Origin of the sequence: Cellulomonas timonensis (assembly GCF_900046455.1) — a bacterium.
Taxonomy (GTDB): domain Bacteria; phylum Actinomycetota; class Actinomycetes; order Actinomycetales; family Cellulomonadaceae; genus Cellulomonas_A; species Cellulomonas_A timonensis.
The window spans coordinates 172,114-341,052 of record NZ_FCOT01000008.1 but is presented as its reverse complement, the minus strand read 5'-3'; the positions used below and the strand labels follow the sequence as shown (position 1 = coordinate 341,052).

Genomic DNA, 168,939 nt, shown 5'->3' with positions numbered 1-168,939 from the left:
CAGAAAGAGCCACCCCATAGGGGTGGCTCTTTCTGAATGATGTTCCGGCGGCGACCTACTCTCCCACACCCTGGCGAGTGCAGTACCATCGGCGCAGAGGGGCTTAGCTTCCGGGTTCGGAATGGGACCGGGCGTTTCCCCCTCGCTATGACCGCCGTAACTCTATGGAGATATGAATCTCGGGATGATTCCCGTTCGTATCTCGGGAACCGCACAGTGGACGCGTAGCAATGTAGTGTGGTGAAGTCATCGGCTTATTAGTACCGGTCAGCTCCAGCAGTCTTTCGTCCTGCCTTCCACATCCGGCCTATCTACCCAGTGGTCTAGCTGGGAGCCTCTCGGGGCACTAGTCCCCATGGAAACCTCATCTTGAAGCAGGCTTCCCGCTTAGATGCTTTCAGCGGTTATCCCTTCCGAACGTAGCCAACCAGCCGTGCTCCTGGCGGAACAACTGGCACACCAGAGGTTCGTCCGTCCCGGTCCTCTCGTACTAGGGACAGCCCTTCTCAAGTTTCCTGCGCGCGCAGCGGATAGGGACCGAACTGTCTCACGACGTTCTAAACCCAGCTCGCGTACCGCTTTAATGGGCGAACAGCCCAACCCTTGGGACCTACTCCAGCCCCAGGATGCGACGAGCCGACATCGAGGTGCCAAACCATGCCGTCGATATGGACTCTTGGGCAAGATCAGCCTGTTATCCCCGGGGTACCTTTTATCCGTTGAGCGACGGCGCTTCCACAAGCCACCGCCGGATCACTAGTTCCGACTTTCGTCCCTGCTCGACCTGTCAGTCTCACAGTCAAGCTCCCTTGTGCACTTGCACTCGACACCTGATTGCCAACCAGGCTGAGGGAACCTTTGAGCGCCTCCGTTACATTTTAGGAGGCAACCGCCCCAGTTAAACTACCCACCAGGCACTGTCCCTGGTCCGGATGACGGACCGAGGTTAGATATCCAGAGCGACCAGAGTGGTATTTCAACGTTGACTCCACCGACACTGGCGTGCCGGCTTCACAGTCTCCCACCTATCCTACACAAGCCGCACCGAACACCAATACCAAGCTATAGTAAAGGTCCCGGGGTCTTTCCGTCCTGCTGCGCGTAACGAGCATCTTTACTCGTAGTGCAATTTCGCCGAGTTCGCGGTTGAGACAGCGGGAAAGTCGTTACGCCATTCGTGCAGGTCGGAACTTACCCGACAAGGAATTTCGCTACCTTAGGATGGTTATAGTTACCACCGCCGTTTACTGGGGCTTAAATTCTGAGCTTCGCCTTGCGGCTGACCCGTCCTCTTAACCTTCCAGCACCGGGCAGGCGTCAGTCCGTATACATCGTCTTGCGACTTCGCACGGACCTGTGTTTTTAGTAAACAGTCGCTTTCCCCTGGTCTCTGCGGCCGTCCACGCTCCCCCAGCAAGTGGGATCACGCTTCGGGCCCCCCTTCTCCCGAAGTTACGGGGGCATTTTGCCGAGTTCCTTAACCACGATTCTCTCGATCGCCTTAGTATTCTCTACCTGACCACCTGAGTCGGTTTAGGGTACGGGCGGCTAGAACCTCGCGCCGAGGCTTTTCTTGGCAGCATAGGATCACCCAATCATCCCGCATTCGCGGTCACCATCAGTTCTCAGGCTATGTGAGAGGCGGATTTGCCTACCTCTCGCCCTACAACCTTGGACGTGGACTACCATCGCCACGCTGGGCTACCTTCCTGCGTCACCCCTGTTAATGCGCTTACCTACTGCCGGCTCGGGTCGCGCGCTCCCCCGCCCGGTGTCCCCGAAGGGACGATGGACGGCTTCGGGCGCTTAGCATCACCGGGGTCGGTATGGGCGGTTCTTCGCCGGTACGGGAATATCAACCCGTTGTCCATCGACTACGCCTGTCGGCCTCGCCTTAGGTCCCGACTTACCCAGGGCGGATTAGCCTGGCCCTGGAACCCTTGGTCATTCGGCGGACGGGTTTCTCACCCGTCTTTCGCTACTCATGCCTGCATTCTCACTCGTGTGGCGTCCACCGCTGGGTCACCCCGCGACTTCACTCGCCACACGACGCTCCCCTACCCATCCACACGCCTGAACCCCACAAGGGGGCTGAGCTATTGTGTGAATGCCACAGCTTCGGCGGTATGCTTGAGCCCCGCTACATTGTCGGCGCGGAATCACTTGACCAGTGAGCTATTACGCACTCTTTCAAGGGTGGCTGCTTCTAAGCCAACCTCCTGGTTGTCTGTGCAACTCCACATCCTTTCCCACTTAGCATACGCTTAGGGGCCTTAGCTGGTGGTCTGGGCTGTTTCCCTCTCGACTACGGAGCTTATCCCCCGCAGTCTCACTGCCACGCTCTCACTTACCGGCATTCGGAGTTTGGCTAACGTCAGTAACCTTGTGGGGCCCATCGGCTATCCAGTAGCTCTACCTCCGGTAAGAAACACGTGACGCTGCACCTAAATGCATTTCGGGGAGAACCAGCTATCACGAAGTTTGATTGGCCTTTCACCCCTAACCACAGGTCATCCCCTCGGTTTTCAACCCAAGTGGGTTCGGTCCTCCACGCGGTCTTACCCGCGCTTCAACCTGCCCATGGCTAGATCACTTCGCTTCGGGTCTAGAGCACGCGACTGAATCGCCCTATTCGGACTCGCTTTCGCTACGGCTTCCCCACACGGGTTAACCTCGCCACGTACCACTAACTCGCAGGCTCATTCTTCAAAAGGCACGCTGTCACCCCTGCTAGGGAGGCTCCAACGGATTGTAGGCACACGGTTTCAGGTACTATTTCACTCCCCTCCCGGGGTACTTTTCACCTTTCCCTCACGGTACTTGTCCGCTATCGGTCACTAGGTAGTATTTAGGCTTAGCAAGTGGTCTTGCCGGATTCACACGGGATTTCTCGGGCCCCGTGCTACTTGGGATCCCCTTCGGGAGGCCGCGTCATTTCGTCTACGGGGGTCACACCCTCTGTGCCGGGCCTTTCAATGCCCTTCGACTATAACGCGGCTTTCTGACTCCCTGCTGATTCGGCAGAACCAGCTGAAAGGTCCCACAACCCCGCACACGCAACGCCTGCCGGCTATCACACGCATACGGTTTGGCCTGATCCGCTTTCGCTCGCCACTACTCACGGAATATCTCTTCCTGTCGGTACTGAGATGTTTCACTTCCCGACGTTCCCTCCACACACCCTATATATTCAGGTGCGGGTCACTGGACATGACTCCAGCGGGGTTTCCCCATTCGGAGATCCTCGGATCACGGTTCGTTTGCCAACTCCCCGAGGCTTATCGCAGGCTACTACGTCCTTCATCGGCTCCTAGTGCCAAGGCATCCACCCTGTGCCCTTAAAAACTTGACCACAATAATTTCTACAAAGATGCTCGCGTCCACTGTGCAGTTCTCAAGCTACGAACGATCCCCGTGCTGACACCGGCGCCTGCCCAAGAACACCTGGGCGGTTCGACCGATCACACGGACCCGTATCCAGCCACCCCACCGCAACCCATCCGAAGACGAGCCAGCGGGGCAACCCGAGACAACAACCTTCCGGCTGTTCCCTCAGGACCCAACAGTGCGCCAAGCCCACCCCTCACACGACCCCCCGCGTTCCAGAACCGGGCAAGCCCGGGACGTACTAGAAGGAGGCCGCATCGCGGCCGGCCATAGTCGATGTTCCACCCTTGAGCTCCACCCCCGGCTCGTTCGGCCAGGGACATGGGCCTGGACCCGGCCCCCGAAGAGACCTGGCCAGATGCTCCTTAGAAAGGAGGTGATCCAGCCGCACCTTCCGGTACGGCTACCTTGTTACGACTTAGTCCCAATCGCCAGTCCCACCTTCGACGGCTCCCCCTCTTGCGAGTTGGGCCACCGGCTTCGGGTGTTACCGACTTTCGTGACTTGACGGGCGGTGTGTACAAGGCCCGGGAACGTATTCACCGCAGCGTTGCTGATCTGCGATTACTAGCGACTCCGACTTCATGGGGTCGAGTTGCAGACCCCAATCCGAACTGAGACCGGCTTTTTGGGATTCGCTCCACCTCGCGGTATCGCAGCCCTTTGTACCGGCCATTGTAGCATGCGTGAAGCCCAAGACATAAGGGGCATGATGATTTGACGTCATCCCCACCTTCCTCCGAGTTGACCCCGGCAGTCTCCTATGAGTCCCCGGCATGACCCGCTGGCAACATAGGACGAGGGTTGCGCTCGTTGCGGGACTTAACCCAACATCTCACGACACGAGCTGACGACAACCATGCACCACCTGTACACCGACCTTGCGGGGAGCACATCTCTGCACTTTTCCGGTGTATGTCAAGCCTTGGTAAGGTTCTTCGCGTTGCATCGAATTAATCCGCATGCTCCGCCGCTTGTGCGGGCCCCCGTCAATTTCTTTGAGTTTTAGCCTTGCGGCCGTACTCCCCAGGCGGGGCACTTAATGCGTTTGCTGCGGCACGGAACTCGTGGAATGAGCCCCACACCTAGTGCCCAACGTTTACGGCATGGACTACCAGGGTATCTAATCCTGTTCGCTCCCCATGCTTTCGCTCCTCAGCGTCAGTTGCGGCCCAGTGACCTGCCTTCGCCATCGGTGTTCCTCCTGATATCTGCGCATTCCACCGCTACACCAGGAATTCCAGTCACCCCTACCGCACTCTAGTCTGCCCGTACCCACTGCAAGCCCGAGGGTGCGCCTCAGGTTTTCACAGCAGACGCGACAACCCCCCTACGAGCTCTTTACGTCCAATAATTCCGGACAACGCTTGCGCCCTACGTACTACCGCGGCTGCTGGCACGTAGTTAGCCGGCGCTTCTTCCGCAGGTACCGCCCCTTTCGCCTCTTCCCTGCTGAAAGAGGTTTACAACCCGAAGGCCGTCATCCCTCACGCGGCGTCGCTGCATCAGGCTTGCGCCCATTGCGCAATATTCCCCACTGCTGCCTCCCGTAGGAGTCTGGGCCGTATCTCAGTCCCAGTGTGGCCGGTCGCCCTCTCAGGCCGGCTACCCGTCGTCGCCTTGGTAGGCCTTCACCCCACCAACAAGCTGATAGGCCGCGAGCCCATCCTTGACCGATAAATCTTTCCAGACGCTACAGATGCCTGTGCGTCTCGTATCCGGTATTAGCCGCCGTTTCCCGCGGTTATTCCAGAGTCAAGGGCAGGTTACTCACGTGTTACTCACCCGTTCGCCACTGATCAGACAAGGCAAGCCCTGTCATCACCGTTCGACTTGCATGTGTTAAGCACGCCGCCAGCGTTCGTCCTGAGCCAGAATCAAACTCTCCGTAGATGTCTCATGGCACCCTGCCACCGAAGCGGCAAGGAAACCGACACACGAAACAGCCCCACTCGAAAGCAGGACCAGTTAATTCGGCTGATTCGAGCATGCCACCCACGGGGTGGACGACACACTCAGTCAACCAAGACTCACCAACCAGCAACCCCCCACCGAAAAGCGGGGAACCACCAGACGATGAACCATCTTGGCATCGACTACTTGGCACACTGTTGAGTTCTCAAGGAACAGACGCTCATCCCGTCAGGCCCTTTCAGGCCCTCGTGAGGCAGCTATTCAATGCTACCCGAGTTCTTCCCGCTCCCTGACCACCTCTCGGCGGCCGTGGGGGCGTCTTCCCTCAGGCGATGTCTTCACTCTACCGGAGATTCTCACCGGCTCCGACCGCTCGAAGCGGCTGGCCGATGCTCTCCGTCCCCGCATGCTGACCCAGCGCCCGAAGACGCTGTCTGTCTGCTGCTGGGGGTGGCCGCTCCCCCGGGGACCGGCCTCCGAGGTTCAATCCTCGGTGTCCGTTCCTCCCTGGCAGGGCGACGTCCAGAACATTACGCGCGGCCCTCGGAGGCGTCAACTTGGCTGGCACGTGATGCCGACCACAGCGCCGTGCACCGCACTGACCAGGTGCGATGCGGTGCACGGCGACTGTCAGGCCTGGACGTCGACGACCGCGAGCGTGCGCTTGCCCCGACGCAGCAGCGCCCAGCGGCCGTGCAGGAGCTGGTCGGCCGCCAGGACTGCGGACTCGTCGGTCACCTTCACGTTGTTCACCGACGCGCCGCCCTCGGCGAAGGCCCGGCGCGCAGCGCCCTTGCTGGCAGCGATGCCCGTCGCGGCGAACAAGTCCACCAACGGCTGACCCACCTTGCCCTGGGCCGTCGGGAGCTCGGCCACCGCGGCGCCGAGCACGGCGACGTCGAGCGCCTCGAGGTCGCCACGGCCGAACAGCGCCTGGCTGGCGGCCACCACCTGGTCGGTCGCCGCGGCGCCGTGCACCAACGACGTCACGTGGTGGGCCAGTGCGCGCTGCGCCTCACGGGCCGCGGGTCGTTCGTCGACCGCCCGCTCGAGCTCCTCGATCTCCTCGCGGCTGAGGAACGTGAAGACCTTGAGGTAGCCCGCCACGTCGGCGTCGTCAGTGTTGAGCCAGAACTGGTAGAAGGCGTACGGCGAGGTGAGCTCGGGGTCGAGCCAGACGGTCCCGCTCTCCGTCTTGCCGAATTTGGTCCCGTCGGCCTTGGTGATCAGCGGGGTGGTGAGGGCGTGCACCGCGACGCCCTCGGCCTTGCGGATGAGCTCCACACCTGAGAGCAGGTTGCCCCACTGGTCGCTGCCGCCCGTCTCGAGGCTCACCCCGTGGCGGCGGTACAGCTCGAGGTAGTCCATCCCCTGCAGCACCTGGTAGCTGAACTCGGTGAAGCTGATGCCCTGGTCGCTGTTGAGGCGGCGGGCCACGGTGTCCTTGGCCAGCATCGTGCCCAGGCGGTAGTGCTTGCCGACATCCCGCAGGAAGTCGATGGCCGACATCGGCGCGGTCCAGTCGAGGTTGTTGACCATCGTCGCCGCAGCCGGGCCCTCGAAGTCGAGCAGCGGCTCGATCTGGCGGCGGATCCGGTCGACCCAGCCGGCGACGACCTCGGGCGCGTTGAGGGTGCGCTCCCCCGTCATCTTGGGGTCGCCGATGAGGCCGGTGGCGCCGCCCACGAGGGCGAAGGGGATGTGGCCGGCCATCTGCAGCCGGCGGACGGTGAGGATCTGCACGAGGTTGCCGATGTGCAGGCTCGGCGCGGTGGGGTCGAACCCGCAGTAGAGACGGACCGGCTGCTCGTCGAGCGCCGCGCGGAGCGCGTCGAGGTCGGTGCTCTGGGCGACGAGCCCGCGCCAGGCGAGCTCGTCAAGGATGTGCGTCACAGCTGTTCTCCTCTGTCGGGGGCAGGTCCCCCGAGGTTCATGTTCCTACTGGTGGCTGTCTCAGGCCGACGTCGTCCCGCGGTGCGGGCTGCTCCCCGACGCCGGCGGGCGATAGCCGGGGCGGTAGGCGGAGACGGTGCGCTCGTCGGCCAGCCACAGGCGCCAGGGGAACCGGCTCACGTCCGCGCCGGGGCCTCCGACGCCGACCCGTGCGCCGGTGGCGATGTGCGGCGCGGCGACGGCGGCCTCGTGCCGGTGCAGCACGATGGCGCCCTCGGGCTCGGTGATGTCGGCGCCGTTGGCCGCGAGGTCCAGCCCGAGGGCGACGGCGAGGCGCGCAGGCCCCCGGGCGAGCTGCCGGTCGGAGTCGACGACTCCGGCGCGCAGGCGGCGCTCACGGGCGAGCTCGGCGCCCGCGACGACCTCGCCAGCGCGCAGCAGCACGGCCGCGGGCTCCCCGCTCGGCCGGGTCACCACGTTCACGCAGTGATGCAGGCCCAGGTGGCGGTACACGTACAGCCGTCCGGGCTCGGCGAACATCGTGGCGTTCCGCGCCGTCCGGCCTCGGAACGCGTGCGAGGCCGGGTCCTCGGCTCCCTCGTAGGCCTCCACCTCGGTGATGCGGAGCGTGACATCGCCCTCGGCGGACCGGGTCGTGAGGTAGGCGCCGAGCAGGTCGCGCGCGACGGCGAGGGCCTCCCGGGCGTACCAGACGCGTGCGGGAGCGGGGCCTCGGGGGCCGCCGACGGAGGGGCCGAGCGGCAGGCGGGACGGGCTGACGGGCGCCGCTGCGCCGTCCGCGTCCCCGACCGTCGGGCCACTGCTCATGTCGACATCTTGCCGTACGCGTCGAGGCGGACGTCAGCCCGCTCGCGGGTCCGCTCCTGCGCGAAGTGCTCGGCCTCCTCGGCCATCCACTCCACCCAGTGCTCACGCATCCCCACCCCGTCGCGCTCCAGGCCGCGGGACAGGCGTAGGCCCGCCGGCGCCTCGACCCATACCCGCAGCACCGCGTCGGGGTCCGCCGCGCGCCGCGCCGACCCGCATCCCTCTAGCACCAGCACGGCCGGGACGGGGACGTCGACCCACTCCGCGAAGCCCTCGGCCGCCCAGTCGTAGCGCTGGAAGCGCCCCGGGCGCCCGCGCCGCAACGGCTCGAGGACCTGCGCGCCGAGACGGGGCCACAGGCTCCCCGACAGCCCCGACCACCCCTCATAGAGGTCGTCCAGGCCGATCACCGCCGCCGGGGTTCCCTGGGATCGCAGCGCCTCCGCGAGCGCCCGGGCGAACGTCGACTTGCCCGAGCCCGCCGGGCCGTCGACGCACACCAGGCGCACGGGCCCCAGCCGGGGACGCGCGGAGAGGACGCGGGCGGCCACCAGTGCCGCCGCGTCCCCTCCTCCAGCGCCCCCCGCGGGCTGGGCGTCGACCATGCCTACGACGTCCAGGCGCGCAGTTCCGTGGCGCGCGCGCGGGCGCGCTCGAGCTGCTCGGCCACCCGGACGGGCGCCGTGCCACCGTGAGCCGACCGGGACGCGAGCGAGCCCTCGACTGTCAGCACCGAGCGGACCGCGGGGGTCAGATGCGGCGAGATGGCGGCCAGGTCGTCATCGGACAGGTCCCACAGCTCGATGCCGCGCTCCTCGCACACCCGCACGCAGGCCCCCGCGACCTCATGGGCCACCCGGAACGGCACGCCCTCGCGCACGAGCCACTCGGCGATGTCCGTGGCCAGCGAGAAGCCCTGCGGCGCGAGCGCCGCCATCCGCTCGGTGTCGAACGTGAGCGTCGCCGTCATGCCCGCGAACGCCGGCAGCAGGACGGCGAGGGTGTCGACCTGGTCGAACACAGGCTCCTTGTCCTCCTGCAGGTCGCGGTTGTACGCGAGCGGAAGCCCCTTGAGCGTGGTGAGCAGCCCCGTGAGGTCCCCCACCAGGCGTCCGGCCTTGCCGCGCGCCAGCTCGGCCACGTCGGGGTTCTTCTTCTGGGGCATGATGCTCGACCCGGTGGAGTAGGCGTCGTCCAAGCGGATGAAGCCGAACTCCTTGGTCGCCCAGATCACGACCTCCTCGGCGAACCGGGACAGGTCGATGCCCGTCATGGCCGCCACGAAGGCGAACTCGGCGACCACGTCGCGCGCGGCGGTGCCGTCGATCGAGTTCTCCACCGGCGCGCCGAAGCCCAGGTCGGCTGCCACCGCCGCCGGGTCCAGGCCCAGCGACGAGCCCGCCAGGGCGCCCGAGCCGTAGGGCGAGACCGCGGCGCGCGCGTCCCAGTCCGTCCAGCGCTCGACGTCGCGCAACAGCGGCCACGCATGCGCCAGCAGGTGGTGGGCCAGCAGCACCGGCTGGGCGTGCTGCGGGTGCGTGCGACCGGGCATGGCCGCGTCCCCCGCCGCGTCGGCCTGCGCGATGAGCGCGTCGACGACGTCGAGCACCAGGCCGCCCAGCGCGCGGGCCTGCTCGCGCAGGTACATCCGCACGAGCGTGGCGATCTGGTCGTTGCGCGAGCGCCCGGCGCGCAGCTTGCCGCCGAGCTCCGCCCCCGCGCGCTCGATCAGGCCGCGCTCGAGGGCAGTGTGCACGTCCTCGTCGTCCTCGGCCGGCCCGAAGGCCCCCGAGGCGACGTCCGCGCGCAGCCGGCCCAGGGCGTCGACCATGCCCGCGAGCTCGGCGTCGTCGAGCAGGCCCGCGGCGTGCAGCACCCGGGCATGGGCGACCGACCCGGCGATGTCATGGCCGGCAAGGCGCCAGTCGAAGTGCGTCGACTTCGACAGCGCCGCGAGCGCGTCCGCGGGGCCGCCGGCGAACCGGCCGCCCCACAGGCTCACCCGCGTGCCGTCGGCCGGGCTCTCAGGCACCGGTGATCCCGCCCGCGGCGCCCAGGTCCTCGGCGTTGCCGAACCGCACGTCGCGCGCGGCCGACAGCTTGGACGTCAGGCCGTAGATCTCGATGAAGCCCTTCGCCGCCGACTGGTCGAACGTGTCGCCCGTGTCGTAGGTCGCCAGGTTGAAGTCGTACAGGCTCGCGTCGCTGCGCCGGCCCGTGACCGTCGCGCGGCCGCCGTGCAGCACCATGCGGATGTCGCCCGAGACGTACCGCTGGGTGTCCTCGACGAACACGTCAAGGGAGCGCTTGAGCGGCGAGAACCACTGGCCGTCGTAGACCAGCTCGGACCAGCGCTGCTCGACGCCCTTCTTGAACCGGGCCTGCTCGCGCTCGACGGTGACGTTCTCGAGCTCCTGGTGCGCGGCGATCAGCGCGATGGCGCCCGGCGCCTCGTAGACCTCGCGGGACTTGATGCCCACCAGGCGGTCCTCGACGATGTCGATGCGGCCCACGCCCTGCGCGCCGGCCCGGCGGTTCATCTCCTGGATGGCCTGCAGCGGGGTGACCGGCACGCCGTCGAGCGCGACGGGCACGCCCTGCTCGAACGTGATGACGACCTCGTCGGCGACCGGCGGGAACGTCGGGTCGTCGGTGTAGGTGTAGACGTCCTTGGTCGGCGCGTTCCAGATGTCCTCGAGGAACCCGGTCTCCACCGCGCGGCCCCACACGTTCTGGTCGATCGAGAAGGGGTTGTGCTTGGTGGTCTCGATCGGCAGCGAGTGCTTCGTCGCGAAGTCGATGGCCTTGTCGCGGGTCAGCGCGAGGTCCCGCACCGGCGCGAGGCATGTCAGGTCGGGCGCCAGCGAGGTGATGCCCACCTCGAAGCGGACCTGGTCGTTGCCCTTGCCGGTGCAGCCGTGCGCGACGGTCGTCGCGCCGAACTGGCGGGCGGCGCGCACCAGGTGCTTGACGATCACCGGGCGGGAGATCGCGGACACCAGGGGGTAGCGGTCGAGGTACATGCCGTTGGCCTTGAGGGCCGGCATGCAGTACTCGGTGGCGAACTCGTCGCGGGCGTCGGCCACGTAGGCCTCGACGGCGCCGCAGTCCAGCGCACGCTGACGGATGACCTCGAGGTCCTCACCGCCCTGGCCGACGTCGACCGCCACGGCGATCACCTCGGCGCCGGTGGCCTCGGCGATCCAACCGATGCCCACGGAGGTGTCCAGGCCGCCGGAGTAGGCGAGGACGACGCGCTCAGTCATGGAATGTCTCTTCTCATCGCAGGGAACTGTTCAGGTGTGCAGCCGGCGCGGGGCGCCGGGAAGTCGAGGCGACGGGGTCAGCCGTCCGAGGCCAGGCTCAGGAAGCGCGCGGCGAGGGCGGCCCCGTCGGCGCCGTTCTCGGTCTCGCGGGCGATCACGAGCACCGTGTCGTCGCCCGCGATCGTGCCCAGGATGGCGGGCAGGATCGAGTGGTCGATCGCCGAGGCGAGGAACTGCGCCGCGCCGGGCGGTGTGCGCAGCACCACGACGTTCCCGGACGCCTCCGCGGTGACGAGCAGCTCGGCGCACAGCCGTGCCAGCCGCGCCGCGAGGGCCTCGGAGTCGGCGAGCAAGGGCGTGCGGTCCCCGCCCTCGGCCGGCACCGCGTACGCCAGGGCCCCCGTGGCCGTGCGGATCTTCACCGCGCGCAGCTCGACGAGGTCGCGCGAGAGGGTCGCCTGGGTGACCGAGACGCCCTCTTCCGCCAACGCGTCGGCGAGCTCGGCCTGCGAGTGCACCGAACGGCGGGCCAGCAGCGCCGTGATGAGCGCATGCCTGGCCGCCTTCGTCTGGGGCACCGTCGAGCGAGTCTCGGCCGCGGGTCCGGTGGTGTCCGTGCTCATGATCGCTCCAACAGCCAGGTCAGCAGCGCCTTCTGCGCGTGCAACCGATTCTCGGCCTCGTCCCAGACGGCCGACTGCGGGCCGTCGATGACCTCGACGGTGATCTCCTTGCCGCGGTACGCCGGCAGGCAGTGCAGCACCAGGGCGTCGGGGGCTGCCAGCGCGAGCGCGTCGGCGTTCACCTGGAAGGGCGCGAACGGCTCCGAGCGGGCCTCCGCCGACGCCTCGTGTCCCATCGACACCCAGGTGTCGGTGGCCAGCACGTCCGCCTGGGCCACTGCCTCGTCCCGGTCGGCGGTGACGAGCGCCGATCCGCCCGTCGTCTCCCCGATCTCCCGGGCCTTGGCGAGCACGGCAGGGTCCGGCTGGTAGCCGGCGGGCGTGCCGATGCGCACGTGCAGCCCCGCCGTGACACCGCCCAGCAGGTACGAGTTGGCCATGTTGTTGGCGCCGTCGCCCAGGTAGGCCAGCGTCATGCCGGGCAGCGCGTCCCCGCCGCCGCGGAGCTGCGCGACAGTGGTGAGGTCGGCGAGCACCTGGCACGGGTGGAACTCGTCCGTCAGCGCGTTGACGACCGGGACCGCCGACGCCGACGCCATCTGCTCGAGCCGCTCCTGGGCGAACGTGCGCCACACGATTGCGGCGCACTGGCGGTCCAGCACGCGGGCGGTGTCCTCCACGCGCTCACCGCGGCCGAGCTGGGAGCTGGCGCCGTCGATGAGCATCGGGTAGCCACCGAGCTCGGCGACGCCCACGGCGAACGACACCCGGGTGCGGGTGGACGGCTTGTCGAAGAGAAGGGCGACGGCGCGCGGCCCCGTCAGCGGGGTGCGGAAGAACCGGTCGTCGCGGAACGCGAGCCCGAGCTCGAGCACCTCATGCTGCTCGCGCGGGTCGAGGTCGTCGTCGCGCAGGAAGTGGCGCGCCATGTCAGGCCTCCGGGGCGAGGTCGTGGGGCAGCCCGGCGAGGAAGGCCGTGAACTGGCCCGCCTGCTCGGCTGTGAGGATCAACGGCGGCGCGAGGCGCAGCGTCGTGGGGGTGCACGGGTTGACGATGAGGCCGGCCTCGAGCGCCCGGGCGGCGACCTGCGCGGCCACGGGGGCGGTCAGCTCGACGGCGATCAGCAGGCCCTCGCCGCGCACCCCGGCCACCAGCGGGTGGCCGAGCGCGGAGATGTCCGCGCGCCACGTCTCGCCCAGCTCGCGGGTGTGCGCGAGCAGCCCGTCACGCTCGATCACTCCGATCGTGGTGAGCCCGGCCGCGGCGGCGACGGGGTTGCCGCCGAACGTGGTGCCGTGCTGGCCCCGCCCGAGCAGCGTCGCGGCGTGCTCGCCGTAGGCGATGATCGCGCCCATCGGGAACCCGCCGCCGAGCCCTTTCGCGAGGGTCACGACGTCCGGCCGGATCCCTCCGCCCAGGTGCGGGTGCTGGTGTGCGAGCCACGCGCCAGTGCGGCCCATGCCGGTCTGCACCTCGTCGAGGGCCAGCAGCGCGCCGGCCTCGGCGGTGAGCTTGCGGGCCAACGCCAGGTAGCCGGGCGGCAGCGGGCGCACGCCCGCCTCCCCCTGGATCGGCTCGAGCACCAGCGCCGCGATGTCCGCGCCGCCGTCGTCGAACGCCGCCTCCAACGCGTCGGTGTCGCCGAACGGGAGGAACTCGACCCCGGACGGCAGCGGCTCGAAGGGCTCGCGGTAGGCGGCCTTGTGGGTCAGCGCGAGGGCGCCCATGGTCCGGCCGTGGAACGACCCCTCGAGGGCGAGCACGCGCGGGCGGCCGGTGCGGCGCGCCATCTTCATCAGCGCCTCGTTCGCCTCCGTGCCGGAGTTCGCGAAGAACACCCGCGACCCCTCGGGCGCGTCGGCGAGGGCGAGCAGCCGCTCGGCGAGCGCCACCTGCGTGGGCGTCGCGAAGAAGTTCGACACGTGGCCGAGCGTCCCGAGCTGCGCGGAGATCGCCGCGGTGAGCGTGGGATGCGCGTGGCCGAGGGCGTTGACCGCGATGCCCGCGAGCAGGTCGAGGTACCGGTTGCCGTCGGCGTCCCAGACGTACACGCCCTCGCCGCGCACGAGCACCCGCTGCGGGGCGCCGAACGTGTCCATCAGCGCGGCTGAGTAGCGCTGCGCCCAGTGGGCGCCCGAGTCGGGCGTCACCAGCGCCGCGGCGCCGGCGTCCTGCGGGTGGAGCTCGGCGCTCATGGCGTTCCTCCGATGTGTGACACGTCGACGCCGACCACAGGCAGTTGACCGGTGAACGGGGACGGGACGGGCTCGTCGTCGGGCAGCACCATCGTGCCGATGCCCTCGGTGGTGAAGACCTCGACCAGGATCGAGTGCGGCTCACGGCCGTCGATCACGTGCGCCCGGCCGACCCCGCCCTCGACGGCGCGCCAGCAGGCCTCCATCTTGGGACGCATCCCGGCGTCGAGGCTGGGCAGCAGGTCCGCGAGCTCGCTGGCCCGGATTCGGCGCACCAGCGACGTGCGGTCCGGCCAGCTCGTGTACAGGCCCTCCACGTCCGTCAGCACGATCAGCTTGCGCGCGCCGAGGGCGACCGCGAGCGCCGCGGCAGCCGTGTCGGCGTTGACGTTGAGCACATGCGTGGGGTCGTCGATGTCGGGCGCGACGGTGGAGACGACGGGGATCCGCCCGGCGTCCAGCAGGTCCAGCACGGCCGACGGGTTGACCTGGACGACATCGCCGACCAGGCCCACATCGACGAGCTGGCCGTCCACCACGGCGTGCCGGCGGCGGGCCTGGAGCAGGCCGCCATCCTCCCCGGAGAGGCCGACGGCGTGCGGGCCGTGCGCGTTGAGCAGGCCCACGAGCTCACGCGACACCTGGCCCGTGAGCACCATGCGCACGACGTCCATCGCCTCGGGCGTCGTGACGCGCAAGCCGCCGCGGAACTCGCTCTCGATGCCGAGGCGGTCGAGCATCGTGTTGATCTGCGGGCCGCCGCCGTGCACCACCACCGGGCGCAGGCCCACCTGGTGCAGGAAGACCATGTCCTCGGCGAAGGCCCGCTTGAGCTTCTCGTCGATCATGGCGTTGCCGCCGTACTTGACGACGACGAGCGCGCCGTTGAAGCGCTGCAGCCAGGGCAGCGCCTCGATCAGGACCTCCGCCTTCTGGTCGGCGCGCAGGTCGGTGCGGGTGTTGAACACGAAATCCTCGTCACTCTGGTCGCTCATGTGGAGTACGCGCTGTTCTCGTGCACGTAGTCGTGGGTCAGGTCGTTGGTCCACACCGTGGCGCTGGCGTCGCCGGCGTGCAGGTCGACCAGCACCTGCACCTCACGGGCCGACGCCAGGTCGACGAGGCTTCGATCCTCCCCCACGCCGCCGGCGCGGCAGACCTGGACGCCGTTGATGCTGACGTCCAGCAGGTCCGCGTCGAAGGGCGCGACGGCGGCGGGCACGGTGCCGGCGGCGGCGAGCACCCGCCCCCAGTTGGGGTCGTTGCCGAAGACGGCCGCCTTGAACAGGTTGGACCGGGTGACCGCGCGGGCCACCGCGACGGCGGCGTCCTCGGTGGTCGCGTTGACGACTGACACGGCGATGTCGTGGCTAGCGCCCTCGGCGTCGGCGACCAGCGCGCGGGCCAGCTCGGCGCAGGCCTGGGCGAGCGCGTCGAGGAACGCGGCGGGCTCAGGCGCCACGCCCGAGGCGCCCGAGGCGAGCAGCAACACCGTGTCGTTCGTGGACATGCAGCCGTCGGAGTCGACGCGGTCGAACGTGGTCCGGGTGGCCGCGCGCAGGGCAGCGTCCGACTCCGCGGCCGTGAGCACGGCGTCCGTGGTGAGGACGACGAGCATCGTCGCCAGCCCGGGCGCCAGCATGCCCGCGCCCTTGGCGATGCCGCCCACGGACCAGCCGTCCCCCGCGACGTGCACGGTCTTGGCGACCGTGTCCGTGGTCATGATGGCGGTGGCCGCGGCGTCGCCGCCGTCCGGGCTGAGCGCCTCGACGGCCGCGTCGACCCCGGGCAGCAGCAGGCCCATCGGCAGCCGCTCGCCGATCAGGCCGGTGGAGCACACCAGGACGTCGCCGGGCGACGTGTCCAGCGCCTGCGCGACGTGCTCGGCGGTGCGGTGCGTGTCGGCGAAGCCCTCGGGGCCGGTGCAGGCGTTGGCGCCGCCGGAGTTGAGCACGACGGCGTGCGCGACGCCGTCGGCCACCGCCTGCCGCGACCACACCACCGGCGCGGCCACCACGCGGTTCGTGGTGAAGACGCCTGCGGCGACGTGCAGCGGGCCGTCGTTGACGACGAGCGCGAGATCGGGCCGCCCGGAGGCCTTCAGCCCCGCGGTGACGCCCGCGGCCCGGAAGCCCTGGGGGGAGGTGACGGTCACGGCGCGACTCCGTTCAGCGCGAGGCCTGTGGTCTCGGGCAGCCCGAGCGCGATGTTGAGGGACTGCACGGCGCCGCCGGCGGTCCCCTTGACCAGGTTGTCGATGGCCGTGACGGTCACGACGCGGCCAGCCCGCTCGTCGACAGCGACCTGGACCAGCGCCGTGTTGGCGCCCAGGGTGGCTGCCGTGCTGGGCCACTCGCCCTCGGGCAGCAGGTGCACGAAGGGCTCGTCGGCGTAGGCGGCCTCCCATGCCTGGCGCACGGCGGCCGGGTCGGTCCCCGGCACGAGGCGCGCTGTGGCGGTGGCGAGGATGCCCCGCGACATCGGGACGAGGGTCGGGGTGAAGGAGATCGTCACGTCAGGGGCGCCCGCGACGGTGAGGTTCTGCCGGATCTCGGGGATGTGCCGGTGGCTGCCGCCCACGGCGTACGGCTGCGCGCTGCCGAGGGCCTCGCTGGCGAGCAGGTGCGCCTTGAGGCTCTTGCCGGCGCCGGAGTACCCGTTGGCGAGCACGGCCACCACGTCGGTGGGCTCGATCAGCCCCGCGGCGACACCGGGCTGCAGGCCCAGGGTCACGGCCGTGACGTTGCAGCCGGGCACGGCGATGCGCCGTGCGGAGGCCAGCTCGGCGCGCTGCTGGGCGGCGGTCTGCTCGCCCGCGTGCAGCAGCTCGGGCAGGCCGTAGGGCCAGGTGCCGGCGTGCGCGCTGCCGTAGTAGTCCTGCCACGCCACCGCGTCCGTCAGCCGGTGGTCGGCGCCGAGGTCGAGCACGATCGCCTGGTCGCCGCGCTCCGCGAGCGCGGCCGCGACCTCGCCGCTGGCGCCGTGCGGCAGCGCGAGGACGACGACGTCGTGACCCGTGAGCTCGTCCACGGAGGTGGGCGCGAGCACGCGGTCGGCCAGGCTGCGCAGGTGCGGCTGGTGCGCGCCCAGCAGCGTGCCCGCGTTGCTGTGGGCGGTCAGCGCGCCGATCTTCGCCTCGGGGTGGCCGAGCAGCACGCGCAGGATCTCGCCACCGGCATAGCCGCTGGCACCGGCGACGGCAACGGTGAAAGTCATGTGCATGAACATACACCCGAGTGCAGTTTGATGCGTTGATCATTCCGCCATCTGGAGCGTCGCCCAGCACCGCGATCCCACTATCCCACCGCTCCCTGACCTGGGCCTGCGCCCAACGGCCCGTGTCCCGCACCGGAATGATCCCGGGCCAGCGAACGTTGGCGGGTGCATGCGTGCCATCGAAGCACTCGCCCCCGGAGGCCCTGACGTGCTCCGCCTGGTCGAGCTCCCCGACCCCGAGCCGGGCCCCTCCGACGTGCTGGTCCGGGTGGCCGCCGCCGGCGTGAACTTCATCGACACCTACCGGCGGTCCGGGCTCTACCCCATGCGCGTCCCCCACGTGGTCGGGTCGGAGGGCGCCGGGGTCGTGGTCGCTGTCGGCTCAGACGTCGCCGAGGTGGCGGTGGGCGACCGCGTGGCGTGGTCGTCGGCGCACGGCTCGTACGCCGAGCTCGTCGTGGTCGCCGCCCAGGACACCCTGCCCGTCCCGGACGACGTCGACGACGCGACCGCCGCCGCCCTCCCCCTGCAGGGGATGACCGCCCACTACCTCGTGGCGTCGACGTTCCCCGTCACCCCGGGCCAGGACGTGCTCGTGCACGCCGGAGCCGGTGGCGTCGGGCTGCTGCTCACCCAGCTCGCCGTCGCCCGCGGCGCCCGGGTCCTCACCACAGTGGGCACGCCAGAGAAGGAGGAGCTCTCCCGCGCCGCGGGCGCCAGCGACGTCATCCGGTACACCGAGCTGGCCGACGTCACCGTCGACCTGCCCGCACGGGTGCGCGAGCTCACCGGCGGCGCCGGGGTGCACACGGTCTTCGACGGCGTCGGCCGCAGCACCTTCGAGGCCTCGCTCGCCTCGCTGCGGCCCCGTGGCGGCCTCGCGCTCTTCGGCGGCGCCTCGGGGCCCGTGCCGCCCATCGACCCCCAGCGCCTGAACTCCGGCGGCTCGCTCTACCTGACCCGCCCGACGCTCGCGCACTACACCGCCACACGCGAGGAGCTCCTGTGGCGGGCGGGCGAGCTGTTCTCCGCCGTCGCGGCAGGCGGGCTCGACGTGCGCATCGGCGCTGCCTACCCTCTGGCGGAGGCCGCCGACGCGCATCGCGCGCTCGAGGGCCGCGCCACCACCGGAAAGGTCCTCCTGCTGCCATGACCGTCCCGCCCGCGCCACAGCCCGCGAGTGCCACGCACACCCTGCGGCCCGCGCTGCCCGGCGACGTCCCGGCGCTCGCCGCGCTCAACGACGCCGCCGCGCCCGCCGTGAACGCCCTCGGCGTCGAGGGGCTCGCGGCGCACCTGCCGCGATGCGACCTCGCGCTCGTGGTGGACGACGCAGCCGGCAGGCCCCAGGCGCTCATCCTCGCGCTCACCCCGGGGGCCGACTACGACAGCGAGAACTACCGCTGGTTCGCCGAGCACCGGCCAGGCTCGATGTACGTCGACCGGATCGTGGTGGCGCCCTCGGCGCACGGCCACGGCATCGGCCGCGCGCTGCACGACGCGGTGGTAGAACGCGCCCGCGCCCTCGGGCTCGACGAGGTGACCTGCGAGGTCAACCTCGACCCCCCGAACCCGCAGTCGCTCGCCTTCCACCGCCGGCTCGGGTTCGCCCAGATCGGCGAGCAGAGCACCCACGGCGGCGCCGTGCGCGTCGCGATGCTCATGCGCGCCGTGGCCGCGCCGGGCGCGCGGTGATCCCGCTCGAGGGCGACGTGCCGCAGCCGCGCTGGCTGCGCGTCACGATGACCGTGCTGGTGGTGCTCCTCACCGCCTCCCTGGCAGTCGGCTACGCCTCAGCTGGGCTCCGGCGGCCGGCCTGCGCCGACGTCGACGGACAGCAGGTCACCGCGCGCTGGTCGTGGTCGGACGCGCAGTGGGTGTGCCCGCTGCCCGAGGGCTCAGGCGTCCCCGCCTGACCTCGCGCCACCGGCGCCGGGTCAACGGGTGATGCGCAGCCGCACCCGGTCGGTCCGCTGGAGGCTGACGCCGACGGCGAGCGGCACGTCACCGGCGCCGTAGGTCACCTGGTCTCCCCGGATCAACGGGTCGCCCTGCCGCACGGCCAACCGCTCCGCGTCAACGCCACGGGCGGCGACAGCGGACAGGTCGGTCACGGTGTGCTGGACGAGGTCCGGCAGGTGGTGCCGGAGCATCCGGAACAGGTCCCACTCCACCGACAGCATGGGGAGGGGATCGATCTTCACGCCCATCAGGTCGAGCGGCACATGCTCGTCCATCGAGGCCGACGGCATGCCGTCCACGGCGAACAGCCGGGAGACGAGCCACCCGGCAGTCCCCTCGGGGACGGCCAGCTCCTCGGCGACGCCGCCGCTGAGCGCAACCGGCTCGCACGTCGCGTCGAGCAGCGTCACGGTGCGCCCCTGCGCTTCGACCCGGTCCCGGTAGGACTGGATCTCGCTCATGCTGAGCATCGCCGCGACGGGCGTGGGGCTCACGAACGTGCCAGCGCCCCACCGCCGGGTGACGACCTGCTCGTTGGCGAGGACGCCGAGGGCCTCACGCACGCTCGCGCGGCTCACGTTGAGGTCGTCAGCGAGGTCCTTCTCATTCGGCAGCTTCTGCCCCACCTCGTAGCCCGCGATGAGCTCCCGCAAGGCGGCGAGGGTCGTCTGCACCACTGAGTCACGCCTCGCCACTGACACCCTCTCCTGTGCGCATCGCGCTCCGACGTGCGGACTGCGTCGAGGCCACGCCTACCAGACCTCGCCGAGCACCCGCATGACGTTGCCGCCGAGGACCTTGCTGATGTCCGCGTCACTGTAGCCGTGCTTGACCAGCCACGCGGCGATGTTCCCGAAGTTCTCCGCGGGGTTCTCCAGGCCCGCCACATACTCCACCTCGGGGTGCGCGGGGCCGCCCTCCTGGCGCTGCGCGTAGTTCGACGCGTAGGCGTGGTGCACGGCGACGTGGTCGCCGAACATGGTGTCCGGCCCGAACGCGACATGGTCGATCCCGACCAAGTCCACGCAGTGCTCGAAGTGGTCCATCACGGACGCGATCGAGTGCTCGGGGTGCGCCGGGGAGATCGTCGTGTGCGGCGCGGCCTCCAGCCCGATGAGCCCGCCCCGATCAGCGCACGCCGTGATGACCTCGTCGGGCTTCATCCGCGCCGTGGGCCACACGGCCCGCGCTCCGGCGTGCGTGATCATCACCGGGACGGCGGAGTGCTCGATGACCTCGAGGCACGTCCGGTCCCCCGAATGCGAGATGTCGATGAGCATGCCCAGCTTGTTCATCCGCTCGACGGCCCGGCGGCCGAAGTTGGTCAGCCCGCCGTCGTTCCGCTCGGAGAGGCCGCCGCCGAGCATGTTCGACTGGGAGTAGGCGATGCCGAGCTGGCGGACCCCGAACCCGTAGAGCATGTCGATCCGGTCCAGCTCGTTCTCGATCATCGTCGCGCACTCGAAGCCGGCGACCAGCGCGATCCGCCCCTCGCCCTTGGCCCGCAGGATGTCGTCGACGGTCAGGGCGTGCACGACCATGTCCTGCTTCGCCAGATCGGCCAGGCGGAAGCCGAGCGCGTAGATCATGTCGTCCCACTTCCAGCCGTTCTGGCTGGTGACGCATGAGGCGCCGGCCATGAAGTTGTCGATCACGGCCGTCAGCCCGGAGTGGGCGAGGCCCTCGTAGCCGGTGCGCTGGCGGCCGGTGCGGTTGTAGCGCCGGATCTCGGTGGCGTCCTCGGGCAGCACGACGGCGTGCTCATGCAGGGAGAAGACGATCTCCTCGGCCATCAGGCGGGCCACCCGGGCCTGCTGATCGGCGTCAAGGGCCAGGTCGTAGGCCGGGACGCGCCCGAGCTGCGGGGCGAGGTCGAAGTGCTGGTAGTCCGTGCCTGCCTCGAGGTAGTCGTACGCGGTGTAGCCGTCATAACGCGGGGAAACGGGGTGCATCAGAAGTCCTTCGTGCTCGTCACGAGCTCAGGGGCGGTCAGGGGGTGGTGGCAGGCCACGTGGTGCGGGGCCCGCGTCGAGGGATGGACGCCGCCCAGCAGCGGCTCGACGGCGGCGCAGGCCTCCGTCGCGAGCCAGCAGCGGGTGCGGAAACGGCAGCCCGAGGGCGGGTCGACAGGGCTCGGCGGGTCGCCCGCGAGCAGGCGCCGGCCGGCCATGCCGCGCCGGGCCGGGTCGGGGACGGGGACGGCGGAGAGCAGCGCCTCCGTGTAGGGGTGCGCCGGGCTGGCGTAGACGTCGTGCCCGCTGCCGATCTCCGCGACGCGGCCCAGGTACATGACGGCGATCCGGTCGGAGATGTGCCGCACCACCGACAGGTCGTGCGCGATGAACACATACGCGAGGCCCAGCTCCGCCTGGAGCCGCTGCAGCAGGTTCACCACCTGCGCCTGGATGGACACGTCGAGCGCCGACACCGGCTCGTCGCACACGATGACCTCGGGCTCCACGGACAGGGCCCGCGCGATCCCGATCCGCTGCCGCTGGCCGCCCGAGAACTGGAACGGGTACCGGTCCAGGTGGTCCGGGTTGAGCCCGACCAGCTCGACGAGCTCCTGGACCCGGGCCATCCGCTTGGCGCGCGGCAGCAGGTCCCGGTGGATCTCGAAGGGCTGCATCAGCGCGTCACGCAGGGTGCGGCGCGGGTTGAGCGACGCGTACGGGTCCTGCAGCACGATCTGCACCTGGCGGCGCAGGGCCGGCATCTGGCGCGCGCTAGTCCGGTGCACATCCGTCCCCCGGAAGAGCACCCGGCCGGAGGTGGGCCGCTCCAGCCCGACGATGGTGCGGGCCAGCGTGGACTTGCCGCAGCCGGACTCCCCGACGACGCCGAGCGTCTCCCCCTTGCGCAGGTCGAAGCTCACACCGTCCAGCGCCCGCACCACCGGCTTCTCGCGGGACAGCCCGGCGCCGCGCACCGGGAAGTGCCGGGCCAGGTCCTGCACGCTCAACACGACCTCATGCGCGTCCATGGACGACCTCCTCGCTGCGGTGACAGGCCGCGAGCCGGGATCCGGCGTCGGCCACAGGACGGGCGAGGGCAGGGCGCTCGACGGCGCACACGCCCACTGCGGTGTCGCACCGCTCGCGGAACGCGCAGCCCTCGCCCAGGTCCAGCAGGTTGGGCGGCGAGCCGGGGATCGCCCACAACGTCGAGTCCGCCCGGTCCACGCGGGGCACCGAGCGCAGCAGCCCGCGCGTGTACGGGTGGGCCGGGTCGGCGAAGAGCTCGTGGACGCCGCCCTTCTCCACGACGCGCCCCGCGTACATCACCGCGATGTCGTCGGCGACCTCCGCCACGACTCCCAGGTCATGGGTGATGAGCATCAGGCCCATCCCGTTCTCGCGCTGCAGGTCCAGCAGCAGCTCCATGATCTGCGCCTGCACCGTCACGTCGAGCGCCGTGGTCGGCTCGTCGGCGATGAGCACGCTCGGCTCCAGGGCGATGGCCAGGGCGATCATGATCCGCTGGCGCATCCCGCCGGAGAACTGGTGCGGGTAGTCCTTCGCGCGGCGGGCCGGGGCGGGGATCCGCACATGGTCGATGAGCTCGACGGCGCGGTCCCATGCGGCCCGGCGCGACATGCCGCGCCGCACCCGCAGCAGCTCCGCGATCTGCCCGCCCACCGTGTAGACGGGGTTGAGCGCCGAGAGCGAGTCCTGGAACACCATCGAGATGCCGCCGCCATTGGCCTCACGGCGCTCGGCGGCGCTGGCCTGCAGCAGGTCGACCCCGCGGAACCTCACCGACCCCGCGGTGATCCGGGCCGGCGGGGAGTCCAGCAGGCCCATGATCGCCTGCGCGGTCACCGACTTCCCGGAGCCGGACTCGCCGAGCAGCGCGAGGGTCCGCGACGGGTGCAGGTCGAGGTCGAGGTCCTGCACGGCCTTGACCACGCCGTCGCGGGTGTGGAAGTCGACGCTCAGGCCGCGGACGGTGACGATCGGCTCACTCATCGTGTGCCTCCGCCAGACCGCCCGGGCGGATGCCGGCCCGGGCGAGGAAGTCGCGCACCACCGACTGGAACCGCTCGGGCTCCTCGAGCTGCGGCGAGTGGCCCGAGTGCTCGAAGACGACGAGCTCGGCGCCGTCGATCGCCCCCACGATCTCCTCGGAGGCCGCCACGGGGGTGCGCCAGTCATGACGGCCGACGGTGACCAGCGTCGGGCAGGTGATCTCGCCCAGGCGCGGGACCAGGTCCCAGCCGACCATGTTCACGCCGAATGCCTGGTTGTGCGTGGCGTAGTGGTAGGAGGTCGCCTGCGCCTTGCGCTCGACGGCCGCGGGGTCCCAGGCGTGGTCGTACAGGGGAAGGATGCCGCGCCAGTACCGCTCGAACTCCACGTTGTCGGCGAACCTCCCCGTGCCGATCCGCTCGATCACCCACTCGTCGATCGACACCCGGTCCGTGCTGCGGGCGCGGTCGACGGCGAGGTGGTCGTAGCGCGTGTTCGCCGCGGTGTCCCGCAGCACCAGCGCGCGCACGTTCTCGGGGTGGGCGAGGGTGTACTCCATCGCCAGGAACCCGCCGTAGGAGCCGCCGGCCATGACGATGGGGCCGAGGTCGAGGAGCTGGCGGATCGCCTCGATGTCGGCGACCCACTGCTCGTGTGTGAACGGGCCACGGTCCTCGGACTCGCCGGAGCCGCGCGCGTCGAAGGCGACCACGCGGTACTCGTCGGCGAAGGGCCCGAACGACCGCACAGGCTCGCCGCGCCCGCCCAGCCCGGGGGCGCCGTGGTGCACGATCATGGCCGGCGCGTCCTCGGGCCCCTGGACCTCGAGCTTGAGGCGCGCCCCGTTGACCTCCGCGAAGAACTGCTGGCTGCTCATACCTCGATCACGCTCTCTTCGATGGTGCGGGGGTAGGTGGTCAGGCGTTCGGGTCCCTGCTCGGTGACCAGGACGGTGTCGGAGATGCGGTACCCGGCGTGGCCCGGGACGTAGACGCCCGGCTCGCTGGAGAGCACCATCCCGGGCTGGAGCACGGTCTCGTCGCCGTCCTCGACCCACGGCGGCTCGTGCTGGGCGAGGCCGATGCCGTGGCCCTGGCGGTGCCGGATGTGCTGGCCCATCCCGGCGGCGCGGATCACGTCGAGGCACTCGGCGTTCACCTCGGCGCAGGTGCGGCCGGCGCGCAGGCCCTGCGTGCCGACCTCCTGGGCGCGCGCCGCGACGTCGAAGACCTCGCGCTGCCGCTCGGAGGGCTCGCCGATCACGAAGGTGCGCTCGCTCTCCACGAACCGGCTGGCCACTGCGGCGCCGAGCGACAGGATGAGGGTGTCCCCCACCTGCAGCCGTCGGCGGCTGGGCAGGCCGTGCGGGTGCGCGGAGTTGGGGCCGGCGTAGACCAGGCCGCCCGCCAGCTTCGTGGTGTAGACGACGTGCTGGTACCGCGCGTACATGGCGTCCGTGCCGTAGCCGATGACGTGGCGGGCCAGGCCGCCCTCCGTGGGCAGCGGCGACCTCGAGGCCAGCGCCTCCTCGACGAGGGCGCGCCCCGCGCCGAGCATCTCGTCGCAGATGGCGGCGGCCTGGCGGTGCAGCTCGACCTCCTCCGGGTGCTTGCGCAACCGCATCTGCGCGATCGTGCCGTCGACGGCGAGGTCGGCGTCCGGCAGCGCGGTGCGCAGCCGGCCGAGCTGCCCGACAGTCAGGCTCGCCGAGTGGCCCACGCGTCCCCGCGCCGCCTGGCTGGGCAGCAGGTCCGCGAGGTGCTCCTCCGGAGAACGAGTGCCTGGGTACTCGAAGTACGTCGCCACGTCCGCGTGGACGCCCTGCGACCGGGCGTAGTGCTCGTCGAGCTCGGGCATCAGGCACACCGGGTCGCCCTCGGCGGGCAGCCAGAGGTAGACCGGGCGCTCGGTCACCGCGTAGAAGAACCCGACCAGGTAGGCCACGTCGGTGGGGGCGGTGACGAGCAGGCCCGCCAGGCCGCGAGCCGCCAGGCCTGCCTGCGCCTCGGCGCGCACCCGTGCGTAGAAGGCGTCGGGAAGGCGCATGCCTCACACCCCCCGGGTGCGCGGGTCGCGCGAGTCGTTGTACCGGATCCCGGCGATGGTCGCCGAGAGCACGAGCAGCAGGATCGCCAGCGAGGGGAACAAGGTCTGCCACCAGGCGGTGGCGATGACGCCCGAGCGCTGCGCGTTGAGCAGGATCCGCCCCCAGGACCACGACGACGGGTCGCCCATCCCCAAGAAGCTGAGCCCCGCCTCGGAGATCACCGCGCGCGCGGCGGTGAGCAGCACGCTGACGACGATGAGCGGGCTGACCGCGGGCAGCAGCTCCGTGCCGATGATGCGCAACGGCCCGGCCCCGAGCACCTTCGCCCCATCGATATACGGCATCGACGCCACGACCATGCCATTGGAGCGGATCAGGCGCGCGACCTCCGCCCAGGACAGCAGTCCGATCACCACGATGAGGCTGGTCGCCGATGCCCCGACGAGTGCCGTGACCAGGATCATCAGCGGCAGCAGCGGCAACGAGAGCATGACGTCCACGAGCGTGGAGATGAACGGGTCGAGCCGCTTCACGTAGGCGCCCAACAGGCCCAGCGCGGTGCCGATGACGATCGCGATGAGCGAGGCCGCGACTCCCACGGCCATGCTGATCCGCGTGCCCCAGATCACCTGGGCGAAGACGTCCTGCCCCAGGTCGTCGGTGCCGAACCAGTGCTGGGCGGAGGGCGACTGCAGGATGTCGGCGCCCAGGCCCCGCGGCTTGTCGACGAGCATCGGGCCGAAGACTGCCGTGAGGGCGAAGAGGAGGAGCAGGGCGACGGACAAGTAGCCGGACGGCGAGCCGAAGGCGCGCCTGCGCCGCGCGCGCGTCACGACGAGGGGCGCGGTCATGAGCGGATCCTTGGGTTCAGGGCCAGCGCCACCATGTCGGTGATGAGGTTGGCGGCGACGACGGTGATCGCGAGGAGGACGAACGCCCCCTGGAGCAGCGGGTAGTCGAGCTGCTGGACGGCCTCGTAGATCAGCCGTCCGACGCCCGGGTAGGCGAAGATCGTCTCGGTGAGCACGGCCCCGCCGATCAGCGTGCCGAGCTGCAGGCCCATGAGCGTCAGCGCCGGGAGGATCGCGTTGCGCAACGCATGTCGCCACACCGTGCGGCGTGGGGTGAACCCCCGCGAGCGCGCGCTCTTGATGTAGTCCTCGCCGAGCACCTCGAGCATGTTGGTGCGCAGCGTCAAGGCGTACGGCCCGACCTGGACCAGCGCGAGCGACAGCAGCGGCAGCGCCAGGTGGTGCAGCAGGCTGGCGTACGCCTCGGCCCCCCGCGTCCGAGGGTCGATGGCGCCGCCGATCGGGAACCACCCGAGCTGGGCGCCGAAGACGACCAGCAGCAGGATCGCCACGCTCGGCACGAACAACGCGTTGGATGTCACGCCCAGGAACTGCACCACCTTGTCGACGAGCTTGCCGCGCCCCACCGCGGCGTACACGCCCAGCGGGATGCCGATCAGCACCGTGAGCGCGAACGCCGACCCGGCCAGGAGCAGGGTCCAGGGCAGCCTGCTGAGCAGGATGTCGAGGACCGGCACGAGCTGCCGGAACGAGACGCCGAGGTTCCCCCGCAGCAGCTCGCCCAGGTACAGGCCGTATTGGACGAGCAGCGGCTTGTCGAGGCCGTACTGCTCGCGGAGCGCCGCCTGCATCTCCGGGGTCATGTCCCCCTCGACCACGAGGAGGGTGGGGTCTGCCGGCAGGATGCGCAGCAGGAAGAAGGTGATCGTCACTGCCATCCAGATGGTGATGACCGCGCGCGCGACCTTCTTGGCTACGTAGCTGAGCACGACTTGCCTACCCTCCTCGTGGTGGATGCGGTCAATTGACCGGGGTGACCTGCGACAGCGAGTACCCGGTGACCATGCCGAGCAGGTCGCTGGGCGAGGGCGCGAAGCCCGTGAAGCGGTCGCTGCGGTACGCGAAGGTGAAGTCCTCGACGTACAGCGGGGTCAGCAGCGCCTGCTCGTGCACGTAGGCGTCGATGGCCTTGATCTTCTTGACGAAGGCGTCGCGGTCGACAGTCGCGGCGGCATCGTTGACCAGCGCGTCGAGCTCGGGGTCCTGGACCTGGTTGTAGTTGATCCCGCCCGGGTTCGAGGACAGGTAGGTGCTGCGGAGCTGGTCCATCGGGTTGTCGAAGACGCCCCACTGCGACAGGTCCAGGTCGTAGTCGTAAGCCTTGGTGGCCGCGAGGAACGTGTTGCGCTCCGTGCACGCCAGGTCGATGCGGATGCCGGCCTCGCCAGCGGACTCGCGCATGACCTCGGCGACGCGCGTGAGGTTCGCGTTGGACTGGTCGCAGACCATCTGGAAGGCGAGCCCGTCCAGGAACCCGTCCTTGTCGGCGTCGGCGTAGCCGTTGTCCTCGAGCAGCGCGCGGGCGCCGGCCGGGTCGTACGGGTAGGCGTCCAGGCCGGTGTTGTCGAACTCGCCGAAGATCGGCGAGATGGGGCCGACCATCTCCTGGGCGTCGCCCTGCATGATCGTGGTGATGATGGAGTCCGTGTCCACGACCATCGACAGCGCCTGGCGCACCTCGGGCTTGTCCAGGTGCTCACGCGTCACGTTGTAGGTGACGTGCGCGAACCCGAGAGAGGCCACCTTCTCCAGGCCGATCTTGTCCTCGCTCTTGAGCGAGCCGACGGCCGAGGCGGGCACCGGGTTGGCCATCAGGTCGATGTCCCCGTTGCGGAGCGCCAGGATCATCGTGTTGATGTCCGGGTAGACCACGTACTCGACGACGTCGACCGCCGCCCCGCCCTCGGGGGCGTACGGGTAGTGCTCGTTCGCCCGGAGCACGTACCGCTGGCCCGGGGTCGCGGACTCGAGGATGTAGGCGCCGGAGCCCACCCAGTCGCTGTCGTTCGCGAACTCTGACAGGTCGCCCGCCTCGGCGAAGATGTGCGCGGGGACGATCCGCATCCAGAATCCGAGCCCTTCGGCGAACGGCGCGTAGGCCTGGCTCAGGTGGAACTTCACAGTGGTCTCGTCGGGCGCCTCGATGGACTCCAGCCAGGTGAGCTTCGCGGCCACGTTGCCCAGCTGGTACTGCATGATCGCCTCGGCGGAGAACTTCACGTCGGCGGCGGTGACGGGCGTCCCGTCGGACCACATGAAGTCGTCGCGGAGCTCGAAGACCGCCGTGCGGCCCTCGTCCTCGTAGTAGTAGTCGGAGGCGAGCTCGGGGACCTTCTCCGCGTTCTCGTCGAGGCGCAGGAGCTGCGGGTACGTGGCGTTCAGCAGCCAGTTGTCAGTCTTGGAGAGCGACTGCAGCGGGTTGTAGTTGGAGACGTCGGTGGTGGTCCCGATCCGCAGCGTCACCTCCTGGGCGCTGTCGGTGGAGCTTCCCGTCGCCGAGGGCTCCCCCTCGTTGAGGGCGCAGCCCGTGAGCGCCAGCATCGCGGCCGCGACCGCTGCGGCGCCGAACTTCATGTGTCGATTCATGCTCGTGTCACCAGACTTCCGTGAGGACCCGCAGGATGTTGGAACCGATCGCCTTGCTGATGTCGCCGTCGGACCAGCCGTGCTTGACGAGCCAGCCGACGATGTTGGTGAAGTTCTCCGCCGGGTTCTCGACGCCGGCGACGTAGGGCACCCGCTCGTGCTCGACGTGCCCATGGGCCTGCGCCGTGGCCAGGTGCCCGGCGAACGAGTCGTGCAGGCCGACGTGGTCGCCGAAGTTCGTGTCCGGCCCGAACGCGACGTGGTCGATGCCGACCAGGTCGACGCAGTACACGAAGTGGTCCATGACCGACTCGAGGCTGTGGGCCGGGTGCGCGGCCGAGAGCGTGGTGTGGGGCGCGGCCTCGATGCCGATCACTCCCCCGCGCTCGGCGCAGGCGACGATGACCTCGTCGGACTTCATCCGGTTGGTCGGCCACACCGAGCGGGCGCCCGCGTGGGTGATGAACACGGGGACCTCGGATGCCTCGATCACGTCGAGGCTGGTGCGGTCCGAGGAGTGCGAGACGTCGATCGCGATGCCGAGCTTGTTCATCCGCTCGACGGCACGCCGCCCGAACGCGGTCAGGCCGCCGTCTCGGGCCTCGGCCAGTCCGGAGCCGAGCTGGTTGGCCATCGAGTACGCGATGCCCATCTGGCGCACGCCCAGCCCGTACAGCACGTCCAGGCGATCGAGCTCGTTCTCGATCATCGTCGCTGCCTCGAGCCCGGCGATGAGGGCGATGCGTCCGGACTCCTTGGCCGCCACGATCTCCGTGACGGTGCGGGCCAGCACGATGTGGTCCTGCTGGGCGACGTCGGCGAACCGGAGCCCGAGGTCGTAGACGACGTCGTTCCACTTCCACCCGTGCTCCGACGTGACGCAGTTGGTGCCGTTCATGAAGTTGTCGAAGTACGCCGACATGCCCGATCGGGCCAGGCCCTCGAAGCCCATCGCGTTGCGGCCCGTGTGGTTGTACTCGCGCAGCTCGTACGGGTCGGCGGTGAGGATCTTCGGGTGCTCGTGCAGGGAGATCACGTGCTCGGACTGCAGGATCCGCGCCACCCGGGCGTGCTGCTCGACGGTCAGCCCCTGCTCGTGCCGCGGCAGCCGGCCGAGCTCCGGGGCGAGCTCGAACACGCGGTAGTCCGTGTGCGGCTCCAGGTAGTCGAACGAGTGGTATCCGGCGTAGCGAGGGCTGGGCGGTTGCATGAGTCTCCAGTGGTCGGACCTCTTACCTATCCAGAGACTAGGACGTCCGTCCCACTTCTCACACCATCGGAGGCTGTATGGCGCGACTCTTTACACACCTGTAACGCGGCGGGCCCGCATTGCCCGGTTCACGCGCTTCCTCCCCGCTCGCGCGGCGCACGGGCGGAGACGCCCTCTCCGGACGGCACGACAAAGCGCCCGTGCCCACGAAGGGCACGGGCGCTCTGGACTCCGCATGGGCGGCCCCCCGGACCGGGGCGGCCTGAGGTCAGGCGCGCAACACGGCGCCGACCTGGCGCCCAGCCTCGGCGACGACTGCCTCGCGGACGGCGGCGGCCTCGTCGGCGGTCAGCGTCCGGTCGGCGGCGCGCAGCCGCAGCGAGAATGCCAACGACTTCTTCCCCTCGCCCACCTGCGCGCCGGTGTAGACGTCGAACAGGCGGAGCTCCTCGAGCACGTCGCCGGCCTCGCTCGCCGCCGCGCCCGCCCGCACCGCCGCCGCGACCTCGGCCACCGGCACGGTGGCGTCGACCACCAGCGCGATGTCCTCCTTCGCGACGGGGAACGTCGAGACCTCGCGCGCCTGCACCGGCTCGGTTCCCGCGGCGTCGAGCAGCACGTCGAGGTCGACCTCGAACGCCGCGGCCCGCTCCGGCAGCCCGAGGGCCGCGACGACCTTGGGGTGCAGCTCGCCCGCATGCCCGACAAGGCGGCCGTCCGCCGTCTCCAGGCGAGCCGTGCGACCCGGGTGCCACGGCGCATGGGAGCCGTCCGCGCGCACGGTCACCTGGGCGCCTGCCGACTCCGCCACCAGCAGGGCTCCTGCGATGGCGTCCGTGTGGTCGGCACGCCGACCGGGACCCCACCAGCCCGAACGGGTCCGCTGGCCTGTCAGCACGCCCGCGACGCGTCGCGGCTGCGCGGGCACGCCCGCGTCGAGGGCCGCGAGCTCGTCGTCGGACGGCCGGACGCCGCCCGGCAGGCTCGGCGGCACGGGCGCGCCGGACACCGGACGGGTGACCAGCCCGATCTCGAACACCGCCAGGTCGCTCGTCCCCCGGCTCACGTTGCGGCGGGCGGTCTCGAGCAACGTCTCGAGCACATGGGTGCGGAGCTCAGGCCGGGCGTCGGAGATCGGGTTGAGCAGTCGCAGCGCGTGGCGGCGCTCGTCATCCGCCGGCAGCGCGAGGGCGTCGTGCTGCTCGGCGCCCACGAACGGGTAGCTGAGCGTCTCGACGTAGCCCGCGGCGGCGAGCGAGCGCGCCACCGCGCGGCGGGCGCGCTGCCCCGAGGTCAGGCCACGGCCGGCAGGCGCCGCCGGGAGCACCGACGGGATCGCGTCGTAGCCGCGCAGCCGCGCGACCTCCTCGACCAGGTCGACCGGCTGCGCGAGGTCCGGGCGCCAGGACGGCGGCAAGACCTCGACGACCTGCGCGCCCGTGGCGCCGACCACCGTGCACCCGATCTCCTCGAGCGTCTCGCGCACCTGCTCGGGGGTGTAGTCGACACCGACGATCCGCCCCGGGAGGTCGAGCGGCAGGCCGATCACCGCCGGAGCGGTGGTGTCGTCCACGTCGGTGATCGCGGCGTCGGGCGTGCCCCCGCCGTACTGCGACAGCAGCTCGACGACGCGCGCGACAGCCACCCGCGGCAGCCTCGGGTCGACGCCGCGCTCGAAGCGCTTGGCGGCCTCGCTCGGCAGCTTGTGCCGCCGCGCCGAGCGGGCGACGGTGACGGGGTCGAAGTGCGCGGCCTCGATGAGCAGGTCGCTCGTGCCCGACGAGACCTCGCTGTCGGCGCCGCCCATGACACCCGCGATGCCGTGGATGCGCGACGCGCGCCGCCCGTCCGGGCTGTCGGTGATGAGCAGGTCCTCGGCGTCCAGCACCCGCTCGACACCGTCAAGGGTGCGCATGCGCTCCCCCGCCCGGGCGCGGCGCACCACGATCGGCTCGGCGACTTGCGCCAGGTCGTAGGCGTGCAGTGGCTGTCCCAAGTCGAGCATCACGTAGTTGGTGACGTCCACGGCCAGCGAGATCGGGCGCATCCCCGCCTGGGTCAGCCGGCGCTGCATCCACGCCGGAGACGGCGCGGACGCGTCCACGCCGCGCACGACCTGCGCGACGAACCGGTCCGCACCGGGCACTCCGTGGATCGGCGCGTCGTCGTCGATCTCGACGCCGAAGCCCGTCCCGGCCTCGCCGCCCGACACCTCGACATCCAGCGCCGTGGGCAGCCCGGGGTCGGTGAAGGCCGCCCCCGTCGAGTGCGAGTACTCACGTGCGACCCCGCGCATCGAGAAGCAGTAGCCGCGGTCCGGCGTCACGTTGATCTCGAGGACCTCCTCGCCGAGGCCGAGCAGCTCGCGCGCGTCGGCCCCCGGCTCGGCGTCGATCCCGATCCGGGACAGCACGATGATGCCGTCGTGGTCCTCGCCGAGGCCCAGCTCGCGCGCCGAGCAGATCATGCCGTCCGACACGTGGCCGTACGTCTTGCGCGACGCGATCGGGAACGGCCCGGGCAGCACGGCGCCCGGCAGCGCCACCACCACGCGGTCGCCGACCTCGAAGTTCTGGGCGCCGCACACGATGCCGCGCGGCGAGCCGTCGGGCTCGTTGTGCGCGCCGACATCGACACGGCACCAGTTGATGACCTTGCCGTTCTTCTGCGGCTCGGGCGTCCGCTCCACCACCTCGCCGACCACCAGGGGTCCGGTCACGGCGGCGGGGAGGATGGCCTCCTCCTCCAACCCGACCCGTACCAGGTCGGCGGCGAGCTGCTCGGCGGTGGTCCCTGCGGGGACGTCGACGTGCTCCGCGAGCCACGTCAAAGGGATGCGGGGCATCAGATCTCCATCCCGAACTGCTCGGAGAAGCGCACGTCGCCCTCCACCATGTCGTGCATGTCAGCGATGCCGTGACGCAGCATCAGCGTGCGCTCGATCCCCATGCCGAACGCGAAGCCCGTGTAGACGTCCGGGTCGATCCCCGCCGCGCGCAGCACGTTCGGGTTGACCATCCCGCAGCCGCCCCACTCGATCCAGCCAGCGCCGCCCTTCTTCTGCGGGAACCACAGGTCCATCTCCGCACTGGGCTCGGTGAACGGGAAGAACGAGGGTCGCAGCCGCGTCGTGGCGTCCGGCCCGAAGATCGACCGCGCGAAGTGGTCGAGCGTGCCCTTGAGGTGGGCCATCGTCAGGCCCTTGTCGACGGCCAGGCCCTCCACCTGGTGGAAGACCGGCGTGTGCGTCGCGTCGAGCTCGTCGGTGCGGAAGACCTTGCCCGGGCACGCGATGTACACCGGCAGCTCCCGGGACAGCAGCGTGCGCGCCTGCACGGGCGACGTGTGCGTGCGCAGCACCAGGTGCGAGTCCACTCCCGGCTCGCCGGAGTCCACGAAGAACGTGTCCTGCATCTGGCGTGCGGGGTGGTCCACGCCGAAGTTCAGCGCGTCGAAGTTGAACCACTCGGCCTCGACCTCGGGGCCGTCGGCGATCTCCCAGCCCATCGAGACGAAGATGTCGGCGATCCGCTCCTGGAGCGTCTCCAACGGGTGACGGGCTCCGCGCGGCTGCCGGTCGACGGGGAGCGTCACGTCGACGGACTCCTCGACCAGCACGCGCTCGTCGCGCTCGGCCTCGAGCTGCTCCTGGCGGGCGGCGAGGGCCTTCGCGAGACGACCGCGCGCCGCGCCGACGAGCTTGCCGGCAACGGCCTTGTCGGCTGGCGGGAGCTGGCCGATCTCCCGGTTGGCGAGCGCGAGCGGGCTGCGCTCGCCGACATGCTCGAGGCGGGCGGCCTTGAGCTCGTCGAGGTCGGACGCGCGCTCGAGAGCGCTCAGGGCGTCAGCGAGAGCTGCCTCGACGCCGGGGGCGTCGAGCGGGGACAGGGGCGAGGCAGAGATGGACATCCGGGCCTTCCAGGCGGGAACGGACCGGTCGGCGCACCAGCGCACGACCAGCAGAGAAGTCTAGTGGTGCCCGCCCTGCGGACCTGCTCGCGACACCGGGCCTCACCCGGCGGCGATCATGTGCGCAGCGTCAGCCGCGCGGCCCGAGGACGGGCCACAGAAATCGACGACCACGCCCGGTCGTCGCCATGGGAGCGCACATGGCCCCATGTTGCCACACGCCGATGCCCCCGCAGGGGCTCGTCCGAGCCCGGGGCGCCGCCCGCCGCGTCACCCCGCACCAGGCGCCGCGCCGAGCGGGAGGTGCTCCAGCGGTGTGTACAGCGGTCCCCCGCTCCGGCCCGCTCCCGGCTCCGACCGCATCAGCACGACCTCGTCCACCTGCCACGTGGGCCCGTCGTACAACGACAGCGCGTGCACCAATGCCGTCTCCTGGGAGGCCTCGGGCACGGGATGCCGCCTGCTCCATCCCCTCCCTGCCGTCGCCGGCCCGATCCGGCCGACGGTGAGGTGCGGGCGCGAGCGCACCCGGTCGTCGGGCCGCGCGCCCACCGACTCCCCGGCCGCGCCCGCCGCGGCGATCACCGCATGCATGCCGTCCACATCGCCGGACACGCCGATCCACAGCGTCCGGTGCGCGAACACCCCCGCGCCGCGCAATCGCAGCTCGAACCTCCGCACACCCGCGGCGCCGACGCGCAGCGCGCCCACGAGCTCGTCGACGAGGCCGTCCGACACCTCGCCGTAGAACGCCGCCGTGAGATGCCGGTTCTCCGGCGCCGCCCACCGCACACCAGCCTCAGGACCGTGCGGCTGGCCCTCCTGCACCGATCGCAGGGCGAGGTCCAGGTGGCCGAGCACGTGCTCGGGGGGACGGACTGCGGCGAACAGGCGCATGTCCCCACCCTGGCGCACTACGGCAGGCCGCGCCACGCCCAGGCCGCCGCCCGAGTGGAGGCGACGAGGTCAGCGCTGCGCGCGTGAGCTCGCGTACAGGCACACCGTCGCGGCGGTCGCGAGGTTGAGCGACTCGGCCCGCCCCCGGATCGGCACCCGCACCGCCGCGTCGGCCAATGCCCGGTCGGCCGGCAGGAGGCCCCAGGCCTCGTTGCCGAACAGCCAGGCCGTCGGCGTGCGCAGATCGGGCGTGCCCGCGGCCCCCGGACCGTCGACCGCCGCCGCGTCCTGCAGGTCGTCCAGGTCCTGCTCCCCGCCACCGTCGGCCGCCAGCACCGCCAGACCCGCTGCGCGCAGCGCGGCGACAGCCGGCGCGAGCTCGACACCCGCCACGACAGGCAGGTGGAACAACGAGCCGACAGTGGACCGCACCACCTTGGGGTTGAGCGGGTCGACGCTCTCCCCGGCGAGCACCACGGCGTCGGCGCCCGCCGCGTCCGCCGCGCGGATGACCGTCCCCGCATTCCCGGGGTCGCGCACATTCGCCAGCACGGCCACCAGCCGGGGCGCTGACGCCAGCACGTCGCCGAGTGTCGCGAGCCGGCTCTCGAGCACGGCCACGACTCCCTGCGCGTCAGCCGACATCGCCTCCAGCACCTCAGGCGTGCCGAGCCGCACGGACAGGCCGGCGCCCTGTGCGTCCGCGACGATCTCGCCGTACCGCTCAGCCGCGGCGGGCGTGAGGTACACGTCCCGGACCTGGTCCGCCGCGAACCTCACCGCCTCGCGCACCGACTGCGGCCCCTCGACGAGGAACCTGCCGGTGCGCTGACGCACGGAACGCCCGGCCAACGCCCGAACCGCCTTGACCCGCTCAGCGCGGGGGTTGGCAAGCTCAGGCATCAGCCGGGCGTCCGAAAGTGCAGCCGTCAGCGTGTCACGCAGCGGAGGGCGCGTTCACGTCGGCCGGCAGGGCGGCCTTGGCCGCCGCGACCAGCGTGTTGAACGCCTGGGCGTCGTTGACCGCGAGGTCGGCGAGCACGCGGCGGTCGACCTCGATGCCCGCGAGCTTCAGGCCCTGGATCAGGCGGTTGTACGTCAGGCCCTGCTCGCGCGAGGCCGCGTTGATCCGCTGGATCCACAGCTTGCGGAAGTCGCCCTTGCGCGCCTTGCGGTCGCGGTAGGCGTAGACGAGGGAGTGGGTGACCTGCTCCTTCGCCTTGCGGTACAGACGGGAGCGCTGGCCGCGGTAACCGCTGGCGCGCTCGAGGGTAGTGCGGCGCTTCTTCTGGGCGTTAACCGCCCGCTTCACGCGTGCCACGTGATGCTCCTTGCGTGTCGGGGCTCGCAGGTGACTCCAGGGCGCTCACGCGCCCAGGGGATCACTTGCCGAGCAGCTTCTTGATCTTGGGGGCGTCAGCAGCTGAGACGACGACGTCGCCGGCGATACGCCGGGTGCGACGGCTCGACTTGTGCTCGAGCAGGTGACGACCGTTGGCCTGCTCACGCATGAGCTTGCCGCTGCCGGTGACCCGGAAACGCTTCTTGGCACCGGAGTGCGTCTTGTTCTTCGGCATGGCTGCCGCTCTCTCCTTGTCGTCGCATCGCGCAGGGTGGCGCGACTCGTTCGTGCGGGGTCCGAATGAGGCCCCCCGTCCGTAGTTCAGGTCAGGCTGTGGTGCCCGACTGTCCCGGGCGAGCAGACGGCGAGGGCTTCGCCGCCGGCTTGGCCGGGCCAGGCCGAGGGGCCGGACGAGGCGCAGCAGGCTTCGCTGCGCTCGGCGCGGGTCGAGCGGCCGGCCGGGGAGCCGGGGCAGGCGCCTTGGCCGGAGCCTCGGCGTCGGCGGGAGCCTTGGCCTCCGCCGGCTTGGCCTCCGCCGCGGCGGGAGCCTTCGCAGCAGCCGCCTTGGGCTCTGCCGGGGCAGACGCCTTGGCGGGAGCCTTCGTCTCCGACGCGGCAGCCGCCTTGGCCGGAGCCTCGGCAACCGGAGCGGGAGCCTCAACAACCGGGGCCGGAGCCTCAACAACCGGGGCCGGAGCCTCAGCAACCGGGGCCGGAGCCTCGGCAACCGGGGCCTCGACAGGCGCCTCAGCCGCCGGACGCGCAACGGCCGGAGCCTGCGTCTCGGCAGGACCCTGGTCAGGCTGCTCGTCGTGCGCCTTCGTCTGCGCGGCCCGACGCTGCTCGCTCTTCTGCTCGGCCTTCTTCTTCGTGGGGCCGAGCACCATGATCATGTTGCGGCCGTCCTGCTTCGGCGAGCTCTCGATGAAGCCGAGCTCGGCGACGTCGGCGGCGAGCCGCTGGAGCAGCCGGATGCCCATCTCAGGGCGCGACTGCTCGCGACCGCGGAACATGATCATGACCTTGACCTTGTCCCCGGCCTTGAGGAACCGCTCGACGTGGCCCTTCTTGGTGCCGTAGTCGTGCGGGTCGATCTTCAGACGGAAACGGATCTCCTTGAGGATCGTGTTCGTCTGGTTGCGCCGGGCCTCACGGGCCTTCATGTCTGCTTCGTACTTGAACTTGCCGTAGTCCATGATCTTGCAGACCGGGGGGCGGGCGTCCGGGGCCACCTCGACGAGGTCGAGATCGGCATCCTGGGCCAGGCGCAGTGCGTCTTCCACGCGGACGATCCCGACCTGCTCGCCGTTGGGGCCGACCAGGCGGACCTCGGCAACGCGGATCCGATCGTTGATGCGGGGCTCGCTGATGTGGTGCTCCTCAGAGTTCGTCGTGGAGATCACCAGGCACGGGAAAGGCCCCCGAACCTGGGCACAGGTGGGGGCCTCGAAGTCCGGAACCGATGGCACGTGGCGCGACGAGCGCCCCGCACAGCGGCGAGCGAGCACAGCCGCCAGGCCATGCTCTCCGGACCGGGACCTGGCCTCTGTCGTCGATCGTGAGATCGAGCTGTCGAAACTCAGGTGGGAGGTGACTCCACTTGTGCACCTGGGGCACATCACGCTCGCAGGAGCGGTCAGCGACCCAGGTCAGTCAAGGAACGACTCTAACAGACACCTGGGTGCGCGCGACAACGCCCCCGCGCCACCGACCGCACCTCGCCGCCGCTCGGCAGCGCACCGCACCCCGTAATAAATACGAAGTTGGAACTCTTCCAGTTAAGGCGCTAGTGTGTGCGCATGACAACGGCCAGCCCTGAGCAGCAGCTCCGCGAGAACGGCCTGCGGGTCACCGCGACCCGCCTCGCCGCGCTCGAGGCGCTCGCGCAGCATCCCCACGCTGACGCGGACTCCGTGCTGACGTTCGTCCGGGATGCGCTCGGCACCGTCTCCGTGCAGGCGGTCTACGACGTGCTGCACGCCCTGACGGCTGCGGGACTCGTCCGCCAGATCGAGCCCGCGGGCCACCCCGCGCGGTACGAGCGGCGCATCGGCGACAACCACCACCATGTGGTGTGCCGGTCCTGCGGCGCGATCGACGACGTCGACTGCGCCGTCGGCCATGCCCCCTGCCTCATCCCGAGCTCGACCTCCGGCTTCACCATCGAGAGCGCCGAGGTCACCTTCTGGGGCCTGTGCCCCGACTGCCGGGGCGCCTGACCGGCCCCGGCGGCACCACATCTGACGCCTGCCATCGGCAGGACGGAACCATCAGCCCGGCAGAGCCGGGACAGCGAGAGGACGCACATGTCGAACGTCTCCCCCACCACCACCAACTCGGGCGCCCCCGTCGCGTCCGACGCGCACTCGCAGACGGTCGGCGCCGACGGCCCGATCGTCCTGCACGACCACTACCTGGTGGAGAAGCTCGCGCAGTTCAACCGCGAGCGCGTGCCGGAGCGCGTCGTGCACGCCAAGGGCGGCGGCGCGTTCGGCACGTTCACCACGACGAACGACGTCAGCGCGTTCACCCGCGCCGCGGTGTTCCAGCAGGGCACGACGACCGAGACGCTGGCCCGTTTCTCGACCGTCGCCGGCGAGGCGGGATCGCCCGACACCTGGCGCGACCCGCGCGGCTTCGCGCTGAAGTTCTACACGACCGAGGGCAACTACGACCTGGTCGGCAACAACACGCCCGTCTTCTTCATCCGCGACGGCATCAAGTTCCCCGACTTCATCCACTCGCAGAAGCGCCTGCCGGGCACGCACCTGCGCGACAACGACATGCAGTGGGACTTCTGGACTCTGTCCCCCGAGTCGGCGCACCAGGTGACCTGGCTCATGGGCGACCGCGGCATCCCGGCGTCGTGGCGGAACATGGACGGCTTCGGCTCGCACACGTACCAGTGGATCAACGCCGCGGGCGAGCGCTTCTGGGTCAAGTACCACTTCAAGACCAACCAGGGCATCAAGTGCTTCTCGAACGAGCAGGCCTCGCAACTCGCGGGGTCCGACGCGGACTTCCACATCCGTGACCTCTCCGAGTCCATCGACCGCGGCGACTTCCCGTCCTGGACGCTCTCGGTCCAGGTCATGCCGTACGAGGACGCCAAGGACTACCGCTTCAACCCGTTCGACCTCACGAAGGTGTGGCCGCACGCGGACTACCCGCTGATCGAGGTCGGCACGCTCGAGCTCAACCGCAACCCCGAGAACTACTTCGCGCAGATCGAGCAGGCGACGTTCGCGCCGAGCAACTTCGTGCCCGGCATCGCGGCGAGCCCCGACAAGATGCTCCTCGCGCGGATCTTCTCCTACGCCGACGCGCACCGGTACCGCGTGGGCACCAACCACGCGCAACTGCCCGTCAACGCCCCGCACGCCGCGCCGGTGCACTCGTACTCGCAGGACGGCGCCATGCGCTCGACCTTCAACTCGCCCAGCGCCCCGGTGTACGCGCCGAACTCGGTCGGCGGCCCGGCGGCCCACGCCGACGTCGCCGCGGAGTCCCGTGGCTGGGAGTCCGACGGTGACCTCGTGCGCACCGCCGCGACGCTGCACGCCGAGGACGACGACTTCGGCCAGGCCGGCACGCTCTACCGCGACGTCTTCGACGACGCTGCCCGCGCCCGCTTCCTCGAGACGATCACCGGCCACGTCGGCGGTGTGAAGAACGAGGCGATTCGCGAGCGCGCGATCCAGTACTGGACGAACGTGGACGCCAATCTGGGATCCGCGCTGCGGTCCAACCTGGCTGGGTTCGCGCCCGTCGAGACCGGCACCCCGGCCACGTCGGCGCTTCCGATCGCCTGACGACCGCTCGAGCCGAGGGCCCCGCACCACTCAGGTGCGGGGCCCTCGGCGTGCGCAGGCGCGCGGGGATGAGAGGATCTGGCCCATGCCCGAGCAGCCCGACCACATGACCGCCCCGGCGCCGCAGGCCGACCAGCAGGCCGATCAGCGCGGCGGCCGCCACGCCCACGACGACGCGGGCGCCGCGACGCGCGACATCGCCGACGTCGCCGCGGTCGAGGTCATCACCACCGCCGCCGTCCACCTCATGAGCGCGGCTGCCGTCAAGTGCGGGCTGGCCGAGGACCTCCCCGGATCGCCCGCCGCCGAGCACCTCGACCTCGACGAGGCCCGCAAGCTCATCACCGCGCTCGCCGCGCTCGTCACCGCGTCGGCGCCGGATCTGGGCAACCAGCACGCGCGCTCGCTCCGCGACGGGCTGCGCTCCCTGCAGCTCGCCTTCCGTGAGGCGTCGCCCTTCCCCGACGCGCCCGGCGAGGGTCCCGGGGAGAAGTTCACCGGTCCCGTCAGTTGACCTGCGGAGACGCGCCCGCGCGCCGCTGACGCGCCCTGAGCCGCGCCATCGGCGGCGCCACCCGGCGTGTCGCCTGGCCAGCCCCCTATCCTGTGCTGCGTGACGAACGACCTGGGGACGGCCGACGACGACGCCATCGGCGGCGCCGGGCCCCTGGACACGCACGTCGACGGCACGCCCGACGTCCCGCGGGCCGAGCAGCCCGGCGACCAGGCGCCCCCCGTCGACGACTCCTCCCAGGAACGGCTGGACAGGCTCGCCGCCCCGCTGGACCCGCGCACCGACACGAGGTCGCTCGCCGAGGCCGATCCGATCGCGCCCGTGGCCGATCCACTCCCGGCGGCCGACCCCGCAGCGCCGACCGACCCCGCAGCGGTGACCGACGCCGTGCCCGCGGTGGCCGACCCCGTCCTGGCCACTGATCCCGCGCCCACACCGCGCGCCGTCGCGGCCGCGAGCGTCACCGCGCCGATCCTGCCCCCTCCTCCCCCGCCCTCACTGTTCATGCCCCCGGAGGCCGCCGACGGAGGCACGCCCGCAGGCGCCGCACCGCCTCCCTCGTTGGCCCTGGCCGACGCGACGCGGCATCAGCGCCGGCCCTGGACGATGGTCGTCGTCACGTTGGCGCTCGCCGTCCTGATCGCGCTGAGCACCTACCTACTGGTGGCCGCCCGGGCGCTGGAGCAGCGCAACGCCGAGTGGGAGCAGGTCGCACGGCTCACCGGCCACGAGCTCGCCCAGGCGCGCGATGACCTCGCCGGAGCGCTCGCCGAGCTCGACGGCACACGCGCCCAGCTCGGCGCGGCGCAGAACCGCATCACCGAGCTCGCCGACGAGAAGGCCCAGCTCGGGGATGACCGCGAGGTGCAGCAGCGCGTCGTGGACTACCAGGAGAAGGTGTCCGAGGCGGCGCGCAAGGTCACGACGGCGCTCACGTCCTGCGTCGACGGGCAGAACAAGCTGATCGAGTACATGCAGGACCCCACGCTCTACGACGCGACCGACCTGACCCGGTTCCGCACCGACGTCACCCGGGTGTGCGAGGCCGCCACGGACGCCAACACGGCGCTGCAGGAGGTGCTCGGCCGATGAGATCGCACCGCGCGACGGTCGGGCTGTCGGCTGGCGTCGTGCTGTCCGCGGTGCTGATCGCGGGGTGCGGTGTGCTGCCGGCCATCCCGGGGCCCGTGCCAACCGACCTCGTGCCGTCGCACGCCCCGGTCACCGAGCCGACCCAGACGGGCAACCTGTCCGTCGACGGGTTCGACGCGGCGCAGCGGATGGCGGTGCGCATCCGCAACGTCGGCTGCTCGTCACTGTCCACGGGTTCGGGCTTCGCGCTCGACGAGTCGACGCTGATCACCAACCGGCACGTCGTGGCCGACTCGGCCGACCTGCAGGTCAGCACCTACGACGGGCGGGACATCGCGGTCACGGCCTCCAGCATCGCGGGACTCGCGGACCTCGCAGTGGTGCGGACCGCCGAGCCCCTGCCCGCGGCTCCGGTGCTGGCAGAGGATGACCCGACGACGGGTGACGAGGTGACGGTGGTCGGCTACCCGCTGGGCGGCCAGCTCACGGTCACCAGCGGCCATGTCATCGGCACCACCACCGACCCGCTCAACGAGAACCTCGGCGAGGTGCTCATCACCGACGCCGCCGTGGAGCCGGGGAGCTCCGGCTCGGCGGCGCTCGACTCCGAGGGCCGCGTCATCGGCGTCGTCTACGCGAAGAACTCGACGGGCATGAGCTTCGTGGTGCCAGTCAGCACGTTGCGCGCGATGCTTGCTGACGACACCTCGTTCGTGGACTCCGAGTCCTGCACCTCGTCCTGACCACCCAGAGCCACCAGCCTCGCGAAGAAGCAGGAGACACCATGCCGCAGGACCACGAGTTCGACCCGTCGGGTGTGACGCAGGCGGTGAGCGACACGCTCAACGTCGACCGGGTGTTCGGCGAGCCCTACGAGCACGCCGGCACGACGGTGATCCCGGTGGCCCGGCTGCTCGGCGGCACAGGCTCCGGCTTCGGCACCGGCCAGCTCGACACCAAGAACGCGGAGCGCGGCGAGGCCGGCGGCCAGGGCGGTGGCGGCGGGTATGCCGCGCGCGTCAAGCCGCTCGGCGTGTACGTGATCGACAGCGCCGGTGTGCACTGGCGCCCTGCGCTCGACCTCAACCGCGTCATCCTCGGCGGTCAGGCGGTCGCAGTGGTGGGCATCACGGTGCTGAGCGTCGCCTGGGTGCTGGGCCGGCGCCGCCGGCGCTGACTCGCAGGCGCTGACTCACAGGCACTGACTCAGCCCGCGGCGCGCAGTCGGAGCTCAACCGAGTCCACCCGCGCCGCGATGGTCTCGTCCGCGGCGAGCGCGTCGTTGACCTGCGCCAGGACCGCGTCCAGGCGAGTGCGGTCGAGCCCGGGAACGACGCCGAGCACCACCGCGACCTCGGCGCGACGGCCCGGCTCCGCGTCGGCAGCGCGCACCTCGCCGATCTGCGAGAGCGCCCTCCGCACCGCGTCGCGCACCTCGCCGTCCACCTCGAGCCCTTCCGGCGTCGCGCCCACCGCGGGGCGCCACTGCTCCTGCCGCGCCAGAGCCCAGACGGCAGGCCGCGGGATGAGGACGGTGACGGGCCCGCCCGGGTCCAGCACGAGCAGCTCCCAGCCCTCGCTCACGGCCGACAGCGCGGCGCGCGCGACCTCCGAGGGGACGGGCCGGGCGTCGGCTCGCCAGGCCGCCATGCTGGCCACCGAGGTGAACACCGGCAACGCCGTGCGCCCGTCGGGGGCCCGCAGCGCGACGATCCCGGTGGAGGCCTCCTTGTCGACTGTGTGCTGGCGCCCGTCGTGCTCGACGACGCCCGCGGCGTCGAGCACGGCGAGCACCGGCACCAGCACCCGCGTCCCCGCGAGGGCCTCCACGACCTCCGCCACGCGGTTGTGGCCTCGGGCATGGTCGTCCAGCACGGCTGCGAGCGCCGCGTCGCACGTCCCGTCGTCGCTCGCGAACGGCGACGACGGGGGCAGCTCACGACCGGCCACGGTCACGGCCGTCCGGCGATGTCCAGGGCCTCGGGGAGGGTGAAGGCGCCGGCGTACAGGGCCTTGCCCACGATCGCGCCCTCGACGCCGAGCGGCACCAGCGTCCGCAGCGCCTCGATGTCCGCGAGGCTCGAGACACCGCCCGACGCCACGACCGGGGCGGACGTCCGCTCGCAGACCTCACGCAGCAGCTCCAGGTTCGGGCCGCGCAGCGTGCCGTCCTTGGTGACGTCCGTGAGCACATAGCGGGCGCAGCCGGCGGCGTCGAGGCGTGCGAGCACCTCCCACAGGTCCCCGCCCTCCTGCGTCCAGCCACGCGCGGCCAGCGTCGTGCCGCGCACGTCGAGGCCCACCGCGATGGCCGCGCCGTGGCTTGCGATGACCTTCGCGGTCCACTCCGGGTCCTCGAGGGCGGCGGTGCCCAGGTTCACGCGGGTGGCGCCCATCGCCAGGGCACGCTCGAGCGACTCGTCATCCCGGATGCCGCCCGACAGCTCGACCTTGACGCCCTTGCCCGCGAGGTCCGCGGTGACGTCGGCGAGCAGCGGCGCGTTCGAGCCGCGCCCGAACGCCGCGTCCAGGTCCACCAAGTGGATCCACTCCGCGCCGCCGGCGTGCCAGTCGAGCGCGGCGGCAAGCGGGTCCCCGTAGCCCGTCTCAGAGCCGGCGGCTCCCTGGACCAGGCGCACGGCCTGCCCAGCGGCGACGTCGACGGCGGGCAGCAGCTCCAGGCGATCGGTCATGGTGTCCTCTCTCGGCGGCGCGTGGTGCGCCAGTGCGTGGCGTCGGCCCGTGGGCCGGTCATGGTCTAGATGGTGGCGCGCCGTCAGCGCAGCGAGGCGACCCAGTTGCGCAGCAGCTCGGCGCCGGCGTCCCCGGACTTCTCCGGGTGGAACTGCGTCGCCGCCAGCGGGCCGTTCTCCACGGCGGCGACGAACCGCCCGCCGTGCTCGGACCAGGTCACCAACGGGGCGGCGAACCGCTCCGCGTCCACCGACTCCGCCAGCGGGAAGGAGCGCGCGGCGTAGGAGTGCACGAAGTAGAAGCGCTCGTGCTCGATCCCAGCGAATAGCGTCGACCCAGTGGGCACGTCGACAGTCGACCAGCCCATGTGCGGGACGACCTCGGCCTCGAGGCGGTCCACCACACCGGGCCACTCGCCGAGCCCGTCGGCCCGCACGCCGTGCTCGTCCCCCGAGGCGAACATGACCTGCATGCCGACGCAGATGCCGAGCACCGGGCGCCCGCCCGCGAGCCGGCGGTCGACGATCTGGTCGCCGTGGACGCCACGCAGGCCGGTCATGCAGGCGGCGAAGGCGCCCACGCCGGGCACGATGAGACCGTCGGCCTCAGTGGCCGCATGGGCGTCGGCGGTGAGCTCGACCTGGGCGCCGACACGCTCCAGCGCACGCACGGCGGACCGCACGTTGCCGAAGCCGTAGTCGAGGACGACGACACGAGACTGGCTGGGCACGGGCCCAGGCTACCCGTCGCGCCGGGACGGATGGGCAGGCGTCCAGGCCTGGGCGGGCGTTCCCCCGCAACCCCACGCCCAGGCCTCGACGCGGCCCCGCGTCAGCGGCGGCGGTTGTCCTTCGCCGCGGCGGCAAGCAGGCGCATCGCCTTCCAGCGCGAGATCCCCACGCTGGTCACAGCGTTCTCCGCGTCCGCGATCGTCAGCGTGCCGAGCAGCAGCTGCTCCAGCTCCGGTGGCGCGTCCGACAGCACCAGCCCGGGTGGCAGGTCGTCACCCTGCACGCCGTTGGCCCAGTGGGTCGCGCTGATCCGCCCGGCCCGCCGCACCAGCAGCACCACCGGCGCGGCCTTGAGCATCGCCGAGAGGGCGCCGGCCCCGGCCGGGCCCGCCGCCGGGTCGCGCAGCACCGCGACGGCTCCGACGGGCGTGAAGATGGCGTCGGCGTCGACCTTGGCCAGCGCGCATGCGGCCGCCAGAGCCTCAGCCCCGGCCACCTGGGTGACGACGAGCGCGACCTGCGGCTTCTCGTCCTGCGGCACGACAGCCGGCGGCTCCGCCGGAGACGGCTCGGTCGGCTGCGGCTCGTTCGCGCCAGGCTCAGGAGAGTGGGCGTCGAGGCCTGCCAGTGAGGACAGGTCGTCCGGCACCGAGAAGCCCTCGGGCAGCTCGTCGTCGCCGTCGGGGCGCGGGGCGTCCACGCTCACAGCGCGCCCTTGGTGCTGGGAATGCCCTCGACCCGCGGGTCGGGCTGCACGGCGAAGCGCAGCGCCCGGGCCAGCGCCTTGAACTGCGCCTCCACGATGTGGTGCGGGTCCCGCCCGGCGAGCACCCGCATGTGGATGCAGATCCCGGCGTGGTGCGCGATCGACTCCAGCACGTGGCGGGTGAGCGAGCCGGTGAAGTGGCCGCCGATCAGGTGGTACTCCTGGCCCGCGGGCTCGCCGGAGTGCACCAGGTACGGCCGCCCGGAGACGTCGACCACAGCCTGCGCGAGCGCCTCGTCCAGGGGCACCATCGCGTCGCCGAAGCGGGAGATGCCCTTCTTGTCGCCGAGCGCCACCCGGAGCGCCTCGCCCAGCGCGATGGCGACGTCCTCGACGGTGTGGTGGGCGTCGATGTGCGTGTCGCCCGTCGCCTTGACCGTCAGGTCGATCAGCGAGTGCTTGCCGAGCGCGGTGAGCATGTGGTCGTAGAACCCGACAGTGGTCGAGATGTCCGTCGTGCCCGTGCCGTCGAGGTCGAGCTCGACGAGCACGCTCGACTCGCTCGTGGTCCGCTCGATGCGCGCCGTGCGCGCCGAACGGTCAGCCGTCGTGGTCACAGTCCTGCCACCTCCACCAGGGCGTCCTTGAACGCCGTCATGTCCTCCGGCGTGCCGATCGACACGCGCAGCCACCCCTCAGGTCCCGTCTCGCGGATCAGCACGCCGCGGTCGAGCAGACCCTGCCAGATCGCGTGCCGGTCGTCGAACACCCCGAACAGCACGAAGTTCGCGTCGGACTCGGCAACCCGCAGCCCGTGGCCGCGCAGCCACTCGACCAGCGCGTCGCGCTCGGCGCGCAGCGACCCGACCTGCGCCATCAGCGCGGGAGCGTGCCGCAGCGCGGCCCGGGCCACGGCCTGCGTCACCGCGGACAGGTGATACGGCAGCCGGACCACGCGCAGCGCGTCGATCAGGTGCGGCGAGGCCGCCAGGTAGCCGACTCGGGCACCGGCCAGGCCGAACGCCTTGGACATGGTGCGGCTGACCACCAGGTGCGGCCGCTCGGGGAGCAGGTGCAGCGCCGAGCGGGTCCCCTCCCGGCGGAACTCGCCATAGGCCTCGTCGACCACCACGACACAGCCGCCGGGCACCCCCGCGGCGGCGTCGAGGATCACCTCGAGCGTCTCGGCGGGCAGCGCAGTGCCGGTCGGGTTGTTCGGGCTGGCCAGCAGCACCACGGACGGGGCCTCGGCGGCGATCAGCGCAGCAGCGGCCTGCGGGTCGACGGCGAAGTCCTCAGCCCGGCGCCCGACCACCCACCGGGTGCTCGTGTCCCGCGCGTACTCCGGGTACATCGAATAGGTCGGCGCGAACGACAACGCCGTGCGCCCAGGTCCGCCAAAGGCCTGCAGCAGGTGCAGCATGATCTCGTTCGACCCGTTCGCGGCCCAGATCTGCTCCGGTGCGAGCACGGCGCCTGACTCCACGCGGAGGTATCCGGCCAGGTCGGCGCGCAACGCGGCGAAGTCCCGGTCCGGGTAGCGGTTCAGGCCCGCGGCGGCCAGCGCGACGTCATGGGCGATGTCGGCGACCACAGCCTCGGAGGGCGCGTACGGGTTCTCGTTCACGTTGAGCAGGTGCGGCACGTCGAGCTGCGGCGCGCCGTACGGCTCGAGCCCGACGAGCTCGGCACGCAGCGGCAGCGACGGGCGGTCAAGGTCAGCAGTCACGATGCGAGTCTAGATACTCGCCGCTTCAGGGCCCCCACCCGTCCCCCACATGGGACGGCGGACCTCCGAGCCACTCCACTCCGCATGGCACGCCCGCTGGCCAGAACATGACGAAGGTCCCACCCACCGCACGCCGCCTTGTGCCTAGCCTCGTGGTGCGGCAGCGAAATCCCCCCTTTCGCACATGGCCGCCTGACGAGGACGTCAGCTGATGCCCGTCCGCTCTCCCCCCGTGCGGACGGGCATCCGCATGTCAGTGGGGTTCCAGGGCCGCGCCGTCCACAGGCAGAGACCGCGGGGTGACCGTGATGTGGTGTTGTCGCTAGGTTCACCCGCATGATCCCGTCGCCGCGCTCGCTCCCCGACGTTCGCGAGACGCATCGGCGCCGGCCACCGGCCGTGTGGGCGGCGGCTGCGGCATTGGCCATCTCGCTCGGCCTGACCGCGTGCACCGACGAAGACAGGGCCCCACTGCCCAGCCCCACTGGCACCGACGTCGTGGCCACGCCCACACCGACGCCGACGCCGAGCCCTACCCGCTCCCCCAAGCCCGAACGCCCCACCGCGATGGACGAGGTCAGCGTCGAGGGCGCGATTGCCGCCGCCACGTACTTCGTCGAGCTCTACCCCTACGTGTACAACACCGGCGACCTCGCCGAGTGGAATGCCCTCAGTCACCCCGAATGCCTGACGTGCACGGGAATTGCGACCAAAGTTGAGGAGATGCACGGCTTGGGCCAGAGAATCGAAGGGGCTGCGATCTCAGTCGCAGATGTCAGCGGCGTCGAACTGATCCCAGGATCTTCCTTCAGCGTTGAGATGCAGATGACCCAAGGGCCCACAACAGTGAAGGACTCCGCCGGGAACACGCAGTCGGAGCAGCTGAAGTCGGTGACTTCGAAGCCGCTCCTCATTGTCGTTCATGAGTCGGACCGCTGGCTCATCCGGGCACTCGAAAACCAGGCCCCCGATGCGTGAGGCAGGCAAGAGCCTGACCGTTGGACTCCTGCTCGTCGGCCTGGCTCAAGGCGCATCCACGTCGCCTGACTTTGGCGGATCAATGAAGGACAACTCCGCAATCATCAAAGGCGCGCTCGCGAATACCGCCGCGGAGGACTGGGCAGAGGCGAGTGCGGCGGGTGATCCGGTGGCGGTGTTGACGGAGTACAAGCGGATGGAGCAGTGCGAGGGGGCGGGGCACGTCTACCCCGCGGAGAACGGCCCATGCGCCGGCGCGGACGGCGCCGTACCGCTGCCCGACTGCGGCGGATACCCACCGCTGCTGCACCTGTGGCGGCACACCCGCCCCACCGCCGACGCCCCATGGGGCCCCTGGGCCAAGCGTTCCACTCTTTCATGTGCGAGCCACGGCACCCGTCCAATGTCCCCCCGCGTAAGATCGTCGGCAGCGTCAGATGTGTAAAAGAGACGGCCCCATCCCCCCCCCCCCCCCGCCTGCCACCGCCGGTGAGCGCCCCCAGCACTCCCCTGTCCCCCGCGAGGCACTGCGCGAGCAGGCAGAGTCGGCGCTCCGCGCCCTCGTCGGGAGCCCTGACGCGCGGCTGCGTGACGACCAGTGGCGCGCGGTCGAGGCCCTGGTGGCCGACCGTCGCCGGGCGCTCGTCGTGCAGCGCACCGGGTGGGGGAAGTCAGCGGTGTACTTCGTGGCGACAGCGCTGTTGCGCGCGGGCGCGACCGGGGCTGAGCCGTCCGGGCCGACGGTGATCATCTCCCCGTTGCTCGCCCTGATGCGCAACCAGGTGGCCGCGGCCGAGCGTGCGGGGATCCGCGCCGAGACGATCAACTCCTCGAACGTCACGGAGTGGGCCGATGTGCAGGCCCGCGTGCAGGCCGGCGAGGTGGACGTGCTGCTCGTCTCTCCCGAGCGGCTCAACAACCCGGGCTTCCGCGACGAGGTGCTGCCCCGGCTGGCCGCTGACGCCGGGCTCGTGGTGATCGACGAGGCCCACTGCATCTCCGACTGGGGACACGACTTCCGGCCCGACTATCGGCGCATCCGCACGCTCCTCGCCGATCTGCCTGCCGGGATCCCGGTGCTGGCCACCACCGCCACCGCGAACTCCCGCGTCACCGACGATGTCGCCGAGCAGCTCGCTGTCACCGGCGCGACGGAGGAGAGCGCGGACGCCCTGGCCGACGTGCTGGTGCTCCGCGGGCCCCTCGACCGCGAGAGCCTGCACCTGTCGGTGGCGCGGCTCCCCGACACCTCGGCGCAGCTCGCCTGGCTCGCGCACAACCTCCCCCGCATCGACGGCTCGGGGATCGTCTACTGCCTGACGGTGGCGGCGGCGCAGCAGGTCACCGAGTATCTGCGGGGCGTCGGGCTGGACGTGCGGGCGTACACCGGCCAGACGGACACCGCGGAGCGTGAGGTCGCCGAGGCAGACCTCCTCGCCAACCGGGTCAAGGCGCTGGTCGCCACGTCGGCGCTCGGCATGGGCTTCGACAAGGGCGACCTCGCGTTCGTGGTGCACCTCGGGGCTCCCGCCTCGCCGATCGCGTACTACCAGCAGGTCGGGCGCGCCGGCCGCGCCACACAGCACGCCGAGGTGGTCCTGCTGCCGGGCCGCGAGGACAAGGCGATCTGGGACTACTTCGCCTCGATGGCCTTCCCGCCCGAGACGGAGGTCCGCGCGGCGCTGGCCGCGCTGGAGAGCCGGGGGATGCTCTCGACGGCCGCTCTGGAGACGCAGGTGACCCTGCGCCGGGCGCGGCTCGAGCTCATGCTCAAGGTCCTCGACGTGGACGGCGCGGTGCACCGGGTGCGCGGCGGCTGGGAGGCCACGGGCCAGCCGTGGTCCTACGACGCCGAGCGGTACGAGCGCGTGAGCGCGGCCCGGCGTGCGGAGCAGCAGGCGATGGTCGACTACGTGCGCGGCGACGGCTGCCGCATGGCGTTCCTTCGCCGTGCGCTCGATGACCCGGAGCTGGTGGACGGCTGGCGCTGCGGGCGCTGCGACAGGTGCGGCGGGGCGAGCGCCGGGTCGGCTCCCGACGAGGCGGAGATCGCCAGCGCCCGGGAGCGGCTCGCGGTGCCGGGCGTGGAGGTGGAGCCCCGGAAGATGTGGCCGTCGGGCATGGCGTCGCTGGGTGTGGAGCTGAGCGGCCGGATCGCGGCCGACGAGCGGGCCGAGACGGGCCGTGCGGTGGCGCGGCTGGACGGGATCGGCTGGGGCGGGTTGCTCCGCGACCTGTTCACACCAACGACGCCCGACGGCCACGGGGCTCCCGAGGGGCATGGGGCGCCTGACGCGCTCCCGGCGTCGCTGCGGCAGCCGGTGCTCGACGTCCTCGCGGGCTGGTCGCCTGACCCGGCGCCGGCGGGGATCGTCGTGGTGGAGTCCCTCACCCGTCCGGGACTGCTACGGCACCTGGCCGACGGCGTCTCCCGTCACCTCGGCATCCCCGTGGTGGGCACGCTGCGGCCGATCGGGGGCGCCCCCGCGGCCCGGCACGACGTGAACTCCGCTCAGCGCTTGGCCGGTGTGGTGCGCCGCCTCGAACTCGACCTGTCGCCTGCGGCGTCTGCTGGCCTCCCGGGGCGTTCAGTGCTGCTGCTCGACGACCGGACCGACTCCGGCTGGACTCTCACCGTCGGCGCCCGCCTGCTGAGGCAGGCGGGCGCGTCGGCGGTGTTCCCGTTCGTGCTGGGCATCGGCTGAGGCCTGCGCGCGACGGCTCAGAAGCGCGCCCGGATCGCCTCGCCGTGGGCGGGCAGGCGCTCCGCGTCGGCGAGGGCGACGATCCTGTCCGCCACCGCCGCCAGCGCATCCGCGTCGTACTCGATGACCTGGATGGCGCGCACGAAGCTGTGCACCCCGAGACCGCTCGCGAAGCGCGCGCAGCCGCCGGTGGGCAGCACGTGGTTGGAGCCCGCCATGTAGTCGCCGAGGGAGACCGGGGCGTAGGGGCCGACGAAGATCGCCCCCGCGCTCGTCACCCGCTCGGCGACGGCGGCGGCGTCGACGGTCTGGATCTCCAGGTGCTCGGCGCCGTAGGCGTTGACGACCTCCAGGCCGTGCTCCAGGTTGTCCACCAGCACGATCGCCGACTGCGGGCCGGCCAGCGCCTGCATGGCCCGCGCGGCGTTGGCCGTGACCTCGACCCGGTCGGTGAGCTTGGACTCGACGGCTCCCGCGAGCTCCACGGACGTCGTGACCAGCACGGCTGCGGCCAGCGGGTCGTGCTCCGCCTGGGAGAGCAGGTCGGCGGCGACGTGCGACGGGTCTGCCGTGCCGTCGGCGAGGATGGCGATCTCGGTGGGGCCCGCCTCGGCGTCGATGCCCACCACCCCGCGCACGAGCCGCTTGGCGGCGGCCACGTACACGTTGCCCGGGCCGGTGATGACGTCGACCGGCTCGCACAGCGTCTCGCCGTCGCCCGGCTCCGAGCCCGCGGCGCCGTAGGCGAACATCGCGATGGCCTGCGCGCCTCCGACTGCGTAGACCTCGTCAATGCCGAGCAGCCCACAGGTGGCGAGGACATCCGGCGACGGCAGCCCTCCGTTGTCCCGCTGCGGCGGGGACGCCACCGCGAGGGATCCGACTCCCGCCTCCTGCGCGGCCACCACGTTCATCACCACCGACGACGGGTACACGGCAAGCCCGCCGGGCACGTACAGCCCGACTCGGCGCACGGGGACCCAGCGCTGGCGCACCTGCGCGCCCGGCGCGACGTCCACGGCGAAGTCGGCGGGCCGCTGCGCGGCGTGCACGGAGCGGACGCGGGTGATGGCCTCCTCGAGTGCGGCGCGGACCAGCGGGTCCAGGCCGAGCACCGCCTCCTGGATGGCGTCGGCGGGCACGCGGAGATGAGTGGGGCGCACTCCGTCGAATCGCTCGCCCAGGTCCCGCAGTGCCGTGGCGCCCTGAGTGCGCACGGCGGCGACGATCGGCGCCACCTGCTCGGTGGCGGTCTCGACGTCGAGCTCGGCACGGGGCAGGGTCTCGAGGAGCTCCCGCCGGGACATCGAACGACCGCGCAGGTCGATTCTGGAGATCATGGGCCTGAGTTTAGTGTCGTGCGACACCCGGGGGCCGGGCGGGCCGCCGTGCGGGACGCCGATCGAGGATGATGGGCGCATGAGCACCTCGCACACCCCCGGACACCGCGACATCGTCCCGATCACCGACGAGTCGATTCGCCTGGGCCAGTTCCTCAAGCTCGCCGGGCTGGCCGACTCCGGGGCACAGGCCCGCGAGATGCTCGAAGACGGCTTGGTGTTCGTCAACGGCGAGCCCGAGGAGCGCCGCGGACGCCAGCTGCGCCGGGCGGACCTCGTCACCGTGGACCTGCCAGCCGGCGAGGTGCGTGCCGTCGTCGGCTGAGCGACAGGTCAGCGCACGCTGCCCATGACGCGGTCGACATCGAGGTGGATGACCACCCGGGCGGGGTCGAACTCGAGCTGCCGGTAGCGCTCGGCGTAGGCGGCGACTGCCTCGGCGACGTCCGCCGGGTCGTGGGAGACGGTGGCGGCGCCCTCCAACGTCAGCCAGCGCCAGCCCTCGAGCTGGCACAGCGCCGCTCTGGCCGTGGCCCCTTGGGCGGCAGCCCGCTCGATGTTGCGCGCCTTGACCGACGTCGCCTTGGTCGTGATGCGGGCCCGGCCGCGCGCCGGGTCCCACGTGAACGCCACGGGGACGACATGCGGGGTGCCGTCGGCGCGGGCGGTCGTCAGCGTCGCCAGGTGGCGTTCGACGACGAACGCGAGCTGGTCGTCCGAGAGCGCCGTCATGACAGGCAGCCGGGGCCAAGCAGCGCCTTGAGGTCGCCGAACAGCGACGGGGAGCGCTCGACTCGCAGCTGCGCGTCGAGCCGCATGACGGTCGTCATGCCCGGCCGGGTCAGGCGCAGGTGCACCTCGTTGATGCCCGGGTGAGTGGACAGGACCTCGCGGAGGCGTTCCACCACGGGCGGCGTGCAGCGCGACTCGGGCAGCGTCACCACGACGGGGGCGTCGGCGACGGCCGACAGGTCCGGCAAGGTGACCTCCATCGCCTGGAGCTGCATCGTCTCGTCGCGGCGCCGCACGCGCCCGCGCACCACGATCACGGCGTCCTCCGCGAGCACCGTCGAGTAGGCGAGATATGTCTCGCCGAAGAACATGATCTCGACCGAGCCCTCCATGTCCTCCAGGGTGACCGCGGCCCACGGGTTGCCCTGCTTGGACATCTTGCGCTGCAGGCTGGTGATGAGCCCCGCGACCACGACCGTCGATCCGTCGGGCCGCGCCTCGTCGGCGTTGAGCGTCGCGATCGACACGTCCGCGGCGGCGGCCAGCACATGCTCCAGGCCGGAGAGCGGGTGGTCGGAGACGTAGAGGCCGAGCATCTCGCGCTCGAAGGCGAGGCGCTGCTTCTTGTCCCAGTCGGGCAGCTCGGGGATGACCACCGAGAAGCCCATGCTCTCGTCCTCGCCGCCCAGGTCGGCGAAGAGGTCGAACTGCCCCTCGGCCTCCTTGCGCTTGACGCCGATGACGGAGTCGACGGCCTGCTCGTGCACGAGCAGCAGCGCGCGGCGCGGGTGGCCGAGGGAGTCGAAGGCCCCGGCCTTGATCAGCGACTCGATGGTCCGCTTGTTGCAGACCACGGCGGGCACCTTGTCGAGGAAGTCGATGAAGGACGTGAAGGCGCCCTTCTCCTCGCGGGTGCGCACGATCGCGTCGACCACGTTGGCGCCGACGTTGCGGATGGCGGCCAACCCGAAGCGGATGTCCTTGCCGACAGCCGTGAAGTTCGCCGAGGAGGAGTTCACGTCCGGCGGGAGGACCGTGATGCCCATGTGGCGGCACTCGCCGAGGTACAGCGCCGACTTGTCCTTGTCGTCGCGCACGCTCGTCAGCAGGCCGGCCATGTACTCGGTCGGGTAGTTCGCCTTGAGGTAGGCGGTCCAGTACGAGACCACGCCGTACGCGGCGGAGTGGGCCTTGTTGAAGGCGTATCCGGCGAAGGGCACCAGCACGTCCCACACGGCCTGGATGGCCTCGTCGGAGTACCCCCGCTCGCGGCATCCGGCCTGGAACGGGATGAACTCCTTCTCCAGGACCTCCTTCTTCTTCTTGCCCATCGCGCGGCGCAGCAGGTCGGCCTGGCCCAGGCTGTACCCGGCGAGCTTCTGCGCGGCGCGCTGCACCTGCTCCTGGTAGACGATCAGGCCGTGGGTGATGCCCACGACCTCCTCGAGCGGCTCCTCGAGCTCGGGGTGGATCGGCTCGACCTTCTGCAGGCCGTTCTTGCGCAGCGCGTAGTTGATGTGGGAGTTCATCCCCATCGGGCCCGGGCGGTACAGCGCGATGACGGCCGAGATGTCTTCGAAGTTGTCGGGGCGCATCTGGCGCAGCAGCGAGCGCATCGGGCCGCCGTCGAGCTGGAACACGCCGAGCGTGTCGCCGCGGCCCAGCAGCTCATACGTCGCGGGGTCGTCGAGCGGGACCTCCTCGATCTGGATGGGGTCCTTGCCGTTCATCACGATGTTCTCGAGCGCGTCGTCGAGGATCGTGAGGTTCCGCAGGCCCAGGAAGTCCATCTTGATCAGCCCGAGCGCCTCGGACGCGGGCTGGTCGAGCTGGGTGATGATCGCGCCGTCCTGCAGGCGGCGCATGATCGGGACGACGTTGAGCAGCGGCTCGCTCGACATGATGACGCCGGCCGCGTGCACGCCCCACTGGCGCTTGAGGCCTTCGAGGCCGCGTGCCGTCTCGAGCACGCGCTGCGCCTCGGGGTCCATCTCGACGACCTTGCGGAACTCGTCCGCCTCCGCGTAGCGCGGGTCGTCCGGGTTGTAGATGCCGGACAGTGAGATGTCCTTGCCCATCACGGCCGGGGGCATCGCCTTGGTGAGCTTCTCCCCCATCGCGAACGGGAAGCCGAGCACGCGGGAGGCGTCCTTGAGGGCCTGCTTGGCCTTGATGGTGCCGTAGGTGACGATCTGGGCGACGCGGTCCTCGCCGTACTTGTCGGTGACGTACCGGATGACCTCACCGCGCCGGCGCTCGTCGAAGTCGACGTCGACGTCGGGCCAGGACACGCGCTCGGGGTTGAGGAACCGCTCGAAGATCAGCCCGTGCTCGAGCGGGTCGAGCTCGGTGATGCCCATCGCGTACGACGCCATGGACCCGGCGGCCGAGCCACGGCCCGGTCCCACCCGGATGCCCTGGGCCTTCGCCCAGTTGATGAAGTCGGCGACGACGAGGAAGTAGCCGGAGAACCCGAGCTGGGTGATGACGCCGGTCTCGTAGTTCGCCTGCGCGCGGACGGCGTCGGGGACGGCGCCCCTGTACCGCCGCTGCAGCCCGCGCTCGACCTCCTTGATGAACCAGGAGTCCTCGTTCTCACCGGCTGGGGTGTCGGGGAACCGCGGCATGAAGTTCGCGTCCGTGTTGAACGCGACCTCGCACTGCTCGGCGATGAGCAGCGTGTTGTCGCACGCCTCGGGGATCTCCGCCCAGGTGCGCCGCATCTCCTCAGCGGACTTCAGGTAGAACTGGTCGCTGTCGAACTTGAACCGGTCCGGGTCGGCCAGCGTCGAGCCCGACTGCACGGCGAGCAGCACCTCGTGCGCGTGGGCGTCCTCGTGGCGCGTGTAGTGCAGGTCGTTCGTGGCGACCATGGGCGCGCCGATGATCTCGGAGAGCCGGCGCAGGTCCTTGATGACCCGGGTCTCGATGTCGAGGCCGTGGTCCATCATCTCGACGTAGAAGTTCTCCTTGCCGAAGATGTCCTGGAGCTCCCCGGCGGCGCGGACGGCCTCGTCGAACTGGCCGAGCCGCAGCCGGGTCTGCACCTCCCCCGAGGCACAGCCGGTCATCGCGATCATGCCCTCGCTGTAGCGGCTGAGCAGCTCGCGGTCGATGCGCGGCCACTTGCCCATCTGCCCCTCGAGCGAGCCGAGCGAGGACATCCGGAACAGGTTGTGCATGCCCTCGGTGGTGCGCGCGAGCATCGTCATGTGGGTGTACGCGCCGCGCGCCGAGACGTCATCGCTCGCCTGGTGCGCCTCGCCCCAGCGGACGCGGTTCTGGTCGAAGCGGCTCGTGCCGGGCGTGATGTACGCCTCGACCCCGATGATCGGCTTGATGCCGTGCTTGCGCGCCTTGTTCCAGAAGTCGAAGGCCCCGAACAGGTACCCGTGGTCGGTGGTGGCCATGGCCGTCTGGCCGAGGCGCTTCGCCTCGGTGAAGAGGTCGTCCAAACGTGCCGCGCCGTCGAGCATCGAGTACTCGGTGTGCACGTGGAGATGGACGAAATCGGACCCGTCACTTCGCCCAGCCGCTGCCATGCCGGTCAGTCTAGGTGCCACCTGCGACACCCCAGCGACGCCTAGCGGTAGGCGTCGCGAAGTGTGGCGAGGGCCTCAGCGAGATCCTGCGGGTAGTCGCTGGCGAGCTCGAGCCAGTCACCGCTGGTGGGGTGCGTGAACCCGAGCCGGACAGCGTGCAGCCACTGCCGGGACATCGCCACCCGGGCCGCGAGGGCCGGGTCGGCGCCATACGTGAGATCGCCCACGCAGGGGTGCCGCAGGGCCGAGAAGTGCACCCGGATCTGGTGGGTGCGCCCGGTCTCGAGGTGCACCTCGACGAGCGAGGCCGCCGGCAGCATCTCGAGCCCCTCGTAGTGCGTGATCGCCGGCTTGCCGTCGGCGACGCCCGCGAACCGCCAGTCCGAGCTCGGATGCCGCCCGATGGGCGCGTCGATGGTGCCCGTCGTCGGCTCGGGGTGCCCCTGGACGAGTGCGTGGTAGACCTTCTCGACGGTGCGCTCCTTGAACGCCCGCTTGAGCACCGTGTACGCGTGCTCGCTCTTGGCCACGACCATCAGGCCCGAGGTGCCGACATCGAGCCGGTGCACGATGCCCTGCCGCTCAGCGGGCCCGGAGGTCGAGAGCCGGTAGCCGGAGGCCAGCAGGGCGCCCACCACCGTCGGCCCCGTCCAGCCGGGCGAGGGGTGCGCCGCCACGCCGATGGGCTTGTCCACGACGACCAGGTCGTCGTCGTCGTGCACCACGCGCATGCCCGGGACGGGCTCGTGCACGACGTCGGCGAACACCTCGGCGCGCTCCGGCTCGGGCAGCTCCACCTCGAGCCAGGCGCCGGCGGGCAGGCGATCGGACTTGCCGGCCTCGCGGCCGTCGAGCCGCACGGAGCCCGCGGCAGCCAGCTCGGCGGCGCGCGTGCGGGACAGTCCGAGCAGCCGGGCGATCGCGGCGTCGACCCGCTCCCCCGCCAGGCCGTCGGGGACGGGCAGCGCGCGGGTCTCAGCCATCGTCGCGGCCCTCCTGCGGGGTGCGCACGGTGGACCCCTGGGCGTCCGCGTCGGGGGCGGTCACATCGTGATCGCCGTCCGGCCCGTCGGCCTCAGCCTTCGGGTCGTGGTCACGCGTGCCGTCGATCTGGATGCCGCGGAACGCCAGCAGCATGATCAGCCCGGCCGCGACGACGATCGCGATGTCGGCGATGTTGCCGACGAAGAGGTCTCCGTAGGCGATGAAGTCCACGACATGCCCCCGCGCGAAGCCGGGCGCGCGGAAGATGCGGTCGCCCAGGTTGCCCAGCGCGCCACCGAGCAGCAGCCCGAGAGCGATCGCCCACCCGGTGGAGCCGATCCGCCGCGACGCGCGCACCACGTACACCACCACAGCCGTGGCGATGATGGTCAAGACCCAGGTCATCCCCGTGGCGATGGACAGTGCCGCCCCCGGGTTGAACAGCAGGCGCAGGCTCAGCAGGTCCCCGAGCACCGGCACCGGCTCGCCCTCGACGAGGGTGACCAGCACCCAGGCCTTGGTCGCCTGGTCGAGCACGAGCACGGCAAGGGTCAGGACGACGAGGAGCATGAGAAGACGACGCCGGCGTCCCGCACCCGGAGGTGGGGAGGCCGGCGTCGTCTCGAAGGTCGTGGGCACCCGCAGGAGTCTACGGTGGGCTCACCGACGTTCCTCGCGCTGCTTGCACTCCACGCACAGCGTGGCGCGGGGGAAGGCCTCCACCCGCGCCTTGCCGATCGCCTTCCCACACGACTCGCACGTCCCGAACGTGCCCGCGTTGATGCGCGCCAAGGCGTGGGCCGTCTGGGCCAGGAGGTCACGCGTGTTGTTCACCAGGGTGAGCTCATGCTCGCGCTCGAGTGCGCTCGAGCCGGAGTCTGCCTGGTCGTCGCCAGCTCCGTCGCCGGAGTTCCGCAACAGATTCGAGAGCTCGGCGTCCGCAGCCGAGAGCTCGGAGGTAAGTCGCGCGACGTCGCTCATGAGCTCGTCGGCGACAGCACGCACATCTCGGACCGACCACGGCTTCTCACCGTCACGCACGGGGAATAGTCGGACCGCCTTCGCGAGATCCAACCCCCCCTGCGATGTCGTCCCCCTGCTGAGTGAGTGGTTGATGGCCACTTGCGCCCTCTCTGTGGAAGTCACGCGAGACTATGCGCGTTGCCCACAACGCACAACACACCGCGTGAGGCATGGCCTCGACACGGTGTGTTGTGGAACGAAAGTGCAGGTCAGACGCCTCGCGAGGCCGCCCCAGGCTGGGCATTCTGTCCACTGCGCGGAGGCAGCGCGCTACCCCTGTTGTCGAGGTCTCCGAGGAGGTTCTCGAGGTAGCTCTTGAGCCGCGTGCGGTAGTCCCGCTCGAACACGCGGAGCTCGTCGATCTTGCGCTCCAGCAGCGAGCGCTCCTGCTCGAGCTGCCCGAGCGTGCGCGACGACGTCTCCTCCGCCTCACGGACGATGCGCGTGCCCTGGGCCTTGGCCTCGGAGATGAGCCGGTCGCTCTCCTCCTGGCCGCTGCGCACGTAGTCGTCGTGCAGCTTCTGCGCCAGGGCGAGCATTCCCGTGGCCGACTCGGGCTCGTTGGGCCGCTGCGGGCTCACCGGGGGGGCGGGCGCGGGCTGCGGCTCGGGGGTCGGCTCCGAAGCCGGAGCCGGGGCGGCCTGCTGAGCGCCTGCCCGGCTGAGCTCGGCGATGCGTCGCTCGGCTGCCGCGAGCTTCGTCTTGAGGTCCTCGTTCTCGGTCTGCAGGTCGCGCAGGGTGTTGACGACCTCGTCGAGGAAGTCATCGACCTCGTCCTGGTCGTAGCCCTCACGAAACTTCGTCGCCTGGAACTTCTTGTTCAGGACGTCGTCTGCTGTCAGCAGTGCCATCGTCGTCACCTCTTCGGTCGAACTTGGTCTAGCCGGTGGGCAGTCACCGACCACCTCGGCTCACGGTAGCGGACATTGAGGCGGTCGCATGCGACCCGCCACGCACTGCTCACCCCTCGGGCGGCCTGCATGCCCAAGGGGTGATAGAGCCCGCACGGGTTGACGACGCTCACCCGGATCACACTGCGGCCAGCACGGACAGGAGCACGGAGCACGCCAGCATCAAGATCAGGAACGCCAGGTCGAGGCGCACTGTCCCGAGCGAGAGCGGGGGAACCACCCGGCGGATCGCACGCAGCGGCGGGTCCGTCACGGTGTAGGTCGCCTCGGCGACGACGAGCATCACACCGCGTGGACGCCACTCACGTGCGAAGAACTGCACCCAGTCGAGGACGAGCCGCGCGAGCAGGAGCAGGAAGAAGACGAGGACGACCAGATAGAGGACGTCAGCGACCAATCTCACGCGTCAGCTCTGGTTGAAGAAGCCCGCGGGGGCGGGCTCGGCGGGCTGCTCGTCACCGGTCACCTCGACGTGGGCGGGCGAGAGCAGGAACACCTTGTTGGTGACTCGCTCGATGGCGCCGTGCAAGCCGAAGATCAGGCCCGCCGAGAAGTCGACCAGGCGCTTCGCGTCCGCGTCGTCCATGTCGGAGAGGTTCATGATCACCGGCGTGCCCTCGCGGAACGCCTCGCCGATCTTGCGCGCGTCGTTGTAGGCGCGCGGGTGGATCGTCGTGATCCGCCGGAGCTCGCCGGTGGCGGGCGCGGGCTGCGCGACCTTCACCGTCGGCCGGTGGAGCGGCGTGACCTGAGCCTCGTACTCCTGCGGCACCGTAGCCTCCAGTTCGTCGTACTCGTCGACGTACTCCTCGTGCTCGCCTCGTTCGTCGGCGAGGCCGAGGTACAGCATCGTCTTGCGCAGCGCTCCGGCCATCGCGGTCTCCTCTTCCCCCGGGACTGTCAGTTCCCTTCTTCGACGCTAGCAAGGCGCCCGCCCCGACTTGCCGCGACACGCGCGGGCCGTCCGGATTGCCCCCGCCTCATTCGACGAGGCGGATCACCCCGGCGAATCTGCCGGTGACACCGCCCGCGGCCGATGCGCGACGGTGAGAGTAAAGCCGCTCCTCGGAGAACGTGCACGTCGAAACGCGCGCCACGTCGACGACGCCCGCCCGGGCGAGCTCGGCGGAGACGCCGGCGCCGAGGTCGACGCCGGGGGTCCCCCACCGCGTCACCGCCCAGGCCTCGGGGATGACGGCGGCCACGTCGGCGCGCATCGCCTCGGGGACCTCGTACGCGTCACCCCCGATGCAGGGGCCGATGACCGCCCGCATCCGCTCGGGGACCGCGCCGCGGGAGCTCATCGTCTGGACGGCGGCACGCACGACGCCGGCGACGAGGCCGGCGCGCCCCGCGTGCACCGCGGCGACCATCCCCGCGTCGGGGTCGGCCAGGAGCAGCGGCACGCAGTCGGCCACGTACACGCCCACGGCGATCCGGGGCGAGGTCGCGACCAGCGCGTCTCCGGGGCCCGCCGACCGGTCCTCCACCGCGGGGGCCCGGTCGAGCACCCGCACACTCGCGCCGTGCACCTGCTCGCCGAAGACGACGGGCACACCGGCCCATTCCTCGACCAGGGCGCGGTTGGCGCGAACGTCCGACACGCGGTCGCCCACGGCCAGGCCGAGGTTCAGCGTCGCCCACGGCCCGGCGGAACGCCCGCCCGCACGCGTCGTGAAGCCCGCCCGCACCCGAGGGCCCAGGTCGGCCTCGAGGACGGGGAGGCCCATGGGCTACTTGAGGAAGTCGGGGACGTCCAGCTCCTCGTTCGCACGACGCGAGTGGTCCTCCTCGAAGATTTGCGGAACGGCGAGCTGCCCCGTGCTGGGCGCCGGGGCGACGGGCTCGGAGGCCAGGAACGTCGGCACGGGAGCCGCAGCGACAGGGCGCATGGGCGAGCCCACGCGAACGACGTCCTCGTCGGGGTCGACCGGCCGGGGCTGTGCGGCGGCGTGCGTCGGCGCTGCGGCGGGGGCGCTCCGGGCGGCGGTGGAGCCGCTGACCTGGCCGAGGCCGCGGCTGTCACGCCGGACCACGGGGGATCCGCCGTCGAAGCCGGCGGCGATGACGGTGACCCGCACCTCGTCGCCGAGCGCGTCGTCGATCACCGCGCCGAAGATGATGTTGGCCTCGGGGTGCGCGGCCTCCTGCACCAGGCGCGCGGCCTCGTTGATCTCGAACAAGCCGAGGTCGGAGCCGCCCTGGATCGACAGCAGCACGCCATGGGCGCCGTCGATGCTGGCCTCGAGCAGCGGCGAGGAGATCGCCAGCTCGGCAGCCTGCACCGCGCGGTCGTCGCCGCGCGCCGAGCCGATCCCCATGAGGGCGGACCCGGCGCCCTGCATGACGGACTTGACGTCGGCGAAGTCGAGGTTGATGAGCCCGGGGGTGGTGATGAGGTCGGTGATGCCCTGCACACCCGACAGCAGCACCTGGTCGGCCGAGTGGAACGCGTCGAGCACTGACACCGAGCGGTCGGAGATCGACAGCAGCCGGTCATTGGGAATGACGATGAGCGTGTCGACCTCGGCCCGCAGCGCGTCGATGCCGGAGTCGGCCTGCACCGAGCGGCGGCGGCCCTCGAAGGTGAACGGGCGCGTGACGACGCCGATGGTCAGCGCGCCGAGCGAGCGGGCGATGCGGGCCACGACGGGCGCGCCGCCGGTGCCGGTGCCGCCGCCCTCGCCGGCGGTGACGAAGACCATGTCCGCGCCGCGGAGCACGTCCTCGATCTCCTCGGCGTGGTCCTCGGCGGCCTTCTTGCCGACCTCGGGGTCGGCGCCCGCGCCGAGCCCGCGGGTGAGCTCGCGGCCGACGTCGAGCTTGACGTCGGCGTCGGACATCAGCAGAGCCTGGGCATCGGTGTTGATCGCGATGAACTCGACACCCTTGAGGCCGACCTCGATCATGCGGTTGACGGCGTTGACGCCCCCACCACCGATGCCGACGACCTTGATGACCGCCAGGTAGTTCTGCGGAGCTGCCACAGTGGGTGCCTCTCGTTGTGCGCCGGGACCTGCACGGCTGCGGCGGGTTGACCGTCGAAGCCGAAACCTTCACCCTCAAGTAGAGGGTTATAGTTATGTCATATTCTCTAGCTCGTGACGCTATGTGCGCCGGGGGCCGCGATCAACGACCACGCCGCGCGTGTCGGCCACGATCGCAGGTCGCGAGGCTCCTCGCCCGCCCAAGACGCCCTCACTTCGTGATCGGCAGCGTCGGCGCCGACACGTCGTACACGCTGGCCCCGGCGCTCTCCGGAGCCGAGCGGAGGGCGCCGAGCACCGCGATCTTCAGCGAGGTGTCCTGCCCGCTCCCCCAGTCCACGCGCGCCCCGTCACGCAACGCCATCGTGACCGTGTCCTGAGACTCGGCCGAGACCTCGGCCACCTCCGCCAGCAGCTCCGCCGGCAGCGCCTCCAACACCGTCAGCACGGCCTCGAGCGTGCGCGGCTGGCCCACCGGGACCTGGACGACGGGCAGCCCCTCGGGCGGCACCTCCACCCTGCCGACCTGCACGCCGTCCATGTCCACCAGCGCGAACCCCGGCTCGCCGCCGTCTGGCGCGGCCCCAGCCTCCTCGGGCACCGCCGCCACCGGCTCGCGTGACACCAGCTCGATGTGCAGCCCACGCGGCCACGCCCGGCTGATCTCAGCCTCACGCACGCCGGGCACGTCCAGCACGTCCTCGCGCAGCCCGACAGTGTCCAGGCGCGTCAACGGCGTCGTGCCGCGCTCCGCGACGACCGCGCGCACCTGGTCGACCGCCACCACAGTGCCCGCGCCGGAAACCGTGACCAGCGACTGGTCGAGCCGGAGCACCGGCGACCAGAGCAGCAGCCAGGCCAGCGCCCCCACGCCGACCACGGCGCCCACGGCCACCAGCACGTCGCGGCGCGCCAACCGGCGGCGGGCCCGTGCGCGCTCGGCGAACCGCGCCGCCGAGCTCGTCGAGACGACCGGCGGGCGCACGGGCAGCGCGTTCCCGCGCCGCCCAGCGGTATAGGTGGTGACGCTCGGCTCGCCCGGAGGTGTGGGCGCGCCCCGCGTGGAGGCGGGCCGGGCGGCCGATGGGGGCCTCCCCGCGGCAGGGGTCTGCCCCGTGGCCGGCGTCTGGCCCGTGGGCGCGCCGGGCTCCGTCGGAGTCGTCGGCTTCGGCGTCGACGGCTTCGACGGCAGGGCGGGTCGCGGCCGCTCGGGCGCACGCGGCGCCGCCGGGCGCGCGGTGCGCCCGGGAACCGGCGGCCGCGGGCGCTGCGGGGTCATGCGCCCTGCGCTCCCCCCGCGCCAGGCGCGGCGGGCAAGTCCGGCTCGCGCTCGGCGAGCGCGGCGAGCACCACGGGCGCCAGCTCGGTCACGTCACCGGCGCCCACGGTCAGCAGAAGGTCGCCCGCGCGGGCCTGCTCGGCGAGCACGCGCGCGGCCTCGTGGCGATCGGGGACGAACTGCGCGCGCCCGGAGGTCGGCACCGCGTCGACCACGAGGCGGCCGGTGACCGTCGGGTCCGGGTCCTCACGGGCCGCGTACACGTCGGTCACCACGACGACGTCCGCGAGGTCGAGCGCCTGCCCGAACTCGGCCGCGAACGTGCGTGTGCGCGAGTAAAGGTGCGGCTGGAAGACCACGAGCACCCGGCCGTCGCCCGCGACGGCGCGCGCGGCGCGCAGCAGTGCGGCGACCTCCGTCGGGTGGTGGGCGTAGTCGTCGACGACGCGAACCCCGGCCGACACCCCCCGCTCCTCGAACCTGCGCCCGGTCCCCCGGAAGCCGGCCAGCCCCTCGACGGCCTGCGTCGTCGTGGCGCCCGCGCGGCGGGCCGCCGCGAACGCGGCGGCGGCATTCAGGGCGTTGTGCTCACCCGGCGTCGTGAGCCTCAGCACCGCGTCGCCGATCGTCGGGTCAGCCGAGCGCAGCGCGACCTGCCATGTGCCGTCGCGCATGCCGAGCGGCTCGACGAGCACGTCGGCGCCCGGGTCGCGGCCGTAGGTCACGATGTCGACCCCACGCGCGGCGAGATCGGCCCGCACCCTGTCGACCAGCACGGCCGCGCCCGCGTCGTCGGCGCAGGCCACGAGCAGGCCGCCGTCCTGGATCCGGCCCGCGAACGCGACGAACGCCTCCTCGAAGGCCTCGCGGGTGCCGTAGTGGTCCAGGTGGTCCGGCTCGACATTCGTGACGACGGCGATGCGGGGCGCGTACGCCAGGAACGAGCCGTCGGACTCGTCGGCCTCGGCCACGAACGCCTGGCCGGCGCCCGTGCGGCTGCCACCGAGCCGGCCCGCGTCGGACAGCACGTCGCCGCCAATGGCGAACGACGGGTCCAGGCCGGCGTGCACCAGGGCGGTGGCGATCATCGCCGACGTCGTCGTCTTGCCATGCGCGCCAGCAACGGCGATGGCCTCCCGGCCCCGCATGAGGGCAGCCAGGGCCTCGGAGCGGTGCAGCACCTTCAGTCCCCGCTCGCGCGCCCGGGCCAGCTCGGGGTTCGACTCACGCACCGCCGTCGAGACGACCACAGTGTCGACATCCTCCACGTGCGTCCCGTCATGCCCGACCCACACCTGTGCCCCGGCGGCGCGCAGGCCGTCGAGGACCGGGCCGTCCTTGGCATCTGAGCCGCTCACGATGACGCCCGCCGCGACGAGCAACCCGGCGATAGCGGACATGCCCGCCCCGCCGATGCCGATGAGGTGGACCCGTCCGAGGTCGGCCAGCCCGCCACCCGAGACCGGCGGGAGGTGCGCCTCGACCAAATCGGCCACGCGCGCCGCCCCGTCACGCACACCCACGGAGGCCGCGGCCTGACCCATCCGCTCGCGCAGGCCCGCCGCGCCGTCCCCGACCAGCATCGGGAACAGGTGCTCGGCGAGCCACGCGGGGGTCAGGTCGGCGTCGGCGACGAGCAGCCCGCCGCCAGCCGTGACGACAGGCGCGGCGTTGAGCCGCTGCTCGCCGTTGCCCACCGGCAGCGGCACGTAGACGGCCGGCAGGCCGAGGGCGGCGAGCTCACTGACAGTGCCTGCGCCCGACCGCCCGACCACGACGTCCGCGACGGCCAGCGCATGCTGCATCTCCGAGAGGTACTCGTGCACGTGGTAGCGCTCGCCCCCCGGCAGCGGGGCGACGACCTCGCGCACCTCGTCGGCCTTGCCCGCGCCCGCCAGGTGCAGCACCTGCACCCCGGCGGCGAGGAGATCGGCCGCGACGCGCACCATCGCCCGATTGAGGCTCAGCGCGCCCAACGAGCCACCGGTCACCACGAGCGTGACACGCTCCGGGTCCAGTCCCAGCCGCTCGGCCGCGGCGACCCGGGTCGCCGCGGCGTCACGGGCGCGGTCGGCGACGAGGGCGGCGATCTCTGGCCGCAGCGGAAGGCCCGTGACCTGGGCGCCCGGCAGCGCGGTGCCGGGGAACGTCACCGCGACGTCCGCCGCCCAGCGGGACCCGAGACGGTTCGCCAGGCCCGCGCGGGCGTTCTGCTCATGCACCACGACGGGCACATGCCGGGTGCGCGCGGCCAGGTACGCGGGAGTGGAGACGTAGCCGCCGAAGCCGATGACGACCTGCGCGCCCGTCTCGTCGATCACCTCGCCGGCGGTGCGCACCGCGTCGCGCAGCCGGGCGGGCAGCATGGCCCACTCGGCTGTGGGACGGCGCGGCAGCGGCACGCGCGGCACGAAGGCGAGCGGGAGGCCGCGCTCGGGAACCAGCCGGGACTCGAGCCCCGACTCCGTGCCGAGCACGGTCAACCGGATCTGCGGATCCCGTCTGCGCAACTCCTCCGCGACGGCGAGCAACGGGTTGACGTGTCCTGCCGTGCCACCGCCAGCCAGCAGCACCGACCGCACACCGTCGCGATTGCCCACGCGTCCCTCAGCTCCCTCATCCGTCATGTCGTCTGGTCGATCCCCCATGGTCTCCCCCACGGTCTCACCCACGGGTCCGGCCGATCACCGCGAGCGAGCGCCGCACCACGCTCGGCCGGGCGGCGAGCGCCTCGGCGGCGCCCGGCTCGTCCCGCGCGAACGAGATCACCACGCCGATCGCGGCCATCGTCGTGATCAACGCCGAGCCGCCTGCCGACACCAGTGGGAGCGGCACGCCGATGACCGGCGCGAGGCCGATCACCACCGCGATGTTCACCAGCGCCTGCCCGATCACCCAGCACACGATGGCGCCCGTCGTGACCTGCACGAACGGGTCCTTGTGGCGGCGGATCACGCGGAACATGGCCAGCGCGATGAGCGCGAACAGCGCGAGCACCAGGAGCGTGCCGATCAGGCCCAACTCCTCGCCGATGATCGCGAAGATGAAGTCGTTGTGCGCCTCGGGCAGGTACGACCACTTCTCCCGGCTGGCGCCCAGCCCGATCCCCGTCCAGCCGCCGGTGGCCAGTCCCCAGCCGCCGTGCAGCGTCTGATAGCAGTCGCTCGTCACGTCGCAGTCGTCACTCAGCCACGCGAAGATGCGCCCCACCCGGTTCGGGCTGAAGATCGCCAGGACCGCGGCGACGCCCCCCGCCAAGGACACCGTCACTCCGAGCATCCGCAACGGGACGCCCCCGATGAACATCGCGCCGCCGACCAGCAGCATCATGACCAGCGCCGTGCCCAGGTCGTTCCCGATCAGCACGAGCCCGATCATCAACGCCCCGATCGGCACCGCCGGGATGAACGCGTGCTTCCACTCCTGCAACAGGGGCCGCTTGCGCGCGAGCACCAGGCCCAGCCAGATGCACAGCGCGAACTTCACCGCCTCCGACGGCTGCACCCTGAGCGAGCCGAGCTCGAGCCAGTTCCGGTTGCCACCCACGGCATCGGCGCCGAGCGGGGAGAACACCGCGAGCTGCAGCACTGCCGCGATCCCCAGCAGCGGCCAGGCCGCCACCTTGTACGCGCGCACCGGGAGCCGCGACGCGATCCACAGCACCGGCAGGCCCATCAACGCGAACTGCGCCTGCTTGAGGAACTCCGCGTACGGCGATCGGCCCTTCGCCAGCGACTCGACACTCGAGCTGGACAGGACCATCACCAGCCCGAGCACGACGAGCAGCGCAGTCGCGCCGGTGAGCACGTAGTAGCTGGTGACAGGGCTGTTCCAGGCGCCGAGGCGACCCGTGGGGGCGACGGTCTCGCGCTCCTGTCCTGCGCCGGGCCTCGACGCGAGCGAGCTGGGGGGCGTCACCATGTCCGCCTCAGCCGACGTCAGGGCTCAGGGCCCGCACCGCCGCGGCGAACGACTCTCCCCGCTCGGCGTACGAGCGGAACTGGTCCATCGAGGCGCTGGCGGGCGCGAGCACCACGTTCGCGGGACCCGGTCGCACCGAGGCGGCGAGCTGGCGCGCCTGCTCGACCGCACGCTGCATCACCGTCCCAGTGTCACTGGGATCGACGCGGACCACGGGAACCTCCGGCGCGTGTCGGGCGAGCGCCCCGGCCAGGGGCTCGGGATCGGCCCCGATCAGCACGACGCCGGCGAGCCGGTCGCGCCGAGCCTCGACGAGGGCGTCGAACGTCGCGCCCTTCGCGAGCCCGCCCGCGATCCAGACGACGCTGCCGGGCGCGAACCCGGCCAGCGCCGCCGCGGCCGCATGCGCGTTCGTGGCCTTGGAGTCGTCGATCCAGCGCACGCCGTCCACCTCGGCCACCGCCTGCGACCGGTGTTCGCCTGGAGCGAACGCGCGCAGCCCGTCACGCACAGCGGCGGGCTGGCATCCGTGCGCCAGCGCCAGCGCGGCCGCGGCGAGCGCGTCCTGGACGACATGCGGAGGCGCGCCGTCCGCCCCGCCCAGATGGGCCAGGTCTGCGAGGGTGCCCAGTTCAGCGGCGTGGGTATGACGCTGCGGGGCGAATCCCCGGTCCACCAGCACATCCTCGACCACGCCGAGCTGGCCGACGCTGGGGGTGCCGAGCGTGATGCCGATGGCGCGGGCGCCTTCCAGCACGTCGGCCTCGCGGACCAGGTCCTCGGTGAGCGGATCGGCCAGGTTGTACACGCAGGCGATCTGGGCGCGCTCGTACACGCGGCCCTTGTCGGCGGCGTAGGCCTCGAGTGAGCCATGCCAGTCGAGGTGGTCGGGCGCCACGTTGAGCACGGCGGCGGCCTGCGCCGACATCGAGTGCGTGAAGTGGAGCTGGAAACTCGAGAGCTCGACCGCGATCACGTCGACGGATGGGTCGGCGACGACTCGCACCAGCGGCGTGCCGACGTTCCCGGCGGCGACAGCGTGCTCGCCGCCCGCGCGGAGCATCGACTCCAGCATCCCGACGGTGGTGGTCTTGCCGTTGGTGCCCGTGACCGCGAGCCACGGCGCCGGGCCGCTGCCGTCCGCCCGATCCGCCCGCGTCTGCCAGGCCAGCTCGACCTCGCTCCACACCGGCACCCCGCGCTCGACGGCCCCCGCCAGCAGCGGGTTCGCCGGCGGCCATCCGGGCGAGGCGACCACGAGGTCCACTCCGTCCAGCCCGCCGTCGGCCACGAAGCGCGCGACGTCGCGGACGTCGGCCTCCTCGGCGTGCTCGTCGACGGTGGTCACCACGGCGCCCCGCGAGGCGAGCACCTCGAGCGCCGCACGACCGGAGACGCCGAGACCGGCGACGAGCACCCGCGCGCCGCTGAGCCCATGAACGGTCAGCCCAGCACCGGTCAGACCTTCGCCGGTCAGGCCCGCGTCGTCGCCGGGGGCCACTAGCCCGTCACCCACTCCGCGTAGAAGATGCCGATGCCGAGGGCCACGAACAGCCCGGCGATGATCCAGAAGCGGATGACGATCGTGACCTCGCCCCACCCGGACAACTCGAAGTGGTGATGCAACGGCGCCATCTTGAAGACCCGTTTCCCGGTCATCTTGAAGAAGCCGATCTGGATCACGTCGGAGAGCACGATCAGCACGAACAGCCCGCCGATGATCGCCGCGAGGATCTCGGTGCGGGACAGGATCGACAGCCCGGCGAGCGCGCCGCCGAGGGCCAGCGAGCCGGTGTCGCCCATGAAGATCTGCGCGGGGCTCGCGTTCCACCACAGGAACCCGAAGCAGGCGCCGGTGATCGACGCCGCCACCACCGCCAGGCTCATCGGGTCGCGGACCTCGTAGCAGCGCGGCCCGGCCGAGGCGAGGAACTGGCAGCTCTGGTTGAACTGCCACACGCCGACCAGCACGTAGGAGCCGAAGACGATCAGCGAGACGCCCGTCGCGAGCCCGTCCAGGCCGTCGGTGAGGTTGACGGCGTTCGACCAGGCGGTGATGAGGAAGTTCGCCCAGATGACGAACAGCACCATGCCGAGGGTGATCCCCGCGAACGCCAGGTCGAGGTTCGTGTCCCGGATGAAGGAGATCTTCGTCGACGCGGGGGTGCGGAACGCCTCGTTCGGGAACTGCAGGGCCGCGATGGCGAACGTCACGCCGACCAGGCCCTGGCCCAGGAACTTCCACCGCGCCTTGAGCCCCAGGCTGCGCTGGCGCGAGATCTTGATGAAGTCGTCGAGGAAGCCCACGACGCCCAGGCCGGTCATCAGGTACAGCACGAGCATCGCCGAGACCGTGGGCAGCTGCCCTGTCGCGAGCAGGCCGCCACCCCAGCCGAGCAAGGTGGCGCCGATGATCACGACCCCGCCCATGGTGGGCGTGCCGCGCTTGGTGAAGTGCGCGGTGGGCCCGTCCTGCCGGATGAACTGGCCGTACTGCTTCTTGACCAGGAACCGGATGAACAGGGGGGTGCCGAGCAGCGCGATGAGCATCGACAGGCCGCCGGAGATGAGGACTGCCCTCATGACGCGGCCTCCTGCCCGCCGGCGATGAGCCGGTCGCCCAGGCGCCAGAGGCCGGCGCCGTAGGAGGACTTCACCAGCACGACGTCACCGGCGCGCAGCTCCTCGTCGAGGAACCTCGCGGCGGCGTCGATGTCGTCGGCCACGGCGACCTCGTCGCCCCACGAGCCCTCGCGGTTGGCGCCGTCGCGGATGGGGCGGGCGCCCTCGCCCACAGCGATCGTGAGGGCGATGTTGAGCCGCACGGCGAGCCGCCCGATGGCGTCATGCGCCTCGCGGGCGTCCTCGCCGAGCTCGAGCATCTCCCCGAGCACGGCGATGGAACGCCTGTCGCGCCCGGCCACGACGGCCAGCGCCTTGAGCGCTGCCTGCATCGAGTCGGGGTTCGCGTTGTAGGAGTCGTCGATGACGGTGACGCCGTCGGACCGGTCCACCACGTGCATGCGGTGGGGGCTGAGGGCCTCCGCGCCGCTGAGCGACGCCGCGACCTCGGCGAGCCCGAGCCCGACCTGGAGCGCTGCGGCCGCAGCGGCGACGGCGTTGTTCGCGTGGTGCTCGCCGACGAGGCGCAGGGTGACGGGCGCCTGGCTGACGACTCCGTCGGGGCCTGGCGCCTCGAGCGTGAAGGACGCCCGGCCGGCCCGGTCGATCCGCACGCCGCGGGCCCGCACATCGGCCGCGGCGGAGGAGCCGAACGTGACGACCTGCCCCGGCGCGACGTCCGCCATGGCCCGGACGCGTGAGTCGTCCGCGTTGAGCACCGCGACGCCGTCGGGCACGAGGCCCTGGACGATCTCGGCCTTGGCCGTGGCCACCGCCTCGATGCCGCCGAACTCCCCGAGGTGCGCCGTGCCCACGACGAGCACCACGGCCACGTCGGGCGGCGCGATGCCGGTGAGGTACGTCAGGTGCCCGATCCCGCTGGCGCCCATCTCCAGCACCAGGAAGCGGGTGGACTCGTCGGCGCGCAGCACCGTGAGCGGCAGGCCGATCTCGTTGTTGAACGAGCGCTCGGGGGCGATCGTCGGGCCGGCCGCGCCGAGGATCTGCGCGAGCAGGTCCTTCGTGGTCGTCTTGCCCACCGACCCGGTCACGCCGATCACCTGCAGCCCGGCGCCGCCGGGCTCGAGGGACGCCTCGCGCAGGCGCGCCAGCACCGCGCGGGCCACATCGCCCAACGCGCGCTCCACGTCCGGCACGACGACGCACGGCAGCGCCTCGCCCTCAGGCGTGCTCAGCGGGCGGGCGGCCAGGACCAGCCCGGCCCCCGCGCGCACCGCGGCGCCGGCGAAGTCGTGGCCGTCCACGTGCTCGCCCGGCAGGGCGACGAACAACGAGCCCTCCTGGACGTCACGTGAGTCGACGACCACGGGCCCGCTGACGACGGTGGCGGGGTCGAGCGTCGCGGGGCGCAACTCTCCCCCGGTGGCGGCCGCGATCTCGGCCGCTGTCAGAGCGATCACGCGTCCTGCCCCTCGAACTCGCGCCGCGCGCGCGCCGCGGCCAGCAGCACGTCGCGGTCGTTGTACCGGTGGAACACGCCGGCGATCTCCTGGGTCGGCTCGTGACCCTTGCCCGTGATGATGATGGTGTCCTGCTCCGTCGCGATCTCGAAGGCGTCGTGGATGGCCTGGCTGCGGCTGGTCGCCTCGCGCACGTCGGCGAGGTCGGGGCGCACGCTCCGCACCCCGTCGAGGATCGCGGCGCGGATCGCCGCGGGGTCCTCGGATCGGGGGTTCTCGTCAGTGACGACGAGCACGTCCGCCAGGCGGGCGCCGATCTCTCCCATCAGCGGGCGCTTGCCCTGGTCCCGGTCGCCGTCGGAGCCGAAGACGAGGATGAGCCGGCCCGGGGTGATGGGGCGCACCGCGTCGAGCGCGAGCACCAGCGCGTCAGGGGTGTGCGCGTAGTCGACCAGCCCGAGCGGCATGCCGAAGCCCCGCTCGACGACGCGCTCCATGCGGCCGGGGATCTCCGACGCGTGCCCGACGGCGTGGATGGCGGTGGCCAAGTCGACGCCGGCGCGATGCGCGAGGACGACGGCGAGTGCCGCGTTCGACACGTTGACACGGCCTGGCAGCGGGCTCGCCGCGGCGTGCTCGACGCCGTCCGGCCCCCGCAGGGTGAACGTCGAGCCGATGCCGTCGAGGCCGATGTCCGCGGACGTCACCGCCCAGTCAGCGGTCGCCGCCACCGGCGCGCCCACGAGGGTCGACACCGACTCGACGGGGATCTGCGCCTCGGCCGCGAGCCGCTGGCCCCACGCGTCGTCGACCACGACCACGCCACGACGGGCCTGGCCGGGCGCGAACAGCCGGGACTTGTCCCGGAAGTAGCCCTCCATGTCGCCGTGGAAGTCCAGGTGGTCGCGCTGCAGGTTCGTGAAGCCGACGACGTCGAATTCCAGCCCGCCGACCCGGCCCAGCGCCAGGGCGTGCGACGAGACCTCCATCGTGCAGGCCGTCGCGCCGCGCTCGTGCATGAGCGCCAGGATCGACTGCACGACGGGCGCCTCGACGGTGGTGCGGGGGCTCTCGATGGCCTCGGGGCCGATCCGCAGCTCGACGGTGCCCATCACGCCGGTGCTCGGGTGCTGGGCGCGCAACGCGGCGTCGACGAAGTAGCTGGTGGTCGTCTTGCCGTTGGTGCCGGTGACGCCAACGGTGACGATGCCGTGTGCGGGATGGTCGTGCGCCCACGCGGCGATCGGGCCCGCGAGCGACCGGGGGTCCGGCGCCACGAGGACGGGGATCGGGGGCTGGTCGGCGGCGAGGAGCTCCGCGCCGGCCTGGTCGGTGAGGATCGCGACGGCGCCGGCCTCGACCGCCTGGGCCGCGAACGTCGCGCCGTGGACCTTGAGGCCGCCGAGGGCCACGAACAGGTCGCCAGGAAGCACGTCGCCGCTTGCGACGCTGACACCGCTGAGGGTGTCGTCCTGGCCGGGGGCGACGCCGCGGACGGACAGGTCGAACGCGGCAACGAGGTCGACGACCCGATGTGTGGCTGGGTGCTGCGGGCGCATCCGACCCTGGGGGGACGTCATAGGGAGAATCTACCCCGGTCGGGCGCCACCCCGACGCGCTGAGCGATGGCCCAGCGCGCGGTCGGGCTCGCGGAGCGGGTCACCACGTCGTCGCGTAGAGCGTCGCCGGCGCGCCGCTCGGGGCCACGCCGAGCTCGAGGAGCGCGTCGCGCGTGATGTCCCTGAACACCGGCGCCGCGACGGTCCCGCCCCACTCGGAGGTGCGCGGGTTGTGCAGCACCACGCTGACGGCGATGCGCGGCTGGTCGGCAGGCGCCACACCGATGAACGAGGCCGTGATCCCGGAGGGGTTGAACGACTGGGCGGTGCCCGTCTTGCCGGCCACCCGATAGCCCGGGATCGCGGCGGCGGAGCCGGTCCCGTCGTCCACCGCGCTCTCGAGCATGGTGAGCACCGTGTCAGCCGTCTCCTTCGAGACGACCTGGGTGGGCGCGGCTTGGGTGGACGGCGTGTACTGGCCGTCCGCCGCCGTCCATCCCTTGATGAGGTGGGGCTGCACCCGCACCCCGCCGTTGGCGATCGTGGCGAAGACCTGTGTGGCCTGCAGCGCCGTCACGGAGACACCCTGGCCGAAGAGCACCGCGTACTTGGTGCGCCCATCCCACTCGTCCACGGGGTGCAGGATGCCGCGGGACTCCCCGGGGAGCTCGACACCCGTCTTCTGGCCGAAGCCGAACTTCGCCAGGTAGTCGTATCGCACCTGCTGCGGGATCTTCTCGCCGATCATCACCGTGCCGGTGTTGGACGACTGGGCGAGCACCCCGGTGGTCGTCAGGCGCATCCCCGCATGCTCATGCGAGTCCTTGAACGTCTGGTTGTTGTCGGTCGTGTACTGGTACGGCACCTCGAAGGGGGTGAGCGGGTTCACCACACCGGTCTCGAGCGCCGCCGCCATCGTGATGACCTTGGCGGTGGACCCCGGGTCGAACACCCCGGAGATGGAGCGTGAGCCGGTGAGGTCGCCGCTGGGGCTGTTCGGGTCGAGCGCCCCCGAGTCCGCCAGCGCGAGGATCTCCCCCGTGGTGACGTCCGTGACGATCACCGAGCCGCTGTCCGCGCCCGTCGCCGCCACCTGCGCGTTGATCGCCTCCTCGGCCTTCCACTGCAGGTCGCTGAGGATCGTGAGCTGGACGGTGTCCCCCTCGACCGCGTCGGTCGAGTCCTCGTACCCGCCTGGGATCGCCTGGCCGCCGGCGCCGCGCTCCCAGACGTACGTGCCCGACGAGCCTGCGAGCTTGTCGTCGAGCACGGCCTCGAGCCCTTGGGCGCCGTCGCCCTCCGCGTTGACCCAGCCCAGCAGGTTCCCCGCCACCGACCCGTTCGGGTACACGCGGTCCAGGACCCGCTCGAACTGCACCCCGCCGATGGACAGCTTCTTGATGTCGCGCATCTGCTCGGGCAGCAGGCCCTTCTTGATGACCTTCCAGGTGCTCTCCCCGGTGAGCAGCGCGCCCAGCTCGGCCGCGTTCATGTCCAGCAGCGGCGCCAGCTTCGCGGCGGCGCCCGACGGCCCGCCGACCTTGGGGTCTGATCGGGGCTCCGACCACTCGGCCAGCTCGACCTGGTTCACCGCCAACGTGTACCGCTCGACGGAGCGCGCCAGGATGTCGCCCTTGGCGTCGGTGATCTGCCCCCGCACCGCGAGGCTCGAGTCGCGCCCGAGCCGCTGCTGCAGCGCCTCCTGGGCCACCGCCTCGCCTTGGATCCCCTGGACGTAGACGAGCCGCCCCGCGAACACCGTGAGGACTGCCAGCACCATCACGGTGAGGAATGCCTGCCTGCGGCGCGGGTCACCGGTCCGCGGCCCCTGCGGACCTCGCGGACCCCGCGGCATGCGAGGCCCGGGCGGGCCCGGAGGGCGGCCGGATCGGGCGCCTCTCACCGGCGTGCGCCCACGTGCGGGCTGCCGTGCTCCGGCAGGCGTGGCCCCACCCACAGGGCGCGGTGACGTCGACCGGGCGCCGCCTGCCGCGGCGCCACGCTGGTGCGCCTCGCGCTGCGTGGGGACGCCGGCCCGCGGCGCTCGTCCGGGCGTCGCGCGCGGTCGTGGCGTCGCCGCCGGGCTCGGAGCAGGCCGACGTGCCCCTCGGCCGGGGGCCGGGGAGCCGGACGGTGTCCTCGCCCGATCGGTCATCCGCCGGCTCCCGCACCCCCGGGGGCGCCCTGCACCGTTCCGTCGGCCAGGAAGAGCCAGGCCGTGCTCTCCGCCTTGACCATGCCGCGTGCCTGCGCGGCGTTCGCGAGCTGCTCGGGCGAGCGCAGGCGGTCGACCTGGGCGGCCAGGTCCTGCTCGCTCTGCGCGAGCCGGTAGAGCTCCATGTCGAGCGCCTGCTTCTCGAAGGCGCCGCGCGCCATCGTGGTGTTGAGCAGGAGGGCCGTGACCAGCGCCGCCACGAGGATCAGCATGCAGGCGATCACGAACGGCGCCCTCGTGCGCGCCTGGGCCGGAGCCCGGACGAGCAGCAGCCGGGGGGCGGGCTGGCTCGCCGGAGCCGGAGCCGCGGGCCGTGCCGGGCGCGGGACGGCGCGTGCCGCTGCCTGTGCGCTCATGACGATCTCCTCGATGCGCCTCGGTCTCGCAGGTGGTCAGGTGTGCCTCGGAGCCGTTCGGCGGCCCGCAGCCGCACCGACTGGGAGCGCGGGTTGCGCTCGCGCTCGGCGTCGTCCGCCTCCTCGGCGCCGCGGGTGACGAGCCGCAGGAACGGGCGGTGCGTCTCGGGCTCCACCGGCAGTCCGGGAGGCGCACTCGACGTCGCGCCGACCGCCAGCGCCCGCTTGACCAACCGGTCCTCGAGCGAGTGGTAGGCCTCGACGACGATGCGCCCGCCGACCGCCAACGCCTCGATCGACGCCGGCAACGCGCGCTCCAGCACCTCGAGCTCGCCGTTCACCTCGATGCGCAGCGCCTGGAACGTCCGCTTGGCGGGGTTGCCGCCGGTCTTGCGGGTCGCCGCGGGAATGCTCGCCCGCAGGATGTCGACCAGCTCGCCGGTGCGCGTCAGCGGCGCCGTCTCCCGCTGGGCCACGATGCGCCGGGCGATCCGCTGCGCGAACCGCTCCTCGCCGTACTCCCGCAGCACGCGGGTGAGCTCGCGCACGTCATAGGTGTTCAGGACGTCGGCGGCGGTCTGGCCCTGGGTCGCGTCCATCCGCATGTCCAGCGGCGCGTCCTGGGAGTACGAGAAGCCGCGCTCAGTCTCGTCGAGCTGCAGCGAGGACACGCCGAGGTCCATGAGGACGCCCTGCACGGCGGGGATGCCGAGCGAGGCCAGCACCTCGTTGATCTCGTCATAGATCGCGTGCACGGGGGTGAAGCGGTCGCCGAACCCGGCGAGCCGACGGCTGGCGAGCGCGAGCGCCTGCGGGTCGCGGTCCAGGCCGATGACGCGCACGTCCGGGAACCGAGCCAGCACCGCCTCGGTGTGGCCGCCCATGCCGAGCGTCGAGTCGACCATCACGGCACCCGGCGCCTCGAGTGCCGGGGCGAGCAGCTCGAGGCAGCGCTCCAGCATCACCGGCGTGTGCCGTGTCGATGCGTCATCGAGCGGCTGTCCGTCGTCGTGCTGCTGCATGGCCGTCTCCTCTCGCGTCGTCTGGCTATGCCGGCTCCCACGTGTACCTGGAGCCCCTGTGAGTGGTGGTCGGGCGGCCCCTCCGCCGTCCAACCAGATCCCCCACCGGCCCTCTGTCGCGGGGAAGTGCGACAGAGAAGACGGGAGGAGATCTCATCGGACGGGCACGAGGCCCGGTGGAAAAGGTCGGGGCGGTCAGGTCGGCATGGTCAGAAGGGGCCGTTCGGGAAGACCTCCTCAGCCGTCTCGGCGTAGCCGGCCTCCTGCTCGGCGAGGTACGTCTCCCACGCCTCGAGGTCCCACACCTCGACACGCGAGCCGGCGCCGATCACCGCGACCTCGCGGTCCAGGCCCGCATACGTGCGCAGCATCGGCGGGATCGAGATGCGCCCCTGCTTGTCGGGAAGCTCGTCGCTGGCCCCGGACAGGAACACGCGCAGGTAGTCCCGGGCCTGCTTGCTCGTCACCGGCGCCTGCCGGATCTGGTCGTGCATGCGCCGGAACTCGTCCATGGGCAGCAGGAAGAGGCACCGCTCCTGCCCACGCGTCATGACCAGGCCCGGCGCCAGTTGCGCGCGGAACTTGGCCGGCAGGATCAGCCGCCCCTTGTCGTCGAGCCGGGGCGTGTACGTGCCGAGGAAGGGCGCTGAGGAGCCGAAGCCGCTGAAGGTCGACTCGATGCTCACCGCCGCCCCCTCTGCTCCCCGCCGGCTCGCGTTCCACGTCTCTCATCCAGTCCTCACCAAGTGCCTCCACGGTACTCCACTTCCCTCCACCTGCAACCGCTAGCGGACACGTTTCACCCGTGTTGCTTGACAAAACCGCAGGTCAGAGCGGTGGGGCGAGGTGGAGGGCTACAACGCACCCCGGGCGCGTGGGAAGCGCATCGTCGAACACGCCCACCGTCAGGCGCGACCGTTTATGGTGGTTCCTCCACCCGCAACCGGAGAAACCGGACGCCCTCCGAGTGGTCGCACGACGCGACGAAGAGGAACGTGGGGGGAAGTGGGGGCCCGCGGCGCCGCGTTCGTCAGATTCACCTGGACGGAGCACGTCTTGCGCGCGCCCGCACGTAGGCTCGTGCCCCCATCCGCAGAAGGAGTCCCCATGCTTCAGGCTGTGCCCTCGACCTCGGAGCTCGCTGAGCTGGTCGAGACGACCAACCAGATCCGCGGGGGGATCGAGACGGTCGTCACCGGACGGTCCGAGATCGTCGGGATCACGGTGGCCGTCCTGCTCGCCGAGGGCCACCTGCTGTTGGAGGACGTGCCCGGCGTCGGCAAGACGACGCTGGCCAAGGCACTGGCCCGCACCATCGACTGCAGCGTGGGGCGCATCCAGTTCACGCCAGACCTGCTGCCCAGCGACCTCACCGGCGTCAACATCTACCGGAGCCAGACCCACGAGTTCGAGTTCCGGCCCGGGCCGCTCTTCGCGCACATCGTCATCGGCGACGAGATCAACCGCGCCTCCCCCAAGACCCAGTCCGCGCTCCTGGAGTGCATGCAGGAGACCCAGGCGACCGTCGACGGGTCGACCTACCCGCTGCCGCGCCCGTTCCTGGTCATCGCCACCCAGAACCCCGTCGAGATGGAGGGGACCTATCCCCTGCCCGAGGCGCAGCGCGACCGCTTCATGGCGCGGCTCACCGTCGGCTACCCGAGCCTCGACGCCGAGCTCGACATGCTCGACCTGCAGGAGACGTCCGACCCGCTCGCGGCCCTGCGCCCCGTGACCGACGCCGCGCAGGTCGCCCGCCACGTCAACACCGCGCGCCGGCTGTACGCCGCGCCCGGGATCAAGCGGTACGTGATCGACCTGGTGACCGCCACCCGCGAGGACCAGGGCCTCCGGCTGGGCGCCTCGCCCCGCGCCTCGATCCAGCTGCTGCGCGCCGCCAAGGCGCTCGCCGCGATGTCCGGCCGTGACCATGTGCTCCCGGACGACGTCCAGCAGCTCGCCGAGCCCGTGCTGGCCCACCGGCTGATCGCCAGCACCGAGGCCCGGCTATCCGGGCGCTCGACGAGCGACGTCGTCCAGGACATCGTGGCGCGCATCCCGCTGCCGTCGTCGAGCGCGGTCCCGCGCGAACGGCGGGCGTCCGGCTGATGCGTCCGCGTCTGACCCACCGCGGCATCGGCCTCGGCGTGGCCGGCGCCAGGGGGGTCGGGCTCGGCATCGGGCTCGGCGCCATCGGCCTGGTGCAGATCGGCGCGCTGACCCTCCTGCTGGTGATCGGCGCGTTCGCCGCGACGGCCCTGCGGGACCCCGGACGGGGCCGGCACCGCCTGCGCGTGCACCGCCACGTGCAGCCGAGCCCTGTCCACGCCGGCGCCACCGCGCATGTCAGCGTCGAGGTCGTCGCGGACAACCTGGCCGGCAGGGTGCGCCTGAACGGCCTGCGCCTCGGCGAGCAGGCCTCCGCCGAGCTGTCCGGCGGACGGCCGCTGCGCGCCCGGGTGGTGCGCACCGAGCGGTCGGTGGGGCTGGCGTACCCGGTGCTCGCCGCCCGGCGCGGCCGCTGGGCTCTCGGACCGCTCATCGTGACCCGCCACGATCCGTTCGGCGTGGTCCGAGCCAGCTCCGCGCTGGGCGAGCGCGCCGACATCGCCGTCTGGCCGGCCGTGACGCAGCTGCCGGTGCCGCGCGGGATCCTCGTCGCGGAGCCGGACCGCATCGCCCTCGGCGCCCGCAGCCCGTCGACGGACGACTCCGCGCTGCGGGAGTACCAGCTCGGCGACGACCTGCGGCGCGTGCACTGGCGCAGCAGCGCCCGCCGCGGCGAGCTCGTCGTCCGCTCCGACGAGCGCGCCGGCATGCGGCCCGTGACCGTGCTCCTCGACCTGCCCCAAGAAGCAGAGTCGCTCGAGTGGACCATCTCGCTCGGCACATCGATGGCCCTGGCCATGCTCGACGCCGGCCACCCCGTCCGGCTGCTCGGGCCGCCCTCTGCGGCTGGCCCCCTGTCAACGGACGGCGCCCACGCCCGCCCGGGCCACTCAGCGCGCACCGAGCTCCTCGACCGGATGATCGACGTGCAGGCCCCCGAGTCGTCGGAGGCCGAGGACCAGCTCCTCACCGCGGTGCGCCTGCACCTCGGCAGCCACAGCGGGAGCGAGATCGTCGTGGCGCTCGTGGGCCCGCTGAGCCCGCCCACCCGCACCGCCCTCGCCCAGCTGGCCCGCTGAGCCCGCCCACCCGCACCGCCCTCGCCCAGCTGGCCACCGGCGCCCAGGGCTGGGCCATGGTCCGGTCCGACCCGGCCTGGTCCGTCAACGAGCGGCATGAGGCCGAGCGGACGGTCAGCCATCTGCGCAGGCTGGGCTGGCGGGCCTGCTCCGTCCAGCCCGGCGACGACCTCACGGAGAGCTGGACGCGGATGCTGGGAGCACGCCCATGAGGGGCCCCCGCGAGGAGCCCGTCGCCCTGCGCGGCGCACGCGGACTGCTCGCCTCCGCCCTGGTCGGCACGGCCACCTGCGGTGGGCTGCTCGCCGTGCGACAGCTCATCGCGCCGGGATCGTGGCTCGGGGCCGCGCTCCTGGTCGTCATCCTGCTCACCGCGCTGACCGCCGGAGTGCGCGCCGTGTCCCGGCGTTGGTGGGCGCCCACCGTGGTCGGCGCCCTCGCGACCATGGTCGGCGTCCTCATCGCCTTCGGCGCGCCTCCTGGCGCCCTGCGGCTCCTCCCCGACATGGATTCCGTCGACCGGCTCATCGCGATGACCCGCGTCGCCCTCGACCTGGTCAACTCCTCCTTCGTTCCGTTGCAGTCGTCCCGGCCCATCGTGCTGCTGGTGGTCGTCGGCGCGGCACTCCTCCTGCTCGGCGTCGACCTCGTCGCGCTCGGCCTCGGCGCGCCGGCTTGGTCGGGCCTGGTGCTGCTCATCGTGTGGATCCCCGGGATCGTCCTCGGCACGCCCGCCTCGGGGTTGGCGCTGGCGGTCCCAGCCGTGCCCTCCCTGCGGCTACTGGCCCTGTCGGTCGCGCCCGCCACCGCCGGTCCCGGAACCGCGCGGCGCGCCGGCTGGACGGTTGCCGCGGCCGGTGGCATCGCGGCCGTCGCGATCGTCGTCGGCCCGCTGGTCGCGCCCGTGCCGGGGTGGGCGGCGCTCGAGCTCCCCCGATGGGGCTCAGGCTCCGTGGGGCCGGTGCGCCTCAACGACTCGCTGGACATGCGCGACAGCCTCGGCCCCCGTTCCGAGCAGATCGTCCTGCGCTACACCGTCGAGGAGGCGTCAGACAGCGCGCCCGCGGCCGACACGTCAGGCCTGGCCCGGCCGACGCTCCTCGCCGACGCCAAGACGATCGGCCCGCTACGCGCCTTCACCATGCGCGACTTCGACGGGCGGACGTGGGCGCGCGGCGACTCCACGGACCTCGAGACCTGGGACCCGGAGACCCTCCTCAGCCCGGACCCCAGCACGCACGGCGACGCGCCCGACCCCTCCGAAGGGCTCCTCGCCTCCGTGCACGTCGTGGTTGGCGGGCTGCGGGAGGATCGGCTGCCAGTGAGCACCTTCGCCCGCACGCTGGACATCGCCGGGGAGTGGTTCTACGACGCCGAGAATGACCAGGTGGTCGGCGACCGGAGCACGCGCAACGGCCTGGGCTACTCGATGACGGTGCAGGTGCCCGAGCTCACAGCGGACACCCTGCGCGCCTCGTCGCCAGCCAGCGCCCCCGCCCTCGACCCGTATCTGACGGTGCCGGACACCGAGCACGCGCAGGACGTCGCCGACCTCGCCGCCGAGGTCGCCGCCGGAGCCACCGGGGCGTTCGAGCAGGCGATGGCGCTCCAGACCTGGTTCCGGAACCCGCAGAACTTCGTCTACGACACGCGCGTCGAGCCGGCGACGTCCTCGGACTCGGTGTGGGACTTCCTGGAGAGCAAGCGCGGATACTGCGTGCAGTACGCGACCTCCATGGCGATCATGGCGCGCACCCTCGGCATCCCCGCCCGGGTGGGCGTGGGCTTCCTCCCCGGAACCCTCGCTGCCGACGACGAGTACGTGATCACCGGACGGCAGTCGCACGCGTGGCCCGAGCTCTACTTCCCGAGCGCGGGATGGGTGCGGTTCGAGCCGACGCCGGCCGTGCAGACGGGGACTCCTCCGCGCTGGAGCGACCCCCTCGTCGTGACGCCGGCGACTGCGGCGCCGACCGCCGAGCCCGTGGCCCCGTCCGCGCCAGCCCCCACCGCGAGCAGCACCACGGCGCCGCGCGCAGCGGTGCCCGCCCCCGACGTCGACGAGGCCGAGATCCCCCGTGCGCTGGTGGCCCCGGTCGCCGGCATCCTGCTCGCGCTCCTGCTGGGCGCCGTGGTGATGCTGCGTCGCCGCGCGGCGCGCGTCTCCCATCTCACGGCCGAGGACGCCTGGGGGTGGCTGCGCGGACGGCTGCGTCGCGCGCACATCACCTGGTCGGACGCGCGGACCCCGCGTCAGGCCGCGGCGCTGATCCGGGCTCGGGCGGAGCAACTGCGCGGCGAGCCGCTCGACGACGCCGCCGACGACGCGCTGACCCGGCTCACCGAGGCGGTGGAGCGGGGCCGTTACGCTCCCCACCCGACGCAGGAGCCGACCGACGATGTGCGCCAGTGGGCGCATGCGGTACTTGAGGGTGTGCGCTCTGGGCTCGACCGTGGGAGCCCGGCGGAACGGCTCGAGGCCGACGCTGGCGGAACGGGCCGCGCTGGCTGAGACAGCCAGAGGCCGACGGCGAGACCGCTGAGGTCAGACCCCGAGACTGATGGGGCCAGACGGCGAGACCGCTGAGTTCAGCGGCCGCCCTGGTCGCGCCGATGCTGCCACCGCTCCTCGAGGCGGGACATGAAGCCCGCCTGCCGGCGCGGGGTGCTGGCCGACTTCGCCTTCGTGGCGGTGGCGGCGCCCGCGGACTCCTTGGAGGATCCTTGGGAGAAGCCGAAAGCCACAGCGCCGAACATGATCACGAAGCCGAGGACGCCGATCCAGGCGAGCCGCGTGGCCGCACCCGCGACCAGCATGAGAAGACCGGCGATGGCCACCGCGCTCGCGAGGACGTAGCGGCCCACAGGCCGCCGGCCTCGTGACGCCAGAGTGTTCGCGAGCCTGGGGTCGTCAGATGTGAGCTGCCGCTCCATCTGTTCCAGTACGCGCTGCTCGTACTCGGACAGAGGCATTACTACCCCCGTACTCCCCCGTAGAGACATCTTTCGACAAGGATAGGTCCCCAGACACGAAGTCGGTAGTCGAGTCCCGCCGTCGTGGAGGGGGAATCGACCCCACGGCGATGGCAGACCGCCCGAAACGGCCTCGAACTAGGTCCATCGCCCGCTCCGCGTCACGGCGCGCTGTGCTGTTCTCGGCGACGGCCTCGTCGAGTGTCGGCTGCCGGACCGTCGAGACGGCGGGGCTCAACCCCTCGGCGCGCACCCCGACGAGCCGCACGGGCAGGCCGCCCAGGTCGACGCCCGCCAGGAGTGCACGGGTCGCGAGGTAGATCTCCCGCGCGATGTCAGTGGGCGTGGCGAGCGTGCGCGAGCGGGTGAGCGTGCGGAAGTCCGAGGTGCGGACCTTGAGGCTCACGGTGCGGGCGACCAGTTGGTGCGCCCGCAGGCGACCGGCGCATCGGTCGGCGAGCTCGAGCACCTTGGCCTCCACCACCGCCAGGTCGTGGACGTCCACGTCGAACGTCTCCTCCGCCCCGATGCTCTTCTCCTCCCGTCCCGGCTGGACGGGCCGGGGGTCCCTCCCCCAGGCGAGGTCGTGCAGGTGCGCGCCCGCCACCTTGCCCACCGCACGCTGAATGGTCTGGACGTCGCTGTCCGCGAGCTCGGCGACGGTGCGCACGCCCCAGCGGGCCAGCGCGGCCTCGGTCGCCTCGCCCACACCCCACAGCGCACCGACCGGCAGGGTGCGCAGGTAGTCGACGGCGGCGGCCTTGGGCACCAGCAGGACGCCGTCTGGCTTCGCGTGCCCTGACGCCAGCTTCGCGACGAACTTCGTGGCCGCGATGCCCACCGAGCACGTGATGCCGAACTCGGCGCGGACGTCGCGACGGATCTGCGCGGCGATGTGGGTCGGCGGTCCCAGCCGACGACGCGCGCCGGAGACGTCGAGGAACGCCTCATCGACGCTCACCTGCTCCACCAGCGTCGTCACGTCGCGCAGGATGCGCATGACCCCCTCGGAGACGGCGGTGTACGCCTTGTGCTCGGGCGGGATGATGACGGCCTGCGGGCACATCCGCCGTGCCACGGACATCGGCATGGCCGAGTGGACGCCGAACGCGCGCGCCTCGTAGGTGGCCGCGAGCACCACCCCGCGCTGCTCGCCACCGACCACGACGGGCAGCCCCCGCAGATGCGGACGGCGGGCCAACTCCACCGAGGCGAAGAAGGCATCCATGTCGACGTGCAGGATGGACGCGCCCTCCTCGTCGTCGCCCCAGTCTCGGCGCCCGCTGGGGCGCGGCCCGCGGCTCATGACGCGCGCGCGGCCAGCACGGAGGCCCCCAGTGCGTCGGCAGAGCCAGCCTCGGCCTCGACGAGCGCGCGCACCGCGTCGAGGAAGTCCTCGGCGGCGCAGACCGCCTGCTCGGCCCGCGCCGGGCTCACGATGTCGAAGCGGCCCGCCTCGACCGCCGACCGCAGCGAGGCGCCCGCGGCGAAGTACCCGCTCCAACGCTGCACCTCGGGGGCCATGACGTCCAGCATCTCCCACACCGTCCGGGGCGCCCGGCGGCCGCCCGGGCGACCCCGTGCCGCGAGCAGCCCAGCGCCGGCACGCACCGCCGCGAGGTGGGCGTGCGAGAACCGCTCCCATGGCTCGGAGGAGAACTGGGCGGCCAGCAGCTCGGCGTCCGCGCGCTGGAGCAGCCCATCGGCCGGCCCTGCGAGACCGCCCGAGAGACGGGATCGGATGGCGTTCATCGCGGCCGCACCTCCTTCTCTGCTCACCCTCAGTATCGAACACCTGTTCGACGCCCGTCAACCCGTACCGTGGTCCTGTGGCTTCCCGCGACCGCTCGGGGCGACGACCCCCACCATCCCACCGCCCACCGACACACACCCGCTGGCCCGACGGCCCTGTCCGCATCCCGCCCGGCACGGTCGAGCTCGTGCGGACGGCCGACGACCCCTCCGGCGTGACCGTGCTGGTCAACGGGGTGCCGAGCTCGCATCTGGACCTCGAGGACCCGTCAAGGCTGTCCTTCGAGTACATGCAGCAGATGGCAGTGCTGCTCGGCCATGCCGCCCCGCCCGGCGAGCCACTGGCCGTTGTCCACCTCGGCGCGGCGGGCTGCGCCCCCGCCCGGCACGTCCCCGCCAGTCGGCCCGGGTCCCGGCAGATCGCCGTCGAGCTCGACACCGCCCTCCCGGAGCTGGTCCGCACCTGGTTCGACCTGCCGCGCGCGCCGGCCCTGCGGATCCGCGCGGGAGACGCCCGGGCACAGCTCGAGGCGATGGCCGACGCGTCAGCCGACGTCGTCGTGCGGGACGTGTTCTCCGGCGACCGCACACCCGAGCACGTGACCACCGTGGAGTTCGCCCGGGAGGTCGCGCGCGTGCTGCGGCCCGGAGGCCTCTACCTGGCCAACTGCGCCGACCGGCCGCCGCTCGCCCTGGCGCGCTCCGAGGCCGCGACCCTGCGTGCGGTGTTCGGCCACCTGGGGGTGGTGGCGGAGCCGGGCCTGCTTCGCGGACGCGGGTACGGGAACGTCGTGCTCGCGGCGACCGGCGACGCGTCACTGCTGGCCTCGGCCCAGGTGGAGCGCGAGGTGCGGTCGCTGCCAGCGCCCGCCCGCATGCTGCATGGCTCCGAGCTGCACGCGTTCGTGGGCTCGGCGCGCGCGCTCGGCGATCCCCCCGGCGCCACGGCTGCGACGCCGGGCGCTGAGCGCGCATGACCGGCAACGCGACAAGGCCGCACCCCGAAGGGCACGGCCTTGTCAATGCGCGCGGGACCCTGGCCTCGACAGCCGGGGACTCAGCGAGCGCAGGTGATCAGAGCGGGCGGACCTGCTCCGCCTGGGGGCCCTTCGGGCCCTGCGTGATCTCGAACTCGACGCGCTGACCCTCCTCGAGGGAGCGGTAGCCCTGCGAGTCGATCGCGGAGTAGTGGACGAAGACGTCTGCGCCGCCGCCGTCCTGGGCGATGAACCCGTAGCCCTTCTCAGCGTTGAACCACTTGACAGCACCCTGTGCCATGTTTCCTGTCCTTCTGTTCCAACCGGTGACGACGCCTGGCCCAGCGCCCTGCGTCGTGCCGCAATGCCTTGTCCCGCGTCCTGCACCGGGCAGACCAGCCGGTCGGCTGGGGGGTGCCACTCGCTGATGGAGCGGCGCCGGTCGAGCGTCAGTACGTCACTGCAACGATCGCGATCCTCTCACGACGGCCCTGCGGGCGCCACGGTTTGTGACCCGATGTGCCCCCAGTTCGACAACGATCCGATCACGGTCCACGACGCCCTCGGCAGCACCCCTGCCAGCCCATCCGCGACCCCAGCCGCCCGCACTGCGCGGCGCTCAGGACGAGGGGCCGTCCTCGGTGTGCTCCGCGAGGAACCGCTCGAACTCCGCGCCGAGCTCGTCGGCGGTGGGGAGCTGGGAGGTCTCGGCCAGCAGCCCGGGACGCCCGGCGCTCCGCGTGAAGGCGTCGTACTGCTCCTCCAGCGCGTGCACCACCGCGGCGACCTCCGCCGAGTCGCCGACCTGGCGCTCGATCTCGGCGGCCGTCTCGTCGGCGGCCTCGGCCAGCGCGCCGAGCCGCAGGTCCAGGCCGGTGGCCCGCTCCACATGCTCCAGTGCGATCTTGCTCGCCTGGGGGAACGCCGACTGCGCCAGATAGTGCGGCACGTGGACCGCGAAGCCCATCGCGTCATGGCCCCACTCCCCCAGCCGCATCTCCAGCACGGCTGAGGCGCTGGCCGGCACCTGCACGGTGCCGAACCACGACGGGTGGTCCGCGACCAGCTCCGGGCGGGTGGCGTGCGCGGTGGCGGTCAGGGGCCGGGTGTGCGGCACCCCCATCGGGATGCCGTGCAGCCCGACGGTCAGCGGCACGGCGAACCGCTCGACGATCTGGCGGACCGCGGCGATGAACCGCTCCCACTGCACATCCGGCTCGGAGCCGTGCAGCAGCAGGAACGGCGCGCCCTCGGCGTCGCGGACCAGGTCCACCGCCAACGACGGCGCGTCGTACTCGGTCCAGGCGCTCGAGTCGAACGTCATGGTCGGTCGACGCGACCGGTAGTCGATGAGCTGGTCGACGTCGAACGTCGCGAGCCGAGTGGTGGTGAGGGACTCGGTCAGGTGCTCAGCAGCCTTGCGGCCGGCGGCGCCGGCGTCCACGAAGCCCTGCAGGGCGTGCACCAGCACAGGTCCGGAGCCGAGCGCGGCGCGCGCGGTCACCTCGGCGGCGACCACAGGGTCCACGTCGTAGATCTCGCTCGGGTCGAGCATGGGTCCTCACTCTCGTGCCGACATCGGGCAGCGCATGCGCTGCTGCCCACCTGGTCAACACCCGAGGGCGCGCGTGTCTTCCCGTGCGCCCAGATCGTCTCGGCGCGTGGTCACACGGCCCTGGCGCAGGTCACAGACGGATCAGCGGCCGGGAAGCCGGACGACAGTGACGAAGAACTCGTCGATCTGGCGCACGACCTCGATGAAGCGGTCGAAGTCCACGGGCTTGGTCACGTACGCGTTCGCGTGGAGCGAGTAGCTGCGGACGACGTCCTCCTCCGCCTCCGAGGTGGTCAGCACGACCACCGGGATCGAGCGGAGGCGCTCGTCCTGCTTCAGCGCCTGCAGGACCTCGCGGCCGTCCATCCGCGGCAGGTTGAGGTCGAGCAGGATCAGGTCCGGCGTGGTGGCGTTGGCGTACTCACCCTCCTTGCGGAGGTACTCGAGCGCGCTCACCCCGTCGGAGACGACGGACAGGCGGTTCGTCACCTTGTTGTCCGCGAACGCCTCGCGCGTCATCAGGACATCGCCCGGGTCGTCCTCCACGAGCAGGACGTCGATGTCTTTGTGCGAGTTCGGCACTCGTTCTCCTCAGCCCTTGTGCGACCAGGGTTGGTCAGTTGTCGCTGGCCGGCGTGGCCGGCAGCGTCCAGCGGATGCTGGCGCCGACGTCCTGCGCCGGGTCGATCCAAATGCGACCGCCATGGAATTCGACGATCTTCTTGCAGAGCGCCAGGCCGATCCCGGTGCCCTCGTAAACGTCCTTCGGGTGCAACCGCTGGAAGATCAGGAACACACGCTCCGCGTACTGCGGATCGATGCCGATCCCGTTGTCGGTGCACCGAAGCTCCCAGGAGTCTCCCACCTCGTGGGCGGTGATCTGAATCTGCGGCACACGGTCCGGGTGGCGGAACTTCACGGCGTTGCCGATGAGGTTCTGCAGGAGCTGCACCAGGAGCGCGCGCTCGCCCATCACGACCGGCAGCGCGCCGACGGTGATCTGCGCCTGCGCGTCCGCGACGGCCTCGTCGAGGTTGTCGACAGCCTGCGCGAGCGCGTCGGCCAGGTCGACGGGCTCCTGCACTCCGCCACCGCGCCCCGCGCGGGAGAACCCGAGCAAGTCCTGGATGAGCTGCTGCATGCGCTTGGCGCCGTCGACGGCGAAGCCGATGTACTCGTCCGCCCGGTCGTCGAGCTGGCCGCCGTAGCGCTTCTGCAGGAGCTGCGTGAAGCTCGCCACCTTGCGCAGCGGCTCCTGCAGGTCATGCGAGGCGACGTAGGCGAACTGCTCGAGGTCGCGGTTGGAGCGCCGCAACTCCTCGGCCTGCTCGGTGAGGCGCTCATGCGCCTGCGCGACCTCGCGGGAGGACTCCTCGAGAGCGCTGAGCTGGTCGACGAGGGTGCGGCGCATCCGCTCCATGTCGAGGGCGAGGCCGGCGATCTCCCCCGGGCCGGTGACGACCACAGGGTGGGACAGGTCGCCCGAGCTGACCGCGCGGGCGTCGGCGGCCAGCGCTGCGACCGGCGCGGTGATCCACCGGCGCAGCAGCACCCACAAGGTGACGCCGACCGCGAGCGCGGCGAGCACCAGCACGACGACTGCCGCCGAGAGGATGGTCGTCCAGTTGGCGAGCTCGTCGCCTGTCGCGTCGCGGAGCTCCCGCAACTCGACCAGGTACGACTCGACACCCGATCGCGCCTCGTCGAACAGCGTCCGCCCGGCCTCGATCTGCTCGGGCGTCACGGACTCGACGCCCTCGGCGGCGACCTGATCGATGAGCGGCTCGGCGAACTCCTCCTGCCAACGGACGGCGGCGTCTGCCGCGATGCGCGCGGCGCGGGATGCCTCGTCGGGGAATCCGCGCGCCTCGGAGTCCTCCGCCAGCGACGCGAACGTCGTCGCGGAGTCGGCGGCCCGCTCGAAGGGCTCGAGCGTGACCTCGTCTCCGGTGAGCGCGTAGCCGCGCACGGCCGTCTCCGCGTCGACCATGCGGACGTAGGCGCCGTCCGCGCGGGTGATCGCGTCGAAGTGGACGACCGTCACCTTGTCCTGCAGCTCGACCACGCGGGTGAGCGCGAGGCCGGCGCCCCCGACGACCAGCCCGAGCAGCACCCCGGCGGCCACCAACATCTGGCCGAGCCGAGACCGCAGGGTCGTGGAGCCGGCCGCGAGCGCGAGCGCGGGGCTCATGCGCCCCACCCGACCACGACGAGCGCCGCGTCGTCGACGAGCTCGCCGCCGTGCAGGGCGCGCACGTCGTGCAGCACGTCGGTGACCAGGTCGCCGGGGCCACGGGCCAGGGCTGCGTCGACGAGCCTGAGCAGGCCCTCCTTGCCGATCCGGTCCGAGCTCTCGCGGATGGTCGCCTCCAGCACTCCGTCGGTGTACATCATCAGCCGCCATCGGGGGCCGAGCTCGAGCCGGAGCGGGAGCCAACCACCCGAGACGGGAATGCCCAGCGCCCTCCCCCGGGCCGTCGACGGGAGGAGCCGGCTGCGGTCGCCGATGAGCAGCGGGACGGGATGGCCCGCCAGGTACAGGTCCGCGCTGGCCCGGTCGGGCGCCACCTCGAGCATCGAGACGGTGGTGAAGACCTCCGGCCGGGACCGCTCGGCCTCGAGCACGCGCTCGAGCAGGGGCAGGATCTCCGCGGCGGCGGCGTCGGCGAGCACGAGGGTGCGCCACGCCGTGCGCAGGGTCGCCCCCAGCGCCGCCTCGTCGGGCCCGTGCCCGCACACGTCGCCCACGAGGGCGAGCACGCTGCCGTCGGGACGCTCGACGACGTCGTAGAAGTCCCCTCCGAGCAGCCCGTCACGGCCTGCGCGGTACCCGACGCTGACCTCGAGCCGCTCATCCCGCACGGCCGGCGTGGGCAGCAGGGCCCGCTCGAGCCGGTTCGTCTCCTCCGCGCGCACCAGGCTCCGGTACAGCGCGCGGTCGGACGCCTCCAGACGCCGGCGCTGCACGGCGTAGCGCACAGAGCGGCCGACCGTCTCGCTGTCCGCCTCGCCCTTGACGAGGTAGTCCTGCGCGCCGGCGGCGACCGCGGCGAGGCCGACGTCGCTGCCGGCAAGGCCCGTCAGCACCACGACAGCGGGGGCGCCGGCGGCGAGCAGGCGCTGCAGAGCGCCCAGCCCCATCGCGTCGGGCAGGCCGAGGTCGAGGAGCACGCAGTCGGCGTCGAGCCGCTCCATCGCCTCGTCGAGGGTCCGGGCGCGGACGATCGACGCGTCCAGCCCCGCGTCGCGCAGGCCCTCTTCGACGAGCAGCGCGTCCCCGTCGTCGTCCTCGACGAGCAGCACACGGAAGGCCCCGTCGTTCGCCGCCCGGACGGACGGCGCCCACGCGACGGGCGACGCCGGTGCTATGTCTGTCACGGGGGTCCTCTCGTCGATGCGTCCGCCCCGCAGCGTAGAGCCCCGCCATGGGAACCGCCTGAGCGAGTCGGACATCCAGCGCGATGCGGACATCGGCTGCTGTGCCGGATAATGGACGGCTGCCTGCGTCACCATCTGTGCGGGCGACGGGGTGTCGGAACGGACAGGGCGGTGGATGTGGCGGGCATCGAGTCGGAGCTGCGTGACGAGCAGGAGACGGTCGACAGGCTCTATGGCCGGTTGGACGCCCTCCGGGACCAGACCCGCGAACGACTGGTGGACGTCCGGCGGCACGGCCCCTCGGGCTCACCGCAGAACCGCAGCGAGCGCGACGCCTTCGCGACGCTCTACGAGGACCGGCTCGCCCAGCTCGAGTCGGTGGAGGAGCGCCTGGCCTTCGGCCGGCTCGACCTCACCGACGGCGCGCGCCGCTACATCGGGCGCATCGGGCTGACGGACGAGGAGCACGCCTCGATGCTCACGGACTGGCGCGCGCCCGCGGCGCAGGCCTTCTACCGCGCGACGGCGGCGCGGCCGGACGACGTGGTGCGGCGACGGCACCTGGTGACGCGGGGCCGCTCGGTCACCGGTGTCGAGGACGAGGTGCTGGACCTGGACCACCTCGCCGAGGACGCCGACGGCACGGTGTCCGTGGCGAGCCTGTCCGGCGAGGGCGCGCTGCTGGCGTCGCTGGCCGCCGGGCGCACGGGGCACATGGCGGACATCGTCGCCACGATCCAGGCGGAGCAGGACGCGATCATCCGCTCGGAGCTGCAGGGCTCCCTCGTGGTGCAGGGCGGGCCTGGCACCGGCAAGACGGCTGTGGCCCTGCACCGCGCCGCCTACCTGCTGTACGCCCACCGGCGCCTGCTCGAGCGCTCCGGGGTGCTGCTCGTCGGCCCCAGCCGGACGTTCCTGCGCTACATCGACCAGGTGCTCCCCTCGCTCGGGGAGACCGGCGTGGTCACGTCCACCATCGCGGAGCTGTTCCCAGGCGTCGTCGCGCCCGGCGTCGAGGACGACCGGGTGAGCGAGATCAAGGGCCGCGCCGTGTGGGCCCGCATCATCGAGCGCGCGGTGCGCCAGCGTGAGCGGACGCCCCGCGAGGCCACCGAGATCTCGGTGGACGGCCGGATCGTCGTCGTCGAGCCGTCGCACGTCGCGTCGGCCATCGCCCGCGCGCGGCGCGGCAACCGCCCCCACAACCTGGCCCGCACGTCGTTCGTGCGGGACATGCTCTCGCGCCTCGCCGACCAGTACATCGCGCAGCTCGGGTCGCCGCTGGCGCCCGAGGACCGCGCGGAGATCGTCGAGGAGCTGCGCACGACACGCGAGGTGCGGATCGCCCTCAACCTGGCGTGGATGCCGCTCACCCCGCAGGGCCTGGTGCGCGACTTGTTCAGCAAGCCGCACCGGCTCGACGCGGCGGCGCCCGAGTTGTCCAGGCACGAGCGCCGCCTCCTGCAGCGCTCCCCCGACGCCGACTGGACCGCCGCGGACGTCCCGCTGCTCGACGAGGCCGCGGAGCTGCTCGGTGAGGACGACCAGGCGGCCCGCGCCCAGGCCCGGGCGGACGCCGTGCGCCGCGACGCGGAGCTCGACTACGCGCGCCGGGTGCTGCAGTCCAGCGGGAGCGACGGCCTGGTCTCCGCCGAGATGCTCGCAGACCGGTTCGCCGCCACGGGCCCCCGCCTGACCACCGCCGAGCGCGCCGCCGCCGACCGGACGTGGACGTACGGCCATGTGGTGGTCGACGAGGCTCAGGAGCTGTCCTCCATGGCGTGGCGGATGCTGCTGCGCCGGGTGCCGACCCGGTCGATGACCATCGTCGGCGACGTCGCGCAGACGAGCTCGACGGCAGGGGCGCGCAGCTGGCAGACGATGCTCGACCCGCTGCTGCGCTCGTCGTGGCGGCTGTCCGAGTTGACGGTCAACTACCGCACGCCCGCCGAGGTGGCCGATGCCGCGCAGCGCGTCGCCGTGGCGGCCGGCCTGCCGGTGAGCCCGCTGACGTCGGCGCGCCGCGTGCCTGGGGCCCTGGCTGTCGAGCGCGTGCCACGCGCCGACCTCGCCGACGCGGCGGCCCGGCATGTGCGCCACTGGGTCGACGAGCTCGCGGCGGGCGCGTCGGGTGGGCGCGTGGCGGTGGTCGGCGAGCCCGGGCTGCTGGCGGAGGCGGGCGAGGCCCTGCGCGCGCGCGGCCTCGCCGAGGCGCTGGGCCCGCGCGTGACCGGCGCCGGGGGCGCCACCCTCGACGCCCCCGTGTCCTTGCTCACCCCACGCGAGAGCAAGGGCCTGGAGTTCGACGTCGTGGTGCTGCTGGAGCCGTCGCAGGTCCTGGCGGCCAGCGCGGGTGATTTGTACGTGGCGATGACGCGCCCCACACGCGCGCTGCGCGTGCTCCACAGCGCGCCGCTCCCCGCTGGCCTGGTCTCCGATCCGGCCTGAGCGCCGTCCGCCCGCCGCGCGGCCGAGAGCCGGCCGTCCGTGTCCGAGGGACGGGACCGGCTTGGGGTCTCGCGGCGCGGAGGCGCACCATAGGGGCGTGCTGCGCGCCCTTCTCCTTGAGAACCTCCATCCCCAGGCCAAGTCGATCCTCGAAGACGCCGGGTTCGAGGTGACCACCCGCACCGGCGCCCTGGACGAGTCCGAGCTCGTCGAGGCGCTCCAGGGTGTCCACATCCTCGGCATCCGGTCCAAGACGCACGTCTCCGCGGCGGTGCTCGAGCAGGCCCCCGACCTCGTGGCGATCGGGGCCTACTGCATCGGCACCAACCAGATCGACCTGGCGGCCGCCGCGTCGCGCGGCGTGGCGACGTTCAACGCGCCCTTCTCGAACACGCGCTCGGTGGTCGAGGTGGCGATCGCGGAGATCATCGCCCTCACCCGCCGCCTCACCGAGTTCGACCGCTCCATGCACGACGGGGTGTGGAACAAGTCGGCGACGGGCGCGCACGAGGTCCGCGGCCGGACGCTCGGCATCGTCGGCTACGGCAACATCGGCACCCAGCTGTCGGTCCTCGCCGAGAACCTGGGCATGTCGGTGGTCTTCTACGACACCTCCGAGAAGCTGGCGCTGGGCAACGCGCGCCGGGCCGCGTCCCTGGACGAGGTGCTCGAAGTCGCCGACATCGTCACCCTGCACGTCGACGGGCGCGGCGGGAACGCCGGCCTCTTCGGCGAGAAGCAGTTCGCGGCGATGCGCCCGGGCGCGGTGTTCCTCAACCTCTCGCGCGGCTTCGTGGTCGACTACGCCGCGTTGCGCGACGCCGTCGTCTCCGGCCATGTCAGCGGCGCGGCCGTGGACGTCTTCCCCGAGGAGCCCAAGCGCAAGGGCGACCCGTTCGAGTCCGAGCTGCGTGGGCTGCCGAACGTCATCCTCACCCCCCACACCGGCGGGTCCACCGAGGAGGCGCAGGAGGCCATCGGCCAGTTCGTCTCGAACAAGCTGCGCGACTACCTCGCCACCGGCTCGACCACGCTGAGCGTCAACCTGCCCAACGTGGCCCTGGACCGGCGCCCGGACGCCCACCGTCTCGCCTACCTGCACCGCAACGTGCCGGGCGTGCTGGCGGCGGTCAACGCGACGCTCGCCGAGCACGGCGTCAACATCGAGGGCCAGCTGCTGTCGACGCGTGGCGAGATCGGCTACGTCGTCACCGACGCCGGCGCCGCTGTCGACCCCGCAGTGGTCGAGGCCCTCGCCTCGCGCCCCGAGTCGGTGCGGCTGCGCCTGCTGACCTGAGCCGCTGACGGTCGCTGACAGCGGCCCCCGCAGACAGACGGCGATGGCCGGGACACTGTGTCCCGGCCATCGCCGTTGTGTCTCGCGCGAGCCGTCGGCGTGGATCAGCCTGCGGCCCGAGAGGCGTGAGCGGTCACGCCGAGCCGGACTTGCGCCGGAACTGACGCTGCACCGGGCCCGCGGTCTCGGAGCTGTGCACGGCGCCTGTGTTCGTCGAGCCGTCCGCCGAGCGGTGCTGTGCCGCCTTCTTCCGGTCGAGCGCCTCGCGGAACTTCGCCTTGGCGTCCTCGGACGCCGCTGGTGTGGTCGCCCTGTCGTCGTTCTGCGCCATCGCGGTGCCTCCTCGTGGGTACTGCCTGTGGTCCGGCGGCGATCGGGGTTCCGTGGCGCCGCCCGTCCAGCCTTGCCGACATCCGCGCCGAATGCCAACGCATTGCCCCGCGTCGGCCTCCCGGCATCCGCCGACGCCCGCGCAGGGCGGGTCGTCACGGGTCGTCGCAGCCGGTGCGGCGCGGATCCGGCTACCGTCGGACGTATGCACGACGCGCCGCCGCTCGCCCCTGGCCCGGTCCCCCTGCGCAGGTGCGGCGACAGCGGCCTGTGGCTGCCGGTCGTGACGCTCGGCCTGTGGCAGAACTTCGGGGCGTCGACGCCGTTCGACGCCCAGCGGGCCCTGGTGCTCCGGGCGGTCGAGCTCGGCGTCACGCACCTGGACCTCGCGAACAACTACGGCCCGCCACCGGGCGCCGCGGAGCTCACCATGGGCAGGCTGCTCGCCCGCGACCTCGCCTCCCGCCGCGACGAGCTCGTCCTCACGACTAAGGCCGGATACCGGCAGTGGCCTGGGCCGTATGGGGAGCACGGCTCGCGCAAGTACCTGCTCGCCTCGCTCGACCAGTCGCTGCGGCGCCTCGGGCTGGACCACATCGACGTGTTCTACAGCCACCGGTTCGACCCGCGCACACCCTTGGAGGAGACGATCGGGGCGCTCGGCTCCGCGCTCGCGTCGGGACGCGCGCGAGCCGTGGGCATCTCCTCGTACTCCGCGGCGCGCACCGCGCAGGCACTCGACGTGGCCCGGGACCTCGGGGTCAGGCTCACGGTGTGCCAGCCCTCCTACTCGATGCTCAACCGGTGGATCGAGCGCCCTGACCCGGCGGCGGACGGCAGGTCGCTGCTCGACGTCGCGGCGCAGGGCGGGCTCGGCGTCGCCGCGTTCTCGCCACTGGCGCAGGGGATGCTCACCGACCGCTACCTCACGGGGGTGCCCGCGGACTCCAGGGCCGCCCGCGGCGGGCCATTGCGCGCCTCCTACCTGAGCGAGGAGAACTTGGCCCATGTCCTCGCGCTCGACGTCGTCGCGCGTGCGCGCGGACAGTCCCTGGCGCAGCTCGCGATCTTGTGGGCGCTGCGCGATCCGCGCGTGACGACTGTCGTGCTCGGGGCCCGCACCCCTGCCCAGCTCGAGGAGAATGTGGCCGCGCTCGGCGGCCCGCCGCTGGCCGAGGCCGAGCTCGAGGCGATCGACGCCGACGCCGTCGACGCCGGCGTGAACCTGTGGGGCCCACGTTCGAGCGACCTGTGACTCCGCGCCTTGACAGTGTGGGGCATATGTGAAGCCGCTACCTACTCTCTAGTAACTTACGGAAGCGTAGGTTACGATGGGCTGGTGGAATCAACCCTCGGACACCCCTGGCTCGCGTCCTACCCGACCGGCGTGCCCCCGAAGATCGACATTCCCGACGAGCCGCTGACTGCCAGCCTCGAACGCGCCGCCCAGCGCTTCCCGGACCGTGTGGCGGTCGACTTCGAAGGCCAGACGACGACCTACCGCGAGCTCCTCGACGAAGTGGAACACGCCGCGGGAGCGCTGCTCGCCCTCGGCGTCCAGCGCGGCGACCGCGTCGCCATCGCCCTGCCGAACTGCCACGCCCACGTGGTCGCCTTCTGGGCCGTGCTGCGCCTGGGCGCTGTGGTCGTCGAGCACAACCCCACCTACTCCGCCTCCGAGCTCGAGCACCAGCTCGCCGACTCCGGAGCCATCGCCGCCATCTGCTGGGAGCCGACGGCCGCCCGGGTCGCCGAGGTGCAGCAGAACACGCAGCTCCGGCACCTGATCGCCGTCGACCTCACCCGCGATCTGCCCCGCGTCAAGCGGTTCGCCCTCACGCTCCCCGTCCCCGCCGCCCGCAAGCAGCGCGCCGCCCTGCGCGGGCCAGTGCCGGCCGGCGCGCTCGAATGGCACCGTCTCATCGCCGAGGCCCAGCCGTTGCCCGCGTCGCACGCGCCCGCCTCGGTCGACGACATCGCCACCATCCAGTACACCGGCGGCACCACCGGCACCCCCAAGGGCGCGATCCTCACGCATCGCTCGCTGGGGTCGAACGCCCTCCAGGGCGCTGCCTGGACCCAGTTCGAGGACGGGACCGAGACGATCTACGGCGTCCTGCCGTTCTTCCACGCCTTCGGGCTCACCCTGTGCCTCACGTTCGCCGCCCGCATCGGCGCCACGTTGGTCGCCTTCGGCAAGTTCGACCCCGCGTCGGTCCTCGCCGCGCAGCGACGCCGCCCCGCCACCTTCCTGCCCGGCGTCGCGCCCATGTTCGACCGGCTGGCCGCGCTCGCCGAGAAGACCGGGGCCGACCTCAGCAGCATCCGCATCTCGCTGGCAGGCGCCATGCCGATCTCCGGCGCCACAGCCGATCGATGGGAGCGGCTCACCGGCGGACTGCTCATCGAGGGCTACGGCCTCACCGAGACCAGCCCGGTGGCCCTGGGCAACCCGTGCAACGCGGAGCGCCGGCCCGGCGCGCTCGGCCTGCCGTTCCCCAGCACGGACATCCGCGTGGTCGACCAGGAGGACCCAGCCGTCGACGTCGCGCCCGGAGAGCGCGGCGAGTTGCTCATCCGCGGGCCGCAGGTGTTCAGCGGCTACTGGAACCGCCCGGACGAGACCGCCGACCAGCTCCTGCCGGGCGGGTGGCTCCGCACCGGCGACGTCGTCGTGGTCGACGAGCACGGGTTCGCGACGCTGGTGGACCGCATCAAGGAGATGATCGTCACCGGCGGGTTCAAGGTGTACCCGTCGCAGGTCGAGAGCCACCTGCGCTCGATGCCCGGCGTCGCGGACGTCGCAGTGGTGGGTGTCCCCGGCGGGGACATGGGCGAGAAGGTCGTCGCGGCAGTCGTGCTCGACGACACCAACTCGCCCGTCATCGACCTCGCCGCGGTGCGGGAGTGGTGCGAGCAGCGTCTCGCCCGCTATGCAGTGCCCCGCGAGATCGTGATCGTGGCCGACCTGCCCCGCTCGCAGATCGGGAAGGTGCTGCGCCGCGTGGTGCGGGACCAGGTCCTCGCCCGCGCCTGACCCCGGGTGCTTCGCACTGGCCCGATCGCGTCATGCCACACGCTGACGCGGTCGGGCCTTGTGCTGTGCTGAGCCGCTCGGGCCACGCCCACAGCCTGACCCGAGCAGGCCAGGCCTGCTCAGGTCACTCCAGCGGGGTCAGCCCTGCTCCGACCGGGCCTCGTCATCCGAGGGCCGCGCCTCATCGAGCGCGACGTCGCGCTCGGCGCGCAGCACCGTGATGGCGGCCTCGAAATCCTCGAGCGAGTTGAAGGCCTGGTAGACGCTGGCGAACCGCAGGTAGGCGACCTCGTCGAGCTCGCGCAGCGGGCCCAGGATGGTGAGGCCGATCTCATAGGCGTCGAGCTCGGCGGTGCCGCTCGCGCGGATCGTCTCCTCGACGCGCTGGGCGAGCAGGGCGAGGTCGTCATCGCTGACCGGCCGGCCCTGGCAGGCCTTGCGGACGCCGTTGACGACCTTCTCGCGACTGAACGGCTCGGTGACGCCCGAGCGCTTGACCACGGACAGGCTCGCGGTCTCCACCGTGGAGAACCTGCGGTTGCACTCGGGGCACTGGCGGCGACGACGGATGGATGCGCCGTCATCCGAGGTGCGCGAGTCGACCACGCGCGAGTCCGCGTGGCGACAGAACGGGCAGTGCACAGGAGGCTCCTCACCAGCTCGCCCACCGCCTGGTGGCGGCAGAGGACCGGTTCGACGATGTGCCGCGCTGGAGCACGGCATCACGGCGCCATTGACAGACGCCAGCAAAGAACCTATGACGTCGAGTCCTCGACCTGCAAGGCAGGTGGCTGTGAGGCGCGTCAGCGCTCCACCGGGAGGAGGATCCGCTGGCCCGCCGTGAGGCCGGCCCCACCCCCGCCATTGAGCTCGACCAGCTCCATGATCACGTCTCGCACGTCCTCCCCCGGCGCGGCGATCTGCGCCGCCAGCTCCCAGAGCGTGTCACCCGCGGCCACCGTGTACGTCTCGACCTCGAGGGCGCGCGCCGGCCCTCCCGCCACGGCCTTCGTGCCGATGAGGGCGAAGGCGCTGACGAGCACCAGTGACAGCAGCGCGACCACACGACGGCCGCGGGCCGTCAGCCGCAACGGGGCGGCCGACTCAGGGCGTCGCTGGCGAGCGGCGGCGTCAGCGGGCTGCTGCCGCGCCCGGGCAGCATGCGGGCGCTGCGGGGCGGCGGCCTGCGGGCGGCGTGCCGACGCATGGGCCGACACCTGCGGGCGGCGGGCCGGGAAGGGGATGACCACGGCTCCGCCATGGTTCGCGGCTGGGCCGATCGCCATCGTGCTCATCGTCGGCTCCTCTCTGATCGAACACCTGTTCGTCGAACGCTTGTGCGATGTCTACCACCTCGCCGCCCAAGATGTCGAGACTCGCTCGAACAAATGTTTGATCGAACGGCCCTGCTCCCCTAGGCTGGCGCAGCAGGCGATAGACCATCACGAGGCGCTGACACGGGAACCCGTTCGGCCCAACGGCGGCTTCGCGGGAGAGTGACGAGACCTCAGGAGGCCAACGGTGGGCAGCGACGGCAACACGGTCGAAGAAGACCTCGCACGAGGCGGCGCCGCGGCACGCTCCGCACGGCAGGACGGCGATGTCGCGCTCGCCGTGGTCGGAGAGCCGGACATCGAGGCGCCCTCCGACGAGCTCACGCCCCGGCAACGGCTCGTGCTGGAGACGGTCCGCGCCGCCGTGGAGTCACGCGGCTACCCGCCGAGCATGCGCGAGATCGGCGAGGCCGTCGGGCTGACCAGCCCGTCGAGCGTCAAGCACCAGCTCACCTCGCTCGAGCGCAAGGGCTACCTGCGCCGCGACCCCAACCGCCCCCGGGCCATCGAGGTCGTCCAGCGGGACGACTCACGCGGCGTCCAGCGCTGGGCCGCCCCGTCGGCGGGTCCCGTCATGGGCGCCACAGGCTCCGAGGAGGCCGCCCCGGTTCCCACGTACGTGCCGCTCGTCGGCCGGATCGCCGCAGGCGGGCCGATCCTCGCCGAGCAGGTCGTCGAGGACGTGTTCCCGCTTCCCCGCCAGCTCGTGGGCGACGGGGAGCTCTTCCTGCTCAAGGTCGCGGGCGACTCCATGATCGACGCGGCGATCTGCGACGGCGACTGGGTCGTGGTCCGCCGGCAGCCCGTCGCCGAGAACGGCCAGATCGTGGCGGCGATGATCGACGGCGAGGCCACCGTGAAGACCTTCAAGCGGGCGGATGGCCACGTGTGGCTGCTGCCCCACAACTCGGCGTACGCCCCGATCCTCGGCGACCAGGCCCAGGTGCTGGGCCGCGTCGTGAGCGTGCTGCGCAGCCTCTGACCCCCGAGGTGCGCCGCAGTGGCGCGTGCGCGACGCTGGCCGCTCAGCACTGGACCACGTCGAGAGGGTGGAGACGAGATGCCTGGCCGTTTTCGGGACCCCGGTCCCCGCGTCAAGGACAAGGAGCTCTACGAGCGGCTCCGCGACGAGGGGAACAGCAAGGAGAAGTCGGCGCGCATCGCGAACGCGGCAGCCGACAGCTCGCGCGGCGAGGTCGGCCGCAAGGGCGGGGAGTCCGGATCGTTTGAGGACTGGACCGTCGGCGATCTCCGCCGACGCGCGGCCGAGCTGGGCATCGCGGGCCGGTCCACCATGCGCAAGGACGAGCTGGTCGACGCGCTCCGCTCGCACTGAGCGGAGCGCGTGCCGGTGAGACGCGCGCTGCGGGCTAGAGGCCGAAGCGGCGCGCCACGACCTTGAGCGCCTCGGCCGAGCGCCGCAGGCCCGCGAGCTCGTCCGCCGACATCGGCACCTCGAGCCGCTCGCCGACCCCCTGGCCGCCCACCAGCGTGGGAACCGACAGGCAGACGTCGGAGATGCCGTGGTAGTCCTGCAGCAGCGAGGACACCGGCAGGATCCGCTGCTCGTCCTTCAGGACGGCCTCGATGATGCGCGAGCCGGCGAGCGCGACGGCGTAGTTCGTGGCGCCCTTGCCCGCGATGATGCGGTAGGCCGACTCGACGACCTCGCGCGCGATGCGCTCGCGCACCTCCTCCGTCAGCGGGCCCCGGCCGCCGATCCCGGTCCAGTCGACGAGGGGCACGGCGCCGATCGTCGCCGAGCTCCACAGCGGGAGCTCGGTGTCCCCGTGCTCCCCGGCGATGTACGCGTGCACGTTCTGCACGGCGACGCCGGTGTGCTGGGCGATGAGGTAGCGCAGCCGGGAGGAGTCGAGCACGGTGCCGGAGCCGAAGAGCTGGTTCGACGGCAGGCCCGAGACCTTCAGCGCAGCGTACGTGACGATGTCGACCGGGTTGGTGACCATCACGTAGATCGCGTTGGGCGCCACATCCACGAGCCCCGGCAGGATCTTGCGGACGAGTGAGATGGTCGCGCCAGCGAGGTCGATGCGGGACTGCCCGGGCTCCTGCTTGGCGCCGGCGGTCACCATGACGATGTCGGCGTCCGCGCAGACCGCGATGTCGTCCGAGCCGATCACCTCGGCCATCGGCATGAACTGGATGCCGTGGCCCAGGTCGAGCGCCTCCGCCTCGACCTTCGCCTTGTTGATGTCGTACAGCACGACGTTCCGCGCCGCGCCCCGCATCAGCGCCGCGTACGCCATCGTCGCCCCGACAGAGCCCGCCCCGACCACGGCGAGCTTGCTGGTGCGGCGCTGCGGTCCGGCGGAGGTGTCGGGAAATCCGAGGTCGTCGCTCTCGTGTTCCGCGCTCACGCGTCCTCCTCCACAGTGGGGCCGTGTCACCCCGTGCGGCGCATCCGCGCCTCTCACAGGCTAGTTCGTGCTGGAGGAATTGGTGACGGGAGCGGCTGCGTCGAGACGACGCAGGGCCGCGAGCGCGACCTCGCGGTCGGTGGTGCGCCAGAACCCCGGCAGCGAGCGGGCCAGGAACTCGCCGTAGCGCGCCGTGGCGAGCCGTGGGTCCAGCATCGCCACGACGCCGCGATCCGACGTCGAGCGGATGAGGCGCCCGGCGCCCTGGGCCAGCAGCAGCGCCGCATGGGTCGCCGAGACAGACATGAAGCCGTTGCCGCCGGCAGCCGCGACGGCGTCGGACCGCGCCGAGCGCACCGGGTCGTCCGGCCGCGGGAACGGGATCCGGTCGATGAGCACGAGCTGGCAGGCGGGCCCGGGCACGTCGACGCCCTGCCACAGCGACAAGGTGCCGAACAGGCACGCCCGATCGTCCGCGGCGAACTCCCGCACCAGGGTGGGGAGCTGGTCGTCGCCCTGGGCCAGCACCGGCACGTCGAGACGTTCGCGCATCGCCTCGGCGACGGCGTCGGCCGCGCGCCGGGAGGAGAACAGGCCCAGGGTGCGGCCGCCGGCGGCGGTGATGAGCTCGGCAATCTCGTCGAGCTGGGCGTCGGTGGCGGGCTCGCGGCCCGGGGGCGGCAGGGGTCGGGCGATGTAGAGGATGCCCTGGCGGGCGTAGTCGAACGGGCTGCCGACGTCCAGCCCGTGCCAGGCGGGGGTGGCGGGATCCTTGGGCTTCGCCGTCCCGGTGCGCGGGGTCGCGGCGGTGCTGGTGAGGCGCTCGGGGCCGGTCGGCTCGGCGCCGGTCTGAGTCTCGAGGCCCACGGACCGCGCCACCGAGGAGAACGAGCCGCCCAGCGCGAGGGTCGCCGACGTCAGCACGGCCGAGCGTCCGGAGAACAGGTTCGTGCGGATGAGCCCGTTCACGGCCAGCGGGGCCGCGTGCAACCGGGTCATCGTGCCGCCCCGCGCAGTCCCGTCGCCGCGCGAGCACCAGAGCACCGTGTGGCGGTTCTCCTCGGCGTCGCCGGCCATCCGCTCGGCCGTCTCGAAGAGCGTGAGCATCGCGGACACCGCCATCTTCATGCCGCCGTCGGGCGACCCGCCGGATGAGCGGCCCACCGCCTGCGCGGGGGTCCCCTCGGGCTTCAGGTGCGACAGCAGCGTGCGGGCCGCGTCCCGCACGGCGCCCACGGCGTCGAGCGCGGCCGGGGGCAGCCCGTCGGGGAACCGTCCCTCGGGGAGCTCCATGAGCACGGCGCCCAGTGCCAGGCTCGCCGCGTCGAGGTCCGCGGTGGACAGGCCGCCGTGCCGGCGCGCGAGGCGTCCGGCGTGCTCGATGGTCCCCACCGACAGCTCACCGGTGGCCTGCGCGGTGACCCGGTCGGTGAGCTCGTGGGCCTCATCGACGATCAGCACCTCGTGCTCGGGGAGCACATTCGGGGAGCCGGAGGCCGCGATCCCGAGCATCGCGTGGTTGGTCACGACCACATCCGCCTCGCGGGCCAGGCCGCGGGCACGCTCGGGGAAACACTCGGAGAGCATGGGGCACTTGCCGCCCAGGCACTCCAGCGACGTCACGGACACCTGCCGCCAGGCCCGCTCGCTGACGCCGGGGACCAGGTCGTCGCGGTCGCCGGTGTCCGTCTCCTCGGCCCACTCGCGCAGCCGCACCACCTGCGCGCCCAGGTCCTCGCCGGCGGGGCGGCCGCCTCGGGTGCGGGCCTCCCCCGGCTCGGGCGCCGGGTGGTCCACGGCGCCCGCGTGATCGCCCAGGTCGAACAGCGTGCCCGGCTCGTCGGCCGGATAGCCGCCGGCGATCTTGTGCACGCAGAGGTAGTTGTGCCAGCCCTTGAGCAGGGCGATGCGGGGCGGCCTCGGGAGCCGTGGCGCCAACGCGTCGGCCACCAGGGGCAGGTCGCGTGTGATCACCTGGCGTTGCAGCGCCAGGGTGGCGGTGGACACGATGACCCGCTCGTCCTCCAGCACCGCGTGGCGGACCGCGGGCACCAGGTACCCGAGGGACTTCCCGGTGCCGGTGCCGGCCTGCACCAGCAGGTGCTCGCCCGCCTCGATGGTCGTCGCGACGACGCGCGCCATCTTCTGCTGGCCCTCGCGCGGGGATCCCCCGAGGGCCCCGACCGCGAGGTCCAGGAGCTCGTCCACAGACACAGCGGCAGGCAAAGGCACCGCCACAGCCTAGTCGCCGGGTCTGACGCCTCAGCCCGCGCGCACCGCCGCGGCGGTGAGCTCGGCGGCCAGCGACTCGTCCACCCGGCCGCGTAGGGCCGTTCCCGCCGGGGTGTGCTCCTCCGAGTCGATCTCACCGTGCAGGTGCACCCGGTTGACCAGGTCGCCTCGGTCGTAGGGGATCACCACGTCGACGGTCACCCCAGGCCGGGGCAGCTGGTCGGCGATGAGCTCCTGCAGCGCGTCGATACCCTCGCCCGTGTGCGCCGAGACGACGATGGCGCCCGGCTCCCGCGAGCGCAGCCGCGCCACGACCTCCGGCTCGGCCAGGTCGGCCTTGTTCAGCACGATGATCTCCGGCACGTCCATGGCGCCGGGGATGTCCGCGAAGACGTGGCGGACCGCCGCGATCTGCCCCTCGGGGTCGGGGTGCGAGGCGTCGACCACGTGCAGTACGAGGTCGGCGTCCGCGACCTCCTCGAGGCTGGAGCGGAACGCCTCGACGAGCTGGTGCGGCAGGGAGCGCACGAAGCCGACCGTGTCGGTGAGGGTGAACACGCGCCCGTCGGCGGCCTCGGCGCGCCGGACCGTCGGGTCGAGCGTGGCGAACAGCGCGTTCTCCACGAGCACCCCGGCGCCGGTGAGCCGGTTGAGCAGCGAGGACTTGCCGGCGTTGGTGTACCCGGCGATCGCCACCGAGGGGATCGCGTGGCGCTTGCGGTTCGCGCGCTTGGTGGCGCGCGCGGGCTCCATGGCCGCGATCTCGCGGCGCAGCTTGGCCATGCGGTCGCGGATGCGACGGCGGTCGAGCTCGATCTTCGTCTCACCGGGGCCACGCGAGCCCATCCCGGCTCCCGCGCCGCCGACCTGCCCACCGGCCTGGCGGGACATCGACTCGCCCCAGCCACGCAGCCGTGGCAGCAGGTACTCGAGCTGCGCGAGCTCGACCTGCGCCTTGCCCTCACGGGACTTGGCGTGCTGGGCGAAGATGTCGAGGATCAGCGCGGTCCTGTCGATCACCTTGACGCGGACCACGTCCTCCAGGGCCCTGCGCTGCGACGGGGCGAGCTCGGCGTCGACGATGACAGTGTCAGCCCCGTTGGCGGCGACGACGGTGGCGAGCTCGGCGGCCTTGCCCGAGCCGAGGAATGTGCCGGGGTCCGGGTTGCGACGACGCTGCAGGAGCCCGTCGAGCACCTCGGACCCGGCGGTCTCCGCGAGCGCCGCGAGCTCGCGCAGCGAGATCTCAGCCTCCTCGGCGGTGGTGGCGCCCTCCTCGGAGGACGGGGCGCCCCAGATGCCGACGAGCACCACGCGCTCCAGGCGCAACTGCCGGTACTCGACCTCGGTGACGTCCTCGAGCTCGGTGGACAGCCCGGCGACTCGCCGCAGCGATGTGCGCTCCTCGAGCTCGAGCTGGTCGCCGTCGTAGGTCGAGTGGATGGTGCCGCCGTCGTGGCGGGCGGTGCCGGCGCGCGCGAGCACACGGGCCACCACGTCGTCCGCCACCTCTTGAGCGCTGCGTGGCAAGACGACCTCATTGTTCTCGTCTTGGCGCGTCATGGGGTGCTGCGGGTCGTTCACACGTGGCCTCTCGTCCGTGCCCGCGTCGGCGCGGGGAAGCCCGCGGACGACGCTCCGCCGGATCCTCCGGCGACGTGTCCAGGGTGACACGCCTCGGGGAGCGATTGCGACGCTATTCGCTGCGGGCTAAGGCCGCGGGTGGACGATCCCCGCGCATCCAGACCCAGCACGCCCGGATAGGGTCGGGTGGTGACAGGGAACGACCACTACTTCACCGCCCACCCGGCCTCGCCCGAGGAGCGCCGCACCCTCGCCGTCCATCTGGCCGGCCGCGATGTCGAGGTGGAGACCGCCGGTGGCGTCTTCTCCCCCGACCACGTCGACCTCGGCACCGAGGTGCTGCTGCGCACCGTCCCCGCGGCCCCCGCCGCGGGCGACCTGCTCGACCTGGGGTGCGGGTGGGGCCCGGTGGCGCTGTCAATGGCCCTGGAGTCGCCCGGGACGCGTGTGTGGGCGGTGGACGTGAACGAGCGCGCGCTGGACCTGGTGCGGCGCAACGCCGAGCGGCTCGGGCTGGAGAACGTGCGCGCCGTCCTGCCCGACGACGTCCCCGACGACGTGGCGTTCGCGGCGATCTGGTCGAACCCGCCGATCCGGGTCGGCAAGGAGGCGCTGCACTCGCTGCTGCTGCGCTGGATGCCCCGGCTGGCCCCCGGCGCGCAAGCGCATCTCGTGGTCGGCAAGAACCTCGGGGCGGACTCGTTGCAACGCTGGCTCGCGGAACAGCTCGGGGACGGCGCCGCGATCGAGCGTGTCGCGAGCGCCAAGGGCTTCCGGGTGCTGCGCGTCACCTCACGCTGAGCTCGGGCGCTCCAGGCCGCCGATCACGCGGGCCAGTGCTGCCCGCGCTTGCGCGAGCGTCGGGGCGCCGGTCGCCCGCACCCGCTCCACACCGTCGGCGTCCAGGACGAGGACCGTCGGGGTGGAGCGGACGTCGAGCCGCTCGCCCAGGTCGAGGTGCTCGCCGACGTCCAGCTCGATGTGGGCGACGCCCTCCTGCTCGCCCGCGACGAGCTCGAGCACGCGGCGGGCCGCCCGGCACGGCAGGCAGAACGCGCTCGAGAGCTGCACGAACGTGGCCCGTCGTCCGAGCGGCTGCCCGAGGTCCCCGCTCGTCAGCGTCGTCATCCGCCCCGCCGTCATCCGCCCAGCGCGGCCAGGTCGACCTCGGCGTGGGCGATCAGCACCGCGGGCCCCGCGAGCTCCACGCGTCCGCCGTCCAACAGCCGCACCCGCACCGTGCCGCCCGGCACGTCGACCAGCCACACGTCCGGGGCCCCTGCGCCGGCCCACGTGCGCACCGCCAGCGCGGCCGCGCAGGCGCCAGTGCCGCAGGATCGGGTCTCCCCCACCCCGCGCTCATGGACGCGCATCCGCACGCGCCCGACGATCGTGCCGTCCGGCGCCGTGCTCTCGCCGAGCGGGACGACGAGCTCCACGTTGGTGCCGTGCGGCGGCTGCGGGGCCACCGCGGGCGCACGGGTCAGGTCCACCGCCTCCAGCTCGCCCTCCCCCGCGAGCGCCAGCACGGTGTGCGGGTTGCCGACGTCGACGCTCAACGCGGGACGAGCCACCTCGAGGCCGGAGACGACGACCTCGGCATCGAAGCCCGCCGCCTGGGCGGCAGCGCCGCCCGGAAGCGTCCACGTGCCCATGTCGACGGCGTACCAGACGCCGCCGGGCGCGCCGGGGGCGGCCTCGCGGCGCACATGGCGCACCCCGGCGCGGGTCCCGATCACCAAGTCGCCCTCGGCCGGGTCCCACAACTGCAGGCTCACCAGGTAGGCGGCGAAGACGCGCACCCCGTTGCCGCACATCTCCGCGATCGACCCGTCGCCGTTGCGGTAGTCCATGAACCACTGCGCGCGCGGGTCCTGCGCGAGGCTGGGGGCGCCGTCGGGCAGCGCCGCGCTCGCGACGAGGCGGATCACGCCGTCGCCACCGACACCGGCCCGACGGTCCGCGAGCGCACGCACGAGCGAGTCGGTGAGCTCCAGGGCGCCGTCGCGGTCGTCGAGGAGCACGAAGTCGTTCTGCGTGCCGTGCCCCTTGGTGACCGCGAGCGTCGCAGGGGCGGCGCCGGTCGAGGCGAGGTCGGTGGCCGGGCTGGTCATGAGCCCAGACTACGACGCGGCGCCGGGTCCGCCGTGGGCGGCTGCAGCCGGCCCGCGTCTGCGGCCGCGACCAGCCCCAGGGCGCGCTCCACGAGGTCCGGGTCCTGCGCGTCGAGCCAATGCACGCGGGGGTCGCGGCCGAACCACCCCATCTGCTTGCGGGCCAGGCGCCGGGTGCCCGCCGCGATGGCCCCGCGCGCCCCCGCCTCGTCGAGCTCGCCGGCCAGCAGCGCGAGCGTCTCGGCATAGCCGACGGCGCGGGCGGCTGTCCGGCCGAAGCCGTGCGCCGCGAGGGCCTCGACCTCGTCCACGAGGCCCGCCTCCCACATGCGGTCCACGCGCGCCTCGACCCGGGCGTCCAGCACCGCGCGGTCGCAGTCCAGCCCGATCTGCACGGCCGGCACCTCGTACACATGCTGCGGGAGGCTCGCCGAGTAGGGCCGGCCCGTGAGCTCGATCACCTCGAGCGCGCGGACCACGCGACGGGCGTTGCGGGGCCCGATGCCCTCGGCCGCGCGCGGGTCCAGCTGTGCGAGCTCGGCATGCAGCGCGCGCGACCCCTCCGCCTCGACCCGCTCCTCGAGCCGCGCCCGCACCAGCGGGTCGGTGCCCGGGAAGTCCATATGGTCGAACAGCGCGCGCACGTACAGCCCCGACCCGCCCACGGCGACAGCCCTGCGGCCCCGCGCGGTGATGGCGCGCAGGTCCCCGCGGGCCTCGCGCTGGTAGTCCGCCACCGAGGCGTCGTCGAGCGGGTCGAGGACGTCGATCTGATGGTGGGGGATGCCCCGGCGCTCGGCCGGCGTGAGCTTGGCCGTCCCGATGTCCATCCCCCGGTAGAGCTGCATCGAGTCCGTGTTGACGATCTCGCCGTCGAGCCGCTCCGCGAGCGCCAGCCCGAGGTCCGACTTGCCTGTCGCGGTGGGCCCGACGATCGCGACGACGATCCCGGCGCCGGTCATCGGGCGGCCTGCGCGGTGAGCCATGTGGCGACGACGTACTGGGCGCCGAGTGGCGCGTCGGCGATGAGCACCTCGGCGGTGACACCCGCGTCGGGCGCGCCGGGCGGCACGGGCGCGGCGTCGGCGGCGCCGAGGAGCACCTGCATCGGCCCCCAGAGGCTGATCGCCAGCCGCTGGGCCATCTCCGCGGACGAGCCGGCGAGCAGGGCGCGGGCCTGTGGTCCGGCGTCGGCGATCGCCTCCAGCAGTTCCGCGTCGACAGTCACCGCCTGCGGGTCCTCGGCGAGTGGCGCGTCGTGTCCGTGCCTTGCGCTGAGCGACCCCGCGACGACAAGGGCGATCTTGGCGCTGGGCTCCGTGGACCGGGCCAGTGCGGCCCCCTGGGCGCGCAGGCGCACGGGATCAGCCGTTCCGCCGCCCACCTCGACCGTCGCCGTCGGGCCGCGCCAGCCCGCCGCCGCGAGGAGCAGCAGCGCGACACTGGCGCCGGGGCCGGCCGCCACCGACTCCGGGCCGCTCTGGGCAGGACGCCAGCCGAGCGCGTCGTCGGGGATCCCCGCGGCGGCCAGGCTCGGCCGCGCGTCCTCGCCGAGCACCCGGTCGACGGGCCCCGGGGCGACTACCACCACCATGTCGGGGGCCTGGTCGAGCACCCGGGCGAGGGCCGTCAGCGCAGCCTCCCGCACCTTCCCCAGGACGTCGGCACGGCCGGCGGCGCCGGGGACGAGCAGTGCGGTCTCCGGGACCAGCGCGGCGGCAGCGAACATGCTCCGACGTTAGCCGCTCCGGGCGCCCGCCCAGGACGCCCGCCCCGGTCGATCCGGGCGCCTACGCGGTCGGGGCCGCGGCCTGCCCGGCGAGCTGTGCGCGGGCGTCGGCCACTGCCTGCGGGTAGAGCGAGTCGAGGTGCGCGAAGAACTGCAGCGCGGTGCTGATGCCGCAGGCCATGTGCAGCTCCAGCTGGCTGTCGCTGACCCCGTGCTCGTAGTCGACGGTGTGCTCGGAGTAGACCCCGATACGGTCGCCCTCGGCGCGCACGTAGACCTTGGGCCACAGCTTGTCGAGGTTCCAGGCGTTGACCTCGGCCGTGAGCGCGTCGATCTCGCTCGGCGCGACCTCACGGGCCCAGCGGCCCCGCACCTGCAGGTACTCGGAGTCGCGGCCAAGCAGGAAGAAGTAGAACGCGTGGTCGTCCCACCGGCCGCCGATGTCCCCGTCGTCGTCGACGCCGTAGGTGAAGCCCTTCGCCTCGAGCCGCTCGATGATGCGCTGGTGGCTCAACGGTTCGAGCCCGGATGCCGCGGCATCCACGTCCGGCCTGCTGAAGAAACCCATGACAAACGACCTCGTGTCTCGTAAATCGCGCGGGGGCGCGCTGCCGACCGAGGGTAGCCCGAACCGGCGGCGGCGGTCATGCCGTACGTCCCGCGCGCGTCGGTGGGCGCGGGCTGGCGGAACCCCTTCCCAGCACGGGTAGGGTTTCGGCATGGGTTTCTTCCGGGACCGTCGGCTCAGCCGGTGGCTCGGGCTACCGCCGGAGAGCGGCCGGCGCGAGCCCGATGGTGGCGCCGACGAGATAGCCGAGCACGCCGCACTGCACGACCAGGTGACCGACCTCCTCGCACGCGAGCTCGGCGCGCAAGTGATCGACACCCCCACACCTGTGACGACCGAGCGCATCGCCCAGTGGTTCGTCCGCAACGACTTCAGCTACTTCGTCGACAGCGACGGCGACCTTGGCGGCCTGTGGCGCGGACGGCTCTTCTACTTCTTCCTGTTCGGCGAGGAGTCGGAGATCTTGCAGGTGCGCGGCCAGTGGAACCGCGAGGTGGCGATCGAGCGCCTCGAGGAGGTGCTGGACGCCTGCAACGAGTGGAACGCCGACCGCATCTGGCCCAAGGCCTACGTGCGGGTGCGGGACAACGGCATGGTCCACGTCATCACCGAGGTCGCCACCGACCTCGAGCACGGGGTCACCGACGACCAGCTCAACCAGCTGCTGTTCTGCGGCCTGAGCACCGGCAGCATGTTCTTCGACGCGATCGACGAGCTGTACCCGGACCCCGCGGGGGTGGCGCCGTGAGCGCACGCCCGCTGAGCGCGTGGATCTCGCGGGTGCTGGGGACGCGCTCCCCCGCCAAGCGCCACACCTCCCGCTCCGACGTGGAGGTCCCCACCCCGCTGACCCGGGCGCGCGTGGGCGACTACCTGCGCGGGCGCGGCTACCAGTTCCTGGTGGACGACGACGGCGACCTGACCGGCACCTGGGACGGCAACCGGTTCTGGTTCCTGCTGCTCGGCGAGCACGAGGAGATCCTCCAGGTGCGGGGCCGCTGGCAGCGCCAGCTCCCCCTCGAACGCCGCAAGGCCGTCGCGCTGGCGATCAACGACTGGAACCGCGAGCGGATCTGGCCGAAGGTCTACGTCCGCGAGGAGGACGGCCTGCTCGCGCTGTACAGCGAGGTCTCCGCCGACCTGGAGCAGGGCGCCACCGACCTGCAGGTCGCCCAGCTCGTGGCGTGCGGGCTCGGCACCGGGGTGCAGATGTTCTCGGCGCTGGACGCGCTGATCCCGCTCGACGACGCGCCGCCGCCGGGGGCGCCGAACGACTGACCTGCGGGCTCGACGAGCTGCGCCTCCTCAGGGAGGCGTACGGAGTCGGCGCGCTGTCAGGCCCTCGTCGGGGCGCCCAGTGTCGGCAGGCCCAGTGTCGGCAGGCCCAGCGTCACCGGACCCGTGGGCCCAGTGCCCCCTGTGCCGCATCCGCCGGCGCCCGAGCCGCCATGCTCCGGCTCCTGGCCGGATGCGCGCGCGGCCCAGGCGTCCCCGGCGCGCGTGCGCCGGACGGCGAAGCGGGGCTCGGCGTCCAGCGCGGAGTCGGCAACGAGGTGGTACGGCGCGGCCCGGGTCACGGTCACCGTCACGAGGTCGCCCGGACGGGGCGCGTCGTCGGCGGACAGGCCCGGCGGCAACGCGAGGTGCACGAGGCGGTTGTCGGCCGCCCGCCCGGTCACGCGGTGCGTCGCCCCGTCCTTGCGGCCCTCCGCCTCGGCGACCAGCACCTCGACGGTGCGGCCCACCTGCGCCTGGCTCTCCTCCAGCGCGATGCGGTCCTGCAGGTCGACCAGGCGCTCGTACCGCTCCTGCACGACCTCCTTGGAGAGCTGGTCGGGCAGGTCGGCGGCCGGGGTCCCGGGGCGCTGGGAGTACTGGAACGTGAAGGCCGACGCGAAGCGCGCCGCCTCGACGACGCGCAGCGTCTCGGCGAAGTCCTCCTCGGTCTCGCCGGGGAAGCCCACGATGATGTCGGTGGTGATCGCCGCGTCGGGCATCGCGGCCCGCACCCGGTCCAGGATGCCCAGGAACTTCTCCGAGCGGTACGAGCGGCGCATGGCGCGCAGCACCCGGTCGGAGCCGGACTGCAGCGGCATGTGCAGCTGCGGCATCACCGTGGGGGTCTCGGTCATCGCCGCGATCACGTCGTCGGTGAACGCGGCCGGGTGCGGGGACGTGAAGCGCAGCCGTTCCAGGCCCTCGATCGCGCCGGCGGCCCGCAGCAGCTTCGCGAACGCGCCCCGGTCGCCGAACTCGACGCCGTAGGAGTTCACGTTCTGGCCGAGCAGCGTGACCTCGACGGCGCCCTGCGCCACGAGCGCCTCGACCTCGGCGAGGATCTCCCCCGGCCGACGGTCGCGCTCCTTGCCGCGCAGGTGCGGCACGATGCAGAACGTGCACGTGTTGTTGCAGCCGACGCTGATCGACACCCAGCCCGCGTACACCGACTCGCGCCGGGTGGGCAGTGTCGAGGGGAAGACTTGCAGCGACTCGGCGATCTCCACCTCGGCGCGCTGGTTGTGCCGGGCGCGCTCCAACAGCACCGGCAGGGCGTCGAGGTTGTGCGTGCCGAAGACCACGTCCACCCAGGGCGCGCGCTCGACGATTCCCGCGCGGTCCTTCTGGGCCAGGCAGCCGCCCACGGCGATCTGCATGCCCGGCCGCGACCGCTTGGCGCCGGCGAGCCGGCCCAGATTGCCGTAGAGCTTGTCGGACGCGTTCTCGCGCACCGCGCAGGTGTTGATGACGATGATGTCGGCGGCCTCGGCGGCGGCGTCCTGCGGGGACGCCGCGACGTAGCCGGCCTGCTCGAGCATGCCGGCCATGTGCTCGGAGTCGTGGACGTTCATCTGGCAGCCGAGCGTCTTGACGAGATACGTGCGGCGCACGTCGGCGTCGGGGGCGCCGGTGCGAGAAGGCGTGGTCGTGGACATCCCCTCCAGGGTAAGGCCGCGCACACGGGGCAACCGCGCCACCTGCGGCGTCGCAATGAGGGTCAGATGTCCAGAACGTTGCCGGGACGTGACCTACAGCGGTAGCACTCGCAACATATGACCCCTAAGTTCGACGAATGGCAGAGCAAACCCCAGTCGATGCCTTACCGGACAGCTCGGACGTCCCCGCTGACGCGTCGCGCCCCATCGGCGACCCGCTGGTGGTGCTCACCGGCGTCGACAAGCACTTCGGCGACTTGCACGTGTTGCAGGGCATCGACCTGACCGTCAGCCGCGGCGAGGTGGTGGTCGTCATCGGGCCGTCGGGCAGCGGGAAGTCCACGCTGTGCCGCACCATCAATCGGCTCGAGACGATCGACTCCGGCACGATCACCATCGACGGGGCGCCGTTGCCCGCCGAGGGACGCGAGCTCGCGAGGCTGCGCGCCGACGTGGGGATGGTGTTCCAGTCCTTCAACCTGTTCGCGCACAAGACGGTGCTGGAGAACGTCACCCTGGGCCCGATCAAGGCCAAGGGCACGAAGCCCGCGCAGGCCCGCGAGCAGGCGATGGCGCTGCTCGAGCGGGTCGGCGTGGCGGACCAGGCCGACAAGCTGCCCGCGCAGCTCTCCGGCGGACAGCAGCAGCGCGTCGCGATCGCCCGAGCGCTGGCGATGAACCCGAAGGTCATGCTCTTCGACGAGCCGACGTCGGCCCTCGACCCGGAGATGATCAACGAGGTCCTCGACGTCATGGTCGCGCTCGCCCGCGAGGGCATGACGATGATCGTCGTCACCCACGAGATGGGCTTCGCCCGCAAGGCGGCGCACCGCGTGGTGTTCATGGACGGCGGACAGATCGTCGAGGAGGCGACGCCCGAGACGTTCTTCACCGCGCCCCGGTCCGACCGGGCCCGCGACTTCCTATCGAAGATCCTCACGCACTAGATCCCGGGCCCTGCCCGCACCTGACCTCACGACCCCGTGGTGCCACGCAACGAGAGGAACGAATGATGCGCAGACGACCCCTGGGGGTGGCGGCGATCGCCGCGACCGCCCTCCTGCTCACCGCCTGTGGCGGAAGCGACGACGACTCAGGCGACTCGGCCACCGCGACCGACGGCGGAGGCGGGACAGTCCGGATCGGCATCAAGTACGACCAGCCCGGACTCGGCTTCAAGGACGGCAACGAGTACTCCGGCTTCGACGTCGACGTCGCCCGCAACGTCGCGGAGGCGCTTGGTTACTCGGAGGACCAGATCACCTGGGTGGAGGCGCCCTCGGCCCAGCGCGAGAACCTGCTGTCCACCGGCCAGGTCGACATGATCTTCGCGACCTACTCGATCACCGACGCCCGCAAGGAGACTGTCGCGTTCGCCGGGCCGTACTTCGTCGCCGGGCAGGACCTGCTCGTGGCACAGGACGACGACTCGATCAGCGGGCCCGAGGACCTCGAGGGCAAGAACCTCTGCTCCGTGACGGGCTCCACGTCGGCGCAGCGCATCAAGGACACCTACGCCACCGGCGTGAACCTGCTCGAGCAGCCCGGGTACGCCGAGTGCGTCACGGCGCTCACCGCCGGCGCGGTCGACGCGGTCACCACCGACGACATCATCCTCGCCGGCCTGGCCGCCCAGCCCAGCAACGTCGGCAAGGTGAAGGTGGTCGGCAACCCGTTCTCCGAGGAGAACTACGGCGTGGGCCTCCCCCAGGACAACAGCACCTGCCAGCAGATCAACGACGCCATCACCGCGATGATCGAGGACGGCACCTGGCAGGAGCTCCTCGACAAGAACGTCGGCGAGTCCGGTTACCAGGCCAACCAGGAGCTCAACCCGCCGGAGGTCCAGGCCTGCGCCTGACCCTCGCACGAGCCCGTGACGGGGACGGTCGCACCGGCCGGCCCCGTCACGGGCGCAGCACGCTCCCGCACTGAGTCCGCCTACCCCCACCCCCCGAGGAGGTGAGACCGCTGGACGGCGACTACCTGAGCCAGTTCCTCTCCCTGTTCTCCCAGTACGACGTCCCCGCCGCGTTCTGGGTCAACATCAAGCTCACCTTCTTCGCGGCGATCATCGCCCTGGTGATCGGCACGGTGCTGGCCGTGATGCGGATCTCGCCCCTGCCGAGCCTGCGCTGGGCCGGCACCACCTACGTCAACGTCTTCCGCAACACGCCCCTGACGATCATCATCGTGTTCTGCGTGCTCGGGCTCTGGAGCCAGCTCGGCGTCGTGCTCTCCAGCGACTTCAACGAGAACTTCTTCCGGCTGGCGGTGCTCGGCCTGGCCGTCTACCACGCCGCCTTCGTGTGCGAGGCGCTCCGCTCCGGGGTCAACACCGTGCCGATCGGGCAGGCGGAGGCCGCGCGCGCCATCGGGCTCGGGTTCCTGCCGACAGCGCGGCTGATCATCCTGCCGCAGGCGTTCCGGGGCGCCGTCGCCCCGCTCGGCAACACGCTCATCGCCCTCGCGAAGAACTCCACCGTCGCCGCCGCAGGCTCCGTCGCCGAGGCCGCCGGGCTCATGAAGACGATGATCGAGTTCCGGTCCGACGTCATCTTCGCGATCTTCTTCACCTTCGCCCTGGGGTTCGTCGTCATCGTCATCCCGATCGGCCTGGCCACCACATCCCTCTCCCGGCGACTGGCGGTAACCCGATGAGCACCCAAAGCGTCCTGTTCGACGCCCCCGGCCCTCGCACCCGCCGCCGCATGATGTGGCTGAACATCGCGTCCGGGCTCGTCGTGGCCGGCATCGCCGCGCTCGTCCTCGCGAAGCTCGGCGCCAAGGGGCAGCTCGCGCCCTCCCTGTGGACGCCGTTCCTGACGGCCAGCGCGTGGCAGAACTTCCTGCTCCCGGGCCTCGTCAACACACTGAAGGCCGCCGGTCTCGCCATCATCGGGTCCGCGGTGTTCGGCCTGCTGTTCGGCCTCGGGCGCCTCGCGCAGTCCCGTGTCATCCGGAGCATCAGCGGGATCGTCGTCGAGTTCTTCCGCGCCGTCCCGGTGCTGCTCATGATGATCTTCATCTGGCTCGGCCTCAGCCAAGTCAACCTGGTCGAACCCAGCGAGTACCCCCTCGTCGCCGTCGTCGCCGCGCTGATCCTCTACAACGGCTCCGTGTTCGCCGAGCTCGTCCGCTCCGGCGTCTTCGGACTCCCCCGCGGCCAACGCGAAGCCGCCCTCGCCGTCGGGCTCACCCGCTCGCAATCACTGCGCTCCGTCGAGGTCCCCCAGGCCCTCATCGCGATGCTCCCCGCGCTGGTCAGCCAACTCGTCGTCATCCTCAAAGACACAGCGCTCGGCTACATCATCACCTACCGAGAACTCCTCCAAGAGGCCCGCGCGCTCGGCAGCGCCAACGGCAACATCCTCCAGGCGCTGGCCGTCGCCGCCCTGATCTTCATCGTCATCAACTACGCGCTGACGAAACTCGCGCCGTGGATCGGGCAGCGGCTCGGACGGCGGACCAGCGGGCGGGCGAAGGCCGAGGCGCCGAGCATGATCGCGGCGACGAAGGGGACACAGCTTCCGTAAGGCAGAGCGACACGTCGTCTCTCATGTGTGTGGAGAACAATCCCGACGCCCACGCTGTCACGCCCGCCCACGACCCCGAGCACGGCACCGCGTCGGGCCATCCTCACGGCACGCAGTTCGAATTGAACATGGACATCACAGTCGCGCCCTCCGGCAGCCTCAATAACCTGTCACGCTGTGCCTGAGCTGCAGGCGCGCCTGACCGTCGCATCGGTGATGACCCCATTCGCGACCTTGAGGTCGCTGATCGAGCCCGACCACATCGCCGCTCCACCGTCTTGCCCCCTCCCGAGCTGCAGGGGCCCAGCGGCGTCCCACCCGGCACTCAATGCCACGTCGGCCGAGCGGTACGGCACCATGTCGTTCTCGTCCTCACCGATCGTGCACACCCAGAGCCGGAGGGCGCCTGCGGTCGAGTCGTGCACTCCGGCGAGCAGTGCCCACTTGCCGGGCTCCACCACGGTCTGCGAGACGACTGTGGACACTGCCGAGTCCGGGGAGTCTGACTCGGGCATCGCGAACGCCCAGCACACCGCGTCACCGCTTGCGCAGGGACGTGTGCCGAGTTCGAACCCACTCCTCGTGGCGCCGTCCTGGCTGACTGCGGTCATGACGCCTGAGGTGTTCGCCTTCACGACGGCGGAGACGGAGAAGCTGGCCTTGGTGGACGTCACGGCCCCCGTCGTTCGCGCTGTGTCCTCGGGTGAGGCGAACACGAGCGCAAGGTCATTGCTATCGACGTCGAAATCAGCCAGTGGACCGTTCCCGCGCGCGATCGAAGCGCTCACCGTCAGGGGGTACACGTCGCCCGCGGGGCCACTGCTCGCAGCGGTCTCACCCGCAACCTCGTTCAGCTTCCAGGCGATCGTGGCCGGGAATCCGACGCTGAATCTGTGCACCTGCACGTCGCTCGTCCATCCCGCCCGGTCAACGGCCTGGTACTCGAGGGTCTGCGGTCCCGGAGAGGTGGGGGTGAAGGTGATCGTGGGCGATTCTGGTGTCGCCACGTGGCTCAGAGCAAAACTGTTGAACGAGTAGCGATAGTGCGTGACGTCGGATGAGCCGCCATTCATGAAGGTGAAAGAGCCGGTCTGGCCCACACCCCCAGCCGTTGTGTCTGCTGCGTACACGGGCTGCGACGTCCCGGTCACGGGAATGACTGTGGGCGCGGCAGGCGACACCAGGTCGACGTCGATCTCACAGGTGACCGCCGGCCCCGTCCGGCCCGAGGAGTCGACTCCCTTGACCTCGATGCGATACGAGCCTCCATCGCTGAGGCCACCGAGAGTCACGTGGTGCGAGGCGCCAGAGCCCTGGCCCAGGGTCGTCGCGTGCCAGAGGACTGGACTGGCGGTGTCGACGCCGTAGACGGTGACTTCGGCTGCGACGTTGCCACCATCGGGATCACTCACGGCGGCGTTGACTGCCGGGGTGGCGCTGCGCACGGCGGGGCGGTCGGGGCCGCTGGCGCACGGCGCGTACGGGTTGCTGAACTGCACGTTCGTGGGGGCGAGTGGGGCACGGTTGATCACGGGCGGCCGCGGGTGGTGCCGGTGCCGGGCCCAGTGGGGCTTCGAGTGCGCGCGTGGGTTGGGTTGATGGGCGACGGTCGCGCGTGCGGACGCCTCTGAACCTGGGCCTGTCGGCTGCCCCGTCGCCCCCGGCGAGGCCCAGGCGGTGGGGGCGACCGCGGCCCACCCCAAGGCCAGGATCGCGGTGAGGGCTACTCGCCTGAGCTTGTCCGATCCGAGGTGAACCATCGAATGCTCCCGACCGTACGGGTGAACGACTCGCGTGCCATTCACCATCGAGCGGAGAGCCTCGTCACCCCCCGCGGCGCCTGAGCAAGGCCTGAGGCGTTGCTGTGTGGAACCTGGGAGCAAAGTAGGTGTGCGCCCGGAATGCCACATCCGCCGTTAGGGTGAACGGTGACTCAGTCACTGTGAAGCGTGACCACCGGGGCCGGCTCCTCGTCAGCGCCCGAACCCGCCCTCGGAGTCGAGGGTCTGCCCACACACCCACTGCCCGTCATCGGAGAGCAGCCACGTGACGAGCCGCGCCGCGTCCTCCGGAGTCCCCCATCGGCCCTGCGGCATTCGCTCCCGCACCCAGCGCTTCTGGGCGTCGTCCGCCCAGCCGGTGTCGGTGGGCCCCGGGTTGACGCAGTTGACGGTGATGCCGCGTGGCGCCAGGTGGACTGCCAGGCTCGCCGTCATCTGCTGGACGGCGCCCTTGGAGATGACATACGGGAGTTCGCCGGGCATCCCGCCGTGATGCTGCCCTGAGGTGAACAGCACTGCCCGCCCGCCGGGCCTGCCGTCGTGCTGCGCGGCGAACTCCTTGACGAGCAGCGCTGTCGCGCGGGCGTTGACGGCGAAGCACAGGTCGAGCTCGGCTGCGTCGATCGTCTCGAGCGTCCCGCCGCCGTCGCGCGCGTGGTTGGCCACCACGCCATCCACGTGGCCGTGCTCGCGCACCGCCTGCGCCATCACCTGGGAGGGCGCTGACGGATCGGCGAGGTCCGCCGAGACGCGCCTGACTCTCGCACCAAGGCGTTCGCACTCGGCGGCGACGGCAGCGGCGCCGTCGGGGTCCGCGAGCCCCGGGCGTTCCACGTCGTGTGGCGCCCAGGAGTGGAGCACCAGGTCCGCGCCGGCCGCTGCGAGCTGACGGGCGATGGCAGCGCCGATCCCCTGGCGACGTGACACACCCGTCACCAGGAACACGCGACCTCGGAAGTCGTAAGTCACGGCGCCGCGCGTAGGCGTCGGCGAGTCAGGCGTCAGGGGCTCATCCACAGGAGGATCGTGACCGGCCAGCGCCCCAGAGCGCCATCTGTTTGTCAGCGCATCACTCAACCAGCGGTGGCGCTGGCCCTGATCTCGCGGACGACTGTCACCTTGATCTCGCCGGGGTAAGCCAGATCGGCCTCGATGTGCTTGGCGATGGCGACGGCGAGCTGGGGCAGTGCGTAGTCGTCGACCTCGGAGGGCTCGACCACGACGCGCACCTCGCGGCCCGCGGACATGGCGAGCGCGCGCCGGACGCCGGCGTGCGCGGTGACGAGCTGCTCGAGCTTGTCCATGCGCTCGACGTACTGGTCGAGCTCCTCCCGGCGCGCCCCCGGGCGCGCGGCGGAGGCGGCGTCCGCTGCCTGCACGAGCACGCCCTCGACGGTCTCCACGGGGACGTCGTCATGGTGGGCGGCGATGGCGTTGACCACAGCGGGAGACTCGCCGTGCCGGCGGGCGAGCTCGGCTCCGAGCGCGGCGTGGGCGCCGGACTGCTCGGCGGTGAGCGCCTTGCCGATGTCGTGCAGGAACGCGGCGCGCCGCGCGGTGGCGATGTCGGCGCCCACCTCCGCGGCGATGGCGCCGGCGATGAGCGCGCTCTCGACGAGGTGCTCGAGCACGTTCTGCCCGTAGGACGTCCGCAGCCGCAGCCGCCCCATGGTGCTCACGAGCTCGGTGGGCAGCCCGCTCACTCCCGCGCGCTCGGCGGCGTCGTGGCCTGCGGCGAGGGTCCGCTCGTCGGCGGACGCGACGGCCTCGGCGTAGGCGGCCTCGATGCGCTGCGGGTGGATGCGGCCGTCGGCCATGAGGGACTCGAGAGCCACCTGCGCGATCTCCCGGCGCTCGGGGTCGAAGCAGGACAGGACGACGGAGTCGGGGGTGTCGTCGATCAGCACGTTGACGCCGGTGAGCGCCTCGAAGGTGCGGATGTTGCGCCCTTCCTTGCCGATGATGCGGCCCTTCATCTCCTCGGAGGGGAGCCTCAGCACGGTGATCGACGACTGGGCACTGGTGGCCACGGCGGCCCGTTGCACGGCTGTGGCGACAATGCGCTTCGCCTTGGCCTCGGCGGTGCGCCGGGCATGCGCCTCGGCGCGCCGGACCTGCGCTGCGGCCTCGTTGGTGGCGGCATCCACGGTCCGGCGCACAAGCTCGGCGCGCGCCTCGTCGGTGGTGAGCCCGGCGGAGGCCTCGAGCAGCTCTCGCGCCTGCTGCTCCGCGGCCGACGTCTGCTGCGCGGCCCGCTCCTGCAGGGCCGCGACCTCAGCCGCCCGCGCCTGCAGCTCGCGCTCGACCTCCTTGAGCGCGCGCCGCTCGGCGGCGAGCTCGTCCTCGCGCTCGCTCAGACGCGCGGTGCGACGCTCGGCGTCGGCGAGGAGGGCACGTGCCTCGTTCTTGATCTCGGCGACGTCGAGCGTGGCCTGCTCACGCTGTGCTGCCGCCTCACGGCGCGCGATCAGCACGAGCATGAGCGCGACGAGGCACACGATCAGCAGCGCGACGACGATCCCGATCTCACCGAACGGCACGGGCACCTCCAGGACTGTGTGGCCGGGTCTCGGCATCCACGGTGGTTGTCGACCAGTCAGCAGCCATTGTCCCCCACGGGACGACGCTGCTGGTCAGTCGCCCACTCCTCGATATGCGCCCGGCGTCGTGCGAGCGTGCCGGTCAGTCGGCGGGCAGGTCGTCGTCCTCGACGTCGGCGCCCTCCGTGGCGAGCTCCTCCCGGACGAGCCTGCTGACGAGGCCGGGCGGGTATCCCTTGCGCCCCAGGGCGGCGAAGGTCCGGCGAGCGCGCACTTGGGGGTCGAGTCCTCGCGTCGACGCGAGGCGCCGTCGCACAAGCGACCGGGCCGCCTGGGCTTCTTGCTCGTCGTCCACCTCGTCGAGGGCTGATGCCGCGACCTCGTCGTCGATGCCACGGCGGCGGAGCTCGACGCCGATCGCGCGCCGCGACAGGCCCCGTTCGGCATGGCGCGTCCGCACGAGCATGCGCGCGTACTCCTCGTCGTCGATGAGCCCGACCTCGGTGAACCTGTCGAGCACCGCGTCGGCGACCTCGGCGGGCACGTCCCTGGCGGCCATCGCCCCGGCGAGCTGCGCCCTGCTGCGCGCCGAGTGTGTGAGCAGTCGCAGCGCGATCGCCCGCGCGACCTGCTCGTGGTCGGGCTCGGCGTCCTCAGAGGCGGGCCCCGGGGCGGGGGGCTCCTGGCCCCCCGCCCCACGGTGTCGTCGCCCCGCCATGTCCGACCTCAGAAGCCGGGCTTGCCACCGGGCTCGGCGGGCGCGTCGACGACCGCCCCGATGCCCAGCTTCTCCTTGATCTTCTTCTCGATCTCCTGGGCCAGGTCGGGGTTGTCGCGCAGGAACGCCCGCGAGTTCTCCTTGCCCTGGCCGAGCTGGTCGCCCTCATAGGTGAACCAGGAGCCGGACTTGCGCACGATGCCGTGCTCGACGCCCATGTCGATCAGGCTGCCCTCACGGGAGATGCCGACGCCGTACATGATGTCGAACTCGGCCTGCTTGAACGGCGGCGCCATCTTGTTCTTGACGACCTTGACGCGCGTGCGGTTGCCGACGGCGTCGGTGCCCTCCTTGAGGGTCTCGATGCGCCGGATGTCGAGGCGCACCGAGGCGTAGAACTTCAACGCCTTGCCACCCGTGGTGGTCTCGGGAGACCCGAAGAACACGCCGATCTTCTCGCGGAGCTGGTTGATGAAGATCGCCGTGGTGCCGGAGGCGTTGAGGGCGCCGGTGATCTTGCGCAGCGCCTGGGACATGAGCCGGGCCTGGAGGCCGACGTGGCTGTCCCCCATCTCGCCCTCGATCTCGGCCTTGGGCACGAGCGCGGCGACGGAGTCGATGACCACGATGTCGATCGCGCCGGAGCGGATCAGCATGTCCATGATCTCGAGCGCCTGCTCGCCGGTGTCGGGCTGGGAGACCAGCAGGGCGTCGGTGTCGACGCCGAGCTTCTTGGCGTACTCCGGGTCCAGCGCGTGCTCGGCGTCGATGAACGCCGCGATGCCGCCGGCGCGCTGGGCGTTCGCCACGGCGTGCAGCGCCACTGTCGTCTTGCCGGAGGACTCGGGGCCGTAGATCTCGACCACGCGGCCGCGCGGGAGGCCGCCGATGCCGAGCGCGATGTCGAGGGCGATCGACCCCGTGGGGATCACCTCGACGGGGGCGCGGCCGTCATCGCCAAGGCGCATGATCGAGCCCTTGCCGAACTGCCGGTCGATCTGTCCGAGCGCGGCCTCGAGAGCCTTCGCGCGGTCCTGGGGAGCTGCCATCTTCGTCACACCTTGTTGTCTCAGGCAGCGTCGCGCTGCTCGTCATAGGGGCTGGTCTGTCGACTGCGAGAGACGCTATGCCCGACCACCGACATGCGACTGAGCACTGTCCACAGGCTGTGGGATGGGCGACCGCCCGCCGTGCCTGAGGACGCTCTTGACCTCACCACGTCAGCGTAGCCGAACATCTGTTCGAGACAAGTCGCCGCGCGCGGGCGTGTCGACCCCGTCTCAGACGTGCGGCGCGACGTCCACGGACCCTCCCGGGTCCAGCACCAGCGCCGTGCAGCCGGGCGCCCATCGCTCAAGCGCCACGGCGAAGGCCCGGCCCGCGCGCTCCATCCATCCCGGGGGCAGCCCTCGCGCGGCTGGCGCGTGCAGCGTCCCCCAGTGGATCGGCACGGCGTAGGACGCGCCGACGATCGCGCACGCCCGCGCGGCCTCCACCGGGCCGAGGTGGCCGCCGGACAGCCGCGGCCCCCACCCGCCCACCGGGACGAGCGCGACGTCGATCGGCCGGCCCGCCTCCTCGGCCAGGTCGGCCATCTCCGGGAACGGGCCAGTGTCGCCCGCGAACCACACCGTGGCGGAGGGGCCCGAGACCAGGAACCCCGTCGCCGCGTTCGGCCGGTGCGGCATCGGGCGCTCGCCGTGCACCGCCCGCGTGGTCCGGACCCGGACACCGGTGCCCGGCGCCTCCCACCACCGCCCAGGGGGCAGTCCGCGAGCGCCCGGGACTCCCCGGCGCCGCAACCAGGCGGCATTCGCCGGCGCGGAGAGCACCGGCGCGTCACGCACCAGCCGCAACGACCCGAGCTCGGCGTGGTCGTGGTGCAGGTGGGAGACCAGCACCGCGTCCGGGTCCTCCCAGCGCGTCGCCAGCGGCGCGGCGCCCCGCCGGCGCAGCAGGCCCGCATGGCGCCGCAGCAACGGGTCGGTCAGCACCCGGGCGCCGTCAAGGTCGAGCACGGTGGAGGCGTGCCCGAGCCACGTGATCCGCAGGCCGGTCTCCGGCCTCATGGCCGCAGCCCCAGCCGCTCGGCCCAGCGCACCAACTGGACGTGCACGTTCTCGGAGCCGACGATCATCGGCTCGCCGCCGACGTCCTCGACGAGGTCCTCGTCGACCTCGAGCTCGGCCGGGTGCACCAGCACCGCGGTGTTCTGCTCGCCGCCCAGCCCGCCGTGCGACCCCACTAGCCCTTCGAAGGCGTGCACGTGCCCCGTGGGCTCCACCTGGGAGACGAGGAGCAGGTCCCCGGTGTGCGCGAGCCGTCCGGCGCGGGCCAGGTCGGCGCGCGCCCGCGGGCCCATGGGAGCGAGCGGGTCCTCGCCCTCAGGGGCGTGGTCCTGCTCGAGCAGCACCAGGCCGCGGGGGCCGACGGCGACCAGGCCGCGCGTCGCGGTGTCCACGACCACGGCGCCGATGCCCGGGCTCGCCGCGAGCCCGGCGGCCAGGCCCGGCCAGCGCGCCTGCACCTCTTCGAGCACGAGCCGGCGGGGGGACCCCGGGAACCACACCAGGCCGAGGTTGCCCGAGGCCGCGACGGCGACGTCGGCCCGTCCGCCATGGCCGCCGGCGTCCGGCCCCAGGACCACCGGGTGGCCGCTCCCCGACCGCCCGAACATCGACGTCAGGAGCGTGTTCACCGGACCCCACGCCTCACCGGTGGCGGCCTGGACGGCCGTCGCGTCGGGCTCGTCCATCAGCGCCCGGACCGTGTCGAGCAGGCTACGGCCGGTGACCTGCTCGAACGTGGCGCCCAGCGACTGGCCGTGGTCGGAGAGCACCACCACGCGATAGTCGCGGCGTGCCACGGGCAGCACGCGCTCGAGCACGCCGATCACCCGGTCGAGGCCCTCCAGCGCGCGCAGCGCCTCGGGACGGGTCGGGCCGGCGTGGTGGGCGATCTCGTCGTAGTCGACCAGGTCGACGAACACCGTGGGCGTGCCGCGCATCAGGTGCTGGGCGACGAGCGAGGTGTTGAGATCGCGGAGCAGCACGTTCGACACTCCGCGCAGCACCACGTACCAGCCCGCGCGCGACACCCGGGGCTCGACCCCGCGCACCTTCTGCCGCCGCGCCTGGTACAGCTCCTTGACCATCTCGCCGACGCTGAGGACCACGGCGCGGGCAGCGACGAACGGGCTCGCGAAGAAGAGCAGGTACGAGGCGCCGGGCCCGAGACCTGCGCCTCTCCCGTCGGGGCCAGCAGTGCGGGCACGGCTCATCACGAGCTCGGTGGACGCGGCATCGCCCGAGAACATCGTGGAGATCGCCGCGCCGCCGCCGGCGAGGAGCCCTTTGCCGGTGGCCAGGCGCTCCTCCACGAGCCCGGCGTCGACAGGGCTGTTGGTCACGACCATCCGGCCCAGCCCGCGGTCCCACCAGCGGAAGGCCGGCACCTGGCTGGAGTCGCCGTGCAGCAGCCCGGCCTGGCTCGCGGGCGTGGTCGAGGGCACACGGGCCCACCACTGCCGCGACTGGTGGCTTCCCGTGTCGATCCAGCGGGCGAGCGTCGGGGCCAGCCCGCCCTCGATCGCCTGCTGCAGCACCGTGGCCCCCACACCGTCCAGCTGCACGACGAGCAGCCCGGGCTCCCGCTCGTCGGCGGGGCCAGGCTCGGCGCCACGCCGACGGGCCTGCGCGCGGGCGCGGCGCAGCACGTCGGCGATCACGTACTCGCTGTCGTTGACTCCCCAGAGCCACCGGCCGACGGCCATCACCAGCGCGGTGAGGAGCAGCACCGGCGCCACCGACCAGCCGGACGCCAGCTCGACGCCTGGCGCCAGCCGCAGCGCGAGCCACAGCACCGCGACCTGGGCCGCGAGCCCGGCGACGAGCGCCCCCATGGCGCCGGCGAGGCGGGCGAACAGCCGCAGGGGCGCGCGCAGGAGCAGGTCGCCCACGGCCACCGCGGCGGCCACCAGCAGCACGGCGAACGGGTTGTCAGCACTGACCCCGTCCACCAAGGCGATGGCGATGCCCAGCCCAGCAGCGGTGGTGACCAGGCCGAGGGCGGCATCCCCCGCGTCCGCGAGCGTCGGCGCCCACCTGCGGGCGGTGCTCGTCGTCCGGGCGGGGACCCTCGGCCGATCAGTCATCGGCGACGCGGTGGGGCTTGGCGCGCGCTCCCCCAACGCTGCGGCTCGGGCACGTCGAGCACGTCGCACATCGCGTGCCACACGTCGCGCGGCTCCACACCGTCGTCGAGCGCCTGCACCGGCGTCAGGTTGCCCAGCTCGGGGATGACGAGGTCACGGGTGAGCGCACGGCCATGGGCAGAGCCCAGCACCTCGTCGACCAGCTGCCAGAACTCGCGTAAGCGCACGACTCCAGGGTGCCATCCCCAGGAGGCCGTGCGCGCCGCGGGTGTCGGCGCGTGTCGGTGGCGCGGGCGACAATGGCCGCGTGGACGACCATCCCGAGGTGCTCGCGCGCTTCTCCGCGCCCACCCGCGGCTGGTTCACCGGCGCCTTCGCCGAGCCGACGCCCGCGCAGGCGGGCGCCTGGCAGGCGATCTCGTCGGGCGACCACTCGCTGGTCGTCGCGCCAACCGGCTCCGGCAAGACGCTGGCGGCGTTCCTGTGGTCCCTCGACCACCTGCTGACGTCCAGCCCGGCGGACCTCCCGGCGAGCGAGCGCTGCCGCGTGCTGTACGTCTCGCCCCTCAAGGCGCTGGCGACGGACGTCGAGCGGAACCTGCGCTCCCCGCTGGTCGGCATCCGGCAGACGGCGACGCGGCTCGGCATGGAGCTGCCCGAGGTCACCGTTGGGGTCCGCACGGGCGACACGCCCCCGTCGGAGCGGCGCGCGTTCGCCACGCGCCCCCCGGACATCCTCATCACCACGCCCGAGTCGTTGTTCCTGGTGCTCACCTCGGCGGCGCGCGCGGGACTCGCGGGGGTGCGCACCGTGATCCTCGACGAGATCCACGCCGTGGCGGGGACCAAGCGCGGCACGCACCTCGCGGTGTCCCTCGAACGGCTCGACGCGCTGCTGGACCGTCCTGGCGGGCCCGGCCCGGCGCAGCGCGTCGGGCTGTCCGCGACAGTGCGCCCGGTGGACGCGGTGGCCGGCTTCCTGGGCGGCTCGCGGCCGCAGGCCGAGGGCGGGCGGCGCGTGGTCGTGGTGCAGCCGCCGTCGACGAAGCAGATCGAGGTGGACGTCGTCGTGCCGGTGCCGGACCTCGGCGACCTGGGCTCGGCCGCCCGCACCGCGCTGTCCGACGATGGCGCTCCCCTGCCCCCGCTGCCGCCCGGCGAGGCGGACCTGACCGGCTCGGCCGCCGGGTCCGCGCCGCGCCCGTCGATCTGGCCGCATGTCGAGGAACGCGTCGTCGACCTCGTCGCCGACCACCGCTCCACGCTGGTGTTCACCAACTCCCGGCGCGGGGCGGAGCGCCTCACGGCCCGCATGAACGAGGTGTGGGCCGAGCGTCAGGGAGAGGACGTCGCCGATCCCGGGGAGCTGCGGCCCGCCGAGGCTCCCGGGCAGTCGGGCACCGCCGTGGGCGTCGACACCCGCGACGCGTCGACCATCCTGGCGCGGGCGCACCACGGCTCGATGAGCCGGGCCGAGCGCACCCGCACCGAGTCCGAGCTCAAGGCCGGGCGGCTGCCGGCGGTGGTCGCCACCAGCTCGCTCGAGCTGGGCATCGACATGGGCGCCGTGGACCTCGTCGTGCAGGTGGGCTCACCGCCCTCCGTCGCGAGCGGCCTGCAGCGCGTCGGTCGCGCAGGGCACCAGGTCGGGGCCATCTCGCACGGCGTCGTCTTCCCGACGTTTCGGGGCGAGCTGGTGCCCGCGGCCGTCACCGCCGCGCGGATGCGCACTGGCGAGCTCGAGGCGCTGTCGGTGCCGTCCAACCCGCTGGACGTGCTCGCGCAGCAGATCGTCGCGATGGTCGCCGTCGACGACTGGACGGTGGCCGATCTCGCGGCTGTCGTGCGCCGCTCCGCCCCGTTCGCCGGGCTGGGCGACGCGACGCTGCACGCCGTGCTCGACATGCTCGCCGGGCGGTACCCGAGCGAGGAGTTCGCCGAGCTGCGCCCACGGATCGTGTGGGACCGGGCCAGCGACCTGCTCACCGCGCGCCCGGGCGCACTGCGGCTCGCCGTGACCAGCGGCGGCACGATCCCCGACCGCGGGCTGTACGGCGTGTTCCTGGCCAGCGGCGCCACCACCAGCGACGTGCCGGCCGACGCGGAGCGGACCGCGGGCCGGATGCGCGGCGGGCGGCGGGTGGGCGAGCTCGACGAGGAGATGGTCTACGAGTCGCGCGTCGGCGACACGTTCACCCTCGGGTCGAGCACATGGCGCATCGAGGACATCACCCAGGACCGCGTGCTGGTCACCCCCGCCCCCGGGGTGCCGGGGCGCCTGCCGTTCTGGAAGGGGGACTCCATCGGGCGGCCCGCCGAGCTGGGCCGGGCGATGGGGGCATGGGTCCGCGAGCTGCTGTCCCTGCCCGACGACGCCGCGCGGGCGCACGTCGAGGCGGCAGGGCTCGACCCGTGGGCCACGGACAACCTGCTCGCCTACGTGCGCGAGCAGCGCGAGGCGACGGGCGAGGCTCCCACCGACACGACGCTGGTGGTCGAGCGGTTCCGCGACGAGCTGGGCGACTGGCGCATCGTGCTGCACTCGCCGTACGGCGCCCGGGTGCACGCCCCGTGGGCGTTGGTGGTCGGCGCGCGCCTGCGCGAGCGGTTCGGCGTCGACGTCGCCGCGCTGCACTCCGACGACGGCATCGTGCTGCGGCTCCCCGACATGATGACCTCGGACATCCCGGTCACGGACGGCCTGGGCGCCCGATGGCCCGACGACGGCGCCGGCCCGGGCATCGAGCTGGCCGACCTGCTCATCGACCCCGACGACGTGGCGCAGGCCGTGCGCGCCGAGCTGGGCGGCTCCGCGATGTTCGGCGCGCGGTTCCGCGAGGCGGCCGCGCGGGCGCTGCTGCTCCCCCGGCGGCGGCCCGACCGACGGCAGCCGCTGTGGCAGCAGCGGCAGCGCGCCGCGCAGCTGCTGAGCGTCGCCGCGCAGTACCCCGACTTCCCGATCCTGCTCGAGGCCGTCCGGGAGTGCTTGCAGGACGACTTCGACGTCGAGGCGCTGACCGACCTGATGCGGGACGTCGCCGCGCGGCGGCTGCGCGTCGTCGAGGTCACCACGCCCTCGCCGTCGCCCTATGCGCAGTCACTCCTGTTCGGGTACACGGCGCAGTTCCTGTACGACGGCGACGCGCCCCTCGCCGAGCGACGCGCCGCCGCGCTGACCCTGGACCCGACGCTGCTGGCCGAGCTGCTGGGCGGCGGCGGGGAGTCGCAGCTCGCGGACCTGCTCGACCCCGCGGCGGTCCAGCGCACCGAGGCCGAGTTGGCGGGCCTCGCCCCGGACCGGCAGGCGCGGTCCTTGGAGGACCTGGCCGACATGGTGCGGAGGCAGGGGCCCCTGACCGCCGCGGAGCTCGAGGACCGCACGCGCGAGGACGTCCGCGGCGAGGTGGGCCGGTGGCTGGCCGAGCTGGAGGCCGCCCGGCGCGTCATCCGGGTGCGGCTGGGCGGGGTGCCCGCCGAGCGCACCGAGCAGTGGGCCGCGATCGAGGACGCCGGGCGCCTGCGCGACGCGCTCGGGGTGGCCCTGCCCGTGGGCGTGCCCGAGGCGTTCACCGAGGTGCGGCCCGATCCGCTGGGCGACCTGGTGCGCCGCCACGCGCGCACCCACGGCCCCTTCCCCGCCACCCAGGTGGCACACCGGTTCGGCCTCGGCGTCGCGGTCGTCACGGAGGTGCTGCGCCGCCTGGAGCGGTCCGGCGCGCTGGTGCAAGGCCGCTTGCGGCCCGATGTGCTCGGGGGCGCCGGGGACGAGTTCTGCGACGCCGACGTGCTGCGGACCCTGCGCCGCCGGTCGCTCGCCGCACTGCGCTCCGAGGTGGAGCCGGTGGACCCGCAGACCTTGGGCGTCTTCCTGCCGCGCTGGCAGGGCATCGAGCCGGCGCCGGTGGGCTCCGCCGGCTCGCGGGCCGGAGGGCTGCGGGGCGTGGACGGGCTCGCGCGCGTCGTCGAGCAGCTCGCGGGCGCCACGGTGCCCGCGTCGGCGTTGGAGACCCACGTGCTGCCCGCCCGGATCGGCGACTACCAGCCCGCGATGCTCGACGAGCTCACCGCAGCCGGCGAGGTGCTGTGGGCCGGCCACGGCGAGCTCGGCTCGGCCGATGGCCTGGTGAGCCTGCACCCGGCGGCCGTGGCGGACCTCACCCTGCCCGCGCCCACCGAGATCGCCCCCGGCGGCCACCTCGACACCCCCGTGCACCGCGCCGTCCTGGCGGCGCTGTCGGGCGGCGGCGCGTTCTTCCTGGGCGGACTCCTCGCGCAGGTCGCCGAGGCCGCGGGAGAGCGCCCCGACCCGCCGACGCAGAGCGAGGTCCTCACGGCGCTCTGGGACCTGGTGTGGGCCGGGCACGTCACCAACGACCGCTACGCCCCGCTGCGGGCGCGCCTGGGAGCCGGGTCGACGGCCCACCGGGTGCGACGGTCGCCCGCCCGGCCACGGTCGCTGGCGCCCGGCGCGCGCCTCGGGCTGCGGCATGGCCTGGGCCGCCCGACATCGGCGGCGGCGCCCGGGCAGGACACCGGCGGGCGCTGGTCGCTACTGCCACCACGTGAGACCGACCCCACCCTGCGCGCGCATGCGCTGGCGGCCCAGCTCCTCGACCGGCACGGCGTGCTCACCCGCGCGGTGGCCCCAGCCGAGGGCGTCACCGCGCAGTTCGGCGGCGTCTACCGGGTGCTGTCCGCGCTGGAGCAGGCGGGCCAGGTGCGCCGCGGGTACTTCGTGGAGCATCTGGGCGGCTCGCAGTTCGCCCTGCCGGGGGCTGTCGACCGGCTGCGGGTGGACGCGCGCGCCGTGGAGCGCTCGACCGAGCGGGCCCGGCGCGCGGCGGACGACGGGCTGGCGGGCTCACGGCCCGGGGCGCGCGCCGAGGAGCCGCCCTACGCCGTCGTGCTGGCGGCCACGGACCCCGCCAACCCGTACGGGGCGGCGCTCGCCTGGCCGCCGCCGCCAGACGCCGACGGGCCGGTGGCCACGAGCGGACGGCACCGGCCCGGCCGCAAGGCGGGCGCCGTCGTGGTGCTCGTGGACGGCGCGCTCGTGCTGTACGTCGAGCGCGGTGGCCGCACGGTCCTCACGTTCACGCACGACCCTGCGCCCTTGGAGCTCGCCGCCGGACGGCTCGCCGAGGCCGTCGGGCGGGGCCAGCTCGGGCGGCTGACGCTCGCGCGCATCGACGGCGCGGAGGTGCTCACGTCGGCCACGCTCGACGGACCGGTCGGGCGGGCGCTGGTCGCCGCGGGTTTCGCGCCGACCCCACGCGGCCTGCGGCTGCGAGGCCAGGCATGAGCGGGCGACCGCTCGCGGCGCGCGCGGGCCAGGCAGCGCGCACGGCCGATCGGGGGGCTGATGCCTGAGGGCGACATCGTCCGCCGCACCGCTGCGCGGCTCGACCAGGCGCTCGCCGGGCGACCGCTGGCCCGGGCCGAGTTGCGCTGGCCCAGCGCGGCGGACGTCGACCTGACCGGACGCACAGTGCTGGCCAACATCCCCTACGGGAAGCACCTGCTCACCCGCCTCGACGACGGCCGCACGCTGCACACCCATCTGCGCATGGAGGGCCGCTGGTCGATCGAGCGCACCGGATCGCGCGAGGCGTCCGGCAGGCGGCCGGACGTCCGCGCGCTCCTCGGGAACGAGGTCTGGACGGCCCTGGGCAAGGACCTCGGGATGCTCGACGTGGTGCCCACGCGCGACGAGCACACCCTGATCGGCCACCTGGGCCCGGACGTGCTGGCCGACGACTTCCCCCAGGACGGGCTGCCTGAGGCGTTGCGCCGGTGGGCCGCCAGCGGCCCGCGGCCGGTGTGCGAGGTACTGCTCGACCAGCGGGTGGCCGCGGGAATCGGCACGATCTACCTGGCGGAGAGCCTCTTCGCCCTCGGCCTCTGGCCATGGACCCCGGCCGACGAGGTGGAGGACCCCGCCCGGCTGCTCGGCGTGGCCCGCCGGCTGATGCAGCGCTCGATCGCCTCCGCCGTGCCGGGCAGCACGGGTGAGCGGGCCCGCGGGGCCACCACGCTGGTGCACGGGCGCGCGGGCCAGCCCTGCCGCCGCTGCGGCGCCCCGATCGCCGTGGGCGAGGCGGGCGTGGCGCCGTTCACCCGTCCCGTCTTCTGGTGCCGGCGCTGCCAACCGGCCCCGGACACGCGAACGCCGCGATGACCAGGATCCTGGTCATCGCGGCGTTCGGTTGACTTGTCGGCCGATCAGCCGATGGGCGCCAGCTCAGCGCGGGCGCGGGCCCAGCTGCCGTCCGCGTGCCCACCGACCACGTCGGTGAACTCGGCCGGGACGGTGTCGGGAATCAGCAGGCCCTCAGCGATCGCGATGCGGTCGCTGACCTCGCGCAGCACCAACGACATCGGCACGTCGAGTGCCTCGCAGATGCTGCCGAGCAGCTCCGACGACGCCTCCTTCTGACCTCGCTCCACCTCGCTCAGGTATCCGAGGGACACCCGTGCTGCGGAGGAGACCTCTCGTAGGGTGCGCCCTTGGCGCTGCCGTGCGTCGCGCAGGACATCGCCGATCTCACGACGTAGAACAACCATCTGGCGCCCCCCTCTCCCTGTGAGCTCCTCGTCCTTGCCTGCGGCCTTCGCCGCAACCACTGACGTGTCCCGGACTGCCGAGGCGCCGGCCCGTCCCCTGATGGGGAGACTTCCACCGTACCTTGCGCTGCCCTGACGCGCCGTCGCGTTGCGCGCTGCCGAGACGCTGCGTGCGGGCGGTCGTGTACTCATCATCACGTCCTTCCCAACGCACGCCGCCCCCTGCGTGTTCCCGCGAGGGCGCCCGATGCCGGACGTTCACCCGGCCGGGTCCAGATGGGCCAGCGCGAGGGCGATCACGGCGGCGCACGCCTGGGCGCGCACCTCGGCGCGGTCGCCCGCGACATCGACGCGAGCCACATGCGCCAGCCCTGGGCCCGCCACCGCCACGTACACCGTGCCCGGAGCCTTCCCGTCCTGCGGGTCCGGGCCGGCGACCCCGGTGGTCGCCAGGCCCACGTCGGCGGCGAGCCGTAGGCGCACACCTTCGGCCATCGACGCCGCGACGTCGGGGTCCACGGCTCCCCGCGCCTCGAGCAGTCCGGCGTCGACGTCGAGCAGCGAGGCTTTGAGGTCGGTGGCGTAGGCGACAATGCCCCCTCGCAGGGCCCGTGAGGCGCCGGGGACGTCCACGAGGGACGCGGCCACCAGGCCGCCCGTGAGGGACTCGGCGACGGCGACGGTCCACCCGTGGCGTTCCAGGGCCAGGAGCAGCCGCGCGGCGGGGCCCGCCACCCCAGGGGCCGCGCCGGGGCTCCGGGTCATGGCGCCAGGAGTTGCGCGCGCCGGGCGGCGGCCCGGATCTGCCATGCCGTCCGCACATAGTCCAGGCCGGTCAGCACTGTCACGAGCACGGCGGCCCCCATCACCACGGCGGCGACGGCGTGCACGAAGCCGGGCAGGTGGTCCAGCGGCAGCAGGTAGAGCCCCAGCGCGACCGACTGCAGGACGGTCTTGACCTTCCCGCCGCGCGAGGCGGGCAGGACGAGGTAGCGCAGCAGGAAGAACCGCATGACGGTGATGCCGATCTCGCGGACCAGCACGATCACCGTCACCCACCACGGCAGGTCGCCCAGCACGGACAGGAGCACCAGCGCGGTGCCGACCAGGAGCTTGTCCGCGATGGGGTCGAGCAACTTGCCCAGGTCGGTGACCAGGCCGGAGCGGCGCGCGATGTCGCCATCGATCCGGTCGGTGATGGCCGCCACGACGAAGATCGCGGCAGCGACGAGTCGCCATTGGACCGTGTGCCCACCGTCGGCCAGGAGCGACCAGGCGAGGAAGGGCACGAGCACGATCCGCAGGACGGTCAGGGCATTCGCGATATTGAGACGGGAGGGGACGACGTCGACCACTCGGACAGCCTAGACGTCCCTGCTGCGAACGAGGACAACGCCGTGGGGCCGGGGCCGCTTGCGCGGAATGGGCCACATCCGCAGGTAGCGTGCGCCACGTGACCCGACATGCGCGGACGCACCCCGCGCCCCGACAGTGGACTCTCGTCGGACTCGTCGCGGCGGGGCTGGGCATCGCCCTGGCCGCCGTCGCGCTGGCCGTCCCCCGAGGCCCGGCGACACCGGTGGGCGCTATCCGGCCGGTCTCGAGCGCCAGCCCTGACGCCCCGACGCCCACGCCGAGCCCCACCGCAGACCCCGACGCGGCCTTCACGATCCTCGCCGCGGGCGACGTCCTCCCCCACCTGCCGGTGATCGGCTCCGCCCGCACGTCTTCGGGCTCCTACGACTTCGCCCCGCTGCTGGACCCTCTCGGCACGTGGGTGCGGGGCGCGGACCTGGCGCTGTGCCACCTGGAGGTGCCGGTGGCGCCCCACGGCGCGAAGCCCTCGGGCTACCCGATGTTCGCGAGCCCTGCGGAGATCGCGCAGGGCCTCGCCGACGGCGGCTGGGACGGATGCTCGACGGCGTCGAACCACTCGGTGGACCGCGGCTTCGCCGGGGTGGCCGCCACCCTGGACGCGCTCGACGCGGCTGCGCTCGGACATGTGGGCACCGCTCGCAGCGCGTGGGAGCAGTCCCAACCACAGCTCTACGTCCTGGAGCGCGCGGGCCAGCGGCTGACGGTGGCGCATCTCGCGGCCACCTACGGCACCAATGGGATGCCTGTCGACGCCGACAAGCCGTGGTCGGTCGACCTGCTGGACACCGCGCGCCTGGTGGCCCAGGCCCAGGCGGCGCGCTCAGCCGGCGCCGACCTCGTCGTGGCGAGCGTGCACTGCTGCGTCGAGTACGTCACCGAGCCCACGGCCCGGCAGACGGAGGTCGCGCAGGCGCTGGCCGACTCCGGGGTCGTGGACTTGCTGATCGGGCACCACGCCCATGTGCCGCAACCCGTGGCGCGACTCGAGGGCGGCCCTGGCGGCGACGGGATGTGGGTCGCCTACGGGCTCGGCAACATGCTCTCGAACCAGGACGCGGAGTGCTGCGTGGCGGGAACCGAGTCCGGACTGCTGCTGACCGCGCACGTCACGAGCACAGGCGCCTTCCCGGCACGAGGCATCCCTTCCGGGCCCGCCCGGGTCACGGGCGTCGAGTGGACGCCGACCACTGTCGACAGGGGCTCGGGGCATCGCCTGCACGCGCTCATCGACATCCCCGAGGGCACCTCCACCCTGAGCGCGTCCGAGGTCGCCACCCGGGCCGAGCGCGTGCGCGCCGCGGCGGGCACAGGAGCCTCCGAGCGCACGGACCCGACGACGCCCACCGGCCCGGAACCGCTCGTCGTGATCCGCACCGACGTGGCGTGAGCCCGGCTCAGCGTCCCCGACGCCCGGACTCCTCATCCTCGTCTGCGCCGTCGAAGTAGTCGGTGGCCACCGGCGGGTCCCCGGGAAGGGCTCCGTCGTCCACCGGATCAGGCTCCGGCACGCCGCGCAGCATCGCCAGGGTGCCGGGCAGGTCGTCGGGCTGGACCAGAACCTCACGGGCCTTGGACCCCTCGGAGGGCCCCACGATCTCGCGGGACTCGAGGAGGTCCATCAGGCGCCCGGCCTTCGCGAAGCCGACCCGCAGCTTGCGCTGCAGCATCGACGTCGAGCCGAACTGCGAGGTGATGACGAGCTCGGCGGCCTGCAGCAGCAGGTCGAGGTCGTCGCCGATGTCCTCGTCCACCTGCTTCTTGGCCACCGAGACGACCACGTCCTGCCGGTAGGCGGGCTTGAGCTGCTGCTTCACGTGCTCGACGACGGCGTGGATCTCGCTCTCGGAGACCCAGGCCCCCTGGGTGCGCATCGGCTTGGCCGCGCCCATCGGCAGGAACAGCGCGTCACCCTGCCCGATGAGCTTCTCGGCGCCGGGCTGGTCGAGCACCACGCGCGAGTCGGTGAGCGACGACGTCGCGAACGCGAGCCGCGACGGCACGTTGGCCTTGATGAGCCCGGTGACCACGTCGACGCTGGGCCGCTGGGTGGCGAGCACCAGGTGGATGCCGGCCGCGCGGGCGAGCTGCGTGATCCGTTGGATGGAGGCCTCGACGTCGCGCGGGGCCACCATCATCAGGTCCGCGAGCTCGTCGACGATGACCAGGAGGTACGGGTAGGTCGCGATCTTGCGCTCGGAGCCCGGCAGCGGCTTGACCTTGCCCGCGCGGACGGCAGCGTTGAAGTCGTCGATGTGCTTGAACCCGAACATGGCGAGGTCGTCGTACCGCGCCTCCATCTCGCGCACCACCCACTCGAGGGCCTCGGCGGCCTTCTTCGGGTTGGTGATGATGGGCGTGATGAGGTGCGGGATGCCCTCATAGACGGTGAGCTCGACGCGCTTGGGGTCGACGAGGACCATGCGCACCTCGTCGGGGGTGGCGCGCATCAGCACCGAGACGATCATCGAGTTCACGAAGCTCGACTTGCCCGCGCCGGTGGCGCCGGCGACGAGCAGGTGCGGCATCTTCGCGAGGTTGGCCGTGACGTAGCCGCCCTCGACGTCCTTGCCGACGCCAATGACCATGGGGTGCTCGGAGCGGCGGGCCGCGCTCGACCGCAGCACGTCGCCCAGCGACACCGTCTCGCGGTCCGTGTTCGGGATCTCGATGCCGATCGCGGACTTGCCGGGGATCGGCGAGAGGATGCGCACGTCAGCGCTGGCCACGGCGTAGGCGATGTTCTTGGACAGCGCCGTGACCCGCTCGACCTTCACCGCCGGGCCGAGCTCGACCTCGTACCGCGTCACCGTCGGACCGCGGGTGAAGCCGGTGACCTGGGCGTCGATCTCGAACTGGTCGAGGACGGTGGTCAGCGCCTCCACGACGCGGTCGTTCGCCGCCGAGCGGACCTTGTGCGGCGGGCCCTTCGCGAGGACGTCCTCGGCGGGCAGCAGGTAGAGCACGTCGCCCTCGAGCATCGGCTGCTCCCCGCGCGGGACGCCGGCGGTGGGCGGCGCGGCGAGGGGTCGGGGCCGGGGCGCCGAGGGAGTCTGCTCGGGGGTCCGGTCGATGATGGCGGTGGGCACGGCGTCCGGCTCCGCGGCGGGCTCGTCCTCCGCCTCGGCGACGTCATCGCCGCGCGCGGCGATGATCGCGGCCCGCTCGAACGCCTCGTCGCCGACGTAGCCGTCGAGCCTTTCACGCTCGGCCTGCGCGGCAGCGGCGGCGCGCTCCTTGCGGCCCCGTCCCAGCAGCCTGCGCGTCTTGGCCGGCTCGGGCTCGGGATCGGGCAGCGCGGTGTGGCCCGCGTTGATGACGAGCGGCGCGTCGTCGTCCTCCGCGTCCTCCTCGTCGTGGCGGCCACCGGTGAGGCGCTCGTACAGCGCGCGCAGCCGCGGGACGATCATGTGCACAGGGGTCGCCGTGACGACCAGCAGCCCGAAGAAGGCGAGCAATCCGAGCAGCGGCACGGTGACGTAGGCCGTCAGCAGGCTGACCAGCGGCGTCCCCACGAGGTAGCCGACGATCCCGCCGGCCTCGCGCAGGGCCGCGTAGCCGCCACTCGGCGCGGGCAGGTCCGCCGACAGGTGCACCAGGCCGCACACGGCCAGCGTGATCGCCGCGAGGCCGATGCCGATGCGGGAGTTCGCCTGCCCCTTGTCGGGGTGGCGCATGAGGCGGATCGCGATGGCCAGCAGCACCACCGGGACGGCGACGCCCACCCGGCCGAAGGTGCCCGCGACGACGTTGTGGACCACGTCGCCCGCCGTGCCGGACAGGTCCCACCACTCGCGTGCCGCGATGACGATCGACAGGCCCAGCAGCGTGAACGCCAGACCGTCGCGGCGGTGCGCCGGGTCGAGGTCCCGCGCGCCGCGCCCCATCTTGCGCGCGCCGCCGCCGATGAGGTGCGCGACGCCCATCCAGGCGCCCTTGATCATGCGCAACGGCAGTGCGGGGCGCTGCGGGGGTGGGGCCGCCGCGCGCCCGGAGGGCCGGGTGGAGCCGCCTCGGGCCGCCGCGGGGCGGCCACCTGACCGCTGTGTGGTGGACGAGGCGGACCCGCGGCCTCGCGGTGTGGGTGCGGACGTACGGGTCGCCATGGTCCTCACGTTAGTCGCGCCAGGGGGCGCCGCGCCGCAGCAGGTTGCGTGTCGGCGGCGCCCGTCGGGATGGGACGGCCGGGTCCCGGGTCAGGCCTCCACGACGACGGGGATGATCATGGGCCGCCTGCGCAGCCGGTTCGAGACCCAGCGCCCCACGATGCGGCGCACCACCTGCTGCATCTGGTGCGTGTCCGACCCGCCCCGCTGCGCGGCCTCCTCGAGGGCCGCCACGATGTCCGGGAGGATGTCGTCGAACACGGCGTCGTCCTCCGCGAAGCCCCGCGCGTGGATCTGCGGGCCGACGAGCACCTTGCCGTCGGCGGAGCTCACCACCACGAAGATCGAGATGAAGCCCTCGTCGCCCAGGATGCGGCGGTCCTTGAGCTCGGCGTCGGTGATCTCCCCCACGCTCGACCCGTCCACGTACACGTAGCCGCACGGCACAGCGCCCACGACGCTCGCGCGCCCGTCGACGAGGTCGACCACCACACCGTCCTCGGCGAGCACCACGCGGTCCGCGGGGACGCCCGACTTGACGGCCAGCGCCGCGTTGGCCACCAGGTGGCGCGCCTCGCCGTGCACCGGCATGACGTTCTTCGGCCGCAGGATGTTGTAGCAGTACAGGAGCTCGCCGGCGCTGGCGTGGCCGGACACGTGGACCTTCGCGTTGCCCGAGTGCACCACGCGGGCGCCCAGCCGGGTCAGGCCGTTGATCACACGGAACACCGCATTCTCGTTGCCGGGGATGAGCGACGAGGCGAGGATCACCGTGTCCCCCGGGCCCACGCTCACCTTGTGGTCGTTGGTGGCGATCCGGGACAGCGCGGCCATCGGCTCGCCCTGGGAGCCGGTGCACATCAGCACCAGTTCCTCGTCCGGCACCGTGTCGAGCTTCTTCTGGTCGACGAGCACGCCCTCGGGCACGTGCAAGTAGCCGAGCTCGGCCGCGATGGTCATGTTGCGCACCATCGAGCGCCCCACCAGCGCCACCTTGCGACCGTGCGCGACGGCGGCGTCGAGGACCTGCTGCACGCGGTGCACATGCGAGGCGAACGAGGCCACGACGATGCGCTGCGTGGACGAGGCGAAGACCGCGTCGAGCACCGGGCCGATCTCCCGCTCGGGCGTCACGAAGCCCTGCACCTCGGCGTTCGTGGAGTCGACCATGAACAGGTCGACGCCCCGCTCGCCGAGCCGCGCGAACGCCCGCAGGTCGGTGATGCGCCCGTCGAGCGGGAGCTGGTCCATCTTGAAGTCGCCGGTGTGCAGCACGGTGCCGGCGCCCGTGCGGATCGCCACGGCCAGGGCATCGGGGATCGAGTGGTTCACCGCGACGAACTCGCACTCGAACGGGCCGAGCTGCTCGACCTGCCCCTCCCTGACCGCGAGGGTCAGCGGGGGGATCTTGTGCTCCTTGAGCTTGGCCTCGACGAACGCGAGGGTGAGCTGCGACCCCACCAGCGGGATATCCCGGCGCAGGCGCAGCAGGTACGGCACAGCGCCGATGTGGTCCTCGTGGCCGTGCGTGAGGACGATGGCCTCGATGTCGTCCAGCCGGTCCCGGATGTAGTCGAAGTCCGGGAGGATCAGGTCGACGCCGGGCTGGTGGTCCTCGGGGAACAGCACGCCGCAGTCGACGACCAGCAGGCGGCCCTCGTACTCGAAGACCGCCATGTTCCGGCCGATCTCACCGAGGCCCCCGAGCGCCACGATGCGCAGCGCGCCGCTCGGCAGCTCGGGCGGCAGGCTCAGGTCGGGATGGGGGTGGCTCATGGGCCCTCCTGGTCAGCTCCGGACGACGTCCAGCAGGCCCGCTGCGCGCAGCCCTGCGCGCACCGCTGCCGCGTCCTCGTCGGAGGCAGCCACATTGGGCAGCCGCATGTGTCGGTTCGGGATGAGGCCGAGCGCCTCGACTGCCGCCTTCGCGGCGGCGGCCTGGAATCCGGCGCCGTTGAGCGCGTCGATGGCCGGGGCGATCGACCGGAAGACCCGCAGGGCGCGTGCCATGTCCCCCGCGTCGAAGGCCTCGGTGACCTCCGCGAGCTGACGGCCCGCGACGTGGCCGACCACGGAGACGGTGCCGGCGGCCCCGTGGGCGAGCATCGCCAGGTACACCGCGTCGTCGCCGCAGTACCAGGCCAGGCCGGTGCGCTCGCTCGCCGTGGCCGCCGCGTAGAGGTCGCCAGTGGCGTCCTTGATGGCGACGACGCGCTCATGCGCGGCCAGGCGGTCGAGCGTCGGCTGCGCGAAGCGCACGCCGGTGCGGCCGGGCACGTCGTAGAGCATGACGGGAAGCTCGGTGGAGTCCGCGATCATGCGGACGTGCTGGTAGACGCCCTCCTGCGAGGGGCGCGAGTAGTACGGGGCCACGACGAGCAGGCCATGCGCCCCGGCCTCCGCCGCCTGCTCGGCCATACGCACGGCGTGCAGGGTGTCGTTGGACCCGGCGCCGGCGACGACCACGGCGCGGTCGCCCACGGCCTCGACGACTGCGGCGATGAGGTCGGCCTTCTCGGGGGCGTGCGTGGCGGGGGCCTCGCCGGTGGTGCCGTTGAGCACCAGGCCGTCATGGCCGCCCTCGTCGACCAGCGCGGTGGCCAGTCGGGCCGCGGCCTCGAGGTCCAGGGCGCCGTCGGCTGTCATCGGCGTGATCATCGCGGTGAGCACCGCGCCGAACGGGCGCGCAGGGGTCCTGGAGTAGGGCATGTGCCCAAAGTACCGTCCCTCGCCCACGCGGCGCGCACACGCCCGACGCGAGTGAGACGACGTCGCCGCGAGGCTACCGGGCGGCCCGCTCGTACGTGACGAAGCGGTAGCGCACACCGTCGGCGGATGAGGCATGCCACCCCTCGGGCGGGTCGCTGGCCCGCACAGACCACACCTCGGGGTCGATCCGCGGGGCGAACGCGTCCCCTTCGACGTCCACGTCCACCTCGGTGACCTCGAGGCGGTCGGCGTGCTCGATCGCCGCGGAGTACACGGTCCCGCCGCCGATCACCCACGCGTCGCGTCCGGCGAGCCCGTCGAGGGCCGACGCGAACGACGTCACCACCGTGGCGCCGTCGGCCACGTATCCCGGACTGCGGGTCAGGACGAGGTTCTCGCGGCCCGGCAGCGGCCGGAACCGCTCGGGCAGCGACTCCCACGTGGCGCGGCCCATGAGCACCGGGCTTCCCGAGGTGAGGACCCGGAACCGGGCCATGTCCTCGGGGACGCGCCACGGCAGTGCGCCGTCACGGCCGATGACGCGTGTGGGCGACTGGGCCCAGACCAAGGCGAGGCTCATCAGCTCAGACCGCGATCGGGGCCTTGATGGTGGGGTGGTGCTGGTAACCCACCACCTCGATGTCCTCATACGCGTACTCGAGGATGGACGGCGCCTTGCGCAGCCGCAGCGTCGGGTACGGGTACGGCTCGCGGGTGAGCTGCTCGCGCACCTGCTCCACGTGGTTGTCATAGATGTGGCAGTCGCCGCCGGTCCAGATGAAGTCCCCGACCTCGAGGCCCGCCTGCTGCGCGACCATGTGCGTGAGCAGCGCGTAGGACGCGATGTTGAACGGCACACCCAGGAACAGGTCCGCGCTGCGCTGGTAGAGCTGGCACGACAGCCGCCCGTCGGCGACGTAGAACTGGAAGAACGCGTGGCACGGGGCGAGGGCCATCGACGGGATCTCCGCGACGTTCCACGCCGAGACGATGTGCCGGCGCGAGTCCGGGTCGCGGCGCAGGTCCTCGACGACGCGCGTGATCTGGTCGATGTGGCCGCCACCGGGCGTCGGCCAGGAGCGCCACTGGACGCCGTACACCGGGCCGAGCTCGCCGTCCTCGTCGGCCCACTCGTCCCAGATGCGCACGCCGTGGTCCTGCAGCCAGCCCACGTTCGAGTCGCCGCGCAGGAACCACAGCAGCTCGTAGGCGATCGACTTGAGGTGGACGCGCTTGGTGGTGACCAGCGGGAAGCCCTGGGACAGGTCGAAGCGCATCTGGTGGCCGAAGACGCTGCGCGTGCCGGTGCCGGTGCGGTCCGACTTGGGGGTCCCGGTCTCGAGCACCAGGCGCAGCAAGTCTTCGAACGGGGTGGGCACAGGTGAGGCGACCGCTGACGTCATGGCGTCATGCTAGGCGTCGATGCCGTGAGCCTGGCCCACTTCTCCCCGTGGGCCCCGGATGCGGTCCGGTCGCCGCGCACCCTGTGCAGGTCGGTGACCGGCGCGCCACACTGGGCGCATGTCCACGCCTCACCTGCCGCCCACGGTCGCCGCCCACGTGCCGACCGGCCTGCTCATCGGCGGCGCGTGGCGCCGCTCGTCCTCGACGGGCCGCACCTTCGCCGTCGAGGACCCCGCCACCGCCGAGGTGCTCTTCGACGTCGCCGACGGCGGTCCCGCCGACGGGCTGGAGGCGTTGGGCGCCGCGGCCGACTCCGCCGAGGCGTGGGCCGAGACCGCGCCCCGCGCCCGCGCCGAGCTGCTGCGCGCCGTGTTCGAGACGGTTGTGGCGCGCACCGAGGACATCGCGGCCCTGATCACCGCCGAGGGCGGCAAGCCCCTGGCCGAGTCGCGCGCCGAGGTCGCCTACGCGGCGGAGTACGTCCGCTGGTACTCCGAGCAGGCCGTGCGCCTCGACGGCCTGGCCCGCCGCGCGCCCGCGGGCACCCACCACCAGCTCGTGCTGAGCCGGCCGGTCGGCCCGGCGCTCCTGATCACCCCGTGGAACTTCCCGCTCGCGATGATCACCCGCAAGATCGCCCCGGCCCTGGCGGCCGGCTGCCCGGTGGTGGTCAAGCCCGCGCAGCTCACGCCGCTGACGACCTCCTACTTCGCGGAGATCGTGCGCGCCGAGCTCGAGGCCCGCGACCTGCCGACGGGTGTGATCAACGTCGTGCCCACCTCGTCGTCGAGCGAGCTGACGGCGCCCGTGATCGCCGACCCCCGGCTGCGCAAGCTCTCCTTCACCGGCTCGACCGAGGTGGGCCGGGTGCTGCTGCGCGCCGCCGCGCAGAACGTGCTGCGGACGTCGATGGAGCTGGGCGGCAACGCGCCGTTCCTGGTCTTCGAGGACGCGGACATCCCCGCGGCCGTGGAGGGCGCCGTCGCGGCGAAGATGCGCAACGCGGGCCAGACGTGCGTCGCCGCGAACCGCTTCCTGGTGCACGAGTCGGTCGCCGAGGAGTTCTCGCGCGGGCTCACGGAGGCGTTCAAGCGCCTTGTGCTCGGGCACGGCTCCGACGCCGCGACCACCGTCGGACCGCTCATCGAGGCGGCGGCGGTCGACCATGTCGCCGACGTGGTGGCCGACGCGGTCGACGGCGGGGCGAGGGTGCTCGTCGGCGGGGACCGGGCCCAGCGCGCAGGCCACTTCTTCCACCCGACGGTGCTGACGGGGGTGTCGCCGGACGCCCGCGCGATCCGCGAGGAGACGTTCGGGCCCGTCGCCCCGATCGTCACGTTCGGCGACGAGCGCGAGGCCCTCGAGCTCGCGAACAGCACCGAGTTCGGGCTGGTCGCGTACGCCTACACCCGGGACGTCGGCCGCGTGATGCGGCTGGCAGAGCAGGTGGAGACGGGCATGCTCGGGGTGAACCGCGGGATGGTCTCGGACGCGAGCGCGCCGTTCGGCGGGGTGAAGAGCTCCGGGCTGGGACGCGAGGGCGGCGAGGCCGGCATCGAGGAGTACCTCGAGCGCCGCTACGTCGCCCTCTGACCCGCGTGGACCTGGCGCCCGGCGAACGGGCGGCCGCGCGGCGCGCCGCGGTGCAGCAGTCGCTGTCGGTGGCCCTCGCGACGGGCCTGTACGCCGTCTCCTTCGGCGCGCTGTCCGTCGCCGCGGGCCTCGACCTGCCGCAGACCATGGCGCTCAGCCTGCTGATGTTCTCCGGCGGGTCCCAGTTCGCCTTCATCGGCGTGATCGGCGCCGGCGGCACTGCGGCGGCCGCCGTCGCCGCCGCGAGCCTGCTCGGGGCACGCAACGGGCTCTACGGGCCGCTCGTCGCGCCATTCACCGGCGCCCGCGGCTGGCGGCGGGCGCTCGCCGCGCAGGTGACCATCGACGAGTCCACGGCCGTCTCGACGGCGCAGCCCACCCCCGAGGCGGCGCGCGCCGCCTTCTGGTGGACGGGCGTGGGCATCTTCGTGCTCTGGAACGTGTTCACGCTCGCTGGCGCCCTGCTCGGCGACGCGCTGGGCGACCCGAGGCGCTACGGCCTGGACGCGGCGGCCGCGGCGGCATTCCTCGCCCTGCTGTGGCCGCGGCTCGCCAGCCGCCCCGCGCGGCTCGTCGCGGCGCTGGGGATGGGGGTGGCGCTGGTGCTCCCCCCGCTCGTCCCCTCGGGCCTGCCCGTCCTGGCGGCGGCCCCCCTCGCCATCGTCATCCGAAGGCGACGGGGCCCGCAGCAGCCCGACGCGCAGGAGGCCGCATGAGCGAGCACACGCTGACCTGGCTCGCGGTGCTGTCCGCCGGGGCCGTCTGCTTCGCGATCAAGCTCGTGGGCCACCTGGTCCCCGAGCACTGGCTCGCCGAGCCGCGCGTCGCGCGCACCTCGTCGCTCGTCACCGTCGCGCTGCTCGCCGCCCTCGTCGGCGTGCAGGCCTTCGGCGGGGGGCCCGGGCTCACCGTGGACGCGCGCCTCCCCGCGCTCGCCGTCGCCGCCCTCGCCCTCGCGCTGCGGGCGCCGTTCATCGTGGTGGTGGCCGCCGCCGCAGCCGTCGCGGCTGCGCTGCGGGCGCTCGGCATGCCCTGACCCCAGCCCTCCGATGGGACCTCCGTCACTCGACAACAGCCTGCGGGCGTGCTGTTGATACTCTCGGCGGGCCCTGTCGGCAGCACCCACCCCGGAGACCCCGTTGGCCACGCGCACACAGACGTCCACGATCGGCTCTCTCATCTTCATGTCACGCTGGCTCCAGGTGCCTCTGTACCTCGGCCTGATCGTGGCGCAGGCGACCTACGTGTGGCAGTTCATGATCGAGCTGTGGCACCTGTTCTCGGACGTCGTGCTGCACAGCGGCATCAGCGGCGTCACCGAGGAGTCGATCATGCTGGCCGTGCTCGGCCTGGTCGACGTGGTGATGATCGCCAACCTGCTCATCATGGTGATCATCGGCGGCTACGAGACGTTCGTCTCCCGCATCAACCTGGACGACCACCCGGACCAGCCCGAATGGCTGTCCCACGTCAACGCGAACGTGCTCAAGACGAAGCTCGCGATGTCGATCATCGGCATCTCCTCGATCCACCTGCTGCGCACGTTCATCGAGGCCAAGACCACCCTCTTGCTGCCCAACGGCTCCGAGGTGCTGCTCTGGCAGACCGTCATCCACCTCGCGTTCATCGCCTCCGCAATGGCGCTGGCCTGGATCGACAAGATCTCGCACGCGCATGCCGGCCCCGCCAAGCAGGGCCCGGCGACCCCTCAGGCGGCGCCTGCCGACGCCGCCAGTGACGCCACCCCCAGCGCGACGGCCCACGACGGCGGCGTTGACGCGGACAACCGCGCGCCGGACGACTACGCCTTGACGGGGACGCGCTGATGGCCCTGTTCAGCGAGCAGGCCGACGTCTCGGTGCGCCCGGCCATCCCCGGCGACGAGCTGGCGATCACCGACATCCAGCTGGCCGCGTGGCGGTCCGCGCACACCCCTGAGGTCGGGCAGGAGGTGCTGGCGAGCCTCGACGGCGGCGCCATCGCCGAGCGCTGGGCCCAGGCGATCACCGCTCCCCCGGGCCCCGGGTACCGGGTGCTCGTCGCATGCGAGGGCCCGGACGTCGTCGGCTTCACGGCCATCGCGCCACTGCCGGCGCCCGAGGAGTCGCCGCTCGCGGCGCCCGGCGGCGAGATCGTCTCCCTCGAGGTGGCCCCCGTGGCGCAACGCTCCGGACACGGCTCGCGGCTCCTGGCCGCCGCGGTGGACACGCTGCGTGAGGACGGCGCCGCCTACGCGCGCACCTGGGTGCTCGACGGCGACGCGGGCCGCGCGCAGTTCCTCTCCTCAGCGGGCTTCGGCCCCGAGGAGGCGGTGCGCGAGCTCGCCACGGGCATCGGCCCCGACGGCGAGGCCCGCACGGTCACGGAGCACCTGTGGGGCGCGACGATCTGACGCGCGGCGCCCGCGCGCCCAGCCGACGCGGCGCCCGCGCGCCGATGTGACGCAGGGCGCGCGGCTCAGGCCCGGTGCAGCCGGGCGGCGGTCCGCAGCGCCTCACGGGCCCGGCGCCGATCGCCTGCGGCGTCATAGGCGAACGCGAGCCGGTACCAGACCGCCCAGTCCTCCGGGGCCGCCTCGGCCTCCGCCCGCGCCGTCGCGAACGCCTCCGTGGCGGCGGCCCGGTCGATGCGCCCGCCGGGCGAGCGCGGCAGGTCGTCCACCGGCAGCCGGTGGGCGGCGGCGAGCTCGTCGGCCATCCGCTGCACCGCGAAGGCCATGCGCCACTCCCGGCCGATCGCCCAGACCGCCAGCAGCGGCAGGACGAAGATCCCGACGCCCAGGCCGATCCCGACGGGGTCGCCGGTGCGGAGCAGCGCCACGGCGCGCGCCATCACCACCCACAGGTACAGCGCCAGCAGCGCCGTCAGCGCGACGGCCCCCGCGATCGCCGTGCGCTGTCGACGTCCACCGGCAGCCTGCGGCGCGCTGCTCATCCCAGGTCCAGGAAGTGCTCGAGGCCCACGGTGAGGCCCGGGCGGGCGCCGACCTCGCGGATGCCGAGCAGGACGCCGGGCATGAAGCTCACCCGGTCGAACGAGTCGTGCCGGAGGGTGAGCATCTCCCCCGGGTTCCCCAGCAGGATCTCCTCATGCGCGACGAGCCCGCGCAGTCGCACCGAGTGCACGCGCACACCGTCCACGTCCGCGCCCCGCGCGCCATCGAGGGCCGAGGTCGTCGCATCCGGGCTCGGGCCGATGCCGGCCGCGGCCCGGGCGGCCGCGATCCCGGCGGCGGTGTGCCGCGCCGTGCCGGACGGCGCGTCCACCTTGTCGGGGTGATGGAGCTCGATGACCTCCACCGAGTCGAAGTACCGCGCGGCCCGCGACGCGAACGTCATCGCCAACACCGCGCCGAGCGCGAAGTTGGGAGCGATCAGCACGCCCACGCCCGGGTGCTCGGCGAGCTTGCTCTTGACCCGGGCGAGCGACTCGTCGGTCCAGCCCGTCGTGCCGACCACCGCGTGGATGCCCTGGTCGACCAGCGCCAGGACGTTCGCCTCCGTCGACGACGGCACCGTGAAGTCGACGGCCACCTGCACGCCGCTCGCGGCCAGGCCGCCGACGTCGCCGCCCGCCTCGAGGGCCGCGACGAGCTCCAGGTCGGGAGCGTCCTCCACGGCCTTCACCACAGTGGATCCCATTCGTCCGGCGGCTCCGAGGACGGCCACCCTGATGCGCTCGCTCACGACAGACGAGCCTAGTCGCCCGTCGCCCCGGCCCGGCCCATCGTGCGACCGTCGTGCACGGCCGGGCCGGCCTGCCCGGACCGCAGCAGCGCGGCGATGCCGTTGACCGCGCGCCGGAGCTGGCTGGGGCCGAGCCCGGTGAACCGCTCGACCTCGCGGGGGACGGGCTCCGTCGCCAGGTAGGCGCGCATCGCAGTGAGCACGGTCTCGGCCGTCCACGGCGACGGCCCGGCCAGCTCTGCCACGAACATCAAAAAGCGTGTGGCCTGCAGGAACGTCACGGGCTGCAGGCCCACCTCCTCGACGAAGCACTGGTGCAGCGCGGCGAGCGTGACGTTGGCGGACTGGGCCAGGTCGACGGGGCGCACCAGGCCGCGTCGCTCCTCGATGACGCGGATCGCGGTCTGGAGCGTGTCGAGCCGCCCCGCGGGCGTGCGCCGGCGCACGCTGGCGGCCAGGTCCACGCCCAGCATCGTCGTCGCGCGGGCGTCGTCGGGCGCCGCGCGCAGGCGCTCGGCGAGGCTCGCGGCCGCCGCGGGGGCGAGCACGTGCGTCAGCGGCGCCGACTCCCCCACGAGCAGGCGTCCGGGACTGAGCGCGGCCAGGCCGTAGGGCGCGAGCTGGGCGCCCACGAACCAGGAGCCCGGGCTGAGCCGGACGACGTGCGGGTCGACCGAGAGGCCGATCACCCCGCTGTCGTCCGCCGTGCGCGCGCCGGTCACGGGGTCCACGCGCGACCCCAGTGTCCCGAGCCGCACCAGCACCGACGGCCGCCCGTTCGGCAGGAAGACCTCCAGCACCGGGGGCGCGTCGGCGTCGGTGCGGGCCACCCACAGGTGCTCGACGAACCAGGCTGCGGCCGCCGGGGGCGGGAACCGGTGGTAGTCGAGCACGTCCGGGCTCATACGCCCATCATCGTCGATCAGGGCGCTGCGGCGTGGCCCAGGGCGACCCTCAGGAGCGGAACGGGCCGATCCGCACCATCGAGCGCGGCCGCGCGGCCAACTCCGCGGCGAGCTCCTGCACGTCAGCGGCCGTCACCGCGCGGATGCGCTCGAGTGTCTCGTCGAGAGACAGCAGCTCGCCGTGCACCAACTCGGACTTGCCGAGCCGGCTCATGCGCGAGCCCGTGTCCTCCATGCCGAGCACGAGGCTGCCCGAGAGCTGCCCCACCGAGCGCGCCAGCTCCGCCTGGGTGATCCCGCTGTCGGCGAGGTGCTCCCACTCGGAGACCAGCAGCTCCACGACCTGGTCCACCTTCGCCGGGGCGCATCCGGCGTAGAGGCCGAAGATCCCGGTGTCGGCGTGGCCGGAGGCGAACGAGTACGTCGAGTAGGCCAGCCCGCGCTTCTCCCGGATCTCCTGGAAGAGCCGTGACGACATGCCGCCGCCGAGCACCGCGTTCAACACGGAGAGCGTGAAGCGGCGCGGGTCGGTGGCGGTCAGGCCGGTGCCGCCAATGATGACGTTCGCCTGCTCGGTGGCCCGGTGCACTGTCGTCTCGGCGCCCACGGCGGGCACGCCGTCAGTCGGCGAGTCGACGTCGCGTCGGCCCACCGGCCGGGGAGCCGTGAGGTCCCAGCCGCCGTCGGCCAGCGCCTTGGCGACCTGCGCGCACAGCGCGTCGTGGTCGACGCCGCCGGCTGCGGTTACCACGAGGGTGGAGGAGCGGTAGTGCTCCTGGTAGTGCTCCCAGACGGCCGTCCGCGGCACCGCGCGGATCGTGTCGGGTGTGCCGCCGATCGGGCGGCCCAGTGGGTGGGACCCGAGCACGGCAGTGGCGAACAGCTCGTGCACCACGTCGCTCGGGTCGTCGTCGTTCATCGCGAGCTCTTCGAGGATGACCCCGCGCTCGGTCTCGAGCTCGCCGGTGTCCAGGCGTGCGGAGGTCACCATGTCCGCGATGACGTCCACGGCCATCGGCAGGTCGGAGTCGAGCACCCGCGCGTAGTAGCAGGTGTGCTCCTTGCCGGTGGCCGCGTTGGCCTCGCCGCCGACCTCGTCGAAGGCCTCGGCGATGTCCATCGCGGTGCGCCGCGTCGTGCCCTTGAAGAGCAGGTGCTCGAGGAAGTGCGTCGAGCCGTGGTGGCCGTCGCGCTCGTCGCGCGAGCCCACCCCGACCCAGGCGCCCACCGTCGCCGAGCGCAGGCCCGGCATGTGCTCGGTGAGCACGCGGACCCCGCCGGGCAGAACGGAACGACGCACATGTGCGCCGCTGTCCTGCCCGGCGGTCAACTCGCTGCCCGGCTCACCCGGGCCGACGAGCGGGAGGTCCAGAGGCACGTCAGGCGTCGGCCGCGCTGGAGTCGGCCGCGTCCTCGGAGCCCTCGGCGGGCTCGTCGATCACCGCGTGCAGCGACAGCTTGCCGCGCGGGTCGATCTCGCCGATCTCGACCTGGACCTTCTGGCCCACGCTGAGGACGTCCTCGACGTTCTCGACGCGCTTGCCGCCGACGAGCTTGCGGATCTGCGAGATGTGCAGCAGGCCGTCCTTGCCCGGCGAGAGCGAGATGAACGCGCCGAAGGTCGTGGTCTTGACCACGGTGCCCACGAAGCGCTCGCCGATCTCCGGCATGTGCGGGTTGGCGATCGCGTTGATCGCCGCCCGCGCGGCCTCCGCCGACGGACCGTCGGTGGCGCCGATGTAGACCGTGCCGTCGTCCTCGATGGAGATGTCGGCGCCGGTCTCCGCCTGGATCTGGTTGATCATCTTGCCCTTCGGCCCGATGACCTCGCCGATCTTGTCGACCGGGACCTGCACCGAGATGACGCGCGGGGCGAACGGCGACATCTCGTCCGGGACGTCGATCGCCTCGTTGATGACGTCGAGGATCGCCAGGCGGGCCTCCTTCGCCTGCGTCAGCGCGTCGCCGAGCACCGAGGCGGGGATGCCGTCGAGCTTGGTGTCGAGCTGGATCGCGGTGACGAACTCGCGCGTGCCGGCGACCTTGAAGTCCATGTCGCCGAACGCGTCCTCGGCGCCGAGGATGTCGGTGAGCGCCGCGTAGCGGGTCTCACCGTCGACGGTGTCGGAGACGAGGCCCATCGCGATGCCCGCGACGGGGGCGCGCAGCGGCACGCCGGCGTTGAGCAGCGACAGCGTCGAGGCGCAGACCGAGCCCATGGACGTCGAGCCGTTCGAGCTCAGCGCCTCGGAGACCTGGCGGATCGCGTAGGGGAACTCCTCGCGGCTCGGCAGGACGGGCATGATCGCGCGCTCGGCGAGGGCGCCGTGGCCGATCTCGCGACGCTTCGGCGAGCCGACGCGACCCGTCTCACCCGTCGAGTAGGGCGGGAAGTTGTAGTTGTGCATGTAGCGCTTGCGCGTCTCCGGGGAGAGCGTGTCGAGCTGCTGCTCCATGCGGAGCATGTTCAGCGTGGTCACGCCGAGGATCTGCGTCTCGCCACGCTCGAAGATCGCCGAGCCATGCACGCGGGGCAGCACCTCGACCTCGGCCGAGAGCGTGCGGATGTCGCGCAGGCCACGGCCGTCGATGCGGAAGCCATCGGTGAGGATGCGCTGGCGGATGAGCTTCTTGGTGATCGCGCGGATCGCCGCGGACAGCTCCTTCTCGCGGCCCTCGAACGTGGCGGACAGGCGCGAGATCGCGTCGGCCTTGACCTCGTCGAGGCGCTCCTCGCGGTCGTGCTTGTCCGCGATGCTCAGCGCCTCGCCCAGCGGGGCGGTGGCGAGGGCGGCGACGGCGTCGTACGCGTCGGGGAGGTACTCGGGGAAGACCGGGAACGTCTGGGTCTCCTTGGCGGCCTTCGAGGCGAGCGCGAGCTGCGCCTCGACGAGCACCTTGATGAACGGCTTGGAGGCCTCGAGGCCCGCGGCCACGACCTCCTCGGTGGGGGCCACGCCGCCCTCGTTCTTGATGAGGTTCCAGGACGCCTCGGGCGCCTCGGCCTCGATCATCGCGATCGCGACGTCGTCACCGACGACACGGCCGGCGACGACCATGTCGAACGTGGCGCGCTCGCGCTCGGAGTAGCGGGGGAAGGCGACCCACTGGCCGTCGACGAGCGCGATGCGGACAGCGCCCACCGGGCCGGAGAACGGCAGGCCGGAGATCTGCGTCGACATCGACGCGGCGTTGATCGCGAGCACGTCGTACGCGTCGTCCGGGTGGATCGACAGGACGGTGATGACGACCTGGACCTCGTTGCGCAGGCCCTTGACGAACAGGGGGCGCAGCGGGCGGTCCACGAGGCGGCACGCGAGGATCGCGTCGGTGGAGGGGCGGCCCTCACGACGGAAGAACGAGCCGGGGATCTTGCCGGCGGCGTACTGCCGCTCCTCGACGTCGATCGTCAGCGGGAAGAAGTCGAACTGCTCCTTGGGGTGCTTGCCGGCCGTCGTGGCCGACAGGAGCGTGGTCTCGCCGTCGAGGTAGGCGACGGCCGCGCCGGCCGCCTGGCGCGCGATGCGGCCGGTCTCGAAGCGGATGGTGCGGGTGCCGAAGCGACCGTTGTCGATCACTGCCTCGGCGAACTGGATCTCGGGACCCTCCATGGGTGCCCTCCTTCTCTCGAACGAGCGCCTGCCGGGGCAACGGCGGTCTTCGATCGAGACGCCTGGAGGACTCCTCCGGACGCCACTACCGAGGACCGGACGAGCCGGGCGGCGCAGTGGGTGTCACGTGCTGCGCGTCGGGGCGCTACCGGCCCCGACGCGGGACCAGCCCGGACCCTCCTGGGTCCGGGCTGGTCATGAACGTCAGCGGCGCAGGCCGAGCCGCTCGATCAGGCTGCGGTAGCGGTTGATGTCGACCTTCTGCAGGTACCCGAGGAGGCGACGACGCTGGCCGACCAGCAGCAGCAGGCCACGCCGGCTGTGGTGGTCGTGCTTGTGCTCCTTGAGGTGCTCGGTGAGGTCCTTGATGCGCTGCGTGAGCATCGCGATCTGGACCTCGGGGGAGCCGGTGTCACCCTCGTGGGTGGCGTACTCGGTCATGATGGACTGCTTGGTGGCACTGTCGAGGGGCACGGTTCTCCAGATGTACTCGTTGCGCGGTGCTCCGGGGCATGTCCACCCGGGCGCTCTCATTCCGCGGCCGTTCTGACGGCCCTGCGATGTTACCAGGTGAGCCGCTCCGCGTGGCGCCGGGGCGCGCTCGACCCTAGGACGCCGCCCCCGCCAGCTCCTCGCGGACCCGCTCGACGTCCAGGCGCATCTGCGCCACGAGCGCGTCGACGGACTCGAACCGCAGCGTGGGCCGCAGGCGCACGACGAGCTCGAGCACGACCTCCGCGCCGTACAGGTCGAGGTCCGTGCGGTCCAGCACGTAGGCCTCCACACGGCGCCGGCGCAGCCCTTCGAAGGTGGGGTTCGTGCCGATGGAGATCGCCGCCGGCAGCACGCTGTCCACCGAGCCGGCCGGCCGGTCCGTGCGGCGCAGCCACCCGGCGTACACCCCGTCGGCGGGCACCATGCCGGTCGCCTCAGGCGCCAGGTTGGCGGTGGGGAACCCGAGCTCGCGGCCGCGCGCGTCGCCATGCACCACGACGCCGCGGATCCGGTGCGGGCGGCCCAGCACGCGTGCCGCCTGGCGCACATCGCCCTCGGCGAGCAGCTCGCGGACCCAGGTGGACGACCAGCGCCGCCGCAGCGGGTCGGCGAGGCGCCCCTCCCCCGGCTCCTCCACGAGGGTGGCGTCGTCCGGCGCGGGGGCGACGTCCTCGATGACCTCCACGTCGAAGCCGAACCGCTCGCCCAACTCGACCATCGTGGACAGGTCGCCCTCGTTGCCCCACCCGAACCTGACGTCGCGCCCCACCACCACGGTGCGCGCCCCGAGGGCGTCCACCAGGTAGCGCTCGACGAACTCGGCGGGCGACTGGCGAGCGAAGTCCAGCGTGTACTCGAGCATCAGCACCGCGTCGAGCCCGGTCTCGGCGAGCAGCTCCATCCGGTCCACGTCGCCCGTCAGCAGCGGGGGCGCCTGCTCGGGGCGGTGCACCAGCTGCGGATGCGGGGAGAACGTCACGGCCACGGCCTGCGCGTGAGCGGCCCGGGCGTCCGCGACCATCCTGGTCAGGACGCCGACGTGGCCGCGGTGCACGCCGTCGAAGTTGCCGATGGTCACGACCGAGGGGCCGAAGCCCGCAGGCACGTCGGCGAGTTCGGTCCAGCGGTGCACGTGCGCTCCTCGCGGCTCATGGGGCGCGACACTCCGCGCCCGGCAGGACAAAGCCTGCCACGGCCACGGGGGCGCGCCGCGCACAGGGCTGCTCCGCGGACGGCCCGCCGGGGTCGCAGGGTCGGCGCCACCCTTAGGGTCGGGGGATGCGATGGCAGACCCACGGCGAGCGGACCCTCTACGACAGCCCGTGGGTGCGCCTGACGCTGGTGGACGTCGACATCCCCGGCCACGGCCGGATCGAGCACCACGTGGTGCGCATGCCCGCGCACGCCTCGGGCACGCTCGTGCACGACCCCGATCGAGGGCTCCTGATGCTGTGGCGGCACCGGTTCATCACCGACACCTGGGGCTGGGAGATCCCCGCGGGCCGGATCGACGCCGGAGAGTCCCCGGCGCAGGCCGCGGCGCGCGAGGCCCTCGAGGAGACCGGCTGGCGGCCGGGCCCGATCACCCCGCTGCTCGACTACCACCCCACGAACGGGCTCAGCGACCAGGTCTTCCACGTGTTCACCGCCGACGGCGCCACACACGAGGGGCCGCCGTCAGACCCCAGCGAGTCGGAGCGCATCGCGTGGGTGCCGCTCGCGGAGGCCCGCCGGCTGGCGCTCGGCGGCGGCATCGGCGACGGGCTGTCGCTCACTGCCGTGCTCGCGTTCCTGGTCGAACGGCAGCCTGACGGCGCCACGGCCACCGGCGCCTGACGGCACTCAGGCCGGCGCGAACACCAACACCGGCCAGGCGTGCGCGCCCCGCGCCTCCAACAGCGCGACGAGCTCGCCGTCCGGGGAGATCCCCGCCACCGGCTGCCGGTCCGAGGGCGCGACCTCGATCCGCTTGCCGTACGACAACGCCGTGGTCTCCGCGGCAGTCAGCTCGCGCGCCGGGAGGATCGCCCGGGCGGCGTCGGCGAGGGGCAGCACGTCCAGCGGGACGTCCGCGGGCCACTCCTCGAGCTCGTCGAGCGTGCGCGCGCCGTCGATCGGGTAGCCGCCCACGCGCGTGCGGCGCAGCGCCGTGAGGTGCCCGCCCACGCCGAGGGACTCCCCCAGGTCGCGGGCCAGCGCCCGGATGTACGTCCCCGACGAGCACACCACCGTCACGTCCAGGTCCAGCGCGGCGGGAGCGTCGGCCGTCGCGGGGACGGCGCGGATCGCGTCGAGCGAGAAGCGGCTGATGGTGACCGGGCGCGCGGCGAGCTCGACCTGCTCCCCCGCCCGCACCCGGGCGTAGGCCCGCTGGCCGTCGACCTTGATCGCGCTGACCGAGCTCGGCACCTGCTGGATCTCCCCGGTGAGGGCGGCGATGCCCGCCAGGACCGCCTCCTGCGCCACGGCGCCGGCGTCGACAGCCGTGACGAGCTCGCCCTCGGCGTCGTCCGTGGTGGTCCGCACGCCGAGCCGGATCGTCGCCGTGTACTCCTTGTCGGCGCCGACCACGTAGGTGAGCAGCCGCGTCGCCTTCCCGACGCCGAGCACCAGGACGCCGGTGGCCATCGGGTCGAGCGTGCCGGCGTGGCCGACCTTGCGGGTGCCCGCGATCCGGCGCATGCGCGCCACCACGTCGTGGCTGGTCCAGCCCTGGGGCTTGTCGACCACGACGAGGCCGTCGGGCGCCGGGGGCCGGGGGGGGGGGCGGGGGGGGGGGGGGGGGGGGGGGGTCTTTTACACATCTGGCGCTGCCGACGGTGTTGCGCGGGGGGAGGTGGGGGGGGGCGGGGGGCAGTGGACGAAGGGGGGGGTCGCGGTGTCGCGGGGCGCGGAGTCGAGCACGCAGGCGGCGAGCGCGTCGACGGCGGCGTCCTCGCCCAGGTGGTCGGGGACGCCGGTCATCAGCAGCACGTTGATGAGCATGCCCTGCGCGACGAAGCCCTCGGCGGCGTGCTCGTCAGCGCCTGTGCGCTCGCGGAACAGCCGGAACACGGCCCCCAGCGTGCCGCGCGCCAGCCGTCCGATCTCCGGGTCGGTGGAGGCGAAGCCGTGCATGACCACCCGCAGCAGGTTGCGGTCCGCCAGCAGCGAGACGTACGCCTCCCCCATCTCGTCCTTCGCGTCAGGTCCGGGCCGCACGGCGGCGAGGGCCTCGACGACGCGCCGGGTCGCCTGGGTGTAGAGCTCGAGGAACAGCTGCTGCTTGGTGCCGAAGACCCGGACGACGTAGGGCTGGGAGACGCCCGCGGCCCGCGCGACCTGGTCGGTCGTCGTCCCCGCGTACCCGCCCTCGGCGAACACCGCGAGGGCCGCGTCGAGGATCTGCTCGCGGCGCTCCTCGCCTGTCATCCGGTTCTTGAGATCCATGTTGACAGGTTATCAGTCGATAACTAGCGTGCGAATCTCTGGTTATCATCCAATGCTTACCGGGAGTCCGCATGGCCACGACAACTCGCCAGGACAGCGCGGGGCGCACGCCGACGGCAGCGCCCCGACGGGTGGCGCCCGTCGCGCTGGCCCTGGCCGCCGCCTCGCTGCCGATGTTCCTCGCCACCCTCGACAACCTCGTGATGACCACCGCGCTGCCCGTGTTGCAGGAGGAGCTCGGCGCGAGCCTCGAGCAGCTGCAGTGGATGGTCAACGCGTACACGCTCACCTTCGCCACCCTCATGGTCGCCGCCGCGACGCTCGGCGACCGGTGGGGCCGGCGCCGGGTGTTCCTCGCCGGGATCGTGCTGTTCGCCATCGCCTCGATCGCCTCGGCGCTCGCCGGGAGCGCCGGGGCCCTGATCGCGGCTCGCGCCGTGCAGGGGGTCGGGGCGGCGGCGATCATGCCGCTGTCGCTCACGCTGCTGGCCGGCGCCGTCCCCGCCGCGCGCCGGGCCATGGCAATCGGCATCTGGGGCGGTGTCGCCGGGCTCGGCGTCGCGCTCGGCCCCGTGATCGGAGGCGCCGTGGTGGAGGGCATCTCCTGGCATGCGATCTTCTGGATCAACGTGCCCGTCGCACTCGTCGCCGTCCCCTTGGCGCTGCGCGCGCTGCCCGAGTCGCGGGGCCGCCGCCAACCCCTCGACCTCGTCGGCCTCATGCTCCTCGCCGCCGGGGTGCTCGCGATCGTGTGGGCCGTGGTGCGCGGCAACGACGACGGCTGGACGTCCGCGCGGGTCCTCATCCCGCTCGCGGGCGGCGCGCTCCTCATCGGCGCCTTCGTGCGGCATGTGCGCCGGGCGCCCCACCCGCTGATTCCGCTCCACCTCTTCCGGGCGCGCAGCTTCACGATCGCCAACATCACGGGCTTCGCGTTCTCGCTCGGGATCTTCGGCTCGGTCTTCCTGCTCGCCCAATACCTGCAGGTCGCCCTCGGGCACAGCCCGCTCGAGGCAGGGCTGCGCACCCTGCCCTGGACGGCGGCGCCGATGCTCGTCGCGCCGATCGCGGGCATGCTCGCGCCGCGCGTCGGCGTCCGGCCCCTGCTCACCAGCGGGCTCACGCTGCAGGCCGCTGGCCTCATGCTGCTCGCCGTCGCCGCGCCGACCACGACCTCCTACTCCCAGCTGGTCCCCGGCCTGGTGCTCGCGGGCATCGGCATGGGGCTGACCTTCGCGCCCAGTGCGACCGCCGTGCTAGCGGACCTCCACCAGGACGACCACGGCATCGCGAGCTCGACCAACTCGACCCTGCGCGAGATCGGCGTCGCACTCGGCGTCGCGGTGCTCGTCGCCGTCTTCGAGGGACAGGGCGGCCAGCTCACGCCGGAGGACTTCGCGACAGGCCTGCGCCCCGCCGTGCTCACCGGCGCGGCGGTCGTCGGGCTCGGCGCCGTGGCGTCGCTCCTGATGCCCGCGCGCACCGGGCACACCGATCGCGCCGATCGCGCCACCGCCACGACCCACGACCGACAGCCGCTCCGCGAGCACGCCCACTGAGTGGGACGACGACGGCCCGGCGCGCCATGTCAGCGCGCCGGGCCGTCGTCATGCGAGGGACGAGCCGCAGGTCAGGCCTGCGACTCCTCGTCCTCGGAGTCCTCGTCCACCGGCTTGCGGTACGGGTCCGCATCGCCGGCGTACTGCGCGGCCGCGGCCAGCGCCGCCACCTCCGCGTCCCGGCGCGCCGCCTCGTGCAGCGCGGCGTCCAGGTGCGCGGCTGTCTCGGGGACGGCGTCCAGGTGGAACTCGAGCGTCGGCGTCAGCCGGATGCCCGTCTGCTTGCCCACCTCGGAGCGGATGAGCCCCTTGGCACTCTCGAGCGCCGCGGCCGTGCCGGCACGGGCCTCGTCGTCGCCGTAGACCGTGTAGAACACGCTCGCACTCTGCAGGTCGCCCGTCACCCGGACGTCCGTGATGGTGACGAATCCCAGCCGCGGGTCCTTGACCCGCGTGTCGAGCATCTGCGCGACGATCTGCTGGATCCGTTCCGCGAGCTTCCTCGCGCGGCCATGGTCAGCCATGATGCCCAGCCCTTCTCGCCCTCCACGAGGGCATGTTGTCCGCAGACGCCAGGTGGCCCGCACCCGAGGGCACGGGCCACCTGACAGCTGTCAGCTACTTGCGAGGCTTCTCGCGCATCTCCCACGTCTCGATGACGTCGCCGATCTCGATGTCGTTGAAGGAGCCGAGCCCGATACCGCACTCGTAACCCTCGCGGACCTCGGTCGCGTCGTCACGGAACCGCTTGAGCGACTCGACCGTGAGGTTGTCCCCCACGACCTTGCCGTTGCGCAGCACGCGGGCCTTGGTGTTGCGCCGGATCTCCCCGGAGCGGACCAGCGAACCGGCGATGTTGCCGAACTTCGAGGAGCGGAACACCTCGCGCACCTCCGCGGTGCCGAGCTGCGCCTCCTCGTACTCCGGCTTGAGCATGCCCTTGAGGGCCGCCTCGACGTCGTCGATCGCCTGGTAGATGACCGAGTAGAACCGGACGTCCACACCCTCGCGCTCGGCGAGCTCCTCGACACGCTCCCCGAACTTGACGTTGAACCCGACGATGACCGCGTTGTCCACGGTCGCGAGGTTGACGTCGTTCTGGGTGATCGCGCCGACGCCGCGGTGGATGACCCGCAGGTCCACGCCCTCGCCGACGTCGATCTTGAGCAGCGCGTCCTCCAGCGCCTCGACAGCGCCGGAGACGTCGCCCTTGAGGACCAGGTTGAGGGTCTCGACCTTGCCCTGCTGCAGCGCCTGCGTGAAGTCCTCGAGGCTGATGCGCTTGCGACGCTTGGCCAGGAGGGCGGCACGCTCGGCGGACTCGCGCTTCTCGGCGATCTGACGGGCGGTGCGCTCGTCAGGGGCCACCAGGAACGTGTCGCCGGCGCTCGGCACCGACGCGAGGCCGAGGACCATGACCGGACGTGCCGGCCCCGCCTCGGTCAGCGCGTTGCCGTGCTCGTCGAACATCGCCCGGACACGGCCGTGCGCCGTGCCGGCGACGATCGCGTCGCCGACGTGCAGCGTGCCGGACTGGACCAGGACTGTCGCGACGGCGCCGCGGCCCTTGTCCAGGTTCGCCTCGATGGCCACGCCACGCGCGTCCTTGTCGGGGTTGGCCCGCAGGTCGAGCGAGGCGTCCGCCGTGAGCAGCACGGCCTCGAGCAGCTGGTCGATGCCCAGGTTCTGCTTCGCGGAGACGTCGACGAACATCGTGTCGCCGCCGTACTCCTCGGCCACGAGGTTGTACTCGGTGAGCTGCTGGCGGATCTTGGCGGGGTTGGCCGCCTCCTTGTCCACCTTGTTCACGGCCACGACGATCGGCACACCGGCCGCCTGGGCGTGGTTGAGCGCCTCGATCGTCTGCGGCATCACGCCGTCATCGGCAGCGACCACGAGGATCGCGATGTCGGTGACCTGCGCGCCACGGGCACGCATGGCGGTGAACGCCTCGTGGCCCGGGGTGTCGATGAACGTGATGGCGCGGTCCACGCCCTCGTGCTCGGCGCGCACCTGGTAGGCGCCGATGTGCTGGGTGATGCCACCCGCCTCACCGGCGACGACGTCCGTGCGACGGATCGCGTCGAGGAGCTTGGTCTTGCCGTGGTCGACGTGACCCATGACGGTGACGACCGGCGGGCGCGGACGGAGCTCGTCGTCGCCCTCCTCGGCCAGCTCGGCGTCCAGGTCGATGTCGAAGGCCCCGAGCAGCTCGCGGTCCTCCTCCTCGGCCGAGACCATCTCGATGACGTAGCCGAGCTCCTGGGCGAGCGTGCTGAACGTGTCCTCGTCGAGCGACTGCGTCGCGGTCGCCATCTCACCGAGGTGGAACAGCACCGTGACCAGGCTGGCGGGGTTCGCGTCGATCTTGTCCGCGAAGTCGTTCAGCGAGGAGCCGTGACGCAGGCGGACAACCGTCTTGCCGTTGCCGCGCGGGACCTGCACGCCACCCAGCGAGGGGGCCTGCATCTGCTCGAACTCCTGGCGCTTCGCCCGCTTGGACTTGCGCCCACGGACGGGGCGCCCTCCTGCACGGCCGAACGCGCCCTGGGTGCTGCCACGACCGGCGCCACCCGGACGGCCACCGCCGCCGGGACGGCCGGCGAAGCCGCCGCCACCGCCGGGGGCGCCGCCGGGGCCACCGGGACCGCCGGGGCGACCGGCGAAGCCGCCGCCACCGCCCGGACGACCGCCACCAGGGCGGCCACCGGGGCTCGGGCGCTCACCCGGGCGGCTCACGCCGCTCGAGCTGCGGCCCGGCATCATGCCGGGGTTCGGGCGCGGGCCACCGGGGCGGGGACCGCCGGAGCGCTCACCCGTGCCGGCCGGCGCGCCGGATGCCGCCGGGGCGGCGTTGTCGTTGCGACGCTCACCCGGACGCGGCATGCCCTGCGAGGGCGCGAACGGGTTGTTGCCGGGACGCGGGCCGCCGGGGCGGGGTCCACCCTGGCCGCCGCCACCCTGGCGGTCGGGACGGTCCTGGCCGCCGCGGGGCATGCCCTGCGACGGCGCGAACGGGTTGTTGCCGGGACGCGGGCCGCCGGAGCGGGCCGGAGCGGCAGGCGCCGGACGCGGGCCGGGGCGGGCGCCGGGCGCCGCCGCCTGCGGACGTGCCGGAGCGGCAGCCGCCGCCGGGCGCTCGGCCGGAGCCGCAGCAGGCGCGGGAGCCGGAGCCGCGGCAGGCTTGGCCGCCGCCGGAGCGGGGGCAGCCGGAGCCGGGGCGGGAGCAGCCGGCGCGGGAGCAGCCGGAGCCGGGGCAGATGCCGGGGCGGCCGGTGCGGCCGACGCGGCGGCCGGAGCAGCCGGAGCCGGGGCGGGGGCCGACGGACGGGGCGCCTTCGGCGCGGCAGCCTTCTCCCCCACGGGGTAGAGGTCGCGCAGTTTGCGCACGACCGGGGGCTCGATCGTCGAGGACGCCGAGCGGACGAACTCTCCGAGCTCGCCCAGCTTGGTCATGATGGTCTTGCTTTCCACTCCGAGCTCTTTGGCGAGCTCGTAGACGCGGACCTTAGCCACATCTCTCCTGTCTCGGTCCGCCCAAGACAGGGTCGGACCGTCGTTAGTGCTGGGTACTCATCGCTGGGTACTCATCGGTGCGTGCTCATCGGGCAGCCATCGGCTTCTCAAACCCGCTTCCCATGTCGACGGTTCTACGCTTCCGGGCTCGGGCCCAGGAGCTGGTGATGCTGGTCATGCCCTGCGGCCTCGAGGTGCGCCCGCACCGGCCCGACGTCCAACGGCCCTGCGACACGCAGGGCCCGCGGGAACGCACGACGCCGTTCGGCGAGCTCGAGGCAACGAGGATCGGAGTGCAGCCACGCCCCCCGGCCCGGAAGACGCCGGTCGACGTCGACGACCAGCACAGGGTTCCCCGCGCCGTCCGCCTGGACGACCGTCCTCATCAGGACCGACCTCAGGTCGGCCGACCGGCACCCCACACACGTGCGCACCGGGCCGCCGCCACTCGACGTGGCGGAGCTCTGATGGCTCATGGAGGAGAGCCGGGCGTCCGGCCCAGCCTCGGAGAGTCTACCGCGCCGCGTCACCGGCTGTGACCGGAGCCTGCACCCTGACCCGTCGCGTCGTCCTGGTCTGCGGCTGCGGCCTCGGCGGCGTCGGAGCGGATGTCGATGCGCCAGCCGGTCAGCTTGGCCGCCAGCCGCGCGTTCTGGCCCTCCTTGCCGATCGCCAGCGACAGCTGGTAGTCCGGCACGATCACCCGCGCCGCGCGGGCGACTGGGTCGACGACAGTGACGGAGAGCACACGGGCGGGCGACAGCGCATGCGCGACCATCTCGGCCGGGTCGTCGGAGTAGTCGACGATGTCGATCTTCTCGCCGTGCAGCTCGGACATGACCGCGCGCACCCGCGCCCCCATCGGGCCGATGCAGGCGCCCTTCGCGTTGAGCCCCTGCACCCGGGTCCGCACCGCCATCTTCGTGCGGTGGCCTGCCTCACGGGCGATGGCCATGATCTCCACCGAGCCGTCCGCCACCTCGGGGACCTCCAGCGCGAAGAGCTGGCGGACCAGGTTCGGGTGGGTCCGCGACAGCGTGATCTGCGGGCCCTTCGCCCCACGGGAGACGTCGAGCACCAGCGCGCGCAAGCGCTCGCCGTGCACGTACTCCTCGGTGGGGACCTGCTCGTGGGCGGGCAGCACCGCCTCGGTGCCACGCACCTCCACCAGCACCACGCGCGGGTCGCGGCCCTGCTGGATGACGCCGCCGAGCACCTCGCCCTCCTTGCCGCGGAAGGCGCCGAGCACCTGGTCGTCCTCCGCGTCGCGCAGCCGCTGCACGATGACCTGGCGTGCCGTCGCCGTGGCGATCCGCCCGAACCCGGCCGGGGTGTCGTCGAACTCGGGGCCCAGCACCACCGCCTGCGGCGGCGCCTCGCCCTCACCCTCGGCCTCGCCCTCGGGCGCCTTCGGGGTGATCTCCTCGCGCGCCCACACGGTCACGTGCCCGGTCGCCTGGTCCAGCTCGACCCGGGCGACGGACTGCGCGCCGGGCGTGCGGTGATAGGCGGAGAGCAGTGCCTGCTCGATCGCCGAGACCAGCACGCCCAGGCTGATGTCGCGCTCGCGCTCCAGCATCCTCAGCGCATTCATGTCGATGTCCACGTCAGCTCTCCTGTCCTGCCGACGTCGCGTCCTGCGCGTCGTCGTCCTCGTCGTCGGACACCTCGGCGAGCCGTCCCATCTCCACCTCGACCCTGCCTTCGCGCACCGCCGCGAGCGGCACGCGGACCGGGGCCCCCACCTTGGGCGGGCGCCCCTTCACACCCGGGGTCTCGGGTGTGAGGACCAGCACGGCGGCGTCCGGCGCCGAGCGGTCCACGTCATCGAGCCGTCCACGCAGCGTCGAGCCGTCCGTGCGGGTGAGCGTCATCATCCGGCCGCGGGCACGGGTGAAGTGGCGCCGCTCGGTGAGCGCGCGCCCGATCCCCGGGCTCGACACCTCGAGCGTGTGCTCGCCGCCCACAGCGGCGGCGTCGTCCAGTGCCGTCGAGATCGCCTGCGAGACCTCGGCGACGTCCTCGAGGTCGAGGCCGCCCTCGGCGTCCTCCTCGAGGTCGACCAGGATCCGGACGACCGACGTCTTGCCGGCCCCGACCACCTCGACCTCTTCGAGCACGAGGCCTGCGGCACTCACGAGTGGTTCCACGACGTCCCGGACCCGTTGCGCTGTTGCTGGCGCGGGCATGATCGCCTCCTGTCGGCTCCAGCGGGTCACCTGCGTGGTGTCGACCCTGTGTTGTTGTGAGGGGTCCAGCGTAACGAGTCCGCGCACGCCTGCCGGACGGTGGCGCCGGCATGGCAGGATCACCGCGATGACCGCGACCCGCCACACCCCGCCTCCGCGCCCCGCCGCGAGCCGTCTCACCGGCACGCGGCGGCTCGTCGTCGCGGTGCTGGCCGTCGCGATGCTCCTGACGGGGTGCGACCTGCGGCTCGAGACCCCCGCACCGCAGGCGCCGCAGCCCGACGCCGCCGAGCTGGCGCGCAGCCGCACGGTCGACGACTCCGCGATGCTGGCCGAGCACGCGCGGCTCGCCGCGCTCGGCCCCGCAGCGGACGACGACGCGATCGCGCAGGTCCTCGGATCGGTGGCGGCGTTCTCGGACCTGCACGGCGAGCAGCTCGGCGGGGTGTACGTCTCAGGCCTGGACGCCGACGGGACCCTCCCCGAGACGGCGTCCTCGGCGCCGCCCATCGTCCTGCCGGGCGAGGTGCTCGCACTGCTCGGGGTGACAGCCCTCACAGCCCGCAGCGATGCGGACAGCGCCGCCTCGGGCGCGCTCGCACGCCTGCTCGCGTCAGTGTCGGCCGCCCGCGCGGACCTCGCCGTCCGGCTCGCCGCCGCACTAGGCGTCGACGCCCCGACCGGCGTCGCACCCACGTTCGACCCTGCGCCGACGCCGGGGGCCGTCGACCTCCCCGTGCTGTCCGCGCTCGTCCTCGCGGAGGACGAGGCCGGGTACGCGTTCGAGGTGATCGCCGCGAAGCTGGCGGACGCGCAGCGCGCCGACGCGCAGGGCCGGGCCGCGCAGCACCGCGCGCGGGCGCAGGTGTGGGCTGACGCCTCAGGCCTCGTCTCCTCCGGGTCGGATCCGCGCCGGACGGCCTACGCGCTGCCCGCAGGACTCGACGACCCCGCCGTCGCCGTGGAGCTGGCCCGCGCCATCGAGGCCTCGCTGGCCGCGGGGTACGCGAACCTCGTCGCGGAGGCGGCCGCCGGGACCCGGGCCTCGGCCGTGGACGCGCTGCGGCAGGCCACCGCTGACGCCGCCGCCTGGGGCGCCGAGCCGGCCGCGTTCCCGGGACTGCCGGAGCAGGCCGCGCCGGTCGCCCTGGGCTGAGCCCGGCGACGGCTGAGCGCACCGACGGCTGAGCGCCCGCCGGCTCCTGGTCGGCGGGCGCTCAGCGCGGCGATGCGGGGCTGTCAGCGGGCGAGCAGGCCGTCCACCAGCTCCACGACGCGATCGGCCGCCTGCTCGACGGGCACCTGCTCGGCGGCCGGGCCGTCCGGGCCGGCGACGCGCGGTCGCACCTCGACCACACCGTCGGCGAGGCCACGGCCGACCACCACGACCAACGGCACCCCGAAGAGCTCGGCGTCGGCGAACTTGACGCCCGGCGACACCTTGGGACGGTCGTCGTAGATCACCTCGACGCCGCGCGCGGACAGGGTCGACGCGAGCTCCTCGGCGGCCGCGAAGACGGCGGCGTCCTTGCCGGTGGCGACGACGTGCACGTGCGCGGGGGCGACCCCGGCAGGCCAGGCCAGGCCCTTGTCGTCGTGGTTGGCCTCGGCGAGGGCCGCCAGGACACGGGTGACGCCGATGCCGTAGGAGCCCATCGTGACGACCTGCGCCTTGCCGTTCTGGTCCAGCACCGTCAGGCCGAGCGCCTGCGCGTACTTGCGGCCGAGGGCGAAGATGTGGCCGATCTCGATGCCGCGCGCCAGCTCGAGCGGGCCGGAGCCGTCGGGGGCGGGGTCGCCCGCGCGGACCTCGGCGGCCTCGACTGTGCCGTCGGCGGTGAAGTCCCGGCCGGCGACGAGGTCGAAGACGTGGCGGCCGGGCTCGTTCGCGCCGGTGATCCACCGCGTGCCGGGCACGACGCGCGGGTCGAGGAGGTAGCGGACGCCCAGCGAGCGGCCGTCCTCGTCGACGCCGGCGTTGGGGCCGAGCACCGACGGCCCGATGTAGCCCTTGACGAGCTCGGGGTGCGTGGCGAAGTCGGCGTCGACGGCGGGCTCCACCTCGGCGGGGGCCACAGCGGCCTCGAGGCGCTTGAGGTCGACCTCGCGGTCGCCGGGCAGCCCGATCACCACGAGCTCGCGCTCGCCGGTGGGCTGCACGAGTGCGAGCACCACGTTCTTGAGGGTGTCAGCGGCCGTCCACTCGCCCTCGGCACGCGGGAAGCGCTCATTGGCCAGCGCGACGAGGGTGTCGATGGTGGGGGTGTCGGGGGTGTCCTCGACGTGCGCGGCGGGGGCGCCGTCGTACGGGATCGCCTCGGGGACCACAGTCGTGACGGCCTCGACGTTGGCCGCGTAGCCGCCGGGCGAGCGCACGAACGTGTCCTCGCCGATGGCCGTCGGGTGCAGGAACTCCTCGCTGCGCGAGCCGCCCATCGCCCCGGACGTCGCGGCGACGATGACGTGCTCCAGGCCCAATCGGTTGAAGATGCGCTGGTACGCGTCGCGCTGGCGCTGGTAGGAGGCCTCCAGGCCGGCGTCGTCGAGGTCGAAGGAGTAGGCGTCCTTCATGATGAACTCGCGCCCGCGGATCAGGCCGGCGCGGGGGCGGGCCTCGTCGCGGTACTTGGTCTGGATCTGGTAGAGCGCGAGCGGCAGGTCCTTGTAGGACGAGTACAGGTCCTTGACCAGGAGCGTGAACATCTCCTCGTGCGTGGGCGCCAGCAGGTAGTCCCCGCCCTTGCGGTCCTTGAGCCGGAAGATGTTGGGGCCGTACTCGGCCCAGCGGCCGGTGGCCTCGTAGGGCTCCTTGGGGAGCAGTGCCGGGAAGTGGACCTCCTGCGCGCCGGCGGCGTCCATCTCCTCGCGGACCACCTGCTCCACCTTCGCCAGCACACGCAGGCCGAGCGGCAGCCAGGTGTAGATGCCGGGGGCGGCGCGGCGGATGTAGCCGGCGCGGACGAGGAGCCGGTGGCTCGCGACCTCGGCGTCGGCCGGGTCCTCGCGCAGGGTGCGGACGAAGAGCGTGGAGAGGCGAAGCAGCATGCGCTGAGCCTAGTGCCGCGACATGGGCGTCCTGCGCCGTCCGCCCGCAGGCGACGCGGCGGCCGCACCCCGTGCGAGATGTGGGCGCCAGGCGCGACGATGGGCCCATGCCCGAGCTGCCGGAGGTCGACGCGTTGGCGGCGTTCCTGCGCGCGCGGGCCGGCGGCCGCACGATCACCGGCGTCGAGGTCGGTGCGATCAGCGCCCTGAAGACGTTCTCCCCCGGGCCCGACGCGCTCGTCGGGCGGCGGGTCGAGGACGTGGCGCGGCACGGCAAGTGGCTCGACGCGACACTGGCCGCCGGCGACGGAAGCACCCCCCTGCATCTCGTGACGCACTTGGCGCGGGCTGGCTGGCTCCGCTGGTACGAGCATGTTCCCGGCACGACCATCCGCCCGGGCCGCTCCCCCATCGCGCTGCGAGTGCGGCTGGACGACGGCGCCGGGTTCGACCTGACCGAGGCGGGCACCCGCAAGCGGCTCGCGGTGCACGTGGTGGACGACCCCGAGTCCGTGCCCGCGATCGCGACCCTCGGCGTGGAGCCGTTGTCGCCGGAGTTCACGGCCGAGCGCCTCGGCGAGTTGCTCGCGGCGCGCAACCAACGGGTCAAGGGCCTGCTGCGCGACCAGGGGACGATCGCCGGGATCGGCAACGCCTACTCCGACGAGATCCTGCACGCCGCCCGCACCAGCCCTTTCGCCCCCACGCAGTCCTTCAACGCCGAGCGCACGGCCGCGCTGCACCGTGCGGTGGTGGACGTGCTGACCGAGGCGGTGGGCGCCGCAGCTGGGCAGCCCGCCGCCGAGCTCAAGGACGCCAAGCGGCGCGGGATGCGCGTGCACGGCCGCACCGGGCTGCCGTGCCCGGGCGCTGACGGCGTGCCGTGCGGGGACACGGTGCGGGAGGTGTCGTTCGCCGACTCGTCATTGCAGTACTGCCCGACGTGCCAGACGGGCGGGCAGGTGCTCGCGGACCGCCGGATGTCGCGGCTGCTGCGCTGAGCGGTGGGCATCGCCGGCCTCGAAGCGCGCCGTCGCTAGAAAGAGCACCGTCTCTAGAAGAGCACCGTCGCGTACGTGCCGACCTGCTCAAACCCGACCGCTCGGTAGGTGGCAAGGGCGCGCGTGTTGTAGTGGTTCGCGTACAACGACACCACTGGCGCGATGTCCCGGCGGGCCGCCTCGACGACCGCCGCCATCCCCGCCTTGGACAGCCCCTCGCCGCGCCGCCCAGGTGTGACCCACACGCCCTGCACCTGTGCCACACCCCCCGCGACGGCGCCGAGCTCGGCCTTGAAGACGACGCCGCCAGGCCGTCCGCCCGGACCCGGTCCGCGCTCGAACCGGGCGAACGACCACCCCTCGGCGATGAGCGTGCGCACCCGCGTCTCATACGGGCCCGTGCCGCTCCCGGAGACCGGCGAGTACCCGACCTCCTCGACGAACATGCGCACGCAGGCGGGCAGCACGACCTCGTAGTCGGCGGGCGTCGTGCGCCGCACCTCCGGATCGGGCAGCACATCCGGGGCGCGGTCGATCACGAACGACGGCTGGTCGGCGCGCACCTCGCGGGCACGGGGCCACGACTCGGCCAACCGGTCCCACAGGCCGAGCACCGCGGACGCCTCGCCGACGATGGACGACGCGCGCCGGCCCTGTGTCCGGCCGAGAGCGGCGAACGCGTCCAGCGCCCGGGGGTCGCGGTCAGGCACCACCGGCACCAGGTTCGCCCCCGCCCAGCACACGGCCGTGAGCACACCGTCGGGCTCATAGCCCCAGAGCTGTCCACCGGCGCCGCGCAGACCCGTCCGGGCAGCGGCCTCGATGCGCGCGGTGGCCAGGATCGAGGCGACCGGGTCGACGGCGCAGACGGCGAGGGCCCGGGCGACGTCGACGTCCTCGAGCAGGCGCCCTCCGGCCCGGCCGTCCACGGCAGTCCCGCGCCAACGTCCCATGAAGGGGATTCTGCCCCACACGACGGCCCAGGGCTCCTTGCCGCGCCCCGCTGACTCATCGCCGATTGCCGGAATCCTCCACGAATATCGTTCTCCAGGGCTTCCACACAGAGCAGGCCAGCACTAGCGTCCGATCATGACCACGACATCCGCAGGCCTCGGACCGCTGGAGCAGTCCCGATCGCTCGTCACCCCGATCCCGGGACCGCGATCCCGGGCGCTCGCGGAACGGCGTGCCGCCTCCGTGGCGGCCGGGGTGTCCTCCGCGCTGCCGGTGTACGTGGCCCGCGCGGACGGCGCGATCATCGAGGACGTCGACGGCAACCGCCTCGTCGACTTGGGATCGGGCATCGCGGTGACCTCGGTCGGGGCCAGCAGCCCCGAGGTCGTGGCGGCAGTCACGGCGCAGGCAGCCGATTTCACGCACACCTGCTTCATGGTCAGCCCCTACGAGGAGTACGTGGCCGTGTGCGAGACGCTGGCCCGGCTCACGCCCGGCGCCCACGACAAGCGCTCGGTGCTGGTCAGCTCCGGCGCCGAGGCCGTCGAGAACGCCGTCAAGGTCGCCCGCCGCGCGACCGGCCGAGACGCCGTCCTCGTGCTCGACCACGCTTACCACGGCCGCACCAACCTCACGATGGCGATGACCGCGCGCGCCATGCCCTACAAGACCGGCTTCGGCCCGTTCGCGGGCGAGGTCTACCGGGTCCCGGCGTCCTACCCCCTGCGCGACCCGGCCGGCATGACCGGGCCCCAGGCCGCGGCGCGCGCCATCGACGTGGCCGAGCGCCAGGTGGGCGCCGACCAGGTCGCCGCGCTCGTCGTCGAGCCGATCCTGGGCGAGGGCGGCTTCATCACCCCCGCGCCGGGGTTCCTCTCCGGACTGGCCGCCTGGGCGCGGGCGCAGGGGATCGTCCTCGTCGCCGACGAGGTCCAGACGGGCTTCGCGCGGACCGGCGCCATGTTCGCCAGCGACCACGAGGGGATCGTGCCCGACCTGCTCGCGCTGGCGAAGGGCATCGGCGGAGGCCTGCCGCTGGGCGCCGTCACCGGACGCGCCGACCTCATGGACGCGGTCCACCCCGGCGGGCTCGGCGGCACCTTCGGCGGCAACCCCGTGGCATGCGCGGCGGCCCTCGCGTCCATGGCGCTCTATGAGGGCCAGGACCTGGCCGCAGCCGCCCGCGCGATCGAGTCGCAGGTGCGCGACCGGCTGCGCGAGGTGGTCGCCGAGCACCCCGCCGTGGCCGAGCTGCGCGGGCGTGGCGCGATGC

151 protein-coding genes and 3 rRNA genes (1 of these 154 only partly in view) are annotated in these 168,939 nt (G+C 72.5%); 43 read left to right on the top strand and 111 right to left on the bottom strand.

Annotated features, from left to right (window positions below; all coding sequences use genetic code 11):
* Window positions 1-42 precede the first annotated feature (42 nt).
* The 14 genes from rrf to argC all read right to left on the bottom strand — a co-directional run bounded on the left by rrf (window position 43) and on the right by argC (window position 17,323).
* Window positions 43-159, bottom strand: a 5S ribosomal RNA gene (gene rrf, locus BN3788_RS02090).
* A gap of 78 nt (window positions 160-237) precedes the next feature.
* A 23S ribosomal RNA gene (locus BN3788_RS02085) occupies window positions 238-3,352 on the bottom strand.
* 404 nt (window positions 3,353-3,756) lie between these two features.
* Window positions 3,757-5,280, bottom strand: a 16S ribosomal RNA gene (locus BN3788_RS02080).
* The 16S, 23S and 5S rRNA genes sit together here, the layout of an rRNA operon.
* 651 nt (window positions 5,281-5,931) lie before the next feature.
* Window positions 5,932-7,194 (bottom strand): tyrosine--tRNA ligase, encoded by a 1,263-nt coding sequence (tyrS, locus tag BN3788_RS02075; RefSeq protein ID WP_066582183.1) that lies wholly within the window; start codon window positions 7,192-7,194, stop codon window positions 5,932-5,934.
* 60 nt (window positions 7,195-7,254) lie between these two features.
* Window positions 7,255-8,022, bottom strand: a complete 768-nt coding sequence (locus BN3788_RS02070) for a DNA-3-methyladenine glycosylase (protein WP_082812491.1) — start codon at window positions 8,020-8,022, stop codon at window positions 7,255-7,257.
* Window positions 8,019-8,627 carry a uridine kinase family protein gene (locus tag BN3788_RS02065; protein ID WP_066582182.1) on the bottom strand — a complete coding sequence of 203 codons (609 nt, stop codon included), beginning with the start codon at window positions 8,625-8,627 and terminating at the stop codon, window positions 8,019-8,021. Before BN3788_RS02065 ends, BN3788_RS02070 begins: the two co-directional genes overlap by 4 nt.
* 2 nt (window positions 8,628-8,629) lie before the next feature.
* Complete coding sequence (gene argH / locus BN3788_RS02060) at window positions 8,630-10,054, bottom strand: argininosuccinate lyase (protein WP_066582181.1); 1,425 nt, start codon at window positions 10,052-10,054, stop codon at window positions 8,630-8,632.
* A complete protein-coding gene (locus tag BN3788_RS02055) occupies window positions 10,047-11,288 on the bottom strand; it encodes an argininosuccinate synthase (protein ID WP_066582180.1) in 1,242 nt (413 codons plus the stop codon). Before BN3788_RS02055 ends, argH begins: the two co-directional genes overlap by 8 nt.
* Before the next feature lie 77 nt (window positions 11,289-11,365).
* Window positions 11,366-11,911: an arginine repressor gene (locus BN3788_RS02050; protein WP_066582179.1), complete on the bottom strand. Its 546-nt coding sequence runs from the start codon at window positions 11,909-11,911 to the stop codon at window positions 11,366-11,368.
* Complete coding sequence (gene argF / locus BN3788_RS02045) at window positions 11,908-12,840, bottom strand: ornithine carbamoyltransferase (protein ID WP_066582178.1); 933 nt, start codon at window positions 12,838-12,840, stop codon at window positions 11,908-11,910. The genes BN3788_RS02050 and argF overlap by 4 nt, the downstream gene beginning before the upstream one ends.
* 1 nt (window position 12,841) lies before the next feature.
* Window positions 12,842-14,107: an acetylornithine transaminase gene (locus BN3788_RS02040; RefSeq protein WP_066582177.1), complete on the bottom strand. Its 1,266-nt coding sequence runs from the start codon at window positions 14,105-14,107 to the stop codon at window positions 12,842-12,844.
* Window positions 14,104-15,102: an acetylglutamate kinase gene (argB, locus tag BN3788_RS02035; RefSeq protein ID WP_066582176.1), complete on the bottom strand. Its 999-nt coding sequence runs from the start codon at window positions 15,100-15,102 to the stop codon at window positions 14,104-14,106. Before argB ends, BN3788_RS02040 begins: the two co-directional genes overlap by 4 nt.
* Window positions 15,099-16,262, bottom strand: coding sequence for a bifunctional glutamate N-acetyltransferase/amino-acid acetyltransferase ArgJ (argJ, locus tag BN3788_RS02030; RefSeq protein WP_066582175.1), 1,164 nt, complete (start codon window positions 16,260-16,262; stop codon window positions 15,099-15,101). Before argJ ends, argB begins: the two co-directional genes overlap by 4 nt.
* Window positions 16,259-17,323, bottom strand: coding sequence for an N-acetyl-gamma-glutamyl-phosphate reductase (gene argC / locus BN3788_RS02025; RefSeq protein WP_199824722.1), 1,065 nt, complete (start codon window positions 17,321-17,323; stop codon window positions 16,259-16,261). Before argC ends, argJ begins: the two co-directional genes overlap by 4 nt.
* Window positions 17,324-17,492: 169 nt before the next feature.
* Here argC and BN3788_RS02020 point away from each other — a divergent pair, with 169 nt between their 5' ends.
* Genes BN3788_RS02020 through BN3788_RS18885 form a run of 3 tightly spaced genes read left to right on the top strand, consistent with a single transcriptional unit; the run spans window position 17,493 to window position 19,239 of the window.
* Entirely contained in the window at window positions 17,493-18,476 is a 984-nt protein-coding gene (locus BN3788_RS02020) for a quinone oxidoreductase family protein (protein ID WP_066582173.1), read from the top strand.
* Window positions 18,473-19,018: a GNAT family N-acetyltransferase gene (locus tag BN3788_RS02015; protein ID WP_066582172.1), complete on the top strand. Its 546-nt coding sequence runs from the start codon at window positions 18,473-18,475 to the stop codon at window positions 19,016-19,018. Before BN3788_RS02020 ends, BN3788_RS02015 begins: the two co-directional genes overlap by 4 nt.
* On the top strand, window positions 19,015-19,239 hold the full coding sequence (locus BN3788_RS18885; RefSeq protein WP_066582171.1) for a hypothetical protein: 225 nt from the start codon (window positions 19,015-19,017) through the stop codon (window positions 19,237-19,239). Before BN3788_RS02015 ends, BN3788_RS18885 begins: the two co-directional genes overlap by 4 nt.
* Before the next feature lie 21 nt (window positions 19,240-19,260).
* Here the strand turns inward: BN3788_RS18885 and BN3788_RS02005 are convergent, their stop codons facing one another.
* The 17 genes from BN3788_RS02005 to infC all read right to left on the bottom strand — a co-directional run bounded on the left by BN3788_RS02005 (window position 19,261) and on the right by infC (window position 37,519).
* Window positions 19,261-19,962 carry a GntR family transcriptional regulator gene (locus BN3788_RS02005; protein WP_066582170.1) on the bottom strand — a complete coding sequence of 234 codons (702 nt, stop codon included), beginning with the start codon at window positions 19,960-19,962 and terminating at the stop codon, window positions 19,261-19,263.
* 75 nt (window positions 19,963-20,037) lie between these two features.
* Window positions 20,038-21,237, bottom strand: a complete 1,200-nt coding sequence (locus BN3788_RS02000) for a dipeptidase (RefSeq protein ID WP_066582169.1) — start codon at window positions 21,235-21,237, stop codon at window positions 20,038-20,040.
* Window positions 21,237-22,268: an ABC transporter ATP-binding protein gene (locus tag BN3788_RS01995; protein WP_066582168.1), complete on the bottom strand. Its 1,032-nt coding sequence runs from the start codon at window positions 22,266-22,268 to the stop codon at window positions 21,237-21,239. Before BN3788_RS01995 ends, BN3788_RS02000 begins: the two co-directional genes overlap by 1 nt.
* Entirely contained in the window at window positions 22,255-23,253 is a 999-nt protein-coding gene (locus BN3788_RS01990) for an ABC transporter ATP-binding protein (protein ID WP_066582167.1), read from the bottom strand. Before BN3788_RS01990 ends, BN3788_RS01995 begins: the two co-directional genes overlap by 14 nt.
* Window positions 23,246-24,130: an alpha/beta fold hydrolase gene (locus BN3788_RS01985; RefSeq protein ID WP_066582166.1), complete on the bottom strand. Its 885-nt coding sequence runs from the start codon at window positions 24,128-24,130 to the stop codon at window positions 23,246-23,248. Before BN3788_RS01985 ends, BN3788_RS01990 begins: the two co-directional genes overlap by 8 nt.
* On the bottom strand, window positions 24,127-25,299 hold the full coding sequence (locus BN3788_RS01980; protein ID WP_066582165.1) for a M24 family metallopeptidase: 1,173 nt from the start codon (window positions 25,297-25,299) through the stop codon (window positions 24,127-24,129). The genes BN3788_RS01985 and BN3788_RS01980 overlap by 4 nt, the downstream gene beginning before the upstream one ends.
* Before the next feature lie 3 nt (window positions 25,300-25,302).
* Window positions 25,303-26,151 (bottom strand): ABC transporter permease, encoded by an 849-nt coding sequence (locus tag BN3788_RS01975; RefSeq protein WP_066582164.1) that lies wholly within the window; start codon window positions 26,149-26,151, stop codon window positions 25,303-25,305.
* A complete protein-coding gene (locus tag BN3788_RS01970) occupies window positions 26,148-27,101 on the bottom strand; it encodes an ABC transporter permease (protein WP_108723753.1) in 954 nt (317 codons plus the stop codon). The genes BN3788_RS01975 and BN3788_RS01970 overlap by 4 nt, the downstream gene beginning before the upstream one ends.
* 31 nt (window positions 27,102-27,132) lie before the next feature.
* Window positions 27,133-28,758, bottom strand: coding sequence for an ABC transporter substrate-binding protein (locus BN3788_RS01965; protein WP_066582163.1), 1,626 nt, complete (start codon window positions 28,756-28,758; stop codon window positions 27,133-27,135).
* A gap of 7 nt (window positions 28,759-28,765) precedes the next feature.
* Entirely contained in the window at window positions 28,766-29,968 is a 1,203-nt protein-coding gene (locus BN3788_RS01960; protein ID WP_066582162.1) for a dipeptidase, read from the bottom strand.
* Window positions 29,969-30,236: 268 nt separating this feature from the next.
* Complete coding sequence (gene pheT / locus BN3788_RS01955) at window positions 30,237-32,813, bottom strand: phenylalanine--tRNA ligase subunit beta (RefSeq protein WP_066582161.1); 2,577 nt, start codon at window positions 32,811-32,813, stop codon at window positions 30,237-30,239.
* On the bottom strand, window positions 32,813-33,877 hold the full coding sequence (pheS, locus tag BN3788_RS01950; protein ID WP_066582160.1) for a phenylalanine--tRNA ligase subunit alpha: 1,065 nt from the start codon (window positions 33,875-33,877) through the stop codon (window positions 32,813-32,815). Before pheS ends, pheT begins: the two co-directional genes overlap by 1 nt.
* Before the next feature lie 270 nt (window positions 33,878-34,147).
* On the bottom strand, window positions 34,148-34,774 hold the full coding sequence (gene thpR / locus BN3788_RS01945) for an RNA 2',3'-cyclic phosphodiesterase (RefSeq protein WP_066582159.1): 627 nt from the start codon (window positions 34,772-34,774) through the stop codon (window positions 34,148-34,150).
* 69 nt (window positions 34,775-34,843) lie between these two features.
* Entirely contained in the window at window positions 34,844-35,677 is an 834-nt protein-coding gene (locus BN3788_RS01940; RefSeq protein ID WP_066582158.1) for a TrmH family RNA methyltransferase, read from the bottom strand.
* 34 nt (window positions 35,678-35,711) lie between these two features.
* Window positions 35,712-36,095, bottom strand: a complete 384-nt coding sequence (gene rplT / locus BN3788_RS01935; RefSeq protein ID WP_066582157.1) for a 50S ribosomal protein L20 — start codon at window positions 36,093-36,095, stop codon at window positions 35,712-35,714.
* A 61-nt stretch (window positions 36,096-36,156) separates the two neighbouring features.
* On the bottom strand, window positions 36,157-36,351 hold the full coding sequence (gene rpmI / locus BN3788_RS01930; RefSeq protein ID WP_066582156.1) for a 50S ribosomal protein L35: 195 nt from the start codon (window positions 36,349-36,351) through the stop codon (window positions 36,157-36,159).
* Between the two features lie 91 nt (window positions 36,352-36,442).
* Window positions 36,443-37,519, bottom strand: a complete 1,077-nt coding sequence (infC, locus tag BN3788_RS20140; RefSeq protein WP_390619560.1) for a translation initiation factor IF-3 — start codon at window positions 37,517-37,519, stop codon at window positions 36,443-36,445.
* A 396-nt stretch (window positions 37,520-37,915) separates the two neighbouring features.
* Between infC and BN3788_RS01920 the strand changes: the two genes are divergently transcribed.
* From BN3788_RS01920 to BN3788_RS01895, 6 genes are all read left to right on the top strand, one after another.
* Window positions 37,916-38,335 carry a Fur family transcriptional regulator gene (locus BN3788_RS01920; protein ID WP_066582155.1) on the top strand — a complete coding sequence of 140 codons (420 nt, stop codon included), beginning with the start codon at window positions 37,916-37,918 and terminating at the stop codon, window positions 38,333-38,335.
* An 87-nt stretch (window positions 38,336-38,422) separates the two neighbouring features.
* On the top strand, window positions 38,423-39,928 hold the full coding sequence (locus tag BN3788_RS01915; RefSeq protein WP_066582154.1) for a catalase: 1,506 nt from the start codon (window positions 38,423-38,425) through the stop codon (window positions 39,926-39,928).
* Between the two features lie 106 nt (window positions 39,929-40,034).
* A complete protein-coding gene (locus BN3788_RS01910) occupies window positions 40,035-40,442 on the top strand; it encodes a DUF1844 domain-containing protein (protein ID WP_234346437.1) in 408 nt (135 codons plus the stop codon).
* 99 nt (window positions 40,443-40,541) lie between these two features.
* Window positions 40,542-41,534 (top strand): hypothetical protein, encoded by a 993-nt coding sequence (locus tag BN3788_RS19590; protein WP_234346430.1) that lies wholly within the window; start codon window positions 40,542-40,544, stop codon window positions 41,532-41,534.
* Window positions 41,531-42,277, top strand: a complete 747-nt coding sequence (locus tag BN3788_RS01900; protein ID WP_066582153.1) for a S1C family serine protease — start codon at window positions 41,531-41,533, stop codon at window positions 42,275-42,277. The genes BN3788_RS19590 and BN3788_RS01900 overlap by 4 nt, the downstream gene beginning before the upstream one ends.
* Before the next feature lie 41 nt (window positions 42,278-42,318).
* Entirely contained in the window at window positions 42,319-42,711 is a 393-nt protein-coding gene (locus BN3788_RS01895) for a spore germination protein GerW family protein (protein ID WP_066582152.1), read from the top strand.
* Between the two features lie 29 nt (window positions 42,712-42,740).
* On the opposite strand, the gene BN3788_RS01890 is transcribed toward BN3788_RS01895, so the two are convergent.
* The 6 genes from BN3788_RS01890 to BN3788_RS01865 all read right to left on the bottom strand — a co-directional run bounded on the left by BN3788_RS01890 (window position 42,741) and on the right by BN3788_RS01865 (window position 47,394).
* Complete coding sequence (locus tag BN3788_RS01890; RefSeq protein ID WP_066582225.1) at window positions 42,741-43,484, bottom strand: SseB family protein; 744 nt, start codon at window positions 43,482-43,484, stop codon at window positions 42,741-42,743.
* 2 nt (window positions 43,485-43,486) lie between these two features.
* Entirely contained in the window at window positions 43,487-44,227 is a 741-nt protein-coding gene (gene priA, locus BN3788_RS01885; RefSeq protein ID WP_066582151.1) for a bifunctional 1-(5-phosphoribosyl)-5-((5-phosphoribosylamino)methylideneamino)imidazole-4-carboxamide isomerase/phosphoribosylanthranilate isomerase PriA, read from the bottom strand.
* 83 nt (window positions 44,228-44,310) lie between these two features.
* Window positions 44,311-44,958: an imidazole glycerol phosphate synthase subunit HisH gene (hisH, locus tag BN3788_RS01880; protein WP_066582150.1), complete on the bottom strand. Its 648-nt coding sequence runs from the start codon at window positions 44,956-44,958 to the stop codon at window positions 44,311-44,313.
* A 101-nt stretch (window positions 44,959-45,059) separates the two neighbouring features.
* Complete coding sequence (locus tag BN3788_RS01875; protein ID WP_234346429.1) at window positions 45,060-45,665, bottom strand: hypothetical protein; 606 nt, start codon at window positions 45,663-45,665, stop codon at window positions 45,060-45,062.
* Complete coding sequence (gene hisB, locus BN3788_RS01870; protein ID WP_066582148.1) at window positions 45,662-46,282, bottom strand: imidazoleglycerol-phosphate dehydratase HisB; 621 nt, start codon at window positions 46,280-46,282, stop codon at window positions 45,662-45,664. The genes BN3788_RS01875 and hisB overlap by 4 nt, the downstream gene beginning before the upstream one ends.
* Window positions 46,279-47,394: a histidinol-phosphate transaminase gene (locus BN3788_RS01865; protein WP_066582147.1), complete on the bottom strand. Its 1,116-nt coding sequence runs from the start codon at window positions 47,392-47,394 to the stop codon at window positions 46,279-46,281. Before BN3788_RS01865 ends, hisB begins: the two co-directional genes overlap by 4 nt.
* A gap of 336 nt (window positions 47,395-47,730) precedes the next feature.
* On the opposite strand from BN3788_RS01865, the gene BN3788_RS19180 reads away from it, so the two are divergent.
* Together BN3788_RS19180 and BN3788_RS01855 are read left to right on the top strand one after the other, a co-directional pair.
* Entirely contained in the window at window positions 47,731-48,372 is a 642-nt protein-coding gene (locus BN3788_RS19180) for a DUF6318 family protein (RefSeq protein WP_147525028.1), read from the top strand.
* 437 nt (window positions 48,373-48,809) lie between these two features.
* Window positions 48,810-51,077 (top strand): RecQ family ATP-dependent DNA helicase, encoded by a 2,268-nt coding sequence (locus BN3788_RS01855; RefSeq protein WP_082812489.1) that lies wholly within the window; start codon window positions 48,810-48,812, stop codon window positions 51,075-51,077.
* A 17-nt stretch (window positions 51,078-51,094) separates the two neighbouring features.
* Here the strand turns inward: BN3788_RS01855 and hisD are convergent, their stop codons facing one another.
* Window positions 51,095-52,417: a histidinol dehydrogenase gene (hisD, locus tag BN3788_RS01850; protein WP_066582145.1), complete on the bottom strand. Its 1,323-nt coding sequence runs from the start codon at window positions 52,415-52,417 to the stop codon at window positions 51,095-51,097.
* Window positions 52,418-52,496: 79 nt separating this feature from the next.
* Between hisD and BN3788_RS01845 the strand changes: the two genes are divergently transcribed.
* Window positions 52,497-52,742, top strand: coding sequence for an RNA-binding S4 domain-containing protein (locus BN3788_RS01845; protein WP_066582144.1), 246 nt, complete (start codon window positions 52,497-52,499; stop codon window positions 52,740-52,742).
* Window positions 52,743-52,750: 8 nt separating this feature from the next.
* On the opposite strand, the gene BN3788_RS01840 is transcribed toward BN3788_RS01845, so the two are convergent.
* From BN3788_RS01840 to mraZ, 21 genes are all read right to left on the bottom strand, one after another.
* Window positions 52,751-53,149, bottom strand: a complete 399-nt coding sequence (locus tag BN3788_RS01840; RefSeq protein ID WP_066582143.1) for a pyridoxamine 5'-phosphate oxidase family protein — start codon at window positions 53,147-53,149, stop codon at window positions 52,751-52,753.
* Window positions 53,146-56,691, bottom strand: coding sequence for a DNA polymerase III subunit alpha (gene dnaE, locus BN3788_RS01835; RefSeq protein WP_066582142.1), 3,546 nt, complete (start codon window positions 56,689-56,691; stop codon window positions 53,146-53,148). Before dnaE ends, BN3788_RS01840 begins: the two co-directional genes overlap by 4 nt.
* 41 nt (window positions 56,692-56,732) lie before the next feature.
* On the bottom strand, window positions 56,733-57,674 hold the full coding sequence (locus BN3788_RS01830; RefSeq protein ID WP_066582141.1) for an RluA family pseudouridine synthase: 942 nt from the start codon (window positions 57,672-57,674) through the stop codon (window positions 56,733-56,735).
* Window positions 57,667-58,245: a signal peptidase II gene (locus tag BN3788_RS01825; protein ID WP_082812488.1), complete on the bottom strand. Its 579-nt coding sequence runs from the start codon at window positions 58,243-58,245 to the stop codon at window positions 57,667-57,669. Before BN3788_RS01825 ends, BN3788_RS01830 begins: the two co-directional genes overlap by 8 nt.
* A 90-nt stretch (window positions 58,246-58,335) precedes the next feature.
* The gene (locus BN3788_RS01820; protein ID WP_234346428.1) at window positions 58,336-58,749 is read right to left on the bottom strand and encodes a TraR/DksA family transcriptional regulator; all 414 of its coding nucleotides are present in this window, start codon (window positions 58,747-58,749) and stop codon (window positions 58,336-58,338) included.
* Window positions 58,750-58,907: 158 nt separating this feature from the next.
* Window positions 58,908-59,549, bottom strand: a complete 642-nt coding sequence (locus BN3788_RS01815) for a DivIVA domain-containing protein (RefSeq protein ID WP_066582139.1) — start codon at window positions 59,547-59,549, stop codon at window positions 58,908-58,910.
* 178 nt (window positions 59,550-59,727) lie between these two features.
* Window positions 59,728-60,012: a YggT family protein gene (locus tag BN3788_RS01810; protein ID WP_066582138.1), complete on the bottom strand. Its 285-nt coding sequence runs from the start codon at window positions 60,010-60,012 to the stop codon at window positions 59,728-59,730.
* A 3-nt stretch (window positions 60,013-60,015) separates the two neighbouring features.
* Window positions 60,016-60,483 (bottom strand): cell division protein SepF, encoded by a 468-nt coding sequence (locus BN3788_RS01805; RefSeq protein ID WP_066582137.1) that lies wholly within the window; start codon window positions 60,481-60,483, stop codon window positions 60,016-60,018.
* Window positions 60,484-60,589: 106 nt separating this feature from the next.
* On the bottom strand, window positions 60,590-61,339 hold the full coding sequence (gene pgeF, locus BN3788_RS01800; RefSeq protein ID WP_066582136.1) for a peptidoglycan editing factor PgeF: 750 nt from the start codon (window positions 61,337-61,339) through the stop codon (window positions 60,590-60,592).
* Window positions 61,340-61,342: 3 nt separating this feature from the next.
* Window positions 61,343-62,596 (bottom strand): cell division protein FtsZ, encoded by a 1,254-nt coding sequence (gene ftsZ, locus BN3788_RS01795; protein ID WP_066582135.1) that lies wholly within the window; start codon window positions 62,594-62,596, stop codon window positions 61,343-61,345.
* Window positions 62,597-62,807: 211 nt separating this feature from the next.
* Window positions 62,808-63,875, bottom strand: a complete 1,068-nt coding sequence (locus tag BN3788_RS01790; RefSeq protein WP_066582134.1) for a cell division protein FtsQ/DivIB — start codon at window positions 63,873-63,875, stop codon at window positions 62,808-62,810.
* Complete coding sequence (gene murC / locus BN3788_RS20025) at window positions 63,872-66,475, bottom strand: UDP-N-acetylmuramate--L-alanine ligase (RefSeq protein ID WP_315969731.1); 2,604 nt, start codon at window positions 66,473-66,475, stop codon at window positions 63,872-63,874. The genes BN3788_RS01790 and murC overlap by 4 nt, the downstream gene beginning before the upstream one ends.
* A gap of 64 nt (window positions 66,476-66,539) precedes the next feature.
* Window positions 66,540-67,796: a putative lipid II flippase FtsW gene (gene ftsW, locus BN3788_RS01775; protein ID WP_066582133.1), complete on the bottom strand. Its 1,257-nt coding sequence runs from the start codon at window positions 67,794-67,796 to the stop codon at window positions 66,540-66,542.
* Window positions 67,797-67,803: 7 nt separating this feature from the next.
* On the bottom strand, window positions 67,804-69,258 hold the full coding sequence (gene murD, locus BN3788_RS01770) for a UDP-N-acetylmuramoyl-L-alanine--D-glutamate ligase (protein ID WP_108723758.1): 1,455 nt from the start codon (window positions 69,256-69,258) through the stop codon (window positions 67,804-67,806).
* Window positions 69,259-69,296: 38 nt separating this feature from the next.
* The gene (gene mraY / locus BN3788_RS01765) at window positions 69,297-70,379 is read right to left on the bottom strand and encodes a phospho-N-acetylmuramoyl-pentapeptide-transferase (RefSeq protein WP_066582132.1); all 1,083 of its coding nucleotides are present in this window, start codon (window positions 70,377-70,379) and stop codon (window positions 69,297-69,299) included.
* Window positions 70,376-71,839 (bottom strand): UDP-N-acetylmuramoyl-tripeptide--D-alanyl-D-alanine ligase, encoded by a 1,464-nt coding sequence (locus BN3788_RS01760; protein ID WP_066582131.1) that lies wholly within the window; start codon window positions 71,837-71,839, stop codon window positions 70,376-70,378. The genes mraY and BN3788_RS01760 overlap by 4 nt, the downstream gene beginning before the upstream one ends.
* Complete coding sequence (locus tag BN3788_RS01755) at window positions 71,836-73,419, bottom strand: UDP-N-acetylmuramoyl-L-alanyl-D-glutamate--2,6-diaminopimelate ligase (protein ID WP_066582130.1); 1,584 nt, start codon at window positions 73,417-73,419, stop codon at window positions 71,836-71,838. Before BN3788_RS01755 ends, BN3788_RS01760 begins: the two co-directional genes overlap by 4 nt.
* Before the next feature lie 79 nt (window positions 73,420-73,498).
* Entirely contained in the window at window positions 73,499-75,178 is a 1,680-nt protein-coding gene (locus BN3788_RS01750; RefSeq protein ID WP_066582129.1) for a peptidoglycan D,D-transpeptidase FtsI family protein, read from the bottom strand.
* Window positions 75,179-75,549: 371 nt separating this feature from the next.
* A complete protein-coding gene (locus BN3788_RS01745) occupies window positions 75,550-75,969 on the bottom strand; it encodes a hypothetical protein (RefSeq protein WP_066582128.1) in 420 nt (139 codons plus the stop codon).
* Window positions 75,966-76,991: a 16S rRNA (cytosine(1402)-N(4))-methyltransferase RsmH gene (gene rsmH / locus BN3788_RS01740; protein WP_066582127.1), complete on the bottom strand. Its 1,026-nt coding sequence runs from the start codon at window positions 76,989-76,991 to the stop codon at window positions 75,966-75,968. Before rsmH ends, BN3788_RS01745 begins: the two co-directional genes overlap by 4 nt.
* A 209-nt stretch (window positions 76,992-77,200) precedes the next feature.
* Window positions 77,201-77,671 carry a division/cell wall cluster transcriptional repressor MraZ gene (gene mraZ / locus BN3788_RS01735; protein WP_390619579.1) on the bottom strand — a complete coding sequence of 157 codons (471 nt, stop codon included), beginning with the start codon at window positions 77,669-77,671 and terminating at the stop codon, window positions 77,201-77,203.
* Between the two features lie 427 nt (window positions 77,672-78,098).
* Here mraZ and BN3788_RS01730 point away from each other — a divergent pair, with 427 nt between their 5' ends.
* Genes BN3788_RS01730 through BN3788_RS01720 form a run of 4 tightly spaced genes read left to right on the top strand, consistent with a single transcriptional unit; the run spans window position 78,099 to window position 82,691 of the window.
* Window positions 78,099-79,100, top strand: coding sequence for an AAA family ATPase (locus BN3788_RS01730; protein ID WP_066582125.1), 1,002 nt, complete (start codon window positions 78,099-78,101; stop codon window positions 79,098-79,100).
* Window positions 79,100-80,179, top strand: a complete 1,080-nt coding sequence (locus BN3788_RS01725) for a DUF58 domain-containing protein (protein WP_234346427.1) — start codon at window positions 79,100-79,102, stop codon at window positions 80,177-80,179. The genes BN3788_RS01730 and BN3788_RS01725 overlap by 1 nt, the downstream gene beginning before the upstream one ends.
* Before the next feature lie 56 nt (window positions 80,180-80,235).
* Window positions 80,236-80,391: a hypothetical protein gene (locus BN3788_RS19575; RefSeq protein WP_234346426.1), complete on the top strand. Its 156-nt coding sequence runs from the start codon at window positions 80,236-80,238 to the stop codon at window positions 80,389-80,391.
* Entirely contained in the window at window positions 80,388-82,691 is a 2,304-nt protein-coding gene (locus BN3788_RS01720) for a DUF3488 and transglutaminase-like domain-containing protein (RefSeq protein WP_066582124.1), read from the top strand. Before BN3788_RS19575 ends, BN3788_RS01720 begins: the two co-directional genes overlap by 4 nt.
* A gap of 77 nt (window positions 82,692-82,768) precedes the next feature.
* Here BN3788_RS01720 and BN3788_RS01715 read toward each other — a convergent pair whose 3' ends face one another.
* From BN3788_RS01715 to BN3788_RS01705, 3 genes are read right to left on the bottom strand one after another with little or no spacing between them, the layout of a single operon-like run.
* Window positions 82,769-83,113, bottom strand: a complete 345-nt coding sequence (locus tag BN3788_RS01715) for a DUF3040 domain-containing protein (RefSeq protein WP_315969730.1) — start codon at window positions 83,111-83,113, stop codon at window positions 82,769-82,771.
* On the bottom strand, window positions 83,091-84,458 hold the full coding sequence (locus tag BN3788_RS01710; protein ID WP_082812485.1) for a DNA polymerase IV: 1,368 nt from the start codon (window positions 84,456-84,458) through the stop codon (window positions 83,091-83,093). The genes BN3788_RS01715 and BN3788_RS01710 overlap by 23 nt, the downstream gene beginning before the upstream one ends.
* A complete protein-coding gene (locus BN3788_RS01705) occupies window positions 84,455-84,904 on the bottom strand; it encodes an SAV_6107 family HEPN domain-containing protein (protein WP_066582122.1) in 450 nt (149 codons plus the stop codon). The genes BN3788_RS01710 and BN3788_RS01705 overlap by 4 nt, the downstream gene beginning before the upstream one ends.
* Window positions 84,905-85,092: 188 nt before the next feature.
* Here BN3788_RS01705 and BN3788_RS01700 point away from each other — a divergent pair, with 188 nt between their 5' ends.
* Window positions 85,093-85,881, top strand: a complete 789-nt coding sequence (locus BN3788_RS01700; RefSeq protein WP_234346425.1) for a spermidine synthase — start codon at window positions 85,093-85,095, stop codon at window positions 85,879-85,881.
* A 97-nt stretch (window positions 85,882-85,978) separates the two neighbouring features.
* On the opposite strand, the gene BN3788_RS01695 is transcribed toward BN3788_RS01700, so the two are convergent.
* From BN3788_RS01695 to BN3788_RS01675, 5 genes are all read right to left on the bottom strand, one after another.
* A complete protein-coding gene (locus tag BN3788_RS01695) occupies window positions 85,979-86,182 on the bottom strand; it encodes a cold-shock protein (RefSeq protein WP_066582120.1) in 204 nt (67 codons plus the stop codon).
* A gap of 318 nt (window positions 86,183-86,500) precedes the next feature.
* Entirely contained in the window at window positions 86,501-87,436 is a 936-nt protein-coding gene (locus tag BN3788_RS01690; RefSeq protein WP_066582119.1) for a PAC2 family protein, read from the bottom strand.
* A 141-nt stretch (window positions 87,437-87,577) separates the two neighbouring features.
* The gene (locus BN3788_RS01685; RefSeq protein WP_066582118.1) at window positions 87,578-88,018 is read right to left on the bottom strand and encodes a response regulator; all 441 of its coding nucleotides are present in this window, start codon (window positions 88,016-88,018) and stop codon (window positions 87,578-87,580) included.
* A 34-nt stretch (window positions 88,019-88,052) separates the two neighbouring features.
* Window positions 88,053-89,627, bottom strand: coding sequence for a sensor histidine kinase (locus BN3788_RS01680; RefSeq protein WP_066582221.1), 1,575 nt, complete (start codon window positions 89,625-89,627; stop codon window positions 88,053-88,055).
* The gene (locus BN3788_RS01675; RefSeq protein WP_066582117.1) at window positions 89,624-90,814 is read right to left on the bottom strand and encodes a PP2C family protein-serine/threonine phosphatase; all 1,191 of its coding nucleotides are present in this window, start codon (window positions 90,812-90,814) and stop codon (window positions 89,624-89,626) included. Before BN3788_RS01675 ends, BN3788_RS01680 begins: the two co-directional genes overlap by 4 nt.
* Window positions 90,815-90,991: 177 nt before the next feature.
* Here BN3788_RS01675 and BN3788_RS01670 point away from each other — a divergent pair, with 177 nt between their 5' ends.
* On the top strand, window positions 90,992-93,262 hold the full coding sequence (locus tag BN3788_RS01670; RefSeq protein WP_066582220.1) for a HelD family protein: 2,271 nt from the start codon (window positions 90,992-90,994) through the stop codon (window positions 93,260-93,262).
* Between the two features lie 97 nt (window positions 93,263-93,359).
* Window positions 93,360-94,559, top strand: a complete 1,200-nt coding sequence (gene serA / locus BN3788_RS01665; protein WP_066582116.1) for a phosphoglycerate dehydrogenase — start codon at window positions 93,360-93,362, stop codon at window positions 94,557-94,559.
* A gap of 133 nt (window positions 94,560-94,692) precedes the next feature.
* On the opposite strand, the gene BN3788_RS01660 is transcribed toward serA, so the two are convergent.
* A complete protein-coding gene (locus tag BN3788_RS01660; protein WP_066582115.1) occupies window positions 94,693-94,890 on the bottom strand; it encodes a DUF5302 domain-containing protein in 198 nt (65 codons plus the stop codon).
* 204 nt (window positions 94,891-95,094) lie between these two features.
* On the opposite strand from BN3788_RS01660, the gene BN3788_RS01655 reads away from it, so the two are divergent.
* Complete coding sequence (locus BN3788_RS01655; protein ID WP_066582114.1) at window positions 95,095-96,144, top strand: aldo/keto reductase; 1,050 nt, start codon at window positions 95,095-95,097, stop codon at window positions 96,142-96,144.
* Window positions 96,145-96,225: 81 nt separating this feature from the next.
* The gene (locus BN3788_RS01650; protein WP_390619577.1) at window positions 96,226-97,926 is read left to right on the top strand and encodes an AMP-binding protein; all 1,701 of its coding nucleotides are present in this window, start codon (window positions 96,226-96,228) and stop codon (window positions 97,924-97,926) included.
* A gap of 138 nt (window positions 97,927-98,064) precedes the next feature.
* Here BN3788_RS01650 and nrdR read toward each other — a convergent pair whose 3' ends face one another.
* Window positions 98,065-98,568, bottom strand: a complete 504-nt coding sequence (gene nrdR / locus BN3788_RS01645) for a transcriptional regulator NrdR (RefSeq protein ID WP_066582112.1) — start codon at window positions 98,566-98,568, stop codon at window positions 98,065-98,067.
* A gap of 161 nt (window positions 98,569-98,729) precedes the next feature.
* Window positions 98,730-99,221 (bottom strand): LysM peptidoglycan-binding domain-containing protein, encoded by a 492-nt coding sequence (locus tag BN3788_RS01640; RefSeq protein ID WP_108723750.1) that lies wholly within the window; start codon window positions 99,219-99,221, stop codon window positions 98,730-98,732.
* A 319-nt stretch (window positions 99,222-99,540) separates the two neighbouring features.
* Between BN3788_RS01640 and lexA the strand changes: the two genes are divergently transcribed.
* Window positions 99,541-100,242, top strand: a complete 702-nt coding sequence (gene lexA / locus BN3788_RS01630; protein ID WP_066582219.1) for a transcriptional repressor LexA — start codon at window positions 99,541-99,543, stop codon at window positions 100,240-100,242.
* 78 nt (window positions 100,243-100,320) lie between these two features.
* Entirely contained in the window at window positions 100,321-100,596 is a 276-nt protein-coding gene (locus tag BN3788_RS01625) for a DUF7218 family protein (RefSeq protein ID WP_066582109.1), read from the top strand.
* A 34-nt stretch (window positions 100,597-100,630) separates the two neighbouring features.
* Here the strand turns inward: BN3788_RS01625 and BN3788_RS01620 are convergent, their stop codons facing one another.
* From BN3788_RS01620 to hflX, 3 genes are read right to left on the bottom strand one after another with little or no spacing between them, the layout of a single operon-like run.
* On the bottom strand, window positions 100,631-101,638 hold the full coding sequence (locus BN3788_RS01620; protein WP_066582108.1) for an L-lactate dehydrogenase: 1,008 nt from the start codon (window positions 101,636-101,638) through the stop codon (window positions 100,631-100,633).
* 60 nt (window positions 101,639-101,698) lie between these two features.
* Window positions 101,699-103,846 (bottom strand): ATP-dependent DNA helicase, encoded by a 2,148-nt coding sequence (locus BN3788_RS01615; protein WP_315969733.1) that lies wholly within the window; start codon window positions 103,844-103,846, stop codon window positions 101,699-101,701.
* Window positions 103,847-103,900: 54 nt separating this feature from the next.
* Complete coding sequence (gene hflX, locus BN3788_RS01610; protein ID WP_066582217.1) at window positions 103,901-105,433, bottom strand: GTPase HflX; 1,533 nt, start codon at window positions 105,431-105,433, stop codon at window positions 103,901-103,903.
* Window positions 105,434-105,643: 210 nt separating this feature from the next.
* Between hflX and BN3788_RS01605 the strand changes: the two genes are divergently transcribed.
* Window positions 105,644-106,255 (top strand): class I SAM-dependent methyltransferase, encoded by a 612-nt coding sequence (locus tag BN3788_RS01605; RefSeq protein WP_066582216.1) that lies wholly within the window; start codon window positions 105,644-105,646, stop codon window positions 106,253-106,255.
* Here BN3788_RS01605 and BN3788_RS01600 read toward each other — a convergent pair.
* The 5 genes from BN3788_RS01600 to BN3788_RS01580 all read right to left on the bottom strand — a co-directional run bounded on the left by BN3788_RS01600 (window position 106,247) and on the right by BN3788_RS01580 (window position 109,865).
* A complete protein-coding gene (locus BN3788_RS01600; RefSeq protein ID WP_082812483.1) occupies window positions 106,247-106,582 on the bottom strand; it encodes a thioredoxin family protein in 336 nt (111 codons plus the stop codon). The two genes, BN3788_RS01605 and BN3788_RS01600, sit on opposite strands and share 9 nt — an antisense overlap.
* 11 nt (window positions 106,583-106,593) lie before the next feature.
* Complete coding sequence (dapF, locus tag BN3788_RS01595) at window positions 106,594-107,568, bottom strand: diaminopimelate epimerase (protein WP_066582106.1); 975 nt, start codon at window positions 107,566-107,568, stop codon at window positions 106,594-106,596.
* On the bottom strand, window positions 107,565-108,554 hold the full coding sequence (gene miaA / locus BN3788_RS01590; RefSeq protein ID WP_234346424.1) for a tRNA (adenosine(37)-N6)-dimethylallyltransferase MiaA: 990 nt from the start codon (window positions 108,552-108,554) through the stop codon (window positions 107,565-107,567). The genes dapF and miaA overlap by 4 nt, the downstream gene beginning before the upstream one ends.
* Complete coding sequence (locus BN3788_RS01585; protein ID WP_066582105.1) at window positions 108,527-109,297, bottom strand: class III extradiol ring-cleavage dioxygenase family protein; 771 nt, start codon at window positions 109,295-109,297, stop codon at window positions 108,527-108,529. Before BN3788_RS01585 ends, miaA begins: the two co-directional genes overlap by 28 nt.
* Window positions 109,298-109,358: 61 nt before the next feature.
* Entirely contained in the window at window positions 109,359-109,865 is a 507-nt protein-coding gene (locus tag BN3788_RS01580) for a type III secretion system chaperone family protein (RefSeq protein WP_066582104.1), read from the bottom strand.
* A gap of 151 nt (window positions 109,866-110,016) precedes the next feature.
* Between BN3788_RS01580 and BN3788_RS01575 the strand changes: the two genes are divergently transcribed.
* Window positions 110,017-110,613 (top strand): type III secretion system chaperone family protein, encoded by a 597-nt coding sequence (locus tag BN3788_RS01575; RefSeq protein ID WP_082812482.1) that lies wholly within the window; start codon window positions 110,017-110,019, stop codon window positions 110,611-110,613.
* Entirely contained in the window at window positions 110,610-111,143 is a 534-nt protein-coding gene (locus BN3788_RS01570; protein ID WP_234346423.1) for a type III secretion system chaperone family protein, read from the top strand. The genes BN3788_RS01575 and BN3788_RS01570 overlap by 4 nt, the downstream gene beginning before the upstream one ends.
* A gap of 56 nt (window positions 111,144-111,199) precedes the next feature.
* Here BN3788_RS01570 and miaB read toward each other — a convergent pair whose 3' ends face one another.
* Window positions 111,200-112,798: a tRNA (N6-isopentenyl adenosine(37)-C2)-methylthiotransferase MiaB gene (gene miaB, locus BN3788_RS01565; protein WP_066582103.1), complete on the bottom strand. Its 1,599-nt coding sequence runs from the start codon at window positions 112,796-112,798 to the stop codon at window positions 111,200-111,202.
* Between the two features lie 218 nt (window positions 112,799-113,016).
* On the opposite strand from miaB, the gene BN3788_RS01560 reads away from it, so the two are divergent.
* The 4 genes from BN3788_RS01560 (at window position 113,017) to BN3788_RS01545 (ending at window position 116,334) form a co-directional block, all read left to right on the top strand.
* Window positions 113,017-113,745, top strand: a complete 729-nt coding sequence (locus tag BN3788_RS01560; RefSeq protein ID WP_234346433.1) for an amino acid ABC transporter ATP-binding protein — start codon at window positions 113,017-113,019, stop codon at window positions 113,743-113,745.
* A 65-nt stretch (window positions 113,746-113,810) separates the two neighbouring features.
* Window positions 113,811-114,659 (top strand): glutamate ABC transporter substrate-binding protein, encoded by an 849-nt coding sequence (locus BN3788_RS01555; protein ID WP_066582212.1) that lies wholly within the window; start codon window positions 113,811-113,813, stop codon window positions 114,657-114,659.
* Window positions 114,660-114,769: 110 nt separating this feature from the next.
* Window positions 114,770-115,459, top strand: a complete 690-nt coding sequence (locus BN3788_RS01550) for an amino acid ABC transporter permease (protein WP_066582211.1) — start codon at window positions 114,770-114,772, stop codon at window positions 115,457-115,459.
* The gene (locus BN3788_RS01545) at window positions 115,456-116,334 is read left to right on the top strand and encodes an amino acid ABC transporter permease (protein WP_066582099.1); all 879 of its coding nucleotides are present in this window, start codon (window positions 115,456-115,458) and stop codon (window positions 116,332-116,334) included. Before BN3788_RS01550 ends, BN3788_RS01545 begins: the two co-directional genes overlap by 4 nt.
* A 170-nt stretch (window positions 116,335-116,504) precedes the next feature.
* On the opposite strand, the gene BN3788_RS01540 is transcribed toward BN3788_RS01545, so the two are convergent.
* The 8 genes from BN3788_RS01540 to BN3788_RS01505 all read right to left on the bottom strand — a co-directional run bounded on the left by BN3788_RS01540 (window position 116,505) and on the right by BN3788_RS01505 (window position 125,753).
* Window positions 116,505-117,866, bottom strand: a complete 1,362-nt coding sequence (locus BN3788_RS01540) for a LamG-like jellyroll fold domain-containing protein (protein ID WP_066582097.1) — start codon at window positions 117,864-117,866, stop codon at window positions 116,505-116,507.
* A 441-nt stretch (window positions 117,867-118,307) separates the two neighbouring features.
* Window positions 118,308-119,084 (bottom strand): SDR family oxidoreductase, encoded by a 777-nt coding sequence (locus tag BN3788_RS01535; protein WP_066582210.1) that lies wholly within the window; start codon window positions 119,082-119,084, stop codon window positions 118,308-118,310.
* 104 nt (window positions 119,085-119,188) lie between these two features.
* Complete coding sequence (gene rny / locus BN3788_RS01530) at window positions 119,189-120,661, bottom strand: ribonuclease Y (protein WP_234346422.1); 1,473 nt, start codon at window positions 120,659-120,661, stop codon at window positions 119,189-119,191.
* Between the two features lie 136 nt (window positions 120,662-120,797).
* The gene (locus BN3788_RS01525; protein WP_066582093.1) at window positions 120,798-121,373 is read right to left on the bottom strand and encodes a regulatory protein RecX; all 576 of its coding nucleotides are present in this window, start codon (window positions 121,371-121,373) and stop codon (window positions 120,798-120,800) included.
* 8 nt (window positions 121,374-121,381) lie between these two features.
* Window positions 121,382-122,422 (bottom strand): recombinase RecA, encoded by a 1,041-nt coding sequence (gene recA, locus BN3788_RS01520; RefSeq protein WP_066582209.1) that lies wholly within the window; start codon window positions 122,420-122,422, stop codon window positions 121,382-121,384.
* A gap of 231 nt (window positions 122,423-122,653) precedes the next feature.
* Entirely contained in the window at window positions 122,654-123,442 is a 789-nt protein-coding gene (locus tag BN3788_RS01515) for an MBL fold metallo-hydrolase (RefSeq protein WP_066582091.1), read from the bottom strand.
* Complete coding sequence (locus BN3788_RS01510) at window positions 123,439-125,526, bottom strand: alkaline phosphatase family protein (protein ID WP_066582089.1); 2,088 nt, start codon at window positions 125,524-125,526, stop codon at window positions 123,439-123,441. The genes BN3788_RS01515 and BN3788_RS01510 overlap by 4 nt, the downstream gene beginning before the upstream one ends.
* Window positions 125,523-125,753 (bottom strand): DUF3046 domain-containing protein, encoded by a 231-nt coding sequence (locus BN3788_RS01505; protein WP_066582088.1) that lies wholly within the window; start codon window positions 125,751-125,753, stop codon window positions 125,523-125,525. The genes BN3788_RS01510 and BN3788_RS01505 overlap by 4 nt, the downstream gene beginning before the upstream one ends.
* A gap of 80 nt (window positions 125,754-125,833) precedes the next feature.
* Here BN3788_RS01505 and BN3788_RS01500 point away from each other — a divergent pair, with 80 nt between their 5' ends.
* Both BN3788_RS01500 and BN3788_RS01495 read left to right on the top strand, forming a co-directional pair.
* The gene (locus BN3788_RS01500) at window positions 125,834-130,828 is read left to right on the top strand and encodes an ATP-dependent helicase (RefSeq protein ID WP_066582208.1); all 4,995 of its coding nucleotides are present in this window, start codon (window positions 125,834-125,836) and stop codon (window positions 130,826-130,828) included.
* Window positions 130,829-130,888: 60 nt separating this feature from the next.
* On the top strand, window positions 130,889-131,704 hold the full coding sequence (locus BN3788_RS01495; RefSeq protein WP_066582086.1) for a DNA-formamidopyrimidine glycosylase family protein: 816 nt from the start codon (window positions 130,889-130,891) through the stop codon (window positions 131,702-131,704).
* Window positions 131,705-131,748: 44 nt separating this feature from the next.
* On the opposite strand, the gene BN3788_RS01490 is transcribed toward BN3788_RS01495, so the two are convergent.
* From BN3788_RS01490 to pgsA, 3 genes are all read right to left on the bottom strand, one after another.
* Complete coding sequence (locus tag BN3788_RS01490; protein ID WP_066582084.1) at window positions 131,749-132,090, bottom strand: helix-turn-helix domain-containing protein; 342 nt, start codon at window positions 132,088-132,090, stop codon at window positions 131,749-131,751.
* A 258-nt stretch (window positions 132,091-132,348) separates the two neighbouring features.
* Window positions 132,349-132,855, bottom strand: coding sequence for a CinA family protein (locus BN3788_RS01485; RefSeq protein ID WP_066582082.1), 507 nt, complete (start codon window positions 132,853-132,855; stop codon window positions 132,349-132,351).
* Window positions 132,852-133,445: a CDP-diacylglycerol--glycerol-3-phosphate 3-phosphatidyltransferase gene (pgsA, locus tag BN3788_RS01480; protein ID WP_066582081.1), complete on the bottom strand. Its 594-nt coding sequence runs from the start codon at window positions 133,443-133,445 to the stop codon at window positions 132,852-132,854. Before pgsA ends, BN3788_RS01485 begins: the two co-directional genes overlap by 4 nt.
* Window positions 133,446-133,543: 98 nt before the next feature.
* On the opposite strand from pgsA, the gene BN3788_RS01475 reads away from it, so the two are divergent.
* Entirely contained in the window at window positions 133,544-134,854 is a 1,311-nt protein-coding gene (locus tag BN3788_RS01475) for a CapA family protein (protein WP_066582207.1), read from the top strand.
* 7 nt (window positions 134,855-134,861) lie between these two features.
* Here BN3788_RS01475 and BN3788_RS01470 read toward each other — a convergent pair whose 3' ends face one another.
* The 5 genes from BN3788_RS01470 to BN3788_RS01450 form a co-directional block, all read right to left on the bottom strand.
* Window positions 134,862-137,408 (bottom strand): FtsK/SpoIIIE family DNA translocase, encoded by a 2,547-nt coding sequence (locus BN3788_RS01470; RefSeq protein ID WP_066582079.1) that lies wholly within the window; start codon window positions 137,406-137,408, stop codon window positions 134,862-134,864.
* Window positions 137,409-137,660: 252 nt separating this feature from the next.
* Window positions 137,661-139,346: a ribonuclease J gene (locus tag BN3788_RS01465; protein ID WP_066582077.1), complete on the bottom strand. Its 1,686-nt coding sequence runs from the start codon at window positions 139,344-139,346 to the stop codon at window positions 137,661-137,663.
* 12 nt (window positions 139,347-139,358) lie between these two features.
* The gene (gene dapA / locus BN3788_RS01460) at window positions 139,359-140,279 is read right to left on the bottom strand and encodes a 4-hydroxy-tetrahydrodipicolinate synthase (protein WP_066582076.1); all 921 of its coding nucleotides are present in this window, start codon (window positions 140,277-140,279) and stop codon (window positions 139,359-139,361) included.
* 73 nt (window positions 140,280-140,352) lie between these two features.
* Window positions 140,353-140,859 (bottom strand): dihydrofolate reductase, encoded by a 507-nt coding sequence (locus tag BN3788_RS01455; RefSeq protein ID WP_066582075.1) that lies wholly within the window; start codon window positions 140,857-140,859, stop codon window positions 140,353-140,355.
* A gap of 4 nt (window positions 140,860-140,863) precedes the next feature.
* On the bottom strand, window positions 140,864-141,682 hold the full coding sequence (locus BN3788_RS01450; RefSeq protein ID WP_066582074.1) for a thymidylate synthase: 819 nt from the start codon (window positions 141,680-141,682) through the stop codon (window positions 140,864-140,866).
* A 118-nt stretch (window positions 141,683-141,800) separates the two neighbouring features.
* Here BN3788_RS01450 and BN3788_RS01445 point away from each other — a divergent pair, with 118 nt between their 5' ends.
* The 5 genes from BN3788_RS01445 to BN3788_RS01425 all read left to right on the top strand — a co-directional run bounded on the left by BN3788_RS01445 (window position 141,801) and on the right by BN3788_RS01425 (window position 145,668).
* Window positions 141,801-143,276, top strand: coding sequence for an NAD-dependent succinate-semialdehyde dehydrogenase (locus BN3788_RS01445; protein ID WP_066582073.1), 1,476 nt, complete (start codon window positions 141,801-141,803; stop codon window positions 143,274-143,276).
* Window positions 143,277-143,281: 5 nt separating this feature from the next.
* Window positions 143,282-143,992 (top strand): AzlC family ABC transporter permease, encoded by a 711-nt coding sequence (locus tag BN3788_RS01440; RefSeq protein WP_108723749.1) that lies wholly within the window; start codon window positions 143,282-143,284, stop codon window positions 143,990-143,992.
* Window positions 143,989-144,312: an AzlD domain-containing protein gene (locus BN3788_RS01435; RefSeq protein WP_066582072.1), complete on the top strand. Its 324-nt coding sequence runs from the start codon at window positions 143,989-143,991 to the stop codon at window positions 144,310-144,312. The genes BN3788_RS01440 and BN3788_RS01435 overlap by 4 nt, the downstream gene beginning before the upstream one ends.
* Before the next feature lie 103 nt (window positions 144,313-144,415).
* The gene (locus BN3788_RS01430) at window positions 144,416-145,102 is read left to right on the top strand and encodes a TIGR00645 family protein (RefSeq protein ID WP_261797897.1); all 687 of its coding nucleotides are present in this window, start codon (window positions 144,416-144,418) and stop codon (window positions 145,100-145,102) included.
* The gene (locus BN3788_RS01425; protein ID WP_066582070.1) at window positions 145,102-145,668 is read left to right on the top strand and encodes a GNAT family N-acetyltransferase; all 567 of its coding nucleotides are present in this window, start codon (window positions 145,102-145,104) and stop codon (window positions 145,666-145,668) included. Before BN3788_RS01430 ends, BN3788_RS01425 begins: the two co-directional genes overlap by 1 nt.
* A 65-nt stretch (window positions 145,669-145,733) precedes the next feature.
* Here the strand turns inward: BN3788_RS01425 and BN3788_RS01420 are convergent, their stop codons facing one another.
* The 7 genes from BN3788_RS01420 to BN3788_RS01390 all read right to left on the bottom strand — a co-directional run bounded on the left by BN3788_RS01420 (window position 145,734) and on the right by BN3788_RS01390 (window position 153,105).
* The gene (locus BN3788_RS01420) at window positions 145,734-146,210 is read right to left on the bottom strand and encodes a hypothetical protein (RefSeq protein WP_066582068.1); all 477 of its coding nucleotides are present in this window, start codon (window positions 146,208-146,210) and stop codon (window positions 145,734-145,736) included.
* The gene (gene dapB, locus BN3788_RS01415) at window positions 146,207-146,962 is read right to left on the bottom strand and encodes a 4-hydroxy-tetrahydrodipicolinate reductase (protein WP_066582066.1); all 756 of its coding nucleotides are present in this window, start codon (window positions 146,960-146,962) and stop codon (window positions 146,207-146,209) included. The genes BN3788_RS01420 and dapB overlap by 4 nt, the downstream gene beginning before the upstream one ends.
* An 11-nt stretch (window positions 146,963-146,973) precedes the next feature.
* The gene (locus BN3788_RS01410) at window positions 146,974-147,867 is read right to left on the bottom strand and encodes a DUF6597 domain-containing transcriptional factor (RefSeq protein ID WP_066582064.1); all 894 of its coding nucleotides are present in this window, start codon (window positions 147,865-147,867) and stop codon (window positions 146,974-146,976) included.
* 49 nt (window positions 147,868-147,916) lie between these two features.
* Window positions 147,917-149,245 carry a M16 family metallopeptidase gene (locus tag BN3788_RS01405; protein WP_066582062.1) on the bottom strand — a complete coding sequence of 443 codons (1,329 nt, stop codon included), beginning with the start codon at window positions 149,243-149,245 and terminating at the stop codon, window positions 147,917-147,919.
* Between the two features lies 1 nt (window position 149,246).
* Window positions 149,247-151,478: a polyribonucleotide nucleotidyltransferase gene (locus tag BN3788_RS01400; RefSeq protein ID WP_066582056.1), complete on the bottom strand. Its 2,232-nt coding sequence runs from the start codon at window positions 151,476-151,478 to the stop codon at window positions 149,247-149,249.
* A 204-nt stretch (window positions 151,479-151,682) separates the two neighbouring features.
* A complete protein-coding gene (gene rpsO, locus BN3788_RS01395; protein ID WP_066582054.1) occupies window positions 151,683-151,952 on the bottom strand; it encodes a 30S ribosomal protein S15 in 270 nt (89 codons plus the stop codon).
* Window positions 151,953-152,085: 133 nt separating this feature from the next.
* Entirely contained in the window at window positions 152,086-153,105 is a 1,020-nt protein-coding gene (locus BN3788_RS01390) for a bifunctional riboflavin kinase/FAD synthetase (protein ID WP_066582053.1), read from the bottom strand.
* Between the two features lie 146 nt (window positions 153,106-153,251).
* Here BN3788_RS01390 and BN3788_RS01385 point away from each other — a divergent pair, with 146 nt between their 5' ends.
* Entirely contained in the window at window positions 153,252-153,809 is a 558-nt protein-coding gene (locus BN3788_RS01385) for an NUDIX hydrolase (protein WP_066582052.1), read from the top strand.
* A gap of 6 nt (window positions 153,810-153,815) precedes the next feature.
* Here BN3788_RS01385 and truB read toward each other — a convergent pair whose 3' ends face one another.
* A complete protein-coding gene (gene truB / locus BN3788_RS01380) occupies window positions 153,816-154,703 on the bottom strand; it encodes a tRNA pseudouridine(55) synthase TruB (RefSeq protein ID WP_082812477.1) in 888 nt (295 codons plus the stop codon).
* Between the two features lie 66 nt (window positions 154,704-154,769).
* Window positions 154,770-155,402 (bottom strand): TetR/AcrR family transcriptional regulator, encoded by a 633-nt coding sequence (locus tag BN3788_RS01375; protein WP_234346419.1) that lies wholly within the window; start codon window positions 155,400-155,402, stop codon window positions 154,770-154,772.
* A gap of 71 nt (window positions 155,403-155,473) precedes the next feature.
* Here BN3788_RS01375 and BN3788_RS01370 point away from each other — a divergent pair, with 71 nt between their 5' ends.
* A complete protein-coding gene (locus BN3788_RS01370) occupies window positions 155,474-156,961 on the top strand; it encodes an MFS transporter (protein ID WP_082812476.1) in 1,488 nt (495 codons plus the stop codon).
* Window positions 156,962-157,032: 71 nt separating this feature from the next.
* On the opposite strand, the gene rbfA is transcribed toward BN3788_RS01370, so the two are convergent.
* The 5 genes from rbfA to BN3788_RS01345 form a co-directional block, all read right to left on the bottom strand.
* Window positions 157,033-157,485: a 30S ribosome-binding factor RbfA gene (gene rbfA / locus BN3788_RS01365; RefSeq protein WP_066582051.1), complete on the bottom strand. Its 453-nt coding sequence runs from the start codon at window positions 157,483-157,485 to the stop codon at window positions 157,033-157,035.
* 94 nt (window positions 157,486-157,579) lie between these two features.
* Window positions 157,580-160,477, bottom strand: a complete 2,898-nt coding sequence (infB, locus tag BN3788_RS01360; protein ID WP_066582050.1) for a translation initiation factor IF-2 — start codon at window positions 160,475-160,477, stop codon at window positions 157,580-157,582.
* A 134-nt stretch (window positions 160,478-160,611) separates the two neighbouring features.
* Window positions 160,612-160,953: a YlxR family protein gene (locus tag BN3788_RS01355; protein ID WP_082812496.1), complete on the bottom strand. Its 342-nt coding sequence runs from the start codon at window positions 160,951-160,953 to the stop codon at window positions 160,612-160,614.
* Window positions 160,954-161,003: 50 nt separating this feature from the next.
* Window positions 161,004-162,083 (bottom strand): transcription termination factor NusA, encoded by a 1,080-nt coding sequence (gene nusA, locus BN3788_RS01350; protein WP_066582046.1) that lies wholly within the window; start codon window positions 162,081-162,083, stop codon window positions 161,004-161,006.
* A 1-nt stretch (window position 162,084) separates the two neighbouring features.
* A complete protein-coding gene (locus BN3788_RS01345) occupies window positions 162,085-162,615 on the bottom strand; it encodes a ribosome maturation factor RimP (protein WP_234346417.1) in 531 nt (176 codons plus the stop codon).
* A gap of 178 nt (window positions 162,616-162,793) precedes the next feature.
* On the opposite strand from BN3788_RS01345, the gene BN3788_RS01340 reads away from it, so the two are divergent.
* On the top strand, window positions 162,794-163,822 hold the full coding sequence (locus tag BN3788_RS01340) for a DUF4439 domain-containing protein (protein WP_066582044.1): 1,029 nt from the start codon (window positions 162,794-162,796) through the stop codon (window positions 163,820-163,822).
* Window positions 163,823-163,905: 83 nt separating this feature from the next.
* On the opposite strand, the gene BN3788_RS01335 is transcribed toward BN3788_RS01340, so the two are convergent.
* Window positions 163,906-165,711: a proline--tRNA ligase gene (locus BN3788_RS01335; protein ID WP_066582043.1), complete on the bottom strand. Its 1,806-nt coding sequence runs from the start codon at window positions 165,709-165,711 to the stop codon at window positions 163,906-163,908.
* A 107-nt stretch (window positions 165,712-165,818) separates the two neighbouring features.
* Here BN3788_RS01335 and BN3788_RS01330 point away from each other — a divergent pair, with 107 nt between their 5' ends.
* The gene (locus BN3788_RS01330; protein WP_066582042.1) at window positions 165,819-166,712 is read left to right on the top strand and encodes an Fpg/Nei family DNA glycosylase; all 894 of its coding nucleotides are present in this window, start codon (window positions 165,819-165,821) and stop codon (window positions 166,710-166,712) included.
* A gap of 53 nt (window positions 166,713-166,765) precedes the next feature.
* Here the strand turns inward: BN3788_RS01330 and BN3788_RS01325 are convergent, their stop codons facing one another.
* Complete coding sequence (locus BN3788_RS01325) at window positions 166,766-167,665, bottom strand: GNAT family N-acetyltransferase (protein ID WP_066582040.1); 900 nt, start codon at window positions 167,663-167,665, stop codon at window positions 166,766-166,768.
* A gap of 136 nt (window positions 167,666-167,801) precedes the next feature.
* On the opposite strand from BN3788_RS01325, the gene gabT reads away from it, so the two are divergent.
* A protein-coding gene (gabT, locus tag BN3788_RS01320) for a 4-aminobutyrate--2-oxoglutarate transaminase (RefSeq protein WP_066582038.1) crosses the window boundary here: on the top strand, window positions 167,802-168,939 show its 5' portion. It continues 215 nt past the right edge of the window; the window shows 1,138 of its 1,353 coding nt (coding positions 1-1,138); the start codon lies at window positions 167,802-167,804; its stop codon lies beyond the right edge, outside the window.

What these genes read in the sequence shown, in the direction of transcription:
- BN3788_RS02070 (WP_082812491.1), bottom strand. Translation starts at nt 8,022, where the DNA reads ATGAGCAGTGGCCCGACGGTCGGGGACGCGGACGGCGCAGCGGCGCCC.
- BN3788_RS02065 (WP_066582182.1), bottom strand. Translation starts at nt 8,627, where the DNA reads ATGGTCGACGCCCAGCCCGCGGGGGGCGCTGGAGGAGGGGACGCGGCG.
- BN3788_RS02055 (WP_066582180.1), bottom strand. Translation starts at nt 11,288, where the DNA reads ATGACTGAGCGCGTCGTCCTCGCCTACTCCGGCGGCCTGGACACCTCC.
- BN3788_RS02050 (WP_066582179.1), bottom strand. Translation starts at nt 11,911, where the DNA reads ATGAGCACGGACACCACCGGACCCGCGGCCGAGACTCGCTCGACGGTG.
- argF (WP_066582178.1), bottom strand. Translation starts at nt 12,840, where the DNA reads ATGGCGCGCCACTTCCTGCGCGACGACGACCTCGACCCGCGCGAGCAG.
- BN3788_RS02040 (WP_066582177.1), bottom strand. Translation starts at nt 14,107, where the DNA reads ATGAGCGCCGAGCTCCACCCGCAGGACGCCGGCGCCGCGGCGCTGGTG.
- argB (WP_066582176.1), bottom strand. Translation starts at nt 15,102, where the DNA reads ATGAGCGACCAGAGTGACGAGGATTTCGTGTTCAACACCCGCACCGAC.
- argC (WP_199824722.1), bottom strand. Translation starts at nt 17,323, where the DNA reads ATGACTTTCACCGTTGCCGTCGCCGGTGCCAGCGGCTATGCCGGTGGC.
- BN3788_RS02020 (WP_066582173.1), top strand. Translation starts at nt 17,493, where the DNA reads ATGCGTGCCATCGAAGCACTCGCCCCCGGAGGCCCTGACGTGCTCCGC.
- BN3788_RS02015 (WP_066582172.1), top strand. Translation starts at nt 18,473, where the DNA reads ATGACCGTCCCGCCCGCGCCACAGCCCGCGAGTGCCACGCACACCCTG.
- BN3788_RS02000 (WP_066582169.1), bottom strand. Translation starts at nt 21,237, where the DNA reads ATGCACCCCGTTTCCCCGCGTTATGACGGCTACACCGCGTACGACTAC.
- BN3788_RS01995 (WP_066582168.1), bottom strand. Translation starts at nt 22,268, where the DNA reads ATGGACGCGCATGAGGTCGTGTTGAGCGTGCAGGACCTGGCCCGGCAC.
- BN3788_RS01990 (WP_066582167.1), bottom strand. Translation starts at nt 23,253, where the DNA reads ATGAGTGAGCCGATCGTCACCGTCCGCGGCCTGAGCGTCGACTTCCAC.
- BN3788_RS01985 (WP_066582166.1), bottom strand. Translation starts at nt 24,130, where the DNA reads ATGAGCAGCCAGCAGTTCTTCGCGGAGGTCAACGGGGCGCGCCTCAAG.
- BN3788_RS01980 (WP_066582165.1), bottom strand. Translation starts at nt 25,299, where the DNA reads ATGCGCCTTCCCGACGCCTTCTACGCACGGGTGCGCGCCGAGGCGCAG.
- BN3788_RS01975 (WP_066582164.1), bottom strand. Translation starts at nt 26,151, where the DNA reads ATGACCGCGCCCCTCGTCGTGACGCGCGCGCGGCGCAGGCGCGCCTTC.
- BN3788_RS01965 (WP_066582163.1), bottom strand. Translation starts at nt 28,758, where the DNA reads ATGAATCGACACATGAAGTTCGGCGCCGCAGCGGTCGCGGCCGCGATG.
- BN3788_RS01960 (WP_066582162.1), bottom strand. Translation starts at nt 29,968, where the DNA reads ATGCAACCGCCCAGCCCTCGCTACGCCGGATACCACTCGTTCGACTAC.
- pheT (WP_066582161.1), bottom strand. Translation starts at nt 32,813, where the DNA reads ATGCCCCGCATCCCTTTGACGTGGCTCGCGGAGCACGTCGACGTCCCC.
- pheS (WP_066582160.1), bottom strand. Translation starts at nt 33,877, where the DNA reads ATGTCCATCTCTGCCTCGCCCCTGTCCCCGCTCGACGCCCCCGGCGTC.
- thpR (WP_066582159.1), bottom strand. Translation starts at nt 34,774, where the DNA reads ATGCGCCTGTTCGCCGCAGTCCGTCCCCCCGAGCACGTGCTCGGCCAC.
- BN3788_RS01940 (WP_066582158.1), bottom strand. Translation starts at nt 35,677, where the DNA reads ATGCCTGAGCTTGCCAACCCCCGCGCTGAGCGGGTCAAGGCGGTTCGG.
- rpmI (WP_066582156.1), bottom strand. Translation starts at nt 36,351, where the DNA reads ATGCCGAAGAACAAGACGCACTCCGGTGCCAAGAAGCGTTTCCGGGTC.
- BN3788_RS01920 (WP_066582155.1), top strand. Translation starts at nt 37,916, where the DNA reads ATGACAACGGCCAGCCCTGAGCAGCAGCTCCGCGAGAACGGCCTGCGG.
- BN3788_RS01915 (WP_066582154.1), top strand. Translation starts at nt 38,423, where the DNA reads ATGTCGAACGTCTCCCCCACCACCACCAACTCGGGCGCCCCCGTCGCG.
- BN3788_RS01910 (WP_234346437.1), top strand. Translation starts at nt 40,035, where the DNA reads ATGACCGCCCCGGCGCCGCAGGCCGACCAGCAGGCCGATCAGCGCGGC.
- BN3788_RS01900 (WP_066582153.1), top strand. Translation starts at nt 41,531, where the DNA reads ATGAGATCGCACCGCGCGACGGTCGGGCTGTCGGCTGGCGTCGTGCTG.
- BN3788_RS01895 (WP_066582152.1), top strand. Translation starts at nt 42,319, where the DNA reads ATGCCGCAGGACCACGAGTTCGACCCGTCGGGTGTGACGCAGGCGGTG.
- priA (WP_066582151.1), bottom strand. Translation starts at nt 44,227, where the DNA reads ATGACCGATCGCCTGGAGCTGCTGCCCGCCGTCGACGTCGCCGCTGGG.
- BN3788_RS19180 (WP_147525028.1), top strand. Translation starts at nt 47,731, where the DNA reads ATGATCCCGTCGCCGCGCTCGCTCCCCGACGTTCGCGAGACGCATCGG.
- BN3788_RS01855 (WP_082812489.1), top strand. Translation starts at nt 48,810, where the DNA reads ATGTGTAAAAGAGACGGCCCCATCCCCCCCCCCCCCCCGCCTGCCACC.
- hisD (WP_066582145.1), bottom strand. Translation starts at nt 52,417, where the DNA reads ATGATCTCCAGAATCGACCTGCGCGGTCGTTCGATGTCCCGGCGGGAG.
- BN3788_RS01845 (WP_066582144.1), top strand. Translation starts at nt 52,497, where the DNA reads ATGAGCACCTCGCACACCCCCGGACACCGCGACATCGTCCCGATCACC.
- BN3788_RS01840 (WP_066582143.1), bottom strand. Translation starts at nt 53,149, where the DNA reads ATGACGGCGCTCTCGGACGACCAGCTCGCGTTCGTCGTCGAACGCCAC.
- dnaE (WP_066582142.1), bottom strand. Translation starts at nt 56,691, where the DNA reads ATGGCAGCGGCTGGGCGAAGTGACGGGTCCGATTTCGTCCATCTCCAC.
- BN3788_RS01830 (WP_066582141.1), bottom strand. Translation starts at nt 57,674, where the DNA reads ATGGCTGAGACCCGCGCGCTGCCCGTCCCCGACGGCCTGGCGGGGGAG.
- BN3788_RS01825 (WP_082812488.1), bottom strand. Translation starts at nt 58,245, where the DNA reads ATGCTCCTCGTCGTCCTGACCCTTGCCGTGCTCGTGCTCGACCAGGCG.
- BN3788_RS01815 (WP_066582139.1), bottom strand. Translation starts at nt 59,549, where the DNA reads ATGGCACTGCTGACAGCAGACGACGTCCTGAACAAGAAGTTCCAGGCG.
- BN3788_RS01805 (WP_066582137.1), bottom strand. Translation starts at nt 60,483, where the DNA reads ATGGCCGGAGCGCTGCGCAAGACGATGCTGTACCTCGGCCTCGCCGAC.
- pgeF (WP_066582136.1), bottom strand. Translation starts at nt 61,339, where the DNA reads ATGGGCCTCCCCGTCCTCGAGGCCGACCTGGGCCCTCGGGTGCGGGCG.
- BN3788_RS01790 (WP_066582134.1), bottom strand. Translation starts at nt 63,875, where the DNA reads ATGACCCCGCAGCGCCCGCGGCCGCCGGTTCCCGGGCGCACCGCGCGC.
- ftsW (WP_066582133.1), bottom strand. Translation starts at nt 67,796, where the DNA reads ATGGTGACGCCCCCCAGCTCGCTCGCGTCGAGGCCCGGCGCAGGACAG.
- mraY (WP_066582132.1), bottom strand. Translation starts at nt 70,379, where the DNA reads ATGAGGGCAGTCCTCATCTCCGGCGGCCTGTCGATGCTCATCGCGCTG.
- BN3788_RS01755 (WP_066582130.1), bottom strand. Translation starts at nt 73,419, where the DNA reads ATGACGTCCCCCCAGGGTCGGATGCGCCCGCAGCACCCAGCCACACAT.
- BN3788_RS01750 (WP_066582129.1), bottom strand. Translation starts at nt 75,178, where the DNA reads ATGGTGCTGGCAGTCCTCACGGTGTTCGCGGGGCGGCTCGTCTACGTC.
- BN3788_RS01745 (WP_066582128.1), bottom strand. Translation starts at nt 75,969, where the DNA reads ATGAGCGCACAGGCAGCGGCACGCGCCGTCCCGCGCCCGGCACGGCCC.
- rsmH (WP_066582127.1), bottom strand. Translation starts at nt 76,991, where the DNA reads ATGCAGCAGCACGACGACGGACAGCCGCTCGATGACGCATCGACACGG.
- BN3788_RS01730 (WP_066582125.1), top strand. Translation starts at nt 78,099, where the DNA reads ATGCTTCAGGCTGTGCCCTCGACCTCGGAGCTCGCTGAGCTGGTCGAG.
- BN3788_RS01725 (WP_234346427.1), top strand. Translation starts at nt 79,100, where the DNA reads ATGCGTCCGCGTCTGACCCACCGCGGCATCGGCCTCGGCGTGGCCGGC.
- BN3788_RS19575 (WP_234346426.1), top strand. Translation starts at nt 80,236, where the DNA reads ATGGTCCGGTCCGACCCGGCCTGGTCCGTCAACGAGCGGCATGAGGCC.
- BN3788_RS01720 (WP_066582124.1), top strand. Translation starts at nt 80,388, where the DNA reads ATGAGGGGCCCCCGCGAGGAGCCCGTCGCCCTGCGCGGCGCACGCGGA.
- BN3788_RS01715 (WP_315969730.1), bottom strand. Translation starts at nt 83,113, where the DNA reads ATGGAGCGGCAGCTCACATCTGACGACCCCAGGCTCGCGAACACTCTG.
- BN3788_RS01710 (WP_082812485.1), bottom strand. Translation starts at nt 84,458, where the DNA reads ATGAGCCGCGGGCCGCGCCCCAGCGGGCGCCGAGACTGGGGCGACGAC.
- BN3788_RS01705 (WP_066582122.1), bottom strand. Translation starts at nt 84,904, where the DNA reads ATGAACGCCATCCGATCCCGTCTCTCGGGCGGTCTCGCAGGGCCGGCC.
- BN3788_RS01695 (WP_066582120.1), bottom strand. Translation starts at nt 86,182, where the DNA reads ATGGCACAGGGTGCTGTCAAGTGGTTCAACGCTGAGAAGGGCTACGGG.
- BN3788_RS01690 (WP_066582119.1), bottom strand. Translation starts at nt 87,436, where the DNA reads ATGCTCGACCCGAGCGAGATCTACGACGTGGACCCTGTGGTCGCCGCC.
- BN3788_RS01680 (WP_066582221.1), bottom strand. Translation starts at nt 89,627, where the DNA reads ATGAGCCCCGCGCTCGCGCTCGCGGCCGGCTCCACGACCCTGCGGTCT.
- BN3788_RS01660 (WP_066582115.1), bottom strand. Translation starts at nt 94,890, where the DNA reads ATGGCGCAGAACGACGACAGGGCGACCACACCAGCGGCGTCCGAGGAC.
- BN3788_RS01655 (WP_066582114.1), top strand. Translation starts at nt 95,095, where the DNA reads ATGCACGACGCGCCGCCGCTCGCCCCTGGCCCGGTCCCCCTGCGCAGG.
- BN3788_RS01640 (WP_108723750.1), bottom strand. Translation starts at nt 99,221, where the DNA reads ATGAGCACGATGGCGATCGGCCCAGCCGCGAACCATGGCGGAGCCGTG.
- BN3788_RS01625 (WP_066582109.1), top strand. Translation starts at nt 100,321, where the DNA reads ATGCCTGGCCGTTTTCGGGACCCCGGTCCCCGCGTCAAGGACAAGGAG.
- hflX (WP_066582217.1), bottom strand. Translation starts at nt 105,433, where the DNA reads ATGACGCGCCAAGACGAGAACAATGAGGTCGTCTTGCCACGCAGCGCT.
- BN3788_RS01600 (WP_082812483.1), bottom strand. Translation starts at nt 106,582, where the DNA reads ATGACGACGCTGACGAGCGGGGACCTCGGGCAGCCGCTCGGACGACGG.
- dapF (WP_066582106.1), bottom strand. Translation starts at nt 107,568, where the DNA reads ATGACCAGCCCGGCCACCGACCTCGCCTCGACCGGCGCCGCCCCTGCG.
- miaA (WP_234346424.1), bottom strand. Translation starts at nt 108,554, where the DNA reads ATGGCTCACCGCGCAGGCCGCCCGATGACCGGCGCCGGGATCGTCGTC.
- BN3788_RS01585 (WP_066582105.1), bottom strand. Translation starts at nt 109,297, where the DNA reads ATGTTCGCTGCCGCCGCGCTGGTCCCGGAGACCGCACTGCTCGTCCCC.
- BN3788_RS01580 (WP_066582104.1), bottom strand. Translation starts at nt 109,865, where the DNA reads ATGGGTTTCTTCAGCAGGCCGGACGTGGATGCCGCGGCATCCGGGCTC.
- BN3788_RS01575 (WP_082812482.1), top strand. Translation starts at nt 110,017, where the DNA reads ATGGGTTTCTTCCGGGACCGTCGGCTCAGCCGGTGGCTCGGGCTACCG.
- miaB (WP_066582103.1), bottom strand. Translation starts at nt 112,798, where the DNA reads ATGTCCACGACCACGCCTTCTCGCACCGGCGCCCCCGACGCCGACGTG.
- BN3788_RS01555 (WP_066582212.1), top strand. Translation starts at nt 113,811, where the DNA reads ATGCGCAGACGACCCCTGGGGGTGGCGGCGATCGCCGCGACCGCCCTC.
- BN3788_RS01545 (WP_066582099.1), top strand. Translation starts at nt 115,456, where the DNA reads ATGAGCACCCAAAGCGTCCTGTTCGACGCCCCCGGCCCTCGCACCCGC.
- BN3788_RS01525 (WP_066582093.1), bottom strand. Translation starts at nt 121,373, where the DNA reads ATGGCGGGGCGACGACACCGTGGGGCGGGGGGCCAGGAGCCCCCCGCC.
- recA (WP_066582209.1), bottom strand. Translation starts at nt 122,422, where the DNA reads ATGGCAGCTCCCCAGGACCGCGCGAAGGCTCTCGAGGCCGCGCTCGGA.
- BN3788_RS01515 (WP_066582091.1), bottom strand. Translation starts at nt 123,442, where the DNA reads ATGAGGCCGGAGACCGGCCTGCGGATCACGTGGCTCGGGCACGCCTCC.
- BN3788_RS01510 (WP_066582089.1), bottom strand. Translation starts at nt 125,526, where the DNA reads ATGACTGATCGGCCGAGGGTCCCCGCCCGGACGACGAGCACCGCCCGC.
- BN3788_RS01495 (WP_066582086.1), top strand. Translation starts at nt 130,889, where the DNA reads ATGCCTGAGGGCGACATCGTCCGCCGCACCGCTGCGCGGCTCGACCAG.
- BN3788_RS01490 (WP_066582084.1), bottom strand. Translation starts at nt 132,090, where the DNA reads ATGGTTGTTCTACGTCGTGAGATCGGCGATGTCCTGCGCGACGCACGG.
- BN3788_RS01485 (WP_066582082.1), bottom strand. Translation starts at nt 132,855, where the DNA reads ATGACCCGGAGCCCCGGCGCGGCCCCTGGGGTGGCGGGCCCCGCCGCG.
- BN3788_RS01470 (WP_066582079.1), bottom strand. Translation starts at nt 137,408, where the DNA reads ATGATCAAGGGCGCCTGGATGGGCGTCGCGCACCTCATCGGCGGCGGC.
- BN3788_RS01465 (WP_066582077.1), bottom strand. Translation starts at nt 139,346, where the DNA reads ATGAGCCACCCCCATCCCGACCTGAGCCTGCCGCCCGAGCTGCCGAGC.
- dapA (WP_066582076.1), bottom strand. Translation starts at nt 140,279, where the DNA reads ATGCCCTACTCCAGGACCCCTGCGCGCCCGTTCGGCGCGGTGCTCACC.
- BN3788_RS01455 (WP_066582075.1), bottom strand. Translation starts at nt 140,859, where the DNA reads ATGAGCCTCGCCTTGGTCTGGGCCCAGTCGCCCACACGCGTCATCGGC.
- BN3788_RS01450 (WP_066582074.1), bottom strand. Translation starts at nt 141,682, where the DNA reads ATGACGTCAGCGGTCGCCTCACCTGTGCCCACCCCGTTCGAAGACTTG.
- BN3788_RS01445 (WP_066582073.1), top strand. Translation starts at nt 141,801, where the DNA reads ATGTCCACGCCTCACCTGCCGCCCACGGTCGCCGCCCACGTGCCGACC.
- BN3788_RS01435 (WP_066582072.1), top strand. Translation starts at nt 143,989, where the DNA reads ATGAGCGAGCACACGCTGACCTGGCTCGCGGTGCTGTCCGCCGGGGCC.
- BN3788_RS01425 (WP_066582070.1), top strand. Translation starts at nt 145,102, where the DNA reads ATGGCCCTGTTCAGCGAGCAGGCCGACGTCTCGGTGCGCCCGGCCATC.
- BN3788_RS01420 (WP_066582068.1), bottom strand. Translation starts at nt 146,210, where the DNA reads ATGAGCAGCGCGCCGCAGGCTGCCGGTGGACGTCGACAGCGCACGGCG.
- BN3788_RS01410 (WP_066582064.1), bottom strand. Translation starts at nt 147,867, where the DNA reads ATGAGCCCGGACGTGCTCGACTACCACCGGTTCCCGCCCCCGGCGGCC.
- BN3788_RS01400 (WP_066582056.1), bottom strand. Translation starts at nt 151,478, where the DNA reads ATGGAGGGTCCCGAGATCCAGTTCGCCGAGGCAGTGATCGACAACGGT.
- BN3788_RS01385 (WP_066582052.1), top strand. Translation starts at nt 153,252, where the DNA reads ATGCGATGGCAGACCCACGGCGAGCGGACCCTCTACGACAGCCCGTGG.
- BN3788_RS01375 (WP_234346419.1), bottom strand. Translation starts at nt 155,402, where the DNA reads ATGGATCTCAAGAACCGGATGACAGGCGAGGAGCGCCGCGAGCAGATC.
- BN3788_RS01370 (WP_082812476.1), top strand. Translation starts at nt 155,474, where the DNA reads ATGGCCACGACAACTCGCCAGGACAGCGCGGGGCGCACGCCGACGGCA.
- rbfA (WP_066582051.1), bottom strand. Translation starts at nt 157,485, where the DNA reads ATGGCTGACCATGGCCGCGCGAGGAAGCTCGCGGAACGGATCCAGCAG.
- BN3788_RS01355 (WP_082812496.1), bottom strand. Translation starts at nt 160,953, where the DNA reads ATGAGCCATCAGAGCTCCGCCACGTCGAGTGGCGGCGGCCCGGTGCGC.
- BN3788_RS01340 (WP_066582044.1), top strand. Translation starts at nt 162,794, where the DNA reads ATGACCGCGACCCGCCACACCCCGCCTCCGCGCCCCGCCGCGAGCCGT.
- BN3788_RS01335 (WP_066582043.1), bottom strand. Translation starts at nt 165,711, where the DNA reads ATGCTGCTTCGCCTCTCCACGCTCTTCGTCCGCACCCTGCGCGAGGAC.
- BN3788_RS01330 (WP_066582042.1), top strand. Translation starts at nt 165,819, where the DNA reads ATGCCCGAGCTGCCGGAGGTCGACGCGTTGGCGGCGTTCCTGCGCGCG.
- BN3788_RS01325 (WP_066582040.1), bottom strand. Translation starts at nt 167,665, where the DNA reads ATGGGACGTTGGCGCGGGACTGCCGTGGACGGCCGGGCCGGAGGGCGC.